Consider the following 230,686-nt stretch of genomic DNA (forward strand, 5'->3'; position numbering starts at 1 on the left):
GTGGTGCAGCACGGCGAATTGCTGTCCTGGACGGGGCAGCCGGACGAGGGGGCCAAATGGGTCAGGAAGGCCATGCGGATCAACCCCTATTTCCCCGAACGTTTCTGGAACCATCTGGGCCGGGCACAGTTTATCGGGCATCACTATGAGGATGCGGTCAATTCCTTTCGGAAGCTGACCGTTCCCGATTTTACCCACCATGCCTTCATGGCGGCGGGATATGCTTATCTCGGGGATCGGGTTGCGGCAAAGGGTCATGCGGAAGAGGTGCTGCGCCTCAATCCCGACTTCACCATATCAGGCTATATGGAAAGCCTGCATTACAAGCATGAAAGCGATGCCGAGCATCACAGGGAAGGCCTCAGGAAGGCAGGGCTGCCTTCCTGAGGGATCAGGGTATCAGAATCAGGAGGCTTCCTTGGCGCGGGATGCCTTTTTCCGCTCATGCGGGTCAAGGTGGCGCTTGCGAAGCCGGATGTGGTTCGGTGTAACCTCAACCAGTTCATCATCATCAATATAGGCAATGGCCTGTTCCAGGGTCATTTTCCGGGGCGTTGTCAAGCGAACCGCTTCATCAGTGCCAGCGGCCCGGATGTTCGTCAGCTGCTTGGCTTTCAGCGGGTTGACCTCAAGATCGTTCGGGCGGTTATGTTCGCCCAGAATCATGCCTTCATAGACATCAACGCCGCTTCCGATAAAGAACGCACCGCGGGCTTCAAGGTTCCAGATGGCAAAGGCAACCGATTTACCGGTGGAATTGGCGATCAGAACACCATTGCGACGGCCCGGAATGTCCCCCTTGTGCGGAACATAGGAATGGAACAGGCGGTTCATGATGCCGGTACCGCGGGTATCGGTCAGGAATTCGCCGTGATAGCCGATCAGGCCCCGTGTCGGGCAATGGAAGGTAATACGGGTCTTGCCGCCACCGGACGGACGCATATCTGTCATGGTGCCCTTGCGAAGGGCGATTTTTTCCACGACCACGCCGGAAAACTCTTCATCCACATCCACGACAACCTCTTCCAGAGGCTCCAGCGTCTGGTCGGTGGCTTCGTCTTTGCGGAACAGAACGCGTGGGCGGCTGATGGAAAGCTCGAACCCTTCACGGCGCATGGTTTCAATCAGAACGCCAAGCTGCAATTCGCCGCGGCCGGAGACGATGTAGCTGTCGGCTTCGGGGCTGTCTTCAACACGGATGGAGACGTTGCCTTCGATTTCCTTCATCAGGCGGTCGCGGATAACGCGGCTCTGGACCTTGTCACCATCCCGTCCGGCGAGCGGAGAGGAGTTGATGGCGAAGGTCATGGAGATGGTCGGCGGATCGATCGGCTGGGCATCCAGCGGCTGGGTTTCTTCGGGCGTACCCAGTGTATCCGCAACCGTGGTTTTGGCCAGACCCGCGACCGAGACAATGTCACCGGCCCGGGCTTCATCAACGGTTTCCCGATCCAGTCCCCGGAAGGTCAGAATTTTGGAGGCGCGAGCATCCTCGATTTTTGAGCCGGTGCGGCTGAGTCCCTTGATCGGGTCGTTGGTTTTCAGGACACCGGCCTCAATACGGCCTGTCAGCAGGCGACCCAGATACGGGTTGCTTTCAATGGTGGTGACCAGCATGCGGAACGGGGCTGTTTCATCCACGCTTGGCGCCGGAACGTGCTTGACGATCAGGTCAAACAGGGGGTTCAGGCTTTCTTTTGGATCGGACAGATCCTTGACCGCCCAGCCTTCCTTGGCAGACGCGTACAGGATCGGGAAGTCCAGCTGTTCCTCGTTGGCATCAAGGGCCACCAGCAGGTCAAAGCATTCGTCCAGAACTTCTTCCGGGCGGCCATCCGGGCGATCGGCCTTGTTGATCAGGACAATCGGTTTCAGGCCAAGGCCAAGGGCCTTCTGGGTCACGAATTTTGTCTGTGGCATGGGACCTTCGGCGGCGTCCACAAGGACCACTACACCGTCAACCATGCTCAGGATTCGTTCAACTTCGCCGCCAAAGTCGGCGTGGCCCGGGGTATCGACCACATTCAGGCGGTATCCTTCCCACTCGACCGATGTACATTTCGCAAGAATGGTGATCCCGCGTTCGCGCTCCAGTTCGTTGGAGTCCATGGCCCTTTCAGCCACTTGTTGGTTCTCTCGGAACGTACCACTCTGTTTCAAGAGGCCATCCACAAGGGTTGTCTTCCCATGGTCAACATGGGCGATGATCGCTACGTTCCGAATTTCCATAGATTTCTTTACATTCACTGATAAAAAGGCGCGCGCAGTATAACGATCGTTCAGTATAAGGCAAGCATGAAGTAGGAGAGTCTTGTACGATTTAGCAGTGATCAGGGTTGCGGTGAAAACAGGGGGCCGACAGGGGCAAAATGTTAAGGAAACAGCAAGAATTGTTTTTGTAATCAGTTGACAAGACCGCCTTGGTGTTGAAATTAGGGTTCTTGTTAGAAACTGTTCCCGTTCGACCAAGGCGAGAATATGGTTTGTCTTTGTGAAGCAGGATAAAAGGGGGCGGCTATCCCTAATAAATATCGAATAGGTGACGAGGATCGCCGGCCTTGGGGGCACTGGATTGTCACGGATATTGGTGATGATTTTGTCGTAAAGCGGATTACTATCAATCCGGGTGCCCGATTGTCCTTGCAGTATCACCAGCACCGGGAAGAAATCTGGACAGTTGTACGTGGCGGCGGTGTTGCCGTCGTGGGTGATGAAACTGTTTCTCTGGAAGTGGGGCAAACGGTGCGTGTTCCGGTTCTGAAATCCCACCGAATGACCAATACGGGGCAGGACCCTCTTGTCTTCATCGAAGTGCAAAAAGGGTTGGAGCTTGACGAAGACGACCTTGTACGTCTTGAAGATGACTATGGCCGCTCTGTTTCCGTATCCGCTTCTTCTGCCACTGCGGAATGAATAAAAATCCCGGAAATAAATCTGTTCTGATATTTGTCGATTCCGACAGTCAGATTTTTGGGGCTCTGCCCCATGCCCATGCGTTCCGGGACAAGGGCTGGCAGGTGGTCTTTGGGTTGGGGGATGCAGGGAGCATTCCCGCCGCGGCGCTGGACCGGCTTGGCGGTGCCTTTGAAACCTTTCCATTGGAATATACGGAAGTCGCCGGACATGTCTTGGATGCGGGCTATAATGTTGTGGGGGTGTTCTCCAAGGCCAGCAAAATTCACCGGGTCCGTCAGCAGGTTGAGCAGAAATGCAATGGCGAAAATGTCCGTCGGCCGGGCCTGTTTACCGCCTTTAACGGATTTACCTATGAACGGTTTGAAGAAGGGCTCGCCTGGCGGGTCGGGTATGACCTCATTGCGCTGAACGGCCCAAGGGATGTGGCTTCGCTGCAGGATTTTCTGGCCTTTGGTGAGTGCAGTAAACAGCCTTACCGTATCTCCGGCCTGAAGCCATCCCGCCTGAGAGAGGCGGGGGAGGCGTCGCGCCCTGATAAAAAGGTTTTTGTTTTCGCAGAGCAGGTGATTGTTCCCCGTTCACGTGCGCAGCGCCTGTATCTGGTTGCTGAATTGCGACGGCTGGCGCTTGATAACCCGGATTGGACCCTGAAGATCAAGTGCCGGGTCAAGAAAACAGAACGAACCTTTCATCGTGTCTCCTATCATTTTCAGGATTTGCTGGCTCGCCTCGGACCAACGCCCGCCAATCTGGAAATTACCTATCAGGGGATGCCCGAGCTTTTGAGAGAGGCAACCCTGTTCGGAACGATCTCCTCAACCGCTTTCTTTGACGCCCTGCACGAAGGGGTGCCGTCCATTGTTTTCAGTGATTTTGGTATTGCCAATGCCTTGGGGACGCATGCATTTGCGGGAAGCGGTGTGGCGGTCCGCCTGAAGGATCTGGGCAGCCTTTCCGAAATTGTGGGCCTTATGCCCAATGCGGGCTGGCTGGAATGGGTCGGGGCCGCCAATGTGGAGGCCGGACAGGTTGCCGGGTATTTTGACGGCAAGGCCTTCCACGGTCATCAATTCGAGCCGCAGTATCTGGATGCCCGTGCCGTTGAGGTGTGGGAGGAAACCAAGAAGCGCTTTGTGTTTGGCGCTGTTCTGTCCCGGATGATCGGGATGTTCAGAAAATAACAGGGGCGTGTTAAGGTACCCATAAAAAAAGGGGAGAAAGCCTCGCTTCCTCCCCCCGTCATTCCAGAGACTGGACTTATTTTTTCCACTTCACATCGCGGAAGATGCAATCCGTCTTGATGCGATCCTTGTAACGGATGATCAGCTGCATCATCTCGTCCATGGTCTCGTCGGTCAGGTAGTGAGGCTCCAGCCCCAGTTCCAGAAGACCGGTGTGGGTGGGGTTATAGTAATGCTCTTCCATTTCCTTGCGCGGGTTCGGAAGGCTCTTGATGGAGACATCAAGACCGAGGCGGTCACCGGAGGCTTTTACCTTGGCCGCGATGTCGTTCACGGTGAAGGTTTCAACAACCTGGTTGAAAATGCGCAGCTGGCCGGGGTCTGCAGGGGATTCAACAGACAGGCGCAGGCACTGCAGGGTGTCCTTGATATTCAGGTAACCCCGGGTCTGGCCGCCCTTGCCATAAACTGTCAGCGGATATCCGGCAACAGCCTGAACCATGAAGCGGTTGATCACTGTTCCGAACAGTTCGTCATAGTTGAGGAACGGGAACAGATCGTCATGACCGGCATTTTCGTATGTTTCAAGGCCGTAAACCGGACCCTGCATCAGGTCGGTGACGCGCAGGCCCCATGTGCGGACGTAGAACCACAGAAGGTCTGTGTCCAGAACCTTTGTGGTGTGATAGAGGCTGCCGGCCTGACGGGGGAACAGGAACTTGTCCTTGCGGCCCTTGTGCTCAACTTCAAGCCAGCCTTCTTCGATATCAATGTTGGGGGTGCCATATTCGCCCATGGTGCCCAGCTTGATCAGGTGGCTGTCCGGTGTGTATTCATGCATCGCCTGAATGACGTTGAATGTGGCAACCAGATTGTTGTTGAAGGTCAGCGAGGCGGTCTTGCGATCCTTCATGGAGTAGGGGGCAGAAGGCTGCTCCGCATAATGAATGATTGAATCCGGCTTGAAGTCTTCAAAGACACTGGCCAGAAAATCCCAATCACACAGGTCGCCAATACGGACCTGAATGGACTTTCCGCTTTTCTCTTCCCAGAGCTGGGCCCGGCGGTGCAGGTTGGGTACGTCAAACAGGGGTTCGGAGTTTTCCTCACGGCTGAGGTTCCGCCGCATATAGTTGTCGACAACGACAACGTCGTGACCATGTTCGGACAGGTGCATGGCGGTTGGCCAGCCAAGATAGCCGTCACCGCCAAGGATCAATACACAGGACATGATGCTACGCCTTTTTAATTGAATTCGATGTTGTTGAGTACATTTCGTGACACCAGGTAGGACTTGATTTCATCAACTGTCATACAAGGCTCATTCGCGCTGACATACGGGTTCGTGACCACTTTGTTGGTCAGGGTTTCATACCCGTCATAGTCAATTTTCTCGTAGATGGGGGGGATGGACGGCTTGACCATGAACATGTGCTGAAGTTCGTAGGCCCGCGAGGTTTCCTCGTCGGTCATCAGTTCTTCATAGAGTTTTTCACCCGGCTTGCTGCCAATGGTCTCGATTTTCACGGACTCCGGGTCGCGGCCATATTTGGGGGCCAGCAGTTCAATCATGGCCTTGGCAAGGTCGATAATGCGGACAACCGGCATCTTCGTCACAAAGACTTCGCCGCCGCGGGCCATCCGGGAGGCCTCAAGCACAAGACCAGACGCCTCTTCGATGGTCATGATGAAGCGTGTCATGCGCTCATCGGTGATGGTCAGGTTGTCCCCGTTCTTGATCTGGTTATAGAAGATGGGCAGAACGGACCCCTTGGATCCAATGACATTGCCGAACCGTGTGCTGCTGAAGACGATATTTCTGTTCGACTTGATATTGAGTGCGGAGGTCATCAGACGCTCGCCCAGCAGTTTGGTTGTTCCCATGACGTTGGTCGGGTTTACGGCCTTGTCACTGCTGGTATAGATCACCCGGTTGACGGAGTAGGATTCAAGGGCGGCCTGAATGACGTTGGAGGTGCCGTCCGCGTTGGTCTTGACAGCATCGAGCGGGCTGGCCTCGCTGATGGTGACATGTTTCATGGCGGCCAGATGGAGAACGATATCCGCATCCATGGTCAGGTATTTCAGGCGGTCAAGGTCCCGGATGTCACAGAAAAAGCCGTTATAACGGTCCTCTTTCCGATACTGTTCATTCAGGTAGAAAAGAACGGACTCTCCGTTGTCGATTGCCTTCACTTCCTGAACATTCAAGTCCAGAAGCTGTTTGACAATTTCCTTACCGACAGTTCCAGCCGCACCGGTTACCAGAACTTTTTTGTTTTCAAACAAGGTATGCAAGATCAACTTCTCCAACACGCATCGCACGAGCAATATTTTGGGGTTTTATATGGGATAACGACCGTGTTCGCAAATATTTGATGTGAATAAAAGGGGCGGGATTATTACTTTGGTTTTTGAAGTGTAATATGATGGTTGTATAGTTTAGCTAACGCTTTGACTTTCAAAAGAAAATAATAACACCATAAAATGTTATGTATTTTGTCGTTTGAGGCACCCATTTGATATTTTCGAATCCGGTTGAGGACAGAAAGCCATCTTGAAAGCATTTCATAAAGGCCAATAAACAGGAACAGGGTCCAGATTTCTTCGTCTTGTGGCGCGCTGTCGGTCTGGAATTTGTCCTGATAATAATGCTTGAAGAATGTGGCGGCAGGGGCCGTTAGGTGGTTTTTCCGAAATACGGGGAAAGGGTTGTGCCGCAATAGCAGTTCGTTGCTGAACCAGCAGATATCCTCAAGAACAGAATCGACATACCCGGTAGAAATATCAATCCCGATGGTTCTCTCGCCGTTGCTGAGGAGGTTTCTGGGGGCGAAATCCCCATGCCGTCCGGCATAATCGGACAGCAGGCGCTCAACCTCGGGAACAAGGGTGCTGAGGGTTTGATAGTGTCTGTTGAAAAGCCTGCAGGTTTGAATGTCCTTCTGGATGGCGGGCTTGTGTCCAACGCTGGCATCAAGGCGCTTTATATATTTTGTGCCATTGAAGTTTTGCCGCCGGGTTGCGGTGATCTGGTGAAAGCGTTTAAGCCAGTGGGCCGCTGTTCTGATGACCTGCCCCCTGACGGCACTCGTGGGGCCTGTCCCTTTCAGGGTGTCGCGGGCCGCAGGCAGCTCAACCCATTCCATTAGCAGAATGCCCGGTTCGGGGAGCAATCCATAGGGTTGCGGGACAAGGGGCTGGGGGGCGTCTGGCGTTTCCTGTTCCTGCCACAGTGTTTTCAGGTTTTCATACTCGGTGACAAGCTGGCGGTCCGGGGATGTTTCGGATTTGCTTTTCTTGATGCAGATCGCCTGTCCGGTGGCGGTGTTATCGGCCCGATAGATGCGAGCGCGACGGCTTTCGAACAGTTTATCCGATAGGGTCCAGTGTCCTTTTCCTCCTGAGATTGTGTTTAGCGTCTCGCGCAGGACTGTGATGTCGGGATGATCTTTCATGAGGGAGAAGGCGGCTGGCGTCTGTTCGTCTTTGGATGAGGGTTGGGAAATTTACGTTTGTTCGAGTGTATGTTTATGGTATCAGGGTGGCAATTTAAATAAAGCGTTTCAAGATGTGCCGGTGTTAGGGGGCAAAAATGTCTGAAGTTCAAGTAATCGCGGAGATTGGCTGTAACCATAAAGGGGATATGGAAATCGCCAAGGAATTGATCAGGGTTGCTGCGGTTACCTGCGGGGCGCATGTTGCCAAGTTTCAAAAGCGCCACAACCGAGAGTTGCTGACTGCCGAGGAATATGACCGGGCTCATCCGGTCCCGGCCAATGCCTACGGGGATACCTACGGCGAACACCGGGAGTTTCTAGAACTGTCCGTTGAGCAGCACCGGGAATTGCAGGCTGAATGCGACAAATACGGCATCATCTATTCCACGTCCGTGTGGGACGTGACATCGGCCCGGGAAATTGCCTCCCTGAACCCGAAGCTGATCAAGATCCCTTCTGCGACCAATCTGCATTTCGAACTGCAGGAATATCTGTGCAAGCATTATGACGGCGAAATTCATGTTTCGACCGGCATGACCACGAAAGAGGAAATCGACCGGATCGTCGAATTTTATGAACAGCATGGACGCGCCAAGGATCTGGTGCTGTATGCCTGTACATCCGGTTATCCTGTTGAATTCAAGGATGTCTGCCTGCTGGAAATCAATGCCCTGCAGAAGCGCTACGGAAACCGGGTGAAGATGATCGGTTTTTCCGGTCACCATCTTGGCATTGCGACTGACGTTGCTGCCATGACCGCCGGTGTTCTGGGCGAGCAGCTTTATGGCGGGACATTCGGATATATCGAGCGTCACTTCACGCTGGACCGGACCTGGAAGGGGACAGACCATTCCGCAAGCCTTGAGCCGGATGGGCTGCGTCGCTTGTGCCGGGATGTGAAGAATGTCCGTCAGACCCTGCAGGCAAAATCTGAAGATGTTCTCGACGTTGAAAAGGTGCAGCGGGACAAGCTGAAATGGCAGCCCCGTGACGGTGAAGTTGTCGCCCTTGAGGGCGCAACTGCCTGAGGCGGTTTCAGGGCATCATGAATGTTGTCGCAATAATCCCTGCGAGGGGCGGATCGAAAGGAATCCCGGGCAAGAATAAAAAATTGCTCGGGGGCTTGCCGCTTATCAGCCATACCATCCGGGCGGCTCAGGGGGCGCTAAATGTGGGCCGGGTCTATGTCAGCAGTGATGACGACGAAATACTGGCCATCGCCGCCCGTGAGGGCGCGGTTGCGGTAAGGCGTCCCGATGCGCTGGCAACCGATGAGGCCAGTTCTGAAACCGCCCTTCTGGATTGCCTTGAGCAGATATCCGGGGCGGGGCCGCTGCCTGACTATATTGCGTTTCTTCAATGCACGTCCCCCTTCGTGACCTCGGCAGAAATCGAGGAAGTTGTTCAGAAGGGAACCGCAGAGGGGGTGGATAGCGCCTTTAGTGCGGTGCCGGATCACGCCTTTTTGTGGCAGGTTGGCTCAGATGGCTTGGCCGAAGGGGTCAATCACAACGCGGATGAACCCAGAAAACGGCGGCAGGACCTGCCTGCCCAGTTTCGGGAAAATGGCGCCATTTATGTGATGAAAACCGGCCCCTTCCTGCGCGAGAGAGAGCGGTTCTGCGGCAACACTGTCGTTGTCCCTGTGAAGGGGAGTCCGCTGGAACTGGATACGCTGGAAGATTGGGACAATGCGGAAAAGCTGATGGCGATCCGTGCGTCCTCCCCGGACCGACAGGCACAGCCCTCTGGCCTTGTGCCGCAGATTATTCGAACCGTTGTCATGGATTTTGACGGAGTTCATACAGACAATCGGGTCTATGTTTCCGAAGCGGGCGTTGAAAGCGTTGTCTGTAGCCGGGATGACGGTTTTGGCGTGGAATTGCTGCGAAAAAGCGGCTTCCGGCTGCTGATCCTTTCAAAAGAGAGAAATCCTGTCGTCAGGCTTCGGGCTGAAAAGCTGAAGGTTGAAGTGATGCACGGTGTGGATGAGAAGGAGGCCATTCTTTCCGGGTGGCTGTCTGACAACAATCTGGACTGGAAGGATGTGGCCTATATCGGCAATGACCTGAACGATCTGGACTGTATTCGCCGTGCGGCCCTCGGTTTCTGCCCGGCCGATGCCCACCTGACCGTCCGCAACCATGCCGACCATGTCTTGAAGAATGCTGGCGGGTCCGGCGCCATTCGCGAAATGGCAGAGCTCCTGCTGGATGCCGCCCGCTAGGCAAGTGAAATATACTGAAATGTCTGAAGTAGAAAAAAGCACCAAAAACAGGGCTCTGCTGTTGTTCAAGGACGACAGCTCGCTGATGTCTGCTGTGAAGTTGGAGCGCATCTTAGGCGGAGAGAATTTCACCTTTGAGTATTGCTACGCACATAATTCAAGACATGGCGGCAGGGAGCTTTCAGAACGTCAAATAAACCTTAGCCTCGAAGGACGAAAAGTCGACTACACCCTTGAAATTCGGGAGGCTTCAGATGAAAGGTTCCTGGAAAAGTTTGATACTGTTTATGCCTGTAAGTATCCTGGTATATTCAAAATGAAGTGGGTGCTGAGGTTGTGGAATTTTAAAGCTCGGCGGCCTTGTTTTGTTTCTTCATTTCCGGGGATAGAGTTTACTCCAAAATCGGGGATTAGGGCTCGTCAATATTCCGATGTTGTTTGTTTGAACACGGTAGATGATGTCTCGGTTTTTAGGAAGTTCGCATCAAAAAGGTGGCAAAAGAATACGGAAGCCATCCAATTTAGTCCGTTCTTTTTTAGTAAAAATAAAGTTCATGCTGAGGCGCCTGTTCGCAATGTTGTGTTTTTTTCTCAGAGCGTTATGCCTGAGTCTCGAGAAGGTCGTGTAGACGTTTTAGGGTTTTTGGTGGAGGCAGCTAGGTTGAACCCTGGCGTGCTCATAACAATCAAGTTGCGACATCTTGAAAATGAAAACAAGGTGCATACCCACAAGGAGCAATATTCCTATCCGAGTTTGTTGCGAGAGGAGTTTCCCTTGGACGCTCCTGAAAATCTGGTTTTTAGTGCTGATAGTATGGAAAAGATCCTGGAAGAATGTGATTTTGCTGTCACTGTAGCATCTACTGCAGGGGTTGAGGCGCTGGGAAGTGGGATTCCGACCTTGTTTCTCGGTGATTTTATGGGAATTCGCGATGAATGGTACCACAAGGCATTGATTGAATTTGTTGGTGAAAGCGGATTGTTGGGCGGAAAAGAAGATTTGTTGAGTTTGAGGCCTTCGCGTCCGGATGAAGCGTGGTACATGAATACGATGTCGACAGAGGATCATGTGAAAATTTTGACGGAGAAAATCCTGGGCTTCGATCACGGGAAAGCTGCTAGAGGTGAAGGGTATATCGGAAAGTTGCTCCCTCAATCCTTGAAGCGTTTTTTATATTCTTTTTTATAATTTTTTTTGCGATCTGTAGGGACAATGAAACTTTATGCAATGAAACATCATGGTAGAGCGGAAATGTCGCTTTTTTACTGTTTTCAGTTTGTGGAACGCTTTGCCTTGAAAGGTGATTGGAAAAAGTCATGATTTTTTCGCAAGGCATCAGGAGGGCGATTAGAAAAGGTGATTTTAAATTTGCTTGTGAACTGCTGAAGCAGACAGAAGCGGTTTTACAGAATACTCCTGGAGCAATTTTTATCCTGGGGCGGCTATATTTTCGCGTTGGAGAATATAGCAAAGCACTGGATTGTTTTCGGAAGGTGGAAAGCAGATTCTCTAGACAGTTCCGATACTGGAAATTTCGCGCAAAGGCTAGCTATTCTTCCTGTGACTATGGGGATGCCAGCCTCAGTTTCAAAAAAATGTCTGACGCTGGAAGTGTAGATGAGTATCAGCAGGCTTGTTGGGCTATCAGTGCTTACCGTTGTGGTGCATTTCAGCAAGCTTTTGAATTGTTCGACGAAATTTCGGATTATTGCGATCAGTTTTTTTATTTGAGGTCGTTTCGAGGGTTCGCTGACACCTTGGCAAATGGCGCGAAATTTGAGCCGGAATTGAGAATGAAATGGCCAGAATTGGTCGTTGTGCAAGGAATTGTACAATGCCGCCAGAAGGCTCTTCTGCAAGAAGAGGAGTTGCTAACATCATTGCTCTTGAATAGCCCTCCAGGGGTTTGGGGGCGGTCCTTCTTTTGTGGGGAGGGGAGTGTCAGAGGAGGAGCCCCGGAATCCAAGGCTGTGCTTGGTGAGTTGGTGGCGCATTTGGAAGGAAGCCTTGTTTTGAATGAGGACTGGAGCAAGAGATCCGAGGTTTTCGGACTGGTCCTTGCCCGCATCAATTTTTCCATCAGGAAGCTGGGTCAAGCTGCTACTCTTTATTCTCAATTGTTCCAAAGTCCCGAAATGAATTTTTATGACTATCAATTGGCAGGGGCTTGTTGTTTCCGTGCAGGAGACCTGGAAAGTTCAAAAGTTATCTTTTTACGGCAAATTGAGTGGAAACCCGATGACCGTCACGCCTATTTCAATTTGGCTTTGATTTACGATGAATTGGGGGAGCTCGAAAAAGCTCTGGAATATGCTAAAATCCAACTCAATATTGTACCGAGGCATGCTGGCGCCTTGATGTGGCTGGCGGAGGTTTATATTGACCTAGACCTTGAAATATTGGCGGAGCAGCAGCTTGTAAAGCTAGTCCATATCAAGAATAAAAACACAAATCGTTTTGGCCTGATTAAAAAGAAGTTCGAGGGCGTATTCGGCCGTCCGATTAAGCCAAAATCAACGCCTGCCGATTTCAGCTATATTGACTGGTCCAGAATTTCGGTTCCTGACGAATTTGTCCTGACGGAAGATTTAATCGATGTAAAGCCTCCCCGTAAGAGAGGAGAAAATACCTTAAAAATCCTGTTTCGTGTCGTTGGAGCCCTCATGCTGCGTGAAATGACGACGCGTTTCGGCAGAAATGGGTTGGGGTATCTTTGGGTCGTGATTCAGCAGATCATATTTATTAGTGTTTTTGCCCTGCTGTTCGAATATCGTGGTCGCAGTTTGCCATATGGCGTCTCGATGCTGGCCTTTCTTATTACTGGCATCAACGCGTTTTTTATTTTCAGAAATACCGTATCTCAGGTAAGGAATGCGTTAAAAAGCAACATTAGCCTTCTCTATTATCGGCAGGTTTCCCCATTTTCTATTTACATGTCGAGGGCCGTTTTGGAAACCTTGACAGGTATTTTCATTTTTGGTGCTTTGGTCGGGATCTCGGTTGTTAGTGGGGAAGAACTAAGGATGACCAGCGTTCTTCAAGTGCTTGGTATTCTTGTTATGCTGGGGCTTTTCGGAACCTGTTACGGACTTCTGATGGCGACCATTTCAACGTTTGTGCCGTCGATCAAGCATTTTGAGCAAGCGATTAACAGAATTCTTTTTTTCACCTCAGGTCTCTTCTACTATGCAAACGAGTTGCCACAGGGGTTGCGCGAGATATTGCTGTGGAATCCCTTGCTGCATCTGATTGAACTACTTCGTGATGGTTTCTTCGCAACCTATACCGCAGAATATGCCAGCCTTGAGTATGTGATGTGGTGGACAGCCGGGTTTTTATTTTTTGCCCTTATTCTGGAGATCGTTGGACGGAAAAGGATGCTGGAAGCTTGATAATATTGAATAACATATCAAAGCGGTACCTCACAAAGAATGGTGAAAGAGTTGTTCTTAACCCTACGTCTTTGAAAATCCCTAGCAATGAACATATTGCCATACTTGGGCGTAATGGGGCTGGGAAGTCGACGTTGTTGCGGATGATTGCGGGGGTGGAGCAGCCAGACCAAGGTAAAATTGTGCGCTTGGCGCATTTGTCGTGGCCGATCGGGTTCGGTGGGGCTTTGCACAATGCGCTGACAGGGCGCCAAAATGTTGAATTTACTGCCAGAATAAACTCTGTTGATATTGAAGAGGCGACGCAGTACGTCGAGGATTTTTCCGAGCTTGGTAAATATCTGGATGAGCCGGTTTCAACCTACAGTGCCGGAATGAGGTCGCGTTTGGCTTTCGGGCTAAGCTTAAGTATTGATTTTGACTGTTATCTGATTGACGAAGCAATTTCTACTGGTGATAAATGGTTCAGGGAAAAAGCTGCCCTTGCATTTGATGAGCGAAGACAGACATCAGGTGTCTTGTTCGTCTCTCATAATCCAGGAACGGTAAAGCGGTTCTGTGATAAAGGGTTAGTCCTTGTTGAAAGCCGGTTGGTTCCGTTTTCGGATCTGGACGAAGCAATTGATTTCTACAATTATGGCCTTCTGAAATAGGCTTGATAAAGTCGCTGAATTGAAAGCAGTTTATAGTGAGCAACGAAGAACGAGTACCGGTTGTCAGAACTGGAAAGCAAGTGGAGCCTCAGCGCGCTGGTCAGAGGGGGCTGGCGCAAATTGTGGAGGCTGCTTCTGCACCGGTAGTGTATGAAAAAGCCAATAAGTCGCGACTGTCTTTATATTTGCAGTTCCTGTTTATATTGATTATTCCCACAATTGTTGCTGTTGTCTATTTCGGTTTTATTGCTTCTGATCGGTATGTATCGAACAACCGTATTGTCATTCAGTCCGCAGACATGGGGGCGGTGAGCGGTGTTGCCAGTTTGATTACGGGTAGTTCGTTGGGAGGTGGTGGAGGTATGGGGTCGCAGGGCGATATCCTAGCCAGCTACATACACTCAAACAGCATATTGCAAGAACTGGATAACTTGCTGGATCTGAGAAAAATTTATTCTCCAGAAAGCGTGGATCAGTTTTCCCGGCTGGGCGATGAGGCTTCCCAAGAAGATTTTCTTGAATATTACCGCAAAATGACGCTTGTGGAATGGGATCCGGGAACGAGCCTGCTATATGTGGAGGTTGAGGCCTTCACACCCAATGATGCAAAGTTAATACTCGATACGATCATTATGCTAAGCGAGGAAAAGCTTAACTCTCTCAAAGAAAGAAAGCAAAGTGACCGGGTTGCTTTCGCTCGCCAAGAATTGAAGTTGGCAGAGGAAAGACTTTTTCAGGCTCGGCTGGCTGTAGCGGACTTTCGTCGAAAGTATGGCGAGATTGACCCCCTGAAATCTGCTGAAGCCAAGGGCAGCTTGCTGGCGACTTTGAACGAAGAATTGGCCGCGGCCAGGACCGAGCTGACGTCGTTGAGATTTGCGCTAAAGCCCGAAAGTCCGCAGGTGCAGTCCGCTGTAGCGCGTATCAAGGCCTTGGAGGAGCAGGTAAGTCAGGAAAAGGCCAAGGCGACCCGTCAGTTGAAAGGGGATAATTCTACCGCCCTAAGCGATTTGGTTACCGAATTCGAGGGTTTAATCATTGAAGAAGAGTTTGCACGAGCAACCTATACGTCAGCGCTGGCCTTTCTTGAAAACACCCGTGCTTCAGCTCAACAAGACAGTAGTTATGTCGTCGATTTCATTGAAGCCAACCTGCCGCAGGAAGCGACACAGCCCAAGCGGTTGCAAATTATCGCATCTGTTTTCGTAATCTGCTTGTTAGTTCTGGGTATTGGTAATTTGATCGTTGCTGCAATCAAGGAGCAGGCGCGACTATAGTGTTGTTGAAATTTATGTGCGGGCCGGCGAGCGCATACGGAGTGAAGGTGAAGATATGAAGGTTGCATTTTCGGGATCTTGTTTGAGTGCAGAGATTGTAAAGGCGATGACTGCAATAAGCCCTAAGATAGAAGTGGCGGGGTTTATTAATCACATGAGAACCGACGTTTTGAGTCAAGCGTTGAGTGATGCTGAAGTACTTCCCTTTAGAGAGACCGCGAAAGATTTTATAGCAAATTTCTCTAAAACGCATGACGCTGAACAGAGGAATGGTCGACGCATTCTAAGGCAGTGTCGCGAAAGTTTTTTGAACTTTGTTTCTTTTTACAAAGAATGTGATCTATTCATAATCGATACCAATTATGACTTGTCTGCGAAGGCAGTCCTTTTTCGTGATGAGGGGCAGGAGTACTGTCTGTCAAATGTCGCGGTTGATGCGAATACGTCTGATGTCCGGCAAAAGGGTGTTTTAAAACCAGAAGAAGTTGTGGTCGCTTATGAAGAGGTCGTACGCAAACTCAGGGCGATAAACCCCGATTGTAGAATTGTACTTGTGCAATATCCGGTGAGCGGTTTTGAAAAGGTAGCCAGCACAGCGAAGGTAAGAATTTCAAGGGCATATGAGTTGTCCCAAAAACTCTCAGTCGTTGAAGCAGAGGTGCTCCCCCTTTGGGATATTGCTGACTATGAGCTTTCTTCCAAAGGACCTCTTTATTTCGGCGAGGAGGTGTACCGTCGTTATGCAAAAGTGATTTTAGAGGGGGGGCAGGCGAATGATACCGCTGCGCAGGCAACGAGCGCGAAACCCCTGTCGCAAAGCAGTCCAAGCGGGAAAAAGCACCCTTATGTGGATTTGTCAAAAAAGCGATTGTGGAGAACAGGGGTCGCTACTCAATCTCCCACTTATTTGCCGGATATTTATAAAAAGAAATTTGAAATTTCAAAGACTGATAAGGTTGCCACTTTCGGTAGCTGCTTTGCGCAGCATATTGGGCGCAGGATGCAGGCGTCAGGTTTTAATTTCCTGGATAAAGAGCCAGCTCCTTCAGGCTTTTCTCCCGCGGATGCTGTTGCGCATGGATATGGAATTTATTCCGGGCGGTATGGAAACGTTTATACTCCCAAACAGTTGGTGCAGTTGTTTGACAGAGCCTTTGGCGGGCAGAATCTCGATGAAGTGTGGAAAAATGAAGGTCGTTTCTATGATGCTTTTCGGCCAAACCTGCAACCCGGCGGCTATAGTTCTCTGGATGCTCTGTTGGAAGAACGAGAACAACACCTGAATGCAGTTAGGTCCCTTTTCGAAGAATTGGACGTCATGGTATTCACATTGGGGCTAACCGAGGCTTGGGTGAATAAACAGACCGGAGCAGTGTACCCTATTTGCCCAGGGGTGACCGCAGGCGAGTTTGATGAGGGTCTATATGAATTTAAAAATTTCACTTTCCGTGAAATTTATGATGATTTGCTGGATGTCTTTTCCAAAATCAAGGGAGTGAATAAATCCGTTAAAATCTTGCTGACAGTATCACCCGTCCCTTTGACTGCCACGGGCGAAGATAGGCACGTGTTGGTCTCTACAACTTACTCTAAGTCCGTACTTAGAGCAGTTGCAGGAGAGATTTATGACAGGCATGATTTTGTTGATTATTTCCCTTCCTATGAAATTATCACACAACCGGGGGCGCGGGGTGTGTTTTATCAGGAGAACTTGAGAAACGTACATGATGCAGGCGTCGATTTTGTCATGAGGCACTTCTTTGATGAGCATTCCGATGGCTATGTCGAGGATGATCTCGCGAACAATAACGATGAGTTGTGCGATGAAAAGTTTCTCGATATTGAAAAGCTGGTGCAGTGATGTGAGTGCCCTTTGAAGCCTGCTTCAGTTTTTGAAAATACATTTGGCACCAAGGCTTGGGGGTGCTTTTTTCTGGAGATGGACCACGAAAAGGTGCTTTGGGTTGCAATTCGTCCCGTTTTTGGCAAAGGTATGGCGTTTTTCAGTTCTGACTATGTGAACTGGCACAAGGTATACCAGTTTCCTGAACTGCCTTTGAAGAAGTGGCGCCGAAATCATATATTAAGAGATTTTTCCAGATGCCAGAGAGGCTATGATCAGGAGCCTTCTTTCAATCATTTGATTTTGTCCGGCAATCGGGGGCTTCTGATAGAGAAGGCCGAGTAGTTTTGCCTCTGGTATTAACAATTTAAATTCAGGTGTGCCGCCTGTTTCCTGTCCCTGTAAATATCGTGAGAGAAGTGAGGTCGTGTTATATGTCTGGTAATGATAGTGAGCAGGATGTTGAAGTGTGTGCTGTATCTGACCAGATGCTGAAGAATGTTAGGCAGTGGCAGGTGCCGTTAAGGGAATTCGTCTCGCCTGCCAATCCTAGGACACAGTTGAAAATTGCCACTATCGTCAGTGAAGAGATGTATGACAGCTTGAAGCATGTCGCCAAGCTCGTGCCGTTGATCGAAGGTGAGTGGCAGGACACCCTCAGCTATATGGAAGGGATCGATTTCCTGCTCATCGAGGCATGCCGCGAGTCGTTCATGGGAAGCTGGTATTTAGCGCAATCTTTTAACCGACCTCTTAAGGACGAATTGCGAAACGTTATCCAGCTGGCAAAGGATAGGAGCATACCGACCGTCTTCTGGAATACGAAAGATCTGCGTCACCATCCTCAATATTGCGACCTTGCGGCTGAATTCGATTATATCTTTTGTAGTGATGCCGGCGAAATTACGGCTCTTGCCGAGCAAGGAATTAAAGCGGCTTTGCTGAAGCCAGCGATTGAGCCAATGCTGTGCAATCCGTTTCGGATTTTCACGAACGAAGAAGACGAAGAAATTGAGGTATTGTATGATGGTTGGAGTGATGTGCTGGCGAAGCACGAAATCAGGGAGTGTATCTCTGGTTTAAAGAAGTTCGGGGTGAATATTGTCGATAGTGTCAATGAGATATTTGAGAATAAGGTCGCCGAGACACCAGACTTGAAGGATTTGATCCTTGGCTCCGTGACGAAAGAAAACCTTCGAAAAGCACTAAAAATTTCCCGTATATATTTGACACACTCTGCTTCGCAGAAAACCCCGACGGACCTTTTGCGGGGGCAGTTGGAGGCGCTAGCCTCCCGGTGTGTGGTCGTGCATGTCGGGCAGGAACCTGTTGACGAGATGGTCAGGGAATACTGTATCCATGTGGTGGACCAGAAGGATGTTGGTGATACGCTGGAGGCATTGCTGGGAAGTCGGGTCGAGTTGTCCTTGAAGGCGCAACGCGGTTGGAGGGACGTGCATACTCTTCACACTTATCTGGCTCGTATAGAAGGTATTTGTGAGACAATTGGTGTAATTTGCGATGAAAACCGGGAGGAGTATCCCCTCGTTACTCTTATCGCTCCATCGAACCGTCCTGAGTTTTTGCCCAATATCATGCATAATTTTGATTTGCAGGCCTACCCCAATAAAGAGCTCATTATTATTTTCAATGGAGGCTTCTCCGAGTTTTCTGAGCTTGAAAGGAAGGTTCAATCTTATGGAAATCAGAATGTACGGATTGTTTATGAACCCGAGGAATCCCCTGCGGGTAGCTGCTTAAATGATGGCGCCTTCCTGTCAAATGGAACCTACTGTTTTAGGTTCGATGATGACGATATTTATGGTGTGAACTTTATCAGCGATACTCTTTTGCATCTCAATTCGATTGATGCTGATATCGTCGGTAAGCCTCCTTGTCACCTCTACTTTGAGGAAACAGGTGAGCTTTATGCCAGACGATTGGTAAAAAGTGAATTATGTGTTTTGCCTCCCGCCTCTATCAATCAAGATGTTGTTCGCCTAGGTGGGAATAGTATTGGGGGCAAGACCGATTTCCTGCGAAAGTGCCGGTATCCGGACAATGTGTTCGCGAGTGCGGATAGTGCCTTTCTTTTTAACGCAGCAATGCATAATCCTGTAATTCTCTCCACTGATTTATGTAGCTTGCTTGCGACTCGCCGAGAGGATGTTGGAAGTCACACATGGCGCGTTCCCAAAGCGGCTTTGTTGAAAAACTCGGTCTGTTTGGATGCAACTGACGCGGGCAAGTTTATCGCAGATCTTGGCAAGTCTACCATCTTGCACGGAAGTACCAAAAAAACTGTTCTATTTCTGGGGCCAGGAAGCTTTCGAGATGGGGTTTGGCGCAATCGGGCGAAGTATATTTTTCCAGATATTTTTTCCTCCCTTAAGGGGCATGCGAATGTGCATATTTTGACAGGGAAGGTTCCAGATTTCGCTAAAGAAGATATTCGGGCTCTTGAGCATGAATTTAGCGTTCGTTTCGCGGAAATGCCGGATCGGGAGAAGAGTAGCTTTTTGGAGTTTTGGTCTCTTCATGCAGCGGAGTATGGAAAAAAAATTGGGGCAGATATTATCACCAATTTTTTTGGCAGCGTTCAATTCCCCGCAGCCGCTTCCGCTGTTGCGGAATCTATCGGTGCGCAATCCATCGTACGTGTGGCGGGAGATGAAATCAGTTCTAGAATAGCAATGGGAGTGTATCCAGAGGGTAGCGTACGCCATAAAAAAGATCTGGCGATGGAGGCGGAGGCCTTCCAGAAAAGTTCCAGGATCATTGTCATGTCAGCTCAGGAAAAAGAGCGTGTGGACGGTATTGTTTCTGAAAAAGACAAGGTCAAGGTTATTGTCAGAGGCGTTGATACTGATAGCTTTACTCCAGAAGGGAAGGCGGATCGAAAGCGAACTACTTTCCTTTTCGTTGGCAGAAAATCTTTGGAGAAGGGATTTGACCTTCTAGAGAAAGCAGCTGGTATCGTGTATCAGAGAAATAAAGAAATCAGGTTTCTTTTTGCGGGTGATTTTGAACCGGAAGTTGTTGAAAACAAAGAATATATTGGGTTTGTCAAGACAGAAGATTTGCCTGACTTGTACAGAAAAGCCGATGCTTTGGTGATGTGCTCCCGGTCTGAAGGAATGCCGCAGGTGTTGCTTGAAGCCATGTCATCTGCTTTGCCATCCATTATGAGCAAGCATTTGTTCTCTTCATGGCTTTCTGAGGAAGAGGTTGGGGTGTTTTGTGATTTGAACCCGGTGAATTTGGCTGAGCGAATTATCTGGATGCATGATAATCCGGAGATAGCATGTGCTATGGGCCGAAATGCGCGTGAATATGCTCTAGCTCATTTTGATAGAGAAAAGGGGCGGCAGGCCTACCGGGAGTTCACGTTGTGCCAGAAGTCTGGGCAGTGAGCTAGTCGGGCATATTAAATATGAAGATAGCATATATCACGAGGGGGCCCTTTGGTGTGATGGGGGGGGCGGCTAGTTATATGATCCCCCATGTCATGGCAAAGCAGACGCCGGTTTTAGTTTGTTCGCCCCATAGCCCACGATCCAAAGAACATATCGTTTTTAGCGATGATACAACGGATGTGCGTAATGTTCATGCGGGTAACAGGGAAGGGATACTCCTGAAAATTTATCGTTATCTGGATAGTTTTCAGCCGGATATTGTTCACATCTTTCAAAATCCAAATTGCTTATATTATCTGGAGAATCTAAAGGGGGCCTTTCCCAAGGCAAAATGGGTTCTTGATTTTCGAACTCAAATTAATAGCGAAGATAAAAAGCATGTTCGAACGCTAAGAAAAAGATTTTTCATGGCCCATTTGATGGCAGATCATATTTTTTCGCAGTCTATTCACACCATTGGGAGTAGTTTGCCGCTCCGGTTAAAGCCGTTCAGAGAATTGCCAATCGGCCTTGATGTCGAGGCATTTCCGGCAAGAGAAAAGACCGAAAGCGAGCTAAGAAGGTTTCTGTTCGTGGGGCTCATTGCCAAACAAAGAAAGCTTGAGGTGTTGATTGACGCTTTCAATAAATATGCGGTATCCGCAGATAGTGAGGCAACATTAGACTTGATTGGGGGGGGAGATGCTCTCGAAGAGTTACGCAACCGACAGAGCATTCTGGGAACGAATAGCGTTCGTTTCATTGGGCCGCTCAGCCAGTCTGAACTCGGCCAAAGAATGTCTCAGTATGATGCTGGTATAGCCTATGTTCCGGGAGGAGCGTATCAATGGGCGCCTTCTTTGAAATCACTGGAATATTCAGCGGCGGGACTATCTGTTTTCGCGTCAGCAACCAAAGGGCATAGGGATTATCAAAAGCGGTTTGGCTTTGATTTTGAGCTTTTCCCCAATACCGAAGACGGTTTGGTAAATGCACTGGTTCATGCTCGGAATTCAAAAAACTGGAGCACCTCCATTGCTCGAAATAAAGAAGCTGTTCTTCGTTTTGACTGGAAAGAAATAATTGCTAAGGATTTGGTTCCAGTATATGAGAAAATTCTTAAAAGATAGGTGCGATTTAGATTTATTCATGGCTGGGCACTTTTAATTTAATGAAAAATTTGCGTATTGCTTATATCACGCGGGCACCATTTGGCGCGATTGGGGCCGCCGCTAGTTATATGTTTCCGAAGGTTATGGCGGAACATTGCGACGTATTGGTTTTGTCGCCGAGAGCGGAGCTGCATGCGGAAGAAATTGTCGTGGAGAATTCCGGTTTGGATCTTTGTGAGCTTACCAGTGAAAGTGCCAACGGGCGTTGTCTGGAGCTTTTCAGGGCTTTGGACAGGTTCAAGCCTGATATTGTTCACATGTTTCAAGGTCCAGACTGTCTGTTGTATATGGATCAGCTTAAAAATTCTTTGGGGGAGGCTAAGTGGATTTTGGATTTTCGGTCTCCGTTGATTACCAATCGTGAGCGTGCCAAAAAGAGGATGTTAAAGCGTTATTTTCTGTGCCAGTTTTATGCGGATCGAATTCTTTCTCACAGTAACCTGACGATTAGGGACAATATCGGCAAGCGCTTCAGGAGGGTGTTCGAGGTCCCACCGGGGGTGGACTTGAAAAAGTTCTCAGGGAAAACGACAGGAACTAAGCGAATAAAGCGTTTTGTTTATGTTGGGTCCGTATCAAAAGTCAGGAACATAGAGTTTCTAGTAAAGGAGTTCGCCAGCTTTGCCGCTCAGGTGAAGGAAGATGTCTCTCTCGATATTATCGGAGGCGGCGATGCTTTAGAGGGCCTTCTGGCGAAGGTTAGTGCGCAGAACTGGTCCTCCATCAATTTGATTGGTTCCTTGCCGCAGGACCAGGTGTTTGAGAAGCTTGGGCAGTATGATCTGGGAATAGCCTATGTTCCTAACGGTCGATATGATAGAGCACCTTCTTTAAAGTCTCTGGAGTTATCAGCAGCAGGGCTTCCCATTCTCGCTTCTGACACTGCAGGACACAGGGATTACATGGATCGCTTTGGTTTTCAGTTCAATTTGTTTAAAAATCAGCTAGGAAGTCTGACGGAAAATTTACGCTCAATTTCTAATGCAGACTTGGAAAAGCAGAGAATGAAAAATCTGGAAGTGGTCGAAGGCTTTGATTGGCAGACAATTGGACTGCAGCGTCTACTTCCACTATACCGTGATCTTGCAAGCAAGCATTGATCCAAGAATTCAAGGAATATTAGTCCGTGCAGACGAACCAGAAAAATACAGTTGTTATACTTGGGCCGGGGAGGTCTGGAACATCCGTTTTAATGGAACTGTTGCAAGAAATCGGGTTGCCAGAAACGGGTGATTTTGCTGCTGCAAACGAGCAGAATCCGAGAGGTTTTTTTGAGGATATTGAGATTCTCAATACTCATAAGCAGTTCTATGAGGACGTAGCAGTTCATCCAATGCTGCCGTTGCGAGAGACTGCTTTTGAGAGTGAGGCCGCTGATAAATGCAAACGCAAGCTCAAGGGGATTGTGGAGCGACGGTTTGCCGAGACGAATGGTGGAATTTGGGGGTTTAAGGATCCTAGAACAAATGCTTTGCTACCTGCGTGGAGACAGGTTTTTACGCAGAAGGAAGTCGTGCCAAAATACATTCTTGCCTTGAGAGATCCAGCCTCGGTTGCTGTATCAATGGGGCGACAAAATAAGAACGGGAAGGCGATGGCCGAGTTAGTGTGGCTGAGCCGAGTGAGCGATGCCCTGTATCATACCGGCGGAAATTGTTTTGTTTTGCATTATGAACATCTGTTTACAGACAAAGCTGAGCAAATAATGTCTTCGCTTGCCGGCTACCTAGGTTTGCAAACGGACAAAGCGGAAGCCGCTGTGCAAAAAGTGATCCAGACATCATTGAACAGATCGGTGAGCGAAAGCTACAAGGTACAGAATCCGCATGTCAGCAATTTGTATTCTGTCTTGCGGAACATTGAGGGGCCTATTGTTGAAGAGTTGAAGGAGATACAAGAGTCCGTTCAAAATATACGATCAGATTTGAACAACCACATGGGCTGGGTAGATTTTGCAAATCAGCAATATGGTGCGATTTCGTCTTCAGGACCCTCCAAGGAAGCCTTCAGGGCGTTGGAGTGTAAAATTTCAGAGTTGGTTGAAGCCAGGAACCAGCTTGTTTGCAATAACAGGGATTATAAAGCGCAGATTCAGAACCTGAGAAAGGACCTGAGAAAGCAGAGGATGCAGGTTATTTACACGGGGAATAGTGAGCGTGCCAATGTTGAAAATAATTCCAAAGAAGTAAAAAGTCTGAAGAACAAGCTTGTAAGTCAGGAAAAGAGAAATCTGAAGCTGACGAATTCCATATCCTATCGATTAGGCAAGATGCTTGTTGATGCTGTATACAAGCCTGGGAGAAATACGCTTCTTCTCCCTTTCCGTGTTATTGGTCTCATACTGTCGAAGACCGTAGTTAAAAAATGGGCATGACACGTACTATTCGGTAGGCTGAATAAGTGGATAGAGTGGAGAAGCTGTGCTTGGGGGAAGTTCCAGAAATCTCTTCTGAATGGATGATGTCGGAAAAGTGTTCGAGAGGGGCTTGGTAAAGGGATAAATATCTACCGGGTTTTTGGATTCTTTGAGGGGGTTCCAGGTTTCTTGGTCAGATTGAGTATTTGTGCTTTCTGAGAATACGAACTAAGAAAATGCCATGGAAAACGTTTGGAAGCAAAGACACCGCCCTTTGTTGGAAGAGGCTTTCCAGGCTGAGGTTATATTGAAGTATTTGGCGGTTGGGATATTACGATGAATTGGTTGATTACGGGCGGGTGCGGTTTTATTGGGTCTGCGCTGATTAGGGAACTGGTTAAGGCGGGCGCGAACAAAATTCGCGTTGTGGACAACCTTTCTGTCGGAACGCCCGATAGTCTGGCCTTTACAGAGGTTGAACTGGTTGCCGCAGACGGATTTTCCGATCTGGATTGGGATCGGTCGGCAATCCAGATTTGCCAGTCTGATATTCGGGATGCGGACGCCGCGCTTAAGATCGCCAAGGGTGCGGACATCATCGTCCACCTTGCCGCCAACACAGGTGTGCCCCAGTCCGTTGAGGACCCAAGGACAGATTGCGATACCAACATTTTTGGAACGTTCAATTATCTGGAAGCGGCCCGGCAGAACAATGTGGCCCGTTTTGTCTTTGCCTCCAGCGGGGCACCGGTCGGCGAGGTCGAGCCGCCGATCCATGAAGAAGTGGTGCCTCATCCGGTTTCTCCCTATGGGGCCAGCAAACTGGGCGGGGAAGCCTATTGCTCGGTCTACTACCATTGCTATGGTGTGCAGACCATGGCGCTGCGTTTCGGGAATGTTTACGGTCCGGGCTCACTCCACAAGAAGAGCGTGGTGGCCAAGTTCCTGAACGAGATCATCAACAAAGAGCCGATCACCATTTATGGGGATGGCAGCCAGACGCGGGACTTCATTTATATCGCCGATCTGATCCGGGCCATTGTTGCCTGTTCTGAAAAAGAGAATATCGGCGGCGAGGTTTTCCAGATTGCCACCAGCCGTGAGGTGTCCGTGAATGAAATCGCCGAGGCCCTTTTGGAAGTTGTGCAGGGCTTCGGGTTGAGCGTGCCGGAGGTCATCTATGCGTCTGCCCGTAAAGGGGACGTCGCCCGCAATTACTCCGATACCTCAAAAGCTAAAAAATATCTGGGATGGCAGGCTGAAATGAACCTTGTCGAAGGGTTGCGGGAAACCGTTCAGTATTTCATGGATACCCGGGCCGCCAATTCATAAACGCGACAGGGTGGGGATGCCGCAGCGCATGACAAAACCGGTAGAGGAAGTGGATGTCTGGGTTCCGGGGGTGGAGCCATTTGTGTCTGCGCTGGCGGCCAATGACGCGGTGAGCGTCCTCTCCATCCTTTCGGATCGCCTGTATAACGGTTTGAAATGGGAGGCCAGTCTGTTCCCCCTCATTGAGGGGAACTGGCAAAGCATTCTGGAGGAGGTTGACCCGGCCTTCCTTCTTGTCGAGTCGGTCCTGTTTTCCAATTTGCATGACTGGCGGCACGCCTTGTCCCACACCCCGTCGGACGAGTTTCTTACCCTGATTGCGAGGGCCAAGGCGGCCTCCATCCCGACGGTTTTCTGGTTCACCAGCGATGCCCAGTATTGGGAGATATTCCAGAACGCGGCAGCGTTGTTCGACTTTGTGTTCGTTTCCGACCCTCGTCTTCTGGAACGGGTTTCCGGGCTCGGAGGGCAGAGCGGGTATCTGGCACCGGCTTTTCAGCCCAGAATTCATAATCCCCTCAAACCCCTCGGCGAGAAAAAGGGCGAGATTGCACCAATTGTGATCTCCGGCGGAAAAAATCTGGATGGCAATTCCGGTCTGAAAACGGCTCTATCGGGCCTTTCCGAGCTGAATATCACCTGTTTCGAGAGAACCCATACACCGCCCGTCAACTATTTCAGCAATTACCATGGGGATTTGCCATCTGTTCAGTTTCAGGGGCGGGTCAGCCATCGCATGCAGGCGGAAGTCATCAAATATGCCTGCATGGCTATCTCAAGTCCGTGGGGCAAGGTAACCGAGACCGAGTTGCGATGGCAGGCCGTTGAAAATGCCGCAGCATTCTGTGAAACGGTTTTTTATGATCCAGATGGAAAAATGCCATTTGAGGCGGACCACGTGTTTCGCTTTCAGGATGAAGAGACCTTTCGGGAGCATTTGACCGCCGGGCAGGAGAGGGCTCTGGCGGTGGAGCAGGAACGCTTGCGGGCATGGCGGGAAAACTTCCGGGAGAATACCTACAGGCATCGGTTCCACTCTATCTGCGATGCGATTGGTCTTGGTTTGACCGATGAGGGGGCACCAAAGGTGTCGATTATTACACCAACCATGCGCCCCGGACACACAGAGCAGATATTGGCGAACTTCCATTGCCAGACCTATCCGAACAAGGAACTGGTGATCGTGGTCAATGGGGAGCGGGACTATTTCGACCGCCTGCAGTCACGCTTTTTGGATCATCCGGATATTTCCGTCTGTTTCATGCCGTCTGACTATTTTGCGTCTAGTGCGCTGAACCTGGCGGCCAAGCATTGCCGGGGAGAGTATATCTTCCGGTTTGATGATGATGATTTCTACGGTGAAACCTATCTGGAAGACATGATGCGGTATTGTGAAATCGAAGATTTTGCAATTATCGGGAAATTCGGCTCTTTTGTGAATTTCGAGGATGACCCCACCGTTTATGTCCGGCGGATGACCAATCCGGGGCGGGTCCACCGGTTCTATATGGCGGCTGATCTTTCCAACAAGCGGGGCCATCCCAGCGGCGCAACCTTTGGCATGAGAAAGCAGTTGATTGAAGAAATTGGCTTCCCGGATACGAGCCTTTCCTCTGCGGATACCGCCTTTCTTGAACGCTTGAGAAAGAGAGCGCCGGATGCGAGGATGGTCTTGTCCGATAATTTCAATTATACGATTTTCCGTAAAAAATCGGCGGAGGAGCATACCTGGAAGGTGACGCAGGAAAGCCTCAACCGGGAGCGGAAAATTGTCCCTGAAATCATTCAGGAAGTCCCAAGGGGATGGGGGCACCATGGAGCGGAATAAGGACGGGTTGTTGGAGAATGTGCGGGACGAGATCGGGGTCACGCTTCGGCAGATGCGCCAAATTGACAAAGGCCTGTCCCGCTCCCTGACAGAGGCGATTATGAAGCCTGATCTCGAAGGGGAGATGCGCGGAAAGAAAGCCGCAGAATACGCTGTCACCCTCCTCAGCCGGAAAGAAGAGGCGGAGCTTCAGCTTGCCGCCCGAAAAGCCGCCCGAGGGACGCGGGGCGAAGGAATTTTCAAGGCTATCAAATCATGGTTTGGGCGCTAGTCTGTCCCGGATTGTTGCGTGCAGGGAAAGGGTTTTCAGCCGCAGCTTTTTCTTGAGGCTCCATCTTCCCGTCACGGTTGCCAGAAGGGCCGGATCGGATGCGCGCAAGAATTTTACGATTTCTGTAAAAAGTTTCTTTCGGACGGTTTCTTGAAGGCGTTTTCGCGATGAATAGTGAAAGGTTGTGAGGGCGAGGGACATTTCCAACACTTTTTCGCGGATTTCCGTACTTTCCTTCCGTTCGGATACATAGTCCGACATGGCGTGAAGGGCCTTGAAAACGTCAAGCTGGCTTTCATTTCCGTTGGTCGTCAGCGAGCTTTCAATATCTTTTCTGTAGAAATATCCCGCCTCGGACGAGACACAATAACTTTCCGCTTCGCAGAACAGACGCAAGAAAAACAGCCTGTCTTCGGCAGAGCGAAGCCCCTCCTGAAAAAGAATGCCCTGGCTGTCCAGAAGCCGCTTCCGGATCAACCCGGCCCCCGCATACGGGTAGTCGATCATGGTCTTCCGCCGCGCCGGGCCCACACTGTCCCGCGGGTTCAGGCGGATGTTGCGCGCGCCTTGCGGGGCCTTCGACACCGTTTCCACTGTCCCTGTGACCCGTGTGTGGTCGCAGCGAACAAAATCAACGTCCAGTTCCAAAGCCTGGGTGAGCAGATTTTCGAGAAAATCAGGGGCAAGCCAGTCATCGGAATCCAGAAAACCGACGAAAGCACCGGTTGCGTTTTGCAGACCAATGTTTTTGGTATCCGCGACCCCAAGGTTTGTTGAATTGGCCAGCAGGGTAATGCGGTCGTCCTGCTCTGCAAATTGCTGAACGACTGCGCGAGACCTATCCGCCGAGCAATCATCAACCACAATGATTTGAAGGTTCCGGTATGTCTGCTGACACAGGCTCTGTAGGCACCGGGTAATCGTTTCAGAAGCGTTGTAACAAGGAACGATGACAGAAATAGCGGGGGTTTTGTTCATTTGATTTACCTGCGGTCGTCCTTGCTTATGGAGGGAAAATTAACTTTTTCCATAAAGTAATAGATTTTATACAAAGTAATTGTTGAAATTAGAAAAAATTGTTCGGTTGTACTTTTTCGCGTAGGGGGAGGTTTATTGGAAAACAACCAAAAAATCTTATGGTGTTTTGCACGCTAGACGCTTTCTTGGCGAGAGGGGGAGAGGGATGAGGACTAATTAAACTTAAGGTTTTTATGGTTTTCCTGTTCTCAGGGTAAAGGTTAGAAGGGTGCTCGTGTTAAGCGTGGTCAGGAAAGTGGTTGTTGGGTGGTGTGCCGATGGTATAAAAAGGCTCAATACCGTGTGGATTAGATAGCAAGATATTTGAGGCGGCTGTATGTGGAAGAAACTAGTGGTGGTGTTTGTCGTGTTGCAGACGGCGGCCTGTGGGGGGATTGCCGGGCAGGCGCCAGGAAATGCACCTGTGGCCAAGGCGCCTCTTGATACGGCGGGCCGGCCCTATGCCGACCCGGTTGCCCATTTCGCCATTAATTCGCCGCCCGGTACATCCGGGAATGTCACCTTGCCGGAAGGGCAAGGCGTTGAGGTGTTCGTTGGGCGGGATTACATCTCGGCGGCCAACGAAAAATGCCGCAGTATTGTGGTGAAGGATGCCAACGGTCTGGCAACCTCCAATGCGGTATGCTTTTCCAATGCATCCTGGAAAACGGTCTTGAAGGTGGGGAAATAATCAGTGTTTGGAATTTCTGAGAATTTGACAGGACTGGCGCGTGGTATGAAGCTGGCCCTTGGAGCAGGGATGTGCTCGGCACTTCTGATGAGCGGCGCGCTGGCCCAGACAACCTCGAACGCTGCCACGGTCGATAATCCTTTTGCTTCGGACATGCCCGCCAGCCAGAGCCATATGGTGCCGGTTATCCCGACGGACGGAGAGGTGAACGGCGGACAGTCGGATATTGTTCGCAATCCTGCCTTGCCCAACCCGGAGGAAACCACCACGCCTTACGGTCAGGTCTCGCCCGTTCTGGAAGAGGCTGAAATTTTCCCGTTTGGTCACCAGTTGTTCGCCAAATCAAATTTTGTCGATCAAAGCCTGTCCGTGAATTCCGACTATGCCATTTCTCCGGGGGACCGGATCGTGGTCAAGATGTGGGGCGCGCGGGTGTATGAAAATGTCCTGTCCGTGGACGTACAGGGCAATATCTTCATTCCCGAGGTCGGTCCCATCTATGTGGAGGGATCCCGAAATTCCCAGCTGAATTCAATCGTCGGGAAAAGCGTGTCCCGCGTCTTCACGGACAATGTGAAGGTCTATACAAACCTGCTGGGAACGCAGCCGATCGGTGTTTTTGTCACGGGCGCGGTAAAATACCCGGGCCGTTATCCGGGCGCGAAGTCAGACAGTATTCTTTATTATCTGTCCCGGGCAGGCGGCGTTGACCCCGAGCAGGGCAGCTATCGGTCCATTCTGGTGCGGCGAAAAGGGGAAACCCTTGCCTCGGTCGACCTGTATAACTTCCTCGTCAATGGTGACCTGGCGGATGTCCAGTTTGAAGACAAGGACACCATTGTAGTGGGCGCGCAGCTTCCAACGGTCAGTGTCTCCGGTGAGGTGAAGAACAGCTACAAGTTTGAAATCGATCCGCGGACCTATTCCGGGGCGGATGTGTTGCGGATTGCCAACCCGAAGGGAACCGCAAGCCACGTCCTGCTGAAAGGTGTGCGGGGGGACAAGGCGATCAGCCAGTTCATCACGATGGATCAGGCACAAAGGTCCCGCTTGGCAGCAGGCGACCAGTTGTTTGTGGAAAGCGATCAGACCTCTGACGAGATTACCGTCAAGGTGAGCGGCAATACGGAAGGGGCCTCAACCTTGACCGTTTCAAGGTCCGCAACCCTTGGCCAGATTGCCAACCTGATCAAAACCGATCCGCTGACCCATGAGTTGGGAGCGATCTATATCCGCCGCCCGTCGGTCGCAGAGCGTCAGAAGCGGGCCATTGAAAAGTCACTTTATGAATTGCAGCGGTCGGTCCTGACCGGTTCTTCCTCCAGCACCAGTGCCTCCCAGATCCGTGTGCAGGAAGCGCAACTGATTGATCGGTTTGTGCAGCAGGCGCGGGCGGTCGAGCCCGAAGGGCGTGTGGTCCTGTCCGGGGTTGATTGGTCCGGCACCCATGTTGAGGACGGGGACGAGATTGTCATTCCGGAGAAAACGGATGTTGTCTTCATCAGTGGTGAAGTGAAGGTTCCGCAAACCATCTTGTGGCGGGAAGAGTATTCATCGGCTGACTATATCGAGGCGTCAGGTGGCCTGAGCAACCGGGGCGATGACGACAGGCTTGTGATTGTCCGGCTGGACGGGTCGGTTCATGACGGCAGCAAGAAAATCATGAAGGGCGACCAGATTCTGGTGCTGCCAAGGATTGATACCAAGCTGTTCGCCATGTTCAAGGATCTGGTGGAAATCACCTACCGGGTGGCCTTGTCGGCTGCTGTGGTCCTGCGGGCGGATTAAACCTGTAGATAGAACATGCGGCTGGGGACGGGCGCTATCTGCCTTGTCCCCGCGTTGCCACGGCAGGCGGAGAACTTTTCCTGTTTTGTTTTACGAGTTCAGCCTGTACCCTTGTGGAAAAGGACCTGTGCCAAAAGATAGGAAAATGCCGTGACCTTTGAAATCCGACTGGCAGTGCCAAGTGATGCCTCCTTTATTGCTGATCATCTTTGCCGTGCAGGCGGGGGGCTGATGGAGTTTTTGCTGGCTGATATCATTCCCGATGTGGTGCCGGAGCAGCTTTTGGCCATCAATGCCACCGAAGGGGATGAGGCCATGTCCTACAAGAACGCCCTTGTCGTGGATACGGAGAACGGCCCGAAGGGGCTTTTGCTGGCCTATTCCTTTGATGAGTTTAACATTTCCAAGCAGATGGAGATGTTCGTGGACCGGGAACGTCTGGACCATGTGAGGGAGCTTTACACCCACCGCCTTGAGAACAGCTATTATGTCCATGCCCTGTCCGTGGATGACAGCCTGCAGGGGCAGGGGGCCGGACGGGCGCTGTTGGACCTTGCCTATGAGATTGCGCAGGATGAAGGGTTTGACTCTGTTTCCCTGCATGTGTGGCGAGACAATGAACGCGCCTTCGATCTGTATCAGAAGAACGGTTTCAAGCCGGTGACCGATATCCGCATCGATCGTCATGATCGCCTGCCCCATGACGGTGGCATGATCCTGATGAAACATGAACTTGGCTGATCTGATTTCCCATGACTGAGAGTGTCGTTGCAATTACGGGCGCCAGCAGCGGTATTGGAAAGGCGTTGGCCCTTCAGTATGCCAAGCCGGGCGCTGTTCTGGCGCTGGTTGCGCGAAATACTGCCAAACTGGAGACCATCGCGGAGGCCTGCCGCAAGAAGGGCGCGACGGTAGAGACCGTTGCCGTGGATGTGCGGGACTACGGGGCGGTTGAGCAGTGGCTTCGGGCGGTCAATGACCGGACGCCCCTTGATATTGTCTTTGCCAACGCAGGGGTGACAAACGGCGTTGCCGAAGGTGAGGCCACGGAAAAGATCGAGGATATTCAAACCCTTCTCGATATCAATCTGACCGGCGCCATCCATACCGTTTCGGCAGCCAGTGATATTTTCCGGAAAAACGGGGGCGGGCGGATTGCCGTGATCAGTTCGCTGGCGTCTTATGTGGGGTTCAAGGGGTCCCCGGCCTATTGTGCCAGCAAGGCGGGCCTTCGGATATATTGCCAAAGCATGCAGCGGGCGCTGCGCCCGTTCGGGATTGACCTGACCATCGTTTATCCGGGATATGTGAAAACCCCGATGAGTGACCGGATTGTGACAGCCAAGCCGTTTACCAAAACCGCAGAACAGGCGGCTGCGCTGATTGTCCGGGCGGTTGAGCAGAGACGCACCCAGATCGGTTTTCCGTGGCTGTTATGGACGGGGGTTCGGATCCTCGCCATGTTGCCGCTATGGGGGCAGAATATTTTTGTTCCCGCCTTTGACTATCAGGTGGCCGAGGATGCTGACAAGAACGCAGCGACACCATTGCCTGATTGACGCATTCAATATTCTTGTTAATGGTGTGGAGTTTTGGCGAGAATTTACGTAAAATGCGCGGATTGCAAGGGGTTTTGGGGATCTGTAAACTTGCCTTGAGCAAAGGCTTATGCTACTTGGCAGGCACTTTTATTTTTATCCGGAGGGTATATGTGGCTGGTATTGGGATCCGCGATTAGTCTTTTGGCGATGATCTGGCTTCTGGATCTGGTTGTCTTGCCAAAGCGTACCCGTGGAAACCGGGGCGGCGTCTTTACCTTCTTTTCGGTTACCCCGCCGCTTGTCTATTACTCCAGCATCCTGATGCTGACCTACCGGCCCATCTTTTCCTTGCTGTTTTCCGTTGGCACCTATGCGGTCATTGTGGTTCTTAACAATGCCAAGGTGAAGGCGGTGAAAGAACCGCTTGTCTATAGTGACTTTCACCTGTTTAGAGAGGTTATCCGGCATCCGCATCTGTATGTGAAATATATTGATATGCGGAAACTGCTGGGGATCGTGGCGTTGGCCGTGCTGGCGGTTTATGCGTCCTTTCGGTATGAACCGCCGATCATTGAGCGGGCGGTCATGGCGGATTATCTGCCCGCAGGACTGTTTTTTACCATCTTGCTGGGGGCGATCTATGCCATCATCTATGGCCCCTTGCAGAAGCCTTTCCGGAAAATCCTGCTGGGGTTCGGGCCAACGGCGGATGTGACCCAGAACGTAACCCAGCTTGGGTTGGTAGTGTGCCTGATTTTCTATTTCTTCCTGTCCGGCATGGACAAGGTTCCGGCAAATCGGGCAGGGCGGTCAAAAACGAAACAGGCCGACGGGGCGAAAGCCGAAGACTTCCAGACAATTTTCCAGAACCCGGAACGGGCCAGAGGCGGGCGCCTTCCCGATATCATCGCGGTTCAGGCCGAGTCGTTCTTTGACGTGCGGTATCTTCAATCCGGACTGGATGAAAATATCCTTGAGAATTATGACAGCATTGTCAGCACCGCGGCCTTCCATGGCCGACTGACGGTCCCGGCATGGGGCGCCTATACCATGCGGACGGAGTTTGCCTTCCTGAGCGGCCTGCCGGAAGACGCGCTGGGGCACCACAAGTTCAATCCCTATCTTCAGCTTGGCAGCAAGCCCTTCTGGACCCTTGCCCATAACCTGAAGGCGCTTGGATATACCACGGTCTGTGTTCACCCGTTCCCGGCGACCTTCTTCAACCGGAAGAATGTGTTCCCCAATCTGGGCTTTGATCATTTCATCGATATGAACGAGTTCGATTCCGATGCCTTCTATGGACCCTATGTCAGCGATGTGGCGCTGGGGCAGCGGATCATTCAGGTGGTAGAGGATAGCGAGAAGCCGGTCTTTGTTTTCGCCATCACCATGGAGAACCACGGCGCCTGGCCGGTGGACCGCCTGAAAGCTGTGGATGGGGACAGCATGAAGGAGGAAAACTGGCCCCTTGGGTGTTTTTCCCTGAACCATTACATCGCCCATATGCGCAATAGTGACCAGATGATGAAGGAGGTGTCCGGCTATCTGAAAGAGCGGGACGAGCCGGCTGTTTTCTGTCTCTATGGGGATCATATGCCCAATCTTCAAAATGCGTTCTCTCAGGTGGGCTATGATGATCCGCGGACGGATTATTTTATCTGGACAACCCGGGGCAAACGGTCCAAGCAATTGGATACCAGTGCCGATACTCTCAGCCGCCTGCTGTTGGATGTGGCGCTGAACGAGCGTTCTGACAATCTGCCAAAATCGCAGGAGACAGAACAGGTTGCCGCCACCTCACGCTCTGCGTAGGCGGGGCTGCGTTTCGATTACCTGTGGTGGGGCGGGATTGATGAAGAAAACTCTGGACACTCTTTATAAAGAATACCGGATTGTCCGGTTTTTCCGGGCAATGCAGCAGTTGTTCCAGTTCCCGTTTTTCCTGTCCCGGACCCAAAAGGGCACGCCCCTGTATGACAAGGGGTTCGATATTCGGCAGGCCTTTTTCTCGCCCGAGGAATGCGACCGCATTGTTGTGGATTTCGATCAGGCCTTTCAGGAAAGGCTGCCCGCCCCCGAAACCGATGCCTATATCGTCAGTCGCAAGCATTCTGCGATCAGCCAGTTCGACAAGAACGTGTTTCAGTTGATGAACTATCAGGGTATCAACCCGGCCCTGAAGGAAACCTGTGAGGCCCGCATTCTGGAAGCCTTCAGGGAGCAACTGGGCCTGGACCTGTGTGTGGCCAGTTATACGGTTCAACTGGACATGCCGGATACGGAAACAAAGCGTCCCTTCCATGTGGACGGATACGGCATCAATTACAAACTGTTCGTTTATCTGTCGGATGTGAAGGAAATGGCGGATGGGCCCTATACGGTCATCCCGGCCAGCCACCGGCATATCTGGCGAAAATGGGCCAACCTGTTCCTCAACCTTGTGACAGGCAACTCAACCTCGGACGATATGCGATATCTGTACAAGGATGGCGAGTCGTTCTCGGTACTGGGGGACAAGGGTACGGCGATCCTGTCCTGTCAGTCCCTTGCCCATAAGGGGTGGCAGGATCATACAGGCCGTCGCCGCTATGTTCTGGTGGTGTATCTCAGGGCCGCAGAGCGGGCCGGGGAGCGCTTTGTGCTGGGGCGGGAACTGGCCATTACAGAACCCATGAAACTGTACTGAGGGGGCGTGTCGCCCCTCCCATGCGCTTGTGCTGTCCTGTCCCGCTATCTGTGGTGCAGGACCTAGCTTTTTAGCTTATCCCAGCATTCCTTGGTTTTCTGGACCGCTTCGCGAATTTGATCCGGCGTATGTTCGCTGGACAGGAAGAAGCGAAGACGGGCGCTTTCCTCCGGGACAGCCGGATAGATGATCGGCGGGGCATAGACCCCGGCATCAAACAGGCGGGAAGAAAGCTGTCCGGCCTTGACTGAATTGCCGATAATGATGGGAACAACCGCGTGCCCCTGACTGACGCCGGTATTGAGGCCGGCCTCTTTGGCAAGGCGGATGAAAAGGTTTGCATTGTCCCGGAAGCGCTTGATCCGCTCGGGCTCGCGCAGCATGACATTCAGGCTGGCAAGAGCGGCTGCGGCCACTGGCGGGGGCATCCCTACGCTGTAGACAAAGCCCGGAGCAGAGAATTTCAGATATTCGATCAGGGCGTTTGACCCGGCAATATAGCCGCCGCAACCGGCGCTTGTCTTGCTGAGGGTGCCCATCCAGATATCCACGTCCCGACCGGTGACCCCGAAATGTTCGCCGCTTCCGCGCCCTGTGGCACCAAGGACGCCGAGCCCGTGGGCCTCGTCCACCATCAGAAGGCATTTGTGGCGTTTCTTGATCTCTACCAGCTTGTCGAGCGGGGCGGCGTCCCCGTCCATGCTGTAAACCCCTTCAACCACGATCAGGCAGCGTTCATACTGGTGCCGGATGTCTTTCAGGATCTGGTCCAGCATGTTCATGTCGTTATGGGGGAACATGCGCCGCTTGGCCGAGGAAAGCTGCGTGCCCTGCAGGATGCTGTTGTGCGAGAAATTGTCGTACAGGATCAGGTCCTTGGACCCAAGCAGGTTGCCGATCACGGTCAGGTTGGTGGCATAGCCACTGACCATGACCACGGCGTCATCCACGTCATAGACTTCGGCCAGCTTCCGTTCCAGTTCAAGATGGATTTTACGCTCACCGGCGACGATGCGGCTGGCCGATACGGAGGTACCATATTCATCAATGGCGTCATGGGCCGCCTGACTGACTTCCGGGTGACCGTTCAGGCCGAGATAGTTGTAGTTGGCGAAATTGATCAGGGAATGATTGCCGATGGTAACCGTGCTGTTGGCAATGCCTTCCTGCAGGCGAAAGAATGGATTTTCAATCTTCGCCTTTTCCGCAATCACCTTGTGCAGATGAAGTTTCTGATACTCGGGAAATTCCTCGAACTTGTAATAGGTCGAGGGAATAACCGCATTCACAACATCCTGACCGTCATCGGATTTGACTGTTTTCTTTCTGGCCCGCAAGTTGGCAAGAAGGCTTTTCTTGTCTTCTTTCGACAGGCCAAAGGGTGCAGTCTTTTTTTCACTCATACGTGTCATTTCCCATCAGGAAGAAGGTTGTGTGTCGGAGCGACCAACGCCAGATACTTCTTCCATAACATCCTTCAAAACGTCAGCTTCCCCGGACAGGCCGTGTTGCGCCATTACACTTTCAAGGTTGTGGTCAGAAGTCAAGGCGGCCTCTTCTTCCTCGCCAAGGATGAGCTTGGCAATATTCTCGGAGAGGTCGGTAATGTTACCGCCGCCAAGAACGCTCATGGAGGACAGTTCCACACCCAGCTTGCGTTCCAGTTCCATGGTCAGTTCCAGTGTCATCAGGCTGTCAATCCCCAGATCGAACAGGGACTGCTGCGGCGCGATCTTTTCGGCTGCAGTTCCGGTAATTGCGGAAATCTGGTTGACGATCACGGACTGGATCATGGCGCGGGCCTCATCCGCAGGCAGGGACATCAGTTCCGCCAGCAGGTCGTCGGCATCGCCGCCGCCAGCGTCTTCACTGGACAGGTGGCGGATATCGTCATAGCGGGCGGATTGACCGCTTGGGAAGCCGTTGGTGATGCTGCCCCAGTTCAGTTGCAGGACAGCCGCGTTGGTCTGTGCGTTGTCGAGGGCGAGGCCAAGGCCGGAAAGGGCGGTGTCCGCATTCATGGCTTTCAGGCCTGTCCGCTTGACCAGAATATCCTTTACGTCCTCGTTGGCGGCCAGAACACCCACATCATTGATCGCCCCCCATGCGAGGGCGGTTGCCGGCAGGCCAAGGCGCTGGCGGTAGGCTGCAAGGGCCTCAAGGTAGCTGTTCCCCGCAACATAACTTGCCTGACCGGGGTTGCCGATATAGGTGGTGGCCGATGAATAGAGGGCGAACATTTCCAGCGGATCGTTTGCCGTCAGTTCATGCAGGTTCCACGCCCCGGTGATCTTCGGGGACAACACGTTCTGAAGGCGGTCTGCCTCCACATTCATGATCAACCCGTCGTCAAGAACCATGGCACAGTGTAGGACGCCGGTGATCCGGGTACCGTCTGCGCGAAGGGCGTCCAGTGCCGCTTGCAGGGCCGCCCGGTCGGTCACGTCCGCCTTGATAATTTCCACCCTGACGCCGCGGGCGATCATGCCGTCAATAACGGCCTGATCCTGTTCGGTCTTGACGCCGCTTCGGCCCATCAGGGCAAAGTGGGAGAACCGATCTCGTGACAGCCAATCGGCAGAGGCAAGGCCAAACCCGCCAAGGCCGCCGGTCACCACACAACAGCCGTCTGACAGGCGAGGCTGTTCCTGAGGCTTGGGCGCGGCGGTAATGCGCCGGTTTGCCTTGTCGGCCATCGAGACCACAATCTTGCCGATATGGCGGCTTTGCTGCATGGTCCGGAAGGCTTCCTCGATCTGGGAAGGCCGGAACACATAATGGACCAGCGGCTTGAAGACACCCTGTTCGAACAGGACCATCATGTCCTTGAACAGGCGGGCGGACAGGGCTGGCTTTTCAATCAGCAACTGGTCGGCATCGATGCCGTAATAGGTGATATTGTTGCGGAACGGACGCAGGCCGATCTTGCTGTCGGCATAGAAGTCCCGCTTGCCCAGTTCCAGAAAACGCCCGAACGGCCGAAGAATGGCCAGGTTCTTGGTGATGGCCTGACCGGACAGGGAGTTGAGAACAACGTCAACGCCTTCCCCGTTTGTCAGTTCCATGACCCGGTCGGCATATTCAAGGGACCGGGAATCCAGAATGTTTTCACAGCCCAGCAGTTTCAGGAAGTTCCGTTTTTCATCGGACCCTGCGGTCACATAGATTTCAGCCCCGATATGCTGGCAATATTGCAGGGCTGCAAGCCCGACACCGCCCGCGGCACCGTGGATCAGAACCCGCTCGCCGGGTTGCAGCCGTGCCAGATAATCCAGGGCATAATAGATGGTGAAAAACACACTGGGGATGGTGGCCGCTTCTTCAAAGCTGATCTCATCCGGTATTTTCGCGACGGCCGTTGTCTTGGTGACGATGGTGTCGGAGAAACAGTCAGAGGCAAAGCACATGACCCGGTCGCCGGGCTGGAAGTCGGTGACATCCTGTCCGACAGAGGTGATAACACCGGCCCCTTCCATGCCAAGCGTCGGCCCGGCATAGCCATTTTCAACGGCTTCGTCTTTCAGGATCCCCATGGCCCACATCACATCGCGGAAGTTCAGGCCGGTCGCCTGCATGTCGATACAAATCTCATCCGCCTTCGGGGTCGGACGGGGGCGTTTGAACCAGCCCAGATTTTCAAGGGCACCGGGCGCCTTGAAGGACAGGCCCACATTGTCATGGCCCTCTGTCTCGCCGGTTGTCAGGTCAAGCGGGCGAATACGGGTCGAAAGACGCACACCGTTTCGGTAGACCACTTCCTTGTCCGTGCCTGTCTCGGTCATTTCACGGGCAATCAGGGAACCCAGCCCATCGGTGTCGGCCGGGCCCTCAAGGGCAGGCAGGTCAACCAGTCGGGTCTGAAGGTCGGGATATTCGTTGGCGACAACCCGTCCCAGCCCCCAGAGGGGGGCCTGTGCCGGTGTGACCGGGGCCTGCAGGTCCGGTGACGGCTGGCTTCCGGCGGTGACAATGGTCAGGCGGGGTTTTTGCGGCAGGATGGTTTGTTCAAAGCCGCGAAGCAGCGAAACCAGAGCCGTGCAGCGATCGTCCTGAGCCTCAAGGGCAGCCGCTTCGGAAGTGGCAGCCAGACCCGCAAGATGCACCATATGGGTGACCTTGAGGCCCTTTTCCAGAAGCGTCTTGCCAAGGGCGGCAAAGCCGGCCGGCGTGGCAATGTCCACCACATGGTGGTTGCCCTCTGCCGAGGCCTGTTCAGGACCGGTTTGGACAAAAATAACCTGCGGGGCGTTGAAATGACGCTGGACCGCTTCGGCAATGGCCAGATCGGTGTCCTGATCATCCTGCAAGATCAGCAGGCATTCGTTGGAGGGCGCATCCGGGGATGCCTCGGTTTGCTCCGGATCGGTGTCCAGCAGGGCGGGAAGGCTGGTTTTTGTTCCCAGCAGCACAAGGCCGTTTTCAAGGCGACTTTCCTGTTCGGACAACAGGAAGTGAGGCACCAGATGGCCCTGTTGTTCCAGATTGCCGGCCCATGCCTTTTCAGACAGCGGAAGCGGTGACGGCTTGTCATCTGACGGGCTGCGATCCCACCATGCCGGGTTGCCCCCGGCGATCAGGTTGGCAATCCGCCCGCGGCTGTTCTGGGCCAGAACCAGCATGCCGCCCTTGCGCAAGATGCGTTTTGACAAGGCGGTTAGAATTTCAAACGCCGGCGGCGACCACGGGGTGCTGCGGCAGACCAGAATGTCAAAGCATCCATTGGCAGTGGCAAGGGCCTCGATCTCTTCAATGACGGTGTCGGTGATCCGCACACAGTCAACACCATGGACCGGTGCAAGATCCGTGTTGGCCCGTTGCAGGATATCCGCATCAGAGGCCGTGTAGGTGTAGGTGAAACGGTCTTCCGGCAGGGCGTTTACAAGCGCATGGGTTGCCAGAACATTGGGGCCGTCCAGTTCCAGAATACGAAGGCGGCCAGACCCCTCATGGCGCTGAACCAGATCCAGAACGGCGGCATTGACGGTTTCATCCATTTCCTGCGTCAGGACAGAGCCTTCCACGGTATATTTGGGAATGGCTGTCCCGGACAGATAGGGCAGGCTGGCGCTGTCCTTGCGGCCAGACAGGATATCCGCAAGAGCATCGCCCGTGCGGCCAGCCAGAACCAGTTCCGGCAGAAGTTCCGAATGATCCGCTGTCAGCAGGCGCCAGATCTGCGCGGGTTCGTAAAACGCGGCGTCTTCCGCCTGCTTCCAGAGCCCGTCCGCCTGAACAAGCAACCCATCCTCTTCCATCAGGCCAAGAAGATAGGTCAGGAACCGGGTCTGGTCCTCGCTGACAGCGCCGCTGGCAACCAGACCTTCGACGCTAAAACCGGCTTCCATATTGGCGCCGAGGGTCACAAGGGCCTCGCTGGTGAAGGCGGTTACAAGGGCATCCACAATCGGGACGACTTCTTCCTTGAACAGTGCCTTGTCGTCTGCAAGGCCTTCGTTGGCTGCATGCACACGGGCGGCAACCTCATCGGCCGGGGGCAGGGCGACGGTGTCGCCAAACGGATCGGCCGGGACTAGGGCCTGCTGATAGAAGGTTGGCGTTTTCGCCCGGGAGGCGCTGTCAAAACGACGGAAGCGGCAATCCTCCAGCATGGCGACAATCGACCCATCCGGTCCGGTCAGTTGGAAATCGGCAATGATGGACCGGGCGCTGATCCGGGAAATGCGGGCGTGGCAGGTAATTTCGCGCACGCCGCCCTGATACACGGCGACCTTTCCGAAGACGGACGGCAGGAAGACCACATCCTGCGGAATGTCGCTGTGGTCCTGCAGCAGGACAAACAGGCTTTGCAGGCAACTGTCCGTCAGGGTTGGGTGCAGAAGATAGTCGTCGGGTCCGAATTCCACGAATTCCGGAATGACAATGTGCGAGACGACAGTCTCTCCATCGCATGAAATATCGCGGATGCCCTGGAAGGCTGGCCCATAATCCAGGCCAAGGCCGCGAACAAAGGCATAGAGTTCACTTGCGGAGAACGAGGTTTTGGCTTCTCCGGCAGTGGTCTGGCCCCATGCCTTCGGGGTTGCCTCTACAAGGGGGGCACCGCCAAGGTTGCCCGTCACATTGGTCATGCCTTGAGAGTCGCTCAGGTAGGGGCGGGTGGTGATGTCAAACCGGCCATCCTCTCCGCTCACCCGGGTGCGGACGGAACGAAGGGTTTTCTCTTCAAGGACAAGCGGGACATGAATTTCAAGATTTTCCACAACCTGCGCATCGCCGCCATGAAGTCCGCGAGAGGCGGACAGGGCGATTTCAAGGAAGCCCGCAGCCGGGAAGACAATGGTGTTTGTCACCTGATGGTCGATCAGGTAGCCGGGCTGCCGGGCGCCCAAGTCCCGTTTCCATTCGGGGGCGCCGCTGATTGACCGTTCACCCAGAAGCGGTCCTCCCCAGCTCCCTTTCAGGGTGAAGTTGGCTTCGGAGGTCGGCTCAAGAAAATAGGTTTGCTTGTCCCACACATAACGGGGAAGGGTGTCCGGCTTCGCGCCCTTTGGCAGCAGGGCCGTGAAATCCATTTTGCCGCCGTTCACATATACATGCGTTGGCAGTTCCGCAACGCGGCGGGCGTCGTCCTTTCCGGTCAGGCTGCCCAGCACGCTGAACTGGCCGGCTTCCTGTTTCAAGGTATTCCGGACATAGCCTGTCAGGATGCTTTTGGGGCCGATTTCAATGAACAGACGGCAGCCCTTTTCCCATGCGGCCTCAATGGCATGACGGAATTTTACCGGCTGGCGAATGTTGTGCCACCAATATTCCGCATCCAGCGTCTGGCCATCGGTTTCCTCGCCGCTGACTGTGGACAGGAAGGGGATTTTGGCTTCCGCCGGGGTAAGGCCGGACAGGCTTTGGCGAATTTCAGCCTCGATCGGGTCCATGTGCGGACTGTGGAAGGGGTATTCCAGATCCAGCTTCTTATAGAGGATCGAGCGTTGCTTGCAGTAGGATTTGAGGGAAATCAGGTCCTCGTCATCCCCGGACAGGGTCATGCTGGTCGGGCCGTTGATCCCGGCGATGACCACATCCAGATTGAGTTCCTGAATGAGCGCTTCCGCACTTTCCTGATCCATTTCCAGTGCGGCCATGCCGCCCTTGCCGCGGGTCTTTGCCTGCGCGGCGCTTCGGGCCAGAATGACATCGACGGCCTGCTCAAGGGTGAGGGCGCCGCTTGCATAGGCCGCAGCGATTTCACCAACACTGTGGCCAAAGACGGCATCCGGCTTGATCCCCATGCTGGCAAGATATTCAACGATGGCAATCTGCACGGTCATGATCAGCGGCTGGGCGATCATGGTATCGGCAATCTCGTCCTCGGTGGCGTTTTGGATCTTGTCGATGACGGACCAGCCTGATTTCTGCTGGACAAGGGCATCAATCCGGCCAATGACCTCTGCAAAAACGGGGGCTGCAGTCAGAAGCTCGCGGGCCATACCGACAAACTGCGTGCCGTTGCCTGAGAAAATATAGGCAATGGGCTTGTTCAATTCGTGGGTTTGGCCGCTGATGGCGGTTTCATAGGGGGAATCCTCATCGGCATAATTCACAAGCGCGTCGTGAATTTCCTGAACATCCTGTCCAAGCACGCCAATGCGCTCCTCGAACTGCTCCCGGTAGTGAAGCGCGGACGAGGCAAGTTCCAGATAGGCCGCTGTGTCCATGTTGGCGGCGGCCAGTTGCTCGGCATACTCAAGAGCAGAGGCCTTCAGGGAGAAATCCGAGCGGGCGCTGAGCAGCAGCGGCGGCAAGTGACCGGAAACGTCCTGCCCCGTCACCGGGGCCGGCTTCGTGGCGGCGGTGCCGGTATCTGCTGTTTGCAGGATGGCGTGGCCGTTTGCCCCGCCGAAACCGAAGGAGTTGACGCCGACGGTGACCGGGCTGCCATTCTGGCCGATGGTGGCCCCTTCGGTCGCAATCTTGAGGCCATATTCGGCAAAGGGGATGTCGCTGCGGGGTTCCTTGACATGCAGGGTGGGCGGGACCATCCGGTTTTTGACCACCAGCGCCGCCTTGATCAGGCCAATCATGCCGGAGCCAGCCTCAAGGTGGCCCGCATTCGTCTTGGCAGAGCCAATCAGAAGCGGCTTTTCCGGATTGGCCTGTTCGCCGAAGAAACGACCGATTGCGCCGACTTCTGCCGCATCACCGACCACGGTCCCGGTGCCGTGGGCTTCGATATAATCGACCTCGCCGGGTTCCACATGGGCGGACTTGTAGACAGAGCGCAGCAACTGTTCCTGATGTTCGGAGCTTGGCAGGGAAATGCCGTTGGTCCGACCGTCAGAGTTGGTGCCGGCACCGGCCACCACCGCCATGATGGTGTCGCCGTCTTCAAGGGCCTTGTCCAACCGTTTCAGGATCAGGATGCCGCCACCTTCCGAGCGCACATAGCCGTTCCCGCGGCTGTCAAAGGCCATGCAGCGCCCGTCGGGGGACAGCATGTTGGCCTGAGAAAAACCGACGAAGGGTTGCGGTGTCAGAAGGATACTGACGCCGCCGCAAATGGCCATGTCAGACTGGCCCGACCGGATTTTCTGGCATGCCAGATCAAGGGCATAGAGCGAGGACGAGCAGGCCGTATCGACCGACATGCTGGAGCCATGAATGTCATAGAAATAGGACAACCGGTTCGAGGCAATGCTCATGGTTGTGCCGAGCATGAAGAAGGAGTTGCCGGTCGCCGTGTCGCCAAATTTGGAGGAGCCGAATTCCGTCGAGGAAATGCCCACATAGACGCTTGTATTGCTGCCCCGGATCGAGGACGGCTTGATGCCCGCATCCTCAAAGGCTTCCCAGCTCAGTTCCAGCAGCAGGCGTTGCTGCGGGTCCATTTGCGCCGCTTCCCGCGGGGAAATGTTGAAGAAACCGGCGTCGAAGTCCCAGATATTGTCAATCTGGCCGGCTGATTTCGTATAGGCCTTTCCGGGAATGTCTTTCTCGGGGTAGTGATAGGCGTCCGTATTCCAGCGTTCGTCACTGACTTCGGTGATCAGATCCCGACCTTCCAGAAGAATGTTCCAGAAATCCGCAGCGCTGTGGCAACCACCCGGCAGCCGGACAGAGGTCCCGACAATGGCAATGCGATCTTTCGGCAAAGAATTTTTGTTTTCGAAATCAGTCATTTAACTATCATAAACCTGTTGGTTGCGTCAGCCGGGGCAGGGAATGGGTTACGGCCAGTTCCATGCCGGTTCGCGTATAGAAATTGCCATTGGCGTGACAGTAGCCAAGGAGAGACGTTCTGAGAGCGTCCAGCAAAGAGAGATCGGGGCTTTTCGGGTCGGTCCAGAACTCTGTCTGGCCGGACCGGTAGACAAGCCCCGGTATGTTATAGATTGCATCTCCGAGCAGCAGAACCGGGACCTTTTTGTCCAACGCGGTCATGCCCACGGTGCTGTTGATGGTGATGACCCCCCGGCAATGGGCAAGCAGGGCATTCAGGTCCCCGCCATCAATGAAGCGGACGCGATCCTTGATGGCCTGTTCGGCAGCAAAGGCCCGTATCAGTTTGCCATAGTTGATCATGCCGTTGTCGAGAGGGTGGTTCTTGATGATCAGAACCGCATCCTTGGGCGCCTCGCTCGCAAAGGTTTTTAACACAGTGCGAATGGCGTCCGGCATGGTGCCGTAGGGGGAATGGACCCGCACCTGAGAATCTGAATCAAGCTGCAAGGGGAACAGGTAGCAGGGCGCTGCCATGTCCGCGATCTCGCGAACGGCTTTTTCGGCCCTTGGCTTCAGCCAGGACAGGGTCACAAGGCGCTTTGTCCAGGTCGCATATTCCGCCCAGACCGTATAGGGGCGATGGGTCCGGTGGTGCGGGAATTTCCAGATCATCAGCAGGTTCATGAAATTGTAGACAAAATCATAGAAAATGCGTTGCCACAACCCGCCGCCAACGGGTTCCGGGGCCTCTAAAACGGCCTTGTCCGCCAGCGCGTGAATGATGTCGGCCTGCTTTGGGAACGAGGAATGACCGTTGACGCCGCCCTGTTCCAGCGTGATCCAGTGAGGACGGATATAGCCTTCCTCAAACACCCAGATGGAAATGCCTTTTGATTTGGCAAGGCTGATCGCCTTCTGGTGCCATGGGCGACAGTCGCCGAACAGGACGATATCCGTAACCTGCTTCTGGTCCAGCGTTTGTTCAAGAAAGCCTTGAAACTGCGCGGGCTTGTCCGTGAAATTTATTTCATGGAAGCCGTTCCAGAAGAAGTGATCGCCACCGTTGAAATTGATTTTGGATACAGCACACCCATTGTCTGCAAGTCGTTGTCCAAGACGCAGGAAAAAGGGACTGGCAATGGTTTGCAGAAAGAGAAAGGATCTCCTGCAGTGTTGCCTGTCGGTATTGGGGTCTTCCCTAACCAAATTTACAAACCCGTATCACGTGTTACTCTCGAATATGGTGTATGCCGGTCGTTATCTTTTAGACGCCGACAGGACAACAAATAATTCCCTTGCAAGTCTGAATAATGATTTGGATACAGTAATACAACAGCCTGTTTCCTCACGCCAATGGATTTATTCCCGACTTTGGCACTTGCCGGGAGACGGGGCAGAAAAAATGCGCTGAACTTTGGGGAATGTCAAAACTGTGACCGCGGGGCATTTCCCTTACTGAAGGTCTTTCTAAATACCTATTCGTGACCGAATTTTAGGAATGTGAGGAAAGGCCATGAAATCCCTTGTTTTGGTGTTGACCCTGATTGTAATCACCGCCGCAGGCTGTCAGGACAGCCGACAATCCCGCGACGAAGACCCGGACCGCTATTGCTGCCGATGGGGGGACCATGCCCGTCCGTGACGAGCAGGGATATATTCGTCCGACAGTCTGGGGCCACTAGCCACTGCCGCTAGCCAATAGGCGAGGGCAACGGTTTGCCTGCAAAGAAGGCATCCAGATTATCAAGGCAGACAAATCCCATCAGGTTGCGGGTCTCGGTGGTGGCACTGCCGATATGGGGCAGGACAAAGACGTTATCCAACGCCAGATAGTCCGGGTTGAGGTGAGGCTCGTTCTCAAACACATCCAGCCCGGCGGCAGCAATATGCCCCTGTTTCAGGGCCGCGATCAAGGCTGTATCCTTGATGACGGGGCCGCGGGCGGTGTTGACCACGACCGCCCCCTCTGGCAGCAGGCGGAGGGTTTCCTCGTTCAGGAAATATTTGGTTTCCGGACTGAGGGGGCAATTGATGGACAGGAATTCACACTGCTTCAGAAACTCGGTTTTGTCCGAATGGTAAATGGCGTCTTCCAGTCCCGGCGCGGCTACCGGTCGCCGGTTGTGATAGTGGATTTCCATATCGAACCCCTTGGCGCGGCGGGCCACCGCCTGACCAATCCGCCCCATGCCAAGAATGCCAAGTTTCTTGCCGGTGACATGGACGCCCAAAAACTGCGTCGGGGTCCAGCGGTCCCACTGGCCGCTCCGCAAGGTGGCGGCGCTGGATTGTGCCTGACGGGCGGCTCCAAGCAGGCAGAGAAAGGCAATATCCGCTGTTGCGTCTGTCAGGACATCCGGTGTGTTGGAAAGGGTAATCCCCTTGCTTTTGGCTGCGGCCACATCCAGATGATCATATCCAACTGAATAGGTCGCAATCATTTTTATGGTATCCGGCAGCGCCTCTATCAGGGCCTTGTCGAACCGTTCCGTACTGGCGCACATAATGGCGTCGGCCTTGCCCGCGAGCGACAGGATTTCATCTGCGGACAGGGGGTGGTCGTCCTGATTGACAATGGCGTCGTAGGATACGGAAATCCGGTCCATGACAGCATCGGGAAACTGGCGGGTTACCAGAAGGCGGGGTTTGGCAGTCATGATGGTTTCGCAGCCTCGTCTGAAACGCCCATCTGGGCGCGGATGGCAGTTGCAAGTTTGCTGGTCGGGTCGGCCAGCGAGGAGACTATCGTAAAGTGGTTATAGGGGGCATAGACCTCTGCCGGGCAGGCAATGCCCGGCCATGCGGCAGCCATGGTTTGGCTTTGCCACAGATATTCCGGCCCTTCATATCCGCCAACGACAAGCTGCAGGGCGCCGGATTTAGGGGCAGGCAGGCCCGCAGGGCTGTTTTTCGCGACACACTCTTCGCTTAATTTCAGGTCATCCTGCAAAAAACAGCGACGGATCGGTTCAAGGTCGTAGAGGCCACTGATGCCAACGCCGCCCTTGACGAGATCGACCGGATAGCCGGTGCCGAAGGCCGTCCAATCGGTTGCCGCGACCATGGCGACAATGTGCCCGCCTGCGGAATGGCCGGACGTGAAAATCCGCTCCGGGTCAAGGGAATGATCGGCGGCATTGTCAAACAGCCAGGCGATGGATTGACGGCATTGCCGAACCAGTTCGTCCATGCTGACGGTGGGGATCAGGGCATAATCCACAATGGCGGTGACAATGCCCTGTTCGGCAAAGGCACGGGCGATAAACGTAAAGACGTCCTTTGACAGTGCCTTCCAGTAACCACCGTGGAAAAAGACCTGTACGGGACGGGGGGTATCGGTCGGCCCGTTCGGATAAATCAGGTCCATTGTCTGGCCGGTTCCTTCGTCGAAGCAAACGGTCTTGATGTTGGGGTACTCGGTCCGGGTTGTCTCGCAAAGCGCGGACCATTCCTTCATGAACAGGGAATAGTCCCGTACCTTGGCGATATTGTTGTATTCCTTGTCCAGTTGCTGGCGGTCAAGGCCGCGGAACAGTGTTTCTGACATCAATTTTTACTCGTTTTGGATGGTTACAATGCTGTGCCCTAGAAGCAGTCTGGGTCAATGGTGAGGGTGGTGTCGTCCAGGCTGGCAATCAGGTTGCCCCATGGTTCGACCCGGCAAAGCTCATAACGGTGAAAATACTGGCAGGTTGCGATTTTACCCTCATAGAAGGCGCGGTCAATGTCAGAGGGGTTTTCAGACAGGGCCCGCTCTGCGGTGAGGGCCTGCTCCAGCCATTTCCAGCCCAGAACCATATGGCCGAACATGTCCAGATACAGCGTTGCGTTGGCAAGGGACAGCCTGATTTTTCCGTCCTGCATGGCCGCTGCGATGGTTTGTGTGGTGCGGGTGATAACCTGTGCGCTGGCGTCCAACCGGTCCGCAAACTCCGCCAGACGGGGATGGGTGCGCGCCGTGTCCATGGTCGCGGTCATATGCTTTATCAGCAGCTTGAGCGCCGCACCATTATCCATGATGGCCTTCCGTCCCAGAAGGTCCAGTCCCTGAATTCCGTGTGTTCCTTCGTGAATGGGGTTCAACCGGTTATCCCGATAATATTGTTCCACCGGGTAATCGCGGGTATAGCCGTATCCTCCCAGCACCTGAATGGCGTGCTTGTTGGCTTCCAGACAGAATTCGCTGGGCCAGGATTTGACCACGGGGGTTAACAGGTCAAGAAGGGTTTTGGCTTCCGCACGGGCGGCTTCATCGGGGCCGGTTTTTTCCTCATCCACCAGTCTTGCCGCATATAGACACAGGGCCAATCCGCCCTCGACAGCGGCTTTCTGGGCCAGCAGCAGACGGCGGATATCCGCATGCTCGATCAGCATAAGCTGGTCGCTCCGTGCGTCCTTTCCATCGGGGTGGCGTCCTTGCGGACGGTTTTTTGCATAATCAAGGCTGTAGAGATACCCTGCATATCCAAGGCTTACCGCCCCAAGGCCGACCCCGATCCGTGCCTCGTTCATCATGTGGAACATATAGAACAGGCCCTTGTGTTCTTCCCCGATCAGATACCCGGTGGCGCCGCCCTGTTCCCCAAAATTCAGCAGGGTGTTGGTGGTGCCCCGGTATCCCATCTTGTGATTGAGGCCGGCAAGGGTGACATCATTGCGTTCGCCAAGGCTGCCGTCATCATTGACCAGATATTTCGGAACAATAAACAGCGATATGCCCTTGACCCCGTCCGGGGCACCCGGAATTTTGGCCAGCACCAGATGGACAATATTTTCTGACAGGTCATGTTCCCCGGCGGAAATCCACATCTTGCTGCCGGAAATTTTATAGGTCCCGCCCCCGGTGGGCACGGCCTTGGTCTTGATATCCGACAGGGACGATCCCGCCTGTGGTTCCGACAGGCACATGGTGCCAAAGAAACGCCCGGCGATCATGGGCTTCATGAAGCGGTTTTTCTGATCGTCCGTGCCATAGGCGCGGAGGACATTGGACGCGCCCACGGTCAGGAACGGGTATCCCATCGTCCCGGTATTGGCGGCGGTGAAAATGGCGTTGCAGGCCATGGCGATGGCGGTGGGAAGCTGCATGCCGCCATCATCGTAGTCATGCTGCATCCCCATGAAGCCATTTTCTATATAGGCATCAAGGGCTTCCTTGACCTCGGGGATGATATGGACCTTTTCCCCGTCAAATGTGGGTTCGTTCAGATCCGCTTTGCGGTTGTGGGGCTCAAACAGGTCGCGGGCCATGTCAGCGGCCGTTTTGAGGATGGCGTCATAGATATCCCTGTCCTGATCCGCATGGCGATCCCTGCCAACAAGAGAGTCTGTATCAAGCATTTCATAGAGTTGAAATGACAGGTCCCGGAGGTTCATTGTCGCGACTGACATGGTATCCCTTTCATTGACGCCTTTTCAGCTGGTTCTTGTGAAATATTCATATCACTTTTGCTTCATCGATCCAGCCTTTATCCGGTCAGGACGGTTTTTGCTTCACCCTGTGGTTGCGTTGGTGGTTGGAAAATATCTCGTTCAAAAGGGTTGGCTTTTACAGGGAAAGGTGGAATAGTATCCTTCAAATGTGACGGCCGTCACACTTTATAAAAGTATGATATTAAAGGCCGTTTTGTTGCTGAACGTCAGATTTCTGGTTGGGAGACAGAAACATGATTGTAATGCCATCGGCACCCTTGCGGAACAGTCGGACCGCATCGGTGTATGTGAACCAGGTTTTTTCGGAAGAGGAATGTGATCGTATCCTGGCGTCACTGGATGAAGACAAGTGGGAGGAAGCCATGGTCGGGGGGATCGCCGGCAAGGGGGTTTTCTCGGTGCAGAAGGATTATCGCAGCAACTATCAGCAAACCGTGCCGGTTGCCAATGACGGGTTCCCGTTGAACCGGATCGGTCAGGAAATCAGCACGGCCAATTCTTCTCTGTGGCGGTTTGACCTTGACGGTTTCGCCGAGGATGACCTGCCCTGGGTCATGAACTATTGCCGGGTTGGGGATCATAACAACTGGCATGTGGATGTGGGGCAGGCGGCAACGGCTTCCAGAAAGCTGGGATTTTCCCTGCAACTGACCGACGGGACCGAGTACGAAGGCGGCGATCTGGCTTTTCACCGGATCCGAAAAGAACGCGGTGAATTGACGCGAAAAGGAACGCTGGTGGTGTTTCCGGCCTTCTGGCTGCACAAGGTCGCGCCCATGATTGCGGGGCATCGGAAATCGGTTGTGGGATGGGTCCACGGCCCCAGTTTCCGCTAGGTTTTGGATCGGGAGAGTTACAGCCAATGAATATGATGCCCTTGCTTCCCCTGCGGAACACCAATGTTTCCATGAATACGCACTGGCCCCTTCTGTCGCCGCAGGAATGCGCACAGATTGTTGCCCGGGCCAACCCGAAAAGATGGGAAAAGAAACTGCCTATCGGCCCCGGAAATGTCCCGATTTTCCCCGACGCCAAGATGGACAAGGCCGTTGAAAGACAACCCTTGCCGTTGGGCCAGAATGCCTTTCCACTGGATCAGGTCATGTTTGGTCTGGGACAAACCAATGCAGATAACTGGCGCTTTGAACTGACCGGCGTGCCCGCCGATGACATGCCGTGGCTGGTGCGTCAGTCAAAGGGCGGCTCCGATGAGGAACACTGGCAGGTTGACCTTGCCGAGTCCTTCACATCGTCCCGAAAGCTGGGCTTCATCATTCAGCTTTCCGACCCGAAAAGCTATGAGGGCGGGGACGTGGTGTTCCACAATATTCCTGCAGATCGGGATTTGATGCGGGCGCAGGGAACAGTGATTGTGTTCCCTGCCTTCTGGTTGCATCGTGTAACCAGCGTTACCAAAGGGGTGCGGCATTCCATCGTGGGCTGGATACACGGCCATAATTTCCGCTGACCCCTTGGTGTCCGCGCTGGGGGCGCGGAGGCGTATGCGGGGACTTGTGCTGGGGGATTACCCCCAGAGGCGGTGATCCGGTGCGTGCATGACGCTGCCATCAAATCGGATGCCCTCGGGACGGTCCTTTTCCAGAAGAAGGGGGCCATCCAGATCAACAAACCGGGCAAACCCGCCCAGCATCATTGCCGGGGCCATGCCAAGGCTGGTCCCGAGCATACAGCCGACCATCACACCAAGACCGAAATCACGGGCCGCCTCGGCCAGCAGCAAGGCTTCCGTCAGGCCGCCGGTCTTGTCCAGCTTGATGTTGATGTAATCATAGATCGCCGCCACTTCATCCAGCGTGGCGGTATCATGACAGCTTTCATCCGCGCAAACCGGGACCGGACGATCCATGTCCCCAAGGGCGAGATCCTGCCCTGCAGGCATGGGCTGTTCGATCAGTTCCACACCCAGATCGGCCATGCGGGGGAAATAGTCCTCCATCATGGGCAGGGTCCAGGCCTCGTTGGCATCGACAATCAGGCGGGTTTTGGGGGCCGCCGCTCGCACGGCAGTTACCCGTTCCACGTCAAGATCGCCGCCCAGCTTCAGTTTGATGAGCGGACGATGGGCCTGCAAGGCGGCGGCTTCACCCATTTTCTCAGGGCTGTCCAGTGACAGGGTATAAGCCGTGATCAGCGGGCCGGGTTCGGGGATGCCGGCAAGCTGGGCGATGGTTTTGCCGGAAAGTTTTGCTTCCAGATCCCAAAGGGCGCAGTCCACCGCATTTCGGGCCGCCCCCGACGGCAGCAGGGACAACAGGTCCTGCCGCCCGGCGCCATGCTGGATGGCATCGCGAACCGTGGTGATTTCGTCCAGTACGGAAGAAATGCTTTCATTGTAACGGGCGTAAGGCACACATTCACCGCGCCCTTGCACCCCGTCCTGTTCAATCGTGATGACGACAACTTCCGCGGCGGTCTTGGCGCCGCGACTGATGCGGAAGCTGCCCCGGATCGGCCAGCTTTCCGCTGCGGCTGAGAGGGTTCGTTTTGTCATGTCAGGGCGTCAACAATGGGGGCGACACCGTTTCGGAAGGCATCGACACAGGGCAGGCCCAGTTCATCCTCAAGATTTTTCAGGTAGGCTTCCCACTGGTCTGCGGGCAGGCCGGACGTGTTGACGCTGACCCCCACAAACCGCACATCCTTGTTGGTCAGGCGGGCGGTGGTCAGGTTCAGGTCCATACATTCCTTCAGGCCGGGCAGGGGCTGATGGGGAATGCCGCGCATATGGGTGCGTGTGGGTTCATGGCAAAGGACAAGGGCGTCCGCCTGCGAGCCATGCAGCAATCCAAGGCTGACCCCGGCAAAGGACGGGTGGAACAGGGACCCCTGACCTTCAATGACATCCCAGTGATCGGGGTCATTTTCAGGGGCAAGCTGTTCCACGGCACCGGAAATGAAGTCGGCCACAACGGCATCAACGGAAATGCCGCTGCCGGCAATGAAAATCCCGGTCTGGCCTGTGGCGCGGAAGTCCGCCTTCATGCCGCGGGCGTGCATTTCCTTTTCGATGGCAAGCGCGGTATACATCTTGCCCACGGAACAGTCCGTGCCAACCGCCAGAATTCGCTTGCCGCTGCGCTTGTTGCCCTTGCCGGTCGGCAGGTCGCCGGAGGGGTGGCGCACATCAAACAGTTTCCGCCCGGTCCGCTCGGCGGCTTGGCGGATCGCCGGAACCGAGGCAAGGCGGATATGCAGGCCGCTGGCAATATCGAACCCGGCGTCCATGGCCTCAACGATATTGGCAACCCAGTGGTCCGGCAGGAACCCACCGGAATTGACGATGCCGATCACCATGGTTTTCGCGCCGGCGCGGGCGGCCTCTGAAATGGTCATGTCGGCAATGCCAAGGTCTGCGGCACATCCTTCCAGTCGAAGCTGGCCAAGGCACCATTCCGGGCGCCAGTCTACAATGCCTTTGGCTGTTTTCGCACCCAGTTGGTCACCGACATCCCCCAGGAACATCAAATATGGGGTTTTCAATTCAGACATACTTCCTCCGATAACAAACTGTCGGGCCGGGGCTGGTCCGGGCCGCTCCTGTTGAACCTTGTGTTTATTCGCTTACCAGCTTTGAAATTTCGTCTCTCACCGCATCGCGGCACCTGTCGCTTTCCCATTCGCGGTGTTCCCCCTTGGAATAGGCAAGGGCGTTCCGATAATACAGGAATGCGTTGGTCCGGCACTTGACGTAGTTGTTCTGGCTTCGAACGACCTTGCCGGGGGTTCCCATGACAATGGAATTGTCCGGGATTACTGTTCCTTCCTTCAGGAAGCTGTGGCCGGCAATGATACAATTGTCGCCAATCACGCAGCCATCCATGATGGTGGTATTGATGCCGATCAGGCAATTATCGCCAATGGTGCAGCCATGAATAGTACAATGATGGGTGATCGAACAGTGGTTGCCGATATAGGTGCCCGTGGTATCGCCAATATGGATCATGGCGAAATCCTGAATATTGGTGTATTCGCTGATCATCACTTCCTTGCTTTCCGCCCGGATGACGGAATAGGGCCACAGGGATGATCCCTTGCCGATACTGACCTTCCCGTAAATGAGGGCCGTTTCATGAATGAACGCTGCCTCGCTGGCGGTGACTTCCGGACCGAATTTTCCCACCGTACTCTCTCCCCTGAATACGTTAAAGTTCCGCATTTCAGTGGTTTGCGGCTTGTGGCCGGATACCGGTTGCGGGTTTGTTGACCGGACTGTAACAGCCTCGGCAACGAAACGTCAAACGGATGTTCAGGTGAAAAACGGATGCCGCAAAGGCCGCCGGATCAGCGTGCGGCAGCCCACGGAGACGTGGTCAGCCAGGAATCAAAGGCCTCCACATCGATGGGGCGGCTCATGTAATAGCCTTGCGCCACATGACAGCCGAGCCCGGCCAGCATATACCAGGTTTCCCGGTCTTCCACACCTTCCGCAACAACGGACAGGTCCAGATTGCGGGCCAGTTCCAGCAGGGTACGGACAATGACGGCATCGTCGGAAACCGTGTTCATGTTCAGCACAAAGCTTTTGTCGATCTTGATCTCGTCCACCGGCAGTTTGCGGATGTAGGCGAGGGATGTGTAGCCGGTGCCAAAATCGTCAATGGAGACCTTGACGCCCAGTTCATGCAGGCGGGTCACCACATCGGTTGCCCGGACCACATCGGATATGATCGCGCTTTCGGTGATTTCCAGTTTCAGACGTTCTGCGGGAAAGCGGGATTGCTCCAGCAGGCGGTTCACGATGTCCGGGAAAATCGGGTTATGCAGGATCAGCGCGGAAATATTGACGGAAACATTCAGCTTGTGACCGCTGCTCAGCCACTTGCTGCCTTGCCGGATGGCGGCGTCAAGAACCCATCGGGTCAACGGCTCGATACTGCCGGCCCCTTCGGCCAGCGGAATGAAACTGTCCGGGAACAGCAGGCCCTTCTGTGGATGCTGCCAGCGAACCAGTGCCTCTGCGCCGATGACTGTACTGTCATGCATGCGGATCATGGGCTGGAAATGCAGGCGAAGCTGGTTGTTGTCGATGGCGTCGGGCAGTTCCTGCGCCAGACGGAGTTGCTGCCGCCGTTCGGTGTCTTCCTGCTGGGTGTAGACCATGAACCGGTTCTTGTCGCGCTTGGCCGAATAGAGCGCGGACATGGCCTTGTGAAGCAGGCTGTCCGGGGTGTCATGTTCTTCCAGTTTGGCAATCCCCATGGTGGCGCTGAGCGTGGTGCTCTGTCCGTCCAGGAAATAGGGCTGCCGCAATTCATGGGACAGGCGGGCGGCGGTTGTCGTATCTGACACCCGCGCCAGACCGGCGCCCTGAATGATGACAGCAAACTCGTCATCGCCGAGCCGCCCGACAATGGAATGTTCCGGTACGAACTGGGTCAGCCGTTCGGCCACGGTTTTCAGGATCAGGTCGCCATAAGCGTGGCCCTTGCTTTCGTTAAGGGCCTTGAAGCTGTCAAGATCAAGGGTGATCAGTGAGATATAGGTATCGTCTTCCCGTGCCTTACGTGTGGATTGCTCCAGCAGTTTCTTGAAGCGCGTCCGACCGGGCAGGGATGTGAGCGGGTCCTTGGCAAGCAGATGATTATCCGAGCCGTTCAGGTGAAGTTGCAGGTCCTTCCAGCGGTTTCCGTTGATGACGGCGCTGCCGACACGAGACAGGGAAAATTCCGGGGCGGGAACGCAGTCCGTTGCCCCCAGATTCATCATTTCAATGGGGCCGTCAATCACCACCGCCGTGGCATAAGGCGGGATTTGTGTGGTGGTTTCCAGAATTTTCAGGACCGTGTCATGGCCAAGGTCATGATCGATAAGCAGCAGGTTGTACTGCCCCTGATTGAGGTCCTGTGTTATTTGCGTATTCAGAGTGCCCGCCGACCGTTTGACCGGCAGGTTCATGGTCTGCATGATTTTGGAAATCTTGTTGCCGTTTTCAAGGATCAGGGGTTTCAAGCCGCCAAGTTGCAGGTTTGCCGGGCCGTCGCCAACCGTGTCGGCTTTTTGGGCCCGTCTTCTTCTAAACGGAAATTCCAACGATTTTGATCCAGCCGAAACCAAGGTGACACTCGAATTTAAAGGACAAGAGGGACTTTGAAATATGAGATTCCAAAGGAATAATTCGAGATATAGCGATAGAGAGTAAAAAAGGTCTTAATATCTTGCGGCAGGAGAATTGCCGCCCGGATCAGGAGCTCGTGGCAGAAGCGAGAGGGCGCGAGGCAGGGTGGGTGTTTTTCTTGAAAAACGTGCATTTTTTCGCGAGATTCCTAATTTGTCGCTCGGGTAAGGGGTGCTCCATTTGAATCATTTTTTCAAAAAATGATTCATTTGTTGTGCGCTGTCCGGGAAATGGATACCATCTGCCGAACAATGTCGATTCGGCTCCCGTCTGGGAGCAAGGTGAGAGGGACGATGTCCGAAACCTTGCAGGAAATGTATATTCTGGACCGCCTTGAGCAGGACTTTGAGGCCCTCAGTCCGCAGTTGAAGCAGGCTGCCCGGTTTGTTCTGGACTGCCCCAACGAGGTGGCGACCCATTCCATGCGGGAAATTGCCCTTCGGGCCGGAGTGAAGCCAGCGACCATGGTGCGCTTGTCCAACCGGATGGGGTTCGCAGGATATAACGAGTTTCGCGAGACCTTCCGGGATCGGCTGACACAGGAAGGGGCGGGATATGCAGCCCGTGCCCGCCAGATGCAAATGAAAAGCCAAACCGGTGAGGGGCAGGGGCTGGTGGCGGATCTGGTCGCGGCGGAAACCGGCAATATTGAGAACAGTTTCCTGAATGTCAGTGATGCGGATCTGGATACAGCGGCCCGGATCTTTCTCGAGGCCGACCGGGTTTTTATTGTGGGGCTGCGGAAGTGCTATCCGCTGGCGCACTATTTTCACTATGCGACCCGGGTTTTCTTTCAGAATTCACGCTTGTTGACGGGATTTGCCGGTCTTTTTTCTGAAGAGGTGTCCGCCATCGGTGAGCGGGATGCGGTTCTGGTGATTGCCTTTGATCCCTATACCCGTGAAACGGTCGAGGCGGCCAATCGCGCCCGAGAGGTTGGCGCGGGGCTTGTAGCCATCACGGATAGCGTTGTCTCGCCGCTGGCGAAAGAGGCCGGAGCCTCCTTCGTGGTGGGCAACCGCAGCCCGTCTTTCTATCGCTCGCTGGTCGGTGCCCTTGCCATTGTTCAGGCGCTGGTCGCGGCCCTTGTCAATCGCCTTGGTGAGGAGGCGGTCACGGCCCTTGAGCGGTCAGACAGTATTTTGCGCTCTAACAATACCTATTGGAATGGATAGGCAGACATCATGACACATGTATTTCATCGCGCCCCCAGAAATGAGTATCCCATGGCCGCCCGCGGGGACGGTCCCTATGTTTTGGATACAACCGGCAAGCGATATCTGGACGCCAGTGGCGGTGCCGCTGTTTCCTGTCTGGGACACAGCAATGCGGCTGTCAACGACGCGATCAAGGCGCAACTGGACCGGATTGCCTTTGCCCATACGGGATTTTTCACCAACGAGCCGATGGAAAAACTGGCCGATTTCCTGTGTGAACGGGCGCCGGGGGATTTGAATGCGGTCTATTTTGTTTCGGGCGGGTCCGAGGCGGTTGAGGCCGCGCTGAAGCTGGCGCGCCAGTATTTCATTGAAAAAGGCGAGGGGAGCCGGTCCCGCTTCATTTCCCGCCGCCAGAGCTATCACGGCAACACGCTGGGAGCCTTGTCCGCGGGCGGCAATGAATGGCGGCGGGAGCCCTATTCCCCGCTTCTGATGCCGGTGGCGCTGTTGTCGCCCTGTTATGCCTATCGGGAAAAACGGGATGGGGAGAGCGACTTTGACTTCGGTCAGCGGGTTGCCAACGAGTTGGAGGAGGAAATCCTGCGGCAGGGGCCGGAAACCATTTGTGCCTTTATCTGTGAGCCGGTGGTCGGCGCCACCCTTGGGGCCGTTCCGGCGGTGGAGGGATATTTCAGCCGCATCCGGGAAATCTGTGACACCTATGGCATTCTTCTTATTCTGGATGAGGTCATGTGCGGCATGGGCCGGACGGGCACCCTGTTTGCCTGTGAGCAGGAAGGTGTCGCCCCGGACATTCTGGTGACGGCCAAGGGGCTGGGCGCCGGATACCAGCCGATCGGCGCCATGCTGGTGTCCGACCGGATTTACCAGACCATTCGAAATGGCAGCGGCTTTTTCCAGCATGGTCATACCTATATGGGGCATCCGGTGGCGTGTGCGGCGTCCCTTGCGGTCCAGACCTATGTGGAGGACAACAACCTGCTGGAGAATGTCCGTCTTCAGGGGGCAGCGCTTAAAAATGCGCTGGAGGCCACGTTTGGCCAGCATCCTTTCATCGGCGATATTCGGGGGCGGGGCCTGTTTCTGGGTCTTGAAATTGTCGAGGACAAAGAGACGAAAGCGCCTTTTGATCCGGCCCGAAAGATCAACGCCAAGGTCAAGGCCGCAGCCATGGACGCCGGGTTGATGTGTTACCCCATGGGCGGCACCATTGATGGTCAGCGCGGGGATCATGTCCTGCTGGCGCCGCCCTTCATCATTGAGGCCAGCCATGTGGATGAAATCGTCTCCAAATTGGCGCAGGCTTTCCAGTCCACCTTCAAGGAGGTTTAAACAAGAATGTCAGAAACAGAAATGACACAGACCCCGCTCATCATAACGGTGGCCCCGAACGGGGCCCGTAAAACGCAGGCGGATCATCCCGCCTTGCCCATTTCGCCAGAGGAACTGGCCCGTGAGGCCAAAGCCTGTGCCGCGGCCGGGGCGGCCATGATCCACCTTCATGTGCGCAAAGAAGACAAGACCCACACCCTTGATCCAGCCCGCTATCGGGAGGCAATGAGCGCAATCCGGGACGCTTGCGGGGATGATATCCTGATTCAGGTCACGACGGAGGCGGTGGGCCTTTATGAAGCGCCGGAGCAGATGGCGGTGATCCGGGAACTGGCGCCGCAATCGGCTTCACTCGCCATTCGGGAGATTGTCCCGGAAGGCGGGGAGGAGCAGGCGCGGGCCTTCCTGCATGAGATCGTGGACGGGGGAACGCTGCCCCATTACATCCTCTATTCTGCGGATGATCTGAAACGCTATCTGCTGCTGAGGGATCAGGGCGTTATCCCGGACAGGAATGAATTTTTGCTGTTTGTGCTTGGGCGCTACACCGCCGGGCAGGTGTCGCATCCGGGGGACCTGATCCCGTTTCTGGGCGAACTGACACAGGACATTCCGTGGTCTGTCTGTGCGTTTGGCCCGCTGGAACATGCGGCGGCCAGTGCGGCGGTGGCCCTTGGCGGGCATGTCCGGGTCGGTTTCGAGAATAACATGCTGCTGAAAAGCGGTGAAACGGCAGGGAATAATGCGGAACTGGTGCAACAGATTCGGGATGTGGCAGAAGCTGTGGGCCGACCGGTCGCATCGGCTGCAGAAGCGCGCAAGATTCTGACCGTCTAGGCTCTGCCGGGCGGTCCGCAGGACACTGAAATGACGTGCTCTTCCGGGAAATCGGAGGAGCCTTTCCTGCTGGGGAAAAGGCTCACCTGAAAAAATCTGAAGTGCCTGAAAATATAGGGGAAATTGATACAAATTGGATTTTTGCCCTATATGATATTATTGTTGTCTGATAATTCTATATAATTAAAATTTATCATGTTCGTGTGGTGTCCCCAACCGGGAGCGGCCGACTGTGAATTTTATATAGGGAGTGTCGGGGCAAGGCCTTCGGCAAAATAAAAGGTTTGAGGAGAATTCTATGAGAAAATGTTTCACCATTGCCGCTGCGGCATGCGCTGCCGTTGGAAGCGCCCTGCTGTTCTCAGCGCCCGCGAGTGCAGAAACATTCATTACGATTGGAACAGGTGGCCAGACGGGTGTGTATTATCAGGTTGGTGGTGCGATCTGCAAACTGGTCAACCGGAACACCAAGGACCACGGCATCAAGTGCACGCACACCACTGGCGGGTCTACAAAGAACATCAATGGCATTCGTGCCGGGGACCTGAACATGGGCGTGGCCCAGTCAGACTGGCAGTATCATGCCTATAACGGGACGGCCCCCAAGCAGTTCCCCGATGGCGCGTTCAAGGAATTGCGCTCCGTATTTTCTGTACACCCGGAACCGTTCACGGTGGTTGCACGGGCCGACTCCGGTATCAAGACCTTCGAGGATCTGAAAGGCAAACGGGTTAACGTTGGCGATCCAGGGTCCGGGCAGCGCGGCACCATGGAAGTCGTCATGGATAAGATGGGCTGGACCATGGATGATTTTGCGCTGGCCGCAGAACTGAAATCCTCTGAACATTCCGCCGCCCTGTGTGACAACAAGATCGACGCCTTTGTGTTTACCGTTGGTCACCCGGCCGGCAATATCAAGGAGGCCGCCTCAACCTGTGATGTGAAACTGATCCCGGTAACGGGCCCGGTCTTCGATCAACTGGTTGCCGACAACCCCTACTATGCGAAAGCCGTGATCAAGGGCGGCACCTATGCGGGAACCGATGAGGATATCCCGGTATTTGGTGTTGGCGCGACCTTTGTTTCCTCCACCGCGACGGACGAGGAAACCGTGTACCAGATCGTGAAGGCGGTTTTTGAGAATTTCGACCGGTTCCGCAAGATGCACCCGGCATTTGCCAACCTGAAAAAGGAAGAAATGATCAAGAACAACCTGTCTGCACCGTTACATGACGGTGCTGCCCGATACTACAAGGAAGCAGGTTTGATGTAGAAATGGACAAGGCAGGGGGAAACCCCTGCCTTTTTCTGTTTCGGCAGGCAGGACGGTTTTGTGAAGAAAGACAGGTGAGGCGGGGTTCATGAGTGAGGCACCGAAAAATGAAGGTCCGTTGACCACGGAAGAGCTTGAGGATCTGGTCGCATCGACCGACACAGGCGGGCGGACACCGGACAACAAGAAGATCACCACCTTGATGGCCGGGGTGGCCCTGGTCTGGGCCTTGTGGCAGGTCTGGATCGCGTCGCCCCTTCCCTATATGTTGGGGGTGGGTGTGTTCTCCGGGCGGGAGGCGCGTCCCATTCATTTGGGTTTTGCCATTTTTCTCGCCTATCTGGCCTATCCGGCTTTCCGCTCCTCCCCGCGGCATTCGGTTCCGTTTACGGACTGGATTTTTGCGATTGTGGGAACATTCTGCACGCTCTACCTGTTTATTTTTGACAGTAGCCTGATGGATAGCTTGCTTGGCTCCCGTCTCAGTGACCGGCCGGGCAATCCCAATGGCATGGACATTGTCGTTGCCTCGGTCGGGATTGTCATGCTGCTGGAAGCGACCCGCCGGGCGCTGGGGCCGCCGCTCATGGTGGTGGGGATTGTGTTTCTTGGATACACTTTCCTTGGGCCGTATGCGCCGGGGTTCCTGGCATGGAAGGGCGCCAGCTTTGGCGCCGTTGCCGATCATCAGTGGCTGTCTTCCGAAGGGGTGTTCGGGATTGCGCTGGGGGTCTCGACGGGGCTTGTGTTCCTGTTCGTTCTGTTCGGCGCCCTGCTGGACAAGGCCGGGGCTGGCAATTACTTCATTCAGGTGGCCTTTTCCCTGATGGGGCACATGCGCGGCGGTCCTGCCAAGGCCGCTGTTGTGGCGTCCGGCATGACGGGGTTGATCTCCGGTTCCTCCATCGCCAACGTGGTGACAACGGGCACCTTTACCATTCCCATGATGAAGCGGGTCGGGTTCTCGTCCGAGAAAAGCGGCGCGGTCGAGGTGGCCTCATCCGTAAACGGGCAGATCATGCCGCCGGTTATGGGGGCTGCGGCCTTCCTGATGGTCGAGTATGTGGATATCAGCTATTTCGAGGTGGTGAAACATGCTTTCATTCCGGCGCTGATCTCCTATATCGCGCTGGTCTATATCGTTCATCTTGAAGCCTTGAAAAAGAACATGCAGGGGTTGCCGCGTGCAATAGAACCAAAGCCGTTGCGCCTTGCCCTGCTATCGTCCGGGATTACGCTGTCCGCCATCCTCGCGCTGGCGGGGGCGATATACTATCTGTTTGTGCTGTTTCAGGCGCTTGAAACTTCCTATGCCCGGTTGGGCGCGGTCCTGATCCTGATGGCGGTGGAAGCGGCCCTTTATTTCGGGATCGTGAAAAAGGCCGAAGAGGGGACCCGCCTCAAATTCATTTCCGTTGGCATGATGGTCTTGTGCAATGTGGTGATCGCGGCCTTTGGTGTCTTTTATCTGGTGGCGTCCGTGACGGCATTGTTGGGCGGGGCACTGGCCCCATGGGTGATCGGGGCCCTGATCCTTCTTCTCTATGTGTATCTGGTTTCCCGATGCGCGAAGGTGCCGGATTTGCATCTGGATGATCCGAGTTCCCCCATTGTATCCTTGCCGACGCCCCGGCCGACAATCATGGCCGGGCTTCACTTCCTGTTGCCGGTGGCGGTCCTGATCTGGTGTCTGATGATTGAACGGTTGTCACCCGAACTGTCCGCTTTCTGGGCTGTGACATTGATGATCTTCATCTTACTGACGCAGCGGCCCCTGTTTGCCTTTTTCCGCAAGGAGGCGTTGGAGGGGCGCGTGAAACAGGGCTTCAATGAATTGCTGGACGGTCTGATTTCAGGCGCCCGCAACATGATCGGCATTGCCATTGCGACGGCAACGGCCGGGATTATTGTCGGCACTGTGTCCCAGACCGGGGTCGGCCTTGTTCTGGCGGAACTGGTCGAGTTTCTCAGTCAGGGATACATCCTGCTGATGCTGATCTTTACGGCAATCCTCAGTCTGATTTTGGGAATGGGCTTGCCGACCACTGCCAACTATATCGTGGTGTCCTCGCTGTTGGCGCCGGTGATTGTCAGTCTGGGTCAGCAAAACGGCCTGATTGTCCCGCTGATTGCCGTGCATCTGTTTGTGTTCTATTTCGGGATCATGGCCGATGTGACACCGCCGGTGGGGCTGGCGTCTTTCGCAGCAGCGGCGGTATCCGGCGGCGATCCTATTCGGACAGGCTTTGTGGCGTTTTTCTATTCGCTTCGAACGGCGATCCTGCCGTTCCTGTTCATTTTCAATACAGACCTTCTGCTGATTGACGTGACGCCCGTGGAGGGGGCCTTTGTGTTCGTGGTGGCGACGGTGGCCATGCTTCTGTTCACGGCCGGGACACAAGGATATTTCCTGACCCGGTCGAAAATCTGGGAATCCGTTTTGCTGCTGCTGGTGGCGTTCACCCTGTTCCGTCCGGGCTTCTGGATGGACATGATCACGCCGCCCTATTCCGAAACTCCGCCTGCCGATATCGTCAAGGTGATCGGTACGGTGCCTGCCGGTTCGGAAATCCGCCTGATTGTGGAAGGGGAGGATGATGTGGGCGACCCGATGACCATTACGGCGATCCTGCCCATCACCGGCGAGGGGTCCGCGCAGGACAGACTGGATGCGCTGGGGCTGGAACTGCTGATCAGTGATGACGAGGTCCTGATCGACAATGCTGCCTTTGACAGTCCGGCGCAGGCGGCGGGTCTGGATTTTGATCAAAAGATCAAAACCGTCCTTGTGCCCGCGGATCAGCCTGCGAAGGAATGGATGTATATCCCGGCGTTGCTGGTTCTGGGCCTTATTTGCTTGCTCCAGAGACGCCGAAGCAGTGTATCTACCATCAAGGCCGCCTCGGTCTGACAGGGGAGGAAAGGGAATGTTTGAACATATTCTTCTGGCAGTGGATCTGGAATCCGAGGATTCCTGGAGAAAGGCCCTGCCCGTCGCCGTGAGTTATGCGGAACAATCGGGGGCCACCCTGCATGTCATGACCGTAGTGCCGGATTTCGGCATGAGTATCGTCGGATCGTTTTTCCCCAAGGATTACGAGGAAAAGGTGATGAAGGAAGCGAACCGGCGCCTGCATGAATTCGTGAAAGAGAAGATACCCACCGGAATCAAGGTCCAGCATATTGTCTCGCACGGCACGGCGTATGAGGAAATCCTGCATATGCAAGGCAAGCTGAAATGCGATCTGATTGTGATGGGGGCACACCGGCCGAAGATGCAGGATTACCTGCTGGGGCCCAATGCGGCCCGGGTGGTGCGGCACGCGAACTGTTCGGTGCTGGTTGTGCGGGATGAGGCAGACTAGGAATTTACCCGGTTCTGCCCGGTATAAAAAAGAAAAAGCGGCTCAAATAGGCCGCTTTTTCTTTTTCTGAAGACTTACTTGAAGGTCGCCAGATAGGCAATCAGGTCAGCGCGCTGGTCTTCTTTCTTGATGCCAGCGAAAGACATCTTGGTGCCTTTCAGGAAGCTGCGCGGCTTGGTCAGGTATTGGTCAAGGGTTGCTTCATCCCAGGTCAGGCCGGAGTCTGCCATGGCGCTGGAATATTTGAAGCCTTCCACCTTTGCAGCTTCGCGTCCGACCACACCAAACAGATTGGGGCCGATCTTGTTCTTGCCACCTTCTTCAATGGTGTGACAGGCCTGACATTTCTTGAAGACCTTTTCTCCTTTTGCAGGGTCGCCTTCCGCCATTGCCGTGGCAGAGACCATGGTCAAGGCAAGGCCAACGCCCATTGCAACCAGATTTCCGGTTTTCATGAATTTCTCCCTTTTCCTAATCCAATTCATAAAACTGATCCTGCCTCCCAATATAAGGCGTGAAAACCAAAAAGGGTAAAAAACCAAAAACTGTGTCAATATGTCGCTTGGCCTGAAACGGACCCCACAGGGTGACAGGACAACAGGGAAAAGGCGAGGGCGCGAAGAAAAGGTCGGTGTTTCATCGTCCGGTTAAGGTTATTTTAAGACTGGTTCCTTTTAATGGGATAAAGGGTTAATTCTTTCGCGGAGCCAAAGTGTCAAAAAACCGTTCATTAAGCCCAGCCGATGTCGAGCGCCTGCTGAGCGACCGTTCGCCCGAAGCCCGTGCCGAGACCGTCGAGAAAATTGCGGGCAGCCTTGTTGAACGTACGTTCAGTGAAACGGAACGCAAGGAAGCGGAAGGCATTTTCCGGCTTCTGGTCAATGATACCGAGCTTCTTGTTCGCAAGACGTTGGCGGAAACCCTGAAAGCCATGCCGGACCTGCCGCGCGATATTGCCAAGGTTCTGGCCAGTGATATTTCGGATGTTGCCTCGCCGATCCTGTCTTTCTCCGATGCCCTGAATGACGAAGACCTGCTGGAGATCATCAGCACCAAGTCCGCAGAGCATCAGGCCGCCATTGCCGGTCGTGTGGTTGTCTCCGAGGCAGTTTCCGACCGTCTTGCCGATACGGGCAACGAACAGGTGGTTGCCACCCTGATGGAGAATGAAGGGGCCCGCATCTCCGAGAAAACCTATGAAAAAGTTCTCGACAAATATGGCGAGAACGAAAAAATCAGCACCCCGATCGCAAAGCGCAAGTCCCTGCCCCTGACGGTTACGGAACGGCTTGTGACGCTGGTATCGGATCGCCTTCGGGAATATCTGGTCAGCCATCACGAGATGTCGCCGACCGTGGCGACGGACCTTATCCTGGAAAGCCGGGAAAAGACCATGATCGGTCTGATCAAGGGCGGCGCCAGCCATACGGACCTTGTCAGCCTCATCGACCAGTTGCATGAAAATAACCGCCTGACCCCGACCATCATCCTGCGGGCCTTGTGTGTGGGGGATATCGATTTCTTTGAAACAGCGCTGGCCAAAGGGGCTGGGATCGCGGTTTCAAACGTTCACATGCTGGTGAATGATGCAGGCGGCGCCGGTCTGAAACAGCTTTGCAAGAAATGCAAGATACCGGGTGGTCTGGTCCAGATCATGCGCGTTGCCATTGATGTGGTGAACGAGCTGGAATATGACGGCGATCCGGGAGACCGTGAACGGTTTCGCAATACGGTGATCGAACGGGTCCTGACCCATTTCGAGGACCAGTTCGATGCGGAAAATGTGGATTACCTGATTTCCAAGATGAAAAGCGTCGATTCCAGCACTCAGGCTGCCTGACCCGCTCCTTCAAAAATCTGCGGTTATGCCGCCTTCCTGCGAAGGGGCTGGGGCCCCTTGATGATGGCGTAGGCCAGCATGTATTGCGCCCCCATATAGGTGATCCAGATCAGCGGACCGGCCGCATCAAAGGGGGTCAGGAACTTGTTGATGGCAATCAGGCTGTCCGAGATGACAAAGCTGAGCGCGCCTGCGATGATCCAGCGATCCGCGAAAGTCGAGAATATGGCAGAGATCGCCATCAGACAGATCACAATGACATAGACAACCACGGGTGCCTTTAGCGGCCCGAGGTGCGGCCAGAGCAGGCCTGTGATCGCAAAGCCCCCCAGTATCACCAGAACAGAGAGAAGATTGTGAACCTTGGTTTGCGGTGACCAGTCGCGGGCATGGGCGAAAATGGAAATATAGATCAGGTGGGCAATCAGGAAACTGCCCAGCCCGTGCACGAAAAAGTCCGTTACATGCAGGGCAAGGAAAATGTCACCGCCGCTGGAAAACAATAACGCCAGTGTCAGTAATTTCTGGCGGTGCCCTGTGGGCATCAGGCGATAGGCCGCAATGGCCAGGAAGATGCAGGCGCTGCCCTTGATGGCAATGCGCACAGGGTGGCCCGTCTGGAACGGGTCCATCAGATATATCGCAGCCGCAATCACCGAAAGGGAAAGAATGATCCTGTTGGGAAGATCGAGGCTGCGAAAATTCATCTATTTCCTCCGAATGCCGATTTTCCCGCCCACTTGTGGTGGCAGGGGATCGTTTTCATGAAGCGCTTTCAATTCCTCAAGGCGGGCAAGAACATGGTCCGCCATGGGGTGGGCCCGGGGGCCAGACGCATCGATATGCAGGACCATCTGTTCCGATGTGGCGGCCAGAAAGCCTTCCTCTGCGTGGTGCATTTCAAGGAACAGGTGCATGCGTTTGGGATCGCAATCAACGACCCGCAGGCTGATGACCAGCGGATCCCCTTCCTTGACCTCGCGAAGATAGGTGACATGGGTTTCCAGTACATAGACAGTATTGCCCGTTTCCGCCCGGTGGGTGCGTGTGAACCCGATAAGGTCCAGCAGGCTATCCAGTGACTGGTCGAAGGCCATGACGTAGAAGGCTACGTTCATATGCCCGTTGTAATCGATCCACTCGGGCCGGACAGCCAGCCGGTGGATTTCTTTTAAGTTGGTTGTATGCATCATGAACACAAGACTACCCAAATATTCGGGCCTGTAAATGCAATTGACGGGTACAGCGGACTTTCTGTATGACCGAATTGGGATTACAGTATTCCCTTGCCCCTTTCCGGGGTCATTTGCCATGTCTGGAGATTAACCATGCCTGTTCAGCCGGAAACCCTGTCTGTTGTCAAAGATCAACTTGTTGCCCTTTTGGGGGACCGGTGCTCCTCGGCGCAAGCGGTGCGCGACCAGCATAGCAAGGGAGAAAGCTGGCATGAGCCGATTGCTCCGGACCTTGTCTGTTTTGCCCGCAGCACCGAAGAAGTGTCCGAGATCGTCAAGGTTTGTGCTGCCCACAAGGTGCCGGTGGTGCCGTTCGCGGCGGGAACGTCGCTGGAAGGTCATGTCCATGCGGTTGAAGGCGGGGTTTGTATTGACCTGAATGAGATGAACCAGATTTTGGCCGTGAATACGGAGGATCTGGATTGTGTGGTGCAGCCGGGGGTGCGGCGCAAGCAACTGAATGAATTCCTGCGGGATACCGGCCTGTTCTTTCCCATCGATCCGGGGGCGGATGCCTCTATCGGGGGGATGGCTTCGACACGGGCCTCCGGCACCAATGCGGTGCGCTATGGCACAATCCGGGAGAATGTTCTGAACCTGACCGTTGTTCGCCCGGATGGACAGATTATCAAGACGGGCGGCCGGGCCAAGAAAAGCGCTGCCGGGTATGACCTGACCAAGCTGTATGTGGGATCGGAAGGAACACTCGGGATCATTACCGAGGTGACCTTGCGCCTTTACGGTATTCCGGAAGCCATGTCCGCCGCCACAGTGTCCTTCCCGGATATCGGGTCGGCGGTTCAGGCGGTGATCCTGACCATTCAGGCGGGCATCCCGGTTGCCCGGATCGAGCTTGCCGATGAAGTGCAGATTGATGCCATCAACAAATATTCCAACATGACCCTGCCGGTTCAGCCGTCCCTGTTTCTGGAATTCCATGGCAGTGAAACCGGGGTGGAGGAGCAGGCCCGGCAGGTCGGGGAGATTTGCAAGGATTTCGGGGCGGAGGACTTTCAGTGGACCACCCGCACAGAGGAGCGGAACAAGTTGTGGGAAGCTCGTCACAATGCGGCCTATGCGGCGCTGGCATTGCGGCCGGGCTCATCCTTGTGGGCAACGGATGTCTGCGTTCCCATTTCCCGGCTGGCGGATTGCATCATGGAAACCAAGAAAGACCTTGAAACGAGCAACCTGATCGCCCCGATCGTCGGTCATGTGGGTGATGGCAATTTCCATCTGGCCTTTGTTCTGGACAAGGACAACCCGGCAGAGCTGGAAGAGGCAGAACAGATTAACGGCCGCCTGATTGACCGGGCCTTGGCCATGGATGGAACCTGCACAGGGGAACATGGCATCGGGCTTGGAAAGAAGAAATATCTTCGCCGGGAAGTCGGCAGCGCGTTTGATGTGATGGTGGCCGTGAAACAGGCGCTGGACCCGGACAACATCATGAACCCGGGAAAAATTATCTGATCAGGGACAACCGGCGCTGGCCCGGCGTCAGCCGCCGGGCTTGCCGTAAAGGTCGGGGGGGCTTTCTCTGGCGCCGGGTTAACTGCACGCCTCGACGGTAAGGCCGCCCGGTAGTCGGGTCTGCTTGTTCCCGCATGCCTTGGTCAGTTGGGATTCTGTCAGTCCGTCAGCACTGGACAGGTCCGCGCCTGACAGGTTCGCCCCCCAGAATATGGCATCTTCCAGATCAGCGTTGGTGAAGATCGCGTCGGTAAGATCGGCCCGATAGAAGTTCGAAAGTGCCAGATTGGCATTTGTGAAATCCGCTTCCATGAGAGAGGCACGGGTAAATCGGACATTTTTCAGCTTGGCGGATCGAAAGATGGTGTGGTTCAGGACCGCGCGCTTGAAATTGGCGTCCGACGCATCACAATCGGTGAAATTGACCTTGTTCATTTCGGCCCGTTTCAGGTTGGCTTTCCGAAGGTCTGCCTTGAAAAAGGACCCCCCATCCACAAGGGCGTTCTCAAGGTCTGCCGAGCGTAGGTCCGCCCCGGTGAAATTGGCGCCGGGCATGGTGGCTTTTTCCAGATCGGTTTCCCGCAGGATGGCGCCTTTCAGGCTGGCTTTGGTAAGGCTCGATTTCTCCATGTCGGCCCGGCGAAGGTCGGCATCATTCAAAATCGCATTATCGAAATTGATCGTTTTCAGAATGGTGTCCCGCAGGTTTGCGTCCGTGAGATTGACCCCGGCCATGTCACCCGCTTGCATGTTGGACTGATTAAGGTCGCACCCGATGCAGGATTTTGTATCTTTCAGTTGCTGCATATCCCCGTGGTTCAGGGCATGTCCGGCTGACACGGCCACGAACAGCAAGGGCAGGACAAGAAGAGGCAGTTTCATTCAGGTGCTCCCGCAAAGAGGAAAAGTCATGGTATAGCAGGTAGAGGCTTTTGGCCTCGATTCAACCGGCGCCGCTGTTTGACTTCCGAAAGTTCTGCTGCCACTATTTACGAATAACGCATAAAAGGTAACAAAAAAAGCGTGTCCGTACACGGCATTACTGAACAGGTAGTATTATGATTACATCCATCCTCTGGGATTTCGGAGGGGTGCTGACCACGAGTCCCTTTGAATCTTTCAATCGTTTCGAGACGGAAAAGGGCCTGCCCCATAATTTTCTGCGCCGGGTCAATTCCACCAACCCGGACAGCAATGCCTGGGCCCGGTTCGAGCGGAGCGACATCAACGCTGACCAGTTCGATGCCCTTTTCCTTGAGGAAAGTACCGCCCTTGGCCATCCGGTTCGGGGCAATGACGTGATCCGCCTGCTGGCCGGGGATATCCGCCCGAACATGGTGGCGGCGCTGAAGGCGCTTTCCGCCGATTATCAGTGTGTTTGCCTGACCAATAATGTGTCTGCCGGGAAAGGACCGGGGATGAGCCGAACCGCGAGCGCCCAGAAAGCGGTCGCCGAGGTGATGGAAATCTTCGATACGGTTATCCAGTCCAGCAAGATCGGCCTGCGCAAGCCGGACCCCCAGATTTATGAATATACCTGCCGGGAAATGAATGTCCGGCCAGAGCAGATTGTCTATCTGGATGATCTGGGCATCAACCTGAAGCCGGCGGCTGCCATGGGTATGAAAACTATCAAGGTGGTGTCCGAGGGGCAGGCCCTGAAGGACCTTGGGGCCGCGGTCGGGAAAACCTTTGCCGGGGCGGAAGGATAACAGTATGAACAGGTTTCTGGAGCATACGGGCGTTCAATATCCCATCATTCAGGCCCCCATGGGGTGGATCGCCCGGAGCCCTTTGGCATCGGCGGTATCAAACGCCGGGGGTCTCGGCATTATTGAAACATCATCCGGTGAGACGGAAAACTGTATTCGCGAAATCAACAAGATGAAGGAACTGACGGACAGGCCCTTCGGGATCAACCTGCCGCTTCTGTTCCTGCGGGATGAGGCCATGATCCGTTTTGTGGCGGAATCCGGCGTGAAATTCGTGACCACCTCGGCAGGGAACCCGGAGAAGCTGATCCATATCCTGAAACAGCACGACATCATCGTCTATCACGCCGTGCCGACCGTAAAGGCTGCGGTCAAGGCGGTTGAGGCCGGTGTGGACGGTCTTGTGGTGGAAGGGGGCGAGGGCGGCGGCTTCAAGAACCCGGAAGAGGTTTCCCTGCTGGTTTTGCTGCAGGCCATTCGCGAAAAGGTCGATGTGCCCATGGTCGCTGCCGGGGGTATTGTGGACGGGCGTGGCATGGCAGCCGCCTTTGCGGCCGGGGCGGAGGCCGTGCAAATGGGCACCCGGTTCGTTTCCGCCAAGGAAAGCCCGGTGCATGACAATTACAAGCAGGCCATTATTGCTGCGGAGGATACGGGGACTGTGGTTCTCAACAAGAAATCCTCGCCCTGTATCCGGGCCCTGAAAACAGAGCGGACGAGGCAGGTCTTTGAGGAAGGCGTGATGCCGAAAGACATGTTTTCCCGGATCGGGGAGCTGTATTTTGGCGGAGATATGGAGGCCAGCGCCGGTCTGGCCGGGCAATCCGCCGCCCTGATCCATGAACAGAAATCCGTCGAGGAGATCATTTCCGATACGGTATCCGGGTTTCGGCGCATTTGCGGGGATCTGGGCCGGTTGGCCGAAACGGGGCGTTTTTAGAAAGAGAACGGGGGCGGGAAGGGAAAGCCTGCCCGCCCTGTCCGGCGTCAGTGGTCAGAGACACTCATGAATTTGTCTTCGAGCCCGGTGCTGAGGGCAAGGCCCTCGCTGGTGATCACGATGTCTTCGTTCCAGTTGTCGCGCACCAGACCCTTGCGAGCAAGGGCTGTCCAGACGGACGGGTTGCCAAGGCCGCTGGTATCTTTTGCAGACACCACAAAGGCCCCCACATGGACATGGTTGCCATGGGCATGGGGAAGGCGAGTGATGCGGATATCCTCGCTGTCCGGGATGGGAAGGGAGCTGTCGCTATCCTTGGCCAGCACTTGCAGCAGGGCGAGTGTCTTCGCCTGAAGCGGGTTCAGCTTGATCTTTTTGGGGGATGAAGAGGGCATGGGTGTGTCCAGCGTTTGAGAAAATATCGTTTTTCCCTGTATATAACCAACATCCGGACAAGTCACTTGAAGATTGGGGGAGGCGGGCCGGATGCCTGTCCGGCCCTGAATTCTCAGTTCAGCGGCATCGCCTTGCGCTTTTTATAGTCATTGATAACTGACTTCACATCGTCAACGGTCAGGCCGTCACATTTGAGGATCGCCAGAATGACAGGGTCGCTGAGAACATCGTCCAGCTTGGGCTCGGGGATATAGTCGTGCCGTGATTCCATGAAAAAGCTTCCTTTGCTTTGTGGATATCGATGCCCTTGATTTATCGTCGCTTTGAGACAGAAATGTGAAGCTACGAGGGTAATATGGGGACGCTGGGACTGGAAATGTGGCGGGAGCGGGATAGCGCCTGATTTCAAACACAAACCCCTGCGGTCGGATCAGTCCTTGGACGGGTCCGTGGGGGCTTTTTCCAGTTTGCTTTGCTCTATTTTCTTTTCCAGCCTGCTTCGTTCCAGACGGTCTTTGCGCTTTTGGGAACCGGTGCGACCATGCCGAATTCGGTTCTCTTCGGCCTGCTTGGCGGAGCGGTCCCGTTCCTGTTGTTTCCTGAACTTGTTTAGGTTTACCACATCACCCATGACTGAAATCCTTGAAGAAGCGCAATGGATTAAAATCTAGATTAGAGGATATTGGACGGAATTCAAGGCCCGGAAAAAATCAGGAAGGCGGATTGTCTGTGGTAGAGGGCAGGGGCAGGGTGCCGTCCAGCACGGCCTGAAGAACGAAAAGGCGGACGGCACTGGACAGGTTGCCGTTCCGCCTTTCATCAATTTCCGTAATCAGCGCATTCAGGCTTTTCCCCTGTTTCAAGGCAATATCCTGAAACAGGGTCCAGAAGGCTTTCTCCAGCGAGATGCTGGTCCGGTGACCGGCGATGCTGACGGAATACTTGACGATTTCGTCATTCATGAACCGGTCATCCATGATTATTTTTTGCGGGCGAAGAAATCGTTCCCCTTGTCATCCATGACGATGAAGGCCGGGAAATCCTCGATTTCGATGCGCCAGATGGCTTCCATGCCCAGTTCCTCGAATTCCTGAACTTCCACCTTCTTGATGTTGTTCTGGGCGAGAATGGCAGCCGGACCCCCGATGGAGCCGAGATAGAAGCCGCCATGCTTGTTACAGGCATCGACAACAGCCTTGCTGCGGTTGCCCTTGGCCAGCATGATCATGCTGCCGCCGTGTGCCATGAACTCATCAACATAGCCGTCCATGCGGCCTGCTGTGGTCGGCCCGAACGAGCCGGAGGCGTAGCCTTCCGGTGTCTTGGCCGGACCCGCGTAGTAAATGATGTGATCCTTGAAATATTGCGGCAGGTCTTCCCCGGCTTCCAGGCGTTCGCGCAGCTTGCGGTGGGCAAGGTCACGGGCCACGATAATGGTGCCGGTCAGGCTGAGACGGGTGCGGATTGGGTACTGGGACAGGGTCGCCAGAATATCCTTCATCGGCTGGTTCAGGTTGACCTTGACCACGCTGTCGTCCAGATGATCATCGGTGATTTCCGGCATATATTTGGCCGGATCCGTTTCCAGTTGCTCAAGGAAGACACCGTCTTTGGTGATCTTGCCCTTGATCTGGCGGTCAGCAGAGCAGGAGACGCCAATCCCGATGGGGACACTGGCGCCATGACGGGGCAGGCGGATGACCCGCACGTCGTGGCAGAAATACTTGCCGCCGAACTGGGCGCCGATGCCAATGCCCTGTGTCATCTTGTGAACGGCTTCTTCCATTTCCAGATCGCGATACGCGCGGCCATGCTCGTTTCCGCTGGTTGGAAGGGTGTCATAATATTTGGTGGATGCCATCTTGACCGATTTCAGGTTGTCCTCGGCAGAGGTGCCGCCAATGACAATGGCCAGATGATAAGGCGGGCAAGCGGCCGTTCCCAGTTCGGACACCTTTTCTTTCAGGAAGTCCATCAGCCGTTCCGGTGTCAGGACGCTGGGAACCGCCTGATGCAGGAAGGTCTTGTTGGCAGACCCGCCGCCCTTGGCGATGAACAGGAATTCATAGGCGCTGCTGTTGGTGGCATACAGGTCGATCTGCGCCGGCAGGTTGGAGCCGGTGTTCTTTTCGTCGAACATGCTGATCGGTGCCAACTGGGAATAGCGCAGGTTGGTTTCCGTATAGGTTTTGTAAACCCCGCGGGAAAGCTGCTCCTTGTCCGTCCCGTCGGTCCAGACATACTGGCCCTTCTTGCCCATAATGACGGCGGTGCCGGTATCCTGACAGCTTGGCAGGACCATGCCTGCCGCAATGTTGGCGTTTTTCAGAAGCTCGGTCGCAACGAACTTGTCGTTGTCGGAGGCCTCGTCATCCTTCAGGATGTTGGCCAGTTGTTGCAGATGCTGGGGACGAAGAAGGTGGGAGACATCCCGCATGGCTTCGGCGGTCAAAAGTTCCAGCGCCTCAGGCTCGATCTTGACGACTTCCTTGCCATCCACCTCGATGGTGGAGACATGGTCCCCGGTCAGTTTCCTGTATGGCGTGTTGTCCTCACCAAGCTGGTAGAGTTCTTCGTAATGAAATTCTGGCATCTTTCCCCTCGTCCCGAGTTGAGAATGGACGGTCATTGTTGATTGTCACGATGTACAAGGAGGGCGGGCGCCGCAGCGGCCTGCCCGGATAAATCTGCGGTTATTTTTTGCGAAAGGCATCCAGGGTGATAACTTCCCCGGCTTTTTCGTCTGTGGAACCCTTGCTTGCCTCTTCTGCGTCGGAAGGGCTGTCTTCCATGGCAGGGGCTTGTTCTTCCCCGGCGTCTTCCAGATCCTCATCAAGGCTGAATTGCAAGCCAAACTGAACGGACGGGTCCGCGAACGCAGTGACTGCGGCGAACGGAATGATCAGGGGTTCGCGTTTGTTGTTGAAGCTGAGTTCAAGACTGAAATGATCTTCTTCAACCGTCAGGTTCCAGAACTGGTGCTGCAGCACAATTGTCATTTCATCCTTGTACTTGTCGCGCAAGTGGTCGGGAATGGCAACGTCCGGATTACGGGTCGAAAAGGTGATGTAGAAATGCTGCTGGCCGGGGAGTCCGTTTTGTACGACATATCGCAGAGATTCCCGGACAACGCTGAGCAAGGCTTTCTCTACGAGTTGATTATAGTTTATTTCGCTGTCCATCACACCCAAAATACTCCAGCTTTTTCTTTGGTTTCCTGCTGTTTTTCAGGGCCGCAGGGGGCCTAAATCAGTGGAGGGGCTTCTGTTGCCAGGTGCCCCTCCGAACCCCGTGTAGCGGCTGTTAAGCGGCTACGGCAAATGCTTCGTTGTTGTCGTTAGCATTTGTAAAGTTTGACCCCGATAACGGTGAAGTCTACCCGAGCGAAAGCAACATCTTTACTGCGCGCGTCGAACCTGTTTCGCCCCCAGCAAAAACACAGTCGGTCAAAAGAGACTGCGCTTATGGTGGAGGCGCCGGGTACCGCCCCCGGGTCCGCAACGTTTATTCCATGAAACGTTTATCGCCATAGTCGGTTGCCCGACGCCTCTTAATATAGTTGCAGATGTTCAAGATTGAAAGGGGCCAAATAAGGATTATTCGCTGGCGCCCTGTTCCCGGTCCAGAATGTAAAAACTGTAAGGGAAATCATCCTTTTCCGAGGCTTCGTGATGTTCCTCGAAGGTGGTTTTCCAGTCTGCCGGGTCCAGTTCAGGGAACAGGGTGTCCCCGTCAATGGTCGTATGAACGCGTGTCAGGTAAAGCCGGCTTAGAAGCGGCATGAACAGTTTGTAGATTTCCCCGCCGCCAACAACGGAGATTTCATCGGTGTTGCGGCTGGCGGCGTCCTGTGTGGCAAGCTCCAGCGCCTGTTCGATCGTTGTTGCGATCAGGGCACCGGGGGCCTCAAAGGCCGGGTCGCGGGTCAGGATGATCGAGGTTCTTCCCGGCAGCACACCGGGAAGGGACTGAAATGTTTTCCGGCCCATGATCATGGGCTTGTTCATGGTATTTTTCTTGAACCATTTCAGGTCGTTGGACAGGCGCCACGGCAGGTCATTTTCAACACCGATGACATTGTTTGTGGCAACGGCCACGACGGCGGCGATTTTCACAGGCTCCCTCCTATACAGCGACGGGCGCAGGGATATGCGGGGCGGCCTCGTACCCTTTCAGGGTAAAGTCCTCGAACCGGAAGGCAAACAGGTCCTTGACGTCCGGGTTGATTTCCATGGTGGGCAACGGGCCCGGTGTACGGGTCAGTTGCAGGGCCGCCTGTTCCAGATGGTTGGAATAGATATGGGCATCCCCGAAACTGTGGACAAACTCGCCGGGTTCCAGATCGCACACCTGCGCGATCATCATGGTCAGCAGGGCGTAGGATGCGATGTTGAACGGGACGCCCAGAAAGATATCGGCGCTTCGCTGGTAAAGCTGGCAGGACAGTTTGCCGTCAGCCACATAAAACTGGAACAGGCAGTGACACGGGGGCAGGGCCATGTCGTCCACATCGGCGGGGTTCCAGGCGGTCACCAGCAGGCGCCGCGAATCCGGGTTGTTCCTGATCTGGTCCAGCAACTTGGTGATCTGGTCGATCTTGCCACCGTTCGGGGTGGGCCAGGACCGCCATTGATATCCATAGACGGGGCCAAGGTCGCCGTTTTCGTCGGCCCATTCATCCCAGATGCGTACCCCGTTTTCCTGAAGATAGCGGATGTTGGTATCGCCCGCCAAAAACCACAGAAGTTCGTGGATGATGGATTTCAGGTGCAGCTTCTTGGTGGTCAGGACCGGGAAGCCGTCGCCAAGGTCGAACCGCATCTGGTGGCCGAAGATGCTGTAAGTGCCGGTTCCGGTCCGGTCAGACTTGAAAGTTCCGGTTTCTTTTACGGTGTTCAGAAGGTCCAGATATTGTCTCATTCTTCGGCATTCCACTCATGTCAGGGTTTCAGGAACTACTAGCATGGGGAGCGATGCAAGGAAAGTTTCCTGACCTGCCGCAGGAGGGGGCATTAAAAAAATACCGGAAACTTCAGGGGAGAAGGCCCGCTTTCCGGAAAACCGGTCAGGTGGCGATTTTCTCGTCCAGAAGGTGGCGGCCTTCGCGATCCTCAATTTCCAGAACCCAGACATCCGGATCAAAGGACAACTGTTTCTGGATATAGGCGTCTGCCGACAATTCATCCACCCAGTCGGCCCCGGTTCCCTTTATCCACATGCGGCTGCCATCTTCGAAATTGGTGGTTGGGGTCAGGACCATGCATTGACCATTCAGACGGTTTATCTTGATCAGGACCGTGCCGGCACTGTTATCGCCGCGCCGGACCACCATGACCGGAATGTTCCAGAACGCGCATTTCCGAATGTGGGCCTTGACCCAGATTTCGGCTTTCAGTTTTGGTTCCATTAAATACGGTATCCTGAGGGTGTAACGTTAAAGGGCGTCGCCGAATTCGAGCAACAGGGAAATTTCGTCCCGCAGGCGCAAAAGCTGGTTCCGCTGGCGAAGATTGTTTTCTCTTTCCCAGAAAGCGGCGTCCATTTCAAGTTTTTGAACGGCGCCGTCGCCATATTTATCCAGATAATAACGGGCCATTGTCGGGGTATGGGGGCGGCGGTTGGGCATGGTCCTGTAAAATCAATCAGAGCGACTTGACCTGTGAATGGCGGAAACAATCCACCTGATGATCGTTGATCATGCCAACGGCCTGCATGAAGGCATAGACGATTGTCGGGCCGACAAACTTGAAGCCGCGGGACTTGAGGTCTTTTGATATGGCTTGGCTCAGGGCGGTTTGGGCGGGAACCTCGGACATTGCTTTCCAGTTGTTCTGGAGAGGCTGCCCCTCCAGATACCCCCACAATAGATTGGAAAACCCGCCTTCTTTTTGTTCAATGTCGAGGAAAAGCTGCGCGCCCTTTATGGTTCCCTCGATCTTGGCCCGGTTGCGAACAATGCCGGTGTCCTGCATCAGGCTTTCCACCTTGTCTGGGCCATAGCCAGCGATCAGTTCCGGGTTGAAATTGTCGAAGGCGGCCAGAAAATTATCCCGTTTGCGAAGAATCGTGATCCAGGAAAGGCCCGCCTGAAAACCGTCCAGAATAAGTTTTTCGAACAGGGCCCGGCTGTCATGGATGGGCACGCCCCATTCCTCGTCATGATAGGCGACATATTGTGGATCATCCCCGCACCATTTGCAGCGGGGTTTGTTATCCTGTCCCAGATTGATGAGGTTTTCCATGGCGCTGCCTTTTTAAAATGTTCCCTGTTTGTTCGCGATTTTAGGGGCTCACTATCCTGTTGGCAAGAGGGGTTATGCCTCCTCGCTGTCCAGATCGTCGGGAAGAACCACATACTCCGGTTTGCTGATCACAAGGCCTTCCGGGGACAAGGGAATATCATCCCGGCAGGCCGCGTGCCATTCCTTCAGGCGGGTCAGGGCAATCCCGTAAGGGCGGGAAAAGCCCTGCACAACGGCGATTTCCTTGCCATTCGCGGTGATGGGGTCCCCCGGTTCGATCTCTCCGTCAAGATGGAAGGCGAGAAACCGTTTGCGGATTTTGGCGCGGTGTTTTGTTCGGGCCGTCAGTTCCTGCCCCACATAACATCCCTTTGAAAAACTGACGCCTTGCAGTTCCTCGAAATTGGCTTCCAGCAGGAAGTTCTTTTCGGGCTGAATGTCGCTGCCGCCCTCGGGCACCCCAAGAGACAGGCGATGGGCATCATAGTCCTGCTGGCTTGCCGGGTGGACCCCTGTGAAGGCGTCTTCTGTCAGGGAGGCTGGGGCCAGAACCCGAAGGCCCAGCGTCGCCAGCCGGGGGTCCTGATACTGCAGGACGGCTTCGGCAGGGACTGCCGAGGCACCAACCGCATCGCCAAACAGGGCAAAGACACAGAAATCCGTATTGGCATCTTCAAGGATCACGTCAGAGCGTAGCTTGTACATGGTGAGCCGCCGGGCGAGGTCGGCCGCCCGCTCTGCATGGGTATCCAGCAGGACGTGGTCCCCCCGATCGATGATCAGGAAGTCGTGCAGGAATTTCCCTTGCGGTGTCAGCAGCGCCGCATAAACCACATCCCCTTCCTGTTGTCGGGACAGGTCATTGGTAACGAGGTTCTGGAGAAACGATTTTACATCCTTGCCAGAGAGGCGAAGGAGGGACCGGTTTGCCAGTCTGGCGACATACTGCATGGACATGCTACCCTGCGAAGACATTGAATTGGGTCAAATTGGACCTGCATCTTATCATCCGCAAACGTCTTTGCAACAGACTGACCCTTGGCAAGACGCCGCGAGAGGTTTAAGTAAGGCCTATCAATTTCAATGGTAGGACCCTCGGAACATGAAAGCTGATCTGATCATCAAAAACGGAACTGTCGTTTCTGCACGCGGTATCGAGACAACGGATATTGCTGTCGTGGATGGTAAAATATCGGCGTTCGGAAACTTTCAGACTGCTGAAGCGGCCGAGGTTGTCGATGCAACGGGCCTGCATGTCTTTCCGGGGGTGATCGATTCCCAAGTGCATTTCCGGGAGCCGGGACTGGAACATAAAGAGGATCTGGCCACAGGGACGGCCGCTGCGGCCCTTGGCGGGGTGACCGCGATCTTCGAGATGCCGAACACCAAACCGTTGACCCTGACCGAAGCTGACATGCAGGACAAGGTTCGCCGCGGCCGGGAAAAGGCATGGACCGATTTTGCCTTCTTTATTGGCGCCGCAGCCGAGAATGTGTCCGAACTGCCCAAGCTGGAACGGACCGAGGGCGTCGCGGGCGTCAAGCTGTTCATGGGATCGTCCACAGGCAGTCTGCTGGTGGACCGGGACGAGGATATCCGCCGGGTTCTGGAAAATGGTGTCCGGCGCGTCGCCATCCATGCGGAGGACGAACCGCGCCTTCTGGAACGTCAGCATCTTGCCGTTGATACGGTGCTTAATCATCCGGTCTGGCGCGATGCGGAATGCGCCCTTCGGGCCACACAGCGGGTCCTGAAAATTGCCCGCGAGACAGGCCGCCGTATTCATGTGCTGCATGTCACCACGAAAGAGGAAATGGCCCTTCTTGCGGAATACAAGGATGTGGCGACAGTGGAAGTCACTCCGCAGCACCTGACATTGAGCAGCCCGGACTGCTACGAGCAGCTTGGAAGCTACGCCCAGATGAACCCGCCCATTCGCGAAGAAGCACATCGGGCCGGTCTTTGGAAAGCCTTGCGGGATGGTGTGGTGGATGTGATCGGTTCCGACCATGCGCCGCATACAAAGGAAGAAAAGGCAAAGCCGTATCCACAAAGCCCGTCCGGGATGCCGGGGGTCCAGACCCTGTTCCCGCTGATGCTGGATCATTGCAACAAGGGCGAATTGTCCCTGCAGCACCTGATGGACCTGACCTCCGCCGGTCCGGCGCGGGTCTACGGGATTGCCGGCAAGGGGCGTTTGTCGCTTGGTTATGACGGGGACTTCACGCTTGTGGATATGAAGCGCAAACAGGAAATCACGGAAGACTGGTTGGCCTCCAAATGTGGATGGTCACCTTTCGCCGGAAAAACCGTACAAGGTTGGCCGGTCGCCACGATCATTCGGGGCAATATTGTCATGCGGGACGGGGAATTGCAGGGAGCTTCACAGGGGCAGCCTGTCCGTTTCCAGGAATGCTTGTAACAACTAACTATAATAAGAAGGAGTGAGTACCATGACTGACAGCTTCAAGGCGTTGGTAATTGATGATGTGGACGGCAAGCAGGTTGCGGGCTTCAGGGACCTGACCGTTGCAGATCTTCCGGACTATGATGTTCTGGTCGAGATTTCCTATTCCACACTCAACTACAAGGACGGTTTGGCAGTCTGCGGCAAGGGCATTGCCCGCCGTCGTCCCATGGTTGGCGGTGTCGATCTTGCCGGTACCGTGCTGGAAAGCGCGTCCCCCGATTTCAAGGCGGGTGACAAGGTTCTTGTCAACGGCTTCGGTCTCTCTGAAACCGAATGGGGAGGATACTCCCAGAAGCAGAAGCTGAAATCCGAATGGCTGGTCAAGCTGCCGGAAGCGTTCTCCATGCATGATGCCATGGCAATCGGTACGGCGGGCTATACCTCCATGCTGTGTGTTCTGGCGCTGGAAAAAGCGGGCGTCAAGCCGGAGGATGGCGACATTCTGGTTACCGGTGCTGCTGGCGGCGTTGGCTCGTTCGCCGTGGCCCTGCTGGCCAAGCTTGGCTACCGGGTTGTGGCGTCCACCGGACGCGAGGAAACCCACGCCTACCTGAAGAAAATCGGTGCCGCCGAGGTTATTTCCCGCGAGGAATGCTTGGGCAGTGGCCGTCCGTTCGACAAGGAACGCTGGGCCGGTGCCATCGACAGCGTGGGCAGCAAGACGCTGGCCGCTGTACTGGCACAGATGAAATATGGTGGTGCAGTTGCCGCTGTTGGTCTGGCCGGTGGTAACGACCTTCCGACAACGGTTCTGCCGTTTATCCTGCGTGGTGTTTCCCTGCTGGGTGTGGATTCTGTCATGGCGCCCATGGACAAGCGCGTCGAGGCATGGACCCGTCTGGCAACCGATCTGGATACATCCCTGTTCGCCGACATGATCACAACCGAGCCCATGAGCAACGTGATCGATCTGGGCGCCCAGATCCTGAAAGGTCAGATTCAGGGCCGTGTCGTGATCGACGTGAACGCCTGATTTTTTATGACATATCCCTGTCACCGGGGAAAAGAAAAGGGCTGGTTTTCACCAGCCCTTTTTTGTTGTTCAGATGTTGCCTTTTGCAACGAAGAAGGGATTGTCATGCCCTTCCTTGCCATAGGCAAGCGGCGCACCGTCCAGCGTTTCCACCGTGCCCCCGGCTGCTTCCAGAATGGCCTGACCGGCGCCAATATCCCATTCCATGGTCCGGCCAAGGCGGGGATAGAGGTCCGCCGCGCCTTCCGCCACAAGGCAAAGCTTCAGGGATGACCCCGCGCTGATCAGGTCGGCAACCTTGAAGTTGGCAATATAGTCGTCTGTTTCCGGGGTTCTGTGGGACCGGCTGGCAACAACGGTCAGACCTTCCGCCGGGGCGGGGCGAACAGAAAGGCGGCTTAGCGTGCCATCCTGATCCTTGCGCCAGGCATCGCCAGGGCCAGAGGCATAATAGGTGGTGTTCTTTGCCGGAACATGGATCACGCCCATGGTCGGTTTGCCTTGCTCGACAAGGGCGATGTTCACGGTAAATTCACCGCGCTTGTGGATGAATTCCTTGGTGCCGTCCAGCGGATCAACCAGCCAGAACACGCCGCCAGACAGATCGGGGGAATGCCCCGCGGCCACGCTTTCCTCTGCCAGAACGGGGATGTCCGGTGTCAGGTCTTTCAGGCCGGACAGGATGACTTTTTCTGCGGCCACGTCGGCCTCTGTCACGGGGGAGGCGTCGTTCTTGGTTTGAACGTCAAAATCCTGATTGTAGATGGCAAGGATTTTCTCTCCGGCCTCAATGGCAATCCTGACGAGGTTTTCGGTAACAGACGGGCGGTCAAGGTCCATGTCTTTGTCGTCCTGTTTGGCGTTTTTTCGGATGGGTGCCACCATATCGGAAAATCGGGGGCTGTCATCCTCTCTTTACAGCTTTACAGGAAAAGAATTCGTCCCATTATAGCCTGTATGAAAGAATTCAGTATTTCCCCCAACCCGAAGAACCCCGCCCTCAGTGAAACGCTGGAAGGGATCGATCATACAGGTGCCCGTATCCGCCAGCCGGTTGTCGTGGAAAAGCCGCTGACCTTGTTCCTGAACGGGCAGGAAATTGTGACCATGATGACAATCGGGGATTACCCGGACTATCTGGCGCTCGGCTATCTGCTGAACCAGAATATGCTGCGCCCGGATGATACGGTGACGGCGGTCGATTACGATGACGATCTGGGGGTGGTCGTGGTCAGGACCGACCGCAAAACCGATTTCGAGGAAAAGCTGAAAAAGAAAACCCAGACATCGGGATGTGCCCAAGGCACGGTGTTTGGTGACCTGATGGAAAAATTCGATGATATCCGGCTTGATCCCGAGGCCCGCCTCAACACCTCGTGGATTTATGAGCTGTCCAGAAAAATCAATACGCAGCCATCTCTCTATCTGGAAACCGGGGCCATTCATGGCTGTGTATTATGTCAGGAAGACAGGCCCCTGATCTATATGGAGGATGTGGGCCGCCACAATGCGATCGATAAAATCGCCGGGTATATGTGGCGTCACGGGATCGGTCCGGAAGACAAGATTTTCTATACGACCGGGCGATTGACGTCGGAAATGGTCATCAAGACCGTACAGATGCAGTTGCCCATCCTGATTTCCCGCAGTGGATTTACCGCCTGGGGGGTCGATCTGGCCCGGCAGGCCGGGTTGACGCTGATTGGCCGGGCCAAGGGAAAGCGGTTCATATGCCTGTCTGGTGAAGATAGAATCCGCTTTGATGCCGATCCGGCCTCTGTGCCGGATGAGGAAAGAAAACACCAGAGGAAGTCCAGTCAATGAGTAAAACCGACGCCAAAGCCATTACAAAAGCTGATCCGGTTCCCTGCCTGCTTCTGGCCGGGGGGCAATCCCGCCGGATGGGGGGCGGGGCAAAATTCCTCAAGACCATCGGCGAGCGGTCCATGCTGGATCATATCATTGACCGCCTGAAGCCGCAGGTCGGGGACTTTCTGATCAACAGCAATCAGCCGCTGGAAAATACCGAATATCCCGTTCGGCCGGACACCGTGCCGGGGTTCAACGGGCCCCTTGCCGGTATCCTGACCGGGCTTGAGTGTTTTTCAGATCAGGGCTGTACTGCCAGTCATATGCTCAGCGTTCCGACAGACGCACCCTTCCTGCCCACGGATCTTGTAAAGCGATTGCAAGACGCCATGACCGCCAGCCCGACTGCCATTGTCATGGCCTATTCCGGCAGCCGCATTCACCCGGTTGTGGCCCTTTGGCCTTTCGCCCTGAAGGAGGCCCTTCGGGAGGCACTGGTTGATGAAGGGCTGCGCAAGATACTGGTTTTTGCCGAACGGTATAGCCTGACAAGCGCACGGTGGGAGGACACACCCGTCGATCCGTTCTTCAACGTCAATCACCCGGAAGATCTGGACTTTGCGCGGTCGGTCCTGACCGGGGGGAAGGGTTAGCGGATCCCCGTTTCGAATTCTTCTGAATCGTATCCAAGTTCCGCCAGACCTTCTTCCAGATAATCACCAAGCTGGGACATGTTGACCAGATAGTCGGCAATATGGTCCGGGTTCAGGTCGCGGGCTTCCTCTATGGCGTCGTCCCACTCATCGGCAGAAAAGGTGCCCCGGCCGACCCAGGCAAGGGCGACAAGGTTGATCTGCTCTTCCTCGTTCAGTTTTGAGATGATGCGTTTCAGGTCCTTGTACCGGTCCTCGGTTTCGCGAAATTCCAGATCGTCGTCGATTTCCGGCAACTCCGTGAAGCGGGCACCGTCCGCGTCCTCCTCATTGTCCTGCGAGGCATTGAGGGCCAGCGAGTTGATAATCAGGTCACATACCTTTTCGACAGCAATTTTCAGCATCACCCATTCCCCACGATACCTATCCGGAAGATACTATATCATCAAGTTCTAAATAATAGTATCAGACAGGGACAGACTGTACCAGACGGATGATTCTAGTTTTCTGGCAGGGGGAAAATTTCCACGGCGACGGACAGGACCGGTAGGATGTTCTGCAGGCGCAGTTGCAGATGGGCCGCCTCGCTATAGGCAAATGGCGCGGCCACGATTGTCACCGTTAGCTCGTTGTTGTGCTGAACGCTGCTGAATGATGTGGGAACCATGTTTCGCAGGGCGAAATTTTCAAGAATTCTGGGCAGGGCAGAGGGTTCCGACACGGCCTGAATGGTAAAACGGGCCTCGACCTGTGCGTCGCGAGACAGGGAAGTCGCCGGATCAGAGGGGAGGGAGAAAGGCTGTATGGTCATGGGTATTCGCTTGGATAGAAAAAGATCGATAGAGAACAGGCCTGCAATGTCTGGTGCCCCGGCTCTAGCAGGGAAGAGCCGGGCCTGTAATTCGTTCTATCTGGATTTCAGCGAATATTTGTTTCATGTCAAACAGATTAGGAGGATTTTTCTCAGTGTCAACAAGGGATTAGGCCGAGCAATTTTCTTTGCTTTTTCTCGACAAGTGTTGTCAGGAATTGCGTGACAGCCTTGATTCTTGCAAGATCGCGAATGTCTTCGGGGGTGTTCAGCCAAAAAGTCCGCCGCACTTCGATCTCATCGGGAAGCAGGCAGACCAGTGACGGATATTCGTCGGCAACGAAGCAATGCATGATGCTGAGACCGGCACCGGCAAGGGCGGCCTGAAACTGGAACACGATGCTGGAACTTTTCAGGGTGACGTTGGGGTTTGACACAAACTCGCTCAGGTACAGCATTTGCGGATCGGGAACCAGTTCATCAATATAGGAAATGAAGGTATGGTCTTTCAGGTCTTCCTTGCTCTGGATTGGTGGGTGGTTGTCCAGATAGTCCCGGCTGGCATACAGGCGCAGGGTGTAATCTGTCAGCTTGCGGGAAATCAGCCGTCCCGACTTGGGGCGCTCCAGCGTGATGGACAGGTCCGCCTCCCGTTTTGACAGGCTTACAAAGCGGTCATTGGCGACGAATTCAAGCTCGATCTCGGGGTGGATCTTCTGGAAATGCTTGACCTCGCGGGACAGGAACTGGCTGCCGAACCCTTCCGGCACCCCAAGGCGGACAACACCGGTCAGGTTCCGGTTCTCCCCGCCCACATGGTCCTGAATGATGGCGGACTGGCTTTCCATGGCCTCCGCATGGGGCAACAGGCGCTCCCCGGCCTGCGTCAGGACATATCCCCGCGTGGTGCTTTCGAACAGTTTTGCATCCAGTTGTTTTTCAAGCGCAAGCACGCGGCGGCTGACTGTGGTATGATCCACCTTCAGGGCCTTGGCCACTTCGGTGAGGCGTCCCTTGCGGCTGAGTTCGAGGAAAAAACGGACATCGTTCCAGTCGAACATTGGTTCAGTCTCCTGATGTGCAAAATCACACAGGCAGTGTGCAATCTTACGTAATTACTTTGCATTTTTACCCATGTAAAGTTCAAGGATCATAAAATCTCCTGGGAGCGAAATAACATGACAGAACAACTGAAGCACTACATTGGCGGCCAATATGTGGCCGGTAAGTCCGGCCGGTTCAGCCCGGTTTACAACCCAAGCACCGGCGAGCAGAAAGCCGAGGTTCCGCTTGCGACCGAGGCCGAGGTTGGGGACGCCATTGCTGACAGTCTTGCCGCCTTCCCGGAATGGGCCGCCACATCGCCCATCACCCGTGCGCGTGTCATGTTCAAGTTCAAGGAACTGGTTGAAGCCAATATCGAGGAACTGGCCGCTCTGCTGTCCAGCGAGCATGGCAAGGTTCATTCCGACGCCAAGGGCTCCATCATTCGCGGCCTTGAGGTCGTGGAATTTGCCTGTGGCATTCCGCACCTTCTGAAAGGTGAGTTCTCGGACAACGTTTCTTCCGGCATTGACATGTATTCCATGCGCAAGCCTTTGGGCGTTGTTGCCGGTATTACACCGTTCAACTTCCCGGCCATGGTTCCCATGTGGATGTTCGCGGTTGCCATTGCCTGCGGTAACACCTTCGTTCTGAAGCCGTCCGAAAAGGATCCGTCCCTGCCGATGAAACTGGCGGAACTGATGCTGGAAGCCGGTGCCCCGAAAGGCGTTCTCAACGTGATCAATGGTGACAAGGTTGCCGTTGATACCCTTCTGGATGACGAGCGGGTCAAGGCCATCAGCTTTGTCGGCTCCACCCCGATCGCGAAATATGTTTACAGCCGTGCTGCTGCCGCCGGAAAGCGGGTTCAGGCCATGGGCGGCGCAAAGAACCACATGCTGGTCATGCCGGATGCGGATATGGACAAGGCCGTTGATGCCCTGATCGGTGCCGGTTATGGCTCCGCCGGGGAACGGTGCATGGCTATTTCCGTTGCTGTTGCGGTGGGCGATGCCGGTGACCAGCTGGTTGAGGCACTGGCCCCGCGGGTTCGCAACCTGAAAGTCGGCCCGAGCGCGGCAGACGGCGATATGGGACCGCTGGTCACAGCCGAGCATCTGGCCAAGGTGAAGGGATATGTGGACCTCGGTGTTCAGGAAGGCGCCAACCTGGTGGTTGATGGCCGTGACCTGACCCTGCAGGGCTATGAAAACGGTTATTACATGGGCGGTTGCCTGTTCGACAATGTCACCACAGACATGCGGATTTACAAGGAAGAAATCTTTGGTCCGGTCCTGTCCGTGGTCCGGGCTCCGACCTTCAACGAAGCCATGGAAATGGTCGACAAGCACGAGTTCGGGAACGGTACCTCCATCTTTACCCGGAACGGCGATGTGGCCCGGGCCTTCTCCAACAATGTCGAGGTTGGCATGGTTGGCGTGAACGTGCCGATTCCGGTGCCGTTGGCGTTCCACAGCTTTGGTGGTTGGAAAGCCTCCGCCTTTGGTGACCATAACCAGCACGGTCCGGAAGGCGTTCGTTTCTATACCAAGGTGAAAACAGTGACATCCCGTTGGCCGGATTCCATCAAGTCCGGTGCGGAATTTGTCATGCCGACCCATAAGTAAGGGGTCTTTAAAACCATAAGAACAGAGTGTGCCCGGTTCCGCCGGGCACACGTCAAATCCGGGAGGGATCAAATGGCGAAAATCGGTTTTATCGGCGTTGGCAATATGGGAGGGCCAATGGCCATCAACCTGCTGAATGCCGGCCACTCAGTAAAGGTGTTCGACCTGGCCGCCGATGCGGTCAAGGCCTGTGTGGAGGCAGGCGGTGAGGCTGCGTCTTCCGCAACAGAGGCCGCGAGCGGCGTCGGCGTCGTGATCAGCATGCTGCCCAAGGGCGAGCATGTGCGGCAGGTCTATCTTGGGGAGAGCGGCATCATCGCCGCCGCAGGGGAAGGAACCCTGTTCATTGACTGTTCCACAATCGATGTGGCGACGGCCCGCGAGGTATCACAGGCGGCAACGGTTGCCGGCAAGATGATGGTGGATGCACCGGTCAGCGGCGGCGTTGGCGGGGCAGAGGCAGGGACCTTGACCTTCATGGTCGGCGGCCCGGCAGGCGCGTTTGAAGCGGCCAAGCCCCTGCTGGAAATCATGGGCAAGAATATCGTCCATACGGGGGCATCCGGCAACGGGCAGGCCGCCAAGATTTGTAACAACATGATCCTGGGCATTTCCATGATCGCCGTGTCCGAGGCCTTTGTTCTTGGGGAAAAACTGGGACTGGATCATCAGACCCTGTTTGACATTGCCTCGACGGCGTCCGGTCAGTGCTGGTCCCTGACAAGTTACTGCCCGGTACCGGGTCCGGTTCCCACATCCCCGGCGAACAATGACTACAAACCGGGCTTTTCCGCGCAGAATATGCTGAAGGACCTGAATTTGTCGCAGGAAGCAGCCGACGGGTTTCATGCGTCAACCGCCCTTGGGCATGCGGCGATGGACCTGTACGAGAAATATGTCTCCGGGGAGGGTGAGGCCGCAGACTTTTCCGGTATCATCAACATGATCAGGAAGTCCTGATCCGGGACAGAAGAGAATGAAAAACGGGCGGGTATGGTTCAGGCTGTATCCGCCTTTTTTGTTTGGGGCTTTTGGGCGTTTGGCTTTTTGGGGCAGGAGGTTTGAATGGTACGGCATATTTCTTCCGGGTCGGCCTATGAGGCAGAGATCGGATACTCGCGCGCGGTTGTGGATGACCAGTATGTATTTGTGGCCGGGACAACCGGAACCGATTACCGCACCATGACAATCCCGGACGGGGTGGAGGCGCAGGTTCAGCTTTGCCTGCAGAATATTTCTGAAGCCCTGGAACAGGCAGGATCGTCCCTCGATCAGGTGGTGCGGGTGCGTTATATCCTGCCGGACCGGAATGATTTCAAGGCCTGCTGGCCCTATCTTGGAAAGGCCTTTGCCAAGGCCCGCCCCGCCGCCACCATGATTGAGGCGGGGCTGATGGACCCGGCCATGAAGATCGAGATCGAGGTGACGGCCCGCCGCTAGGCGTCATCCTCGCTCAGGGTTTCAAGCAGGGCCGGAAGATCGGTGATGCTGGTCAGTTCCAAAAAGCGGGTAAACCCTTCCGGCCTGTCGGCGTAATCCAGCTCCCACGTGCTGGTATGGGGGACATGGACGCCCCAGCCACCGGCCTCAAGAGCCGGAATGACATCAGATTTTAGGGAATTTCCCACCATCATGCTTTTCTTCGGGCCGTCGCCATATTGGTCGAAAATCCGTTGATAGACGCTGGTTTCCTTTTCGCTGACAATCTCGATGGCATCGAAATAGTCGCCAAGCCCTGATTGGGCCAGCTTGCGTTCCTGATCAAAAAGGTCGCCTTTTGTGATCAGGACAATGCGATAGTGTCCCGCCAGCTTGTCGAGCGTGTCACCAACACCGGGCAGGGTATTCACGGGATGGTCGTGCATCTCGCGCCCGGCTTTCAGGATTTCGCTCATCACATGGCTGGAGACATCCCCGCCCGTGACCTCAAGCGCGGTTTCCAGCATGGACAGGGTGAACCCCTTGATCCCATAGCCGTAATAGCTCAGGTTCTTGCGCTCTGTTTCCAGCAGGTTGCCGTAAATCTTGTCAGGACTGGAATGATCGGCCAGCAGATCGAAAAAACGTTGCTGGGTCAGCCGGAAGAACTGCTCGTTCTCCCACAGGGTGTCATCGGCATCAAAGGCGATCGTGGACAGGGTGTTATTCGTCTTTCTCATTGTCGCTTGTATACCATAATCGGGGCGCTTCGGCAGCGCTATTTCCTGCCGCCCGGAGGCGGGCACCACAATTTGTTTGCCTTCCTACAAAATTTGCCTCTTATAGGGGAATGACAACACAACCGAATGACAATCTGCGCGGCGCGTTCCTGATGGCCGCCTGCATGGCGGCCTTTGGGATCAATGACGCCCTGATGAAGCTGGCATCGTCCCATTTCAGCCTGTTTCAGGCCATGTTTATTCGTGCCATTTTCACCACCATTCTGCTGGGGGGAATTGCGTGGTACCAGAAGGCGCTGATTGTGACGGTGCCAAAGGGGGACCGGCTGCCCCTGTTCCTTCGGATCATGGCGGAACTTGCCGGCAGTTTCTGTTTCCTGACGGCCATCTTCAACATGCCGATTGCCAATGCCACGGCGATCCTGCAATCCATGCCGCTGGCGGTGACCCTTGCTGCGGCCCTGTTCCTTGGAGAACGTGTGGGGTGGCGGCGCTATATTGCGGTTTTTATCGGTTTTGCCGGGGTTATGATCATTGTCCGGCCCGGTTCCGCCGGGTTTAACGAGTTTTCCTTCTTTGCGCTAACGTCCGTTTTCTTTCTGGTGATCCGGGATTTGTCGACGCGAAAACTGTCGGCGGGCGTCCCCTCCATCTTTGTATCGCTGATGACGTCACTGGCGATCCTGCTGGCGACGGGGATCATCCTGCCCACGATTACGTGGCAGGAAGTAACCGGTGAAGGCTTTGCCATTTTGCTGGCCGCGGCCTGCTTTGTGCTGTTCGGTTATATTTCCAGTGTGATGGCCATGCGGGCCGGGGATATCGCCTTCATTTCGCCGTTCCGGTATACGATCCTGATCTGGTCCATATGCCTTGGCATGTTCATTTTTGGCGATATTCCCGACACATGGACCATTGTTGGAAGCACAATCGTCGTGGGGACGGGCCTGTATACCTTCTATCGGGAGCAGGTGGCCTCCAAACGTTAGGAGGAGGCCGTTTCCCTGGCGCCTTTCTTCAGGACGGCAGCAAGACGGTCTTTCAGGCGGTTTCTGTCCACCGGCTGTTCCAGCGTGGTCAGGGCATCATCCACCAGTTCTTCCGCGATCTTGCGGCCGCGACGGTCCTGCAGCAGGTCATGGGCAAACGCAGCGGAATGCTCCGGGTGAGGCTGCAGCGTGATGCAGGCGTCGGAATATTGCAGGCCAGCATAGCGGCAGAAATCGGAGGTCATGATCACGTCGGCCCCGGCCGGGCATTCGGTAACCTGATCCTGATGGAAGGCCAGAAGACGGGTTTCCTCGCCGGTTGTCGGATGCCGGTAGGCATGAACCCCGATGCCCCATCCGTTTGAATGTTTCTCGACCTTGCCGCCAAGGGCCTGTGCCATGATCTGGTGGCCGAAACAGATGCCGATGGTCGGCCGCTTTTCCGCGACAAGCTGGCGGACAAATTCCTCAAGCGGCGGAATCCAGTCGTGATCCTCGTAGGCGCCATGTTTGGAGCCGGTGATGATCCACGCATCGCATTGATCCGTACTGGTCGGGAATTCACCGTTCACAACGGAAAAATCTTCATAGACAAAAGGCTCGTCCGCAAACATTTCCTTGAACATGTCGGGGTATTCCCCATAGTCTGCGGCAAGCTGCCCGCCGACAATTCCGGTTTGAAGAATGCCAACTGTAATCATTGTAAGGTTTCCATGAAAATAAGCACTGCTGTACAAGGCGCGGGGCAGATGGTCCAGAAAGGGGCCGCCCCCGCATTCCGGCGCTACTATAGCGGGTCTGCGGGGGGCTGCAAGCTGTCTTGGGGAGTGGGGGCCTGATCCGGCGCGGCCTCGACCCTGACGGCACAGAATTTCACTTCGGCGATCTTGCCGAAGGGGTCCAGCGCATCATTGGTGAGCACATTGGCCGCGGCCTCGGCGTAGCAGAAGGGAATGAAGATCAGACCTGCCTGAACGCCGCCATCGGCACGGGCGCGGATTTTCAGGTGCCCCCGCCGCGATGACACCTTTACATAGTCGCCCGGTTGAATACCCAATTCCTCAATCATGGCGGGTGGCATATGCACAACAGGTTCCGGCTCCACCGCATCCAGAACGGCGGACCGCCGTGTCATGGAACCGGTATGCCAATGTTCCAGAAGACGGCCGGTTGTCAGGATGACGGGATATTCCCGGTCGGGGGTCTCGTCCGGGGATACAAGGCTGGCCGGGACAAACTGCCCGCGACCGGACGGGGTCGGAAAGGCATCGGTGAAAATGAGCGGCTGGCCCGGATCATCCGGGCTTTCACATGGATAGGTAACGGACCCTTCCCGGTCAAGCCGGTCCCATGACAGGCCCTTGATGCTGTCCATGACCTGCGTCAGTTCATCGAACACATCCCGGGGATGATCATATTGCCAGTCCAGGCCGAACCGCTTTGCCATTTGCTGGATAATCCACAAATCCTGCCGGGCCTCACCGGGCAGGGGAACCGCCGCCCGGCCCATCTGGACCTGACGGTTTGTATTGGTGACCGTTCCGTCCTTTTCCGGCCATGCGGAGGCCGGGAAGATCACATCCGCATAGGCCGCCGTCTCGGTCAGGAACAAGTCCTGCACCACCAGCATGTCCAGCATGGACAGGGCCTCGCGGGCATGGGTGACATTGGGGTCCGACATGGCCGGGTTTTCACCCATGATATACATGCCGCGAATGGTGCCGTGGTGAATGGCCTCGGTGATTTCCACAACAGTCAGGCCCTGATTGGGATCAATTTTCGCGCCCCAGAAGTCTTCAAACCGGCCCCGAATGACGGGGTCCTCGACAGACTGGTAATCGGGCAGGAACATGGGGATCAAGGCCACATCGGATGCACCCTGCACGTTGTTCTGCCCGCGAAGCGGATGCAGTCCTGTTCCGGGGCGCCCGACCTGACCGGTCATCAGGGACAGTGAAATCAGGCAGCGGGAGTTGTCCGTGCCATGGACATGTTGGCTGATCCCCATTCCCCAGAAAATGATGGCGGCCTTTGCTGTGGCGAACAGGTGGGCCACCTCGCGGATCTGTTCCGGCGCAATGCCGGTGCGTTCCTGCATGGCTTCGGGGCTGAAATCCTCAAGATGGGTTTTCAAGGCCTCGAAGTTTTCGGTGTGGTCCCGGATATAGGCCTCGTCGGTCAGTCCGTCCTTCACAATCACATGCATCATGGAGTTGAGAAGCGCCACGTCCGATCCGGGCTTTTCCTGCAGCATGTGAGTGGCGTATCGGGACAGGGCCTGCCCGCGGGGATCGATAATGATCAGTTTTGCCCCGCGTTTGACGGCATTCTTGAAATAGGTGGCCGCCACCGGATGGTTGACCCCGGGGTTGGAGCCGATCACGACAATAACGTCAGAATTCTCCACCTCGTTGAAGGGGGCGGAGACTGCGCCGGAGCCAACAGTTTCCAGCAGGGCCGCCACAGAGGAAGCGTGGCAAAGCCGGGTGCAATGATCCACGTTGTTTGTACCAAAGCCGGTTCGAACCAGTTTTTGAAACAGATAGGCTTCCTCGTTCGAGCCCTTGGCGGAGCCGAAACCGGCAAGCCCGGCGGGCCCCTTGTCCGCCTTGACCTTCAAAAGACCTTGTGCCGCCACGTCCAAGGCCTCTTCCCAGCTTGCCTCGCGGAAATGGGTCAAGGGGTTGGCAGGGTCAAGACCCTCAATATCGGCCTTGGCCACACCGGCCTTTCGGATCAGCGGTTTTGTCAGCCGTTCGGGATTGTGGATGTAATCGAAACCGAACCGCCCCTTGACGCAAAGGCGCCCCTGATTGGCAGGGCCGTCGCGCCCATCGGCAAACAGGATTTTGTCATCCCGAACCTTGAAGGTCAGTTGGCAGCCAACGCCGCAGAACGGGCAGACACTGTCCACATCCCGGTCGATCGCCGGGGCACCGACCACCGACTTTTCAAGCAGGGCGCCGGTGGGGCAGGCCTGCACACATTCGCCGCAGGCAACGCAGGTACTGTCGCCCATGGGATCGTCCAGATCGAACACAACCTTGGATGCTGCGCCCCGGCCCGCCATGCCGATAACGTCATTGACCTGAACGTCCCGGCAGGCCCGCACACACAGGTTGCAATTGATACAGGCATCCAGATTGACCGCCATGGCCGGGTGGCTCAGGTCTTCTGTGGGCAGGGGACGGGCGGGGAAGCGGCTTCCATCGATGCCGTTCAGGTCCGCCATTTTCCAGAAATGACTATCCGGGTCGTAACTGTCGTTGCGCTCCGGCTGATCGGCGGCCAGCAGTTCCACCACCATCTTTCGGGCTTTTTCGGCCCGTTCTGTTGCCGTATGGACGATCATGCCGTCGGTTGGCGTGCGAATGCAACTGGCGGCCAGCACCCGTTCGCCTTCAATATCCACCATGCAGGCGCGGCAATTGCCATCGGCCTTGTATCCGGGGCGGTCCGCATGACAGAGATGGGGGATCAGGGTTCCCTGTTCCTTCGCCACATCCCAGATGGATTGCCCTTCGCGGGCGCTGACGGTTTTGCCATCAAGGGTGAAGGAAATTGTTCTGGTCATTTCATTTCCTCCGGAAAATATTTGAACAGGGACAGCAGGCCGTTTGGCGCGGCCTGTCCCAACCCGCAGATGGAGGCGCTTTGCATTACATGGCTGAGTTCTTCCAGCAAGGGGCGATCCCATTGATCGTCCTGCATCAGCTTCACGGCTTTTTCCGTTCCGGCGCGGCATGGGGTACATTGACCGCAGCTTTCATCCTCGAAGAAGCGCATCAGGTTACGGGCCACGTCTTTCAGGTTGTCCTGATCGGACAGCACGATAACAGCGGCCGACCCGATAAAACAGCCATGCTTTTCCAGTGTGCCGAAATCAAGCGGGATATCCGCCATGCTGGCCGGAAGAAGGCCGCCTGATGCCCCGCCGGGAAGATAGGCCTTGAAGGCATGGCCCTCTTTCATGCCGCCGCCATATTCGTCAATCAATTCCCGGGCGGTAATCCCGGCCGGGGTTGTGTACACGCCGGGCTTGTTCACATGACCGGAAAGCGAGAAGGTGCGAAAGCCCTTGCTGCCATGGCGTCCATCGGACTTGTACCAATCGGCCCCCTTGGTCAGGATTTCCGGTAACCAGTACAGGGTTTCCACATTGTTGATCAGGGTGGGCTGGCCAAACAGTCCCACATGGGCCGGGAAGGGTGGTTTGTGGCGGGGCAGGGCGCGTTTGCCCTCAAGGCTTTCCAGCATGGCGCTTTCCTCGCCGCAGATATAGGCCCCAGCCCCCCGTCGCAGGTGAATGGGGCGTCCCCGGTTCAGTCCCAGAATTTGGATTTCGCCGATCGCCTGATGCAGCAGGGCCGCCGTATCGGGATATTCATCGCGGAGAAAAATAAAGATTTCCCGGGCGTCCACCAGTTCGGCGCCGATCAGCATGCCTTCCAGAAACTGGTAGGGGTTCCGGTTCATGAAATATCGGTCCTTGAAGGTTCCGGGTTCGCTTTCATCGGCGTTGACAGCCATATAGCGCGGACCGGGAACAGACAGGACAGAGGTGATTTTCATGGCATGGGGGAAGCCCGCCCCGCCAAGACCCCGGTGGCCGCTTTCCTTCAAGCTGTCGATGATGCCTTCTGCCGTCAGGGTTCCGTTTTGCAGGTCTTTCAGGATTTTGAAACCGCCCTTTGCCTTGTAATCGGCGCAGGAGGGATGGTCCGCAGGCGGCAGGGCCGGGTTGTCCCGGATCTGGTCCAGTGCGGCCAATGTGGAGGGGGCGGTGGCGGAGGGGACGTAATGATCACCGATGCGAACAACTGGCGCCTTCTGGCAGCGTCCCATGCAGGCACCATGGGTCACGGTGACATCGGCCCCGGCCTTGGCCAGAAGTTCTGCCTTCAGGGTCGCTGATCCGGCCATCTCGCAGCTCAGGCTGTCACAGACCTTGATTGTAAAAGCCGGCGGAGAGGGGCTGTCATCGGGAATGACGGAAAAGTTGTGATAGAAGGTGGCGACCTCGAAGACCTCGGCCATGGCCATGTTCATTTCGCTTGCGAGGGCGACCAGATGCCGATGGGACAGGGAACCGAAATGGTCCTGTACAAGATGAAGATGTTCAAGAAGCAGGTCGGCCCGCCTTGGACGATCCTGCAGAAGGGTCTGGATTTCCGTCAGGGATCGGGGATCGACCTGCCGCCCTTTCTTCTGGTATCTGGCTTTCCGGTTTCCGCGTCCCGGTGCCCTGATGGCCTTGTCGAATGACGTTTTCTGGGTCATGTTGCTCTCCACCTGACGAACGGGCCAGACTACCGGCTTTTCCGGAGCTCTTCCTCTGTGACAACGATCAGATCAACCTTGCTGGCGATAATCAGTTGTTTCCCGGCATGCTGAAAATTTACGGTGACCCGGTCAGCGACAGAGGATTGCACCTGACCAAGCCCCCAATCCGGTTCATCGGGGTGGCGGACAAACTGGCCGGGAGAAAAAAACGCTAACATGATTTGATCGCTCGTTTGATTGCTGCATACTTGGTAAAAAACAAACTGTTGCCATGACGGCTATACCTGTTCCAATCTCAATTTAACAGTTGGGTCAGAAATCTGGGGAAAAAAATGATTAATTTGAAACTTGCAGCATTGATGAGTTCCAAACTCTGCCATGATGTGATCGGTCCGGTCGGAGCCGTCAATAATGGTGTCGAGTTGCTGCAGGATGAAGGCAGTGCGGATATGCGGGATCAGGCCATCGACCTGGTCAGCCAGAGTGCGGGAGAGGCGGCTGCCCGGTTACAGTTTTTTCGTCTGGCATTTGGTCTTGCCGGGGGGCTGGGATCAGAGATTTCACTGCGGGATGCCCGCACTCTTAGCCGGGAATTCATGAAATATGGAAAGGCTGAATTTGACTGGCCGGAAGAGGCTGGCGGGGTAACAGCCCTGTCCAAGGATGCGATCAAGGTTGTGTGCAATCTTGTTGCCATCGGGGCCGGCGCGCTGCCACGCGGGGGCAAATTGTCCGTTTCGGGAACCGCAGATGATATCGGCTGGGCATTCGAGTTTCGGGCCAGTGGTCCACGTGCGGGACTGCGCGAGGAAGTAACCCGGACATTGCTGGAAGGATATAATGACGACGACCTGACCCCCCAGAATGTCGGTGCGCAATATCTGATGGCGCTTTGCGAGAATAACGGCTTCAAGGTTTCCATCAATGCGCTGGAAGAAGAATTGACTGTGTTGTCGGTTTCATCCTCCTGAACGCGAAAGAAAATCATTTCAGACGGGTAGGCGTCCAGCCCCTTTGTGAGGGGGCTGAAGGGCGCCCCTGTCCTGCTTTTTGTCCCGGGATATAAAAATTTACTAAACTTTATTTTTCCGATCTCTCGTTCAAGGGTGTAACCGCTTGTTAACCTCTTTGGCGCATCCTGTTCACAACTGGGAAAGTGAGTTCATGGTTTGTGAACCTGGCGTCGCGAAGAAGAGAGCAACGACATGGATGATTTGTTAAGCGAGTTTCTGACGGAAACTAACGAGAATATCGGGATTGTGGATGCCGCCCTTGTGGCGCTTGAGCAAAACCCGGACGATTACAGCCAAATCGACAATATCTTCAGACTTGTTCATACGATTAAGGGAACCTGCGGTTTTCTTGGTCTGCCAAGGCTTGAGGCTGTTGCTCATGCGGGAGAAAACGTTCTTGGCAAAATCCGGGACCGGGAACTGAAGGTCACGCCGGATGTTGTGACAATCATTCTGGAAGCCATGGACATCATCAAGGATGTTCTGGACGCGCTGGAGCAGACGGAACAGGAACCGGAAGGGGATGATTCCGACCTGATCGACCGCCTGAACGATGTGGCGTATGGAACGCAGTCGGCGGCCCCTGCGGCGCCCGCGACCCCGGAACCCCAGATGCCAGAAATTTCCAGCGGCGGTTCTGACGGCCCGGTCTCTCTTGAGGAACTGGAAGCTGCCTTCCAGGCCGCTGAAGGGCCGGATGACATGGTGGCAACGCCCGCCGTAACAGAAGCCGCCCCGGAACAGGAAGAAAGCGGGCTGCGCCCCGGTGAAGTGTCCCTTGAGGAACTGGAAGCCGCGTTTCAGGCTGCGCCCGGCCCGGACGATATTGCCGAAGAAGCCGCCGCGCCCGCCCCGGCCGTGCCTGAGGTCGTCGCCGCAAAACCGGCAGAGCCTGCCGCGAGTGGTGGCAAAGCCGCACAGGGTGAGGCCGGGCACAAGGAAAGCAGCCTTGCCAACCAGAGCATTCGCGTAAATGTGGAGCTTCTGGAAAACCTCATGACCATGGTCAGTGAGCTTGTCCTGACCCGCAACCAGCTTTTGCAGATGGTTCGCGGTATGGACGACAATGAATTTACGGTTCCGCTACAGCGTCTCAGTCATGTGACAACGGAATTGCAGGAAGGGTTGATGAAAACCCGGATGCAGCCGATTGGAAACGCGTGGTCCAAACTGCCGCGGATCGTTCGCGATCTCAGCCATGAACTGCACAAGAAAATCGATCTTGTGATGCATGGCGCGGAAACGGAACTGGACCGTCAGGTTCTGGAACTGATCAAGGATCCGCTGACCCATATGGTTCGGAACTCTGCCGACCACGGTCTTGAAATGCCGGAAGACCGGCTGGCTGCGGGCAAGCGGGAAACCGGCCGGATCATTCTGGACGCCTATCACGAGGGCGGTCACATCATCATCACCATTACCGATGACGGACGTGGCCTGAATGTTGACCGGATCAAGAAGAAGGTTATCGAGAACGGCCTCGCCAACGAAGCCGAACTTGAAAACATGAATCCGCAACAGATTCAGAACTTCATCATGCGCCCCGGTTTCTCAACAGCAGAGAAAGTCACCAACGTGTCCGGCCGTGGGGTCGGCATGGATGTGGTGCGCTCCAACATCGAGAAAATCGGCGGCACGATCGAACTGAAATCGGAAGAAGGCAAAGGCTCCACCTTTACCATCAAGATTCCGCTGACCCTCGCCATTGTTTCCGCCCTGATTGTTGAATGCTGCGAAGAGCGTTTCGCCATTCCGCAGATCAGTGTTGTTGAACTGGTCCGGGCCTCCACCGACGGGCGTGCGGACAACAAGATCGAGATGATCAATGACTCGCCGGTCCTGCGTCTTCGCGACCGCCTGTTGCCGCTGGTTCACCTGAACGAGATTCTGAAGCTGGAAACCTCTGCTGATGAAGTGGCCGAGCAAAGCGACGTCAAGGGGTCCGAGGACTTTATCATTGTGACACAGGTTGGCGCCTATACCTTTGGTATTGTCGTGGATCGGGTGTTCGATACGGAAGAAATCGTTGTGAAACCGGTTGCGCCGATCCTGCGGGACCTGTCCATCTTCTCAGGGAATACCATTCTGGGTGACGGCAGCGTCATCATGATCCTGGATCCGAATGGCATTGCCGCCAAATCAGGGGAAGCCGTTGTGGGGGATCATACCGTCGAGGAAGAAACCCAGCGTGAATCCGGTGATAGCGACAGTGTCGCCCTGCTGATTTGCCGTGCCGGTGGTGTCGAGCCCAAGGCCGTTCCGCTGTCTCTGGTCGCCCGCCTTGAAGAGGTGGATGTGGATACCATCGAAACCACAAACGGTCAGATGGTGGTTCAGTATCGCGGCAAGATCATGCCGCTGGCCACGGTCAATGACCGCTGCAAGATCATCGAGAAGGGACGTCAGCCCATCCTGGTCTTCAGTGAAAATGACCGGACCATGGGTCTTGTAGTGGATGAAATCGTCGATATCGTCGATGATCGTCTGAATGTGGAAATGGCCTCCAATATCGAGGGAATGATCGGGAGTGCGGTTATCCGGGGTAAGGCCACCGACATCATCGATGTGGGGTATTACCTGCAGAAATGCTTCGGTGACTGGTTCGGCAGCGGTGAAGCGGGCGGGTATGGCAGTGGCCGTTCCCAGCAGCGCGTCCTGCTGGTCGATGACAGCCCGTTCTTCCAGAACATGCTGGTCCCGCTTCTGTCCGTTGCCGGATATGAGGTATCCACGGCCGAGAACCCCCTGAAGGCGCTGGAACTGCGCGAAAGAGGGGAAAGCTTTGACGTGATTATCAGCGACATCGAGATGCCGGGCATGGACGGGTTCCAGTTCGCCGAGGAAGTCCTGAAGGACGAGCGATGGAGCGACACACCGATTGTGGCCCTGTCTTCCCATACAACCCCCCAGGATTTCGATCGGGGACGCAAGGTCGGTTTCTCTGACTATGTTGCCAAGTTCGATCGGGATGCCCTGATGAATACCCTGTCTCAAACACTGCGGTCTGGTGGAGGTGTGAAATGAGCGACAATGACGTTCAGGAATATGTAACAGTAACGATTGCCGGCCAGATGTTCGGGATTCCGGTTCTTCAGGTCCATGATGTTCTGGGCAGCCTGAAGCTGACAAATATTCCGCTGGCCCCGCCGGAAGTGGCAGGGGCGCTGAACCTGCGCGGGCGGATTGTCACCTGTATCGATGTGCGCAAGCGTCTGGGACTGCCCCCGGCTGATGACAATGACAGTGGCATGAGCGTTGTGGTGGAGCATCACGGCGAGCCGTACAGCCTGCTGATCGACTCTGTCGGGGAGGTCCTGAGCCTGACCGCAGACAAGTTGGAGCAGAACCCGGGAACCATGGACCAGAGGTGGCGCGAAGTATCTTCCGGCATCTATCGGACCGAGAATGAGCTTCTTGTCATTCTGCAGATTGAGCGACTGCTTGATTTTGCTGTTAGTTCGACAGCCGCCGCGTAATCACAACACAGGTTGAGAAAGAACCATGACCTCTTGTCTGATCGTAGATGATTCCAAAGTTGTGCGGATGGTCGCACGGCGCATTCTGGAAGATTTGAAATTTGAAATTCTGGAAGCTGCAGACGGGAAGGAAGCAATGGACGTGTGTTTGAAAGGCATGCCCGATGTGATCCTTCTGGATTGGAACATGCCCGTAATGAGCGGGATCGATTTCCTTCGGACATTGCGCAGCACCGAGGGCGGGGATATCCCGAAAGTCGTTTTCTGTACCACGGAAAACGATATGGCGCATATTCGCGAGGCCATGACCGCCGGCGCGAACGAGTATATTATGAAGCCTTTTGACCGTGCGATTATTGAAGCAAAATTCTCTCAGGTTGAGGTGCTTTAGTGTTGATGTCTGGCACTTCCAATGTCAAAGAAAACAATCAGGTTATGAATAGTCCTTATCGGGTGATGGTCGTTGATGATTCCGCTGTAATTCGGGGGTTCTTGACGCGCTGGCTACAAAGTGAGCCGGATATCGAGGTTGTCGCCTCGGCCAGCAATGGCGTGTTCGCCCTTCGTGAATTTGACCGGACCCGGCCTGAAATTGTGGTTCTGGATATTGAGATGCCGGAAATGGACGGCATGACAGCCTTGCCGAAGCTGATTGAGATGGATCGCAACGTCAAGGTGATCATGGCCTCGACCCTGACCCGCCGGAATGCGGATATCAGCATGAAGGCGCTGGCAAATGGTGCCGCCGACTATATCCCCAAGCCGGAAAGCACGCGGGAAGCCTCCACGCGGGAGACCTTCCAGAAGGATCTGGTTGCCAAGATCAAGGCGCTTGGTCTGGCCCGTCGCCGTCAGGGCGGAGGGTTCAGCACGGTCGCGCCGGCGCCGAAAGTGGCCCCCAGTCCGCAGGTTGCCGCCCCGCAGGTGCGCAAAACCGGCCTGTACCAGAAAGCGGAGATTGTCCTTCGGAAATCCCGACCGACCCTGATGCCGCAGGCGCTGGCAATCGGTTCGTCCACCGGCGGCCCGCAAGCCCTGTTCTCGGTTTTTGAAAAGTTGCGCGGACATATCAGTGTGCCGGTTTTTATTACCCAGCATATGCCCGCCACCTTCACCACGATCCTGAGTGAACATCTGACCAAGATTTACGGAAAGACCTGTGCCGAGGCAGTGGACGGTGAAAAGGTTGTGAATGATCGGGTTTATCTGGCCCCCGGAGATTTCCACATGACCGTGGAAAAGAAGGGTGGGGATGTTGTTTTGCGTCTGGACCAGAACCCGCCAGAGAATTTTTGCCGTCCGGCTGTGGACCCGATGTTGCGGAGTTTGCATGCCGTGTATGGCAGCCGTGTTTTGACCGTGATCCTGACCGGAATGGGACATGATGGTCTGAAGGGGTGTGAGTTGATTGCAGAATCAGGCGGTTACCTGATTGGTCAGGATGAAGCCAGTAGTGTTGTATGGGGGATGCCCGGTGCGGTTGCGACCGCCGGTCTTTGTAACTCGGTCCTGCCGCTTCAGGATATTCCGGCGGCAATTGAGAACGCCCTTAAAGGGAGGCCTTTATGAACAGTCAGGACTTCCAACTTCTTAGCAGTATCGTCCGTGATCGGTCAGGTTTGGTCCTGACCGAGGAAAAGGTCTATTTGCTGGAAAGCCGTCTCACGCCGTTGGCCCGGCAGCGGGGAATGAACAATCTTGAGGATCTCGCCAACGAGCTGCGCCGCAGCAATGATGAGCGTCTGAAAGAAGAAATCACCGAAGCCATGACGACCAATGAGACGTTCTTCTTCAGGGATACAAAGCCGTTTGATATCTTCCGCGAACATGTCTTGCCGCGCCTTCTGGAAGCCCGGAGCACCCGCAAGACGCTGCGGATCTGGAATGCCGCCTGTTCGACCGGGCAGGAGCCATACTCGGTCGCCATGCTCCTGAAAGAGGAAGCGGCCAGAATGGCCGGATGGCGCGTCGAGATACTGGCGACAGATATTTCAAACGAGGTGCTGGAGAAGGCCAAGGCGGGCCTCTATTCCCAGTTCGAGGTTCAGCGCGGCTTGCCGATCCAGTTGCTGATGAAGTATTTCCAGCAGGTCGGTGAAATGTGGCAGATCGACAGCTCAATCCGGGCGATGGTCAAATTCCAGAAAAAGAACCTTCTGGAAGACCTGACCCATCTTGGCACGTTCGATATTGTTTTCTGCCGGAATGTGCTGATCTATTTCGATCATGAGATGAAAGCGCGGGTGCTGAACCAGATCAACAAGGTGATGGCCGATGATGGCGCCCTGTTCCTTGGCGGTGCGGAAACCGTTCTTGGTATTTGTGATGCCTTGAAACCGGTGCAGGGCCTGAAGGGGGTTTATACCTCGGCCGCAGGCGGGATGATCGCGGCTGCCAGCTGACCCCGTTCCAGAACGCAACAGACACAAAAAAACGGAAGGACGCTGAAAGGCCCTTCCGTTTTTTTATTCTGTATCTGGCGCCCCGTTGTGCGGATTAGCTGGCCCGGGCGCGTTTCGCTTCTTCCGGGTCGCGCAGGACATAGCCGCGTCCCCAGACAGTTTCGATATAGTTGTCGCCCTTTGTCGCAGAGGCCAGCTTCTTGCGCAGCTTACAGACAAACACGTCGATGATTTTCAGTTCCGGCTCGTCCATGCCACCATACAGGTGGTTCAGGAACATTTCCTTGGTCAGGGTGGTTCCCTTGCGCAAGGACAGCAGTTCCAGCATGCCGTATTCCTTGCCGGTCAGGTGCAGGCGCTGGCCATTTACCTCGACTGATTTTGAATCCAGGTTGACCGTCAGCTTTCCCGTGGTGATTGTGGATTGGGCGTGCCCCTTGGAACGCCGGACAATCGCATGGATGCGGGCCACAAGTTCGTCCTTGTTGAACGGCTTTGTCAGATAGTCGTCGGCCCCGAATCCCAGCCCCTTGACCTTGTCATCCGGTTCGGACATGCCCGACAGGATCAGGATCGGCGTTGACACTTTGGCATTTCTCAGTTTCTTGAGAACATCATATCCGGACATGTCGGGAAGCCCGAGGTCAAGAATGATGATGTCGTAATCATATAGCTTGCCAAGATCCACGCCCTCTTCGCCGAGGTCGGTGGAATAAACATTAAGCCCCTCGGCATTCAGCATCAATTCGATGCCCCGAGCCATCGAGCTATCGTCTTCGATCAATAACACTCGCATAGCGGTTGACCTCCTGTGAGCACGTATTCTTAATATTTTAGCTTAACATATCGTAAATGCCCAACCTAAAAAATTAACTAATTTAAAAACAAGTCCTTTTCACAGCCTTTACCAAACTTTAAAGGATGTGTGGCAGATTGGTTAAAATGCAGGAACTACGGTATTTTGGTTGAACGGAGCATCGGGTGCTAAGTGTCATTTCCGAGATAAACAGGGTCACTCCGCATCAATATTACGGGCGTGTTGTCACCATTCAGGGCCTGTTGGTCGAGGTCGGCGGCATTCAGCGTCATCTCAGTATTGGCAGTCGGGTCGAACTTCTGGCAAGAGGCGGGAAGAATGTTACCTGCGAGGTGGTCGGGTTCAGCAATGACCGGGCCCTGCTGATGCCGTTCGGCTCTCTTGAGGGGGTGGGAATGGGCTGCAAGGCGCTGGTCGCTGAACAGGACCCGGTTATCTATCCCGATCCAAGCTGGCTGGGCCGTGTGGTCAACGCCATGGGAGAGCCCATCGACGGCGGACCGCCGCTTCGTAAGGGAAGCACACCTGTACCGCTCAAGAATATGGCACCGCCCGCCCACTCGCGGCAGCGGGTTGGTCAGAAAATCGACCTTGGCGTGCGGACCCTGAACAGTTTCGTGACCTGTTGCCGGGGCCAGCGGATGGGGATTTTTGCCGGCTCCGGTGTCGGCAAGTCGGTTCTTTTATCCATGCTGGCCCGCAATACCGAGGCTGATGTCAACGTCATCGGCCTGATCGGGGAACGGGGCCGCGAGGTTCAGGAATTTCTGGAAGACGATCTGGGGCCTGAAGGGCTGGCCCGCAGTATCGTGGTGGTGGCCACCTCGGACGAGCCGGCCCTGATGCGGCGCCAGGCCGCCTATCTGACCCTTGCGCTATCGGAATATTTCCGGGATGAAGAAAAGGATGTCCTTTGCCTGATGGACAGCGTTACCCGCTTCGCCATGGCCCAGCGGGATGTGGGGCTGTCCGGCGGGGAGCCTCCCGCCAGCAAGGGATATACCCCGACCGTGTTCAGTGAATTACCAAAATTGCTGGAGCGGGCCGGGCCGGGAACCGGGCGGGGCAGCATCACCGGACTGTTTACGGTGCTGGTGGAAGGGGATGACCATAACGAGCCTGTGGCGGATGCGGTGCGCGGTATTCTGGATGGTCATATCGTCATGGAACGGCGCATTGCCGAACGGGGCCGCTATCCGGCGATCAATGTGCTGAAATCGGTTTCCCGAACCATGCCCGGCTGCAATACCGAGGAAGAGAACCAGATCATCTCGGTCGCCAAACAGCTTCTGTCCACCTATGAGGATATGGCGGAAATGATCCGGCTAGGGGCCTATCGGGTTGGAACGGACCCGCAGGTGGATGCCGCGATTTTCTATTCGCCCATGCTGGAGCAGTTCATGACCCAGCGAAAGAATGAAAGTACCTCCCTTGAGGAATGTTATGCGGAACTGGCCCGTATTCTGAACACGGAACCGCAGATGGAAACGGGACCCGAAGCCGGTTGATGGCTAGGGGCGCGGAGACAGGCCGATGAAATCCTTGAAAAACCTTATCCGGGTGCAGCAGTGGAAGCTGGATGAAAAGCGCCGGGTCGTGAGCGACATGGAGGGTCTTCTGGAGGGGTTTCGTGCCGAGATCACCCGTCTGGATGAGGAACGACTTCGGGAGCAGGAAATCGCCGTGCAAGACCCCATATTGGGGGCATCCTTTGGCGCCTATGCGACGGCGGCCCGGACACGGCGGGAAAATCTGCTCTCCAGTATTGCGGAAAGTGAACGGCAACTGGTCACGGCCCGCGAGGAACTGGCAGAACTTTTCCAGGAATTGAAGCGGTATGAAATCACCGAGGAAACACGCCTGACCCAGTTAAAACAGAGCCGGGACAAGATGATGCAGGAAGAAATGGATGAGCTGTCCATCGAACTGCACCGGCGCAAAAACCGTTAGTGGCGGGTTGACCCTCTAGACATCGATCTTTTTATGCTGGGTGTCTTCCCATTCTTCCAGCGGGTGAACGGGGAAGGGAACCGTTTGTCGGAAGGTCAGGGTGCCCGCAATACCGGTGATTTCCAGATTTTCCGTGAAAATGCCCTGTATTTTCTTTTGAACGGCATCGTCCACGGGGGCTTGCGATCGGACGGCGAGGTCGAAACGGGCCTTCTTGAACAGGCCGTCCAACTGGATGGGGCCGGTTCGGGACAGGTCCAGTTCGATAACGAACCGGGTGGCGGCTTCTTCCTTGTCTTTGCCGCTTCCGCTGCGATGGCGATAGAACATCCGCAGTTGTTGCAGGGCTTCACCATCATAGAAGGGGAAGGGAAGCAGCTTCCAGTCCTGTCCTCCGGGATCGGCCGCCAGCCTTGAAAGAGAGGTAAAGTCGTCACTCAGGGCCTGAAGGAGATCGCGCCGGCCTGCGGTCTCAAGGGCTTGCCGCGCATCCTGCCCCAGCCATTTTTCCATATTCCCGCCGTTCAGGGCGGAAATGAAGAACAGCAGGCTGCTGCTCAGGTTGGTATTGGCCGAGGGAATCCGGGTGTTGAGAATATCTTTTGCCAGCGCGGGGTTGTGAGAAGCTAACTCGTTCAGGCTGTTTCGCAGGTTTTCCCACTCGGTCAGGATGGGCAGGTGCGGGGTTTTGAAGATGCTGGAAATATCCGGGTTCCGCGACAAGGGGAACGGGAAGTCTGCCTCTGGCACTGCAAGGAATACCGTACTGCCGACAGGGACTGAAGACGGGGCGGTAAAGCTGAGGGTGCCAAGCCCGTTGGTCTGGACAAAAATCTGAACTTTGCCGGTCGCCCCTGCAACCGCACCGGAGGCCCCCGACGTGCCGATCACGGTGCCGGAAAAGACCGGGGCATTCGGGTGGGTGGAGGGTGCCGAATTTTGGGCCGAGACAATAACGGACAGTGCCGCCCCCTGAGACAGGTTGAACGGGCCGCTGGCCGTTTGCAAGGGGCTGTTCAGGGCAGGTTGGCGAATGGTTGCCCGCACCAGCAGGGGCGGATTCAGGGGCGCCCCGTCAGGCGTGGTCAGGCTGGCGGCACCGGTCATACCGGGGGGAATGCCGCCGGTGGGCAGGGGCGGGCGGCTCGAAGGCGGTGTCGTATGGGCATAGGCGGCCGCCCCTTGCGATTGCGACGGGGCGCGGCCCACCAATCCGTTCATGTCTCCGATTTGGGGCGGTGTGGTGATCTTGGGACCGGTCAGCGGGAATGGGGCCGCGGAAGCCGTATTTCCCGGTGAGGGGGCCGAGGGAAAAGGCGGCAACGGGCTGGACGGGGCGGGGGGTGTTGCCCCCTCCCGCTTGGTGAGGGCGGTTGCCAGAGATTGCATGTCTGGCAAGGGTTGGGACAGGGCGGGTTTCCCGTGCAGGCCATAAGGGTCCCCCTGCTGCGGATGGGACGGAAGTGTGGGCAGAAGCCGGACGGTTGGCGGTGAGGCCAGCTTTTCACCGTTCAGGGCGACAATACGGGCCAGAATGATATCTTCGGTGGCATCCACTTCAAGAACCACATGGCTTCCCACGGGAATGCTGCTGTGGGATGACATTCGGAAATTTCCGATTTCCGTATGCAGGATGGTATCGCCGCCGGTTGCCTTGGCGGTGACAATGGCAGCAAGAGAGCCGCCTTGGGACAGGGAAGATACGGTACTGGCTTGCGGGACAGCCGAACCCGTCTGCCCCCCCGTAGGTGAGGCCGGGCTGACGGGCGAAACCTGTTGCTGCTGGCCGGACTGGGCCGTCTTTACAGTATCAACCGGAGTTGACGGAGGTCCTCCCGATGTTGAACGTATCCCACTCATTCTGTCTTACCGCTGTCATGCGGGTCCCCGAATTAACTGGGCGGCCACATCTTCGATATCTGCGGCGGCGGTGCTGGCAGGGTACCGGTTGAGAAGGCCGGTCTGGGACCGGATCGCCCCACCGACACGCTCGTCCAGATGAACAATGCCCGCCAGAGCCGGTTCCAGTTTGAGGAAATTCCGGCATGCCGTCAGCAGCGTTTCATACACTTTCTGGCCATCCTTGCGGGACTTTACCATATTCACGAGAATTCGTGTATCCGCATTCGGCTGCCGCTGGCTGGTGACCTTGATAAAGGCGTAGGCGTCCGTCAGCGAGGTCGGCTCCCCATTGGTGACCACAAGTTTGGGACCGGCCGCGGCAGACAGGGTTTGCACCACGCCGTCAATGCCCGCCCCAAGGTCGAGGATGACATAGTCATAAACGCGACCCAGCTTGACAAGGTCCTGATGGATCTGGCGGAGTTGCTCCCCGCCGAGATTGCCGAGGGACCCGGAGCCGGAGCGTCCGGCAATGATGTCGAAACCACCCGCCTCGTAGCGGAAGGCCACATCCGCCAGTTTCTTTTCCCCGGAAATAACCGAGGCAAGATCCATGTCCGGCATCAGGCCCAGTTGAATATCCACATTGGCAAGGCCGACGTCACCATCGAACAGCAAGACCTTCTTGCCGGCATTTGCCAGCGCGTGACTGAGGCTGGTGGCGAGAACGGTTTTCCCGACGCCTCCTTTTCCTGAGGCAATGGTGATTACATTTTTACCGGCAGGCGCTGATGCAGGGTGGCTAGCGGGCCGATTCCGTAAGGGGCTTTCTGTCTCTGTCATCTTTTTGCCTTGTCAAATTCATTGCCGATGTCGGAAAGCGTGGGGTCGCGCAGGATGAGCCGGGCAAGGTTCACCGGGTTGATGGTATGCAGTCCCGTTGCCACAGAGGAGGATACGCTGGCATAGGAAAAGCTGAGGTTCGCATTGTCGGCCGCCGTGAAAATGCCGCCATAGCGCCGGGTTGTGTCCAACCGGGTGACCAGCAGCCTGCGGGCCCCGATGGTGGCAAATTTTTCCGCGGTGTCGCTCATTTCCGCGCTGTCTGTTCCGGCGGCAAGCACGGCGATAATTTCTGCACGGGCCGCAAGGATATAGCGGGCCAGATCCTTGATTTCATTCTGGTCGTAGGAATTGATCCCGCCTGTATCTATCAGGATATGGGACCCATCCTTCATTTCGGACCGGGAAATGATATCGGCCAGATTGTCCGGGTTTTCCGCAATCCACAATTTCAGGCCCAGAATATCCGTAAAGGATTTCAACTGGGCGATGGCGCCGGCCTTGCTGGTGTCGGTCGAGATCACATGAACCTTGCGGTCCGACATTCTGGCCGAGGCTGCCATCTTGGCGATGGTCATGGTTTTGCCGACACCGGGCGGGCCGACCAGCATCAGCGGCGTGTTGCGCCGTGAAAAGCTGGGGGAATAATTGAAATGCTTATCAAGGGACGCGGCCAGCGCCATGGTGGGATCATCCGTATCCACGGACAGGGCCGTCCGGCAGATACGCTCTGCCAGCAAGGTGGGAATGCCGTGATAGGCCATGGCCTGAACCAGCAGGTCCATTTTCGGCGTAACGCGGATTTCCTCTTGCGGGGCGGTCTTGGTCGGTGCGGGCTTTGCGGGTTTGGGTTGGGACCCGTTGGCCTGTCCGTTCATTTTCCCGGTGACGGGGGACGCCGTCCCGGCAGCGTTGCCGAAATTGGGGCGGCTTTCCTTGCGGAGGATGCGGGGCGCTGCCGCCTGTGACACCTGTGCCGTCGGTTTGGGGGCGACGCGGGCCGATGGCTCTTTCCAGTCGCTGTCCCATTCATTGGCCCAATCCCGGGCCCAGTCATCCTCGGTCAGGGTGACGCGGGGGGCTTCCTCTTTCTGTTCGAGGGCCGCCGTGATTTGGGCTTCGCCGGAGGGCAGGTTCTGCGTGGACAGGATAATGGCATCGTCGCCAAGTTCAAGGCGGACCATGTTCATGGCTTCCGAGACGGATCGGGCGGTGAAGGATTTTATACGCATCTATTCACCTTACACCTGGGCCAGTGTCTTGAGACGGGCTTTGGGGTGGATTTCATTTTGGGACATGACAACCGTTGTGGGCCTGAACCTTTCAATGATTGAACGGACATAGGGGCGGATCGCGGGGCTGGTCAGCAGGACCGGATTATGTCCCTGCTGCGCCAGCGTGTCAAAGCGATCCCGGATGTTGGCGATGAATTCCTGAAGCAGGCTCGGTGCCATGGAAAGCTGGCGTTCCTCGCCCTGTCCGATGATGGCATCGGCAAAGTTCTGTTCCCATTGCGGGGACAGGGTGACAAGGGGGATGAAGCCATCCGGCGCCGTGTTGACCGCGGAAATCTGGCGGGCCAGTCGGGCCCGGACATGTTCCGTGATCATGTTGATATTCTGGGTATATCCGGTGGCTTCGGAAATGCCTTCCAGAATGGTGGCCAGATCCCGGATGGAGACCCGCTCTGTCAGCAGGTTCTGAAGGATACGTTGGACCCCACTGACCGAGATCATGGTCGGGATCATGTCGGCAACCAGTTTCTGGTGAGCCTGCGGCAATTCATCCAGCAGTTTCTGTGTCTCGGCATAGGACAGAAGGTCCGCCATATGGTCTTTCAGAACCTCGGTCAGGTGGGTGGTGATCACGGTGGCCGGATCGACCACGGTATATCCGCGGAACGACGCTTCTTCCCGCTGGCCTTCATCCACCCAGACCGCTGGCAGGCCGAATGTGGGTTCGGTTGTCTGCTCACCGGGCAGGTCGATGGGCAGGCCTTGCGGGTCCATGATCAGCAAATGGTTGGGGCGGACATTGCCTTCCCCGGCTTCCAGTTCCTTGACCCGGACCAGATAGTTGTTAGCCGGAAGCTGCATGTTGTCCAGAATACGAACACTGGGCATTACAAAGCCCATATCCCCGGCAATCTGGCGGCGCAGTGCCTTGATCTGGTCGGTCAGGCGATAGCCCTGTGTGTCGTTGATCAGGGTCAGCAACCCATATCCCAGTTCCAACCGCAGGTCGTCGATGGCAAGGGCGGTGGAGATCGGCTCTTCCGCCGGAATGGCTTCCTTCTGTTCCTCGACCTGTTTTTCCCGTTCTATTTGCGCCTTTTCGACCTTCTGCTTGGACATCACATAGGCCGCATATCCGGTTCCCCCTGCCAGCAGAAGGAAGGGCAGCATGGGAATACCCGGCAGCAGGGACAACGCACCCAGCAGGAAGGAACTGACGCCCAATGCCCGGGGATAGCCGCCAAGCTGGCCGATCAGGGCCTTGTCGGCGGTGCCAATCACACCCCCGCGAGAAACCAGCATACCGGCGGCAACGGAAACGATCAGGGCCGGAATCTGGCTGACAAGGCCATCGCCCACGGTCAGAAGGGTATAGCTTTCTGCGGCCTGACTGAAGGTAATGCCTTTTTGCGCCACACCGACAATGATGCCGCCAATGATGTTGATGAAGGTGATCAGAAGGCCGGCGATGGCATCGCCGCGCACAAATTTGGACGCACCGTCCATGGCCCCGAAAAAGCTGCTTTCATCCTCCAGTTCCTTGCGGCGCTGGCGGGCGGTGGCCTCATCAATCATACCGGCGGACAGGTCCGCATCAATGGCCATTTGCTTGCCCGGCATGGCATCCAGCGAGAAGCGGGCCGCCACTTCGGCGATCCGGCCGGAACCCTTGGTGATGACCACAAAGTTCACGATCACCAGAATGGCAAAGACGATGATCCCGATCACGAAGTTGCCGCCCATGACGAAACTGCCAAAGGCCTCAATCACGTTGCCCGCGGCGCTGGGGCCCGTATGTCCTTCCGACAGGATCAAGCGGGTTGACGCCAGGTTCAGGGACAATCGCAACATGGTTGCAATCAGAAGAACCGTCGGGAAAGAGCTGAAATCCAGCGGTTTGGAGATGAACAGGCAGGTCATCAGGATAATGACCGAGAAGGTGATCGAGATGGCCAGACTGAAATCCAGAAGCCAGCTTGGCATGGGCAGGATCAGGACAACAAGGATACAGACAACCCCGAGCGCAAGGCCGATATCGCCTTGCGCCAGAATGGATGAAAGTTTCTTGAAGGACAGGCCGCCGCCGGGGCTCTGGTCTTGCTGGCTATCGCTCATATGAGTACGTGCTTTCCGAAACCGTTACGGGGTCATCAAATGGAAGCGCGCTGGTTGCTTCCGGGGGTTGGAATGGCAACCCCATCATCGGAATACAGTTTCAGCTTGTTGCGCAGGGTCCGGATGGAAATGCCCAGAATATTGGCGGCATGGGTCCGGTTACCAAGGCAATGTTCCAGCGTGTTGAGGATCAGGTCCTTTTCCACATCGGCGACGGTCCGCCCAACCAGCGGGATGGACGCGTCAACGGTATCGGCAGGGGTGCCTGCAGGCAGGCCGGTGCCGGGCATTGCCGCAGCAGCGGGGGCCGCTTGTGCCGGGCTTGCCTCGGGAATGGAGGTCCCATCCGGCATCAGGATTGCCTCAGGCCCGATTTCCGTGCCCTGCGCCAGCAATACCGCCCGGTGCATGGTGTTTTCCAGTTCCCGCACGTTGCCTTGCCACGGGTTGATTTTCAGCTTGTTCAGGGCAGCTTCGCTGATCGGTTTCAGGGCGATCCCGTTCATATCCGAATATTTCTTGTTGAAATAGTCGGCCAGCGCCTCAATATCCGCCGGACGTTCCCGCAGCGGCGGGATTTTCAGGGTGACAACGTTCAGGCGGAACAGAAGGTCTTCCCGGAAGGTCTTTTCGCGAACCGCTTCGGCAAGATCCCGGTTGGACGTGGCCAGAATGCGAATGTCCACAGGCACCGGCTTGGTGCCGCCAACCCGGTCAATGACCCGCTCCTGAATGGCGCGCAGCAGTTTTGCCTGCAACTGGATGTCCATTTCACTGATTTCGTCCAGCAGCAATGTACCGCCATTGGCTTCCTCGAACTTTCCGATCCGGCGCGCAACGGCCCCGGTAAAGGCGCCCTTTTCATGGCCGAACAGTTCTGATTCCAGCAGGTTTTCCGGGATTGCAGCGCAGTTCACGCACACAAACGGTTTGTCTGAACGGGAACTTTTCGCGTGCAGGAAGGAGGCCATGACCTCCTTACCGGTACCGGTTTCCCCGTTGATCAGCACAGAGGCCGTTGACGGGGCGATCTGTTCCGCAAGGCTGACAGCAGCCTGCATGGCCGGGTCCTTGAAGACAAGATTTGTATTTTCCTGAGCGACCGCTTCCAGAACCGCAGCAATCAGTTCAGGGTCCGGCGGCAGGGGCAGGAATTCCTTGGCGCCAGCCCGGATGGCGTTGGCAGCAGCGGTTGCATCCGTGTTCACACCACAGGCAATGATCGGCAGGTTGATCCGTTCATTAGCCAGACTTTCCACAAAACTGCTGATGGGCAGGTTGACGTCGATCATGGCCATGTCAGCCCCTTTCCCGGACCGCAGCGAGGATAGGGCCATTTCAATGTCATTGACCTGGCTGACCTTTGCGCCTCGCGACATTGCGATCTGGCTGGCGGCACCAATCTGGCCGTCCAAAGATCCAACAATTAGCAATCGCATCTGTTCACTCTCCTCACACGTCTATTTATAGAATTGCACGCGCTCTGCGGGCGGCAACAGGGTGTTTAAAATCATTTCCAGGCGGCGCGGATTTTCCTGACGACCGATGGATGTGGCACCGGCAATGAACACACGGTTCATCAGCACTTCGCGGGTCGAGTTGCGTTCCAGCTTGGACGCAAGCGGGCTGAAGAACATGTTTGCCAGAACCGCACCGTAAAAGGTTGTCAGCAGGGCCACGGCCATTGCCGGGCCGATCGCGGACGGATCACTCAGGTTGCTCAGCATCTGGATCAGGCCGACAAGGGTGCCGATCAATCCCATGGCAGGGGCTACCTCGGCGGCACGGTGCAGGATACCGGCAGAGGAATTGTGCCGTGTGATCATGCCACCAAGATCGTTATGCAGGATCCGGTTGACCTCTTCGGCGGGCAGACCGTCCACCACCAGTTGCAGGGCCTTGTGCTGAAAGCTGTGCGCCTCAATGCGTCCCAGATGTTCCTGCAGTTGCAGGATGCCTTTTCCGCGGCACCGTTCGGCCAGTTCCAGCATGTCGAACGCGGCAGATTTCGCCTGCTCTTCCGGCTTTACGAGGGTCCCGAGAACCAGCTTCTGAGCGTGTAGCATCTCGCGCCACGAAAAGCTCATGGTGGTGACCAGAAAGGTTCCCCCAAGAACGATCAGCACGGCAGGCAGGTTGTAGAAGGCTGTCATGGAGCCGCCAACGAGAACCGCAGCGGTGACAACGGCGAAACTGCCGAACAAGCCGAAAACTGTAGCAAAATCGATATTCATTCGTATTGTTCTTTTCTGTTACCGACGGTCTGACTTGATGATTTCCGTCATGGTCACACCAAGGCGATCTTCCACAACCACGACTTCGCCGCGTGCGACAAGCCGGTTGTTGACATAGATGTCAATGGCTTCCCCCACTTTACGGTCCAGTTCGACAACCGCGCCGCGTCCCAGTTTCAGCAACTGGCTGACCTGCATGCGGGATTTGCCCAGAACCGCCGAGACGTGTACGGGGATATCGAAGACGGCCTCCAGATCGGCGGCAGTCCGGGAAATGTCTGAATTATCGTCCCCGGTTTCGGAGCCGTTGTCCTCGTCTTCGAACGCGCCAGCGTCCTGCATCTGTGCCTCATCGGCGGAGTCCTGAAGCTCGTTCAGTTCGAGATCATCATTTTCAGCCACGTTTACTCTCCTTCAATGCCAGCGTCACGGGTGAGAACTGGTTTCTTGGCCGCCGGAGCGGACAAAGCGGTCTACAATTTCGGCAATTTTCTGCTGCGTTTCGGCAAGGTTTCTCTCGACGCCGCCATCTGCCCATTCGATCCGGCAGTCACTGCCGGTTTTTGTTTCATCAGGAAGAAGAATGATCTTCCCCATAAAGCCGGCTGCCTGCGCCAGTTTGTCGATCCTGTCCTTCAGGGCGTCGCACACCATTTCACTGGCACGAACCACAAAGCGGGGCTCGTCATGCAGGTCGGCAAGGCATTCCTCGATCATGCCCAGAACCTCGGTTCCCGGTGCCCGTTCCATCATGGCCGGGGCAAGCCGGTTTGCGATGGCAACGGCCAGACTGGCCGCCTCGCAGCGGATATTCTCAAGCCGACTGGCATGGTCCCCGGATGTGGCCTGAAGTTGTGCGTTCATCATTTCAAGGGTCTGGGCCATGGTCGCCTCGATCCCCTGAAGGGCTTCGGCCCGGCCTTCGGCCATGCCGGCCTCCCGGCCTTCAGCCCGTGCCTGATCAAGGTCTCCGGCGGTATATTCCAGCGGTGGTCCTTCCGGGACAACCTCCGTGACCTCTTCCTTCTTGGGGGGCTGGGGGGTGCCGAATTCTGTGTCGAACAGGAATCTGGAATTGCTACTCATACTGATCCCGACCCCTAGTAAACCAACTCGTCATCGCCGCCGCTGTCGGCAAGCATGATCTCGCCCTTGTCGGCAAGGTCTTTGGCGATATTGACGATTTCCATCTGGGCTTCATCCACATCCTTCAGGCGGACAGGGCCCATGGCTTCCATATCTTCGCGCAGGATTTTGGCGGCCCGTTCGGACATGTTGGAAAAGAACAGGTCGCGGACCCCGTCGGACGCACCCTTCAGGCAAATCCCCAGACGGTCCTTGTCCACATTGCGAAGCAGGGTCTGGACACCGGCCGGGTCCAGTTTCATCAGGTCCTCGAAGGTGAACATGAGGGCCTTGATCCGCTCGGCGCTGTCGCGGTTGCGTTCTTCAAGGGCAGCGATGAAGCGGCCTTCGGTGTTGCGGTCGAAATTGTTGAAAATCTCGGCCATCATTTCGTGGCTGTCGCGCTTGTTGGTCTTGGCAAGGTTGCTCATGAACTCACTGCGGAGCGTATCCTCGATCTTGTCGAGAACCTCTTTCTGCACGGATTCCATTTGCAGCATCCGGTTCACCACCTCAAGCGAGAAGTCTTCCGGCAGGGTGCCCAAGACTTTCGCGGCATGGTCCGGCTTGATCTTGCTCATGACCACAGCAACGGTCTGCGGATATTCGTTTTTCAGATAGTTGGCCAGAACCGACTCGTTCACATTGGCCAACTTGTCCCACATGGTCCGACCGGCCGGGCCCCGGATTTCCTCCATGATGCCTTCCACCTTGTCGGCGGGCAGGGCTTTCATCAGAAGGCGTTCGGTGGCTTCATAGCTGCCGATGAGGTTGCCGGTGGAGGAAATGCTGCCGGCAAATTCCACAAACAGGTTTTCCATCACCTCGGATGATACGGTGCCAAGGTTGGACATGGCCTGAGAGATTTCCTTGACCTCTTCCTCATCCAGACGGCTCCAGATCTGGGCGCCGTGCTCTTCCCCAAGGGCCAGCATCATGATGGCTGCCTTGTCGGGACCGCTCAGTTGCTTGATATCGGTAATCGCCATTCTAACGTCCCCCAATCAGTTTTCGTGGTAGAGCCAGTTGCGCAGAATGGCGACCGCTTCATCCGGGTGTTTCTCGACAATTTCCCCGACCTTGGCAAGGGCGGAGGACTTAACCTGGCCTTCCACCTTGGCAATATCGATCATTTCATCCAGTTCCGTCAGGGTTTCGGAATGTATGCCGCCGCGGGATTCCAGGCTGTTGCCACCGTCACCGGTGCCGCCTGCGCCCATCTCGCCGGGCGGCAGGGCCGTCATGCCGCCGCCGGGAACCGCCCCGGCCAGTGCCCCGGCAGCCGCCGGACCGGCCAGTGCATCGGCCGCCGTATCAACATTGAGGGCACGGGTGAGAAGCGGGCGTACCACCAGCAGCAGGGCAAGGATCGCCACGATGGCAAGGACAGCCATTTCACCGACCTTGAACAGGTCGTTTTTGTTCAGCCCAAGGAAGATCTCCTGTGTGGCAGGGTCCACCGCGATGGGCTCAGGGGCGATATCGACAAAGGGCATGTTGATGACTTCAACAAAATCCCCGCGATCCTCATCAAAGCCGATGGCGGATTTGACCAGACGGCTCATCTGTTCCAGGGCCTGCTGGTCCAGCGGCTCATAAACCCGGTTGCCGTCCGCATCCAGTGCGGCGCGTCCGTTGACCAGAACGGCAACGGTCAACCGCTGGATCAGGCCGCTTTCGCGGACCTGTGTCGTCACGGTCTTGGAAATTTCAAAGTTGACGGTTTCCTCGATGCGGTTTGCCGTGCTTTCGCTGAGTGAGGTGTTGGCACCTGCGGCTTCTGCCTCGGGCAGGTTGTTGCCAACGGTGACGGTGCCGTCATTGGTGCCGTCACTGGATGCGCTTTGTTCTTCGACGGTCTGGGTGGAGCGGACAACCTGACTGTCCGGGTCATAGACCTCTGACTGGATTGTTTTCTGGTCAAAATCCATCAGGGCACTGACTTCCGCCCGAACATTCCCCTGACCGAGGGACCGTTCCAGCAATTCCTCGATCCGTTCCTTCAGGCGGCTTTCATAGGTCAGGCGCATGTGATCGGAAACACTGCTGACCCCTTTACCAAGGTCTTCCTTGCCATCCCCGCGGGCCAGCAGGTTGCCTTTTTCATCCACGATGGAGATCCGGTTCGGGTCCAGCGAGGGAACCGCCGCCGCTGCAAGATGCTGGATCGCGGCGACCTGATCTTCCATCAGGTGGCTGCGGCCTTTCAGTTTCAGTACGATGGAGGCACTGGCCTCGCGCTTGTCGCGGCTGAAAACCTCGCGCTTGGGCAGGACCAGATGAACACGGGCGGCAGCAACATTGTTCAGGGCCCGGATAGTCCGGGCCAGTTCGCCTTCAAGGGCGCGAACCAGATTGACATTCTGGACGAAATTGGTGGTGCCGAAGGTGTCGGAACTGTCAAAAATCTCATACCCGACAGAACCGCCATTGGGCAGGCCTTCCTGTGCCATGTCCAGACGCAGGCGGGCAACCTGACTTCCGGGAACAAGAACGTCGCGTCCATTGTTGCGAAGTTCGAAGGGAACGTTCATACCCTCCAACCGCTTCACAACCGCGCCGGAATCTTCTGGTTCCATATTGCCGTAAAGCAGGGCGTAGTCGGGGCTGCTGATCCGTGTCGCCATGAACATGATCAAGGCGAGCAGGCCTACTGCGACGCCTCCCAGTATGGCGAGCCTTACTGTTCCGAGACTTTGAAGTAGCTGACTAAGACTGTTCACTACGGGCACCTATAAACATAATTCGGTTCCAACATACTTTCGTACGATCCCGAATCTAGCCCGTTGAGATAAACAGAAGGTTAATGCCCGGCAATATTTGCCGGGTCGGTGGGAAAAAAATTCCGACTGACTTTAAGTGGTTGTTTTTATTGTCAGAAAGTTGATGTGTTTTAAGGGGTATGTTTGATTTTGGAGATAAAACAGGCGCTGGTGGCCGTTGGCTAGCGGAAAAGTGTTAATCCCTGCCGACCTGAAGTCCGGGCGGACGGTATTGCTGGAGGCGGGTGGCCCTGAGGCCGGGCAGACCATGCTTGTCGATGGCTTTCTGCCAGGACAGGTATTCCTCGACGGACAGCTTGTATCGTCTGCAGGCGTCATCCAGTGTAATCAGTCCACCCCGCACCGCGGCGACCACTTCGGCCTTGCGGCGAATGACCCAGCGTTTCGTGTCCTTGGGCGGCAGGTCATTGATTGTCATGGGTTTCCCATCCAATCCGATGATCTGATTGACACTGCTGTCAGTGTGGGACTGCATTTCGTCGCTACCTCGTTCCGCGCTTCACTCTGTTTGGTTGAGAGAGATGCTAGCGGGTGCGATTTAACAAACCCCTAAAGAGAATGGTTAATTTTATGCAATGGGGCCGAAATCGGTGATTTCGGCCCCGGGACTGAAGAGTGTTATTCGAAAGAGGAAGAATTATCGTTTGATCCGAATAAGTTCCTCCAACATTTCATCTGCGGTGGTGATGATTTTACTGGCAGCAGAATAGGATCGTTGGGTGACAATCATCTTGGTGAATTCCTCGGCGATATCCACGGTGGAGGCTTCCGTCGCCGATGAAATGATCCTACCGGATCCCCCAAGGGTTGCTTCCCTGAGAGAGAAAGGTCCGGACTCCGGCGTTTCGTCGAAGGCGTTGCCAGACAGATTGTTCAATTCATTGGGGTTGGGGAAGGTGGCGATCGGAATCTTGTAGATATGTTTCGACGTACCGTTGTCGAATTTGGCGATCACGTTGCCTTCTTCGTCAATATGAACACTGTCGAAGGCCCCGAACAGGGCACCGTTGATGTCGGAAGACACCATTTCGGAGATCCCGGCAAAGTGGGTGAAGCCGTCGGACTGATCGTCAGAACCGAAATTCAGGGTGATGTTCTGCGGGCTTTCAATGCCAAGGCTTGCTGCCCACGGAATGGTGATGTTGTTGGTCTGGGTAGTGGCACCAGAAGACAGGTCCAGTGTTCCGTCGGCATTGAAGGCGACCACTTCCGTGGACAGAACATCCTCGTTCCCATCCCCGTCCACATCGGCGGTGATTTCCAGTGTCCATTCGTTCGGGTTCGCGCCGGTCCCGGTCTTCAGGTAGTTGAAGGTCAGGGCATGGGCGTCACCGACACTGTCATAAATCTGGAAAGATCGGACGAAGTGGGGCGTGGTTGTTCCGTTGGCCATGTCGCCGGGAACATAACCGGCACCAAAGGACGTTTGTGATTTCTCCAGATTGGCTTTCAGCTCGATGGTCGAGGTTGCCTCGGCGTTACCGGTCAGGCCGGAAATATTGACCGGTTGCAGGGCAGCAAGGTCGGACTGATTGGTCGGGATGTTACCGTTCACATCCACTTTCCAGCCTTGCAGGAAATATCCTTGGGCGTTGCGAAGGCGTCCCTGTGCGTCCGGCTCGAAGGTGCCGGCCCGTGTGAAGACGTAGTTGCCGCCGGTCCCGGCCGGGTCGGACAGAGTGTGTGCGACAAAGAAACCGTTTCCGGCAATGGCCATATGCGTGCCGGTGGAGGACGCCGTGATCAGGCCCTGCCGGTCGACCCGCATGGACGGATGAACAATCACACCGCCGGGGGAATAGGTTGTATCGGTGGCGGCTTCCGTCACAAGTGTGGAGAAAACCGCACGGGTGTCCTTGTATCCAATGGTATTGGCATTGGAAATATTGTCAGAGATCATACCCATGGACATGGATTGGGCGGCCAATCCGGATACGCCTGAGAACATTGCTGCTGTAAGACTCATTCTTAACACTCCTCAGTAAATCAGTCGCCCGTCCTGTGGCGACGTGAAAGTCGTTTATCGGCTGTTAGGCCGCGTCATTCCCTGTGTCAGTTGTATGGACTGACGTAATATTGCCCAGTCCGATTGGCAGGCCGTCGACCATCAGGACCGGCTGGCCGTTGACAGTTTCAACGCTGGTGGCAAGTCCCCGGAAGTTGAAGCTGACATCGACTTCACTGCCACCATCCGTGGTGGCGGTCGCAACCAGATAATAGGTCCCTTCGGGGGCCTGACCGCCGCTGTTCAGGGTGCCATCCCATGAGAACACCTGCTCACCGGCCGATGTGGTATCGCTGTCGGTCAGGGAATAGACCTTGTTGCCGCGATCATCATAGATTTCATAGGTCACTTCATCGGCGGCTGCGCCGAAGTCCAGGTTCCATGAGGCTTCCCCGTCTTTCAGGCTGCTGATATTCAGGTTCGATCCGATTTCGCGCCCAAGATAGGAAATGAGGATGGTTGCCTCGTTATTCTGCTGGGTGATGGACTGCAACTGGATCAGGGCCTCAAGGTTCTGGTTCGTGGCAATGGATTGCTCTACTTGCGTGAAGGAAACCAGCTGGTTCGTGAACTCGGTGGTATCCGTCGGGCTGAGCGGGTCCTGATTTGCCAGCTGCGTCGTCAGCAGGGTCAGGAAGTCGTCGAAGTTGTCGGCCAGATTGACTGCTGACTGGTTCGCTTCGGAATTCGGATTGTAATATTGGGCATTCGCCTGATCGATATTCATGCTGTAATCCTCGCGCTGGCGCCTGTCTGTTAAACCTGAATGTCCAGATTGCCGTCGCCGTCAATCATGTGCTGGCTTTGTGCCTGAAGGGGCTCTTCCTCAGGCTCGGCTGTATCCGGGCCTGAGGCCGTATTCGCCGGGCCCTGCTGACGCTCTGCCATGCCTTCATTCTGGCTGTTCAGGCTGAAATTCAGGCTGTTTGAGTCCGTATCGAACCCGGCGGCCTGAAGGGCCCGTTCCAGTGTTTTGGAATCCTGTTGTAACAGGTCCAGGCTTTGCTGGTTGTCGGCAGCGATGGTCGCCATTACCCGTCCGTCATGCCCCAGTTCCAGCTTCACATCCACGCGGCCAAGCTCGGACGGGTTAAGCTGGATCTTGATCCGGTCATTTCCTTCCTTTACGGCCTGCGACACCTGCTGGGAGACCTGATCGGCAGGGGTGCCGAACTGGGCGGCCAGGCGGGCAGCATTGCCGGACTGGCTGGCAGAGTTGGCGGTGCTTGCCTCAACACCCTGTACCGCCGCAGAGGGAACATTCACATTGGTGGTCTGGGGCAGTTCAGCCGTGCCGGTGCCAACAATGGGGGCTGCCTGGCCAGACTGCTGGATCGCAAAGGGCGGTTCCGCCTGTTTCACCGTATCGGTCACGGTGCCAAGGGCGGTGCTGTTCATATTCTGGGGGGTGGCAGGGGTGCCTTGCCCGGTGGTCTGGCCCAGCGTTCCGGCCTGAATGGCGGTGTTGCCGCTAATCAGGGACGGGGCTGCGCCGTTGGCGCCGGTTTTAGTCCCGGCAGCAGCCAGAGAGATTTTCCCTTTTCCGTGCTGGAGCATTTCCGCGATCTTGCTGGACAGAATATCCTTCTCGCTCATGCTGCTCGCTTCCGCAGAGCGCAGGGCTTCCAGTGCGCCGCCGTTGGGGGCCGGTTTCGCTGTCAATTCTGCCGGTCGGGTTTGGGGGTCCTTTTTGGTCGCTGCATCAACCGCCGCGGATGCGGTCTGGGTGGCGGCCGGATCCGCTTGCGGGCTGGTCTGTCCCGGTGTGGCCTTTGCCGCATGCACAGCCTTGGCCACTTCGGAGGCATTGGCGGATGGTGCCGCGGTTGAGGCTTCTGTCTGGGTTTTGCCATGGGCTGCGGCTGTTGCTGCCTGCGCAATGGGGCTGGCCGTTTCCGGCAGGCCCTGTCCGGCAGGGCCAACCGGGCCGGTCTTGCCTTTTTGCGGGGCGGTGGCTTGTTCCGTACCGTCGGCAGGGGGCGTTGTGGTCGGGGACGTTGCTTCCCCTTCTCCTTGAGCGGAAGCCGGGGCCGTCGCTGTGTCCGCTGTCATTGCGGCAGCGGGTGTTTCATCCGGTACCGGTGTTGCGGCGGTATGGGCGGTGTGCGAAACCGTTTCATCCCGGTTCCTGTCCTCGTCCCGTTCCGCGTTTCGGTCGTCAATAGACTGACTGTGATCTTTCTCGCGCGCGGACCGGGCGGCCTCCGCTGCGGCGTCCTGTCGATCAAGGTAGCGGGCAAAATCCTCTGCCCCCGTGTCGGCATAGCCATGACCTCGGGAGAAGGGAAACCCGTTATTGCTATTTACCTGTGATACATCCATTGGCTTGACCCTAAACTCTGTATTGCTGCTGTCCGGGACAGCGTGTTGCCTTCATATATGCAAAGGCCGGGCCAGTTTTCCGTCAAAATAAATTCTGTTTAAAATCAGTCGTTTAATTGTTTCTGTCTGGTTTTTTCGGTCTTCCGGCTTCCGGGATGGCGGCATTTTTTTCCTGAACGGGACGGATGTTGCCGGGAAGATATTGTCCGCCCCCGCCTCGGGGGTGTTTTGGTTTTCCTCTTATATAAGGAGGGGGTGTTCACAGCCCGTTTTCAGGATTGGCATCATACTTGCAACGTTAGGGGCAAGGCGCGGTGAATGCCGGCTGTCATGTTCAAGTCCAGAAACGGATTGTTTTGATGAAAGTTGTTGTAAATCAATTTGTTAATTCCTTTTTTTCGGCCCAGTCGGCGCAAGGTATTTTTTGCCTCGCAGCAGGAAGTGCAGGGGGTGGGCTGAACATTTTTGCCTTGAAAGGACAGCGTGCGGGTCTGGCTGAGGAGACATCAAAATGAGTTTGAATGCGATCATGAATGCCGGTGTGACCGGGATGCTCAGTCACCAGAAGGCCCTGAATGTTACATCAAGCAATATCGCCAATGTCCATACGGACGGATATGCCCGCAAGGTTGTCGACTATGGCTCAGTTGCGCTGCATGGTGTCGGTGCCGGTGTCGAGATTGAGGATATCAGACGGGTTACGGATCAGTTCATCCTCAAGGAACTGCGCCTGTCCACGGCCAATACGGAACAGTATAAGGCCATGTCCGAAATCCATATCAAGCTGCAATCCCTGCTGGGGGATCCGGCGGCGAACACATCGCTGACCGGCAAGCTGGACAGTATTCATGCCTCGTTCGCATCGCTGACCGCCGATCCGACCCTGACCGTATCCCGTACCGCCGCGTTGAACGAACTACAGAATTTCGGGATCGAAACCAACCGCCTGCAGTCCCATATCCAGGATCTGCGGAAAGAGGCGGACAGCAAGATCAAGGGCGATATTGAGACGGTCAATCAGGCGATCCTGCGGGTGTCGAAACTGAACGATGAAATTATTGCCGCCAATATCAGCGAGCAACCGACAGGAGAGTTGGAGGACCAGCGGGATCAGGCGATCATGGAAATCGCCAAGATCATGGATGTGAAAACCTATCCGCAAGGTAACGGGGCCCTGGCCATTGTGACCAAGGCGGGGCAGCAGTTGCTGGATTTTACACCGCGTCAACTGGTTTACAACGAAGCGGCGACCGTCACATCCGAGACTGTCTTCTCGCAGGTGACCCTGAACCTTTATGACAAGGTGCATGGAACCGTTGCGCCGACCGGCCTGCCGCTTGATCCGGAACTGTCCAGTGGTTCCTTGCGGGGCTGGCTGGATATGCGCAACATCGAACTGCCCGCCCTTGCAGATCAGATCGGGGCGCTTGCAGGCGGCGTCGCAGAGCAGTTCAACGCCATTCACAACGCCAATATATCGGTTCCGCCGCCCGCCTCCATGACAGGGCGGAATACAGGTGTTGTCGCCGGGGAGCCGCACGGCTTCACCGGGCAGGCGACCTTCTACAGCTTTGATGCCAACAATGAAATTGTCGCGTCCTATACCGTTGATTTTGACAATCCGGGGACGCTGACCATGACCGATGTCATGAACGAGGTGAACGCAGCCCTTGGCGCTGGCACCCTGACCCTGACCAACGGGGTTCTCGGGATGAGTGCACAGGGCGGTGCCACAGGCGTCGGGATCGAGCAGGATGCCGTTTCCCCGGCCGATCGGGGAGGACGCGGGTTTTCGCATTTCTTCGGGATGAACGACCTGATCGAAACCGAGGTTGAAACCGCCTTTTCCACCGGCCTCGGGGTGGGGGATGCCCATAACTTTACCGGCACCACCGAACTGGAGTTCCGGGGACCCGATGGACAGGTTGTTTCAAACTTCACTGTGGATTTCGGGGCCATTGGCGGCACGGTCGGGGATGTTCTCAATGAACTGAATACCAACCTCAGCCCCTATGCCACTGCGTCCCTGAACGCCAAGGGTGAATTGCAGATCAAGAACGCGCTGGGGTACGAGAACCACAAGGTTCTGGTCAAGAACGACACGTCAGACCGGGGCGCCACGGGCATGAATTTCCCGGACATGTTCGGGATTGGCCTGAAATACCCGAGCGAAATGGGTGTCAATTTTTCAGTGCGGGATGACATTGTCGGCGATCCGATGAAATTGGCGTTGGCGCATGTGGACCCTGCGGGAAGCCCTGCGTTGACGCTGGCCGATAACCGGGGTGCCCTTGATTTCCAGGCACTCAGTTCCGCCGTTTATACCTTCAAGTCCGCCGGAAACTTGACCGGCTCCACCGTGACGGTTGCCGAATATGCAGCGCAGGTTCTGGCCAATGCCGGCCTTGGCGCCGCACGGGCGGAAAGCCTTCAGTCGGACCGGGCCGCCCTTACCGGTGTGCTCAGCTCCCGGATGATGGAAAAGGTCGGTGTGAACATGGATGAGGAACTGGCCAACCTGATTGTGTACCAGAATGCCTATAACGCCGCAGCGCGGGTCATTACGACCGCACGGGATATGTACGATATCCTGCTGAATATTGCCTGACGCGTGCCGTAGAGGAGAGATGAGATGACCCGAATTTCAACATTCCACCAAAGTCAGACCCTGCTGCAGGAGATGCTGAACAGTCAGCGGAAAGTAGCGGATGCCCAGCGGCAGGTGACCACCGGTCATGTGGCGGAATTCTACAAGGATATCCATCAGGATACGACCAGCCTTACCGGCGCCAAGAGTCTGCTGGCCCGTCTGGAACAGCATGGCGACAACAACGGACGCATTCAAAGCCGCCTGTTCAGTTATGATCAGGCCTTGTCGGGTCTTGAGGCCGCTGGCACCGATATCAAGGAAGCGGTGATGGGGGCGATCAACTCCTCCACTTCCCTCGGGTTTGATGCGGCAATCGAGGGGGCGTTCGAGGCCGCGCTCGGCTTTCTGAACAGCCAGACCAACGAAGGGTATCTTTTTGCCGGGTCCAAGAAAGACACCCTGCCGGTCAATATTGACAATATCAATGACTTGCTGACAGCAGCAGAACCGCCAACGGATATCTTTGACAACAATTCCCTGAAAGCCTCTGTGCGCATTGACGAGGACCGCTCGATCGAGGTGGGGATCCTTGCCGACGAGGTGGGGCTGGAAATCATGACAGCCTTGCAGCGGATCGTGAAATGGCAAAACGGCGTTCTGCCGACAACGGCCCCGGTTCCCGTGGGGCCTGCCGGTCCTATGTCAACGCCCCTGACACAGTCCGATCAGGCATTCCTGACCGGTGAAATCGCCAATCTTGAAAAGCTGGTCAGGGATGTGGCGACCGTGCGCGGTGAAAACGGCCTCAACCTGAAAACCATTGAAGGGACGCAGGCGGCGCTGGGCGCCCGGATTGATCAGACCAAGACCTTTATCAGCAGTATCGAGGATGTGGATTCCGCCACGGCGATTACGAATCTCAACCAGATGAATTTCGCGCTTGAGGCGTCCTATAACGTGCTTAGCCAGATAAACCGGACCAGTCTGCTGAACTTCCTGCGCTGATGAGGCGGCGGATGCGGTTATTTGTCACCGGATGGGGGCAAAAAGGCTCAGAAGGCTTGCATCCGCACAATTGGTGACTATATTGCGCGCCATGAATACATTAGGCTTCGATGCTGCGCCGGAAGATACCCGGGTTGTTGTCGCCATGTCTGGCGGTGTGGACAGCTCGGTAACCGCCGCACTCCTCAAGGATCAGGGATATGACGTTGTAGGGATTACCCTGCAACTTTACGATCATGGCGCTGCGGTTCAGCGCAAGGGCGCCTGCTGCGCGGGTCAGGACATCCATGATGCCCGCCGTGTGGCCGAGGCCATTGGCATTCCCCATTATGTTCTGGACTATGAAAGCCGGTTCAAGGACAGCGTCATGGAAGAGTTCGCCGATAGTTACCTGCGCGGCGAGACACCGGTTCCCTGCGTGCGCTGTAACCAGACCGTGAAATTCCGCGATCTTCTTGAAACAGCCGAGGATCTGGGCGCGGTTGCGCTGGCGACGGGGCACTATATTCGCCGGGAAGGGGGGCTGGATAATGCCCGTCTCTATCGCGGTAAGAACAGCATCAAGGACCAGAGCTATTTCCTGTTCGCAACGACGCAGGAACAGGCAAACTATCTTCGCTTCCCGCTGGGGGGGCTCAGCAAGGATGAAACCCGCGCGCTGGCCGACAAATACAATCTGGCTGTGGCGGCCAAGCCGGAAAGTCAGGATATCTGCTTTGTGCCGAACGGCAACTATGCCAGCGTGATTGAACGCATTCGTCCTGGCGCCGGGGTTGAAGGGGATATTGTGGATCTTCATGGCACTGTTCTCGGGCGTCATTCCGGCATCATCAACTATACCATTGGGCAGCGCCGTGGCCTCGGGATTGCAACGGGAAGCCCGCTCTATGTGGTGCGGCTTGACCCGGAACGGAACCGGGTTGTCGTCGGGCCCGCTGAAGCCCTGCTGGTCTCGCGTGTTTCCTTGCGTGAAATGAACTGGATCGGGGATGAACCCCTCGGCATGGACGGCACAGAGGTCATGGTCAAGGTCCGCTCCACGCAGGAGCCCATGAAGGCCACCGTTTTTGGTGCCGCTGACAACTGGGCAGAGGTGCATCTGGACGAGCCGGAAGCCGGTGTCTCACCGGGGCAGGCCTGCGTCATGTATGATGGAGACCGCTTGTTGGGCGGGGGCTGGATCGCCGGGACCGAGGCCCCGATTACCCTGTAATCGGGCTGCCAACTGCTGTTTTAATTCGGCGGCGGCCAGGGCAAAACCGCCGTTGCTGCCATCCACAAAATGCAGATGGGCCCCTTCGGCCAGATTGAAGACCAGACACGTCATCAGGGCTGAGTCTGCTTCATGCAGGCCGAAGACAATATCACCCCGGTCATGCCGGCTTTGTAGGGATCGGCGGATGCTGGTGATCTGTTCCGGTGTGCAGTCAAGGACCAGCCGGATCATGTCGTCAAAGCGCCGGAAATCAGTGTTGGCCAGTAATTCCTTCCGGTAGAGGGGCGCGTCGTAATTGCCGGCTTTTCGCCCCGTCTTTTCCAGAAACACCTGAACGAAACTCTGAAATGCCAACCGGCACCATCGCCGGAACACAGGGTGCTTTCCGGCGGTCAGTTTGGCTTCTGTCCATAAACTGCGGGGCGGCCAGCGAAAGCGCAGGTTGTCATTGCTGGTTGGTCGGTATTTTTCAGGTTCTGTCCCCAGTGCCGCGCGAAGCATGGTCAGGATATCCTCATAGATACGCGCCTTTTCCTTGGGCGAATGGGTGGGGGCGCTGACCAGCAGGCTCACCATGCGGCCATTTCGGGCCTGCAAGGGTTCCCACCTGCAGGAAAGCCCTTCAAGGTCAGGCGGGCTTTCCGGTGATCGGTTGTCCGGAATGCGGTATGGGTTCGTTATATGGTCCTGCTTGAGAAGGCGGTCCGCCTCCATCAGGCCGCCGCCGGAAAACATGCCAAGGAAAAGACCCTCTCCTATCTCGTATTTCAGGACTTTGACCGATACACCGGCTTTTCGAATTTCCGTTACCGGGATCATGCCGATACGAAGGTCCAGACTGAAACTCTTTCTCGCCAGCGCCCGGACCTGTATCAGGGCTTTCTCGGCCTCGGCCCGCAAGACGGCCGGGATGGCGAGGGTGCCGCCATCGCCGCCAAAAACATAGGGGATATCAATGCCCCTTGAAATGTTCAGGATGCTCATGATGCTGGCCGCACCGACCATGTTGACGGTCTTGTAGGCCCCCTTGCGAATGGCGGCGGTGGACCCTTTGATATCGGACAGGACTATCAGCCAGTCGTCGGGCAGGGGCGTGTATCGATCCTCCTCGGTGACAGAGGCGAATGTGCTGACGGCGGGCAGGGCTGAATAAAAGCCGGTACTGTCATGCATGGGAATGTCCTTGTTCTGGCCATGGTGAAATTTATACGAACGGCGTGTGCTACCGGATTTTCCGAGCAACCAGAACAAACCGATCGAAGGGGTGAGCGAGCGCAAAACATTCCCGTGGCCAGAGGCGCGGGGAATGCCCCAAAGCCCATGGGGTCTTTGTAAGAAAAAGGGAATTTAGCCTCTTTCCCGTCCCGGTAAATTTTATTCATTTCCCTGCTTGACAGGACCGGGAAAAGACCCTAAAAACCGGCATCCAGACGCCCAGTGCGGCGCACCTCATATCTTGGGGCGGAGTAGCTCAGTTGGTTAGAGCAGCGGAATCATAATCCGCGTGTCGGGGGTTCAAGTCCCTCCTCCGCTACCACAATTTTCTTAATAAAATCAATATTTTAACGATGTGTGCGGCATGTGACCTAGTTTCTGGTCGTTTTAATGCTCATGTCTCTAAGTCTTTGTTAATGCTATTAAATATTTCCTGATATTTTTGAGTGTTGGCGCGCATGTGCCGCATGGATGCCGCACGCTGCCGCATGGAAATGTTGAGGCCAATGTATACTGCATGGATGGAAATCTTGGAGTAGCCTATCTAGGCACCTAATCTTCTGTGATAGTCCTTGGGATAAATTTAGCTTTAGCCGTTATTTGAGCTTGAATGATTTTATCTCATTGAATTTTTCTTCCGACTTAATCTCATCAGCAACAAAAGCTATCCATTTATCGTTGTAGGTATAATCACCATGTGAACTGTGATAGATACAGTATTCCTTGTTTGTGTTTCCTGGTTGCTTTGATTTGCTTGTCGGCCTCACCTTATAGAAGTGCCATGCTTGTGTATGGTTGTGTGAGGTGAATTTTTGCCCAGATTTCTCAGTTATAAATTTGCACGCTTGCCCAGGTTTATGAGGATATAAGTCATCTCCGATTACCCGCTTCTCCAATACATTCTGGATTTGTTTACCTTCTTCAGACCCTGGTTGAATGAATTCAAAATGAGCTTTACTTTTTGAAGCGTTGTCTAGTGTGTAGATAACCTTAAATTGATATTCTAGATCGATTTTCTCTTCATTTGTCAGCCTTTGATTTAAGCGAGCATCTAAGGTTTGAATATGTTCTGGAATATCAAATTTTTGGAGATCAGTAACTTGCTGAAAGTCTAGCTTTGCAAATTGCAATGCAAGTGACAGCTCGTTTTGCAGAGATACTTTCTGACCAAATAGCTCACATAGCACCTTGTCAAAGTTTAGGCAGTTAGCTTGAAACAAGGCGAAGAATTTTTGATCAGATCGACGAAGTAGTTTGTGCTCAACAGTGTCTCTTATTTCAATCAAATCTCGGATGTTGTTAGTAACTCCCTTTGAGAGAGGGGAGTCTCTTCGGCGGATCATTTTGGAAAGAAGAAGTGAGCGTCCATCTTTTTCAGTAATAGACACACCTTTGCGAGAAAAGTACTCATGAAGCAAGTAAGTCCACGCGATATTTGCCTGTACAGCAAACTGCTCCGTCTTGAATTTCAAAGTCGGGCTATTGAAACTATGCACCGCAAGGATCATCGCTTCGCGAGATCTTATCAACCGTTCGTGATCATAAAGATTTAGGCCGGTATTGGGGTCGAAAGCATTCTTCCTGGCGATAAAGAATTCGACCTCATCTTGTTTAGCTAATTTTATCTGGTTGTTTTTTTTGACTTCTGTGATACGAGCACTGTTTATGGTTGCAATTCTGCCTCTATTGATAAGGTCTTGGATATCTTGGTTTCTCCATCCCTGAGACAACAGAGCTTTTGTAATTCTTTTTTCTTCAGCAGTAAGAGAACCTTCTTTCTTTTTTACTGACATCTTTCCCCCCCTTTGCGTCCAGATTAAGTGGGTAGTGACCTTGCCCCCTAACTGTCCCTATTTATAAGTTAGGTCTGTTATTGTTCTGATCCTGTCTGGATCGTTTGATAAATTCAAGGGGTGAAAGCCCGTTCAGGCTCGTATGTGGTCTGTTCTGATTATAGTCATTTCTCCATCTGTTAATAATTTCTCTGGCATGATCGTAGCTGCAGAAAAGATGTTCATTCAGGCATTCATCCCTCAGTCGACCATTAAAGCTTTCGACCAGGCCATTCTGCATGGGTTTTCCCGGCGCTATATAATGCCAGGATACGCCTGTTTCCTGCTGCCATGACAGAATGGCATTGGATGTGAGTTCGGTTCCGTTATCACTGACGACCATTTCCGGTCTTCCGCGACACTCTATAAGTTGATCTAACTCCCGTGCAACACGTCTGCCTGACAGGGAATTGTCCACGACCGTTGCCAGACTTTCTCTGGAATAGTCATCTATGATACACAGCACACGGAACCGCCTGCCATCCATCAACGTGTCTGAGACAAAATCCAGTGACCATCGCTGGTTGTCACTTTCCGGCAGAAGCATAGGTGAGCGTGTCCCCAGTGCCCGCTTGCGACCGCCACGCTTGCGTACGGTCAGTCGCTCCTCTGCATAGAGGCGGTAGAGCTTCTTATGGTTGACCTCCCAGCCTTCCCGTTTGAGCAGGATATGCAGGCGGCGATAGCCAAACCTTCTGCGTTCATTGGCCAGCTCACGCAGGCGTTGACGCAAAGTCTCCTCTTCGGGACGCACCGATTGATAACGGAATACCCGTGGCGCAATGCCCGCCAGATCACAGGCACGGCGCTGCGACAAACCTCTTGATTGCATAGCCCAATTCACAGCTTTTCTCCTTGAACCGGGCTTCAGAAGTTTTTTGAAAGCATTTCCTTCAGAGTGGCATTGTCCAACATTTGGTCTGCCAGCAGTTTCTTCAGTTTGACATTTTCGGCCTCAAGGGATTTAAGACGCTTTGCTTCAGACACTTCCAGGCCGCCGTATTTGGAACGCCACTTGTAAAAAGTCGCGTCGCTGATACCGTGCTTCCTGCATAGTTCAACTGCTGTAGATCCAGCCTGATGCTCTTTCAAAATGCCAATGATCTGCTCTTCGCTGAAACGGCTCCGCTTCATATCTGTCTCCTTCTCAAGAAAACAGACTAACCTATTTATGAGAACATTTCAGGGGGCAAGGTCAGTAGCAGTTATTCCTTTGGACTTATTTCTAGATCTGCTAAAAATTCGGATGCGGGTGCAACACCGGATACAATCAGTTTCTCGCGAGCTCGAGTGCAAGCTACATAAAACAGATGACGTTCAGTTTCATAGACTTCATCCAATTCTGTTTCGTCAGCGACGGTGTCAATCCGGTCCTGATCCGGTAAGATCTCATCATCACACGCCATGACAATAACGTGGCGGAACTCAAGACCTTTTGCTAAATGCATAGTCCCTATTGCAATCCTACCTGTACGATCCTCAACTCGATCAGAAAGTTCTAAAACCTTCTGATCTGCCGCCGTGACAGCTTGCCGAGCTCTGGAAAGTTCATCTGTAGATCGGACGAAAACACCAATTTCTTCGGGAGGAATACCGTTTTGGACTGCCTCACCGATCATCTGGATTACCGCCATCAGCTCCACTTCTGAGGTATCATAAAGGCAGACAATTGGGTCTGGACCATTGAACACAGAAACCGTTCCTTTGCGGTTCTCTTCAACTCCATCAACATCTCTTATAGTATCGGGCAATAGCTTATCAGCGGCTTGACGAATTTGATGTGAAGTTCTGTAATTAACTTTTAGCGTGAACGACCGGCCGCGGATATCAATACCTAAGCCAAGCCAGGAAAAGGGTTCCTGGAAAATACGTTGTCCAAGATCACCAGCAAAGAACAGTGCTTGAGGATCTTTTGGAGCGAGTGCGGAAATCATTTTCAATTCCGGCACGCCAAGATCCTGCGCTTCATCAATGACTATATGCGTGAAGGGTTTTATGTCACGTTCTTGGTAGTAGGTTGTCACTTCACCAAAGATTGCTGCGGGAGTGAAGCGTAGCTGGCTGCGAAGCATTTCCCGAGTTCGCTCAAAAACAGGCCAGAGGCGTTCCCTTTGCTTAGTGCCTAATCGGTTTTTTCGCCCTAACCGCGGAACGCGTGCATATGCTTCCAGATCATTTATTTGCCAAGCATCTATAACGTTTCGCCACTCAGAGAATAGAAAACGCTCTGTAAATCCTGTGAGCTCGCATTCCTTGGCAGCAGCAGTTATTGCTTGGGCAACATGTTGAGGATGGGCAATTTTAGGGTCGTGCCCATGTATGAGGGCAAATAACTCTCGAGCTATTCCTTCAAACGGCCTAACCGTAGCTCGGTGATCCAAACTTGGATCATTACCTGTTAACAGCTTAAGTTTGTGTTCAAGTGCATTCGAAAGCGGACTTGAGAAAGTCGTTACCAGTATTTTTGCATTTTTGTCTTGTTGAAGAAGGTGCGCGGACCGATGAAGGGCGACAACGGTCTTCCCGGTCCCCGCTGATCCAGTCACTCTCGTAGGGCCTGAAAATTGAGCTTCCGCCAATTTTTTTTGCTCTGGATGAAGATAGATAGCCCATTTGTCCCATGGGTAATCCAGGGCTTGTTCGAGCTCTTCAATATTGTCCATGATACGGAAGCGTCGCTGAGCATCAGGGTGGGTAAAGGGATCTTCAAACTGAACGGGTGAGGGGGGTGTTAATCTACCTGTTGCAACATATTCCAATAGTGCTTCTGATGCTTCCGGAGGAATATGGTCTGTGAGATCCAAGAACCGATCTTCTGTGGAATTAAAGATATCCTCCAGCCAATCTTCAGGGACACCCACACTTAAAAGATCATCTGTACTTAGGTCAGTAAAAGGTTGGGGGCTTAGCTTAGGGGTATCGTCAGGCGCATCAGACGTTTGTGGCGTTTGTTTTTGAACGTAGTGAGGAATTGTAATTTTCTCGATCCGTTCTCTCACTTCGACAATTTGCGCTGCTCCCGTTCGTGGATGAGTATCAATACGACGACGCTCAGCCCATTTATAAGCAGCGTCATGATGATCAACATACGCGATTAAAAAGCTGAATTGGGTTTTATGAACTATAAGGCGAATGTCTCGACTTACGCGTACCGACCAAAAATGAGCATCCTTAGAATTTTCAATCCGATGAAATTTCAAACCTGGATTGGAAGGATCTTGCTGCAGATCAAAAACAGTTAGCTTAACAGCCTTTTGTTCTTCGTTAGACAGTTTTGCCAAAGCGGATTGAAAGGTATCTGCAAGAAGGAAGTTCATTCTTAATCTTCAAATATTGCGACTAAGTCTGGTGCAAGGATAGTATCTGAGCGCGAGACTGGATTTATATGGATGCCCCACTTTTCTCTTGCGCAATTAATTAGCATCGGACAAAAATCTTTCCCGACAACATGACGCAATTCAGGTGCCTGATCTTCAGGCATCAAGTCTGATGTTAGAGGAGCGCCTCCATCATTATAAAAAGAAGATTTATTGATTTGTTGCCTTTTATCCTTAAATCTTTTCCTGATCTTCGCTTCATTAGTTTGAATGCACTCGCTAAGTAGTTCGTTTATTTCGTCTATTTCTTTTCCAAACTTCGACGAAAGATGTTCAGTATTCAAAAAATAGGATTCAATGTCAGAGCCTTCAGTAATAAAAACTGAAAAATCTAAATTCTCAAACGCTTCTCTGAAAGGTAGGAGTTCATTGTCTTGATGGAAGTCTCTATCCCTGTGTACGATTAGTTTTCTATCGCCCTTGAGGAAAGGTTTCAAAGAACCAATAATTTTGGCAGTAGCTGAAGAGTTTGAAGTTCCGTTGTAAGAAATTACATCAAATCTAGCAGGTATAATGCCGCAACTTTGCAACAACGTTTTTAATTTATTCTTGTTTTCGTCTTCGGTGAAAATCAAAAATTCTTTTTCAGAGTTTAATATTAAGTCGGCTTCATCAAGCCCGCCAATGTCCATCAACACTTGGGCAAGTTCAAATTCTCCATGTGGTTTGATGTTTCCATTGTCTAGCCAAAAGAAGCGAGCAATTGATTGAGCCGCTGTCATCAAATGCCGGCTATGTGTCGCAATAATTGATATTGTATCGTATTCCTCAGATATATACTTGAGCAATTCTATGAGCTTGACCTGATTGCTTGGATGTAGATGGGAGTCTGGCTCATCAAGAAGTAGTAGTTTTGGTTGAAACAATTCCACGTAAGCTAGGATTTGTATTGCTTGAAGTATGCCTGTACCACATAGCTCTAGTGAACAGTAGATTACCTCTTTTGGTGGTCGAACTTCGATAATGATATTAGTATCCCGTAGAGGATCAAAATTTGTCCGGATATGAATTGACGGGAAAATGATTTTCAATTTGCTAATTAATGTATCGAGCTTGCCTTGTTCCTTGATCTGCCAAATCACGTTTCGAAGAACCAGATTTGCTTCCCCGCCAGCTATTTTCCTAAGAACCACTGGTATAGCTTTTAGTTCTTCGTGATGTTGCACACCTGCTAGTCCTGGCACATAAATAGAAAATGGCTTATCCAGACTAGAGATTGTAGAGCCAAAGCGCGGATTACCACGCCGCTCAACGCCCACAACTTTAGGATTTCTCCCTTTGTACAATTCTATACTATAGTCTCGCTGTTTTAATTCTTCTCCAGCTTCGGTCTGAACCAATTCATCAGCACTAAAAGAGATAGTAGCTCTATTTTGGTCTGATCGATTTCCAAAAGGTGACTTGTAGCCAAGTGAAGAAAAATCACTTGCTGGAGAATAGCGTAAAGTCTCTTCAGCAAATGCTTTTAAATTACCTTGTTCTGCCTGAGTTTGCACTGCTGATACAGAGGTGTGAATTGCTTGTAAGACACTGCTTTTACCTGCATTGTTTCCACCGATTATAAGATTTACGGGAGAAAGCTCTAGTTTAACATCATTTATTTTTTTGAATTTTTGGACGCGTATTTTTTTTAATTCCACTTTACACCCCGAACACTTTCATGACTTCGTCGCCGAAGTGGTTGATGACTTTGACCGCGAAGCGGCCGGTTGCTGGGCGGTCGAAGGGGCGGGAGGTGTCGCGGTAGAGGGTCGCCCATGCCTCCGGGTCGATTTCCGCCTTCAAACTGGTTTTAAGAGCCTTGTAGGGGTCGTTGGCTCCCATGAAGTAGGCGTGGCGTACAAAGAAGCTTTCTTCGTTGTAGTCCGTATCAATGAACCACGCGGCGATATCATCTTTGCCAGAGGCTCGTACGTCACCTGTCTTGGGGTCAAACACATCAATGCCGAGGACCTCAACGACTATTTTCCCATCATCATCAAAATTCCATTCGATATCCGGCTCCCCAAAGACAACGAAGAGATTACCTGCGCCGGTGTTCTTGAGATCATCTGCCATATGTAGGTCCGGGTTCATCTTGGCTTTCAGGATGGGGAGGGGGCCTAGCTTGTTAATTTCCGATGAGTGGGCGTCGAAGTTAAAGCCGCAAGCAATCAAGACATCAAAGCGAGCATCATTGGCTTCCCGCGCGGCCGCCATAATGTTGGATCGGGAGATGGAGCCAAATTCAGGCCCAATGAAAATTGCCGCCTTTTTGGGGTTTCCATCCTGCTCATAGGTTCCAGTAGCAGCGATGTAATCTCCCGGCCAACCCTCCATCGCCGTGAAGGCAATCCGGTCTTGCTTATCGGCTTGGTGAACGCCCGCTGATTTTAGGTTTTCAAGAACCATCGTCGCAAAGTCTTGCGCGGGCGCATCTGTCCGGGGCCGATTTCCCTCAGCAGCTTCAATATCATCGATAAGCTCACTTTCATCTGCCGGGATAACTCGATGAGGGGATAAGCTTTCAACGGTGAAGGGGCCAGCCACACGGACTTTGGAGCTATCTTCATATGGGCGATCGTAGAGATATTCAACGTCAGCTTTCTGGGCGATTGACGTATCGATTTCTTTCTGCCGTTTGATCCGCACTTCCCACCATTTAGAATGGAGCTTCTTAGCTCCTTCGGACCACCCTTCGCCTTGCTCTCGGGGTATTTCCCATTCTTCCCATGATGTATCTAAAGTTGCATTCAATTCGGTGCGAAGCGGTTCAAGTACCTCCTGCCACTTATCCCAGATGACATCGATGCTGGTATCGTTGGCGATTGTCTTGAGCATGATATGCGGGGCGCGCTCATAGACAAATCCCTGGCGGATATCGTTGTGAGTAGCTATTTCAGATTGAACAACACCTGATATGTCTGCTTCTTTCTCTCGACCATCAACACTGTCAGCCAAGAAATAATAGGGATACCGAGCACCCATGATCCTAGAGCGGGCAAGGGCGAGAGCAACACGTGAAGTATCAACCGTGATCCAGCGGCGTCCCCACTGTTCAGCAACCGTGGCTGTGGTTCCGGAACCACAAGTGGGATCAAGCACAAGATCACCAGGGTCAGTCGCCATTAGGATACAGCGTTCAATTACCTTCGTGTTTGTCTGAACGACATAGATTTTATCATCTGTGAAGTTTCCCGTCCCAGTGTCAGTCCAGATATTTCCATGAACAGCAACGTCAAAATCAGTGTGGTATCTCACGTACTGAATGGAGTTCTCAGCTACGTGTATTCGTGCCGCTTTGGCCAATCGCTCCATTCCCTGCGGATAATTGGCTTTCCAATGAGAGTTTTTATCCCAAGCATCATAGGTTTTACCTCTAAATGTGAAAGGTTGACGATCCTTCGCTCTCCCTTGAGATATGATATTGTCTGGCTTGTAAGGCTTGACGTCACTTGGAACAGGGATTTCTTTACGCTTCTCAGCTGCAGTCACGCCTCTGTAAGAAAAATCATCGAACATCAGCCATCGCGCATTCCCCTGTCCTAATTCAAAAGATTTTCTATAGAACGGAGTGTGGGTACGGCAATGATCCTTATCTCGCGCATACCAAAGAACAAAATCAGACATATTACCAAGAAACTCAGCCTGGAATCCGGAAGTTGTTTGAATTGAAATAAGACTTAAAAAGTTCTTTTCACCAAAAACTTCATCCATTAAGGCGCGAACCCTATGGACGTTTTCATCTCCGATTTGCACGAATATTGAACCATTATCCATAAGTAAATCGCGCATAGCGGTCAAACGATCTCTCAAATAGGTGAGATAGCTATGCACACCGTCTTTCCATGTATCGCGGAACGCCTTAACCTGCTCTGGTTCACGTGTAACGTGGTCCATCTTTCTTTCGTCAACATCTAGGTTGCGAGTTGATACTTGCCAATTGGAATTGAACTTGATGCCATAGGGTGGATCGAAATAGATACATCGAACTTTACCACGTAGGTTTTCCCGTTCGGCTAAGCTCGCCATTACTTGCAGACCATCACCCAAAATCATCCGGTTTTGCCAATGCTGGTTGTGCTGGTAGAATTCGGTTTTGGCCTCCGGATCGATACCATTGAAGTCGCCGAACAGGTCGAACAGGTCTGGCGCGTCGGAGGTTGCCTCCTTACGGGCCTTTGTCTGTTTTTTAAGGTCCTCAATGATCGCTTTAGGATGAATTTTTTCCTGAACAAAGATTGGAGGCGCCTGAACCACAAGATCAGACCAATCCTGCTGATCTTTTCCTCGCCAAATCAGCTGAGCTTCGCCAAGCTCAACTTTGCCACCAGTTTTCAGGGTTTCGATTTGCTCATTCGTTAGCCGAAACTCCGTTCCCTTCCAGATGATCTGCGGGTCTAAATCCTCATCCCTCTCGCGCGTTTCCCCTTCCGCAAGTGGGTTAGCCCGTTTATAGGTAACCGGCTCAAACGGCTCAGCCTCTTCCATCCGCTCAGCGATAGACTGCAACTCCGCTGTTGGAATATTCTTCCGGCTCGCAGCATCATGGGTCAGGGTTTCAACTTGTTTTGGAGCTTTTGAATTACGCGCCATCTTTAACTACTTTCAGGTTCTTTTTTGAGCAGTGAATCAGCATGGCAATCACTGATGTCCTTTGCCAATTTATGAATGTTGTTTTTCAGAGATTCAGGGATCAAACTAAGAAAAATTTCGTTTTCTTGAATAAGGTTCTCTCGCCATTCCACTGAAGCACCTAAGATCATAAGGAATTTGTCGATTATTCTCTCTCCGTAGAGGTCAGAGAAATCGGTGTTTTGGATTGTTCGGTTGAGACTGCATGCGTGATTGGAAAACTTTCTTTCTGCAAGCTCTTTGTAAAAAGCTTTCATCCTGATGACAGAATTCCCTGTATTTCGACTTCTGAGCCCTAACGCTGCGAGATTATCAAACATTGTCCAGCCGTCAGGCTGAATAAACCAAATGAGTTTTGTAATGGCCGATGCTGGCAAATATTTGGAATGCCCATTTGTTTTAGCGCATTCAGCAATTTCAGCACATTTTTCCGCTCTGGCCTTTAGGGTGTCAGGCCAGCCTTGACTTATGCTATTTAACTCACTTGCAAGCCAATCTGCATGCGGGTCTTGGCCATTCTTTTTTTGTTTATCCGTGGCGCCAGTTATCCCGCGCCCAACTTCATAACGCCGAGCGATTTGACGGAGGTTTTTTCTGCTAAGTTTGTTTTCCTCACGAATTTGTTCGAAGACGATACCGTCGTAGCAGATCCACTGACGATAATGCTCAACCAAAGCCCAATATAGTAATTTCCTTTTTTCACAGACTGGCAGAGAGTCTAAAGGACTGAGTCTAGGCAAAATTAAGCCTCCCCTCTACCGGTTAAGTTGTGTTGAAGTGGTCCAGGTGAATGACTTAGAACTTTTATAACCTCATAGTGCTCGTTAACCCATGCTCCACTCATCTCATCCTTGTATTGGTATATACGAAGTATGGCTTTCAGAGAGTCGCCAGTGCCTATTACATATTCATGACTAACAAGTTTGTCGTAAAAGTCTTCGTCGAGAATGGGAGCTGAAATTTTGATTCCATCACGCCAGACGAATTGCCACTTCCTCATACCCCTTTCGAATATCGCCCTAATGATTAATAAATCGGCTTGTTCCTCTCTCTGCCTACGGCGTTCTTCTTCAGCTACAATGGTTTCTCGAACTTCCGATAGTCGTGGAAAATCTGAGCGTGGAAATTGAACAAGGGGTTCAGCATCTTGTATATTTTCTGTTATTCCAAAATCATTAATTTCTTTGTCAGCTTTTAGAACTTTAAAGGCTTTGGAAACTCGTTTTTCAATTTCAGCATTTTTTTGGATTTTTTTTCTTTGTTCTTCTGCCGTTTTAGGAAGAACTATTCTTCGATTGCCTGCTTCAACGATGTAAGAGGTGTCGTTGACAATAATATTTATCTCTACTTCTTCAGCAAAAATCTTTTCATAGATAAACGTAGCTAAAAGACTGACAGTCAATGCTTTGGGAACTCCATCTAATAGAGGAGCAACATTCTTTGTAATTGTTTTGATTTTTGTTCGGAATGAGCCTTCGCCTAGAGCATCAATATAGACTTCAATTTCGAACTCTGGATTAACAACGCGGTTGATTTCTTTTAGTGCACTGGAAAGTTCTAGTAATGAATTTGCAAATGTTTCTGCATTTATCCGGTGGAATTCCCCGCCAAAATGAAACACAAATTCATCATTGAATCTTGTTAAGTCAGTAATCTGCATTAAACAATCTCGGTAGTTCTGGAAGTTTTGAGTGCCTGTTCAATTAGTTTCCGAAACTCACTGTCAATTTCATAAACACTATCGAACTGAGAGAATGTCCATCTGCCATAAGCTCCTAGAGCATTTACGCCAGTCACCCATTTTTCTGTCATGGTTTCTTTTTTGAGCTTCACTTGCTCGTTTTTGAAACCTTTGATTTCTACGATAACGTTGAGTAGATCATCAAATCCGCGTCCGTCATCCACTTGAACAATAAAGTCAGGGATGTAGTCTCGTGCTATGTTTCCATCTTTATAGGGAACTGTGAAACCCAGTCCCTGATTTTTGACATAGGAGATCACCTTGTCATGATTTTCGGCGGCTCGGGCGAATTCAGCTTCCCAGTCACTGTCGCAAACCACGTAATTGATGTGACAGCGGCGCGGATCGGTCTCTAGAACATCTTTTGTTGTGATAAAACTTACATGGCGAGTTGATCCAACAGGGTTGTATCGGTCAATCACGGCTTTCACTTTACCCTCTGTGTCCGTCGCTCGCACAATCGCTGTGAAGACCCGTTCTGCCGCCTGTGCCGCAATAACAGGGTAACAGGTCAGCATCCAGGGCGCGGTGCTTCCTGGGCATCTCAGATACCCTTCATCAATCCATTTTCGGCAGATACTTTTGATTTGACCAAATAAGTGGATTTTGGGCTCTCCATCAGCATCGACGAAGTGCCTATTCATAACCTCTTTTGCGAGGTTCATGGCAATTGTACTGGGGCGGAGCTTTTGCACTTGCTCCAGAGTTAATGTGTGCCCTTCTCCAACAATACCTGACATGTCCGTCTGGCTGGCGCCCACAAGGTCATGCTCAATGACGTAGGAGCTGTCTTCTGTAAATGTTGCTCGCAGTCGTTCCTCAGGTAAATCTACCCTATAGCCGATGACGCGGGGGAATCGGATCTCCAGGGTTTCCCTCTCTTTTACAGCTTTCACATGCGTGGTTTTCTTCGGGGCTTTAGGTGGGGCAACAACAGGCTTAGCCGTGAAATTGAATGGGATGCCAAGAATGTCGGCATACTCGCTGTCAAACAGCCCTTCATCATTCAGGTCGTAACTCAATCTACGAAGACCGCGACCAACGACTTGCTCACAAAGCAATTGTGTGCCGAATGCACGCACTCCTAAAATATGAGTTACAGTATTTGTATCCCAGCCTTCGGTCAGCATGGACACTGAGACAACGCAGCGGATCTGTTCTCCTAATCGACCTTTTTTCCCGACAGTATTCATGACCTCTCTTAGAAGTTCTGAGTCTGAGATTTCGCTATGTTCACCCCTCTGTTTCCGCTCTCGCTTAAATTTTTCTATTTCTGGCTTAGCCATCTCCTTGAAGTTTTTGTCGAGCTCACCGCTTTCGATTTGCTTGCTATCGATGAGAAGTGTTTTTGGCTTTGCGAGTGGTTCAAGATACTGGTCAAAATTGCTGAATAGAGGCAGGTGTCCAGGACTTTTCGTAACTGGATCTCCATCTTCGTTAGGGCGCTGCCAACCAGATATCCACTCATACACCATCTTTGATGTGGTTGTGTTGTTGCAGACAACGATAAAGACGGGGGGAACGTCAATTCCCTCTCGATCCCATTGATCTGAGACCTTTTCGTAATGTCCATATAGTGATTGAAGGGCCGTTTGAAGTTTGTCGGGGATTGCTGTTGGATCAGCAGTGATGCCGCCTTTTTTGGGCATTTCTTTTCCAATGTGATCCCAGAGATTTCTGAAGATAGGCATCTCCGCACTTGGGATATTGTCGTCCACGGGAATACGAGGCAGCTTAACGATTCCACACTCAATTGCATCCATTAATGAGAAGTCACTCACTGTCCATGGGAACAATGTCCCTTCAGCCCAACCAGAGCCCGCTAAGAAGAAAGGTGTGGCAGAGAGATCGTATACGGCCTTGACGCCTAGCTTCCTTTTGAACGCTTCAATGCCGTTAATCCACAAACGTGCGGCCTTGCTATTTTCATCCGCTTCTTTTTTTGCATCTCCAGTTAGTTTTTCTTCATCGCTCTCAGGTTTTTCGCGATAGCAGTGGTGGGCTTCATCGTTGATGACAACAATGTTTTTGATACCCATGAGTTCCTTCGCCACCCTTCGAACCATCTGGCCTTCAGTTTCCTGACTTTTGATAGGTGAATGGCGCCCTTGAAGCAGTGATCTTGTCGTTTTGTTAGCATCCAGCAGTTCACGAAGCTGGAATGCGTGGTAATTGGTAATGACGATCTTTGCTTTTTGCAAATCAGGCATCATATCTTCCGGGACCAGTTCTCGACTTTGGTAGTAGCTGTCGGGATCACTTGGTTGCAGAACGCGTAGTCGATCCTTAATGGTGATGCCCGGAGCCACAATTAAAAAGCCTCGAGTAAATAGCTTACTGGTCGGCGATCTCACGGCATTAATGGTTTGCCAAGCCATAAGCATAGCCATGACGGTGGTCTTGCCTGCCCCTGTCGCCATTTTCATAGCTAGCCGCATCAAATCAGGATTTGCTCCATCATTGGCATTTTTTAGATGCGTCCAGAAGCGTTCATAAGCTTTCTTCTTTCGGGCAACTTCAGTGAGCCAAATTATGGTTTCTACGGCTTCGACTTGACAAAAGAAGGGGCGGATGTTTTCAAACTGATGGCTGCGCCAGTGTTGAAGGAGGCGAGCTGTTGCTGGAGTTACTTCCCAATCAGCAGGATTGGATATTGCGCGCCATGCTTGCAGCTGGGTGCGAATATCATTGATAATAGGCGTGGGGTTATAGACTTGTTCATCTGATGAAATCTCATCATTAGCGTGTAAATTCAAATTCGGTTGATCAGTATCCTTGTTCTTTGATCTACGTTTTTTAGGTTTGGGTACAGGTGAGAGTAGGGCTGAAGGGCGTCGCCCAATGATTGGGGCGAGATCGTTAGGTTGCCCTTCTTCATCCAGACTATGATGCAATTTTGGTTCACTATAAGGTGAATTCAAAATTGGTTTTTCAAAAAATGTTGCCCCCATAAGCACTAATCCAACTTATTCTTAATTATTTACCCTCTGGAACTAAAGGGTAATAGATTGTTGTGTGGTACGCAATCAACTATTGATGGATAAACTAAGACTTATGGCTATGCTTGTTGAGGAGTTAACTGATCATGAAGCGCCAATAAACAGGCACTCCCGGAAGTTACCAGCTTTTATTAATGGATTGAGTTCTATGAAGTAGATGGGTGCGTAGTCTGACTGTGTAGCTCCCCGCGCGCGCGTACGTGTCATGATCCGCTTTTGGTGTCGGATCTCAGTTCCTCTATTTTCTGCTCTGCCACATACATCCGGATCGCGCGCCGTATATACTCTGATTGATCCAGCCCACGCTTGACTCTCATCTCCGTCATACGGTCCAAGTCAAACTGACTAATGTTGAAGAGAATTTTCTTTGCAAATAAGCTCATTGTTTATCCTTCAAATTTTTTCGACAGAGTTTTCAAGATCTTGTAGAGCGGGATAAACTTCACCTTCCAACTGGAAATTCACGGTCTCCAATTTTATATTATAATCTTCTGATCTTATAAAAGCCAGATTAATTCGCAATAATTCACATACGGTTTTGAAGTTTATTCCTTGTTGGGATATGTTTTTAAGTATTGATTTTATTTAATTATTTTAATTTTCGATCTTTTCCCTTCATAAAAGTTCATACTTCACAGGGGTAGGTATATCGTGGGCTAGAAATGCTTTCCGTGCCTTCTATTCCATACCCTCCGTGAAGTATGAACTTTATCGAAATTGATCCCGGTGCCTGTTCTTAAGTTACAACAAATACCTGCGTTGGTTTTTTTGATTTCGCCATGGAAACCTGCTGGGATAAAATTGATCCAATTTCAATCAATTCTTCCAATATCTCATCTCGATCGCGCTTGTTCATCCGTTGGAATTTGCGAGTTATCTCGGCGCGGGTACGGCCGGCTTTGCCTGCTTGGGATATGAATTGAAGAATTTCCTTTGAGTTCTTTTCCCTTTGGCTGTCAGAAAGATTGGCTTCGAGCTTGAGGGACATGTTTTCAATGCACCACCAAACGATATCGCGAGCCCATTCAACATGATGAACCAAAATAACTGGATTTTTAGGGTCGTCGCAAATCGCACGTATCATTGCTAACTTGACGGTGTTTTCAAAAGCTCGCACCCAGAGATCTGGAAAACGTTCTTTTCCATCCAGTCTTTTTTCTTCCTGTCCGTGCACAATATCTTCCAAAGAGGTGATGGCAGATGCTTCCAGGCGCACTTTACGCAGGATTGGTTTTATTTCAGCTAGCTGACTTCCTTTAGGTACTTGCGGCTCAGGGGTGCTGAGATAAGCTTGTCTAATCCTATTGACCAAATTTTCAGGTGGATTCCTATCGATTGTATTTCTCAATGAATTGCCAAGTATGGAAGCTCTTTCATTGCCTTCAAAAACCAACATTCTATTGAGAAATCCAGATAAAACATCTCCCCCTCTCAATACATCAAACAAAGTACTGGGTGTCGTAGTACCGTATACATTTATTGAGGGGTTGTAGATGTCTTGCCTCTTTGGTCGATCCTTTTCATTGATGCCATGGATTGAATATTCAGTGCCGTTGTGAACTGATCCTGAGTCTGAATAAAATTCCATGAGATTCTTTACAAAGGTAGATTGGTAGCTGGATGCATTCCTTCCTGTTGTAGCTGCAAGATATTTTCCAAATTCATCCAGGAAGGCTATCAAAACAGGGTTTCTCCATAGCGCCGATTTCAAGGCTGCGCCGGAAGTAAATTCACCGCCTGCGATCAAGTGCCCAAGTTCTGCCTCACTTAGTATGCTTTTGATGCATTTACGCGCATGATCTTTACCTCCTCCTGAGGCAGCGACTCCAATAACAAACAGGTTTGTATGTGTGTTTGTATTTGGGAAGTTATATCGACGCCCAAATAACCCCGCAAACATCACAAGAGTTGCACCCAGTGTTAGTACCGGTTGAGGAACCAAAGCTGTTCGGTTGATCCAGTTACATACTTCTCCCATCAGCCCATCTACTTTCAGACAATGTTCTGGAAAAGGTTTGCTCCAACGATTATTAACACCTGTTTCCTCTGAGGCTTGCTCAAGTGGAAGTACCGAAAGTTGCTTCTGCACCTCTAACAATCCTTCCCGGACATGCAGGTCATTAAAGTCTGTTGGTTTCCCATTCTCATAGTTTTGAAATATAGGGAAAATGACCTGCGCTCCGGTAATTTTCTGCGCTTTCATTCTGCCAGGATTCCCGTCTGTCCAGCAATCATCGTCACCAGCAATATGTATCACCTGCCCAGGATGCTTTTTCTGAACATTCTCATGCACGGGCTTCAGGTTGTTGGCATTAAATGCAGCATAGACCTCACCACCAGTAGCTTCTGCTATTGAGGCACCAGTAGCGTATCCCTCACAGATATAAATCCCCTTTTCTGTGTCTCCGCATATTTGGAAGCAGCCTCCCTTAGTTCGTCCACCTTTCAGGAATCTTTTTGAGCCATCCTGATCAATATACTGCACTGAGATGATTTCCCCATCTTCAGAACAGATGACTGGAACAACAAGGCTGTCTTCAACTTGCACGATACCGAAGGGTTTGATTTGTTTCCGGACTAGATATGGGTGATCCACATCGGCTGGACGCCCAGATGCAATGATCCCTTCAGCTTCAACTGCCACCAACTCGTTGCTGGCAAGTCTCTCCTTCTCTTGTGCTTCCCGAGCTTCAGAAATTTTCGCTTCAATATGATCGATCTGCGCTGAGGTCATTTCTGTTCTGGATTTACTTGTCCATATCACCTTCTCGGGATTTCCTCTCCAAGATCCGAATACACCCAGAGCGAATGTTTGAGTTGGGTCGTCGCTATCAGGATATTCAAAATAGATATACCAGCCAGACTTCTGACACTTCTTATCTCCTGGAGCCTGTAATCTTTGAATTTTATCTCTGACAATCACGCTTGGAGTTTCTGTGAAGCCATAGGAGTGCATTTCCTCAATGAAGCGAAATTCGATTGGCGGCTGATAAGTTTTTGCGGCAGTCTTCTTTCCAGCACGTTTATCAATATATGCATACAGATGTGCATGGAAAGGTTCCTTAAACATTTTCGAAGGATTGTTTTGATCAGATTTCATTTCAATCCTCCTAAGCTAAAGCGGTAATTGATTGGGTGCCGGATTGAATTTGCCTTAAGCGTGAGACATCGCATTGAAACTATGATACAGTCATTGGCGAATTCCTTCGTAGAGGGAAACGTAAATTGATCGGGACAGCCTTCTGTTGCAGCAGAGGGCTGTTCTACTTTCTGGCGGGTATTTTGCTGATGAAACTCTGAGAGCCAGTCTTTAAATCGTTCCGGCATCTCGTCCAACTGCACCTTGGCTTCAGATGTTGGCGTAAAAGCCTTGCGGCGCATGCACAGAAGCAAATTGGTTTTTGTGCTGCCAATGTATGACACCGGGTGCCAAACCCACTGTGCATGCCTTTTTCGCAGCCTGCAGATCATCCATTGAAGTTCGTCAGCCTTTAAAGCCCAGCCGTTGGCAAGTGGGATAAAAAAATCTTCAGTCATTTTTTCCTTCAAAAATTTTTGAGAGGGAGAGGTAATTCAAAGGGGGGACGGGGGCTAAATAGCAGGGGTCCCCCCCCCATTGCGATTTCGGCAATTTGTTTCGCCCCTCACTCAATTTTATTGAGTGTTGATGTGGAAATCTGTGCTGGGGGATTGTTGAGCAATTCCATGAGGGGCTCTTTGGGAATAAGGATTCTGCGCCCGATCCGTATAGACGGGATCTTTCCTGATTTGACTGCATGATAGGCAGCACTTTTGCCAATGCCGAGTATATTACCGGCTTCCTGGACTGTTACAGTTATCCGTTCTGTAGACATATTGTACCTTTCCTTTGAAACTATAATGTGGACACATGAATATTAAACGGTATAAATGAAACCATAACAACCCAACTTAACAATTATTACGGTTACATTTGGGTAACGGCGATTTAGGAGGGTGAGATTTGATTGAGTTTAGATGGCGACTTGACCAAGGGGGGTATCAGGTCGTGGTCCGGAAAGGTGAGCTTGGCCTTTTTTCAGGACAGGAGCCTTATAGCGGCGAAGTTCGCTGGTTGATGCAAGTTGGAGGACCTGAAAAGGAGTATCAACCGTTGGGCAATGGAATTGCAGTTCACCGGAAGCTGGCAGAGCTGAATGAAAATGATAGTGGAGAGAATGACGTACTAAGCTTTTGTAATGAATTTGGTTTGTTGAGTCATGACTGGCCAGACAGTAAACATCCGGGTGAAATGTTTCCATTTGGATTAAAGATTGATCCAAAGTTGGGTGTTCAACCCAACCGGCAAGCAATGAGACTAGACAAGTTCTGGTATTTGCAAGAGCCAGTTAGGGTTGCTGTCAAATGTTTGGATGAGGGAGATAAATTTGGTGCGGCAAGTGTCTTTAACCATCAAGCAGTAACGCAGCAAGCTTGGTTGCAGTATCATAGACTAAGTGGAAAGTTTGAAAAACAATTTATCCCTGTAGATTTGATTTCTGCAGTATGGATGCAGGTGGAACAGGAAATCTCCGGTCAGCGGAACTGGAAGCGTTGTCAAAATTGCCAAACATGGTTTCTCCCCCAAACCAAACGCGCTGTTTATTGCAGAAAAGCCTGCAAGGTTGCATGGCATAGAAAGCAAAAGAAGGGAGAAGTGTAATGGCGATCAGCAAAAGAACATGGACCACAAAAAAGGGAGAAAAGAGGTCGGCTTGGGAAGCTTCTTATACAGACAAAACCGGGAAGCGGCGTAGAAAACAGTTTGATCGAAAGAAAGAAGCAGAGAGCTGGATGATTAAAGTGCAGTCGGAGCTTGCTGCAGGATTGCATACGCCAGAAAGTCAAAGTATCTCGGTCAAGGAAGCAGCTCAAATCTGGCTTCAGGCATGTGCGAGGGGGCGTGATGGTAGGGATGCTGTGGAACGCCATACACTCCGGTCATATGAGAGCCATGTAAGGTTGCATATCAACCCCTTGCTGGGCGAAAGGCTCTTAAGCAGTTTGACGGCGCCTGAAGTTTCAGCCTTTCGGGATCGGCTTTTGGACGCGGTCTCGCGATCAATGGCGAAGAAGGTAGTATCCTCTTTAAAGGCAATCCTGACGGAAGCCCAGAAGCGGGGGCTGGTTTCTCAGAATGTTGCTCAGACAGTCAGCGTTTCAACAGCATCTCGTCATAAGAAGCGTGTCGAAATCCCCAGTAAGGCGGAAGTTCGGGAAGCACTTCATATGGCCCAAGAGTTAAGGGATGATCATCAATCCCACATATCTAAAGCTTGGCGTCGATATTACCCGTTTCTCCAAATGGCTGTGTCAACGGGTATGAGAGCCTCTGAGCTTCGTGGACTTTATTGGTCGCATATTGATATGGGCAAGGGTGTAGTCACAATATGTCAGCGTGCTGATGAAGACGGTATAATTGGTCCGGTTAAAAGTGGAGCAGGGCGCAGAGCCATTCGAATTTCACCCGCCCTGGTTAAGGTTCTACGAGAATGGAAACTGAATTGTCCTCCTGGCGATCTTGTGTTTCCGAACTTTCAGGGGAAAGTGGAAAATCACGCAAATATGCGTAACCGGTGCTGGTACTCATTGAGTAAGCGTTGTGGCTTGTTAAAACCGGTGGAAGGAAAGCAAGGGCAGAGAATGGTCGCAAAATACAACTTCCATGCATTGCGTCACTTCCATGCGTCCATGTTGATCGCTTCCGGCGCAACGCCCAAAGAGGTTCAGGTGGAAATGGGGCATAGCTCAATACAGGTGACCTTTGATGTTTACGGGCATTTATTCCCTGAAAATGATGCTGAAAGAACTGCCCGGGCGGCTGCTATGGATGCCGAGATTTTTGCCTGATTGCCGCATATATGCCGCACATTAAAATTAAGATATTGATTTTATTGAATTAAATTCGGAATCATAATCCGCGTGTCGGGGGTTCAAGTCCCTCCTACGCTACCACATTTTCCAAAAACATAATAAGTTTTAAAAGACATATGCGGGGTAAGGCATCTTCCCTGTAAGTTGTTGACAGGTATGGCGCGAAGGGGGTTTGCGCCATACCGTGTTGGATGTGTTTCTTTGATCGGGGTTAGGCGGGGCGGCCTTCGATGTTGTTCTTGATGTTGAGCAGGGAGGCGGCGGCTTCCTCGTCGATGGCGGCGATCATGTTGTCGGTGATGGGCTTGGGCCGTGACGGGTTGATCAGGGTGCGGGTGAATTTTGTTTGCTCGCCGATCGCCTCGACGTCATAGCGGACGATGATGGTGCCGATAAAGGGGGTGTGGGTCTCGCCGATCCAGAGTGCGCCGGGGGTGCAGTCTGTTACTTTCCAGTCGAGGACCGCTTCGCCGGTCTTGGTATGCCAGAATTCCCTGAAGGTATCGCCCTTTCGAAGCGGGCGATCCTCGCTTTCGATCTGGTGCGAGGCGAAAATCCATTCCGGCCATGAATTGGGGTTGCAGACATAATCCAGAACCGTATCCGGTGTTGCCGTGATCAGGATGTCGTGGCTTCGTTCAAAATGGTTGGGGGATTGGTTGGTGTTGGTCATGGCAAGCCTCCGGTCTTCTGGCGATGTTGATGATTGTTTTTGAGGCCAGAAGGATCGGCTCAGGCTATGGCAGGCGGTGGGGCGCGTCAAGCATGCTCGTATCAGGGGCAAAGAGGCGGCTTTTTCCTTGATTTTCGGCACCCTCAAGATGTTGGGTTTTATGGACATCCATAAATCGTGCAGGCGGGATGTCCCTCTCCAATTCCGGGTGTGGTTTTTAATCTCTGAAAAGTTGATTTTCGCCTGTAGAAAATATTGTGCAATGCGGTAAGTCGTGGCAGTATCAGAAGGAATAGGCGATGGGCTGAATTGGCAGCAGTAGATTTTCCATTGATTCAATGTGAAAATTTCACTAAAAACGCTGCCAAGTGACGTCATTTGCAACTCAGCAACGCCATCTCATAAGAATAACGAAATTCAACAAGAATAAACAAACGATGAGCCAAACTTGCACTTTTTATGAGCCGGGATCTTCCTCTGCTCACTTTAACTTTATGTCCATTTCGAATGACGACGGACAGGCACCTATTTCCCTGAAAGATGAACGATGAATTCTATTGATGAAAAATTACAACCGATCCTGAGTACTGTCCTGCATCGAAATGCCGGGGAGAAAGAATTCCATCAGGCCGTCCACGAAGTATTGGAAAGCCTGGGTCGGGTCGTCTCGAAGCACCCTGAATATGCCGATGAAGCGCTGATTGAGCGGATTTGTGAGCCGGAGCGCCAGATTATCTTCCGGGTGCCGTGGATCGATGACCGGGGGGATGTTCAGATCAACCGCGGTTTCCGGGTACAGTTCAACTCGGCGCTTGGCCCATACAAGGGCGGCATCCGCTTCCACCCGTCCGTCAATGTGGGGATCATCAAGTTCCTCGGTTTTGAACAGACCTTCAAGAACGCCCTGACCGGTCTGCCGATCGGCGGCGGCAAGGGCGGGTCCGACTTTAACCCGCGGGGCCGTTCCGATCGCGAAATCATGCGTTTCTGCCAGTCCTTTATGACCGAACTGCACCGTCATATCGGTGAGTATATCGACGTTCCGGCCGGTGATATCGGTGTTGGCGGGCGTGAAATCGGTTACATGTTCGGCATGTACAAGCGCCTGACCAACCGCTACGAGGCGGGTGTCCTGACCGGCAAGGGGCTTTCTTTCGGTGGTTCACGGGCCCGGAAAGAGGCAACCGGTTTCGGTAGCTCCTATTTCGTTCAGCGCATGCTGGAAACACGCGGAAACAGCTTCGAAGGCAAGCGTTGCGTCGTTTCCGGTTCCGGTAACGTGGCGATCTACGCGATGGAAAAAATTCTGTCCTTTGGCGGTATCGTGGTGGCCTGCTCTGATTCCGACGGGTATATCGTTGACGAGAATGGCATTGACCTTGATCTGGTCAAGGAAATCAAGGAAGTACGCCGCGAACGTATTTCCGAATATGCCCGCCTGAAGGGGGCTGGAACCCACTATATCAAGGGCGGGTCGATCTGGGATGTCGCTTGTGACGTTGCCATGCCTTCTGCAACCCAGAACGAACTGACGGGTTCTGACGCGACCACACTGGTCAAGAACGGTGTCATCGCCGTGGGTGAGGGTGCCAACATGCCTTGTACGCCGGAAGCGGTTCGCATTTTCCGGGATGCAGGCGTCCTGTTTGCACCGGGTAAGGCTGCCAATGCAGGGGGTGTTGCCACATCTGCGCTGGAAATGCAGCAGAATGCGAGCCGGGATAGCTGGTCCTTCGAAAAGACAGAGCAGCGTCTGGCCGTGATCATGCACAACATCCATGACACCTGCGCCGAGACCGCAGAGGAATATGGCGCCCCGGGCGACTATGTTCTGGGTGCGAACGTGGCTGGTTTTGTCCGCGTGGCAGAAGCCATGCGTGCCATGGGCGTTATCTGATCCAAAAGGCCCCGGGATGGCGGTATGACTGTCGTTCCGGGCGCACGATAGAGCGGGTATTCCCGCGACGAAATCCCGGCTTTGCCGGGATTTTTTGTTTGGGCCGAAACCGGGGGGCTTCAGCCGTTGGTTGAAAAATATTGACGCCTTTTATCTTTCTTCTCAAAAAGTTCGTATTCTGTGAATTCCCGGATTATCATGTTTTCCGAAGACCTCAGTCGATAACAAATAATAGGGAATACACATGTTTAGTCATATTATGGTCGGGGCGGATGATGTGGAAAAGGCAAAGGCCTTTTACGACGCAATCCTTGGCGAGTTGGGTCACAAGCCCGGTGTGATGGACGAAAAGGGCCGGTGTTTCTATTTCACCAAGGAAGGTATTTTCTCGATCACAAAGCCGATCAACGGGGAGCCTGCCTGCCACGGGAATGGCAGCACAATCGGTTTTGCAGCGGAAAACGCGGATGCGGCCGACCGGTGGCATGCGGCCGGTCTCGCCCATGGCGGAACCACCTGTGAAGATCCTCCGGGTGTTCGGGAAGGCGCCAAGCTGAACCTGTACCTTGCCTATCTGCGGGACCCGTCCGGCAATAAAATCTGTGCCATGCACCGTATGGGGTAAGCCTTTCGGGCTTGCTCATATTCCCCGAAAGGGGGCGTAGTTTACGCTTCCCGGCGTTCAACACCGAATTGTCGGGAGGCGGTTTTCTGTCAAAGGTCGGATCAGACCGGATGGATCAGAATGTTTCAATGACCGGAGTGGGGGAGCCATCCCATTCAAAGCGCCAGCCATCTCCCTGCCTGATATTCTGGACAAGATTGGTTCGAAAGGCGACAAGGCACCGTCCGCCCTTGCGCCGGATGGAGGGATAAAGAAGGCCGGAAGCCCCCTCAGCCCGAAGGCTGGCGGCCAGATGCTGCCCGGCGGGGTAACCAACCGCCGGATCAGGGGTAAGCGCTGGATGGGCGCCCGCCTTTTGCAGGGTATGAAATTGCCCGGTGAAGCCCGCGATCAGTTCGCGGTAAGCGGTTATATTCTCATAAATTCCGGTATTATGCAGCTCCCGCCCCAGATGAAAGGCCACCTCGGCCTTGGCCGTTTCAAGGGCATCCTTGCCATGGGCAGCGTACCATGCGCCGCGCTCCGGCCCATTAAAGCGGTTCCCCGTTGTGCGCGTATAGCAGAATGCCGCATTCACATAGCTGTAGCCGTATCCGTGCGCCTCGGTCAGGAGTTCGGTCTTGTGAACGCCGGAGGGCAGGGGGATAACCTCGTTCTGGCGGCCGGATGTCAGGCGCTCGAATTCCTCCAGAAATGCGAGGTCGTCGCCTGTATCGACAAGCGGGGCCATGGCCGGCTCCTGAATATAGGCTTGCGGGATAAGCCGGATGGTGTCCGGGGCTGTAAAGGCTTCCGTTGGCAGGGGCGCGTCAAGGTTCACAGGCCGCCCCGCAGGGCATCAATATGCTGCCGCACAAAAACAAGCGCCGGAATGCCCCGTGTCATATAGTCAAGCGGAGTCAGGCCATTGAACAGGGGACCGGTATTGGGTTGTTTAACCCAGCCATGGGTGAGGGGGCCGTTGAACAGCAGGCGGAGCCCCTTGAAAATGCCGATAATCAGGCTGGCACGGGTCGCCTTGTCCCGGTCCAGATTGCCCTGAAAGGTGCCCTTTTTCATGCGGTTCCAGGTGGCAACCGGAACGTCCAACAGGGCCGCTGCCTCGTCATTGGTCAGGTTCCAGTGGTCCGCTGTTCTGACCAGGGCCTTGACGATTACGGCGATTTGGTCGCGGTTGGAAATCGGCTGGATCGCGCCGGTCAGTTCATTATGGAGTGCCGCATTCATGCTGATCTATCCGTGAGATGATTACATATGGTGTAATATTTTATATCATATGATAATTATTTTATCAAATGCAATGATCCCGGTCAGGCCTGATGAAGCTGGAACGCCTCCGGTTACAGGGCGGCCTTCAACTGCTGGCTTTTCGCCCTTTGCTGGAAAGAGGTCTGCAAATGGGTCTGGAAGGAATGACGGATATGATCCTGCGCGGCCTCGTCGGCGGCATCGGGATCGCGATTGCGGATGGCTTCCACAATGCGCCGGTGTTCTTCATGCAGTTTTTCCGCCCGTCCTTCGGGGATGTATTTGACCCCCCGCAGCAGGGCCATGGAATCGGACAGGGCGCCAAATGCTTTTATAAGGAATCTGTTATGCGCTCCGTGGTATATTGCGTGGTGCAGTTCCCAATTGATCTGGTTGAGTTCCCGCAGATCGTTTGTGGCCTCGTAACTTTTTTCCAGAATGAATTCCATGGCCTGAACTTCGGCCTCAGACGCGTGTTGAGCGGCAAAGCGGGCGGCGATTCCTTCAAGTTGTTGGCGTAAGGCATAGAGTTCGGCCACTTCCTGCGGGTCCAGTTCGGCAACAACGGCGCCGCGCTGGGCTTCAAAGATCAACCGGCCTTCGGATTGCAGGCGGCGGAATGCCTCGCGAACCGGGGTGCGGCTGACGTCGAGGCTCTTGGTGATCTCTGTTTCGCGAATCCGTTCGCCGGGGTGGTATTTCCCCTCCCGAATTGCCTGAAGAACCTCCTGATAGACAAACTCGCTCAGGGAAACTGTGGCGTTCCGACTGCTTTCAGGTTTGCTTTTTCTTTCGGCCATACCGTGTTCGATCCCTACTAAGTATTTGTGTTGTTGGAATAAAATTACGTTAGAAGCGGGAGAAATGCAACTACTTGACTGGATTGTTCTGTTTTGTATACATTTAAGTACATTGACATCCAAGTCAACAGGTGAACGGCGACCCAAGGGTTTCCATTCTGTTCAATGCAACAACGATCACCCAAAACAGGAGGTTCAACTTCATGATCGGAAAAATCAGGTTTGCGGCGCTTGCCATGACGGCAGCACTGACACTTCCCTTCCTTCAGGCCGCTACGGCCACTGCCGGTGAGTACCCGGAAAAACCCGTTTCCATGATTGTCGCGTATTCCCCGGGGGGCGGGACGGATACTGCCGCACGGGTTATTGCGAAATACGTACAGCCGCATCTGGGCCAGCGTCTGATCATTCAGAACAAGCCGGGTGCCGGTGGCCAGATTGGCTTTACCGAACTGGCCCGGTCCCAGCCGGACGGTTACAAGATCGGTTTCATCAATATTCCGTCCATTTTCATGGTGAAAATGCTGCGGGAAAACGTTCCTTACGAAATGTCCGACTTTGAGGCCATTGCCAACATCCAGCTTGATCCGGTTATGCTGGTGGTCAAGGCGGACAGCCCGCTGAAGACATTCCAGGATTTCCTCGACGCGGCCAAGAAAGCGCCGGGTGAAGTCAATGTGGGCGGTGACGGTCCGCAGTCCAACAACCAGCTTCAGGTCGTCGTTGCCGAAGACAAACTGGGCGTTGACGTGAACTTCGTTTCATTTGACGGTTCCGGTCCGGCCATTACCGCTACCCTTGGTGATCAGGTTGTGGCTGCGGTTCCCTCCGCAAGTTCCGCAACAACACATATCCTGAACGGTCGCCTGCGGGCCTTGGCCGTTTTCTCTGAAAAACGGTACAAGTATCTCCCGGATGTTCCGACGATCAAGGAAGCCTCTGGCGTTGATGTTCCGGGCATTGGTGCTTCCATGCGCGGTATCGCGGTTCCGAAGGGTGTCTCCCCGGAACAGAAGAAGGTTCTGGAAGCTGCGTTCGCAAAAGTAATGGAAGACCCGGAATTCCTGGCACATGCCGAGAAAATGGGCCTGCCGCTGGATTACATGAACGGCGCGGATTTCGACGCCTACATCCAGTCTGCGGCTGAGGCTGTCGAAGCCTATATTCCGTTGCTCAAGTAACGCCACCCTAACCAGATAGCAGAGAGGAATTATTCCAATGCGACAAATTTCGTTGGACCGGGCATTCGCCCTTCTTGTGGTCGTTGTAGCTCTGGCCAGTGGCCTGGCAGCATTCGGGTACTCGGTGGAATCTTCGTACTTCCCGCGTCTCCTCTCTGCCTTTTTGGTGGTGGTTGCCGGGATGCTGCTGTTCCGGCTTGCCCGGACAAAAGCAGATGCCGGGACCGAGGATGACGAGGCACGGGCGCTGGAGCGAGAGGAGCAGAAAGAGCAAATCCGTTCTGCCCTGCTCGTGTTCGGGGCGATCGCGGCCTATATCGGCGCAATTCATATCGTCAATTACGAGATTGCCACTGTCCTGTTTGTATCGATTTTTATTCGGTACCTGGGATATCGCAATCTGCTTGTTACGGGGATTGCCGCCGTTGCCCTCACGGCCCTGCTGTACGGGGTGTTCTTCGAGTTTCTTGCGGTTGCCCGGCCTGAAAGCCTGTTCTTCAGCTAAGGCCGGCGAAACCGCCAGAGGATAATGTATGTTTGAAAATATTTTAATAGGCCTGTCGTCCCTCAGTGATCCCATCATGCTGGCGGCGATTGCGGCCGGTGTTTTTGGCGGGGTGCTGATTGGCATTCTGCCGGGCCTGACCAGCACCATGGGCGTTGCCCTGCTTATTCCCGTTACTTTTTCAATGCCGCCGCAGGTGGGGCTCGCCATGTTGGGCGGTATCTATCTTGCCTCTACCTATAGCGGGGCGATCAGTGCCGTATTGCTGAATATTCCCGGGACACCGGCGGCTGTCGCAACCCTGCTGGACGGGCATCCCATGTCCCGCCGCGGACAGTCCACACGGGCCCTTGCTCTTGCCACATTCGGCTCCAGCATCGGTGGTTTGCTAAGCGTCGTTGCCTTGCTGTTCATTGCACCGCCACTGGCGGAATTCTCCCTGCGTTTCGGATCGCCGGAATATTTCCTGCTGGCGGTTTTCGGGATTACCGTTATTGCCTCGCTTTCTGCCGGGGCCATGGAAAAAGGGATCATTGCGGGCGCTCTTGGCCTGCTGCTGAGCACCATCGGCAACCATCCGCTGACCGGCGAGATGCGCTTCACCATGGACCTGCCATCCCTCTATGACGGTATTCCGCTGGTGGTGTCCCTGATCGGCCTGTATTCCGTGCCGGAAGTCATTTCCATGATTTCAAAGCGCAAGCAGTCCAACAAGCCTGTCTTCAATGCGGATAAAACCAACCCGATGGCGTTCATGCCGGAAATGTTCAAGCAGAAGGTCAATGTTCTGCGCTCCAGCCTGATCGGGATTATTGTCGGTATCATTCCCGGTGTGGGATGCAGTGTGGGCGGCTTCCTTGCCTATGACGCGGCGAAACGCTCTTCCAAGAAACCCGAAGAGTTCGGAAACGGCTCTCCTGAAGGGGTGGTTGCCAGTGAAACCTCCAACAATGCGGTTACGGGCGGAACCCTTATTCCGCTGCTGACCCTTGGCGTTCCCGGAAATCCGGTGACGGCGGTTCTGCTTGGCGGCATCATGATCCACGGGCTGCGTCCCGGACCGGACCTGTTCACCCTGAATGCAGACATTACCTATGGCTTTATCCTCAGTCTGTTCGTTGCCAACCTTCTGTTTGTTCCTGTCGGGTTGTTCGTTGCGAAATACTGTGTCCGGGTTATCCAGATCCCGCGGTCCATTCTGGCACCGTCCATTCTGGCACTGGCGGCAATTGGTTCCTACTCGATCCGGGGATCACTGGACGACGTGGTGATCATGCTGTTCGTCGGGGCTATTGGTTTCCTGCTGCAGTTCTTCTCCGTGCCGCGGGCACCGCTGGTTCTTGGTCTTGTTCTGGGCACACTGGCCGAAGGGGAACTGGCCCGTTCACTGGCGCTGGTCCATGGCGATCTTGGCGCGTTTGCCGCGCAGCTTGTGACCCGTCCGATCTCTGCCGTGATCCTGCTGCTGTGCTGCTATGCGCTGTATCAGGGCATCGTGCAGCACCGGAAAAACTCAAAAATGCTGGACGAATAATTCCTTTCGGGGGCCGGACTTCTGTCTGGTCCCCGGTCGGTGTCCGCACCTTTTAGAAAAGGCCGTCCGGGCAAAGCGCCGGGGCCTGTTCCTGTTAAATTCAGTATTGGAAAGAAATGCGATGTCTTCAGTCAACGCAATCAAGCATTATTGTCCGATCCGTCGTGTCGGTTCAGGCGAACTGCACCACTTCTTTGGCTATTACAACAAGAATGTCTGGGATCGGTCCGGGCGTTACTTCCTGTCCAACCGGGTGCCGGTGATGACACAGGACCTGACCGGCAAGGAAGTTGCCGAGGTTGGGTATTTCGACCTGCAGGACGGGGATACCTATCACCCGATCGGAACGACAACCACATGGAACTGGCAGATGGGCTGCCAGTTGCAGTGGCTGGAAGGGGAAGAAGACCGGCAGATCATCTATAACAGCCGCGCTGAAAATGGTGAGGGAACGGTTTACCCCGATTTCTGCTCCACCGTCTTTAATGTGGAAACCGGCGAAGAGCGGAAACTGCCCCTGCCGGTGTATGTTGTCGCGCCGAACAGCACTTATGCTCTTTGTGTCAACTATTCCCGTTTTCAGGTGACCCACCGCACCATCGGATACAGTGCCACCCATCAGGAACCGGCGCTGCCGCTGGCCCCGGCCGATGACGGCATTCACCGGATGGACATCAAGACAGGCGAAAGCGAACTGATCATCAGCCTTGAAGATCTTCGGAACTTCCAGCCGGTCCCGTCCATGGACAAGGCAATCCATTGGGTCACCCATCTGGAAATCAACCCGAGTTCCAGCCGCTTCCTGTTCATCCATCGCTGGACAGAACGGGTCGAGGACGAGTTCTGCTTCCTGCACCGCCTGTTCACCATGAACCCGGATGGCAGCGATCTGCGCCTTCTGGAATGCACGGATCACCCGATCCCGCAGTTGATGGAAGATTTTGACCCGGATGCCCTTGGCACGTTCGATTACGAAAAATCCGAATATCAGATTTCCCATCCGGTCTGGAAGGACGATAGCGCTGTCATCGTCTGGGGGCCGCATAAAGGCAGCATCCATTATCACCTGTATGATGACGCTACCGGCGAGGCCGAAGTGGTTGGTGCCGATTGTCTGACTGAAAATGGTCACATGACCTATTCCACGGACGGGCGCTGGCTGCTGTCAGATACCTATCCAGACGATCAGACCAACGAGCGGTTCCTGATCCTCTACGATACGGTTGAGGGCAAGCGCTACAATATCGGTAGCTTCTATACGGACCCCAATCTTGGCAAGGAAAACCGCTGTGACCTGCATCCGCGCTGGAGCCCGGATTGCAAGGAGGTCTGCATGGATTCCGTTCATGAACATATGCGTCAGCGCTACATCATTGATGTGCGTGAACTTGTCGGGAACTGATCAATCCCGAACCGAAAAGAAAAAGGGGGGCTTCGGCCTCCCTTTTTTGTTGGGCCGGACAATAGCGGGCGATCCTGATTGTATTTTCGCCCACCATCTTTATTGTTTGCCGCTTGTTTATGAAGGCAGTCCGGTTTTCCTGATTTTCAGAAATGCAGGCGGGTGCCCCGGTGAAGTTACAGGTCTTGAGGTCGGGTATGGGTCAGTATTGGGAAGAGCGTCGTAGTGGATGGGTCAAGCAGGACGACGACGTCCGTTCCTCATGGGATGTGGATTATTCGCGGGTGGTGCATTCCTTCTCGTTCCGGCGGTTGCAGGGCAAGACGCAAATCCTCAATCTGGGGGATAGTGACTTTTACCGGACGCGCCTGACACACTCTCTTGAGGTCGGGCAGATTGCCTCCGGGCTGGTGCAACAGTTGCGGCATGACCATCCCGACCATCCCGCGTTTCGCTGGTTGCCCGAAACTCCCCTGATACAGGCGGTCAGTTTTACCCATGATCTTGGTCATCCCCCGTTTGGGCATGGCGGGGAAGTGGCCCTGAATTACTGCATGCGGGATCATGGCGGGTTTGAGGGCAATGCCCAGACCCTTCGTATCCTGAGCCGGCTTGAGAGAATGTCACAGGACAGCGGATCTGACCTGACTCGCCGGGCGTTGCTGGCGGTCCTGAAATACCCGGTGTCCTATTCCATGGCGCGGGACATTGAAACACCGCCTTCTTTGGCGAAAAGCATCAACACCATTCGGGTCATTGACCGGCAGAACTCTGTCCCCCCGAAATGTTACCACGATGATGAAAGCGATGTGGTGGACTGGGTCCTGAAAGATATTACATCGGCGGAGCGAGAGCGGTTTCAGGCCGTGGCGCGGGACAGGGCGGGACATGGAAAATCCCTTCACAAGTCATTTGATTGCACGATCATGGATCTTGCGGATGATATTGCCTACGGCGTTCATGATCTGGAGGATGCTATCTCCCTTGGATTGATCAGTCAGGAACAGTTCCGCGAAGGTGTCCCGGAAAAAGCGCTTGGCCCCTTTCTGGAGAGCCTGACGGACAAATATCCGAACGAGGCCAGTCACGATGCCTACGAAAAATTTGTCTCGGAACTGTTTAACAAGGAAGGACAGCGCAAACGCTATATCGGCCGGATGGTGCATCACTTCATCACGGCGGTACAGATTGTTGAGGCCGAGGGGTTTGAGGAAAGCCTGCTGAGGTACCGCGTCACCATGCCCGCCGAACAGAAGGCGTTCCTGAATGCGCTGAAAGGCCTTGTGTTCAAAAAAGTGATAAAGAGCGCTAACGTCCAGCATCTGGAATTCAAGGGCCAGACAATGGTGGTGTCCGTGTTTGAGGCATTTGAAAGTGACCCCGAGGCGTTGCTACCGGATAGCGTCTTCCGGCAGTTCCAAAAAGCAGGGGACAACCCGTCCCGTGTTATTTGCGACTATGTGGCGGGGATGACAGACGGGTTCCTTCTGAAAACCTACGAGCGACTTTTCAGCCCGCGCATGGGATCGGTTTTCGATCGGCTGTAAGGAGGGGCCGGTCTTTTCTCCGGCCCATCGGATCAGATCACGCCCAGCAGGACGAGGGCGAGGACAACTTCTGCGCCGAACCCGACTGCAAATGCCAATGTCCGCAGCACGGGAATGCCCGCCACATAGATGGCAAAATGCGCCAGTCTGGCCCAGAAATAGACCTGTGCGGCCATGGCGGTGAGGGGGGAGGCGTTGCCGGTTATGGCAATGGCCAGGATCAGGGGCGCGAAAATAACCAGATTTTCAATGGCGTTCTTGTGGGCGCGTTCATTTCGATAGGCCCAGTCCGCTTCGGGTGTTCGGCCGGGCTCTGGCGTTTGCATGGCCTTCAGAAGGCCCAGTTCCATAACCCGGTTCAGGATATAGGGAACCCACATCAGAACGGTGAGAAATGTTGTGAGGACCAGCCAGTAAATTTCCGGTGATAATGTATTGGTCATGATCGTAAACCCCCAGATAGCAAGTCATGATGCAATGTCTATCTATTGAAATAGTATTCTGTTTTGCGGTTTTATTTAAGAAAATGAATATTTTCTGGTCCGGGGGGATTTTATCCCACCCTTGCCGAAGGAAAATTCCCGGCAAGAGTGGGTTGGTCGTATCTTTATCAGGAGGCGGCGGGCGTACAGGTGATATCTGTCCCGTCATTGCCGCGAGAGAGCGAAAGGCCTTCTTCATTCAAGGTAACACTGAGGCCGAAGGGACCGGTGAAAGGGCCATCGAAAGCTGTTTCGTCGGTCTGTTCCTGTTCGGTGGAAGGGCTGATCCAACGGACAAGAATGTCGCGCCGATCTCCCTGTTCCAGTGCCATCGCAGGCCACGGGGTTGTATTGAAAAGAGAGACGGCGATTTCATTGGCAGGCTGACCGCACTGATAAAAGGTCACGGCTTCGGACGGTTGCAAGGCCCATTCTGCCTCAAGGCTTGAAATGCGCTGAAGATACTGGTCGCGGGTGCAAGTCTTGATGTTCTCTCCTGCTTTCCAGCAGTCATTGCGGCCCTTGATCCAGCCTCGCTGTGTGGCTCTCAGGGTGTTGACGGCCTTGCCAGGGAAGGCGTCAAGGCCTTTCGCTCTGGCCAGCGCCCCCTGATAGGTATGGGTCAGGGTTTGGTCAAGGGACATCAATTCCCCATCCTTGCAGATCAGGTTTTCAACGGCCCCTTTGGCCCGGGCACAGTTATAGGTCGGGGTTGCCGGCAGGCCATATTCCGCCAGATGGATATTCTGAACCCAGCCGGATCGCCCGAAATAATCGATCTGGCACCAGATTTTTGTTTTTGCCTCTTCTTTCTCGGCGTCGGTCATCTGGCTCCATTCCCCAAAGGGGGTGATGCCGATGCACCCGCGATTTTTAAGACCGGTCCGACCTTCGGTCAGGGTGAACAGAAGAGGCGCGTTCAAATCCGCCGTTTCATGGACAGGGGCGGTATGGCCCGCCCGGATTTGAAAATGGTCCGGCCCGCTGGCGTCGCTCAAGGCGTTGGCCACCGGGAGCGAGGACAGGGCAAGGATGAGAAGCAGCAGTTTCTTGTTCATGAGGCGCATCCAGTTGGGCAGAGGGTAAAAGGGGTACGGTTTCGCAAGCTGCACCCTGCGACAGGAAAATGTCCGCTTTGTGACGGCCAGCCCCGTCCTAGGATACGGGCGCAGGCTCCAGAATAAGGCGACTGGTATAGGCGTTTTGATGATCGGGGCCAAGATGAACGGAAATTCGCACTTCCTCTGGTGACAATTCAAAAATACCGGTGCCCAGCGTCTGGCCATAATCATCGCCGCCGTCTTTCGGGCGCCGCAGGATTTCATGGCCGGGCAGGTTGTCAAACAGGATGTCCGAAGCTGTCGTCGCAGACAGGTCCGCCTCCCGGAGCAACTGATCCGCCCGATCCTGCCGCACATTGGACGAATGGGTAATGGTTTGGGGAATATCCCGAAGGTTTGGTCGGATCAGGTGGTTGGCATGGGCGGACGGGGAACCCGTTATGGTCTCGATATGGCAGGTGCTTGCCGGGGCCTCGACCGAAGCAAGCCGGTTTTCCGCAGCCGATCCCAGATTATGATGAAAACCGGAGGCCCGGTCCGGGCGCTTCAGAAGGTTCAGGGCCTCATCCAGTGTTCGGGCGGACAGGATAGCGCGGCAGATGAAATGGCGCGGCAGTCCCGGTTTCAGGTCATGGACACGAACGTTATTGATGGTTTGCACCAGCCCGGCGGCGTTGGCCCCCATGGAATGTCCGGGGATCATGCCGGGATAGAGGAAACTTTCAAAGGCTGGCCCGGTATCGGGCTTGGCAACCAGCCAGAAGCAATTCCCGTCATAATCCGCGGAGCCATCCTCATTGTGGGCAATGGTGGCAGGTTGATCGGGCGTTGCCGGCAGAATGAGGGAGGTGCAGCCTTCGGTCAGGCCAAAGGCAACGGCAGGCGAGATGTCTTCCGGCCACCGCAAATCCCCCCGGCAATTCCAGAGAAATGCCCGCTCATAGGCAATACCCATCCCGTCGGCCATCCCTTCAAGTTCGCGGGTTAAATCGGGAAAAATTCTGGCGGTCATGTCCATCATCTGGCGAACATAGTCCGAGCCGGTCCAGCGGTTTTCGGTTTCAACAAATTCCTCGTTATGGATTGTAACCCGGTGGACGGTGTCGGCAATGGCTTCACCAATGGCGCGGCCCATGTCATAGGGGGCGCCGGACGCGTTGATAATGTGAAGGGGCATGACAGGCTCTTTTTTGGGTGACCTTGGGTCAGGGTTATGATGCTTCTTAACCAGCACTATAACTGTTCATGGGGATTGTCCAACCGGGAATGGTGCGGGCCCGCAAGAAAAGAGCCCCGGCAGGCGAGGCTCTTTGTTAGCTGTTATCCCCTTCAGCGAGAGGGGGTGTTATCGCCCTAGAGGCGAGACCTCAGGCGGGAGTGCTTTTTTCTAATGGCGCTCTCCAGATAGTATTTGGCCATGGGAAGGCATTTGGCCAGATTTGAGGATTTCTTTACGCTGCCGACCACGATGAAGCCAAACTCGGTGAGCCGGGGAACCGTTGTCATGCCGTTGGAATAGTCCTGATTGCCGGTGTTCCCGGCTTTGGCATGGTCGGTCAGAATGGCAGAAACCTCTTGGCGAAACGCCTTCAGTGTTGCCTTGTCCGTGATGCCGAGATGTTTGCTGGCTACCAGAGGAGACAGTGATTTCCACGCCTTTTGGTTATTCAGGGGATAGATGTCGTACACCCGTCCATCCGCATGCAGGATAGGGCCGGTTTTTTCCGCGCCAACCTTGTTTTCGATGGCGCAGCTATCATGAAGCCAGGCTGAAAAGGCGACTTTGTTCAGGCCGTAGCGAGAGATCGTGTCATCAAAGGCCGCCATGGAAATCCGGCCGTTCTCCAGTTTTTCCGGGATGGTAATCCCGGTTTTTTGCCGGACCAATGCCCGGTATGTCTGGTAAGCACCTTTGTAGAAATCGACCGACGGGTTGGGGACCTCCTCTCCCGCGTCGCCTTTCGGGACCGTCGACTGATCAATCTGGTATACGATCGGGAAGGGTTCCACTGTGAAATCCTCATGCAGACCGTCCGGATCCGCGGCCGTATCCGCAAACACCTTGCTGGCGACAAGCTGGTATTCCTTGAGGCGTTCTTCCGGGGCTTCGATCTGCTTGTTGATGGATTTGATCACCAGAAACTTGTCGGTGTGGATCGTGATCAGGTGATCGGACGCAGGCGTGTGGGTAACCATCTTCTCGGAATAGGCAAGGAGCAGGGCCTCAATCAGGGTGGTGGTCTTGACCCTCGTCCCGTTTTCCCCCGAAATATAGGCTCCGGTTGCGTCCTTCAGGGTATGAAGATCCTGCCCCTTCACAAACATGTATTGAAGCAGAACGGTCGGTATTTGACGCATCTGTCCGTGTGGGGCCTTGATGGAATTATAGACGGTGCCAGTAAAAAAGCCGTAGGGGTGTCCGGTTTCATGATTGAAGGTGAAGACCGAAACAATGCGGCTCGGGATCTCATCGGCGGCAGGTTTATTCGCGTGCCCATCCACAAGACGTTTGACGACCTTGGCGCCATATCGGCCCCGCTTGTTGTAAACATCCAGATCGGTTTGCTGAAAAATGATGCTGCACATCAGGACGTAGAGGTTCTGGCAAGGCGCAATGTTGTTGCCGCCGGTTACCCCTGCCGGGTCATCCCAGACCATCATGCCACGGCGCCGGGTTGAGGTGCCGCCTTTGTCTGACTTGATCGTTGCCTTTTCTACTTCAAAGGACAGGCCGGGAAAGTTCGGGTCCAGAAAACCTTGCGGCGTAAAGAAATATTGATCCGTGTTCTCGGCGACATTCCGGGTCTGATTTCCAAGAACGATCTGGGTCAGGCTGTAAAGGTCTTCCGTCGTCCGGGGAAGGGGGACCTGTGTGCGCAGGGCGCCGCCGACCTCAAGAAAAGGATGTATTTTATTGATGGCGGGAATGAACTCTTTATCAAAATGACTTTCCTTGGTCATGGAAAGGGAGAGTTTGTGGAGTTCCTTTTCATAATCTGTTTTAGGTGAGAATGACTCTGGAAGAAATCTTTCAATATCAGATCCGAAAAAAGGGTTTTTAATCGATTTAATCATTAAGCAAATACCAATTTTTATTTAAATTAGAATTTTCTATATTTAATTGATTTTGCTTTTTTCAATTTTTATTTAATTTTTTATTTTCTCATGTTCGCTGCCCTTTTGGGGAAGGGTGTGAATAAATGTTATAAATAAAAACAGTCTTGACTGACTTTTTTTGAATAATATCATAAATATCTGATTGAGCTTTAAATCGGGAGAGTGAGATGAAGATGCGTGAAGGCTGTGTAAGGGGGTGGAAATACGGTGTTTTGGGGGCGCTGGCTGTCATGTCCATTGCGGCTGTCGGAAGCGACAGTGCGGCGGCGGAAAAATGGAATCTGGCCAACGCCTACGGGGCCAATACCCTGCATGTTGAAGGAAACGTCGTTTTTGCCGAGGCGCTTGCCAAGGCAACTGGCAAGGAAATTGAGGTAACGGTCCATTCCGGGGGATCCCTCGGCTTCAAGTCTGTGGATCACTTTGATGCGGTCGGGGACGGGGCTGTCCAGATCGCCGATACACCGGGCGGTTTTTTGGGCGGAATTGACCCGCTGATGAACCTGTCGTCCATTCCTTTTCTGGTGAAGTCCGTCGATGAAGCACGGGTTTTGCTGGAAATCGCACGCCCGGAATATGAGAAGGTGTTTGCGGACAACAACCAGAAACTTCTCTATGCCTCTCCGTGGCCGGCATCCGGCATCTGGGCAAAGGTTCCGGTGACGGATGTTGAGAAGCTGAAAGGCGTGAAAATCCGGACATTTGATCCGGGCGGGACCACGGCGTTTAAAAACCTTGGTGCGGCACCGATCCAGTTGGCATGGGGCGATGTTGTCCCACAACTGGCAACCGGCGGTATTTCAGCCGTTCTGACCTCGGCGGAAGGTGGGGTAACCCAGAAATTCGTGGAGCATACGGCGTATTTTACGGAAATCAACTACGCGCTTCCCCTCAACTTTGTGCATATGAACGCGGATGTTTTTGGTGGGTTGTCACCGGAACAGCAAAAAGCGGTTCTGGAAGCGGCAAAGACAGCGTCAGACCGTAACTGGCAGGAAGTGACCGGCCGAACCCAGCGAAATTACGAGAAGGTGAAGGCTGATGGCGGAACGGTGATCAATACGGGAACTGACACCCTGCTGTCCGACCTGTCCGGGGCCGCAGAGGATGTTCTGAAGGCCTGGGCTGAGAAGGTTGGACCCCGCGGGGACGCGATCCTCACCGAGTTCCGTTCAAAAACGTCTTCTAACTGAGCCTGTCGGATATCGGTTTAACACAGGCAGGATACCGGTGAAGGCAAGGCTTTCACCGGACACCTGAAGGGAGGCGGGAATGCTGATTAATCTGATTGAAGGGGCCGGACGGCTGGCGGCGGTCCTTGCGGGGGTGATCCTCGTGGCGATGGTCGGCTTCGTTCTGTACGAGATTGTTCTCCGGTCCTTCTTCGCGTCCTCCACCTATGTGCTGGACGAGTTTGTGGGATATGGCGTGGCAATCATGACATTCCTGTCTTTTTCCATGGCATTGCGGGAAGGCACGTTTATCCGGGTCAACCTGGTTATTGCCAATGTGCCGCCGGGACTTCGCCGAATGATCGAAGTGCTGTCCTGCGCCCTTGGAACGGCCATTTTCTCGTTCCTTGCGGCCTATTTGTTGAAAATTGTTGTTCGCAATTTCGAGCGTGGGGTTGTCAGCAACTCTGTCGCAGAAATCCCGCTTTGGGTTCCCCAGTCCCTGATGCTGGTGGGGGTCATGCTTCTGGTCGCGCAGTTCGCTGCCCTGACGGTTCAGTATGTGCAGGGCGCCCCCATCAGTGATAGCAGCGAAGAGTTATAGGAGCGTGACATGACGGAGCTGGCAACGGGATTGATCGTTCTGTTTCTGATCTTTTTTTATCTGGGGCTGGGGGTGTGGGTCTTTATTGGCCTGATCAGCGTGTCCCTGACGGTCCAGTTCTTCATTCTGGACATGTCCCCGGATACCATTGGTGCCATCGCCACCAAGATCATGGTCCGCAGTGCCAGTTCGTGGGAACTGGCCGCGATCCCCATGTTTATCTGGATGGGGGATATTATTTTCAGAACGGATATTTCACGGCGGTTATTTGATGGACTGGCCCCGATTGTGAATATTATTCCCGGGCGCCTGCTGCATGCCAATATTGTCGGCTGTACCGTTTTCGCGGCGGTCAGTGGTTCCAGTACGGCAACGGCCGTGACCGTTGGCAAGATCTCCTTGGAAGAATTATCCGCCAGAGGATACGACCGGTCCCTTGCTGTGGGGTCACTGGCCGGGGCGGGCAGTCTGGGGCTGTTGATACCGCCTTCCATTGTGATGATTGTCTATGGCATTCTGGCCGAGGTTTCCATCATTTCCCTGTTCGCAGCGGGGGTTCTGCCGGGGTTGATGATTGCAGCCCTCTATTCCGGGTATATTTCCCTGCGGGCCAAGACCGGGGACGGGATTGTCCCGCAAGTCGCTGAAGGCGGGGGCGGGAATATCCCCCGTGTCCGGCTGGCCGATCTGGTCAATCTGCTGCCTGTCGCCCTGTTGATTGTCGTGGTGCTGGGGTCCATTTATTCCGGCCTTGCCACCCCGTCCGAGGCGGCGGCCATCGGGGTGTTAGCGGCGCTGGTCATTGCCTTTGTAACTGGACAACTCAGTCTGGACCTGCTGACACAGTCCGTCATGAGTTCGGTCAAGATGTCGGCCATGGTGGTGTCCCTTGTCGTCGCGGCGGCCCTTTTGTCCACAACCATGGGATATCTGCACTTACCCCAGAATGTGGCGACCATGATTTCCGGGATGGAACTGTCGCCCTATGCGCTGATTGCGCTGTTGGCTGCCTTCTATGTGTTGCTGGGGCTATTTCTTGAAGGCATTTCCATCACCGTGATGAGCCTGCCCATTACCTTACCCCTGATCGTTCAGGCCGGGTTTGACCCTCTCTGGTTCGGGGTGTTTCTGATCCTGATGGTGGAACTGGCCACCATTACCCCGCCGGTTGGTTTTAACCTGTTTGTGCTGCAGGGGCTGACAAACATGTCGATCAGCCAGATCGCCCGCGCGTCCATGCCGTTTTTCCTGTTGCTGTGCGTCGGGGTGGTTCTGTTGACCCTGTTCCCGGAAATTGCCCTGTGGCTGCCGGAAACCATCCGGGGAGGGGGCGGCTGAGATGACGGTTGAGACGGCCAGACTGATCCGCGCCGCCAACGATCTGGAGGAGGCGGTCGCCAGCACCCGGTCCCTGAAGGACATATGGAGGCAGGCCGATGCGACCTTTTCCGACCTGATCGGCCATCGCTTGTTCACGGTGCTGTTGCATGACGCGGAGCAAGGGGACGTGGAACGTGTCTATACAAGCCATCCCGAGGCCTATCCGGTGTCCGGGCGAAAAGCCATGGGGAGCACGCCCTGGGGCAAACTGGTTCTGCAGGAGGGACAGGTTTTTCTGGGCCGGGATGTTCAGCATATTCGCTGGGCCTTTCCCGATCATGCGGTGATTGAGGGATTGGGCCTTGGGTCTGTGATCAACCTTCCGCTCCGCTGTCTTGGGCGGACTTATGGAACCATTAACCTGCTGCATGAGGCCGGGTTTTACCGGCAGGAGCAGATCGGGGTGGCCAGATGCCTTGCGATCCCGCTGGTGCCTCTCGGTCTTCATCTGGCTTCTGCAGCGAACGCCAATCAACAATCTGGGAAAGAGCATGCCGACAACGACAATTACCATTAATAACGCAAACCTGCTGGACGTGCGGACCGGGAACCTGCGCGGGGCCCGGAACCTGTTCATTGAAGACGGGGTTATCCGGGAAATATCGGCCAGCCCGGTCGCGGTCGGCGATGAAAGGCTTGATCTGGATGGCATGGTCCTGATGCCGGGGCTGTGCGATGCCCATGTTCATGTGGTGGCGGCCACGGCCAACTTTAATTCCCTGATGCGCTGGTCCCCCAGTTATGTTGCGGCACGGTCGGGGCAGATCCTGTCGGGAATGCTGTCCCGCGGCTTTACCACGGTTCGCGATTGCGGGGGCGCGGATTATGGCCTTGTCCAGTCGATCGAGGAAGGGTACCTGATCGGTCCCCGCGTGCTGTTTGCAGGGCATGCCATTTCCCAAACCGGCGGCCATGGCGACATGCGGGAGAAGGGCGAGCATTGGGAAAGCTGTACCTGTTGTGCCGGGCTTGGCCGGATCGCCGACGGTGTTCCCGAGGTTCGCCGCGCCTGCCGGGAGGAACTTCGTAAGGGGGCCAACTTCATCAAGATCATGGCGTCGGGCGGTGTTTCCTCCCCAACCGATCGCATTGGCAATACCCAGTTTTCCATCGACGAGATTACCGCCGCCGTGGAAGAGGCGGAAGCCGCCCAGACTTACGTGGCTGCGCATGTCTACACGGCCCGGGCGGCCAATCGGGCGCTTCGCTGCGGGGTTCGTTCCATCGAGCATGGCAACCTGATCGACGATGAAACCATTGACCTGATGCTGGAGAAAAACGCGTTTCTGGTGCCGACCATGTCCACCCACGAGGCCTTGAAGGTGGAAGGCCGGGAAGGTGGCCTGACCGATGACATGTATGAGAAAGTGGATCAGGTGGTGGAGGCCGGATACCGCACCCATGCCCATGCCCACAGTCGGGGCGTTCGCATGGTGTTCGGAACCGACCTTCTGGGCCCCATGCACCGGCATCAACTGACCGAGTTCAAAATTCGCAGCCGGTTCCAGACCCCGGCGGAACTGATCCGGTCGGCAACCTTGACCGCGGCAGAACTGTTTCAGATGGAAGGGGAAATCGGTGAGTTGGCCCCCGGTGCCCGGGCGGACATGATTGCCCTGTCCGGGGATCCGCTTGCGGATATCGGGGTCCTTCAGGATCCGGACAGGTATCTGAAAATGGTGATGAAGGGCGGGCAGATTTTCAAGAATGCATTGTAGGAAATGAATTTTCTGATGGGATTTAATCAAACAGAGACAGGAGAGGGTATGGGAAATCTTGTTAAAAACCTGATCGCAGGAACGCTTGCGGTGTCAACCGTCATGGGGGCCGGCCTTGCCAGTGCCGAAACCATCAAGGGGAATATCTTTTTCCCGGATACCCATCCGCTGGCGCAATTTGGATATCTGGAATGGGCCAAAATCCTTGAACAGGAAAGCAAGGGCGAACTGACGGCCAAGGTCTATACGGGCACGGTCCTGTTGCCGCCCCGTTCCGGCATGTCCGGTGTTCGGGATGGTATTGTGGATGTGGGCTATCATGCCGCAACCTATACCCCGGCAGAACTGCCGATTACCAACGCGGTTCAGGAAATGGGGCTGAATTACAGCGACCCGCTTGTCATGATCGCGGCGGCAACCGATTTCAACATGACCAACCCGGACGCCCTGTCCCAGTGGCAGAAGGCCGGGATGGTTTTTACCGGTGGATACAGCACGCCGCCCTATAACCTGATGTGCCGGATGCCGGTGCGCAGCCTCAGTGATCTAAAGGGAAAACGCCTCAGGACCGCCGGGGCCGCCATGTCCAGATGGGTGGAGGAGGTCGGGGCCGTCCCGGTCAATATTCCGTCCAGTGAAATGTATCAGGGGGTTGAGAAGGGGACACTGGATTGTGCGGTCAACGTGGCCAATGACCTCAAGTCCCGAAGCCTTTGGGATGTGGCAAAACACACCACCATGGCGCCTTTGGGGTTGTTCTGGTCCGGGCCCATGTGGGGCTTTAATCAGGAACGCTGGGACGGGTTGAGCGCCGAACAGCGGGCTGCCGTTCTCAGGACCAACGCCAAATCCATGGCCATGCTGTATGTGGGGTATCAGGCCTCTATCCAGCAGGCGCTGGACGAAGCGGAAAGTCATGGGGTGACCATTTACCAGCCTTCGGGGGATATGCTTTCCTCCATTGAGAAATTCGCCGAGGCGAACCTTGGGCAGGTCTACGCAACAGCGAAAGAAAAATACGGTGTGGAAAATCCCGAGGAAGTTCTGGGCCGGTTTGATCAGAAAGTGAAGAAATGGGAAAGCCTGTTTGCTGCGGTGGACCGCAAGGATGCGGATGCCATTGCGGCGATTATTCAGACAAATCTGTATGACGGAATTGATACGTCCACTTATGGTGTAAGGTAATTCTGTTTCAATCGGAAGAGGGCGCGGCCCTCTTCCCCTGTATCTGGTGTAAGGGAAGTGATGTTTGTAAAATTGTCAGGGAAATTGCCGGGGGGAGGACGTCTTGACTGAAACTCTCAAGGCAGGGAAAAACGCAGAACGGTCTGCCCGCATGCGCGAGCGTATCTTGTGTGCCACCCTTGATCATATCTTTGAATGCGGGTTTGTTGCGGCGTCAACGCCGGCCATCGTCAAGCGGGCCGGTGTCTCTCGGGGGGCCATGCTGCATCATTTTCCAACAAAGGAACTGCTGATTGCTTCGGCGATTGAAAAACTTCTGGAAGATGAGATTGAGGATTTGCGCCGGGTCGCGGCGGCCTTCGCCGAGCATGAAACGACCATTGACGATTTTGTGGATGATATGTGGAAGCGGTTCTCCGGTCGTCTGTTCATGATTACGCTGGACTTCCTGAGCTACGCACGGACGGATGAGAAGATGCGCGAGGCACTGATCCCGGTCAGCCTCAATTTCCATAAATCCCTGAACGATATCTGGAAGCAGTTCTTCCGATATGAAGAGAAATCCGAGGAACAGGTTCAGATATTGCTGAATACCACCCTGTGCCTGATGCGGGGCATGGGGGCGCAAACGGTGATCCGTGAAGATGCCGCCTATTTCGATGCCATCCGCAACAACTGGAAACTGATTTTGCACAGCCAACTGGATAGTGCCTGAGCGGGGGCAGGGGGCAAATCGGGGGGATTATGGGAGAGAGAATACCGCCACTTCAGCGGTTGGAGCATGGTTTGAACAGGGTGACGCGGCTTCTGGCGGTCGTCTGCGGTTTTTTCCTCGTGCTGATGATGGTGCATGTGGGGGCGGATATCGCGCTGAAACTGCTGTTCAATGCGCCGTTGGTTGGCACGCTGGAGACGGTTTCCTATTACTACATGGTGGGCATTGTTTTTCTGGCCCTGCCCTTTGTGGAACTGCGAAGGGAGCATGTGGCGGTTGACCTGTTTTTCGTCAAGCTGCCACAAGGGGCGCAGGTTGTCGTATATGCGGCAGGAATGGTGCTGGCGGCGGGATATTACGGTCTCTTTTGTTTCCAGACCACGCTTGATGCCCTGAAGGCAACAGCGCAGCGGGAAACGGTCATGGCCAATTTCCTGTTCTATGTCTGGCCAAGCCGATGGGCGCTGTCTGTCGGGAGCGGGATTTTGTCGCTGATGCTTCTGCTGAAAGCGGTGGCGGCGATCGTCCGGCACAAGGTCGATGACGCCGGCGATGTGGTGGAGGGGATGACATGAGCGCCACAATGATCGGGGCATCCGGTATTTTCCTGACCCTGTTTCTGATGGCAGCGCGTGTTCCCATAGCGGTCGCGCTGGGGGCGGTTTCCATTGGTGGGATCATGCTGTTGATCGATACAAGGGCCGGGATGGGGATTGTATCCGGGGTTCCGTTCAACTTTATCGGCAACTGGGCATTGACGGCGGTGCCGATGTTTTTGCTGATGGGCTATATCTGTACAACCACCGGTATGACCAATGGCCTGTTTCGGGCCATGCGTATTCTTCTGTCCCGCTTGCCGGGGGGACTGGCAATTACCGGCGTTGCCGCCAGCGCGTTGTTCGCGGCAGCCTCTGGCTCCAGCGTGGCAACCTCGTCCGCCATGGCCCGTATCGCCGTGCCGGAGATGTTGAAATACCGGTATGATCCCGCCTTGGCCAGCGGTGTGATCGCCGCGTCGGGAACGTTGGGATCGCTGATCCCGCCCAGCATCCTGATGGTGCTGTATGGCATTTATGCCGAGGTTTCCATTGGCAAGCTGTTCATTGCCGGGTTTCTGCCGGGCCTGTTATCAGCGGCCTTGTATATGGGGATGATTGCCCTTCGCTGCCGCTTGAACCCGGCCTTGGCCGGAGGGGCGGCGGGTGCCGGTGGTGCTGGTGCCGCTGGCGGGGCCTTGGAAAATGTGCATTATTCCCTGAAGGAAAAACTGGACGCCTTGAAAGAAGTATGGCCGCTGCCTGTGCTGATTTTTTGTGTTCTCGGCGGAATTTTTACCGGGCTGTTTTCCCCAACAGAGGCGGGGGCCGTGGGGGCCATTATTGCGGTGGTGATTGCGATCCTGCGGGGGCAGATGTCCCTGTCCGCTTTTCGGGAGGCCGTGGTTTTCTCCATTCTTGGAACCTCCAGTATCTTTGCCATTCTGATCGGGACCCTGTTTTTTACCCGTTTTTTGGCGTTAAGCGGGTTGCCATCCGATCTGGCCGATCTGGTTCTGTCGGTTACCGGCGGGAACCCGTACCTGATCATCGCTGGGGTGGCGGTTATCTATGTGGTTCTCGGGATGTTCGTGGAATCCATCGGTCTGATGCTGCTGACCCTGCCCATTGTGCTGCCGCTGGTGACAGGGGCGGACATGAACCTGATCTGGTTCGGAATTATTGTCATCAAGCTGCTGGAAATCGGCTTGGTCACGCCGCCGATCGGATTGAACGTCTATGTGATCAAGGGGGCGCTCGGGACCTCCATTCCCATACAGACCATATTCAAGGGGGTTGCATGGTTCATTGTCATGGATGTTGTTGCCTTGCTGTTGCTGGTCATGTTCCCGTCCCTGTCCATCTTCCTGCCGGAATTCATGTGGCAGTAACCCTGTGCCGTTCTGGCGAGCCCGGTAAACCAATAGGGCCTGAACGCCGATTGTGGTAAAATGCCGCTTTCTGCAAGGCGGGGGGCGACTTTATGCGACAGATTTTCTTGTTCCATCAAGGGCGGGAAAAACGCCTGCTTTTGTTTGCAGGTGTAATTGCCATATCGGTCCTGTTGCAGTGTTTCATCGTCCGGCCGTCCAATGCGGCGGGCACGATGATCGGAACGGTGCTGACCCTGCACAAGACCGTATCTGTGGCACGGCGGGGGCGATCCCTGCCCTTGCGGCAGGGGGATCAGGTTTTCCGGGGGGACCGGATTGAAACCGGCACCGCCGCCCGCCTTGAAATCGGCTTTATTGATGAAACCCGTCTCTATCTTGGGGAACGGACCCGCGTTGATCTCGACGATTTTGACATTGCCCCGGCATCGCGGTCCGGAAAACTGTTCTTTGATATCCTCAACGGGGCTTTTCGCCTTGTGACAGGCCGGATCGGGAAGGCCGACCGGGCGGATGTGGTAGTGCGGACCCCCTTCGCGCATATCGGGGTGCGGGGAACAGACTTTTTTGCCGGACCGGCCCTTGGCCAGTATGGGGTTTTGCTGCTGAAAGGCGAAATTGAGGTGTTCAACACGGCCGGCCGCCGCCGCCTGACCGGGGAGGGAACCGGTGTAAACCTGATTGCAGAGGACGTACCGCCCAGCCCGGTTGTCCCATGGGGCGCCGCCCGCGCCCAGGCGGCCTTGGCTTCTGTCCAGCCGCAACCTTAAGGAACAGCGGAACACCCGGTGCCAAAGGAACAGGATCAACTGTGGAGGGGGCAATGATTCTTTTTACCCTGTTTCCCTTCGGGCAGAGGCAACTTTTGTTTTTTGAATAGATATTATTTTTTGTTCGGAATGCCGTTCTGGCCTCATGAATCCTCCCTCTTTCTCCCCTTTGGTTTTGTTGTTGTAATATTTAATTTTATTATATTCGCGGTAAGGGATGATACGTATTTTCCTGCCCGCCAAATACCGCTTCAATGCCACAGGAAGCCGATGTCCCCGTTGGAGAAAGGGGCCGGTTTTGCCGGGCAGGGAGCATTTTCATAGTCAGAGTTTCACCCCGTCCGGCCGACAGCGTTGGAAGGTTACCAAGGCGTAACCCTATTGTTTGGCACGAAGGGAAGGGACAGGATGGAACTCAGGAAACGAACATCGGGAACAGTGTTGACGATGTGTCTGGCGGCGGGCCTTCTGCTGTCTGGCGGGACCGCTGGCATGCAGGAAGCGGCGGCCTTTGAACGGGTGAACGGGGAGAAAATACTGGTTGTTGCAGGACGTCAGCCGGTGGATACCCTTGACCCCAGTATCAAGTATAATGCGTCCATCCGAATGATGCAGCAGGCCCTGTATGACGGCCTTGTGAAATATCAGGGAAGCCCGGCAGAGATCGTTCCGTGGCTGGCCGAAAGCTGGGACAAAAGTGAGGATGGCAAGGTCTGGACATTCTCGCTGGTGAAGAATGCAACCTTCCATAATGGAGACCCTGTCACCGCCGCTGCCGTGAAATTTTCCTTTGAGCGTACATTGGGTCTGAAGAAGGGGCCTTCATGGATGCTGGCGGATTTCCTGAAGCCGGAAGGGATCGAGGTTGTGGACGATCACACCCTTCGGTTTACTTTGGAAAAACCCTATGCGGCATTTCTATCGTTCCTGCCCTGGTGGTATGTGATGAACCCGGCCCAGATCGCGGCCAATGAAGTGGATGGGGATCAGGGCCAGAAGTGGCTGACCACGAATGCCGCCGGAAGCGGGCCGTACAAGTTGAAACGGTTTGAACAGGGCCGCCTTTACGAGGTCGAACGGGTCAAGGACTACTGGAAAGGGGCCAGCGGCAGCGAAAGCATTGGTGGTATCGTTTATAAGCTGGTTCGGGAAACATCGGCCCAGCGGGCCGCCCTGCTGCGCGGTGAGGCCGATATTGTCCTGAACCTGTCGCCCGACGAGTTCGAGCAGGTCAAGAAAGCCAAGGGGGTCAAGACATCCACCGACCCGGCGCTGACCTCGTTCGGTTTGAAGTTCAATACGCAGGGAAAGTATATGTCCGACAAGAACCTGCGAAAGGCGGTGGCCTATGCGTTTGACTATGACTCGCTGATTGCCCTGTTCAACAACAATGCGGTGCTGCAGACAAGTCCCTTTACCGATGCGGTGAAAGGCAAGATCAGTGTTGCCGATATCCCGCGTCAGGATCTGGAGAAAGCCAAGCAATATCTGGCAAAGTCCAACTGGCCGGACGGCGGGATCGAACTTGAATATGTCTTCGTTCAGGGCTTTGAGGCCACCCGGCAGATAGGGCTTGTCCTGATGGATACCCTGAAAGGCCTGAATATCAAGGTCAAGCTGGTGCCCCTGACTTGGCCGAATATTGTGGCCCGTGGTTCCAAGCCGGAGACAGCCGCCGATATTACGGCCATCTTCACAACGCCGGTGTCCGTGGACCCGGATGCGGTGGCCTATCAGTATCACCCCAAGTCATGGGGGCAGTATTACGGTACTCATTTCTATGACAATCCAAAGGTAAAGGGCCTGATTGAAAAAGCCCGTTACATGACGGACTGGCAACAGCGGGCGCCGATCTATGCGGATATCCAGAAGATGATCGTGGAGGACCAACCCGAAATCTTTGGCATGATGCGCAACCGCATGGTCGCCTATCGGGATTATGTCACGGGCTTCCAGTACAGCCCGGTCCGAATGACGACCGAGATCGACTTCTACGGTCTCGGGATTGGCGAGTAAGGGGCGGGGCAACCGCCAAGCCTTCCGGGCTTTGGCGGTTGCCAACCTTTTGAAAGGGTTGTCATGCTGAGTATGTTTTTGAAGCGCAGTGTCCTGATGCTGGGAATGCTGCTCGGGTTGTTGGTCATCACCTTCCTGATTTCCCATGTGACACCGGGGGATCCGGCGGCGCTCGCTGCGGGGCCGGATGCAACAACGGAGATGATCGAGCAAATCCGGACCGAACGGGGATTTGACAAACCGGTCATCCAGCAGTTCTTCCTGTATGCCTTTGGCATTCTGCAGGGGGATTTCGGGACCTCCATTCATACAACCCATGAAGTCTTTGACGATATTGTCGCCTTCTTCCCCGCTACGTTCGAGCTGGTGGTCTTTTCAATCCTGATTGCCATTCTTCTCGGTATTCCGCTTGGGGTGATCTCGGCGGTTACCCAGAACAGCTGGATTGATAACGTGATCCGCATTGTTTGCTCATCGGGGGTGGGATTGCCCATGTTCTGGCTGGGCCTGATGTTGCAATTGTATTTCGGCCTGCAACTGGGCTGGTTTCCGCTTGGCGGGCGGTTGGACCTGATGACCGATCCGCCAATGACCATCACTGGCCTGTATCTGATTGATGCGCTTCTGACCTTGAATTTCCCGGTTTTTCTTGAGGCGCTGCATCACATCATTCTGCCCGCGGTGGCGCTGTGTTTCCCGGCGCTGGCCTCAATCATTCGGGTGAACCGGGCCGAGATGCTGGAGACCCTGACACAGGATTATATCGTCAATGCCCGGGCGCAGGGAATTTCGGTCCTGCGCATTATCGGTCTTTACGCCCTCAAGAATTCCATCCTGCCCACGCTGGCGCTGATTGGCCTGCGATTTGGCTGGATGTTGGGTGGAACGGTGCTGGTTGAGTCGGTTTTCGACTGGCCCGGTATTGGCCTATACACGGTGCAGGCGGCGACCGCATCGGATTTTGAGCCTGTCATGGCGGCGACCCTTGTCCTGGGGGCGTGGTTCATGTTCGCCAATTTCCTCATTGATCTTCTTTATGGCTGGATGGACCCGCGGGTCCTGAAGAAAGGGTAGTGCGCGTACCATGACGGCAACGGAACAGACAAACGAGCCCGGCTGGCGGGAGCGTCATGCCAGTACGATCCGGATGGCGCGGCTGTATGCGCGGACCTTCCGGAATAACGGCTCTGCCATGCTGGGGCTTGGGATCATAACCGTTTTCCTGCTGGCGGTCCTGCTGGGGCCGTGGATCGTGCCCTATCCTGAGGATGCGACCGGGGCCATTAACCTTGCCAACAAGCTGCAACCGCCCAGTGCCAGCCACTGGTTCGGGACGGATGAGGTGGGCAGCGATGTCTTTACACGGGTCGTGATCGGCGCACGGGTGTCCTTGCAGATCGGTTTGATCGTCACGGGGATTGCCATGTTCATCGGTGTTCCCCTTGGCATCATCGCCGGATTTGTGGGTGGCTGGGTCGAGGAAGCGATCATGCGTGTCACCGATGTGTTCCTGTCTGTTCCGGGCCTTATTCTGGCGATTGCGATTGCCGGGGTTCTGGGGCCGGGTATTTTTAATGCCATGCTGGCCCTGTCGCTGGTGTGGTGGCCGGGATATGTGCGGCTGATCCAGGCGAAGACCCTGTCATTGAAAAGCGCAATTTATGTGGATGCCGCCCGTTCCATCGGGGCAGGGCGGTTGCGTATCGTGTTTGTTCATATCCTTCCAAACTGCCTGTCTCCCATTATTGTCAAGGGCAGTATGGATATGGGGATGGCCATACTGGGCGCCGCCAGCCTTGGCTTTTTGGGGCTGGGCGCCCAGCCTCCCTATCCTGAATGGGGTGCCATGATCAGTGTCGGGCGGAATTACCTTCCCGATTGGTGGTGGTATTCGTTCTTTCCGGGAATGGCCATTTTCCTGACGGTCCTTGGCTTCAATCTGCTGGGGGATGGCCTGCGCGATATTCTTGATCCGAAGGGGAGGGAATGATGGAAAAACCACTTCTGGAAATTCGGGACTATCGGCTGAATTTTAATACGTTCGATGGCGTTTATCATGCGCTGGATGGGGTTAATTTGTCCGTTGTGGCGGGGCAGAGCCTCGGGATTGTCGGGGAAACCGGCTGCGGAAAATCGGTGACGGTCCGGAATGTGCTGGGTCTTTTACCCAGCCCGCCAGCCGACGTCATTTCCGGGGAAATCCTGTACCGGGGAAAAGACCTTCTGCGGGTTGACCAGAAAGAGATGCAGCGCATCCGCGGCAGCGAAATCGCCATGATCTTTCAGGACCCGATGACTTATCTCAACCCGGTGTTTTCCATCGGCACCCAGATGGTGGACGCCATTATGGCGCAACAGAAATCCCTGCCACGGGAACAGCGGAAAAACAAACGTGAAGCCCGGCAGCATGCCATTGCCATGCTGGAAAAGGTTCATCTGCCAAACCCGGAAAAGCAGATTGACCGATACCCCCATGAACTGTCTGGCGGGATGCGGCAGCGGGTTCTGATTGCCATGGCCCTGTCCGGGGCGCCGAAGCTGTTGATCGCCGATGAGCCGACAACCGCACTGGATGTCACGATACAGGCCCAGATTTTGGATCTGATTGCCGAACTGGTGGAAGACATGGGGTTGTCCGTGATCCTGATTACCCATGATCTTGGGGTCGTTGCCAAGATTTGTGACCGGGTGGCAGTGATGTACGCGGGACAGGTTGTCGAATATGGATCGGTCGATGATGTGTTCACCCGTCCGCGGCACCCGTATACGGAAGGGTTGTTGCGTTCGATCCCCCATCCGGGGCGACCGCCGGAAAGCCTATCGGGCATTCCCGGATTTCTTCCCAACCTGTTGTCGCCGCCCAAGGGATGCCGGTTCTTTGAACGCTGTCCCAAGGCGCTGGAAAAGTGCCGGGAAACCCCGCCCCGGATCAGCCGCCCGGAAAAAGGGGCGGAAGCTCTTTGCCATTTATATTCAGAGGAGAGGGGCGATGCTTGATGTAAAGAACCTGACCGTTGGCTTCCCGGTGCGAAACCGGGGAGAGAAAGCCATGCTGATGGCGGTCAATGATGTATCCCTGACCTTGAACAAGGGGGATGCCCTGGGTCTTGTCGGGGAATCCGGGTCGGGGAAATCGACCATTGGCCGGACGATCCTGCATCTAAATCCTTCCACATCGGGGCATATTGCGCTGGACGGCGAAGAGATCACCCGGCTTTCCGCGGCGGGGGAGCGGGCCTTGCGAAAGCGGGCGCAGATGATCTTTCAGGATCCTCATTCTGCCTTGAACCCCCGCATGACCATCCTGCGCTCGGTGGCAGAGCCGTTGGTTCTGCATACCCGCTTGCGGGGGAGTGCCCTTCGGGAGAAGGTGGGAGAGTTGCTGGAAACGGTTGGGCTGCAAAAGCAGTTCCTGTATCGCTACCCCCACGAGTTGTCGGGCGGTCAGAAACAGCGGGTCTGTATTGCCCGGGCCATGGCCCTGAACCCGGAACTTCTGGTTCTGGATGAGCCTACATCGGCGTTGGATGTCTCCGTTCAGGCTCAGATTCTGGAATTCCTGAAATCCATCCAGCAACAAAAAAGCCTGACCTATTTGTTCATTTCCCACAATCTTGCGGTTGTCCGGTATATGTGCAACCGGGTTGCGGTGATGTATCTGGGAAAGATTGTCGAGCAAGGCCCGACCGAGGAGGTTTTCAAGGCTCCCCGTCATCCCTATACCAAAGCACTGCTGGAGGCTGTTCCCTTGCCCGAGGCAGGGCAAAGCCGCCGCACAGCCCCCCTTGGCGGGGATATCCCAAGTCCGCTCAACCCACCGACGGGCTGTGCGTTCCATACCCGGTGTGACAAGGCCATCGCCGGGAAATGCGACAGGGTGCCGCCGCCTGAAGTGGATTTTGGTCACGGTCACGTGGCGTCCTGCTTCCTTGGGGTTGAAGGGCAAGGGACAACAGGCGAAAAAATACGCGAACTGGCCTGAGGGGGCATCAGGTAACCGGGTAAGGTTATATCCGGGCGCGGGACATGTTCTGGACAATCAGGCGCATCAGTTCGTTTGCGGTGGAGACACCCATCTTGGTCAACATCCTGACCCGGTGAATTTCCACGGTTCTGTGACTGATTTCCAGAACGCGGGCGATTTCCTTGTTACTGAGTCCTTCGACCACAAGATCGAAAACCTGCTTTTCTCGGTTTGTCAGCCGTTCCCGTCGTTGGCTGAGTGCACTGCCTTCCAGTAGTCGATGCTCCGGTGTCGGGTCGATACTTTGGCGATACAGGCGGGCAATTTTTCGGGCGACAATGCGCCGTACAGGGATGGCGGGTTGGCCCGAGTGATCCGCGACAACCTGACGGTCATTTTCGCTGTATCCAAGGGAGTTCAGAATGATCATGTCGCAATCAGCCAACTGGTTGGCGGCGTTGCGAAGTGCCTTGTCGTCCCCGGGGGGCGCATATGCTCCGATCAACTCCATGGCGGTCAGTCCCCGGGCCCGGGGCTGGGCAGACAGGGGAAAGATTAACCCGATCCGCAAACCGGACAGGCCAAGCGTTTCGATGAACTGGTCCAGCACGTTCTGGGCATGGATCACATACTCGCCGGTGGTGCCCACGTCGAAGACGCCGGTTGATGCAATGACAGTCAGGTCCGCGATGGATTTGCCGCGCCCTTCGCACATTTCAAGGATGCGGTGCCGCAGCCAGTTTTCGGACAGGGCGATTTTGCGGCCGTCATTCAATTGTGTGGCAATCCCGATTTCATTGGCACGGGGTTCCAGTTCCGTGATGTCCGCCGGTGCCATGCCATCCAAGGCGCCATACTCGACGATTTCGCAAAGATCGCCCAGTTGGGATTTCAGTTCCGCAACCATGTCCCCGCGAGGGGTCTGTCCGGCCGAAATGACCACAAGGCGATGGCCCATGTCGCGTTTTCCATAGTGTTTAAGTTGGGTTTGTTTCATGACAATACCCTTAAATGGTGATTTGTGTCGCGGTAAATTACGTACCTGTACGTATTTTGAGCCTTTTCACCGTCTCCTATAGTGCCCTCAACCTCGTGGCAGAAATCTGCCGAGACTGAACCCAATTGGTGCGGAGTATTAAATGGTCAAACCCCGATATGGTGAGCGAACCCTGACATTGGAGGACATTGAGGCCATGTCCCTTGGGGCCTGGATTCTGGGCACTGGCGGGGGAGGATCGCCCTATGTCAATCTTCTGAATACCCGGCAGCTTTACAAGGCCGGGCGCCGTGTGCGGCTTATGGATCCGGGAATGCTGGCCGATGAGGCGCTGGTGGCTGTGGTGTCAACGCAAGGTGCCCCGATCGTCGGGCAGGAACGGCTTGCGAACCCGGAGATTTCGGCCCGGCCCCTGCGTTTGATGGAAGAATTTCTGGGGCGCAAATTCGATGCGGTCATGCCCATTGAAGTTGGCGGCGGGAACGGGTTGCTGCCACTGATGATTGCCGCGCTATCGGGCCTTCCGGCGGTGGATGCAGATGCCATGGGGCGCGCCTATCCCGAAGCGCAGATGACCAGCTTTTCCGTCGCAAACCTGCAATGCTTTCCGTTGGCGATGGCGGATATTCGGGGTAACGAAATCCTGATCAAGCGCGCCGAGGACTGGACATGGATGGAGCGGATCAGCCGGAAAATCTGTACGGAACTCGGGTCTACGGCGACAACCTGCAAGGCCCCCCGAACAGGGGCCGAGGTCAAGGCCCACGGGGTCCTTTATACAGCGTCAAAGGCGATTGACCTTGGGAAGGCCATTCTGGCCGCCCGGGCCAGCCACAGCGATCCGGTTGCCGCCATTGCGGAAGAATGCGGCGGCAAGCAGATGTTCGCCGGAAAAATCACGGATATCGAACGGCGAACAACGGAAGGGTTCTTGCGGGGGCGGGCCCGACTGGCAGGGCTTGATGGGGACAGGGGCCATGAATTCGCGCTGGATTTCCAGAATGAATATACCGTGGGTTCACGGGACGGACAGCCGGTGGTGATGTCCCCGGACCTGATTTGTGTGGTGGATAGTGTCACCGGGGACGGTGTCGCAACAGAAAGTATCCGCTATGGGCAGCGGGTCAGTGTGCTGGCCTTGCCTGCCCCCGAAATTTTCCGAACCCCGCGGGGTCAGGAACTGGTGGGACCACGGGCGTTTGGATTTGATTTTGACTATCAGTCAGTGTTTGAGGGCTAGGGCGGTATGCTGCGAATTGGAATTGATGTTGGCGGAACAAATACAGATGCGGTTCTGGTCGACAGGGAGGCGGTGTGCGGGGCTGTCAAGACACCGACAACGCGGGATGTAACAACCGGCATTAAAACTGCCCTGAAGGATCTGATTTCCCAGTGTGGGGATCAGGCCCGCGAGGCCGCCTCGGTCACCATCGGGACCACGCATTTCCTGAATGCGGTTGTGGAACGGCGCCGCTTGAACCGGGTCGCGGCCCTGCGGATCTGCCTGCCAGCCTCGGCCAGTTTGCCGCCCTTCGTGGATTGGCCCGAGGATATCTCAGGCCCGGTCAATGCGGGCAGTTATATGGTGGAGGGGGGAAGTGAATATGACGGACGCCCGATCACCCGGCTGGATGAGGCAGGCATTGCCGGTATTGCGCGAAAGCTGAGGCAGGACGGGGTGTCCTCGGTGGGGGTAAGCTCGGTTTTCTCGCCCCTGAACCCTGGTTATGAGGAACGGGCGCGGGAAATCCTGCAGAATGAATATCCGGATGTGCGGGTGACCTGTTCCCACAGTCTGGGACGGATTGGGCTTCTGGAGCGCGAGAATGCCACCCTTTTGAATGCCGCCCTGCTGGATTTGGCAGCGGAGACCACCGAAGCCTTCGAGAATGCCCTGACGGATACGGGAATCCGGGGAAAGCTGTATATCAGTCTGAATGACGGAACCGTGGCCGAAGCTGCGACAGCGCGGCAGTATCCTGTCTATTGTTTTGCTTCCGGGGCGACCAACAGCATGCGGGGGGCAACATTTCTGACCCGGCTTGAGAATGCCATCGTGTGTGATGTGGGGGGCACGACGACCGATATCGGTTGTCTTGTGAACGGTTTCCCAAGGGAGGCCAACAGCGTTGTGACCATCGGCGGGGTTCGAACCCTGTTCAGGATGCCGGATATTGTTTCCATCGGGATCGGGGGCGGTACCCGGGTGCAGGATGCCCCGCTTCGGGTTGGGCCCGATAGCGTAGGGTTTCGCCTGCTTGAGAAAGCCCTTGTTTTTGGCGGCGACGAATTGACCCTGACCGATATTGCCGTTGCCGCCGGATTGATGCAGGCAGGAGACAGAAACGCCCTTTCCCACGTGTCAGAAGACCTTGTAGATCGTGTTCTGCACAGGGTGCGAACGGACATTGCCACGCATGTGGACCGGATGAAGACAAGCGCCGAGGAAGTCCCGCTGATTGCCGTTGGCGGCGGGGCACCCTTGATCCCGGAGGTGCTGGACGGCATTTCCAGAGTTCATCTTGTGGAGAATGCGTCGGTTGCCAATGCAGTAGGGGCGGCGATTGCACAGGTGAGCGGTGAGACCGATCAGGTGTTTCAGGGATTGTCGCGAGAGGATGCACTGGCGACGGCCCACCGCCTTGCCAAAGAGAAAGCCTTGGCCGCCGGGGCCATACAGGGCAGCTTGAAGGTGGTGGAGATGGAAGACATTCCCATTGCCTATCTTCCCGGCCATGCGATCCGGGCGCGGGTGCGCGTCGTCGGCGAGATCGGTTGAGTTTTTCACGCGTTCGGGCGTAGGATAGGCGAGACCTGCCACAAACGGAGGGAGCCGCCCATGTCCCGGACGCGTCTTGAAACAGATAGCCTTGGTGAAATTTCGGTCCCGGCGGATCGGTATTGGGGGGCGCAGACCCAGCGGTCCCTTGAAAAGTTTCGTATCGGGGCCGAGAAAATGCCGCTCCCCCTCATCCATGCGTTGGGCCTGTTGAAACAGGCCGCGGCAGAGGCCAACCGGGATCTTGGCTTGCTGGATAAAAAGATTGCCACAGCGATCATCGCCGCGGCCGGGGAGGTCCGAAAGGGCGCATTGGACGATCATTTCCCGCTGGTGGTCTGGCAAACCGGTTCGGGGACCCAGACCAACATGAACGCCAACGAAGTGATCGCCAATGCGGCCATCAAACGGCTGGGCGGTGTCATGGGCAGCAAGACACCGGTTCATCCGCAGGATCATGTTAATTTGGGGCAAAGTTCAAACGATTGTATCCCCACCGCCATGTCGCTGGCGGCCACACTGGAGATCGAAGCGCAGCTTCTTCCCGCCTTGCGCCATCTTGCTGAGGCCCTGATTGAGAAGGAGAAGGCATTTTCCCATGTGGTGAAGCTGGGGCGAACCCATACGCAGGATGCGACGCCGATAACGGTGGGGCAGGAATTTTCAGGATATGCCCGTCAGGTGGAACTGGGCATCGAGCGGATCAGGGATGCGCTTCCCCGTCTGATGGAACTGGCGCAAGGGGGAACAGCGGTGGGGACGGGCCTGAATACCAGCCCCCGATTTGTTGAGCGGTTTACCGAGCGGATCAGGGACCTGACCGGCCTGCCCTTCACCAGTGCAAAAAACAAGTTTGAAGCCATCGCCGCCCATGACGCCGAGGTGGAAATGTCCGGTGTCCTGAATGTCATCGCCACCAGCCTGATGAAGATCGCCAATGATATCCGCTTTCTGGCCAGCGGCCCAAGAAGTGGCCTTGGGGAATTGGTGCTGCCCGCCAATGAGCCCGGTTCATCAATCATGCCGGGAAAGGTGAACCCGACCCAATGCGAGGCCCTGACGCAGGTGGCCGCGCAAGTGATGGGCAATCATGTGACGATCACCATTGCCGGATCAAACGGGCATTTCGAATTGAACGCGTTCAAGCCGGTTATTCTTTATAACCTGCTTCAGTCTATCCGCTTGCTATCTGATGGGTGCCGCAGTTTTACGGATCATTGCGTGGCGGGCATTACGGTAAATGAAGCGCGTATTCAGGACCTGATGGAACGATCCCTGATGCTGGTGACGGCGCTGGCCCCTCATATCGGGTACGACAAGGCGGCAGAGATTGCGAAAAAGGCCCATCAGGAGGGGACAACCCTGAAACAGGCGGCCGTTGGTCTTGGACTGGTAACGGTGGAAGAGTTTGAGACATGGGTCAGACCGGAAAACATGGTTTAACCGGTCTGACCGAAGGATACAGTGCCTGATATTGCCGCAGCGGGCGTCAGGCTCCGCGGCGAAGGCTGCGGAACGAGACAAGCCGTCCGGCGGCATCATCCCAGAGCGCCAGCCGGAAACAGGCAAGGCTTTCCCAAAAGCCGATCCGGTTCAGGGATTTCAGTCTTGGCAGGGCGGAGAGGCACTGCCCCAGACGATAGCTGGGAATGCGGCAGGACAAATGGTGGATATGGTGAATGCCGATATTGCCGGACAGCCAGCGGAGCGGCTGCGGCAGGTCGTAAAAACTGCTGGCCAGCAGCGAGGCTTCCCGGAATTCCCATTCCTTGCCAGCCCGCCAATAGGTGCGTTCGAACTGGTGCTGGACAAAGAAAAGCCAAACACCGATGGCGCTGGAAAGCAGGACAATCGGTCCCTGTACCAGAAAAACTTCCTTGAAACCAAAACCAAGACCGAGGGCGACAATGGTGCCCACAATTCCCACATTGGTCAGCATGATCCCGGCCAGAAGCTGGGGCTCGCGGCGGATCATGTCAAAGGGAAAACGATATTTGATGACGAACAGGTAAATCGGTCCGATCCCGAGGAATACCAGTGGGTTCCGATAGAGGCGATAGCCGACGCGCTTCCAGAAGGACAGGTTTTTATATTCCTCGACGGTCAGAAGCTGGATGTCGCCAATGCCCCGTTTCCCAAGGTCCCCGCAGGTGGCGTGGTGAATATTGTGGGAACGGCGCCAGTAATTGTGCGGCGTCAGGGTGATCATGCCGATCAGGGTGCCCAGAATGTCATTCATTTTCCGGGAATGGAAATAGGAATGATGGCCGCAGTCATGCTGGATGATGAACAGGCGAACCGTGAAGGCCGCTGCCGGTATGGCCAGAAGCAGGGTCAGCCACAGCGCCTTATCGACAAGCAGCAGCATGGCGACCCAAAGGCCGATCAGGGGAACAAGGGTATAGACCAGTTGAAGAATACTCTTTGTGGTCTGGGGCTTGGCAAACTGTTTTGCTGTTTGGGACCACTGTTTTGCCTGCTCCCGCGAAATTTCTGCATCGGAAACTGGCGTGCTGAGCATGGTTGCATCAGCATCATTGTACATGTCGGTAATAATAATGGGTGCCCTTATATAAACAACGTAAACAGTACCGGATACTGATGCAGGTATATGGCAGTGTCGTTAGAGTGAACGAAAAAAGGCAAAAAACCGGATCAGCAATACTAGATATGCTATCAAAATATACGGTTTGAATGTTTTAATCAAACTTTCTTAAAAAAGGGACCGGTTTTGTGCGGCGCCGTGCGGCATGGGGGCGGGAAAACCCGAAAATCCCCATGCCGACCATGACGGAACTGGATCAGGCCGCAGCAATAATGATGATTTCCACATCATATTCCGGTGTGGCCAGATTGGACTCGCCGCACGCCCGTGCCGGCGGGTTGGCCTGATCGACCCACGCATCCCAAACGGCGTTCATTTCCCCGAAATAATCCATGGAGGACAGCCAGATGGTGGCCTGCAGCAGTTTCGATTTGTCAGAGCCGAGCTCGGCAAGAAGACTGTCGATGGACGCCAGAATGGTTTCTGTCTGTTCGGTGACATTCTGCCCCGGCTTGCCGATCTGGCCAGCCAGATAGATGGTGCCGTTATGGGCGACGGCCTGACTCATGCGGGGGCCGGGATTGATGCGCTTGATATCGGTCATGTTTTTTCCTCAGTTCAGGAGAAGAGACGCTCGGGATTGAGCGCAGAAATAATGTTTTGCGGCAGTGGAGAGCTTTTCCCAAGACACAGGTCCGCTGTCAGTTGCGACAGGGCGGGGGAGGTCTGGATACCGTATCCGCCCTGACCGGCCAGCCAGAAGAAACCATCCGCATCCGGCGCAAAGCCAACAACCGGCGATCTGTCCTTCACAAAATTGCGAAGCCCGGCCCAGCTATGCTCCACTCGTGTTACCTCAACGGTTGTGGCGGTTTCAAAGCGGTGCAGGCCTTCGGCAACGACCATGTCGTCAGGCCATGCGTCATGGGGCTCAACCGGGTCCTCGTCGGCGGGGGAGATCATCAGTTTCCCGGCCTCTGGCTTTCCGTACCAGCGTTCAGCGCCGGTGATAAACAGTGGCCAGTGTGTGATGTCATAGCCTTCCGGCGCGGGCAGCAGGATGCCGCTGCGGCGCTTTGGAACAAGCCCAACGGTCTTGACCCCGGCAAGGGTGGCAATGGCATCCGCCCAGGCGCCCGCCGCATTGATGACGATCGGGGCCTTGAAGGTTCCTGCGGGGGTCTCGGCCACCCATTCCCCGTTTTCACGGGTGAGGGTCTGGACCCGGGCATTGGTGACGATTTGCCCCTTGTTGGAGCGAACCATGCGGGCAAAGCCCTGCAGCAGGCGGTCCACGTCAATATCCTGCGCGGCACTTTCATAGGCTGCCGCAACGATCAGGTCTTCCCGGAGGATCGGGACCATCTCCACCGCTTCGCGGGGGGTGATCCGCTCCATCCCGTCTGACCCTTCCAAATAGGCATCAAGGCTTTCCACTTCGTCCTCATGGGCAAAGTGCAGCTCGCCCCGCGGGGACAGGATGCTGTGATCGGAAACGCCTTCCGGCTCCAGAAAGAAGGGCTCCGACGCACGGTTCAGCGCGCGCAAGGTCTGGTTGCCATAATTTTTCAGGTAAATTGCGGCCGTGCGACCGGTGGAATGATAGCTGATGGTCGGCTCGGCCTCGAGCACGGTAACGGAGGCCTCTCCCGAGAGGCGGGCCGCTGCGCTGATGCCGGCAATTCCGCCGCCAATAATCAGAATATCCGTCCCTGTCGTCATCGCTTGTTCTCCCTTGTCTTAACGATGATGGTACTTAGCCTTCCTGACCCAACCGATGGCACAAGTCAAGAGGGCCTTTTCGCCATTTAGGGGAGAGAGGGCGGATTTATTCAGTTTTTTTGGATATGGCCATTTGATGGGAAGGCTGGCATGATGGCCGCAAGCCCTGCCCCCAGAGGGGGCAAGAGCAAGGGCGGCAGGCTTGAGCGAAACGGGAGAGAAGACTTGTGCCGCTCAAGCTGCCTGTTCCTCTGTCGGCTTATTCCGGCAGAAGACGTTTCTTGTAGGCGACGGCATTCATGTCACGTACATCGATGCTGATACTGGTGACATCGGGAAGCAAGCTGTCCAGATGGCTGCGCACCAGTACGGAGACCTTTTCCTTCTGTTCATCGGTCCGCCCCTCCAGCAGGGAGGCGGTGATGTGCAGGAAGGTTTCCCCCGCTTTCCGCAACCGGAAATGATCATAGGGGATGGCCCGAACCTTGATGTCGTCCGGGTTCATGACACCGCTTTCACAGGCGGCCGTGAAGACCGTCTCCATGATCGCGGTGACATCGGCCGATGCCTCAATCTCGCGGGAATATTCCAGAACAAAATGCGGCATGTGGGTTTCCTAGAACAGGGAGAAGTATTCGCGCTCTTCCCACTCGGATACGGTGGTCAGATAGCGGTTCCATTCTGCTTCCTTCAGGGTGCAGAGATAGTTGACGAAATCCTGTCCAAGCTCACGGGCATAAAAGCCGCCGTTGCGGAACGCGTTCAGCGCCTCGATCAGGCTGGCAGGCAGGGTTTCCGCTTCGCTGTCATAGGGGTTGGCAACCGGGGCCGGGGCTTCCAGTTTCCGGTTCAGGCCGTCCATGCCACTGAGAATCTGGGAGGCCAGATACAGATAGGGGTTTGCCGCCGGTTCACCGATCCGGTTTTCAATCCGGCTGGCCGGATCGCCCGGGTTGGCAAGACAGCGGATCATGGCGCCCCGGTTATCGCGGCCCCACTGGATCCGGTCCGGTGCCAGTGTGAACGGACGATAGCGCTTGTATCCGTTGATGGTCGGTGTGGACAGGATGCAGCTTTCCTTGGCATGGGCCAGAAGGCCGGCAATCCACTGCCGTCCCAGTTCGGAAATGGGTGCGCCCGGTTCAGGCGTAAAGACGTTCTTGCCGTTTTCCAGACTGACCAGAGACTGGTGCAGATGCCAACCGCTGGCCATGGATTCGGCAAAGCGGGGGCGGCACATGAAGGTCGCATGCAGACCGCTGCGGCTGCAGACCTGTTTCACCATGGACCGGAAGGCCACCATATTGTCGGCCTGCTGCAGGGCAGGGGCGGGATCAAAGGTGACTTCGCACTGGCTGGGGCCAAACTCGACTTCAAGTGAGCGCACTGGCAGGCCAAGTGCCTGTCCGTTCCGCCGGATCAGGTCGAAGATGTCTTCCATCTGGTCGTACCGGTCTTCGGTCAGGTACTGATAACCCTGCGAGATGAGGCCTGTCTTGGGCGGGGTGCCCGGCTGTCCCGCATCGCTGAGGGCAAGCGGGTTGTCTTCCATGGTGAAGACATGGAATTCCACTTCCAGACCGGCAATGAATTCCAGGCCCATGTCGTTCAGACGGGACTGGGCTTTCTGCAGGATGGAACGGGTTGAAATATTGACCGGGCGTCCATCGGCGTGGTGCAGGTCCGCCAGCAACCAGCCGGTATGCGGTGACCACGGCAGAATGCGGAAGGAGGACGGATCCGGAAGCATCAGAACATCGCTGGCGCCGGTCATCTCTCCGGCACCAAAGCCGGCATCTTCCTGCCAGACCGGGAAAACTGTCCGGTGGGAGGTATCTTTCAGAAGCATGGTCGACGTCATGGTGATACCGCTTTCAAGGGCGGATTTCAGGGCGTCAACAACCACGGTCTTGCCACGCAGGATACCGTGCTGGTCTACGAAGGAGACACGGATCACTTCGAGATCGTTATCCTTCGCCATTTTCAGGGCGTTTTCCGCAGCTTCAAACTGGGCGTCGGTCCACAGGTTGTGGCGCGCCGCAAAGCCCCGCTGGCGGTCGTTTTTGGAAATGCTTGTCATAATGCTTCTCCGTGGAGTGAAAAACCGGGGGCGCGGCGGCGCCCCCGGACATGAGGATCAGAGTTTTGCGTCCCACTCGCAGGCAGCGCGGCGCTGGGCGTCGCGTTCCTTCCACGCCTCTTCCCACTGTTCGGAAGGTGCAATGGCGTCGACGGCAATCGGACCCTTGATTTCCTTGGCTTTCTCGGCGTCCACATGCAGCGGAAGCTGGCTGCGATCGCCGCCTTCAGCGACAATGGCCATTGCCTTGCGCAGCTTGCGACGGTGCTGGATGATCGCCTTGTCCGTTGTGCCCAGATGCTCGTTGGTACGATCCTGAATGGGACCCATGGATTCGCAGGCCCACTGGTCATGCACGTTGATGTCCAGTCCCATACCGGTATAGGTGAGCGTTTCCTGCTCTTCGCGGTTGTAGCCGTAGTCGTTCCGCTTGTTGCGGATCGGGGCATATTCGGGAAGGGTATGCTCTTTAATACGCTGGGCGCGCATGGTTTCCTTGTCAACCGGCTGACCAAAGCTGGTGAACATGGAGAACCAGTAGCAGTTTTCATCATCAATCGGGACATGCCACTGGGTGATGGTCATCTCGTTGGACATGGGAATGGTGATGGCGCACGGGAACACCTGGTTGGTGAGGCGAACGTGGCTGCTGCCGTTGTTCAGGTCACGCAGGGCAATGATGCGCATGCCGTAGTCCGTATCCTCGACCTTGATTTCCGGCTGCGGGAATTCGCGCAGGACCTTGGTCATCGGCATTTCGGAATCAGCGGCGGTATCGCGGAACTGCTTGCCATAGCTGTCCTTCGGGTCTTCGTCCTGAAGGAAGCGGTGCAGGAAGGATGCGTGTGCAGGGTCAATCCCGACTTCCAGAGCCTGCAGCCAGTTGCATTCCCACAGTCCCTTGAAGGAGAAGACGTGGCTTTCCGGTGCGTTGAAGCAGTCGAAGGCCGGGAAGGCGGGCGGCTCGCCGCTGCCAAGATAGGCAAAGATGATGCCGTTGGCTTCCTTGACCGGGTAGGAATTGATCTTGATGTTCTTGTGCATTGTGGAACCGTTCGGCTCACCCGGCTGCTCGGTGCACTGCCCGGATTCGTCGAATTTCCAGCCGTGGAACGGGCAGCGGATGCCCCCTTCCTCGACCCGGCCAAAGCACATGTCTGCGCCGCGGTGAGGGCAATGACGGTCCATCAGGACCAGTTCGTCATTCTCGTTGCGGAACAGGGCCAGTTTCTCGCCAAGAAGGTTGACGGGAACCACCGGGCGATCCTGCTCCAGTTCTTCGGTGAGGGCAGCAGGCATCCAGTACTGGCGCAGCATGTCACCGCCGGGAGTACCAGCGCCTACGCGGGTGAGTTCGTCATTCTTTTCCTGACTCATCATGATAGATATCCTCCAGATTCTTATGGGTGCAGCAGTTGTGCGTTGAAAATCAGCCGAAGTCTTTCAACTTGATATTCACGTCCCGTGCTGCGTCTTTGGGTAACTTTATGCGTTGGGTGACAAGGCGACGGGCGGCGATGTGATCGATGGCCCGATTGACGGAATCGACCCGTACCAGTTCTTCGCCTTGATAGTAGAGAAGTGAGAAACGGCCGCTTTCCATTTCCCCGCGGCAGACAATGTCATCTGCATCAAGGGCGGTGCCGACCATTTGCAATTTGACGTCCAGTTGGTCGGACCAGAACCACGGCGCCACCTGTTCCGGGATGTCGTTTCCGGTCAGTCGGGCGGCGATGATCTTGGCCTGATCCACGGCGTTCTGGACAGATTCCGTGCGGGATGTGTTCTGCTCATGGGGAAGCTGCCATGCGGCGCAGTCCCCGGCGGCGGAAATTTCCGGACAGGAGGTAAGGGCCTCGCGGTTGACCAGAATGCCGTTGTCGCAGTCCAGCCCGATCAGGCGGGCAAGGCCGTCGTTGACCTCGGCGCCGATGCCAACAACAACAAGGTCGGCTTCGCGGCTGTCGCCATTGCTGAAGTCCACGATCTTGCGGCCATCGGTCTGTTGGCGGATGCCGGAAATTTGTGTGCCGAACAGGAACGCGGTGCCGTTTTCCTTGTGACGGTTGGTCAGGAAATCGGACATCATGGTTGGGAACAGGCGGGCAAGGACCCGGTCCTGTGCTTCAACTACGGTGACGGACTTGCCAAGTTTGCCAGCGGTTGCGGCCACTTCAAGGCCGATAAAGCCAGCGCCGGCAATCACCACGTCGCGGGCGGTTTCAAGGCGCGCTTTCATTTGCTCGGCATCCTCGATGGTTCTGAGGGTCAGAACACCGTCAAGGTCGCCGCCGGGAACCGGCAGCTGCCGGGCGCGGGCACCCGTGGCAATCACAAGATGATCATAGGTCAGGCTGTCCGGCAGGGACGTGCCAGCCTGTGCGCCAGGAGCGGCCCGCAGGTCCAGCCGACGGGTGTCCGCGTCGATGCAGTGTACATGAGTGGCGCTCAGCAGTTCGATCCCGCGAGACGCATAGTAATCCGGGCTGCGCAGGGCCAGACCATCGGCGTTGACGCTGTCCGCCAGATAGGCTTTGGACAGGGGCGGCCGCTGATAGGGCAGGGTTGCCTCGCCGTGGATCAGGTGGATCGGGGCGTCATACCCCAGATCCCGAAGGGAGGCGGCAACCTGAACGCCCGCATGGGACGCCCCGATGATGCAAACGCCGTGTGTCATGACTGGCATTCCGGGACGTCGAATGTGTGGCCGTCCATGTCTGCGGTGACAACAATCTGGCAGCTCAGGCGGCTTTCCGGGCGACGCTCGGCGGCGGTTTCACCCAGCATTTCCTGTTCTTCCTCGGACGCGGTGCCGGTCAGGTTCGCGCTTTCGGCGGGAACATAGATGTGGCAGGTGGCGCACATGCAGCTTCCGCCGCATTCGGCTTCGATGCCGTCCACATTGTTGAAGATGGCTGCCTGCATGACACTCTGTCCGACAGGGGCTTCGATTTCCTTGATGGCACCAGAGGGCTGCTTGAAGGAGATTTTTACAGTGTTTTTGGTCATAATATTCAATCCGATAGAATGTTTTTGTGATCAGGGCGGGTCGCGTCAGAGCAGGCTCGGCAGGAATAGCGAGATTGCCGGGAAGGACACGAGGATGATCAGGCGAACGATGTCCGCCAGGACAAAGGGAATGACACCGACCATGGCATCGTTGAGCTTCAATCCTTTTGCAGCACTTTTCACCACAAACAGGTTCATGCCGACCGGCGGTGAAATCAAGCCGGTTTCCACGGTGACCACGGCGATAATGCCGAACCAGATCGGGTCGTAGCCGCTGGCCATGATCAGGGGATAAAAGATCGGCACGGTCAGCAGGATCATGGCAAGGCTTTCCAGAAAACAGCCCATGATCACATAGAACACGATAATGGCGGCCATCACCTGCCAGGGTTTCAACTCGTAAACTTCGATCAGGTTCACCATCTCGAAGGAAATCTGGCTGACGGACAGCAGGAAGCCAAAGACCTCGGCGCCGATCAGGATGATGAAGATGGTGGCGGTAACAGCCACGGTTTCAATAACGGCCGCACGGAAGTCGGCCCATGTGAGGCCGCGCCAGATGGCAAAGACGAGGGCAAGACCGGCGCCCACACCGCCCGCTTCGGTCGGGGAGAACAGACCGGCATACAGGCCGCCCATCACCAGACCGAACAGCAGGGCCACCGGGGCAAACTGCTTCAGGGCGGTGGCAAGGGTGGTGCCGGGTTCCGGCAACTGGTCACCTGTCGGGCGCCAGCGGCGGGCCATGATGGACACAGTGATCAGATAGAGCAGATAGGCGAGCAAACCGGGCAGGAAGCCGGCAAGGAACATATCGCCCACGGATTGTTCCGTAATGAGAGCGTAAAGCAGTAGGGCCACAGACGGCGGGATCATGATGCCGAGTGTTCCGCCAGCCGCAAGAGAACCGGCGGCAAGACGCGGGTTATAACCTTGACGGATCATTTCCGGGTAGGCAACGCGGGTCATGGTGGACGCGGTGGCCAGAGAGGAGCCGGAAATGGCAGAGAAGGCCGCACTACTGGTTACCGCTGCCAGAGCCAGACTGCCGTTCCAGCCCTTGGTGAAGTAGCGGGCAGAGTCGAACAGGTCCTTTGAAAACCCGGCGCGGGCCGCCAGACTTCCCATCAGAAGGAACATTGGAATCAGCGTGAAGGAGTAGTTGGAGGCAGTTTCAAACGCGGCTGTTTCAAGAACATTGAGAGCCGGTTCTGCACCCACGATGGCGGCAAAACCACCGGCACCGACAATGATCATTGCCAGCCCGACAGGGCAGCCCAGGGCGAGCAGAACCAATATGACCCCCATACCAATGAGGCCAATCATTAATGGATCCATGGGAAAAGTTCCTTAACTGTCTGAGACTTCAGGCCTTCTTGGGCGAAGGGCCAGCCAGATGCCGGTCAGGGCGATGCAGATGCTGCATACGGTGAGGACGGCATAAATGGTATACAGGGGAATGCCGAGATCTTGTGATTTGTCGCCTCGCGCAAACATGGTCAGTGTCTGATGGGAAAACAGCCATCCGACGACACAGGCAAAGGCGGCAAGCAGAAGATCCCAGATGCGTTCCAGTGTCCGCCGTACGGTGGCGGGCAAGGAGCCGATTACAAGATCGACACTCACCAGGCCGCTGATCGCTGCGCGGGGCAGCGATGCAAAGACCATGATGACAAGCGCGTAACTTGCCAGCTCGATAGCCCCGGGGATGAGCAGATTGACCACACCCCCGGTGACATCGAATATGACACGTCCGATGACGCTTGATACAACGATGAACAGCATGCCGATCAACGCCGTATAGGCGATCTTGTCAAAGATGTTGATAAGACGCTCCACGTCATCCTCTCCGTTTAGTTAAGCTCGGTACGGCATTCTGCGATATAGCCCTTAACCTTGTTATAGGTTTCGGTGCCAGGCAGGTTCTTACCGTCCAGTTCAGCCAGATAGCCTTTTGTGACTTCGTCGGCCACAGCTTCCCAGCGTTTCCGCTCTTCCGGGGCGATGATGTTGATCTGGCCGCCTTCTTCCTTGATCTTGGCAAGGCCAACTTCGTCCGCAGCGTCATACCCGCCGCCGGCGATGACGGACCATTCCATACCGGAGTTGTCGTCGATAACCTTTTTCAGGTCATCCGGCAGAGAGTCGTACTTGGCTTTGTTCATGGTGGTGACAAAGGCAAGAGAGTAGAAACCGAAGTCTGTGTGCTGCTTGGACACTTCATAGGCGCGGAAGCTGTTTACAGCGGACCATGGCAGCATGTAGCCATCGATTACGCCGCGCTGAACGTTGGCATAGATTTCCGGTGCAGGCATACCAACCGGCTCGGCGCCCAGTTCTGTCAGCAGACCACCGATCACTTCGGTCGGACGGCGGATTTTCAGGCCCTTCAGGTCATCCAGAGTGGTGACTGCGGTGTCCTTGGTGTGCAGGTGTCCCGGGCTGTGTGTGTGAACGTAGAGAACTTTTGTTTCCTTGTACTCTTCATCCAGGGCGCCGCTTTCATACAGCTTCTGGAAAGCACAGGAGCCAACAGCACCGGTGTCAAACAGGTTCGGAAGTTCCATGATCTGGCTGAGAGGGAAGCGGCCAGCGGTATAGCCCTGCACTGTCCAGGCGATGTCGGCAATGCCGTTCTTGGCGTTGTCGTAGCCTGCGGGGGCCTTACCCAGTGTCTGGGCCGGGAAAACGGTGACCTTGATGCGGCCTTCGGACTGTTCTTCAACAGCTTTTTTCCATGCCATGAACATCTTGTCGTTCTGCCAGCTGTTCTGTGGCATGAAGTGCGCCAGGCGAAGTTTGACGTCTGCGGCCTGCGCGGAAACCGCACCGGCAACCAGACCACCCGCCAAGGCGATGGATGCAATCGTTTTTAAGGTTTTACTCATTACGAACCTCTCTGCTCAGTTGTTTAAAGAACCTTATTGATCGATAATCGAACATATGTTTTATTATCGGACGATTTTTGTAATCTTATCGCTTCATATTTGATCTAAGTCAAGGAAGGAAATGGGCTGGAGCTAATAAAATCCCGGCCCAAAAATCCGAATCACGGTAGGGAAATGCCAGAAAAACTAACAGATAAAGACATTTCGTTGACCTTCGCCAAGGGCTTGGAAGTCTTGGCGGCTTTTGACGCCGAGGACCGGGAATTGACCATCCCCGAGGTGGCCCGGAAAACCAACCTGAACAGAACGGTGGCGCGCCGGCTGGTGCTGACGCTTGAGCATTTGAACTATCTTGAGTGCAATAACAGGGTCTATCGGTTGACCCCGCGAATCCTTCGTCTGGCGGGGGGCTTCCTGCAGGGGCGGGATATCGGCAAGCATGTTTCACCCATTCTGGCGACCTATTCGGAAAAGCTGAAGGGCAGTGTCTCCTTCGCCATGCTGGATGGCAACGAGGCCGTATATGTGGCCCACTCTCCCGGGGATCCCAGAATGATTACCCTTGGCTTCACGGTGGGGTCGCGCTTGCCGCTGCACGCAACGGCCATCGGCCGGGCACTGGTTGCCTTTTCCGGTTGGGAAACCCGGGAACGCCTGCTGGAGGTTGCGCCGCGGGTCAAATATACCTGTTCGACAAAAATCGATCTCGATGACCTGCGGGATGATCTGGACCTGTCGGTGCGAAACGGTTTTGTTTATGTGCAGGATGAGTTTGAGCAGGGTGTGGCATCGTTGGCGGTGCCTGTGAAAAGGCCGGATGGCGCGTTGATCGGGTCGCTCGGGATTGTCGGGCCGAATCCCCGTTTTTCCAACGAGAAGAACAAGCTGGAGAAGGTGCGCCTTCTTCATGAATGCGCCGGCTCGATCGCGATGATCGTCTGATCCCGAAGGCAACAAAGCCTCGCCCGCGGGGAGGGCAAGGCTTTGATGGCAGGGTGAAGGTCCGGCCTCAGGCGGCTTTCTTTCGAGAGGTCGCCTTTTGGGGCGGACTTTCAACCAACGCTTCATGAAGGGTGGATATGGCCCCGTTGAAGGCCGCTTCTGGCAGGATGAACTGCATATCCACCTTGCGGCTGGGTTGTTGTGCCGCCAGCAGGTCGAGGCCTGCGTCAGACAGGGCGGACACGGCCTTTGCAAACATATGCGGTGTTCCGAGATTGGAGCCAATCACAGAAACAAGGCAGACCTTTCGGGTGCGAATTCCGGCCGATGGCAGGTCCTCCTGAAGGGCGGCGACGATCCGCCTGACCTGTTTCAGCGGGGCCGTCACATAATGGGTCAGGGTGTTCGCGTTTGTATTTCTGGCCACTGTCCAGACCTTGAAGCGGGAAAAGGCGCGGGTGACCTTTTCCGCTGTCTCAGGAATCCCCACCATATCCTGATCGAAAACCTCAATTTCATAGGCGGTGGGTATTCCGGTGACGATTTCGGCTTTTGCTTCGTCGCTCTGCCAGTCTTCGGAAATGATCGTTCCCTTGTGGTCCGGTTCGAACGTGTTCATGATCCTGAGCGGAATTCCCATTTGTCGCATGCCTTTTGCGGCGCGGGGGTGAATGGCTTCCATCCCCATATTGGACAGTTGGTCTGCGACATCATAGTTGGTCTGGCCGATGGTGCGGACCTGATCCGTGCCGACAATTTTGGGATCGGCACTGCTGAGGTGGAATTCCTTGTGAATGATGGCCTCCTCTGCATTGGTCAGGCAGGCAATGCGGGAAAAGGTCACCTCGCTGTAGCCGCGTCCGTACAGGCCAACCAGTCCTTCCCGGCATTGGGCATACCCGGTCACAATGGGCAGTTCCCGTGTCAGGTCGATGCTGCTGAAGGCGTCCGTGATCCTGTCATCAAGCGGCTTTGTGTTGGTTTCCCGCCAGCCGGACAGGTCCACGAAAACCGCATTGACCCCCTTGCGGCGCAGCAGCAGCATGGTGTTGTGGGCGCTGTGGGCCTCGCCGACACCGCTCAGCATTTCGCGGACGGACAGCAAATGCTCTTCCAGTTGGAAATGCCCGAACGAGCAAAGCCGCTGCAGGTCCAGAAGACAGCTTCTGATGCCCTCAATGCGGTCCTCAACGAACCGGTCGGCAATCTCGATGTCGGCCGTGTCTTCCAGAATCCGGCGGTTGAGGCCCCGCATGGTTTCATTGACGGCGGACAGGGCCTCGTTCCACGTCCAGTCGTTTTCCGATCCGGCATACAGCGCATATACGCCCGGCTCATTGGTCTTCTTGTTTTCCAGCAGCAGGTCGGTCATGCCGCCATAGGCTGACACCACAAAGATACGGTTATAATATTCGTCCCCGGTCCGGTTGCCGATCAGGATATTGTTCAGAACGGCGTCCGTTTCCGACATGGATGTGCCGCCGATCTTGTTGACAGTGTGCCGGGGGCTGGCGTCCTGTGTGAGTGTTACTTCAGAGCAGGTGATGGTTCTGTTCCTTGTTCTGTTAATCCACTATGAGCGTCCGGTGGTTGCCCCTTTGAGGGGAGCCGGAAGGGGCGGGCGGTCCGCCCCGGTCCGCCGGATCAGGCCGCATTCGCGTCCGGGTCTGCCGGATAGGCGCCGGTTTCGTCGTGAACTTCCTGCCCGGTGACCGGGGGGTTGAAGGCGCAGGCCAGTTTCAGTTCCGTTTTGGCCCTCAGGATGTGTTTGTCATGTTTGTCGAGGCCGTAAATGGTGCCCGGTGCGATGGGGTACACCTTGCCATCCGCGATGGATTCGATTTCCCCTTCACCGGAAATGCAGTAAACGGCTTCCAGATGGTTGCGGTACCACATTTCGGTGGTGGTGCCGGCATAAATGGTGGTGATGTGAAAGGAGAAACCCATCTGGTCATCCTTCAGGAGAAGGCGCGTGCTCTCCCATGTTTCGGAGGTGACGCGGCGATCTGTTTTTTCTGCTTCAGCCAATGTTCTGACAATCATTTTCTTCTCTTTCTCTTTTCTTTGTATTGCTTTGTCCTGACGGTGTCAGGGCGGCGGTGTTTATTCCGCCGCAAGGATGGTTGTTTTCGGAAAAATGGTGGCCACCGCTGCCTCCAGTGTGTCCAGCCCGGCCGTCAGGTCTTCGCGGGAGATGGTCAGGGGGCACAGGCACTTGACCACTTCGTCATCAGGGCCGCTTGTCTCAATGACAAGGCCGTTCTCAAAAGCGAGGCGGCAGACCTTGGCGGCCATGTCCCCGTTTTCGAAAACCAGTCCCTGCATCATGCCGCGACCACGGGTTGAGATCCGGCCATTGCCATAGTCAACGGCGATGTCGCCAAGGCGCTGGGTGACCAGTGCAATTTTTGCGCGGACCTCCTTGATGAAGGTGTCGTCCGACCAGAATTCCCGAAGGGCGGCGGCGGCGGTGATAAAGGCATGGTTGTTGCCCCGGAAGGTGCCGTTATGCTCGCCCGGTTTCCAGCCGTCATATTCCGGTTTCGCAAGCAGGATGGCGAAGGGAAGACCCATGCCGGACAGGGACTTGGACAGGCAAATGATGTCGGGCGAGATGCCGGCTGGCTCGAAACTGAAGAAGGTGCCGCTGCGTCCGCAACCCGCCTGAATGTCGTCCACAATAAGCAGGATATCGTGCTTGCGGCAGACCTGTTCCAGCGATTGCAGCCAGTCCATGCTGGCGGCATTCAGGCCGCCTTCGCCCTGAATAACCTCGACCAGTACAGCGGCAGGGTGATCGACACCGCTGCTGTTGTCACCAAGGACGCGGTCCAGATATTCTGTGGTGTTCAAGCCGTCACCGAGATAGCCGTCATAAGGCATGCGGGTGACCCCGGACAGGGTGACACCGGCGGCGCCCCGGTGGTGGGTGTTGCCGGTGGCGGCCAGGGCGCCCTGCGTAACCCCGTGAAAACCGTTGGTGAAGCAGATCACGTTCTGGCGGCCGGTTACCTTTCGGGCCAGCTTGAGGGCGGCTTCAACCGCGTTGGTGCCTGTGGGGCCGGTGAATTGCACCTTATAGGTCATGTCCCGTGGGGACAGGATGGTTTCATCAAGGGCGCGCAGGAATTCGGCCTTGGCGCGGGTGTGCATGTCCAGTCCGTGGGTGATGCCGCCGCTTTGGATATAGTCGATCAGGGCATCTTTTAGGGCCGGGTGGTTGTGCCCGTAATTCAGGCTGCCGGCACCGGCCAGAAAATCAATATAGCTGTCGCCGTTCCGGGTGATGAGGCGGGCACCTTCGGCCTTGTCAAACTCAACCGGGAAGGAGCGGGCGTAGCTTTGTACGCCAGATTCAAGTTTCTCGAAAATACTCATGGTATCATTCTCTTGTGTCGTGATTCTGGGAAGGGTGAAGGTTTGGCAGGCCGGTTGCGATTTAGGCCGCTTTCCTCCGGTCGCGCAGGGCGAACCGGTCAAAGGGGCCGATGACCCACAGGGTTTCACTGGGGTGGGAGCCGGCAAGGTGGCGATCCCGGTCAAAGCCGGATTGCTGCGCGGCGGATGTGTCGAGCGCATTTGCCAGAGACTGGAAAATTGCCTGTGATGCCTTGTTGCTGCTGGTGATGGTGGTGTGAAGGGTGGTCACTCCGTCGCAGGCGTCCCGCGACAGAATGTCCAGCATCATACGTTTGCCAAGGGACATGCCGCGGGCCTCGGGCGCTACGGCGACTTGCCAGATGAACAGGGTGTCCGGGGCGTCTGGCCGGATATAGCCAGACACAAATCCCACAGGCACACCGTCAATTCGGGCAAGGGCACAGGTTTCCGCAAAGTGGCTGCATTGCAGCAGATTGCAATAGAGCGAATTTTCATCGAGTGGCTTGCACCGGGCGATCATGTCATTGACGACTGCGCCGTCCTCTGCGCTTGGGTAGCCGATGCTGACAGCTTTTCGGGAATGGGGTGCAGGGCGAACTTGTGGTTGGATATTTTGAATAGTCATTTTTTTGAAAATCTAACTAAGAAGAACTTTCTTCCCGTTTCCTCCTCCATAAGTTTCGTAAAATACATAGACATTCGAAGTATTTTGTCAACAGGATGTTTCGGTCTTGTTTTGTTAAAATTTGCGGAATAAGGCCATTATTTGCAGTTTTGTTAGGGGTTTGGGGTGCGGTGCGTCAGGATGCTTTTGGAAAAATAGTTTGAAAATTTAATAATTCTTTCACAGAAAGTAGTTTGGGGGCGGAACTGTTCTTTAGGCGGACCGCTCCAGCGCTTGTTTTATTTCTGCAGGGAGGGGGAGGGCCGAAAATGTTTGGTTTACAAAGGTTTTTTGTTAAAACGTGCAGATCAGAGAGACTGCTCCTGATTTCCCACGGAACCGTTTGATTGAGGGTTGAAATGGATCAATTGAATGATGCGCTTGTGTCGTTGCGCCAAATTATGCGGGCTGCAGACCTGAACGCCCGGAAACTTGCGAAGGAAACAGGGTTGTCCATCTCGCAGCTTCTGGTGCTGCAGGCTATTGAGCAATCCACGGACCTGACCGCCGGGGAGATTGCAAAGGAAGTCAATCTCACACAGGCAACCATCAGCAGTCTTCTGGATCGTCTGGAGCAGCGGGAGCTGGTGCACCGGGTGCGGGGGGCGGCAGATCGCCGCAAGGTTTATGTGGCCCTGACCGAGACCGGTCGGGCTTTGCTGTCCAGTGCGCCTGAGGCGCTGCATGACCGCTTTTCTGACAGGTTCCTGAAACTGGAAACCTGGGAGCAGAGCATGATGGTGGCTGTCCTGCAGCGTGTTACCGGTATGATGGAGGCGTCGGATATTGACGCTGCCCCTGTTCTGGATGCGGGCAAGATTGACCGCACCCCGCTATCATAAAGGCCAGAACCACAGCAGAGCCGGTACGGAGACGGCAACAATCAGGATTTCCAGTGGCAGGCCCATGCGCCAGTAATCACCAAAGGAATATCCGCCCGGTCCCATGATCAGGGTGTTGTTGTTGTGCCCGATCGGGGTCAGGAAGGCGCAGGATGCGGCGACGGCGACGGCCATCAGGAAGGGATCGGAATTAACGCCAAGCCTGTCCGCCACCTCAACCGCGACAGGGGCGGCCATCACGGCGGTTGCCGTATTGTTCATGATATCGGAGATGGTCATGGTCATGATCATCAGCAAGGTCAGGGCGATCCATGGTGCATATCCTTCGGTCAGGGTCAGAAGGGCCCCCGCAAGAAGCGCGCTGCCGCCGCTGGTTTCAAGGGCGGCCCCGATGGGGATCAGCGATCCCAGCAGGACAATGATGCTCCATTCGATGGACCGGTAGACCTCGCGGATGGGAACGATGCCGAACAGCACATAGGCCGCCACCACAAGGCCAAGCGCGATGGGAAGTTGGATCAGGCCAAAGGTCGCCGCAAAAATGGCCGCGCCGAAGATACCGACGGACAGCCCGGCCATTTTCCGCTGAACAATTTGCAGGCCCCGCTCCGCCAGCGGCAGGGTGCCAAGGTTGGCGGTTGTCTCGGTCAGGCTGTTGTCCGACCCCAGCAGCAAAAGAATATCACCGGCATTGATCTGGACATGGGCAATCCGTTGGCGGAACCGTTGTCCCTGCCGGGAAATGCCAAGAATACTGACCCCCTGACGGCGGAGGACATCCAGGCTTTTGACCATGCGGCCATCAACGAAGGATCCGGGCGGCACCACCACTTCCCGCAGTTCAAGGTCCCGGGCAGGGCGCTTCTTGTCCTCGGTGTCGTCATAGGTGACATATTCAAGGGCGAGGGCGCCAAGAAAAGCCTCAATGCCTTCCGGGCCGCCTTCAACAACCAGCAGGTCGTCTTCGCGGATCGGTGCGCGCCGGGCAATGCCGGGCAGCCGCTGGCCATTGCGGATGATGCCGAGAATCTGGATGTCATGCTCGTCTGTCAGGTCGTCGAAATCCCCGGCGGTTTTTCCGATGGCTTCTGATTTCTCGCTGACCCGCAATTCTGAAATGTAATCTTCCAGTCCGTGAAGTTCCGCACTGGCATCGGCCTCGCCGCGGGCCTTGGGGATCAGGCGCCAGCCGATCAGGGCGACAAACAGAACACCGGTCAGGGCAGCCAGTCCGCCAACGGGTGAAAAATCGAACATGCCGAACGGTTCGCCGGCGGTTTTCTCGCGATAGGCGGCAATGATGATATTGGGCGGGGTCCCGATCAGTGTCAGCATCCCCCCGAGAATGGAGGCAAAGGCCAGCGGCATGAGGCTGAGGCCGGGGCTGCGTTTTGCTTTCTGGGCGGCTTTCAGGTCAATGGGCATCAGCAGGGCCAGCGCCGCGATATTGTTCATCACGGCGGACAGGGCAGCGGAAAAACCGGCCATGACACTGATATGAAGGGACAGGGTGCGGGAGGTGTCGATCACCTTGCTGGCCACCAGTTCAATCACGCCGCTGTTGGTCAGGCCGCGGCTGATGACGATCACAAAGGCAATGATGATGGTGGCCGGGTGGCCAAAGCCGGAAAAGGCGTTGTCAAAGGAAACGACACCGACCAAAACAGAGGCCAGAAGAGCCAGAAAAGCAACAAGATCGTATCGCCAGCGCCCCCAGATCAATAAGGCAAAAAGGATGGCAAGTATTGCAAAAAGGAGGGTCTGGTCCTGTGTCACTAGTCTGTTTCTCTTGTTCTGGACTTTCGGAATATATCTATCAGTTGTTTAGGGGGAACACAATGCGAGGCCGGGAAAAGTCAGGCCGTAACTTGACGGGAACGCCTCCGGGCGGCTTAAATATCCCCGTATGGGGACAATAACAATTTACAAAAGTATAATTGCTCTGTAACTGGAGCGACCGATAAAGTGGGTCGGTAAAAAGAATTCTTGTTTGGAGCATGGCATGGCACAGAAAAACCAGTCAATTGTCGTAGGATGGGACGAGTGGGTCTCCCTTCCGGAAATGGGATTGTTTGCGATCAAGGCCAAGGTGGACACAGGGGCGCGAACCTCTGCGCTGCATGCGGTCAATATCGAACCCTACGACAAGGACGGGGTGACACGTGTTCGCTTTGTTGTGCATCCCCTGCCGGACCGTCCGGAGGTGGAGATCAAGTGCGACGCACAGGTTGTCGATGTCCGGGACATCACCAGTTCCAACGGCGAAAGCGAAGAGCGTTTCATCATTCGCACCCATTTCAGCATCGCCGGTCAGGAATGGCCCGTCGAGATGTCGCTGGCCAATCGGGAGGACATGCAGTACCGCATGTTGATCGGGCGCTCCACCATGTCCGGGCGTATGATCATCGACCCGGATCGCTCCATGCTGTGCGGGGAGTTGTCACCGAATATCTATGATCAGGTCAATGTCCGTTCCGAAGGGGAGAAGAAGCTTCGGATTGCTATCCTGAGCCGGGAGCCGGAGAATTACTCCACGGCGCGGCTGGTGGATGCGGCGGTCAACCGCGGGCATTCCGTGGATGTGATCAACACCACCCGCTGTTATATGAACATTACGTCCAAGAAGCCGGATATCCATTATCAGGGCATGTCCCTGCCGGAATATGACGCCATTATCCCGCGTATCGGTGCCTCCATCACCTTCTACGGAATGGCAATCGTTCGCCAGTTTGAAATGATGGGCGTCTACACCCTGAATACCGCCGAGGCGATCGGCTGTTCGCGGGACAAGCTGTTTGCACACCAGTTGCTGGCCCGCGCCGGGATTGGCATGCCGGTCACCGGTTTTGCCCATTCCCCGTCGGATATCCGCGATATGCTGCAATCCGTGGGCAAGGCCCCGCTGGTCCTGAAATTGCTGGAAGGCACACAGGGGCGCGGCGTGGTTCTGGCGGAAACGCAAAAGGCAGCGGAATCCGTTATTCAGGCCTTCCGGGGCCTGAAGGCCAACATTCTGGTGCAGGAGTTTATTGCCGAATCCAAGGGTGCGGATATTCGCTGCATCGTGATCGGCAACAAGGTCGTTGCCGCCATGAAGCGTCAGGCCGAAGAAGGCGAATTCCGTTCCAACCTGCATCAGGGCGGGTCTGCGTCAAAGGTGCGGATCACAGCGGAAGAGCGGACCGCAGCCGTCAAGGCGGCCAAGTCCCTTGGGCTGCGATTTGCCGGTGTGGACTTGCTGCGCTCCAATGACGGGCCAAAGGTATTGGAGGTCAACTCCTCTCCGGGGTTGGAAGGGGTTGAAACCGTCACCGGCAAGAATATCGCCGGTCAGGTCATCGAGCATATCGAACGAAGCCTGCAGCGGGCGCCTTCACGGCGATAGACCGGAGCGGGCTTACCCTGAGATGATTTTCAGGGCGATATAGGGAACGAGGTTCAGCATCAGAATGGCAATCTTGTAGGTGCCGAGATACTGGACATAAACAAGGGCAAGCTGTTCCTCGTTCGCGCCAAACATCCGGGAATGAAGTGGCACAATCCAGCCGCGCATGAACATCAGGCACAGGGTGGCCACCAGCAAGAGGCCGATATTGATCAGGGCACTCCAGCCCAGCAGGGCGGTAACCGTTTCCAGTGGGGTCATATCTGCCTTTCCATTGTTGGGGATCAGGCGAATTGTCCATGATCCCGACAATTTCCATAGGACAACCGAATAAAAATCACCTTATACTACATTTACGATGCAAAGATGACCTTGATCAAGAAAGTGGATTTTGAACGGCAATGAAACGTTTCTGGCCCTCGTTGCTCAAACCCCGTGCGTGGGTTGCCAAACTTCTTCTGGTGGTGCTGATCGCCGGAATGGTCATATCGGGGTATCTGGGATATCTTCAACCTGTCATTACGTTTCTGGATTCTGAACCCCTGACCTTCTTTTTGGGGGCAACACGCCTTTCCGCCTATTCGATCCTGAAGGCATCCTTCACGGTCGTTGTCCTGTTCTGGCTGGCCGGGATCGTTTCCGAATTTGGCGAGCAGCGGATCAAGGCCATTCACGGGGTCAAGGGAACCAGCAAGGCCCTGTTGACCAAGCTGTCCCAGATCATTGTCTATTTCCTGGCCTTCATTATCGGGCTTGATATTCTGGGGATCGACCTGACCGCGCTGGCCATTTTCAGTGGTGCCGTGGGTATCGGTGTCGGCTTTGGCTTGCAGAAAATCACCTCGAACTTCATCAGCGGCCTGATCCTGTTGTTCGAAAAATCCATCGAAATTGACGATCTGGTGGAGTTGGGAGACGGCATCCTTGGCTTTGTCCGGCATATGGGCGCGCGATATACCCTGATTGAAACCTTCGATGGCAAGGAAATCATGGTCCCGAACGAGGATTTCATCACCAGCCGGGTTACCAACTGGACCTATAGCAGCAAACGGGGCCGGATTGATGTGCATATCGGGGTGTCCTACGAGTCCGATATCGAGCTGGTGCGCGACCTGTTGCTGGAGACAGCGCGGGAGCATCCCCGCTGCCTGACCACGCCAGAGCCGGTTTGTGTCCTTAGGGCCTTTGCCGACAGTTCGGTTAATTTCATGCTGTCCTTCTGGGTGGATGATGTGTCCTATCGCCGGCTGGAGCCGCAAAGCGACGTGATGCGGTCCGTCTGGAAGAAATTCAAGCATCACGGCATTGTTATCCCCTATCCGCAGTTGGATCTGCATGTGCAAAGACGCAAGGTCGATACATGAGTGAACATATTTTGAGAGCCTACTGCCTTGACGGACAAGGCGGGGCTGAAGCCGTGGCGCCGTCCGGGATCAGGGCGGCACTGGACGGGGATAAACCTGTCTGGGTGCATCTGGATGCGGGACATCCGGATACCGAAGACTGGATGAACCGGGAAATCCCCTTTTTGGACCCGCATATCGTGGCAGCACTGGTGGCCGATGAAACACGCCCCCGCATGGCCGAGGCGGGAGGCGGCACCCTGCTGTTCCTGCGCGGTGTCAACCTGAACGAGAATGCCGACCCGGAAGACATGGTGTCGATCCGACTGTGGGTTGATGGCAAACGGATCATCAGCGCCCGGCGGAGGCGGTTGAAGGCGGTCACGGATATCGATAACAGCCTGAAAGCCGGGAAGGGGCCGAAGAATACAGGCGATTTCATATGCGACCTGATTTACCGGCTGTTTGAAAGAATGCAGCCCTTCGTCACCCAACTGGATGACGAGACGGACTTTGTCGAGGAACGCCTGTTGGATGGTGCTGACCCGTCCCTTCGCGAGGCCATTGTCAATGTGCGGATGCAGGCAATCCGGTTCCGTCGCTATATGGCCCCGCAACGGGATGCCATCGGGCAGCTTCGCATGAGCGAGCCGGGCTGGATGACCGAAAAGCATCTTCGCCACCTGACGGAAAGCCATAACCATGTCACCCGGTATGTGGAAGATCTGGACGCCATTCGGGAGCGGTCCCAGATTATCAAGGACGAAATCGCCAACGTGCTGGCGGATCGTCTGAACAAGAACATGTATGTGCTGTCGGTTATTGCCGCGATTTTCCTGCCTTTGGGTTTTTTAACCGGTTTATTGGGGATTAACGTTGGCGGCATTCCGGGGGCGGAAAACCAGCTTTCCTTCTGGATATTCTGCGCCATCCTGATTGCGCTGGTCGGGTTGCAGGTGTGGCTGTTCAGAAAGCTGAAATGGTTCTGACGGGTCAGTAGCCTGTCATTTCCAGATAGCCAACCCCACCAGCGGCCCCGTCAATGCGCACGGGGCCTTCCCAATATCCGAAACTGTTCTCCATCCAGCTTTGCGGGTTCAGGGCCGTGACCGTCAGGGACAGGCCCTCACCGGGGACGGAGACACGCCATTTTGTCGGGATCTCCCGCCCCGCGACGGTGCTTTTTTCAAGGGGCGTGAAGGACAGGGCTTCCGGGGCAAGCGGGGCGGCGCTTCCCTCCGTGCTGATCAGGGTGCCGGAAGAATAGGTTTTTCCGTCCGTATGGCGAAGTTGAAACGCCATCAGTTTCCGCCCATCCTCCAGATGCAGGGAAAACCAGTCCCACCCGGACTGGTTCTCGGCAAGGGGCTGGGAGCTCCATTCCCGGTCCAGCCATGCCTTGCCCCGAACCGTGTGTCTTTCGCCGTCAAGGATGATCAGTCCGCTGACCTCATAAAAGGGCTGGCTGTAATAATAGGAAGCCTGACCTTCGTCGGACTTGATGCTGTATCCGCTGCGCCCGTGACGGATGAGAGGGCCTTTTGCGGTGAGGGTGACATCATATTGATACGTGTCGGACGTGGCCTGTAGCCGGATTTTGTGCAAGAAATCCTTGGGCGGCACGGACAGCCCGGTCATTTGCCATTGGTCGATCCACGCGGCAAAGGGCGAAAGCGAAACACCAGCTTGCCCCACACCGCCGCGGGCGTACCGCTCATCGGAATAATGGGTGCTTTTCGTGGTCACGGCACTGTGTCCCAGCCAGAATTGCCGGTTTCCCCATCCCTCTAACGGTTCGGATTGCGGTGTCAGGGCATTGCGAAACAGGGTCCATTGCAGGCCCATGGGCACACCGTTCTGGTCTTCAAGATTTGCGGTGACATACCACCATTCAATGCGAAAACCGGGATGGGCGCTGTGATCTTGGGGAAAGGTCAGGGGCTTGTCCGGCAGAACGGTTTCATATCCCGCATCGGGTGTGGTGCCGAGGCCCCCATAGCCTTGCGCGGGCAGGGACGCCGGTACAAGGGCGACAAGGGTGACAAGGGCCAACAGGACAAGAAGGGGTCTAGCGTTCATCGGCAAAAACCTTCAGCAGTTTTTCAGGTCGGATGCGATACAGCCTGAGGGCAGGATAGAGGCTGGCGATTAAGGCGGTTAAAAGGGCCAACAGAAATAGGGTCAGCCATTGACCGGGAAACCAGTGCAAGGGAAGACGCCAACCAAAGGCCTCCACATTGACGATGGCAACCAGACACCACGCCAGCAGCAGACCGAACGGAGCGGCAAAAAGCGCGGTGAAGGCGGCAAGGGACAAAGACTTTGCCAGTTCCAGAAAGGCAAGATGTTTTCGCGTTACCCCCATGGCCCAAAGCGGGGCAAGAAAGGGCAACCGTGCCGCACTTAATGACAGAAGACCTGTCAGCAACGCCGTCCCGGCGACCATCAGGGTCAGGCTGTTCAGGGCGACGGTCACGGCAAAGGTCTTGTCAAAAATGCGCAAGGAATAAGCCTTGAGGGCGGCCTGATCGGTTATCTGGTCCGGGGTCAGGGCGTATCGGTCGGTGATGTCGGATATCAGCCGGGTATAGCCCTGCCTGTCCGGTTTCGGGTCCAGATACAGGCCAAACCGGTCCGCCGGAGCATCGGGCCAGAGCGCATCAAAACGATCAATGGCCATCATGATCATGCCCTTCGGATTGCCATAGTCGGGAAAGATCCCGCTGATTGTGACGGTGCGGGAGCTTGCACCGGGAAGACCGGGAAGCGGGTCGTTCAGGGACAGGTTCATCCGGCGGGCCAGTTGCTCGCTGACCAGAACGCCGGTGCCTGCGGCCACCTGTTTCCAATGGTCGGGGGTGGCTTGCAGGAAGGCCCAGTGATCATGGTAGGCCTTGTGATCCTGAAACCCATAGATTTCCACCGGCCATCCGGCCATAACCTGATCCACCTTTCGAATGGGCAGCAGGGCATTCCCCGCAGAGGTCTGACCAAGGTTCCGTGACAGTTCATTGGCTTGGTCAGGGTTCAGGCCGTTGATGTACAGATCGGAAACCAGCCTGCTTTCCAGCCAGTCGGTAAAGGTCAGCCGGAAACTTTCAACCATGGTGCCGACACCGATATTGACCGAAAGCGCCAGCATCAGGGCCATCAAGGCCATGGACAGGCCCGAAATCTGTTGCCGGCTGTCCGCCCAGAACCATTCCGGCAGGGGATGCCGGGCGAGTTTCCCGGCAATGCCCACAAGGATCGACAGAACAAAGGGCAGCAACAGGGCCGCCCCCAGCAGGAGCGCCCCGATCATCACAAAGCCGCTGACAAGACCGTTAAACAGAAGCGGGACAAGGGCGGCAATTCCGAACAGGAAAACAGACGCCATCGCCTGTCCCCGCAGCCAGTATTTCTGTTGCCGGTACCATGTCATGGGGGCGGCAGAGGCCAGAACCGGAAGCCGCCATGCCTTGTGCAGACTGTTTGCAGTTGCCAGAAGGGCACCGGCAAGGCTCATGCCAAGGCCAAGAAGCCACCAGCCGGGCCCAAGGGACAGGTCGGTGCCGATTGACGCGCCGTAAAGGCCCCGAAGGCTGGCGGCAACATCCGGTAGCAGGGCGGCGGCGATCAGGTAGCCCATGACCATTCCGATGGCCCCGCCCAAAAGCGCCATGCCCATCAGTTCGGCAATCAGAACCAGTGTCAGTTTTCGGGCCGAAATGCCGCAGGCGCGCAAGGTTCGGATCAGGGGGCGCCTTTGTTCGAAGGCAAGGCCCGTGGCCGAATGCACCATGAAAAGCCCGACAATGAATGACAGCATCCCGAAAGCCGTCAGGTTCAGGTGAAAACTGTCTGTCAGGCCATCCATGCTGATCGTTTCCTCGGGCTGGACAATCTTCAAGCCTGCCTCCCTCAGCATGGTCGGTGAAACATGGGCCAGTGCGGTGGGGTTGGTGGCAACAAGTTTCGAAACAAAGCCCATCCTTTCCAGCACGGCTTGTGCAGGAAACATATCCATGACCAGAACATCATCCGGCATGGATGGCTGTATTGTCAGGGGGGGAATTCCGTGTTCTGCCAGCATTCGCATGGGGGCAGGCCCGCTGGTCAGAAGGGTGCTCGTTGCGGGGCTGAGCAAGGTTCGCCCCGGATCAAGGAAGCGGATCAGGTCTTCCGTGGTCTCGCCTACGGTCAGTCCACCCTGATCGCGGGGATAGCTGACAGGATCAATCCCGATGATGCGAAGGGTTCTGCCTGCAACCTCAATTTTTCCTTCCAGAACGGGGGACACGGAAACACCTGCCCGCCGGAATTCACCAAAGCGGCTATCGGGAAAATCCGTACCCTTGATGGCCGCAAGGAACGGCAGGGCATCGCCGCCCATCAGGGCCGCGGCCTTGTCATAGCTTTGCCGGGCCTGACTGTTAATGGCCTGGACCCCGCTCCAGAGGGCGGTGGCGGTAATCAATCCTGCGAACAGGGTCAGGAACTGAAGGGGCCTCCGCCGCCAATAGCCCAGCAGCGCACGGAGGCACCAGAAGGCGTCCGTCATGTGACGCGCCCCCGGTGCAGGGTGACCTGATGGTTCAGGTTGCGGGCCAGGTTGCTGCTGTGAGTGACCATCAGCAGGCCGCAGCCGGTTTTCGCAATCAGGTGCAAGGTCAACTCCAGAACCTCATGGGCGGTGGTCTCGTCCAGATTGCCGGTTGGCTCATCCGCAAGCACAAGGTCCGGTCTGGCCCCCAATGTCCGGCCAATGGCAACCCGTTGCTGCTGTCCGCCGGAAAGCTGTTCGGGGTAGCGGTCCAGAAGGCCGGACAGGCCAAGGCTCTCCGCCAGAAAGGCCGACCAGTCGGGGTCATGGCGATTTGACAGGCGGGCCTGAAACGCCAGATTGTCGGCAACGGTCATGCTGGGGATCAGGTTGAATTGCTGAAAGACGAGCCCCAGCTTTTTCTTGCGAAGGCGGGAGCGTTCCCCATCATTGAACCGGCTAATGTCCTGATCGTCGATGAGGATGGTGCCGCTATCGGCGCTATCAAGGCCGGCAATCAGATGAAGAAGGGTGCTTTTCCCGCTTCCCGACTCTCCCATCAGGGCCATGCTGTCCCCGCGCTGCAAATCCAGATTGACGCCATCCAGAACGATCAGGGGGCCTTGCGGTGTGGGAAAAGTTTTTCGAAGATTGCGAACGGACAGCATGGTTTAACCGGTTCCTTCGTCCGTTTGCGAGGTCTCCGACGGGCTGTCTGCCTTTGACAGGGCAATTTGCGTGACCAGCGGGCCAAAAACCTCAAACAGGATCGTTGTCATGATGGTGACGGACAGAATGACCTCCCGATAGTCGGGCAGCTTGTTCCCGGCGACCAGTGCCATGCCAACGGCAACCCCGGCCTGCGGCAGCATGGCGGTCCCCATCCAGTGGCCATAGCTGGCGGGGGCCTTGCCAATCCGGGCGCCAATCCATCCGCCGATAATCCGCGACAAGGTGCGGAGGAAAACAAAGGCCATGATCAGGAAGCCAAACTCCTGCCAATGCTCCATTTCCAAAGACGCCCCCGCCAACACGAAAAAGAGCATCATGAACGGGCCTTCGATATTCTCGATTTCATGGAAGGGATAGGTGTGATGGCTGGCGAAGTTGACAACAATCATGCCTGCGACCACACCGGCCAACAGAAAGGAAACACCCAGCCAGACAGACAGGCCCGCACACAGGAAAACCACGGCAAGGGCTTCAATCTGCATGGGTTCCCCTTCCTTCAGGCGACCCGTCAGATAGGCAGCGGGAAGCCCGATGCCAGCCCCAACCGCGATGGCCCCGCCCAGTTCCCACAGCCCTTCCAGAAGAACATCCGTTGTCCCGTTGCCGCCAAGGGCATTGACCCCGACCAGCAGGAAGGAAAAGGCCAGCAATCCCCACAGATCGTCAATGGCGACAATCCCCTTGAGGGTGTCGGAAAAGGACCCCTTGTAGCCATATTGCCGGATGACGTCCCGGATGGCTGCGGGGTCTGTGGCCGCTGCGATCCCGGCCAGCACAAGGGCGAGGGCCGGATCAAACCCGGCAAGGATAAACCCGGCGGAGACCAGAAGAATGGTCACAATGACCACGGAAATTGAAATGGCCATGATCTGGCGGCCATGGGCCAGCATTTGATCCTTGGTGAGGGAACCGCCCAGCAGAAACGCCACCATGGTGAGGGCGGTTGTGGCCAGCAGGTCGTACCATCCATCGACTTGCCCGGGAATGATGTTGAAAATGCCGGGGCCTGCCAATACGCCAAACAGGATCAGCAGGGTCACCCGGGGCAGGTGAAAACGCCGGGCAATGGCGTCCGTGGCAAGGCCAATTGCGAACAGTCCGCCAAGGGTGAGAAGGGTAATATGTACGTCCATTTTAGTGCGCCCGTTGGATGGAAAATCGGTAAGTCCCTTTCAACATTACACCCCAGGACAATGAACGGCAAAGGGTTGGGGGATAAATGGACGGGTAAAAAGAAGCCCTTGCGGTCCAGGTAACGCAAGGGCTTCAGAGTAAGCGCCTGACGGTGCTCACTCGGGGGAGACGGGGGTGCCCGGTGAAAGAGGGAAGGAAACCGGACAAACCCCTTGTCTGATAGTCATATTACGATCAGGTTATGTGTCTGGATCACGGATCGCCAAAAATTTTTGATCCGATCGCAACTGTCCGGCGTAAAAGCCATCAAATCAGGTGAGGAAACCGTGTTGAGCGAGAAACCATCAGTCTGGATCATTGGGGGAAGCTCCGGTATCGGGCGCCATCTGGCGCTGGAACTGGCGGGGCGTGATCAGTCCGTTGTGGTGAGTGCCCGGCGGCAATCGGCGCTTGAGGAACTGGCGTCCCAAAAGCCGGATCATCTGCGGGCTGTTCCGTTGGACATCGCCGATGAGGAGCAGGTCCGATCTGTCGCGGACGCCCTGTTCAAGGAGGGGCGCGGCCCGGATTGTGTTATCCTCAATGCCGGGATTTATGAGCCCATGTCCGTGCAAAATTACAGTGCCGCGCGGGCGAGGAAGGTCATGGATATCAATTATCTTGGCCTCGTGCGGGTGATCGAGGCGGTGCTGCCCCATTTTCAGGCAGAGGGCCGGGGGCATCTTGTTATCGTGGCATCAGTTGCCGGGTATCAGGGATTGCCGCTGTCCCTTGCCTATGGGCCGAGCAAGGCAGCCTTGATCAATCATTGCGAGGCCTTGCGGGTGGAACTGGCGGGAACCGATATCCGGGTGCAGGTTGTCAATCCGGGATTTGTGCGGACGCCGCTTACATCAGGGAACCGCTTTCCCATGCCCTTCCTGATGGAACCGGAAGAGGCCGCAAGACGGATTGTGCGCGGTATGGCATCCAACCGGTTCGAGATTGCCTTTCCAACACGGTTTGTCTTTCTGCTGAAACTGATGAAATTATTGCCATATGCCCTTTCCCTTTATCTTGTAAGGCGAGCGACGAGAAAATGACCTCTCCGGATATGATTGAAAAGGCCTGTGCAGCCTATGCCCGGTATTTTGAAACCCTGTCCCCGGAAACGGTTGACGATCTGGATGGGCTGGCCGGTGACGCCCTCTATTTTGAAGACCCTTTCAATCAGGTTCGGGGGCGGGACAAGGTCAAACAGCTTTTCCGCCAGATGTTCGACCATGTGTCGGACCCGGCTTTTCATGTTTATCCGCCCTATTGGGAAAGCGGCAAAGGGCAGGTCCTGTTGAAATGGCGCTTTACCGGGCAGAACCGCCATCTTGGCCCCATTGATTTTGTGGGCCTGTCCGAGGTGACGTTCGACGCGGAAGGAAAGATTGTATCCCATGTGGATTACTGGGATGCCTCAACCCACTTTTACGCCAAAATCCCCCTGATTGGGGGAATGATCCGGTTCGTGAAACGCCGCATGGCCCTGTAAAGTAAAGGGGGCTGACCGGGGCGTCAGTCGTCCCGGTCAGGACAGTTCGAATATCACCACGTCGATGGATCGGTGGCGAAAGCCCGCCTCGCAATATTGCAGATAGAATTCCCACATTCTCTTGAACCGATCGTCAAACCCCAAGCTTCGGATTGTCTCCCATGAATTTTGGAAACGCTGGTTCCACTGGCGCAGGGTTTCTGCGTAATCCTGACCAAACTCGGCGGCGGTCCGGGCGGTTAGCCCGTATTGCCCGGCCTTCTCAATAAAGGCGGATTTGGTCGGCAGGTGACCGCCGGGGAAGATATATTTCTGGATGAAATCGGGAACCTTCCGGTACCGCTCATACCGGCGCTCATCGATTGTAATGACCTGAACGGCGGCCTTCCCGCCGGGTTTCAGGCAGTGGCGGACGGTCTGGAACCATGTGTCCCAGTTTTCGGCCCCCACGGCCTCGAACATCTCGATGGAAACGATGGCGTCATAGCTGCCGGTCACATCGCGGTAATCTTTCAGCAGGATGTTTGCCTGTTCAGGCCGTTCCGCGAGGGAGGGGCGGGCAAGGGCATAATCCCGTTGTTCGCGGGACAGGGTGATCCCGTCGATATGGACGTTGTGAGCCTGCAGGGCATAGTCAGCGAACCCGCCCCAGCCACATCCGATTTCAAGAACCTTTGACGGACCGTCGATACCGGCTATCTCTGCGATTTTTCTGTATTTATTCTGTTGGGCCTCAAGCAGGGGGGTGTCCAGACTTGGGAATAGGGCCGATGAATAGGTCATGCTGTCATCAAGCCACAATGTGTAGAAGTCATTCCCAAGGTCATAGTGATAGGCAATGTTCCGGCGGCTGCCGGTCCGGGAGTTGCGGTGCCGGAAAAAATGCAGGCCGTTGAGAAGACGTGTAAAGACCCGTCCCGCGCCCGAATGGGGCGGCGTGCCAATATTCACAAGGGCAAAGGCGATCAACTGACTGATGTCGGGACTGGACCACAGGCCATCCATATAGGTTTCGCCAAGACCGATATCGCCGTGCTTCAGGATATGCTTGAGGGCGGACAGAGTGTGGAACCGGATCACCGCCTTGGGGGTGGTGGCGGAAATTGTCTTCCCTTCAAACTGATGACAGGTCCCATCGGGCAGAAAGACGGAAAGCTGACCGGTCTGGGTGCGGGCTTTCAAAACGGCGAACAGGCTGCGCAGCCACGGATCTCTGAAACCGGCCTTTGGGCCGGATAGGGGGCGTGCCGACGGGTGTTTGTTCAGCCCGGATTGGGACGTGGTATCCGACATTTATTTCTCCAGCGGTTTGCCCGCGAGGGCGGTTTCTTGAGGGGGGGATACCTCGGGGGTTGTGCGGGGAATGACGGGAATACCTTTCCGCCAGATTTTAAAGGCTTCCCAGTGGATGCCAGCCATGATTTTCAGGCTGGCAAACGGAATGCGGATCAGGGCACCGGCAAGGCTGCGCGAGGTGAGGGGAACCCGCTTTCCGGTGAAAGAGGCATTGAGGACGGGTTTTCCCTGTCTCGACTGGCGAATACCAAGCGCGAGACGTTCCGCCGGTGGCAGCAGAGAGAAATCATACCGACAGTCCATTTCCAGAAAGGGCGATACGTAAAACGCCTTGTCGCAGCCATGGCGAAAGGGCGTTTTTCCATTCGGTTCGGCAGGGGAAACCCCTAGGTCAAACACATACCAGTGGCGTTCGCGAAAGGTATTGCTGACCTCGTAGGTGACAGCCCGAACCCGCCCCGTCTTGTCATGGCCGAAGTAAACACTGATCGGGTTGAAGACATATCCAAGAATCCGGGGCAGACAGAGCAGGGAGATGCGTTCGATGGGGGCAGCCGGAGCCCGGCTTTCAAACAGGTCAAGAAGCTGTTGTTTCAGGTCGGTAGGGCTGCCATCCCCGAAATCGGTGGGGCGAAAGGAAACCAGATTGGGCCGCCCGACGGAAAAGAAACGGACTTTCCGGGACAGGTCCGCCAACTCGTCCAGATCGATCAGCATGTAAAAGAGATTGTATTTCAGCAGGTGCGAGGCCGGAAACAGGCGCCGGTGGATGACCGTTCCGAAATAGAGTGCGCTGTTCATTCCTATCCCACCTTGGACAGTTTTGTTTCGACATAGTTGTCAGGCAGGCAAATCCGCGATTGATGGGGCCGGGTCTGCCAGGGTCTCAAGGCGCCGCCCAGAGCTTCCGCGACAGCCAGACCGGATTGCAGGCCGTCTTCATGGAAACCATACCCGAAATAACTGCCACAAAACCAGAGTTTGTTTTGCCCCTGCAGGCTCCAGAGCAGACGTTGTGCTTCCATCGCCTGCGGGTCAAACACGGGATGTTCATAAGGAAAGCTGCGAAGCACCGTGCCCTCGGCCGGGGCATGGATCGGGTTCAGGGTGACAAAATAGTCTTTGGGGCCGGTCAGGTCATGCAACCGGTTCATCCAGTAGGTGACACACAGGTTCGTGTCGGGGGCGGCGGCATCGGTTCGGGCCAGATAGTTCCAACTGGACCAGGCGGCCCGGCGCCGTGGCATCAGGGAGGGGTCGGTATGAAGGATTGCCAGATTTTTCGCGTATCGGAACGCCCCCAGCAGCTTTCGGTGCAGAGTATCCGGTGTTTCAAGAAGGGACAGGGCCTGATTGGCATGGGTGGCGATTACAACTTCGTCAAAGCGGGCGCTGTATCCGTTCCGGCATTCAATAAGAACTCCCTTGCGGTCCGGTCTGACCTTGCTGACCGCACTGTTCAGGCGAACGCCATCCCCCAGAAAGTCAGAAATCCGGGACACATATTGTTGGCTGCCGCCGGTTACGGTTCTCCAGCGAGGGCGATCTTTCAGGCGCAGCAGACCGTGATTTTCGCAAAATCGGATGAAGCTGACCGCAGGAAATTCCAGCATTTCCTGTGCTGGGGTGGACCAGATGGCGGCCCCCATGGGCAGGATATGATCCTGTATGAAGGTCCGGCCATAGCCACCGGCATGAAGATAGTCCCCCAGTGTCATGGCGCTTTTTTCAGGGTCCGCCGCCAGCATTGGGGCCTCCCGATAGAACCGGAGGATATCCTTCATCATGCCAAGATAGGACGGGCGGAACAGGTTCCGTTTCTGGACAAACATGCCGCCAAGGGAATGTCCGGCATATTCAAGGGCGCCTTCATCGCGCGAAACGCTGAACGACATGTCTGAAGGCTGGGTCAGGATGCCGAGATGGTCAAACAGGGCAACAAGGTTCGGATAATTTGTGTCGTTATAGACGATAAATCCGGTATCCACGTTGTTGCCGTCAACGGTGGTGGTATTGCTGTGGCCGCCAAGGCGGTCATCTTTTTCAAACAGGGTTACCCGGTGGTTGAGCGACAGTAACCATGCCGCCGACAAACCGGAAATACCACTCCCTATGACTGCAACGTCTTTCATGAACAGAACCTTTATCCTTTCATCACTGTCTTAATTTACGTTGACATCGGAGGGGCAGATCACTTCTTTTTTATTTTTGTGATCCGGTTTCGACAGGCCCCCGTATCACGGTATAATGCCCGACAGATGAGGAACTTGTGCTGAGGGAATTCCACTATATGACGCCTCCAGAGGGAATTTCGGGAAAGACCGAAACGCCGCAGGAAAAACAGGGAGGACTGTCCGCCGATCTCTGTGAACTGGGTGCCACGGGCAGTCGGGACGCCTTTGCCCGTATCTTTGCGGAGATGGCGCCGCGCCTCAGGGCCTTTATGCTGAAAAACGGTTTGGGGGCTAGTGCCGCCGAGGAAGTCCTGCAGGAAACCTTGCTGCGGGTGTGGAGAAAGGCGCATCTTTTTGATCCGGAAAAATCGTCGGCGTCCACCTGGATCCATACCATTGCGCGCAACGTCAAGATTGACCGCCTCAGAAAGGAGGCCCGCCCGGAACCGGACCCGGAAGACCCCTCATTTATCCCGGCCGCCCCTGAAACGGGGGAAGAGAATATGGCCCGCAAGCAGGATAGCGCCCTGATCCGAAAGGCGATGTCCGTCCTGCCGCCAGAGCAGTTGCGTATTATCACCATGTCCTTCTATGAGGAGAAAAGTCATGGGGAAATCGCTGAGGAACTGGGGGTCCCTCTCGGGACGGTGAAATCCCGCATCCGGCTGGCATTTGGAAAAATTCGTGCAGAAGTGGAGAAGATGCAATGACGATACGGCATCACATTGCTGACGATACCCTGATGGCCTATGTGGGCGGAACGCTTGCCCCGTCCCTGTCGGTGGCGGTGGCCACGCATCTGGCGATCTGCCCGCGCTGCCGGGATAGCGTCGCCATGATGGAGGAGGTTGCCTCCCTTTACCTTGAGGAAACAGAACCCCTGAGCCACAGCGAGAAGGACAAGGATGCCGCGCTGCTGGACCAGATCATGGCCACTCCGCGGACCGAAACGGCGGAACAGGGGGCGGTGTCTTCCCTCGCGGGGCCAGCGATTGGCAGTGTGCCGCGCCCGCTGGCCGATTATATGCCGGTGCCCCTTGATCAGGTGCCGTGGAAAAGGCTGGTCCCGGGGATCAGTCATTATCCCCTGCCGCAACCCGGTGGAAAGCGGAAGGGCAGTGCCCTCAGGCTTCTCAAGATCGCACCGGGGACCCGCATACCGGAACATTCCCACAGTGGTCAGGAACTGACCCTGATTCTGGAAGGGTCCTATATCGATGAAATCGGCCGGTTCCAGAAAGGGGATATCGCCGATCTGGATAATGAAATCCACCATCAGCCGGTTGCGGACACGGATCAGGATTGTATTTGTTTGATCGCGACGGATGGGCCCTTGAAATTCTCAGGCATTTTCAGCCGCCTTCTTCAGCCGATTATCGGAATTTGACGCGCACAGCTTCAGGGATGCGGGAGGCAGTGTTTTTCAAGCTGTTCAGTGAAGAGCGACATCAGAAGTTCGATATTGGCAGTGCCCGCATAATTGGGGCGGATGATAAAGGCCAGATTGCGGTGCGGACCGGGTTCGTTCAGGTGCAGGGCCTTCAGATCAGAACTTTCGTGCAGGACCTGATCAAGCGCCATCTGCGGAACAAGGGTGGTGCCCATGCGGCCCGCAACCATCTGGACAAGGGTGTTCAGGCTGGTCCCGGCTAGCGAGTGGTCCATTTCCGTCGGCGGCAGTTTGCAGGCCGCAAGCGCATGATCCTTCAGGCAATGTCCATCCTTCAGCAAAAGAAGACGGCCCGCATTCATTTCCTTGCTGGTAATTTCGGTCTGTCCGTCCTTGACGTCATCCGCATGGGTGATGACGTAGAAATCCTCCTGCCAGAATTCAAAGGCCAATAGCCCGTCATGGGCATAGGGCAGGGCAAGGATGGCCGTGTCAATCTCGCCCGTGCGCACCTTTTCCACCAGAATATGCGATTGATCCTCAAGGATCGACAGTTTGAAATTCGGGTATTGCCGCCGGACTTCAGGCAGCACCTTGGGCAGAAGGTAGGGGCCAATGGTCGGGATGACCCCGATGGTCATGGGATATCCAAGGGGGGTGTTCCGGGTGCGGGACAGCAGATAGAGGTCATCCACTTCCAGTTTGATGGCGCGGGCCTTTTCCAGCACCTGTTCTCCAAGGGGGGTGACAAGGACCTTCTTGTTGTCCCGCTCGAAAATCTGAAGGTCAAGCTGGTTTTCCAGCTCGGCAATGGCGGTGCTCAGGGCGGATTGGGACACATTGCACAGCTCCGCCGCCCGCTTGAAATGGCGGGTTTTCTCGACGGCCAGCGCATAGGTCAATTGTTTGAGTGAAATCATAAACTATGTTCTAAAAAATAGATCAACATTATTTATTTTATTCAATTTACATTATCGGTGCAAGTGCATACATTCCAGATCGACGTTGAAATACACGTTAAACGTTTAGATTAATCGTTACTTGGAGAACATGTACAATGGCTAAAATCAACCAGTCCATTCCAGAGTTTACTACTGAAGCTTTCCACAATGGCGAGTTCAAAACCATCTCTTCTGAAGATGTAAAAGGCAAATGGTCAATCTTCCTGTTTTACCCGGCAGATTTCACATTCGTTTGCCCGACTGAACTGGAAGATATGGCCAACCACTACGAAGAACTGCAGGGCCTCGGTGTTGAAGTTTACGCCGTTTCCACAGACAGCCACTTCGTTCACAAGGCATGGCACGACGCAAGTGACGCCATCGGCAAGATCACCTACCCGATGCTGGGCGACACCACTGGCAAGATCACACGCGGTTTCGACGTGATGATCGAAGAAGCCGGTCAGGCGCTTCGCGGTACATTCCTTGCCAACCCGGAAGGCATCATCAAGGTTGCTGAAATCCACGATCTGGGTATCGGCCGCTCTGCCAAGGACATGGTCCGTAAGGTCAAGGCAGCACAGTATGTTGCCGCCAACGACGGCGAAGTCTGCCCGGCAGCATGGGAAGAAGGTCAGGCAACCCTGACACCAAGCCTGGACCTGGTCGGCAAGATCTAAGGTAACGCTTGAGACTGGCCGCGGGCGGAACCCCGCCCGCGGCCTCCCTCCTGAACAGTAAAGATCAAGGCAGAAACATGTTAACGAATGATATTCTGAATGCCCTCAAGGGTTACACCGCCAATATGACAAATACCGTGACATTGGTTCTGCAAACCGGTGATCACGAAAAACGTCCTGAACTGCTGAAATTCCTGACCGATATTGCGTCGGTTTCGGACAAGCTGTCCGTGGAAGAGCGCGACACAAACGGCCAGCTGCGCAGCCCGATCAGCTTTATGCTGGAAGTGGACGGACAGCCAAACGGCATCCAGTTTTCCGGCCTTCCCGGCGGACACGAGTTCAACTCGCTGGTGCTGGCGATCCTGCATTCTTCCGGAACGCCGCTGAAGCTGGACGAAGGTATCCGGTCCCTGATCACCAATGTTCAGGAAGAGTTGAAATTCGAGGTATTTGTCAGCCTGAGCTGTCACAACTGCCCGGATGTGGTACAGGCGCTGAACCAGTTCGCGACCCTGAACCCGAACATTACAACGGAAACCATCGATGGGGGCCTGTATAAGGACCTGATCGAGGAGAGGAACATCCAGGGTGTCCCGACGGTCTTCCTGAACGGCGAGGTATTCGCCAACGGCAAGATCGATACGGCCCAGTTGCTTGACAAGCTGGTTGCCCAGTATCCGGCCATCAAGGAAGCTGGCAATGGCGGCGGCAAGACGCTGCCCCTTCAGGATGTGACCATCATCGGCGGCGGTCCTGCCGGTGTTGCAGCGGCAATCTATTCCGCCCGTAAGGGGTTGAAGGTGACCATGGTGGCCGACCGGATCGGCGGTCAGGTCAAGGACACCATGGGTATTGAGAACATGATCTCGATCCCAAAGACAACCGGCCCTGAACTGGTCGGCAAGATGCAGGAGCACATGAAGGACTATGACATCACGATCAAGGAACACCTGCGGGTGGACCGGATTGAGAAGGGCGATGTCAAAACGGTGACCCTGTCTTCCGGTGAGGTGATCGAGACAAGAACGGTCATTATCGCGACCGGTGCCAAATGGCGTGAACTGGGCGTGCCGGGTGAAAAGGAAAATGTCGGTAACGGCGTTGCCTATTGCCCGCACTGTGACGGTCCGTTCTTCAAGGGCAAGGATGTTGCCGTGATCGGCGGCGGAAACTCCGGTGTCGAGGCGGCCCTTGACCTTGCCGGTATCGTGAAGTCCGTGACGGTTTATGAATTCCTGCCGGAATTGAAGGCGGACAAGGTGCTGGTTGATCAGGCCTCGTCCCGCGACAATATCCGCATCCTCAAGAACGTGGCCACACAGCAGATCGTTGCCGAGAATGGCAAGGTCAAGGCCATCGAGTACAAGGACCGGGCGACCGAGCAGACCCATATTCAGGACCTGTCCGGTGTGTTCGTCCAGATCGGCCTGATCCCCAACAGTGATTTCCTCGGCGATCTGGTTGAGAAGACCCCGTATGGCGAGATTGTCATCAATGAGAAATGCGAGACAAGCGAGCCGGGAGTTTATGCCTGCGGTGACGTGACAACCGTGCCGTACAAGCAGATTGTAATCGCCATGAGCGAAGGCGCGAAGGCGTCCTTGGCCGCGTTCGAGCATATCCTGAAAAGCTAGATGGCTTGGGGCCAATTGTTATGAAGAAAGGGGAAGCGGTGTCTTCCCCTTTTTTTATGGGCGAAACAGGGCGAGGGTGGCGAGCCCCGCCGAGAGCAGGGCGAGACAGGATGCTGTCAGGGCAATGGCCTGCAGGGCCGTTCCAGCATCAAGGGCAACGCCCATGAAAACGGGCCCAAGGGCAGAGCCGAACACCATGACAACAGTGGCGACCGAGCGGATGGCCCCCAGATGCCGGGTGCCATAAAGTTCCGGCCACAAGGCCGATAGTCCGGGCCCCATCAGGCCTGCCCCAAAGCCAAGGATCGCCATGATCAGGGGGGCGAACAGGGCATTGTCAAAAAATGCCAGCAGGATGAAGGCAACGGTCATGGGCAGCAGGATAAAGGGAACCACCCGCCGGGCCCGGAACCTGTCCACCAGAAAACCGGATGTTAAGGCCCCCATAAATGCAAAGCCGGCAAATGCCGAGAAGCTCAGGCTCCACCAGTCAAGCGCCCATCCTTTCAGGCTGACAATATGCACCTGATGAAAGAACAGCCCGGTGATCAGTCCGGCTTGAGCAACGGGAACAAGCGCAATCAGGTAAAAGCGAGGATCGCGCAGCATTTCGGTGCGGGTCCAGTGCCGGATTTCGCGGGCCGTATTGATCGATAGCGAGGCTCCCGGACCGTCCAGATTTTCCGTCTGCCGAACGAGACGGGACAGAAAGGGCAGAAGGGACAGCGCCGCCAGCACTGCCATGACAGGCCAGAGGTTCCGCCAGTCTGTCAGGGAAAGGCCAAGCACAACAAGCGGCGGGAACAGGGTCTCACCAAGGGAAAATCCGATGCTGGCCACGGCAAGGGCACGGCCCCGTTCCGCCTCATAGCGGCGAGCCATGGCGGTCATGCTGATATGGCTCATCAACCCCTGTCCCATGAAACGCACCGCGAATATGGCGATAAGGAGGGAAATCGGGCCCGTGACAAGACTGACCGCTGCTGTGGCTGTCACCATCGCGAGGACGGCTGCAAGGCTCATGTGGCGAAGGGGAAGGCGATCGACAAGGGGACCCGTGCCCCACAGGAAAACGGCACTGGCCAGCGTGGCGAGGGTGTAAAGGCTTCCAAACTCGCCGTGGGACAGGTTGAAATCTGTCCGGATATGGCCACCAAACAGGGAAATCACGAATGTCTGGCCCGGGCTTCCCCAGAAGGTAAGAAGCAGCCCAAAGGTCAGGAAACGCCATTCCCGCCGGAAAAATGTCATGGTGCCTGTTCGGGTGGTCATTGTTTGTCGCCGCTTGTTTTATGGCAGCATAGACCGGGGAGGGGCGAAAAGAACAGGATTATTGCAACGAGAAGGAGGGGATGCCCGAAAGAACGGGCATCCCGGCAGGAGAGTTTCGTTGTCGGTTTACTTCGTCAGTTTGGAAACCTGTCTCAGACCCATGAACAGGCTGACACACATCAACAGCAGGACGAATGTGAACGGGAAGCCGGTTGAGACGGCCATGGCCTGCAGGGCGGTAAGGGCACCGGCCCCGCCGACAAGCAGCAATGTGGCGGCAACAACACCTTCAAAGGTACACCAGAAAACCCGCTGGGATACAGGAGCATCGACCTTGCCGCCAGCGGTAATCGTGTCAATGACAAGAGAACCGGAATCGGACGATGTCACGAAGAACACAAGCACAAGGAAAATCCCGAGAACGGAAGTAATGGTTGTCAGCGGAAGATGTTCCAGCATGACAAACAGTTTCAGTTCAAGGGCGGCGTCCTTTACCGGTGCGGCGGCATCGGCCAGAACCTCGGTGATGGCGGTTCCGCCGAAGGCACCCATCCAGATGATGGTGACAAAGGTCGGGATAAACAGAACGCAGAAAATAAATTCGCGAACCGTACGGCCCCGGGAAACGCGGGCGATGAACATGCCGACAAACGGTGACCAGGAAATCCACCACGCCCAGTAGAACGCGGTCCATCCCTGCGTGAAGTTGGTGTCTTCACGTCCGAACGGGTTGGACAGGGGGATAATTTCCTGAAGATAGGTCAGGCCGCCGCCAAGTGCGGTTTCGAAAATGGTGGATGTCGGTCCCATCACAAGGATGAACAGCAGCAGCGCAACCGCCAGGCCGATGTTGATTTCAGACAGTAGCTTGACGCCCCCGTCCAGTCCGCGAATAACGGAGAACAGGGCCAGCAGCGTAATGAAGCCGATCAGGATAACCTTGGCACCATTTCCAGTTCCCCAGCCGAACAGGAAGTTCAGGCCGGCGAGAGCCTGTTCCGTGCCAAAGCCAAGGGATGTGGCGAGGCCGAACAGGGTGGCGAAAACAGCAAGGATATCAATGGTGTGGCCGGGCCAACCCCAGACCCTTTCGCCCAGCAGCGGATAAAAAGCCGACCGCAAGGTGAGGGGCAATCCGTTATTGTAGGTGAAGAAGGCCAGTGACAGGGCAACAACGGCATAGATGGCCCACGGGTGCAGAGCCCAGTGGAACAGGGTTGCCGCCATGCCAAGATTGACCGCTTCCTGTACATCGCCGGCCGCCCCGGTCAGCGGGGCCCAGTCCGTCCGTACGCCATTTTCAACAGAAATTCCGCCCATTGATGATGCAAAATGCGACATGGGTTCCGAAACGCCAAAAAACATCAGGCCGATGCCCATACCAGCGGCAAACAGCATGGCGAACCATCCGAAATAACCATAGTCAGGTCGTGCGTCCGGTCCGCCCAGTCTGATCTTTCCAAGCGGGGAAATCATCAAAAGAAGGCAGAAAACAACAAAGATATTGGCGGCACTCAGGAAGAACCAGTCAAATTTGGATGTTACATAAGGGCGCAGCCAGCCGAAAAACTCGGTTGCTTCCGCCTGAAACATCAGGGTGATCATTACAAAGGCAACGATGGATATTCCCGATATCAGGAAAACGGGGTTGTGGATGTCCAGACCGAAAGGCGTGATGTTGTCCTGCCCTATCTCATAGTCTGTGTCGATCTCATGCGGGACAGGGGTATCCTGACCGCTGGTGGTTTCACTCATGGTACTCCTCCCAAAACTGGGCAAGTGTCTTGGCGTGCGCGCTTTGGCGCATCGCAAATGTTGGTTTTTCAATCAAAATGGCCAGTGTCGGCCCTGATCGAGTTCGGTAGATCCGGGCTGTTCTTTTTACGACAGAATTTGCCTTTAGGCGACCTACGGGGACAGTGCATAACATAGGGCGCATGAGAGTGTAATGGGTAAATTAAATATTTTTTTTAATCCAAGTAATGATAAAGATTATTGATGAGGTTTGTTTTAGGAAAATTTTGTCTATTTCATCGTGTTTTATCTTGTCATATTTATCGATATCAAAAGTTATCGCTGAGTTATTTTGTTAATTGATAGGAAGACAAAACTTTTAAATGGCAAGTAAAGGAAAGTTGTTGGCAAGTGAACGGTTCGGGAAAAGAGGCATTTCGTTGACCGGGGGAAAAACATCGCCTATCACTCGCTCTTGTTCTGAAAGGGGGCCGGGATCATGTCCCGTTATGTGATGGCGTTGAAAAATGGATAGTTTGCTGGCCGGTCTGTGGGCGGCAATCGAGCTGGTTGTGACGCTGGACCCTGATCTGGTGGAGATAACACTCCGGTCCTTGCAGGTGACTGTGACTGCGGTTGTGATCGCGGCCTTTATCGGTTTGCCGCTTGGGGCGTGGCTCACATTGACGCGGTTTCGCTTGCGGCGGGTAACGGTGGCGGTTCTAAACGCGCTGATGGGATTGCCGCCGGTGGTGGTGGGGCTGGTCCTGTATGTCTTGTTATCCCGCGCCGGGCCGTTCGGGGTGCTGGATTTACTGTTTACCCCGACCGCCATGGTGATCGCCCAGATCGTGATCGTGACCCCGATTGTGGCCTCGCTCTGTCATCAGGCGACCCGCGAGTTATGGTTTCTGTACCATGACCTTCTGATTTCCATGAATACCACCAAATGGCAACGCATCCGGACCCTTCTGTGGGATGGGCGCCGGGCCTTGTTGACGGCTGTGCTGACCGGTTTCGGGCGGGCCATCGGCGAGGTTGGTGCGATCATGATCGTGGGCGGCAATATCGACCATGTCACTCGTGTGCTGACCACCGCCATCGCCCTTGAGGTTGGCAAGGGCGATTTCGCGCTGGCCCTTGGGCTTGGTCTGGTTCTGATTGCTCTTGCGGTCCTGATCAATCTCGCCATTCACAGTCTGTCCCGCACCGAGAAGGAGGGGACATGGTAGAGGCTGAGGCCCTGTTTCCGGTTGTCCTTGATGATGTCAGTGTCTATCGCAAGCAGACACGGGTTCTGGGGCCGCTGAATATCCGATTTGAACAGACCGGCTGTACGGTCCTGATGGGGCCGAATGGTGCCGGAAAGACGACTTTTCTCCGGTTGCTGCATGGGTTGGTTCGCCCTCGGGAGGGTAAGGTTGTCTGGGCGCTCCCGCCGGAGCAAACCTACGCCCGTCAGTCTTTTGTCTTCCAGACACCGATTGTGATGCGGCGGACCGTACAGGACAATATCGCTTATCCCCTGATCGTTCGGGGGGCCGGGAAACGGCAGGGCCGGCAACAGGCGGATGAATGGATTGACCGGGTCGGGCTTGCCCATGTGGCGCACAAGGATGCCGGGGTCATTTCAGGCGGCGAGCGGCAGAAACTGGCGCTTGCCCGGGCCTTGATAACGGCACCGGATGTCCTGTTTCTGGATGAACCGTCCACCAATCTGGATGGGGCCTCGACGCGAGATATCGAGGCCTTGATCCAGGCGGTTGTGCGTGACGGGACCCGTGTTTTTCTTGCAACCCATGATTTGGGGCAGGCCCGACGATTGGCGGATAACATCCTGTTCATCCATCATGGCGCCATTCTGGAACATGCGGAATGCGACGCCTTTTTTGATCATCCGGCAACCCCGGAAGCCCGATCCTTTTTAAGAGGGGATATTCTGTTATGACCAAGTTTTCAGCGATTTTTGCGGTTGTTATCAGCCTGTTTCTGCCGGTGGTCGCCGCGGCAGACGACATGCGCATGGCCGTAACCACGTCGTTCCACAATTCCGGCCTTGCGGATGTGTTGCTGCCGGAAATCAAGAAAGACCTGGGGCTGGATGTTCATCTTCTTGTGGTTGGAACCGGTCAGGCCTTGCGTCTGGGCCGGGCCGGGGATGTGGATGCCATTCTGGTCCATTCCCGCAAGGCCGAGGAAGAGTTCGTCGAGAAAGGCTTCGGGACCCACCGGCGGGAGATCATGTATAATGATTTCGTCGTGATTGGCCCGTCCGCTGATCCGGCCGGGGTTGGCGGTGCAAAAAGCGCTGCTGCCGCCTTCCAGAAAATTGCCGCCGCCAAGACGGCCTTTGCCAGTCGCGGTGATGACAGCGGCACCCACCGCAAGGAACGCAGCTTGTGGAATGCGGCCGGTCTGGATGATGCCGGGTTGGATACCGGCTGGTACCGGGCCAGCGGTTCTGGCATGGGGGCGACCCTGAATATGGCAAGTGCCCTGAATGCCTACGTGTTTGCGGATCGGGCAAGCTGGCTGAACTTCGGGAACAAGGGGGAACTGGCCCTGCTGTTCGCAGGCGATCCGGTTCTGTTTAACCAGTATGCCTATATTCAGGTCAGCCCTACCCGGCACCCGCATGTGAAAAAAGAACAGGCTGCCAAACTGGAAGAATGGCTGGCCGGAGAACGGGCCCAACAGTTGATTGGCGGGTCTGAAATTGCCGGTGAAACGCTGTTTACCCCCAACGCCCAGCCCCGCTGAGTGTAGGCAAAAACAGGATAGAAGGGGCGGATAGAGGAAATTCCGCCCCTTTTTGTTTGAGCCGCTGATCCATCCCTGTGGCTGAAGGGTATAACGGGTGCGGTATCACATATTCAAAAGGGTTCAGGGTCTTGGGTAAGGTTTCAATTCATTGGTTTCGGCAGGATCTGCGTCTTTCTGACAATCCGGCTTTGTCCCATGCGGTGAAGCAGGGGGCGGTGCTGCCTGTCTATATTCTGGATGATGAGGCCGCCGGGGACTGGAAAATGGGCGGTGCCAGCCGGGTCTGGTTGCATCATTCCCTTGCGGCGCTGAAGGAAAGCCTTGGCGGTCATCTAGCTGTTTTCAAGGGCAGTGCCGAGCATATACTGACCGATCTTGTGGCGGAAACCGGGGCGGAAACCCTGACCTGGACCCGCTGTTATGAGCCATGGCGGCGAGAGAGGGACGAGCGTATCAAATCCCGTTTTCAGGACATGGGGTTGGATGTCCTGAGCGGAAACGGCTCTCTGTTGTGGGAGCCGTGGACCATCCGCAAGGGCGATGGTGGGCCGTATCGGGTGTTTACGCCCTTCTACAAGAAGGGCTGTCTGGCGGCCCCGCCCCCAAGAGAGCCGCAGCCCGCGCCCGATATCAGCGACTTTGCGCCCATGCCGTCTTCGTCCCTTGAGGTGGGTGCCCTTGAATTGCTGCCAACCCTTCCGTGGGGGGAAGAGATGATGCAGCATTGGACGCCGGGTGAAAAAGGGGCGGATCAGGCGCTGGACCGGTTTTTTGAAGTGGGTCTGTCCGACTATTCGGAAGGACGTGACTTTCCGGCCCGCCCCGCCACGTCCGGCTTGTCGCCCTATTTGCATTTCGGGGAAATGTCCCCCAATCAGGCGTGGTGTTTTTCGGGCCGGGCCGGGGATTTCATGGGCTGCGAAAAAGATGCGGAACATTTTCGCCGGGAACTGGCGTGGCGGGAATTTTCCTATTCCCAGCTTTATTTTCATCCGGATTTGCCCACCGTAAACCTGAACCGGAAATATGACGTGTTCCCGTGGCAGGAGGATACATCCCTGCTTCGGCAATGGCAGAAGGGTGAAACCGGTATCCCGCTGGTGGATGCGGGGATGCGCCAGTTATGGCAGACCGGCCATATGCACAACCGGGTTCGCATGGTCGTGGCCTCTTTCCTCGTTAAGAACCTGTTGATTGACTGGCGGCAAGGACAGGCGTGGTTCTGGGATACCCTTGTGGATGCGGATCTGGCCAATAACGCGGCAGCGTGGCAGTGGGTGGCCGGATCGGGGGCGGATGCGGCGCCCTATTTCCGGATTTTCAATCCGGCCACGCAGGGCGAACGCTTTGATCCCGATGGGGACTATATCCGCCAATATGTCCCTGAGCTTTCCAGCTTGCCGGACAAATGGCTGTCCAAACCATGGGAGGCGCCGGAAGCGGTCTTGCGGCAGGCGGGGGTTTCGCTTGGCAAAAATTACCCCCATCCGATAGTTGATCTCAAGGCGTCGCGCCAGCGGGCGCTGACCGCCTATGAACAGGTCAAGGCACATGAGGTCAATGTTTAGAAGATCAAAGAAAATAAGGGGATACTTTAAAAATCTTGCTTGCTAAAAGTGTTCTGTGTAGAAACTTTGTGGCGATATAAGCAAACGCGCCTCTGTCCCGATGTACCTGCGATGCTTCCTTTGTTGCAAAGGGCAGAGAGCTTTTCTCTATCAAGGCAGAGCAAGATATATGACTGTTTCTCAACTATGGCTTGGTGTCGGCTTTTTGGGGCAGGCCCTGTTTTCCAGCCGGTTCATTCTGCAATGGATTGCCAGTGAGCGGCGCAAGGAAAGCTATGTGCCGGTCCTTTTCTGGTGGTTCAGTCTTGCGGGTGGGGCGTCGCTTCTTGCCTATGCCATCTGGCGCGAAGACCCTGTTTTCATCGTCGGGCAGGGGGCGGGGCTGTTTGTCTATACCCGAAACCTGATCCTGATCCGCAACCGGCGTCGCCTGAACGGCGGCGAACAGGTGGACGCATGAGCGGGAGTGTATCGTCAGAGGGGAGCTTTCCTGGGAGGAAGAGCCTTGATCTGACGATCTTCAGCGCGGGGCTTTTCATTATCCTGTCGCTGGTCGGGCTGTGGATACGGCCTCTTTTGCCGGTGGACGAAACCCGATACCTGTCGGTTGCGTGGGAAATGTGGGTCAGTGGTGATTACCTGATCCCCACCAAAAACGGCGAAATTTACACCCATAAGCCACCGTTGCTGTTCTGGCTGATCAATCTGGTCTGGTGGGTGACCGGCGTCAGTGAGTTTGCCGCCCGCCTTGTCGGGCCTGCCGCAGGGGTGGTCGCCCTTTTCCTGACCCGTCGGCTTTGCCGCGTTCTGTGGCCGGATGCGGAACAGCAGGCCGGAACATCCGCCCTGATTTTTGCCACCAGCATGGGCTTTTTGCTGCTGGCGTCCCTGACAATGTTTGATGCCCTTCTGACGGTGGGGGTTCTGATCGCCATTCTGGGGATTGTGCGACTGGATCAAACCGGATCGTTGAAGTGGCTGTTGGTGTTTGCCTTTGGTCTGGCCTTTGGCGGTATGTCGAAAGGGCCGGTGGTTCTTGTCCATGTCTTGCCGGTTGCCCTGTTCCTGCCGTTCCTGCCGACCTCCCGTTGGGGGCGCGGAAAAGCGCTGTGGTATG

204 protein-coding genes, 1 tRNA gene and 1 other RNA gene (2 of these 206 cut by a window edge) are annotated in these 230,686 nt (G+C 55.0%); 101 read left to right on the forward strand and 105 right to left on the reverse strand.

Annotated features, from left to right (window positions below; all coding sequences use genetic code 11):
• Window positions 1-387: the final stretch of an adenylate/guanylate cyclase domain-containing protein gene (locus tag FQB27_RS04895; RefSeq protein WP_169559720.1), read on the forward strand. Its footprint begins 1,371 nt before the window's first position; only the last 387 of its 1,758 coding nucleotides appear in the window; its start codon lies beyond the left edge, outside the window; the stop codon is at window positions 385-387.
• Window positions 388-405: 18 nt separating this feature from the next.
• Here the strand turns inward: FQB27_RS04895 and typA are convergent, their stop codons facing one another.
• Window positions 406-2,229, reverse strand: a complete 1,824-nt coding sequence (typA, locus tag FQB27_RS04900) for a translational GTPase TypA (protein WP_169559721.1) — start codon at window positions 2,227-2,229, stop codon at window positions 406-408.
• Window positions 2,230-2,535: 306 nt separating this feature from the next.
• On the opposite strand from typA, the gene FQB27_RS04905 reads away from it, so the two are divergent.
• Window positions 2,536-2,913, forward strand: a complete 378-nt coding sequence (locus tag FQB27_RS04905) for a phosphomannose isomerase type II C-terminal cupin domain (protein WP_284347806.1) — start codon at window positions 2,536-2,538, stop codon at window positions 2,911-2,913.
• Window positions 2,910-4,097, forward strand: a complete 1,188-nt coding sequence (locus FQB27_RS04910; protein ID WP_169559722.1) for a DUF6716 putative glycosyltransferase — start codon at window positions 2,910-2,912, stop codon at window positions 4,095-4,097. Before FQB27_RS04905 ends, FQB27_RS04910 begins: the two co-directional genes overlap by 4 nt.
• 76 nt (window positions 4,098-4,173) lie before the next feature.
• Here the strand turns inward: FQB27_RS04910 and FQB27_RS04915 are convergent, their stop codons facing one another.
• The 3 genes from FQB27_RS04915 to FQB27_RS04925 all read right to left on the reverse strand — a co-directional run bounded on the left by FQB27_RS04915 (window position 4,174) and on the right by FQB27_RS04925 (window position 7,555).
• Window positions 4,174-5,328: an NAD-dependent epimerase/dehydratase family protein gene (locus FQB27_RS04915; protein ID WP_169559723.1), complete on the reverse strand. Its 1,155-nt coding sequence runs from the start codon at window positions 5,326-5,328 to the stop codon at window positions 4,174-4,176.
• 14 nt (window positions 5,329-5,342) lie between these two features.
• Window positions 5,343-6,395: a polysaccharide biosynthesis protein gene (locus tag FQB27_RS04920; RefSeq protein WP_206374316.1), complete on the reverse strand. Its 1,053-nt coding sequence runs from the start codon at window positions 6,393-6,395 to the stop codon at window positions 5,343-5,345.
• Window positions 6,396-6,499: 104 nt separating this feature from the next.
• Entirely contained in the window at window positions 6,500-7,555 is a 1,056-nt protein-coding gene (locus FQB27_RS04925) for a phosphotransferase (protein WP_169559724.1), read from the reverse strand.
• Between the two features lie 137 nt (window positions 7,556-7,692).
• On the opposite strand from FQB27_RS04925, the gene FQB27_RS04930 reads away from it, so the two are divergent.
• The 14 genes from FQB27_RS04930 to FQB27_RS04995 all read left to right on the forward strand — a co-directional run bounded on the left by FQB27_RS04930 (window position 7,693) and on the right by FQB27_RS04995 (window position 27,344).
• Window positions 7,693-8,625 (forward strand): N-acetylneuraminate synthase family protein, encoded by a 933-nt coding sequence (locus tag FQB27_RS04930; protein WP_169559725.1) that lies wholly within the window; start codon window positions 7,693-7,695, stop codon window positions 8,623-8,625.
• A gap of 17 nt (window positions 8,626-8,642) precedes the next feature.
• Window positions 8,643-9,824: an acylneuraminate cytidylyltransferase gene (locus tag FQB27_RS04935; protein ID WP_169559726.1), complete on the forward strand. Its 1,182-nt coding sequence runs from the start codon at window positions 8,643-8,645 to the stop codon at window positions 9,822-9,824.
• A gap of 19 nt (window positions 9,825-9,843) precedes the next feature.
• Window positions 9,844-11,013, forward strand: coding sequence for a DUF6716 putative glycosyltransferase (locus FQB27_RS04940; protein WP_169559727.1), 1,170 nt, complete (start codon window positions 9,844-9,846; stop codon window positions 11,011-11,013).
• A 128-nt stretch (window positions 11,014-11,141) separates the two neighbouring features.
• Window positions 11,142-13,217: an ABC transporter permease gene (locus tag FQB27_RS04945; RefSeq protein ID WP_169559728.1), complete on the forward strand. Its 2,076-nt coding sequence runs from the start codon at window positions 11,142-11,144 to the stop codon at window positions 13,215-13,217.
• A 5-nt stretch (window positions 13,218-13,222) separates the two neighbouring features.
• Complete coding sequence (locus tag FQB27_RS04950; protein ID WP_206374318.1) at window positions 13,223-13,870, forward strand: ABC transporter ATP-binding protein; 648 nt, start codon at window positions 13,223-13,225, stop codon at window positions 13,868-13,870.
• A 35-nt stretch (window positions 13,871-13,905) separates the two neighbouring features.
• Window positions 13,906-15,147, forward strand: a complete 1,242-nt coding sequence (locus FQB27_RS04955) for a KpsE/RkpR family capsule polysaccharide export protein (RefSeq protein ID WP_169559730.1) — start codon at window positions 13,906-13,908, stop codon at window positions 15,145-15,147.
• A 55-nt stretch (window positions 15,148-15,202) separates the two neighbouring features.
• Window positions 15,203-17,008 carry a GSCFA domain-containing protein gene (locus FQB27_RS04960; RefSeq protein WP_169559731.1) on the forward strand — a complete coding sequence of 602 codons (1,806 nt, stop codon included), beginning with the start codon at window positions 15,203-15,205 and terminating at the stop codon, window positions 17,006-17,008.
• Window positions 17,009-17,424: 416 nt separating this feature from the next.
• A complete protein-coding gene (locus FQB27_RS04965; RefSeq protein ID WP_169559732.1) occupies window positions 17,425-20,403 on the forward strand; it encodes a glycosyltransferase in 2,979 nt (992 codons plus the stop codon).
• A 20-nt stretch (window positions 20,404-20,423) separates the two neighbouring features.
• Entirely contained in the window at window positions 20,424-21,515 is a 1,092-nt protein-coding gene (locus tag FQB27_RS04970; protein ID WP_169559733.1) for a glycosyltransferase family 4 protein, read from the forward strand.
• 41 nt (window positions 21,516-21,556) lie between these two features.
• Entirely contained in the window at window positions 21,557-22,657 is a 1,101-nt protein-coding gene (locus tag FQB27_RS04975; RefSeq protein ID WP_169559734.1) for a glycosyltransferase family 4 protein, read from the forward strand.
• 26 nt (window positions 22,658-22,683) lie between these two features.
• On the forward strand, window positions 22,684-23,931 hold the full coding sequence (locus tag FQB27_RS04980) for a hypothetical protein (RefSeq protein ID WP_169559735.1): 1,248 nt from the start codon (window positions 22,684-22,686) through the stop codon (window positions 23,929-23,931).
• Between the two features lie 318 nt (window positions 23,932-24,249).
• Window positions 24,250-25,245 carry an NAD-dependent epimerase/dehydratase family protein gene (locus FQB27_RS04985; protein ID WP_169559736.1) on the forward strand — a complete coding sequence of 332 codons (996 nt, stop codon included), beginning with the start codon at window positions 24,250-24,252 and terminating at the stop codon, window positions 25,243-25,245.
• A 28-nt stretch (window positions 25,246-25,273) separates the two neighbouring features.
• Window positions 25,274-27,073, forward strand: a complete 1,800-nt coding sequence (locus FQB27_RS04990) for a glycosyltransferase family 2 protein (protein WP_169559737.1) — start codon at window positions 25,274-25,276, stop codon at window positions 27,071-27,073.
• Window positions 27,060-27,344, forward strand: coding sequence for a hypothetical protein (locus FQB27_RS04995; protein ID WP_169559738.1), 285 nt, complete (start codon window positions 27,060-27,062; stop codon window positions 27,342-27,344). The genes FQB27_RS04990 and FQB27_RS04995 overlap by 14 nt, the downstream gene beginning before the upstream one ends.
• Here the strand turns inward: FQB27_RS04995 and FQB27_RS05000 are convergent.
• Window positions 27,327-28,322 carry a glycosyltransferase family 2 protein gene (locus FQB27_RS05000; RefSeq protein WP_169559739.1) on the reverse strand — a complete coding sequence of 332 codons (996 nt, stop codon included), beginning with the start codon at window positions 28,320-28,322 and terminating at the stop codon, window positions 27,327-27,329. The genes FQB27_RS04995 and FQB27_RS05000 overlap by 18 nt on opposite strands.
• Window positions 28,323-28,698: 376 nt before the next feature.
• Here FQB27_RS05000 and FQB27_RS05005 point away from each other — a divergent pair, with 376 nt between their 5' ends.
• From FQB27_RS05005 to FQB27_RS05030, 6 genes are all read left to right on the forward strand, one after another.
• On the forward strand, window positions 28,699-29,052 hold the full coding sequence (locus FQB27_RS05005; protein ID WP_169559740.1) for a DVU3141 family protein: 354 nt from the start codon (window positions 28,699-28,701) through the stop codon (window positions 29,050-29,052).
• 3 nt (window positions 29,053-29,055) lie between these two features.
• Window positions 29,056-30,840 (forward strand): polysaccharide biosynthesis/export family protein, encoded by a 1,785-nt coding sequence (locus tag FQB27_RS05010; RefSeq protein ID WP_169559741.1) that lies wholly within the window; start codon window positions 29,056-29,058, stop codon window positions 30,838-30,840.
• Between the two features lie 150 nt (window positions 30,841-30,990).
• Window positions 30,991-31,581: a GNAT family N-acetyltransferase gene (locus FQB27_RS16875; protein ID WP_169559742.1), complete on the forward strand. Its 591-nt coding sequence runs from the start codon at window positions 30,991-30,993 to the stop codon at window positions 31,579-31,581.
• Between the two features lie 11 nt (window positions 31,582-31,592).
• Window positions 31,593-32,399 carry an SDR family NAD(P)-dependent oxidoreductase gene (locus tag FQB27_RS05020; RefSeq protein ID WP_169559743.1) on the forward strand — a complete coding sequence of 269 codons (807 nt, stop codon included), beginning with the start codon at window positions 31,593-31,595 and terminating at the stop codon, window positions 32,397-32,399.
• Window positions 32,400-32,549: 150 nt separating this feature from the next.
• Window positions 32,550-34,193 (forward strand): LTA synthase family protein, encoded by a 1,644-nt coding sequence (locus tag FQB27_RS05025; RefSeq protein WP_169559744.1) that lies wholly within the window; start codon window positions 32,550-32,552, stop codon window positions 34,191-34,193.
• A 40-nt stretch (window positions 34,194-34,233) separates the two neighbouring features.
• A complete protein-coding gene (locus tag FQB27_RS05030; protein WP_169559745.1) occupies window positions 34,234-35,067 on the forward strand; it encodes a phytanoyl-CoA dioxygenase family protein in 834 nt (277 codons plus the stop codon).
• A 62-nt stretch (window positions 35,068-35,129) separates the two neighbouring features.
• On the opposite strand, the gene FQB27_RS05035 is transcribed toward FQB27_RS05030, so the two are convergent.
• The 3 genes from FQB27_RS05035 to FQB27_RS05045 are packed head-to-tail and all read right to left on the reverse strand — an operon-like array spanning window position 35,130 to window position 45,450.
• A complete protein-coding gene (locus tag FQB27_RS05035) occupies window positions 35,130-36,470 on the reverse strand; it encodes an aminotransferase class I/II-fold pyridoxal phosphate-dependent enzyme (RefSeq protein WP_206374320.1) in 1,341 nt (446 codons plus the stop codon).
• Window positions 36,471-36,485: 15 nt separating this feature from the next.
• Window positions 36,486-44,174: a type I polyketide synthase gene (locus FQB27_RS05040; RefSeq protein WP_169559747.1), complete on the reverse strand. Its 7,689-nt coding sequence runs from the start codon at window positions 44,172-44,174 to the stop codon at window positions 36,486-36,488.
• 34 nt (window positions 44,175-44,208) lie between these two features.
• A complete protein-coding gene (locus FQB27_RS05045; protein WP_169559748.1) occupies window positions 44,209-45,450 on the reverse strand; it encodes a capsule biosynthesis protein in 1,242 nt (413 codons plus the stop codon).
• A 307-nt stretch (window positions 45,451-45,757) separates the two neighbouring features.
• Between FQB27_RS05045 and FQB27_RS16790 the strand changes: the two genes are divergently transcribed.
• Window positions 45,758-45,886 (forward strand): hypothetical protein, encoded by a 129-nt coding sequence (locus FQB27_RS16790; protein ID WP_277346013.1) that lies wholly within the window; start codon window positions 45,758-45,760, stop codon window positions 45,884-45,886.
• Between the two features lie 49 nt (window positions 45,887-45,935).
• Here the strand turns inward: FQB27_RS16790 and FQB27_RS05050 are convergent, their stop codons facing one another.
• From FQB27_RS05050 to FQB27_RS05060, 3 genes are read right to left on the reverse strand one after another with little or no spacing between them, the layout of a single operon-like run.
• Window positions 45,936-46,901, reverse strand: a complete 966-nt coding sequence (locus FQB27_RS05050; protein WP_169559749.1) for a 2-hydroxyacid dehydrogenase — start codon at window positions 46,899-46,901, stop codon at window positions 45,936-45,938.
• Window positions 46,898-47,791, reverse strand: coding sequence for an alpha/beta hydrolase (locus FQB27_RS05055; protein WP_169559750.1), 894 nt, complete (start codon window positions 47,789-47,791; stop codon window positions 46,898-46,900). Before FQB27_RS05055 ends, FQB27_RS05050 begins: the two co-directional genes overlap by 4 nt.
• A gap of 38 nt (window positions 47,792-47,829) precedes the next feature.
• On the reverse strand, window positions 47,830-49,635 hold the full coding sequence (locus FQB27_RS05060; protein ID WP_169559751.1) for an acyl-CoA dehydrogenase: 1,806 nt from the start codon (window positions 49,633-49,635) through the stop codon (window positions 47,830-47,832).
• Window positions 49,636-49,919: 284 nt separating this feature from the next.
• Here FQB27_RS05060 and FQB27_RS05065 point away from each other — a divergent pair, with 284 nt between their 5' ends.
• Both FQB27_RS05065 and FQB27_RS05070 read left to right on the forward strand, forming a co-directional pair.
• A complete protein-coding gene (locus FQB27_RS05065) occupies window positions 49,920-50,513 on the forward strand; it encodes a 2OG-Fe(II) oxygenase family protein (protein WP_169559752.1) in 594 nt (197 codons plus the stop codon).
• 26 nt (window positions 50,514-50,539) lie between these two features.
• Complete coding sequence (locus tag FQB27_RS05070) at window positions 50,540-51,145, forward strand: 2OG-Fe(II) oxygenase (RefSeq protein ID WP_169559753.1); 606 nt, start codon at window positions 50,540-50,542, stop codon at window positions 51,143-51,145.
• 57 nt (window positions 51,146-51,202) lie between these two features.
• Here the strand turns inward: FQB27_RS05070 and dgcA are convergent, their stop codons facing one another.
• The 4 genes from dgcA to FQB27_RS05090 form a co-directional block, all read right to left on the reverse strand.
• Window positions 51,203-52,189 (reverse strand): N-acetyl-D-Glu racemase DgcA, encoded by a 987-nt coding sequence (dgcA, locus tag FQB27_RS05075; protein WP_169559754.1) that lies wholly within the window; start codon window positions 52,187-52,189, stop codon window positions 51,203-51,205.
• Window positions 52,186-53,187, reverse strand: a complete 1,002-nt coding sequence (gene dgcN, locus FQB27_RS05080) for an N-acetyltransferase DgcN (protein WP_169559755.1) — start codon at window positions 53,185-53,187, stop codon at window positions 52,186-52,188. The genes dgcA and dgcN overlap by 4 nt, the downstream gene beginning before the upstream one ends.
• 64 nt (window positions 53,188-53,251) lie before the next feature.
• The gene (locus FQB27_RS16655; protein WP_206374322.1) at window positions 53,252-53,818 is read right to left on the reverse strand and encodes a gamma carbonic anhydrase family protein; all 567 of its coding nucleotides are present in this window, start codon (window positions 53,816-53,818) and stop codon (window positions 53,252-53,254) included.
• Window positions 53,819-53,979: 161 nt separating this feature from the next.
• Window positions 53,980-55,728, reverse strand: a complete 1,749-nt coding sequence (locus tag FQB27_RS05090) for a putative bifunctional diguanylate cyclase/phosphodiesterase (RefSeq protein ID WP_169559757.1) — start codon at window positions 55,726-55,728, stop codon at window positions 53,980-53,982.
• Between the two features lie 378 nt (window positions 55,729-56,106).
• Between FQB27_RS05090 and FQB27_RS05095 the strand changes: the two genes are divergently transcribed.
• From FQB27_RS05095 to FQB27_RS05120, 6 genes are all read left to right on the forward strand, one after another.
• Entirely contained in the window at window positions 56,107-56,988 is an 882-nt protein-coding gene (locus FQB27_RS05095) for a MurR/RpiR family transcriptional regulator (protein WP_169559758.1), read from the forward strand.
• A 9-nt stretch (window positions 56,989-56,997) separates the two neighbouring features.
• Window positions 56,998-58,326, forward strand: coding sequence for an aspartate aminotransferase family protein (locus FQB27_RS05100; RefSeq protein ID WP_169559759.1), 1,329 nt, complete (start codon window positions 56,998-57,000; stop codon window positions 58,324-58,326).
• Window positions 58,327-58,332: 6 nt separating this feature from the next.
• Window positions 58,333-59,163: a beta-keto acid cleavage family enzyme gene (locus FQB27_RS05105; RefSeq protein ID WP_206374325.1), complete on the forward strand. Its 831-nt coding sequence runs from the start codon at window positions 58,333-58,335 to the stop codon at window positions 59,161-59,163.
• A 298-nt stretch (window positions 59,164-59,461) separates the two neighbouring features.
• Window positions 59,462-60,436 carry a TAXI family TRAP transporter solute-binding subunit gene (locus FQB27_RS05110; protein ID WP_169559760.1) on the forward strand — a complete coding sequence of 325 codons (975 nt, stop codon included), beginning with the start codon at window positions 59,462-59,464 and terminating at the stop codon, window positions 60,434-60,436.
• Window positions 60,437-60,524: 88 nt separating this feature from the next.
• Window positions 60,525-63,347, forward strand: a complete 2,823-nt coding sequence (locus FQB27_RS05115; protein ID WP_169559761.1) for a TRAP transporter permease — start codon at window positions 60,525-60,527, stop codon at window positions 63,345-63,347.
• A gap of 16 nt (window positions 63,348-63,363) precedes the next feature.
• Window positions 63,364-63,801, forward strand: coding sequence for a universal stress protein (locus FQB27_RS05120; RefSeq protein WP_169559762.1), 438 nt, complete (start codon window positions 63,364-63,366; stop codon window positions 63,799-63,801).
• A 74-nt stretch (window positions 63,802-63,875) separates the two neighbouring features.
• Here FQB27_RS05120 and FQB27_RS05125 read toward each other — a convergent pair whose 3' ends face one another.
• Window positions 63,876-64,256: a c-type cytochrome gene (locus FQB27_RS05125; protein ID WP_169559763.1), complete on the reverse strand. Its 381-nt coding sequence runs from the start codon at window positions 64,254-64,256 to the stop codon at window positions 63,876-63,878.
• 257 nt (window positions 64,257-64,513) lie between these two features.
• On the opposite strand from FQB27_RS05125, the gene spbR reads away from it, so the two are divergent.
• Complete coding sequence (gene spbR, locus FQB27_RS05130) at window positions 64,514-65,641, forward strand: SpbR family protein (RefSeq protein ID WP_169559764.1); 1,128 nt, start codon at window positions 64,514-64,516, stop codon at window positions 65,639-65,641.
• 23 nt (window positions 65,642-65,664) lie between these two features.
• On the opposite strand, the gene FQB27_RS05135 is transcribed toward spbR, so the two are convergent.
• Window positions 65,665-66,348 carry a lysoplasmalogenase gene (locus FQB27_RS05135; RefSeq protein ID WP_169559765.1) on the reverse strand — a complete coding sequence of 228 codons (684 nt, stop codon included), beginning with the start codon at window positions 66,346-66,348 and terminating at the stop codon, window positions 65,665-65,667.
• Window positions 66,349-66,834: a thioesterase family protein gene (locus tag FQB27_RS05140; RefSeq protein ID WP_169559766.1), complete on the reverse strand. Its 486-nt coding sequence runs from the start codon at window positions 66,832-66,834 to the stop codon at window positions 66,349-66,351.
• Window positions 66,835-66,969: 135 nt separating this feature from the next.
• Here FQB27_RS05140 and FQB27_RS05145 point away from each other — a divergent pair, with 135 nt between their 5' ends.
• Complete coding sequence (locus FQB27_RS05145) at window positions 66,970-68,349, forward strand: FAD-binding oxidoreductase (RefSeq protein ID WP_169559767.1); 1,380 nt, start codon at window positions 66,970-66,972, stop codon at window positions 68,347-68,349.
• 78 nt (window positions 68,350-68,427) lie between these two features.
• On the opposite strand, the gene FQB27_RS05150 is transcribed toward FQB27_RS05145, so the two are convergent.
• A complete protein-coding gene (locus tag FQB27_RS05150; RefSeq protein ID WP_169559768.1) occupies window positions 68,428-69,231 on the reverse strand; it encodes a pentapeptide repeat-containing protein in 804 nt (267 codons plus the stop codon).
• 173 nt (window positions 69,232-69,404) lie between these two features.
• Between FQB27_RS05150 and FQB27_RS05155 the strand changes: the two genes are divergently transcribed.
• The gene (locus FQB27_RS05155) at window positions 69,405-70,061 is read left to right on the forward strand and encodes an HAD-IA family hydrolase (protein WP_169560078.1); all 657 of its coding nucleotides are present in this window, start codon (window positions 69,405-69,407) and stop codon (window positions 70,059-70,061) included.
• Window positions 70,062-70,065: 4 nt separating this feature from the next.
• Window positions 70,066-71,001 (forward strand): NAD(P)H-dependent flavin oxidoreductase, encoded by a 936-nt coding sequence (locus FQB27_RS05160; protein ID WP_169559769.1) that lies wholly within the window; start codon window positions 70,066-70,068, stop codon window positions 70,999-71,001.
• Between the two features lie 47 nt (window positions 71,002-71,048).
• Here FQB27_RS05160 and FQB27_RS05165 read toward each other — a convergent pair whose 3' ends face one another.
• The 13 genes from FQB27_RS05165 to ygfZ all read right to left on the reverse strand — a co-directional run bounded on the left by FQB27_RS05165 (window position 71,049) and on the right by ygfZ (window position 78,614).
• Window positions 71,049-71,396, reverse strand: coding sequence for a hypothetical protein (locus tag FQB27_RS05165; protein WP_169559770.1), 348 nt, complete (start codon window positions 71,394-71,396; stop codon window positions 71,049-71,051).
• A 113-nt stretch (window positions 71,397-71,509) separates the two neighbouring features.
• Window positions 71,510-71,668, reverse strand: coding sequence for a hypothetical protein (locus tag FQB27_RS05170; protein WP_169559771.1), 159 nt, complete (start codon window positions 71,666-71,668; stop codon window positions 71,510-71,512).
• A 159-nt stretch (window positions 71,669-71,827) separates the two neighbouring features.
• On the reverse strand, window positions 71,828-72,028 hold the full coding sequence (locus tag FQB27_RS05175; RefSeq protein WP_169559772.1) for a DUF4169 family protein: 201 nt from the start codon (window positions 72,026-72,028) through the stop codon (window positions 71,828-71,830).
• A gap of 79 nt (window positions 72,029-72,107) precedes the next feature.
• Window positions 72,108-72,374 carry a ribbon-helix-helix domain-containing protein gene (locus tag FQB27_RS05180; protein ID WP_206374328.1) on the reverse strand — a complete coding sequence of 89 codons (267 nt, stop codon included), beginning with the start codon at window positions 72,372-72,374 and terminating at the stop codon, window positions 72,108-72,110.
• A 2-nt stretch (window positions 72,375-72,376) separates the two neighbouring features.
• Window positions 72,377-73,990 (reverse strand): fumarate hydratase, encoded by a 1,614-nt coding sequence (locus tag FQB27_RS05185; protein ID WP_169559773.1) that lies wholly within the window; start codon window positions 73,988-73,990, stop codon window positions 72,377-72,379.
• A gap of 100 nt (window positions 73,991-74,090) precedes the next feature.
• Window positions 74,091-74,579, reverse strand: coding sequence for an SspB family protein (locus tag FQB27_RS05190; RefSeq protein ID WP_206374330.1), 489 nt, complete (start codon window positions 74,577-74,579; stop codon window positions 74,091-74,093).
• 69 nt (window positions 74,580-74,648) lie between these two features.
• Window positions 74,649-74,982: a transfer-messenger RNA gene (ssrA, locus tag FQB27_RS05195) on the reverse strand.
• 11 nt (window positions 74,983-74,993) lie between these two features.
• The gene (locus FQB27_RS05200; RefSeq protein ID WP_206374332.1) at window positions 74,994-75,512 is read right to left on the reverse strand and encodes a dihydrofolate reductase; all 519 of its coding nucleotides are present in this window, start codon (window positions 75,510-75,512) and stop codon (window positions 74,994-74,996) included.
• A 10-nt stretch (window positions 75,513-75,522) separates the two neighbouring features.
• On the reverse strand, window positions 75,523-76,317 hold the full coding sequence (locus FQB27_RS05205; protein WP_169559775.1) for a thymidylate synthase: 795 nt from the start codon (window positions 76,315-76,317) through the stop codon (window positions 75,523-75,525).
• A gap of 145 nt (window positions 76,318-76,462) precedes the next feature.
• On the reverse strand, window positions 76,463-76,804 hold the full coding sequence (locus tag FQB27_RS05210; RefSeq protein WP_169559776.1) for a DUF1491 family protein: 342 nt from the start codon (window positions 76,802-76,804) through the stop codon (window positions 76,463-76,465).
• A gap of 27 nt (window positions 76,805-76,831) precedes the next feature.
• Window positions 76,832-77,023 (reverse strand): hypothetical protein, encoded by a 192-nt coding sequence (locus tag FQB27_RS05215; RefSeq protein ID WP_169559777.1) that lies wholly within the window; start codon window positions 77,021-77,023, stop codon window positions 76,832-76,834.
• A gap of 16 nt (window positions 77,024-77,039) precedes the next feature.
• Window positions 77,040-77,639, reverse strand: coding sequence for a DNA-3-methyladenine glycosylase I (locus tag FQB27_RS05220; RefSeq protein WP_169559778.1), 600 nt, complete (start codon window positions 77,637-77,639; stop codon window positions 77,040-77,042).
• 72 nt (window positions 77,640-77,711) lie between these two features.
• Window positions 77,712-78,614 (reverse strand): CAF17-like 4Fe-4S cluster assembly/insertion protein YgfZ, encoded by a 903-nt coding sequence (gene ygfZ / locus FQB27_RS05225; protein ID WP_169559779.1) that lies wholly within the window; start codon window positions 78,612-78,614, stop codon window positions 77,712-77,714.
• 127 nt (window positions 78,615-78,741) lie between these two features.
• Between ygfZ and FQB27_RS05230 the strand changes: the two genes are divergently transcribed.
• Both FQB27_RS05230 and acuI read left to right on the forward strand, forming a co-directional pair.
• Window positions 78,742-80,061 (forward strand): dihydroorotase, encoded by a 1,320-nt coding sequence (locus FQB27_RS05230; RefSeq protein ID WP_169559780.1) that lies wholly within the window; start codon window positions 78,742-78,744, stop codon window positions 80,059-80,061.
• Between the two features lie 31 nt (window positions 80,062-80,092).
• A complete protein-coding gene (gene acuI / locus FQB27_RS05235) occupies window positions 80,093-81,082 on the forward strand; it encodes an acrylyl-CoA reductase (NADPH) (RefSeq protein ID WP_169559781.1) in 990 nt (329 codons plus the stop codon).
• A gap of 69 nt (window positions 81,083-81,151) precedes the next feature.
• Here the strand turns inward: acuI and cysQ are convergent, their stop codons facing one another.
• On the reverse strand, window positions 81,152-81,922 hold the full coding sequence (gene cysQ, locus FQB27_RS05240) for a 3'(2'),5'-bisphosphate nucleotidase CysQ (protein WP_169559782.1): 771 nt from the start codon (window positions 81,920-81,922) through the stop codon (window positions 81,152-81,154).
• Window positions 81,923-82,039: 117 nt separating this feature from the next.
• Here cysQ and fdhD point away from each other — a divergent pair, with 117 nt between their 5' ends.
• Both fdhD and mobA read left to right on the forward strand, forming a co-directional pair.
• Entirely contained in the window at window positions 82,040-82,906 is an 867-nt protein-coding gene (fdhD, locus tag FQB27_RS05245; protein WP_169559783.1) for a formate dehydrogenase accessory sulfurtransferase FdhD, read from the forward strand.
• The gene (mobA, locus tag FQB27_RS05250) at window positions 82,903-83,544 is read left to right on the forward strand and encodes a molybdenum cofactor guanylyltransferase MobA (protein ID WP_169559784.1); all 642 of its coding nucleotides are present in this window, start codon (window positions 82,903-82,905) and stop codon (window positions 83,542-83,544) included. Before fdhD ends, mobA begins: the two co-directional genes overlap by 4 nt.
• Here mobA and FQB27_RS05255 read toward each other — a convergent pair.
• The 3 genes from FQB27_RS05255 to FQB27_RS05265 form a co-directional block, all read right to left on the reverse strand.
• A complete protein-coding gene (locus FQB27_RS05255) occupies window positions 83,541-83,948 on the reverse strand; it encodes a DUF3775 domain-containing protein (RefSeq protein WP_169559785.1) in 408 nt (135 codons plus the stop codon). The two genes, mobA and FQB27_RS05255, sit on opposite strands and share 4 nt — an antisense overlap.
• Window positions 83,949-84,043: 95 nt before the next feature.
• Entirely contained in the window at window positions 84,044-84,355 is a 312-nt protein-coding gene (locus tag FQB27_RS05260) for a hypothetical protein (RefSeq protein ID WP_169559786.1), read from the reverse strand.
• A gap of 158 nt (window positions 84,356-84,513) precedes the next feature.
• Window positions 84,514-85,416: a LysR family transcriptional regulator gene (locus tag FQB27_RS05265; RefSeq protein WP_169559787.1), complete on the reverse strand. Its 903-nt coding sequence runs from the start codon at window positions 85,414-85,416 to the stop codon at window positions 84,514-84,516.
• Window positions 85,417-85,533: 117 nt separating this feature from the next.
• On the opposite strand from FQB27_RS05265, the gene FQB27_RS05270 reads away from it, so the two are divergent.
• From FQB27_RS05270 to FQB27_RS05280, 3 genes are all read left to right on the forward strand, one after another.
• The gene (locus FQB27_RS05270) at window positions 85,534-87,027 is read left to right on the forward strand and encodes a CoA-acylating methylmalonate-semialdehyde dehydrogenase (RefSeq protein ID WP_169559788.1); all 1,494 of its coding nucleotides are present in this window, start codon (window positions 85,534-85,536) and stop codon (window positions 87,025-87,027) included.
• Window positions 87,028-87,099: 72 nt separating this feature from the next.
• Window positions 87,100-87,987, forward strand: a complete 888-nt coding sequence (gene mmsB, locus FQB27_RS05275; protein ID WP_169559789.1) for a 3-hydroxyisobutyrate dehydrogenase — start codon at window positions 87,100-87,102, stop codon at window positions 87,985-87,987.
• A gap of 105 nt (window positions 87,988-88,092) precedes the next feature.
• Complete coding sequence (locus FQB27_RS05280; RefSeq protein ID WP_169559790.1) at window positions 88,093-88,467, forward strand: RidA family protein; 375 nt, start codon at window positions 88,093-88,095, stop codon at window positions 88,465-88,467.
• On the opposite strand, the gene FQB27_RS05285 is transcribed toward FQB27_RS05280, so the two are convergent.
• Window positions 88,464-89,186, reverse strand: coding sequence for an HAD family hydrolase (locus FQB27_RS05285; protein WP_169559791.1), 723 nt, complete (start codon window positions 89,184-89,186; stop codon window positions 88,464-88,466). The genes FQB27_RS05280 and FQB27_RS05285 overlap by 4 nt on opposite strands.
• A 110-nt stretch (window positions 89,187-89,296) precedes the next feature.
• Here FQB27_RS05285 and FQB27_RS05290 point away from each other — a divergent pair, with 110 nt between their 5' ends.
• Complete coding sequence (locus FQB27_RS05290; RefSeq protein ID WP_169559792.1) at window positions 89,297-90,175, forward strand: DMT family transporter; 879 nt, start codon at window positions 89,297-89,299, stop codon at window positions 90,173-90,175.
• Here the strand turns inward: FQB27_RS05290 and FQB27_RS05295 are convergent.
• The 4 genes from FQB27_RS05295 to FQB27_RS05310 form a co-directional block, all read right to left on the reverse strand.
• Entirely contained in the window at window positions 90,172-90,876 is a 705-nt protein-coding gene (locus FQB27_RS05295) for a glutamine amidotransferase-related protein (protein ID WP_169559793.1), read from the reverse strand. The genes FQB27_RS05290 and FQB27_RS05295 overlap by 4 nt on opposite strands.
• A gap of 86 nt (window positions 90,877-90,962) precedes the next feature.
• Window positions 90,963-93,749, reverse strand: coding sequence for a formate dehydrogenase subunit alpha (gene fdhF / locus FQB27_RS05300; RefSeq protein WP_169559794.1), 2,787 nt, complete (start codon window positions 93,747-93,749; stop codon window positions 90,963-90,965).
• On the reverse strand, window positions 93,746-95,455 hold the full coding sequence (locus FQB27_RS05305; protein WP_169559795.1) for an NAD(P)H-dependent oxidoreductase subunit E: 1,710 nt from the start codon (window positions 95,453-95,455) through the stop codon (window positions 93,746-93,748). Before FQB27_RS05305 ends, fdhF begins: the two co-directional genes overlap by 4 nt.
• A 29-nt stretch (window positions 95,456-95,484) precedes the next feature.
• Window positions 95,485-95,676 carry a DUF3553 domain-containing protein gene (locus FQB27_RS05310; protein WP_169559796.1) on the reverse strand — a complete coding sequence of 64 codons (192 nt, stop codon included), beginning with the start codon at window positions 95,674-95,676 and terminating at the stop codon, window positions 95,485-95,487.
• 141 nt (window positions 95,677-95,817) lie between these two features.
• Here FQB27_RS05310 and FQB27_RS05315 point away from each other — a divergent pair, with 141 nt between their 5' ends.
• From FQB27_RS05315 to FQB27_RS05340, 6 genes are all read left to right on the forward strand, one after another.
• A complete protein-coding gene (locus tag FQB27_RS05315; protein WP_169559797.1) occupies window positions 95,818-96,429 on the forward strand; it encodes a histidine phosphotransferase family protein in 612 nt (203 codons plus the stop codon).
• Between the two features lie 234 nt (window positions 96,430-96,663).
• Window positions 96,664-99,495 (forward strand): hybrid sensor histidine kinase/response regulator, encoded by a 2,832-nt coding sequence (locus tag FQB27_RS05320; RefSeq protein ID WP_169559798.1) that lies wholly within the window; start codon window positions 96,664-96,666, stop codon window positions 99,493-99,495.
• A complete protein-coding gene (locus FQB27_RS05325) occupies window positions 99,492-99,947 on the forward strand; it encodes a chemotaxis protein CheW (RefSeq protein ID WP_169559799.1) in 456 nt (151 codons plus the stop codon). Before FQB27_RS05320 ends, FQB27_RS05325 begins: the two co-directional genes overlap by 4 nt.
• Before the next feature lie 25 nt (window positions 99,948-99,972).
• A complete protein-coding gene (locus tag FQB27_RS05330) occupies window positions 99,973-100,338 on the forward strand; it encodes a response regulator (protein WP_169559800.1) in 366 nt (121 codons plus the stop codon).
• Window positions 100,339-100,382: 44 nt separating this feature from the next.
• On the forward strand, window positions 100,383-101,516 hold the full coding sequence (locus FQB27_RS05335; protein WP_206374334.1) for a protein-glutamate methylesterase/protein-glutamine glutaminase: 1,134 nt from the start codon (window positions 100,383-100,385) through the stop codon (window positions 101,514-101,516).
• Window positions 101,513-102,349: a CheR family methyltransferase gene (locus FQB27_RS05340; protein ID WP_169559801.1), complete on the forward strand. Its 837-nt coding sequence runs from the start codon at window positions 101,513-101,515 to the stop codon at window positions 102,347-102,349. The genes FQB27_RS05335 and FQB27_RS05340 overlap by 4 nt, the downstream gene beginning before the upstream one ends.
• 94 nt (window positions 102,350-102,443) lie before the next feature.
• On the opposite strand, the gene ctrA is transcribed toward FQB27_RS05340, so the two are convergent.
• Window positions 102,444-103,145 carry a response regulator transcription factor CtrA gene (gene ctrA, locus FQB27_RS05345; RefSeq protein ID WP_169559802.1) on the reverse strand — a complete coding sequence of 234 codons (702 nt, stop codon included), beginning with the start codon at window positions 103,143-103,145 and terminating at the stop codon, window positions 102,444-102,446.
• Window positions 103,146-103,330: 185 nt separating this feature from the next.
• Between ctrA and fliI the strand changes: the two genes are divergently transcribed.
• Together fliI and FQB27_RS05355 are read left to right on the forward strand one after the other, a co-directional pair.
• Window positions 103,331-104,674: a flagellar protein export ATPase FliI gene (gene fliI / locus FQB27_RS05350; protein ID WP_169559803.1), complete on the forward strand. Its 1,344-nt coding sequence runs from the start codon at window positions 103,331-103,333 to the stop codon at window positions 104,672-104,674.
• Between the two features lie 25 nt (window positions 104,675-104,699).
• The gene (locus FQB27_RS05355; RefSeq protein WP_169559804.1) at window positions 104,700-105,116 is read left to right on the forward strand and encodes a hypothetical protein; all 417 of its coding nucleotides are present in this window, start codon (window positions 104,700-104,702) and stop codon (window positions 105,114-105,116) included.
• A gap of 15 nt (window positions 105,117-105,131) precedes the next feature.
• On the opposite strand, the gene FQB27_RS05360 is transcribed toward FQB27_RS05355, so the two are convergent.
• From FQB27_RS05360 to FQB27_RS05425, 14 genes are all read right to left on the reverse strand, one after another.
• Complete coding sequence (locus tag FQB27_RS05360; protein WP_169559805.1) at window positions 105,132-106,976, reverse strand: hypothetical protein; 1,845 nt, start codon at window positions 106,974-106,976, stop codon at window positions 105,132-105,134.
• Window positions 106,977-106,991: 15 nt separating this feature from the next.
• Window positions 106,992-107,801 carry a MinD/ParA family protein gene (locus FQB27_RS05365; RefSeq protein WP_169559806.1) on the reverse strand — a complete coding sequence of 270 codons (810 nt, stop codon included), beginning with the start codon at window positions 107,799-107,801 and terminating at the stop codon, window positions 106,992-106,994.
• Window positions 107,798-109,033: a flagellar biosynthesis protein FlhF gene (locus FQB27_RS05370; RefSeq protein ID WP_169559807.1), complete on the reverse strand. Its 1,236-nt coding sequence runs from the start codon at window positions 109,031-109,033 to the stop codon at window positions 107,798-107,800. Before FQB27_RS05370 ends, FQB27_RS05365 begins: the two co-directional genes overlap by 4 nt.
• A 9-nt stretch (window positions 109,034-109,042) precedes the next feature.
• Window positions 109,043-111,151, reverse strand: a complete 2,109-nt coding sequence (flhA, locus tag FQB27_RS05375) for a flagellar biosynthesis protein FlhA (RefSeq protein WP_169559808.1) — start codon at window positions 111,149-111,151, stop codon at window positions 109,043-109,045.
• 35 nt (window positions 111,152-111,186) lie between these two features.
• A complete protein-coding gene (gene flbD / locus FQB27_RS05380; protein WP_169559809.1) occupies window positions 111,187-112,590 on the reverse strand; it encodes a sigma-54-dependent transcriptional regulator FlbD in 1,404 nt (467 codons plus the stop codon).
• Between the two features lie 21 nt (window positions 112,591-112,611).
• A complete protein-coding gene (locus tag FQB27_RS05385; RefSeq protein ID WP_169559810.1) occupies window positions 112,612-113,385 on the reverse strand; it encodes a motility protein A in 774 nt (257 codons plus the stop codon).
• 18 nt (window positions 113,386-113,403) lie between these two features.
• Window positions 113,404-113,787 carry a flagellar motor switch protein FliN gene (fliN, locus tag FQB27_RS05390; protein WP_206374336.1) on the reverse strand — a complete coding sequence of 128 codons (384 nt, stop codon included), beginning with the start codon at window positions 113,785-113,787 and terminating at the stop codon, window positions 113,404-113,406.
• Between the two features lie 24 nt (window positions 113,788-113,811).
• Window positions 113,812-114,471: a FliH/SctL family protein gene (locus tag FQB27_RS05395; protein ID WP_169559811.1), complete on the reverse strand. Its 660-nt coding sequence runs from the start codon at window positions 114,469-114,471 to the stop codon at window positions 113,812-113,814.
• Window positions 114,472-114,485: 14 nt separating this feature from the next.
• Window positions 114,486-115,499, reverse strand: a complete 1,014-nt coding sequence (fliG, locus tag FQB27_RS05400; protein ID WP_169559812.1) for a flagellar motor switch protein FliG — start codon at window positions 115,497-115,499, stop codon at window positions 114,486-114,488.
• A gap of 15 nt (window positions 115,500-115,514) precedes the next feature.
• The gene (gene fliF, locus FQB27_RS05405) at window positions 115,515-117,242 is read right to left on the reverse strand and encodes a flagellar basal-body MS-ring/collar protein FliF (RefSeq protein ID WP_338090285.1); all 1,728 of its coding nucleotides are present in this window, start codon (window positions 117,240-117,242) and stop codon (window positions 115,515-115,517) included.
• Window positions 117,243-117,468: 226 nt separating this feature from the next.
• The gene (gene sciP, locus FQB27_RS05410; RefSeq protein WP_169559814.1) at window positions 117,469-117,768 is read right to left on the reverse strand and encodes a CtrA inhibitor SciP; all 300 of its coding nucleotides are present in this window, start codon (window positions 117,766-117,768) and stop codon (window positions 117,469-117,471) included.
• Window positions 117,769-117,930: 162 nt separating this feature from the next.
• A complete protein-coding gene (locus FQB27_RS05415; RefSeq protein WP_169559815.1) occupies window positions 117,931-119,259 on the reverse strand; it encodes a flagellar hook protein FlgE in 1,329 nt (442 codons plus the stop codon).
• A gap of 64 nt (window positions 119,260-119,323) precedes the next feature.
• Window positions 119,324-120,025, reverse strand: coding sequence for a flagellar hook assembly protein FlgD (locus FQB27_RS05420; protein ID WP_169559816.1), 702 nt, complete (start codon window positions 120,023-120,025; stop codon window positions 119,324-119,326).
• A gap of 29 nt (window positions 120,026-120,054) precedes the next feature.
• Entirely contained in the window at window positions 120,055-121,620 is a 1,566-nt protein-coding gene (locus tag FQB27_RS05425; RefSeq protein ID WP_169559817.1) for a flagellar hook-length control protein FliK, read from the reverse strand.
• A 359-nt stretch (window positions 121,621-121,979) separates the two neighbouring features.
• Here FQB27_RS05425 and FQB27_RS05430 point away from each other — a divergent pair, with 359 nt between their 5' ends.
• From FQB27_RS05430 to mnmA, 4 genes are all read left to right on the forward strand, one after another.
• The gene (locus FQB27_RS05430) at window positions 121,980-122,135 is read left to right on the forward strand and encodes a hypothetical protein (RefSeq protein ID WP_169559818.1); all 156 of its coding nucleotides are present in this window, start codon (window positions 121,980-121,982) and stop codon (window positions 122,133-122,135) included.
• Window positions 122,132-124,228 (forward strand): flagellar hook-associated protein FlgK, encoded by a 2,097-nt coding sequence (flgK, locus tag FQB27_RS05435; RefSeq protein WP_169559819.1) that lies wholly within the window; start codon window positions 122,132-122,134, stop codon window positions 124,226-124,228. The genes FQB27_RS05430 and flgK overlap by 4 nt, the downstream gene beginning before the upstream one ends.
• A 24-nt stretch (window positions 124,229-124,252) precedes the next feature.
• The gene (locus FQB27_RS05440; protein WP_169559820.1) at window positions 124,253-125,215 is read left to right on the forward strand and encodes a flagellin; all 963 of its coding nucleotides are present in this window, start codon (window positions 124,253-124,255) and stop codon (window positions 125,213-125,215) included.
• A 91-nt stretch (window positions 125,216-125,306) separates the two neighbouring features.
• Entirely contained in the window at window positions 125,307-126,428 is a 1,122-nt protein-coding gene (gene mnmA, locus FQB27_RS05445; protein ID WP_169559821.1) for a tRNA 2-thiouridine(34) synthase MnmA, read from the forward strand.
• On the opposite strand, the gene FQB27_RS05450 is transcribed toward mnmA, so the two are convergent.
• The gene (locus FQB27_RS05450; RefSeq protein ID WP_169559822.1) at window positions 126,339-127,604 is read right to left on the reverse strand and encodes a DUF3095 domain-containing protein; all 1,266 of its coding nucleotides are present in this window, start codon (window positions 127,602-127,604) and stop codon (window positions 126,339-126,341) included. The genes mnmA and FQB27_RS05450 overlap by 90 nt on opposite strands.
• A 287-nt stretch (window positions 127,605-127,891) precedes the next feature.
• Here FQB27_RS05450 and FQB27_RS05455 point away from each other — a divergent pair.
• A tRNA-Met gene (locus FQB27_RS05455) sits at window positions 127,892-127,968 on the forward strand.
• A gap of 274 nt (window positions 127,969-128,242) precedes the next feature.
• Here the strand turns inward: FQB27_RS05455 and FQB27_RS05460 are convergent.
• The 12 genes from FQB27_RS05460 to FQB27_RS16940 form a co-directional block, all read right to left on the reverse strand.
• Window positions 128,243-129,439, reverse strand: a complete 1,197-nt coding sequence (locus FQB27_RS05460) for a DUF3644 domain-containing protein (RefSeq protein ID WP_169559823.1) — start codon at window positions 129,437-129,439, stop codon at window positions 128,243-128,245.
• A gap of 61 nt (window positions 129,440-129,500) precedes the next feature.
• Window positions 129,501-130,612 (reverse strand): IS3 family transposase gene (locus tag FQB27_RS05465; RefSeq protein WP_169559824.1). Its coding sequence is split into 2 segments (ribosomal slippage): window positions 129,501-130,360 and window positions 130,360-130,612, totalling 1,113 coding nucleotides; the frame shifts between segments, so codons are not numbered across the junction.
• A 71-nt stretch (window positions 130,613-130,683) separates the two neighbouring features.
• Entirely contained in the window at window positions 130,684-132,795 is a 2,112-nt protein-coding gene (locus FQB27_RS05470) for a 3'-5' exonuclease (RefSeq protein WP_169559825.1), read from the reverse strand.
• Window positions 132,796-132,797: 2 nt separating this feature from the next.
• Complete coding sequence (locus FQB27_RS16660; protein ID WP_169559826.1) at window positions 132,798-134,495, reverse strand: AAA family ATPase; 1,698 nt, start codon at window positions 134,493-134,495, stop codon at window positions 132,798-132,800.
• A 1-nt stretch (window position 134,496) separates the two neighbouring features.
• Window positions 134,497-137,430: a site-specific DNA-methyltransferase gene (locus FQB27_RS05480; RefSeq protein ID WP_169559827.1), complete on the reverse strand. Its 2,934-nt coding sequence runs from the start codon at window positions 137,428-137,430 to the stop codon at window positions 134,497-134,499.
• A gap of 2 nt (window positions 137,431-137,432) precedes the next feature.
• A complete protein-coding gene (locus FQB27_RS05485) occupies window positions 137,433-138,143 on the reverse strand; it encodes a hypothetical protein (RefSeq protein WP_169559828.1) in 711 nt (236 codons plus the stop codon).
• A 68-nt stretch (window positions 138,144-138,211) separates the two neighbouring features.
• Window positions 138,212-139,129, reverse strand: a complete 918-nt coding sequence (locus FQB27_RS05490; RefSeq protein ID WP_169559829.1) for an LAPAL motif-containing putative phage structural protein — start codon at window positions 139,127-139,129, stop codon at window positions 138,212-138,214.
• Window positions 139,129-142,161 carry a BPTD_3080 family restriction endonuclease gene (locus FQB27_RS05495; RefSeq protein ID WP_169559830.1) on the reverse strand — a complete coding sequence of 1,011 codons (3,033 nt, stop codon included), beginning with the start codon at window positions 142,159-142,161 and terminating at the stop codon, window positions 139,129-139,131. The genes FQB27_RS05490 and FQB27_RS05495 overlap by 1 nt, the downstream gene beginning before the upstream one ends.
• Window positions 142,162-142,412: 251 nt before the next feature.
• A complete protein-coding gene (locus FQB27_RS16935) occupies window positions 142,413-142,592 on the reverse strand; it encodes a ribbon-helix-helix protein, CopG family (RefSeq protein ID WP_169559831.1) in 180 nt (59 codons plus the stop codon).
• A 353-nt stretch (window positions 142,593-142,945) separates the two neighbouring features.
• The gene (locus FQB27_RS05505) at window positions 142,946-145,309 is read right to left on the reverse strand and encodes a toprim domain-containing protein (protein WP_169559832.1); all 2,364 of its coding nucleotides are present in this window, start codon (window positions 145,307-145,309) and stop codon (window positions 142,946-142,948) included.
• Entirely contained in the window at window positions 145,306-145,746 is a 441-nt protein-coding gene (locus FQB27_RS05510; RefSeq protein ID WP_169559833.1) for a hypothetical protein, read from the reverse strand. Before FQB27_RS05510 ends, FQB27_RS05505 begins: the two co-directional genes overlap by 4 nt.
• A 107-nt stretch (window positions 145,747-145,853) precedes the next feature.
• Window positions 145,854-146,063, reverse strand: a complete 210-nt coding sequence (locus FQB27_RS16940; RefSeq protein ID WP_169559834.1) for a helix-turn-helix domain-containing protein — start codon at window positions 146,061-146,063, stop codon at window positions 145,854-145,856.
• Between the two features lie 128 nt (window positions 146,064-146,191).
• Here FQB27_RS16940 and FQB27_RS05520 point away from each other — a divergent pair, with 128 nt between their 5' ends.
• Together FQB27_RS05520 and FQB27_RS05525 are read left to right on the forward strand one after the other, a co-directional pair.
• Complete coding sequence (locus tag FQB27_RS05520; RefSeq protein ID WP_169559835.1) at window positions 146,192-146,890, forward strand: hypothetical protein; 699 nt, start codon at window positions 146,192-146,194, stop codon at window positions 146,888-146,890.
• Window positions 146,890-148,077: a site-specific integrase gene (locus FQB27_RS05525; protein ID WP_169559836.1), complete on the forward strand. Its 1,188-nt coding sequence runs from the start codon at window positions 146,890-146,892 to the stop codon at window positions 148,075-148,077. Before FQB27_RS05520 ends, FQB27_RS05525 begins: the two co-directional genes overlap by 1 nt.
• Before the next feature lie 235 nt (window positions 148,078-148,312).
• On the opposite strand, the gene FQB27_RS05530 is transcribed toward FQB27_RS05525, so the two are convergent.
• Window positions 148,313-148,774 (reverse strand): SRPBCC family protein, encoded by a 462-nt coding sequence (locus FQB27_RS05530; protein WP_169559837.1) that lies wholly within the window; start codon window positions 148,772-148,774, stop codon window positions 148,313-148,315.
• A 547-nt stretch (window positions 148,775-149,321) separates the two neighbouring features.
• Between FQB27_RS05530 and gdhA the strand changes: the two genes are divergently transcribed.
• Together gdhA and FQB27_RS05540 are read left to right on the forward strand one after the other, a co-directional pair.
• A complete protein-coding gene (gdhA, locus tag FQB27_RS05535; RefSeq protein WP_169559838.1) occupies window positions 149,322-150,671 on the forward strand; it encodes an NADP-specific glutamate dehydrogenase in 1,350 nt (449 codons plus the stop codon).
• A gap of 244 nt (window positions 150,672-150,915) precedes the next feature.
• Complete coding sequence (locus FQB27_RS05540) at window positions 150,916-151,296, forward strand: VOC family protein (protein ID WP_169559839.1); 381 nt, start codon at window positions 150,916-150,918, stop codon at window positions 151,294-151,296.
• A gap of 115 nt (window positions 151,297-151,411) precedes the next feature.
• On the opposite strand, the gene FQB27_RS05545 is transcribed toward FQB27_RS05540, so the two are convergent.
• The 3 genes from FQB27_RS05545 to FQB27_RS05555 form a co-directional block, all read right to left on the reverse strand.
• Complete coding sequence (locus FQB27_RS05545; RefSeq protein ID WP_206374338.1) at window positions 151,412-152,116, reverse strand: RES family NAD+ phosphorylase; 705 nt, start codon at window positions 152,114-152,116, stop codon at window positions 151,412-151,414.
• Window positions 152,113-152,523 carry an MbcA/ParS/Xre antitoxin family protein gene (locus FQB27_RS05550; RefSeq protein WP_169559840.1) on the reverse strand — a complete coding sequence of 137 codons (411 nt, stop codon included), beginning with the start codon at window positions 152,521-152,523 and terminating at the stop codon, window positions 152,113-152,115. The genes FQB27_RS05545 and FQB27_RS05550 overlap by 4 nt, the downstream gene beginning before the upstream one ends.
• Before the next feature lie 113 nt (window positions 152,524-152,636).
• On the reverse strand, window positions 152,637-153,344 hold the full coding sequence (locus tag FQB27_RS05555) for a GntR family transcriptional regulator (protein ID WP_169559841.1): 708 nt from the start codon (window positions 153,342-153,344) through the stop codon (window positions 152,637-152,639).
• Between the two features lie 203 nt (window positions 153,345-153,547).
• On the opposite strand from FQB27_RS05555, the gene FQB27_RS05560 reads away from it, so the two are divergent.
• The 5 genes from FQB27_RS05560 to FQB27_RS05580 all read left to right on the forward strand — a co-directional run bounded on the left by FQB27_RS05560 (window position 153,548) and on the right by FQB27_RS05580 (window position 159,513).
• Entirely contained in the window at window positions 153,548-154,525 is a 978-nt protein-coding gene (locus FQB27_RS05560; RefSeq protein WP_169559842.1) for a Bug family tripartite tricarboxylate transporter substrate binding protein, read from the forward strand.
• A 37-nt stretch (window positions 154,526-154,562) separates the two neighbouring features.
• Complete coding sequence (locus FQB27_RS05565) at window positions 154,563-155,030, forward strand: tripartite tricarboxylate transporter TctB family protein (RefSeq protein WP_169559843.1); 468 nt, start codon at window positions 154,563-154,565, stop codon at window positions 155,028-155,030.
• 28 nt (window positions 155,031-155,058) lie between these two features.
• The gene (locus FQB27_RS05570; protein ID WP_169559844.1) at window positions 155,059-156,564 is read left to right on the forward strand and encodes a tripartite tricarboxylate transporter permease; all 1,506 of its coding nucleotides are present in this window, start codon (window positions 155,059-155,061) and stop codon (window positions 156,562-156,564) included.
• A 121-nt stretch (window positions 156,565-156,685) separates the two neighbouring features.
• Window positions 156,686-157,966 carry a hypothetical protein gene (locus FQB27_RS05575; RefSeq protein ID WP_169559845.1) on the forward strand — a complete coding sequence of 427 codons (1,281 nt, stop codon included), beginning with the start codon at window positions 156,686-156,688 and terminating at the stop codon, window positions 157,964-157,966.
• A gap of 197 nt (window positions 157,967-158,163) precedes the next feature.
• Window positions 158,164-159,513: an anti-phage deoxyguanosine triphosphatase gene (locus FQB27_RS05580; RefSeq protein WP_169559846.1), complete on the forward strand. Its 1,350-nt coding sequence runs from the start codon at window positions 158,164-158,166 to the stop codon at window positions 159,511-159,513.
• 32 nt (window positions 159,514-159,545) lie between these two features.
• Here the strand turns inward: FQB27_RS05580 and FQB27_RS05585 are convergent, their stop codons facing one another.
• The 4 genes from FQB27_RS05585 to FQB27_RS05600 all read right to left on the reverse strand — a co-directional run bounded on the left by FQB27_RS05585 (window position 159,546) and on the right by FQB27_RS05600 (window position 164,017).
• Window positions 159,546-159,956 (reverse strand): MAPEG family protein, encoded by a 411-nt coding sequence (locus FQB27_RS05585; protein WP_169559847.1) that lies wholly within the window; start codon window positions 159,954-159,956, stop codon window positions 159,546-159,548.
• A gap of 167 nt (window positions 159,957-160,123) precedes the next feature.
• Complete coding sequence (locus FQB27_RS05590; protein WP_169559848.1) at window positions 160,124-161,053, reverse strand: lysozyme inhibitor LprI family protein; 930 nt, start codon at window positions 161,051-161,053, stop codon at window positions 160,124-160,126.
• Window positions 161,054-161,150: 97 nt separating this feature from the next.
• Window positions 161,151-162,233 (reverse strand): C45 family autoproteolytic acyltransferase/hydrolase, encoded by a 1,083-nt coding sequence (locus tag FQB27_RS05595; RefSeq protein WP_169559849.1) that lies wholly within the window; start codon window positions 162,231-162,233, stop codon window positions 161,151-161,153.
• Window positions 162,234-162,409: 176 nt separating this feature from the next.
• Entirely contained in the window at window positions 162,410-164,017 is a 1,608-nt protein-coding gene (locus FQB27_RS05600) for a hypothetical protein (protein WP_169559850.1), read from the reverse strand.
• 323 nt (window positions 164,018-164,340) lie between these two features.
• Here FQB27_RS05600 and FQB27_RS05605 point away from each other — a divergent pair, with 323 nt between their 5' ends.
• The 15 genes from FQB27_RS05605 to FQB27_RS05675 all read left to right on the forward strand — a co-directional run bounded on the left by FQB27_RS05605 (window position 164,341) and on the right by FQB27_RS05675 (window position 179,642).
• Entirely contained in the window at window positions 164,341-165,366 is a 1,026-nt protein-coding gene (locus tag FQB27_RS05605) for a TRAP transporter substrate-binding protein (RefSeq protein ID WP_206374340.1), read from the forward strand.
• Between the two features lie 79 nt (window positions 165,367-165,445).
• A complete protein-coding gene (locus FQB27_RS05610) occupies window positions 165,446-165,949 on the forward strand; it encodes a TRAP transporter small permease (protein ID WP_169559851.1) in 504 nt (167 codons plus the stop codon).
• 9 nt (window positions 165,950-165,958) lie between these two features.
• Window positions 165,959-167,287, forward strand: coding sequence for a TRAP transporter large permease (locus FQB27_RS05615; protein WP_169559852.1), 1,329 nt, complete (start codon window positions 165,959-165,961; stop codon window positions 167,285-167,287).
• 1 nt (window position 167,288) lies between these two features.
• A complete protein-coding gene (locus FQB27_RS05620; RefSeq protein ID WP_169559853.1) occupies window positions 167,289-167,846 on the forward strand; it encodes a GAF domain-containing protein in 558 nt (185 codons plus the stop codon).
• A complete protein-coding gene (locus FQB27_RS05625; RefSeq protein WP_206374342.1) occupies window positions 167,821-169,047 on the forward strand; it encodes a metal-dependent hydrolase family protein in 1,227 nt (408 codons plus the stop codon). Before FQB27_RS05620 ends, FQB27_RS05625 begins: the two co-directional genes overlap by 26 nt.
• Before the next feature lie 48 nt (window positions 169,048-169,095).
• The gene (locus FQB27_RS05630) at window positions 169,096-170,232 is read left to right on the forward strand and encodes a C4-dicarboxylate TRAP transporter substrate-binding protein (protein ID WP_169559854.1); all 1,137 of its coding nucleotides are present in this window, start codon (window positions 169,096-169,098) and stop codon (window positions 170,230-170,232) included.
• Between the two features lie 103 nt (window positions 170,233-170,335).
• Window positions 170,336-170,947, forward strand: a complete 612-nt coding sequence (locus tag FQB27_RS05635; RefSeq protein ID WP_169559855.1) for a TetR/AcrR family transcriptional regulator — start codon at window positions 170,336-170,338, stop codon at window positions 170,945-170,947.
• Window positions 170,948-170,976: 29 nt separating this feature from the next.
• Window positions 170,977-171,522, forward strand: a complete 546-nt coding sequence (locus FQB27_RS05640; RefSeq protein WP_169559856.1) for a TRAP transporter small permease subunit — start codon at window positions 170,977-170,979, stop codon at window positions 171,520-171,522.
• Window positions 171,519-172,874 carry a TRAP transporter large permease gene (locus FQB27_RS05645; protein ID WP_169559857.1) on the forward strand — a complete coding sequence of 452 codons (1,356 nt, stop codon included), beginning with the start codon at window positions 171,519-171,521 and terminating at the stop codon, window positions 172,872-172,874. Before FQB27_RS05640 ends, FQB27_RS05645 begins: the two co-directional genes overlap by 4 nt.
• A 92-nt stretch (window positions 172,875-172,966) precedes the next feature.
• On the forward strand, window positions 172,967-173,644 hold the full coding sequence (locus tag FQB27_RS05650) for a FecR family protein (protein WP_169559858.1): 678 nt from the start codon (window positions 172,967-172,969) through the stop codon (window positions 173,642-173,644).
• Window positions 173,645-174,052: 408 nt separating this feature from the next.
• Window positions 174,053-175,660 (forward strand): ABC transporter substrate-binding protein, encoded by a 1,608-nt coding sequence (locus tag FQB27_RS05655; protein ID WP_206374344.1) that lies wholly within the window; start codon window positions 174,053-174,055, stop codon window positions 175,658-175,660.
• 63 nt (window positions 175,661-175,723) lie between these two features.
• The gene (locus FQB27_RS05660) at window positions 175,724-176,734 is read left to right on the forward strand and encodes an ABC transporter permease (protein WP_169559859.1); all 1,011 of its coding nucleotides are present in this window, start codon (window positions 175,724-175,726) and stop codon (window positions 176,732-176,734) included.
• Window positions 176,735-176,744: 10 nt separating this feature from the next.
• Complete coding sequence (locus FQB27_RS05665; protein ID WP_169559860.1) at window positions 176,745-177,650, forward strand: ABC transporter permease; 906 nt, start codon at window positions 176,745-176,747, stop codon at window positions 177,648-177,650.
• Window positions 177,647-178,657 carry an ABC transporter ATP-binding protein gene (locus tag FQB27_RS05670; protein ID WP_206374346.1) on the forward strand — a complete coding sequence of 337 codons (1,011 nt, stop codon included), beginning with the start codon at window positions 177,647-177,649 and terminating at the stop codon, window positions 178,655-178,657. The genes FQB27_RS05665 and FQB27_RS05670 overlap by 4 nt, the downstream gene beginning before the upstream one ends.
• Complete coding sequence (locus tag FQB27_RS05675) at window positions 178,650-179,642, forward strand: ABC transporter ATP-binding protein (RefSeq protein WP_169559861.1); 993 nt, start codon at window positions 178,650-178,652, stop codon at window positions 179,640-179,642. Before FQB27_RS05670 ends, FQB27_RS05675 begins: the two co-directional genes overlap by 8 nt.
• A gap of 25 nt (window positions 179,643-179,667) precedes the next feature.
• Here the strand turns inward: FQB27_RS05675 and FQB27_RS16565 are convergent, their stop codons facing one another.
• The gene (locus FQB27_RS16565) at window positions 179,668-180,621 is read right to left on the reverse strand and encodes an AroM family protein (RefSeq protein ID WP_206374348.1); all 954 of its coding nucleotides are present in this window, start codon (window positions 180,619-180,621) and stop codon (window positions 179,668-179,670) included.
• 142 nt (window positions 180,622-180,763) lie between these two features.
• Here FQB27_RS16565 and FQB27_RS05685 point away from each other — a divergent pair, with 142 nt between their 5' ends.
• Genes FQB27_RS05685 through fumC form a run of 3 tightly spaced genes read left to right on the forward strand, consistent with a single transcriptional unit; the run spans window position 180,764 to window position 184,843 of the window.
• Window positions 180,764-181,861 (forward strand): DUF917 domain-containing protein, encoded by a 1,098-nt coding sequence (locus FQB27_RS05685; protein ID WP_169559862.1) that lies wholly within the window; start codon window positions 180,764-180,766, stop codon window positions 181,859-181,861.
• A gap of 6 nt (window positions 181,862-181,867) precedes the next feature.
• Window positions 181,868-183,400 carry a hydantoinase/oxoprolinase N-terminal domain-containing protein gene (locus FQB27_RS05690; protein ID WP_169559863.1) on the forward strand — a complete coding sequence of 511 codons (1,533 nt, stop codon included), beginning with the start codon at window positions 181,868-181,870 and terminating at the stop codon, window positions 183,398-183,400.
• A gap of 60 nt (window positions 183,401-183,460) precedes the next feature.
• The gene (gene fumC, locus FQB27_RS05695; RefSeq protein WP_169559864.1) at window positions 183,461-184,843 is read left to right on the forward strand and encodes a class II fumarate hydratase; all 1,383 of its coding nucleotides are present in this window, start codon (window positions 183,461-183,463) and stop codon (window positions 184,841-184,843) included.
• Window positions 184,844-184,889: 46 nt separating this feature from the next.
• Here fumC and FQB27_RS05700 read toward each other — a convergent pair whose 3' ends face one another.
• From FQB27_RS05700 to FQB27_RS05750, 11 genes are all read right to left on the reverse strand, one after another.
• Complete coding sequence (locus FQB27_RS05700) at window positions 184,890-185,921, reverse strand: fatty acid desaturase (RefSeq protein ID WP_169559865.1); 1,032 nt, start codon at window positions 185,919-185,921, stop codon at window positions 184,890-184,892.
• 280 nt (window positions 185,922-186,201) lie between these two features.
• On the reverse strand, window positions 186,202-186,549 hold the full coding sequence (locus tag FQB27_RS05705) for a RidA family protein (protein WP_169559866.1): 348 nt from the start codon (window positions 186,547-186,549) through the stop codon (window positions 186,202-186,204).
• Window positions 186,550-186,563: 14 nt separating this feature from the next.
• Window positions 186,564-187,667 carry an NAD(P)/FAD-dependent oxidoreductase gene (locus tag FQB27_RS05710; protein WP_169559867.1) on the reverse strand — a complete coding sequence of 368 codons (1,104 nt, stop codon included), beginning with the start codon at window positions 187,665-187,667 and terminating at the stop codon, window positions 186,564-186,566.
• Between the two features lie 259 nt (window positions 187,668-187,926).
• Window positions 187,927-188,274 carry a 5-carboxymethyl-2-hydroxymuconate Delta-isomerase gene (locus tag FQB27_RS05715; protein ID WP_169559868.1) on the reverse strand — a complete coding sequence of 116 codons (348 nt, stop codon included), beginning with the start codon at window positions 188,272-188,274 and terminating at the stop codon, window positions 187,927-187,929.
• Between the two features lie 9 nt (window positions 188,275-188,283).
• Complete coding sequence (locus FQB27_RS05720) at window positions 188,284-189,747, reverse strand: glutamine synthetase family protein (RefSeq protein ID WP_169559869.1); 1,464 nt, start codon at window positions 189,745-189,747, stop codon at window positions 188,284-188,286.
• Window positions 189,748-189,804: 57 nt separating this feature from the next.
• Window positions 189,805-191,127, reverse strand: a complete 1,323-nt coding sequence (locus tag FQB27_RS05725) for an aromatic ring-hydroxylating dioxygenase subunit alpha (RefSeq protein ID WP_169559870.1) — start codon at window positions 191,125-191,127, stop codon at window positions 189,805-189,807.
• Window positions 191,128-191,176: 49 nt separating this feature from the next.
• Window positions 191,177-192,424, reverse strand: a complete 1,248-nt coding sequence (locus FQB27_RS05730) for an NAD(P)/FAD-dependent oxidoreductase (protein ID WP_169559871.1) — start codon at window positions 192,422-192,424, stop codon at window positions 191,177-191,179.
• Window positions 192,421-192,756, reverse strand: coding sequence for a 2Fe-2S iron-sulfur cluster-binding protein (locus FQB27_RS05735; protein ID WP_169559872.1), 336 nt, complete (start codon window positions 192,754-192,756; stop codon window positions 192,421-192,423). Before FQB27_RS05735 ends, FQB27_RS05730 begins: the two co-directional genes overlap by 4 nt.
• Window positions 192,757-192,801: 45 nt before the next feature.
• Window positions 192,802-194,094 carry a TRAP transporter large permease gene (locus FQB27_RS05740; protein ID WP_169559873.1) on the reverse strand — a complete coding sequence of 431 codons (1,293 nt, stop codon included), beginning with the start codon at window positions 194,092-194,094 and terminating at the stop codon, window positions 192,802-192,804.
• Window positions 194,095-194,106: 12 nt separating this feature from the next.
• Window positions 194,107-194,595: a TRAP transporter small permease gene (locus FQB27_RS05745; protein ID WP_169559874.1), complete on the reverse strand. Its 489-nt coding sequence runs from the start codon at window positions 194,593-194,595 to the stop codon at window positions 194,107-194,109.
• 14 nt (window positions 194,596-194,609) lie between these two features.
• Window positions 194,610-195,644 (reverse strand): TRAP transporter substrate-binding protein, encoded by a 1,035-nt coding sequence (locus tag FQB27_RS05750; RefSeq protein ID WP_169559875.1) that lies wholly within the window; start codon window positions 195,642-195,644, stop codon window positions 194,610-194,612.
• 207 nt (window positions 195,645-195,851) lie between these two features.
• On the opposite strand from FQB27_RS05750, the gene FQB27_RS05755 reads away from it, so the two are divergent.
• A complete protein-coding gene (locus FQB27_RS05755; protein WP_169559876.1) occupies window positions 195,852-196,586 on the forward strand; it encodes an IclR family transcriptional regulator in 735 nt (244 codons plus the stop codon).
• A gap of 67 nt (window positions 196,587-196,653) precedes the next feature.
• Here the strand turns inward: FQB27_RS05755 and FQB27_RS05760 are convergent, their stop codons facing one another.
• The 4 genes from FQB27_RS05760 to ectA form a co-directional block, all read right to left on the reverse strand.
• The gene (locus tag FQB27_RS05760; protein WP_284347808.1) at window positions 196,654-198,132 is read right to left on the reverse strand and encodes an aspartate kinase; all 1,479 of its coding nucleotides are present in this window, start codon (window positions 198,130-198,132) and stop codon (window positions 196,654-196,656) included.
• A gap of 98 nt (window positions 198,133-198,230) precedes the next feature.
• On the reverse strand, window positions 198,231-198,629 hold the full coding sequence (locus FQB27_RS05765; RefSeq protein WP_169559878.1) for an ectoine synthase: 399 nt from the start codon (window positions 198,627-198,629) through the stop codon (window positions 198,231-198,233).
• A gap of 60 nt (window positions 198,630-198,689) precedes the next feature.
• The gene (gene ectB, locus FQB27_RS05770; protein WP_169559879.1) at window positions 198,690-199,964 is read right to left on the reverse strand and encodes a diaminobutyrate--2-oxoglutarate transaminase; all 1,275 of its coding nucleotides are present in this window, start codon (window positions 199,962-199,964) and stop codon (window positions 198,690-198,692) included.
• A 61-nt stretch (window positions 199,965-200,025) separates the two neighbouring features.
• Window positions 200,026-200,592: a diaminobutyrate acetyltransferase gene (ectA, locus tag FQB27_RS05775; RefSeq protein WP_169559880.1), complete on the reverse strand. Its 567-nt coding sequence runs from the start codon at window positions 200,590-200,592 to the stop codon at window positions 200,026-200,028.
• A gap of 398 nt (window positions 200,593-200,990) precedes the next feature.
• Between ectA and FQB27_RS05780 the strand changes: the two genes are divergently transcribed.
• Window positions 200,991-201,473: a MarR family winged helix-turn-helix transcriptional regulator gene (locus FQB27_RS05780; RefSeq protein WP_169559881.1), complete on the forward strand. Its 483-nt coding sequence runs from the start codon at window positions 200,991-200,993 to the stop codon at window positions 201,471-201,473.
• Here FQB27_RS05780 and FQB27_RS05785 read toward each other — a convergent pair.
• Entirely contained in the window at window positions 201,468-203,249 is a 1,782-nt protein-coding gene (locus tag FQB27_RS05785) for an SLC13 family permease (RefSeq protein ID WP_169559882.1), read from the reverse strand. The two genes, FQB27_RS05780 and FQB27_RS05785, sit on opposite strands and share 6 nt — an antisense overlap.
• Before the next feature lie 226 nt (window positions 203,250-203,475).
• On the opposite strand from FQB27_RS05785, the gene rimK reads away from it, so the two are divergent.
• Window positions 203,476-204,858: a 30S ribosomal protein S6--L-glutamate ligase gene (gene rimK / locus FQB27_RS05790; RefSeq protein ID WP_169559883.1), complete on the forward strand. Its 1,383-nt coding sequence runs from the start codon at window positions 203,476-203,478 to the stop codon at window positions 204,856-204,858.
• A gap of 12 nt (window positions 204,859-204,870) precedes the next feature.
• Here rimK and FQB27_RS05795 read toward each other — a convergent pair whose 3' ends face one another.
• Window positions 204,871-205,119, reverse strand: a complete 249-nt coding sequence (locus FQB27_RS05795; protein ID WP_169559884.1) for a DUF6868 family protein — start codon at window positions 205,117-205,119, stop codon at window positions 204,871-204,873.
• Between the two features lie 140 nt (window positions 205,120-205,259).
• Between FQB27_RS05795 and FQB27_RS05800 the strand changes: the two genes are divergently transcribed.
• Window positions 205,260-206,222, forward strand: coding sequence for a mechanosensitive ion channel family protein (locus FQB27_RS05800; RefSeq protein ID WP_169559885.1), 963 nt, complete (start codon window positions 205,260-205,262; stop codon window positions 206,220-206,222).
• Window positions 206,219-207,190 carry a zinc transporter ZntB gene (locus FQB27_RS05805; RefSeq protein ID WP_169559886.1) on the forward strand — a complete coding sequence of 324 codons (972 nt, stop codon included), beginning with the start codon at window positions 206,219-206,221 and terminating at the stop codon, window positions 207,188-207,190. Before FQB27_RS05800 ends, FQB27_RS05805 begins: the two co-directional genes overlap by 4 nt.
• Before the next feature lie 4 nt (window positions 207,191-207,194).
• On the opposite strand, the gene FQB27_RS05810 is transcribed toward FQB27_RS05805, so the two are convergent.
• Genes FQB27_RS05810 through FQB27_RS05825 form a run of 4 tightly spaced genes read right to left on the reverse strand, consistent with a single transcriptional unit; the run spans window position 207,195 to window position 212,591 of the window.
• Window positions 207,195-208,280, reverse strand: coding sequence for a lipocalin-like domain-containing protein (locus FQB27_RS05810; RefSeq protein WP_169559887.1), 1,086 nt, complete (start codon window positions 208,278-208,280; stop codon window positions 207,195-207,197).
• The gene (locus tag FQB27_RS05815; protein ID WP_169559888.1) at window positions 208,270-210,744 is read right to left on the reverse strand and encodes an ABC transporter permease; all 2,475 of its coding nucleotides are present in this window, start codon (window positions 210,742-210,744) and stop codon (window positions 208,270-208,272) included. The genes FQB27_RS05810 and FQB27_RS05815 overlap by 11 nt, the downstream gene beginning before the upstream one ends.
• Window positions 210,741-211,394 (reverse strand): ABC transporter ATP-binding protein, encoded by a 654-nt coding sequence (locus tag FQB27_RS05820; RefSeq protein ID WP_169559889.1) that lies wholly within the window; start codon window positions 211,392-211,394, stop codon window positions 210,741-210,743. The genes FQB27_RS05815 and FQB27_RS05820 overlap by 4 nt, the downstream gene beginning before the upstream one ends.
• Window positions 211,395-211,397: 3 nt before the next feature.
• Window positions 211,398-212,591 carry a cation:proton antiporter gene (locus FQB27_RS05825; RefSeq protein ID WP_169559890.1) on the reverse strand — a complete coding sequence of 398 codons (1,194 nt, stop codon included), beginning with the start codon at window positions 212,589-212,591 and terminating at the stop codon, window positions 211,398-211,400.
• Between the two features lie 213 nt (window positions 212,592-212,804).
• On the opposite strand from FQB27_RS05825, the gene FQB27_RS05830 reads away from it, so the two are divergent.
• Both FQB27_RS05830 and FQB27_RS05835 read left to right on the forward strand, forming a co-directional pair.
• Window positions 212,805-213,674: an SDR family NAD(P)-dependent oxidoreductase gene (locus tag FQB27_RS05830; protein ID WP_206374350.1), complete on the forward strand. Its 870-nt coding sequence runs from the start codon at window positions 212,805-212,807 to the stop codon at window positions 213,672-213,674.
• Window positions 213,671-214,114: a nuclear transport factor 2 family protein gene (locus tag FQB27_RS05835; RefSeq protein ID WP_169559891.1), complete on the forward strand. Its 444-nt coding sequence runs from the start codon at window positions 213,671-213,673 to the stop codon at window positions 214,112-214,114. Before FQB27_RS05830 ends, FQB27_RS05835 begins: the two co-directional genes overlap by 4 nt.
• 36 nt (window positions 214,115-214,150) lie before the next feature.
• Here the strand turns inward: FQB27_RS05835 and FQB27_RS05840 are convergent, their stop codons facing one another.
• Genes FQB27_RS05840 through FQB27_RS05850 form a run of 3 tightly spaced genes read right to left on the reverse strand, consistent with a single transcriptional unit; the run spans window position 214,151 to window position 217,542 of the window.
• The gene (locus FQB27_RS05840; protein WP_169559892.1) at window positions 214,151-215,407 is read right to left on the reverse strand and encodes an SAM-dependent methyltransferase; all 1,257 of its coding nucleotides are present in this window, start codon (window positions 215,405-215,407) and stop codon (window positions 214,151-214,153) included.
• A complete protein-coding gene (locus tag FQB27_RS05845; RefSeq protein WP_169559893.1) occupies window positions 215,408-216,211 on the reverse strand; it encodes a DUF1365 domain-containing protein in 804 nt (267 codons plus the stop codon).
• 2 nt (window positions 216,212-216,213) lie between these two features.
• Window positions 216,214-217,542: an NAD(P)/FAD-dependent oxidoreductase gene (locus tag FQB27_RS05850; protein WP_169559894.1), complete on the reverse strand. Its 1,329-nt coding sequence runs from the start codon at window positions 217,540-217,542 to the stop codon at window positions 216,214-216,216.
• Window positions 217,543-217,700: 158 nt separating this feature from the next.
• On the opposite strand from FQB27_RS05850, the gene FQB27_RS05855 reads away from it, so the two are divergent.
• Window positions 217,701-218,294 (forward strand): sigma-70 family RNA polymerase sigma factor, encoded by a 594-nt coding sequence (locus tag FQB27_RS05855; RefSeq protein WP_169559895.1) that lies wholly within the window; start codon window positions 217,701-217,703, stop codon window positions 218,292-218,294.
• The gene (locus FQB27_RS05860) at window positions 218,291-218,971 is read left to right on the forward strand and encodes a ChrR family anti-sigma-E factor (protein WP_169559896.1); all 681 of its coding nucleotides are present in this window, start codon (window positions 218,291-218,293) and stop codon (window positions 218,969-218,971) included. Before FQB27_RS05855 ends, FQB27_RS05860 begins: the two co-directional genes overlap by 4 nt.
• A gap of 11 nt (window positions 218,972-218,982) precedes the next feature.
• On the opposite strand, the gene FQB27_RS05865 is transcribed toward FQB27_RS05860, so the two are convergent.
• Window positions 218,983-219,894, reverse strand: coding sequence for a hydrogen peroxide-inducible genes activator (locus FQB27_RS05865; protein ID WP_169559897.1), 912 nt, complete (start codon window positions 219,892-219,894; stop codon window positions 218,983-218,985).
• 137 nt (window positions 219,895-220,031) lie between these two features.
• Between FQB27_RS05865 and ahpC the strand changes: the two genes are divergently transcribed.
• Both ahpC and ahpF read left to right on the forward strand, forming a co-directional pair.
• Complete coding sequence (gene ahpC, locus FQB27_RS05870) at window positions 220,032-220,595, forward strand: alkyl hydroperoxide reductase subunit C (RefSeq protein ID WP_169559898.1); 564 nt, start codon at window positions 220,032-220,034, stop codon at window positions 220,593-220,595.
• Between the two features lie 77 nt (window positions 220,596-220,672).
• Window positions 220,673-222,232, forward strand: a complete 1,560-nt coding sequence (gene ahpF / locus FQB27_RS05875; protein ID WP_169559899.1) for an alkyl hydroperoxide reductase subunit F — start codon at window positions 220,673-220,675, stop codon at window positions 222,230-222,232.
• A 54-nt stretch (window positions 222,233-222,286) separates the two neighbouring features.
• Here ahpF and FQB27_RS05880 read toward each other — a convergent pair whose 3' ends face one another.
• Together FQB27_RS05880 and FQB27_RS05885 are read right to left on the reverse strand one after the other, a co-directional pair.
• Window positions 222,287-223,504, reverse strand: coding sequence for an MFS transporter (locus FQB27_RS05880; protein WP_169559900.1), 1,218 nt, complete (start codon window positions 223,502-223,504; stop codon window positions 222,287-222,289).
• A 126-nt stretch (window positions 223,505-223,630) separates the two neighbouring features.
• Window positions 223,631-225,259: a BCCT family transporter gene (locus FQB27_RS05885; protein ID WP_169559901.1), complete on the reverse strand. Its 1,629-nt coding sequence runs from the start codon at window positions 225,257-225,259 to the stop codon at window positions 223,631-223,633.
• A 506-nt stretch (window positions 225,260-225,765) separates the two neighbouring features.
• On the opposite strand from FQB27_RS05885, the gene FQB27_RS05890 reads away from it, so the two are divergent.
• From FQB27_RS05890 to FQB27_RS05915, 6 genes are all read left to right on the forward strand, one after another.
• On the forward strand, window positions 225,766-226,470 hold the full coding sequence (locus tag FQB27_RS05890; protein WP_169559902.1) for an ABC transporter permease: 705 nt from the start codon (window positions 225,766-225,768) through the stop codon (window positions 226,468-226,470).
• Window positions 226,464-227,186 carry an ATP-binding cassette domain-containing protein gene (locus FQB27_RS05895; RefSeq protein ID WP_169559903.1) on the forward strand — a complete coding sequence of 241 codons (723 nt, stop codon included), beginning with the start codon at window positions 226,464-226,466 and terminating at the stop codon, window positions 227,184-227,186. Before FQB27_RS05890 ends, FQB27_RS05895 begins: the two co-directional genes overlap by 7 nt.
• Window positions 227,183-227,998: an ABC transporter substrate-binding protein gene (locus FQB27_RS05900; protein WP_169559904.1), complete on the forward strand. Its 816-nt coding sequence runs from the start codon at window positions 227,183-227,185 to the stop codon at window positions 227,996-227,998. Before FQB27_RS05895 ends, FQB27_RS05900 begins: the two co-directional genes overlap by 4 nt.
• A 131-nt stretch (window positions 227,999-228,129) precedes the next feature.
• Window positions 228,130-229,569, forward strand: a complete 1,440-nt coding sequence (locus tag FQB27_RS05905) for a cryptochrome/photolyase family protein (protein ID WP_169559905.1) — start codon at window positions 228,130-228,132, stop codon at window positions 229,567-229,569.
• A 169-nt stretch (window positions 229,570-229,738) separates the two neighbouring features.
• Window positions 229,739-230,029: a lipid-A-disaccharide synthase N-terminal domain-containing protein gene (locus tag FQB27_RS05910; RefSeq protein ID WP_169559906.1), complete on the forward strand. Its 291-nt coding sequence runs from the start codon at window positions 229,739-229,741 to the stop codon at window positions 230,027-230,029.
• On the forward strand, window positions 230,026-230,686 hold the start of the coding sequence (locus tag FQB27_RS05915; protein ID WP_169559907.1) for an ArnT family glycosyltransferase. Its footprint extends 941 nt past the window's final position; only the first 661 of its 1,602 coding nucleotides appear in the window; it begins with the start codon at window positions 230,026-230,028; its stop codon lies off the right edge, out of view. The genes FQB27_RS05910 and FQB27_RS05915 overlap by 4 nt, the downstream gene beginning before the upstream one ends.

Origin of the sequence: Sneathiella chinensis (assembly GCF_012720115.1) — a bacterium.
Lineage (GTDB): Bacteria > Pseudomonadota > Alphaproteobacteria > Sneathiellales > Sneathiellaceae > Sneathiella > Sneathiella chinensis.

Bases quoted from the DNA above. Each gene is read 5' to 3' on its own strand.
- typA (WP_169559721.1), bottom strand. From the start codon at position 2,229: ATGGAAATTCGGAACGTAGCGATCATCGCCCATGTTGACCATGGGAAG.
- FQB27_RS04910 (WP_169559722.1), top strand. From the start codon at position 2,910: ATGAATAAAAATCCCGGAAATAAATCTGTTCTGATATTTGTCGATTCC.
- FQB27_RS04915 (WP_169559723.1), bottom strand. From the start codon at position 5,328: ATGTCCTGTGTATTGATCCTTGGCGGTGACGGCTATCTTGGCTGGCCA.
- FQB27_RS04925 (WP_169559724.1), bottom strand. From the start codon at position 7,555: ATGAAAGATCATCCCGACATCACAGTCCTGCGCGAGACGCTAAACACA.
- FQB27_RS04930 (WP_169559725.1), top strand. From the start codon at position 7,693: ATGTCTGAAGTTCAAGTAATCGCGGAGATTGGCTGTAACCATAAAGGG.
- FQB27_RS04935 (WP_169559726.1), top strand. From the start codon at position 8,643: ATGAATGTTGTCGCAATAATCCCTGCGAGGGGCGGATCGAAAGGAATC.
- FQB27_RS04940 (WP_169559727.1), top strand. From the start codon at position 9,844: ATGTCTGAAGTAGAAAAAAGCACCAAAAACAGGGCTCTGCTGTTGTTC.
- FQB27_RS04945 (WP_169559728.1), top strand. From the start codon at position 11,142: ATGATTTTTTCGCAAGGCATCAGGAGGGCGATTAGAAAAGGTGATTTT.
- FQB27_RS04960 (WP_169559731.1), top strand. From the start codon at position 15,203: ATGAAGGTTGCATTTTCGGGATCTTGTTTGAGTGCAGAGATTGTAAAG.
- FQB27_RS04965 (WP_169559732.1), top strand. From the start codon at position 17,425: ATGTCTGGTAATGATAGTGAGCAGGATGTTGAAGTGTGTGCTGTATCT.
- FQB27_RS04970 (WP_169559733.1), top strand. From the start codon at position 20,424: ATGAAGATAGCATATATCACGAGGGGGCCCTTTGGTGTGATGGGGGGG.
- FQB27_RS04975 (WP_169559734.1), top strand. From the start codon at position 21,557: ATGAAAAATTTGCGTATTGCTTATATCACGCGGGCACCATTTGGCGCG.
- FQB27_RS04985 (WP_169559736.1), top strand. From the start codon at position 24,250: ATGAATTGGTTGATTACGGGCGGGTGCGGTTTTATTGGGTCTGCGCTG.
- FQB27_RS04990 (WP_169559737.1), top strand. From the start codon at position 25,274: ATGACAAAACCGGTAGAGGAAGTGGATGTCTGGGTTCCGGGGGTGGAG.
- FQB27_RS04995 (WP_169559738.1), top strand. From the start codon at position 27,060: ATGGAGCGGAATAAGGACGGGTTGTTGGAGAATGTGCGGGACGAGATC.
- FQB27_RS05000 (WP_169559739.1), bottom strand. From the start codon at position 28,322: ATGAACAAAACCCCCGCTATTTCTGTCATCGTTCCTTGTTACAACGCT.
- FQB27_RS05005 (WP_169559740.1), top strand. From the start codon at position 28,699: ATGTGGAAGAAACTAGTGGTGGTGTTTGTCGTGTTGCAGACGGCGGCC.
- FQB27_RS05020 (WP_169559743.1), top strand. From the start codon at position 31,593: ATGACTGAGAGTGTCGTTGCAATTACGGGCGCCAGCAGCGGTATTGGA.
- FQB27_RS05025 (WP_169559744.1), top strand. From the start codon at position 32,550: ATGTGGCTGGTATTGGGATCCGCGATTAGTCTTTTGGCGATGATCTGG.
- FQB27_RS05030 (WP_169559745.1), top strand. From the start codon at position 34,234: ATGAAGAAAACTCTGGACACTCTTTATAAAGAATACCGGATTGTCCGG.
- FQB27_RS05035 (WP_206374320.1), bottom strand. From the start codon at position 36,470: ATGAGTGAAAAAAAGACTGCACCCTTTGGCCTGTCGAAAGAAGACAAG.
- FQB27_RS16790 (WP_277346013.1), top strand. From the start codon at position 45,758: ATGAAATCCCTTGTTTTGGTGTTGACCCTGATTGTAATCACCGCCGCA.
- FQB27_RS05050 (WP_169559749.1), bottom strand. From the start codon at position 46,901: ATGACTGCCAAACCCCGCCTTCTGGTAACCCGCCAGTTTCCCGATGCT.
- FQB27_RS05055 (WP_169559750.1), bottom strand. From the start codon at position 47,791: ATGTCAGAAACACTGTTCCGCGGCCTTGACCGCCAGCAACTGGACAAG.
- FQB27_RS05060 (WP_169559751.1), bottom strand. From the start codon at position 49,635: ATGTCAGTCGCGACAATGAACCTCCGGGACCTGTCATTTCAACTCTAT.
- FQB27_RS05065 (WP_169559752.1), top strand. From the start codon at position 49,920: ATGCCATCGGCACCCTTGCGGAACAGTCGGACCGCATCGGTGTATGTG.
- FQB27_RS05070 (WP_169559753.1), top strand. From the start codon at position 50,540: ATGAATATGATGCCCTTGCTTCCCCTGCGGAACACCAATGTTTCCATG.
- dgcA (WP_169559754.1), bottom strand. From the start codon at position 52,189: ATGACAAAACGAACCCTCTCAGCCGCAGCGGAAAGCTGGCCGATCCGG.
- dgcN (WP_169559755.1), bottom strand. From the start codon at position 53,187: ATGTCTGAATTGAAAACCCCATATTTGATGTTCCTGGGGGATGTCGGT.
- FQB27_RS05095 (WP_169559758.1), top strand. From the start codon at position 56,107: ATGTCCGAAACCTTGCAGGAAATGTATATTCTGGACCGCCTTGAGCAG.
- FQB27_RS05100 (WP_169559759.1), top strand. From the start codon at position 56,998: ATGACACATGTATTTCATCGCGCCCCCAGAAATGAGTATCCCATGGCC.
- FQB27_RS05105 (WP_206374325.1), top strand. From the start codon at position 58,333: ATGTCAGAAACAGAAATGACACAGACCCCGCTCATCATAACGGTGGCC.
- FQB27_RS05110 (WP_169559760.1), top strand. From the start codon at position 59,462: ATGAGAAAATGTTTCACCATTGCCGCTGCGGCATGCGCTGCCGTTGGA.
- FQB27_RS05115 (WP_169559761.1), top strand. From the start codon at position 60,525: ATGAGTGAGGCACCGAAAAATGAAGGTCCGTTGACCACGGAAGAGCTT.
- FQB27_RS05120 (WP_169559762.1), top strand. From the start codon at position 63,364: ATGTTTGAACATATTCTTCTGGCAGTGGATCTGGAATCCGAGGATTCC.
- FQB27_RS05125 (WP_169559763.1), bottom strand. From the start codon at position 64,256: ATGAAAACCGGAAATCTGGTTGCAATGGGCGTTGGCCTTGCCTTGACC.
- FQB27_RS05135 (WP_169559765.1), bottom strand. From the start codon at position 66,348: ATGAATTTTCGCAGCCTCGATCTTCCCAACAGGATCATTCTTTCCCTT.
- FQB27_RS05140 (WP_169559766.1), bottom strand. From the start codon at position 66,834: ATGATGCATACAACCAACTTAAAAGAAATCCACCGGCTGGCTGTCCGG.
- FQB27_RS05145 (WP_169559767.1), top strand. From the start codon at position 66,970: ATGCCTGTTCAGCCGGAAACCCTGTCTGTTGTCAAAGATCAACTTGTT.
- FQB27_RS05150 (WP_169559768.1), bottom strand. From the start codon at position 69,231: ATGAAACTGCCTCTTCTTGTCCTGCCCTTGCTGTTCGTGGCCGTGTCA.
- FQB27_RS05160 (WP_169559769.1), top strand. From the start codon at position 70,066: ATGAACAGGTTTCTGGAGCATACGGGCGTTCAATATCCCATCATTCAG.
- FQB27_RS05165 (WP_169559770.1), bottom strand. From the start codon at position 71,396: ATGCCCTCTTCATCCCCCAAAAAGATCAAGCTGAACCCGCTTCAGGCG.
- FQB27_RS05170 (WP_169559771.1), bottom strand. From the start codon at position 71,668: ATGGAATCACGGCACGACTATATCCCCGAGCCCAAGCTGGACGATGTT.
- FQB27_RS05175 (WP_169559772.1), bottom strand. From the start codon at position 72,028: ATGGGTGATGTGGTAAACCTAAACAAGTTCAGGAAACAACAGGAACGG.
- FQB27_RS05180 (WP_206374328.1), bottom strand. From the start codon at position 72,374: ATGGATGACCGGTTCATGAATGACGAAATCGTCAAGTATTCCGTCAGC.
- FQB27_RS05185 (WP_169559773.1), bottom strand. From the start codon at position 73,990: ATGCCAGAATTTCATTACGAAGAACTCTACCAGCTTGGTGAGGACAAC.
- FQB27_RS05190 (WP_206374330.1), bottom strand. From the start codon at position 74,579: ATGGACAGCGAAATAAACTATAATCAACTCGTAGAGAAAGCCTTGCTC.
- FQB27_RS05205 (WP_169559775.1), bottom strand. From the start codon at position 76,317: ATGAGACAATATCTGGACCTTCTGAACACCGTAAAAGAAACCGGAACT.
- FQB27_RS05210 (WP_169559776.1), bottom strand. From the start codon at position 76,804: ATGGAACCAAAACTGAAAGCCGAAATCTGGGTCAAGGCCCACATTCGG.
- FQB27_RS05215 (WP_169559777.1), bottom strand. From the start codon at position 77,023: ATGCCCAACCGCCGCCCCCATACCCCGACAATGGCCCGTTATTATCTG.
- FQB27_RS05220 (WP_169559778.1), bottom strand. From the start codon at position 77,639: ATGGAAAACCTCATCAATCTGGGACAGGATAACAAACCCCGCTGCAAA.
- ygfZ (WP_169559779.1), bottom strand. From the start codon at position 78,614: ATGTCTTCGCAGGGTAGCATGTCCATGCAGTATGTCGCCAGACTGGCA.
- FQB27_RS05230 (WP_169559780.1), top strand. From the start codon at position 78,742: ATGAAAGCTGATCTGATCATCAAAAACGGAACTGTCGTTTCTGCACGC.
- acuI (WP_169559781.1), top strand. From the start codon at position 80,093: ATGACTGACAGCTTCAAGGCGTTGGTAATTGATGATGTGGACGGCAAG.
- cysQ (WP_169559782.1), bottom strand. From the start codon at position 81,922: ATGGACCTTGACCGCCCGTCTGTTACCGAAAACCTCGTCAGGATTGCC.
- fdhD (WP_169559783.1), top strand. From the start codon at position 82,040: ATGAAAGAATTCAGTATTTCCCCCAACCCGAAGAACCCCGCCCTCAGT.
- mobA (WP_169559784.1), top strand. From the start codon at position 82,903: ATGAGTAAAACCGACGCCAAAGCCATTACAAAAGCTGATCCGGTTCCC.
- FQB27_RS05255 (WP_169559785.1), bottom strand. From the start codon at position 83,948: ATGCTGAAAATTGCTGTCGAAAAGGTATGTGACCTGATTATCAACTCG.
- FQB27_RS05260 (WP_169559786.1), bottom strand. From the start codon at position 84,355: ATGACCATACAGCCTTTCTCCCTCCCCTCTGATCCGGCGACTTCCCTG.
- FQB27_RS05265 (WP_169559787.1), bottom strand. From the start codon at position 85,416: ATGTTCGACTGGAACGATGTCCGTTTTTTCCTCGAACTCAGCCGCAAG.
- FQB27_RS05270 (WP_169559788.1), top strand. From the start codon at position 85,534: ATGACAGAACAACTGAAGCACTACATTGGCGGCCAATATGTGGCCGGT.
- mmsB (WP_169559789.1), top strand. From the start codon at position 87,100: ATGGCGAAAATCGGTTTTATCGGCGTTGGCAATATGGGAGGGCCAATG.
- FQB27_RS05280 (WP_169559790.1), top strand. From the start codon at position 88,093: ATGGTACGGCATATTTCTTCCGGGTCGGCCTATGAGGCAGAGATCGGA.
- FQB27_RS05285 (WP_169559791.1), bottom strand. From the start codon at position 89,186: ATGAGAAAGACGAATAACACCCTGTCCACGATCGCCTTTGATGCCGAT.
- FQB27_RS05290 (WP_169559792.1), top strand. From the start codon at position 89,297: ATGACAACACAACCGAATGACAATCTGCGCGGCGCGTTCCTGATGGCC.
- FQB27_RS05295 (WP_169559793.1), bottom strand. From the start codon at position 90,876: ATGATTACAGTTGGCATTCTTCAAACCGGAATTGTCGGCGGGCAGCTT.
- fdhF (WP_169559794.1), bottom strand. From the start codon at position 93,749: ATGACCAGAACAATTTCCTTCACCCTTGATGGCAAAACCGTCAGCGCC.
- FQB27_RS05305 (WP_169559795.1), bottom strand. From the start codon at position 95,455: ATGACCCAGAAAACGTCATTCGACAAGGCCATCAGGGCACCGGGACGC.
- FQB27_RS05310 (WP_169559796.1), bottom strand. From the start codon at position 95,676: ATGTTAGCGTTTTTTTCTCCCGGCCAGTTTGTCCGCCACCCCGATGAA.
- FQB27_RS05315 (WP_169559797.1), top strand. From the start codon at position 95,818: ATGAGTTCCAAACTCTGCCATGATGTGATCGGTCCGGTCGGAGCCGTC.
- FQB27_RS05320 (WP_169559798.1), top strand. From the start codon at position 96,664: ATGGATGATTTGTTAAGCGAGTTTCTGACGGAAACTAACGAGAATATC.
- FQB27_RS05325 (WP_169559799.1), top strand. From the start codon at position 99,492: ATGAGCGACAATGACGTTCAGGAATATGTAACAGTAACGATTGCCGGC.
- FQB27_RS05330 (WP_169559800.1), top strand. From the start codon at position 99,973: ATGACCTCTTGTCTGATCGTAGATGATTCCAAAGTTGTGCGGATGGTC.
- FQB27_RS05335 (WP_206374334.1), top strand. From the start codon at position 100,383: ATGAATAGTCCTTATCGGGTGATGGTCGTTGATGATTCCGCTGTAATT.
- FQB27_RS05340 (WP_169559801.1), top strand. From the start codon at position 101,513: ATGAACAGTCAGGACTTCCAACTTCTTAGCAGTATCGTCCGTGATCGG.
- ctrA (WP_169559802.1), bottom strand. From the start codon at position 103,145: ATGCGAGTGTTATTGATCGAAGACGATAGCTCGATGGCTCGGGGCATC.
- FQB27_RS05355 (WP_169559804.1), top strand. From the start codon at position 104,700: ATGAAATCCTTGAAAAACCTTATCCGGGTGCAGCAGTGGAAGCTGGAT.
- FQB27_RS05360 (WP_169559805.1), bottom strand. From the start codon at position 106,976: ATGAGTGGGATACGTTCAACATCGGGAGGACCTCCGTCAACTCCGGTT.
- FQB27_RS05365 (WP_169559806.1), bottom strand. From the start codon at position 107,801: ATGACAGAGACAGAAAGCCCCTTACGGAATCGGCCCGCTAGCCACCCT.
- FQB27_RS05370 (WP_169559807.1), bottom strand. From the start codon at position 109,033: ATGCGTATAAAATCCTTCACCGCCCGATCCGTCTCGGAAGCCATGAAC.
- flhA (WP_169559808.1), bottom strand. From the start codon at position 111,151: ATGAGCGATAGCCAGCAAGACCAGAGCCCCGGCGGCGGCCTGTCCTTC.
- flbD (WP_169559809.1), bottom strand. From the start codon at position 112,590: ATGCGATTGCTAATTGTTGGATCTTTGGACGGCCAGATTGGTGCCGCC.
- FQB27_RS05385 (WP_169559810.1), bottom strand. From the start codon at position 113,385: ATGAATATCGATTTTGCTACAGTTTTCGGCTTGTTCGGCAGTTTCGCC.
- FQB27_RS05395 (WP_169559811.1), bottom strand. From the start codon at position 114,471: ATGAGTAGCAATTCCAGATTCCTGTTCGACACAGAATTCGGCACCCCC.
- fliG (WP_169559812.1), bottom strand. From the start codon at position 115,499: ATGGCGATTACCGATATCAAGCAACTGAGCGGTCCCGACAAGGCAGCC.
- sciP (WP_169559814.1), bottom strand. From the start codon at position 117,768: ATGCAGTCCCACACTGACAGCAGTGTCAATCAGATCATCGGATTGGAT.
- FQB27_RS05415 (WP_169559815.1), bottom strand. From the start codon at position 119,259: ATGAGTCTTACAGCAGCAATGTTCTCAGGCGTATCCGGATTGGCCGCC.
- FQB27_RS05420 (WP_169559816.1), bottom strand. From the start codon at position 120,025: ATGAATATCGATCAGGCGAATGCCCAATATTACAATCCGAATTCCGAA.
- FQB27_RS05425 (WP_169559817.1), bottom strand. From the start codon at position 121,620: ATGGATGTATCACAGGTAAATAGCAATAACGGGTTTCCCTTCTCCCGA.
- FQB27_RS05430 (WP_169559818.1), top strand. From the start codon at position 121,980: ATGAAAGTTGTTGTAAATCAATTTGTTAATTCCTTTTTTTCGGCCCAG.
- flgK (WP_169559819.1), top strand. From the start codon at position 122,132: ATGAGTTTGAATGCGATCATGAATGCCGGTGTGACCGGGATGCTCAGT.
- FQB27_RS05440 (WP_169559820.1), top strand. From the start codon at position 124,253: ATGACCCGAATTTCAACATTCCACCAAAGTCAGACCCTGCTGCAGGAG.
- mnmA (WP_169559821.1), top strand. From the start codon at position 125,307: ATGAATACATTAGGCTTCGATGCTGCGCCGGAAGATACCCGGGTTGTT.
- FQB27_RS05450 (WP_169559822.1), bottom strand. From the start codon at position 127,604: ATGCATGACAGTACCGGCTTTTATTCAGCCCTGCCCGCCGTCAGCACA.
- FQB27_RS05460 (WP_169559823.1), bottom strand. From the start codon at position 129,439: ATGTCAGTAAAAAAGAAAGAAGGTTCTCTTACTGCTGAAGAAAAAAGA.
- FQB27_RS05470 (WP_169559825.1), bottom strand. From the start codon at position 132,795: ATGAACTTCCTTCTTGCAGATACCTTTCAATCCGCTTTGGCAAAACTG.
- FQB27_RS05480 (WP_169559827.1), bottom strand. From the start codon at position 137,430: ATGGCGCGTAATTCAAAAGCTCCAAAACAAGTTGAAACCCTGACCCAT.
- FQB27_RS05490 (WP_169559829.1), bottom strand. From the start codon at position 139,129: ATGCAGATTACTGACTTAACAAGATTCAATGATGAATTTGTGTTTCAT.
- FQB27_RS05495 (WP_169559830.1), bottom strand. From the start codon at position 142,161: ATGGGGGCAACATTTTTTGAAAAACCAATTTTGAATTCACCTTATAGT.
- FQB27_RS16935 (WP_169559831.1), bottom strand. From the start codon at position 142,592: ATGAGCTTATTTGCAAAGAAAATTCTCTTCAACATTAGTCAGTTTGAC.
- FQB27_RS05505 (WP_169559832.1), bottom strand. From the start codon at position 145,309: ATGAAATCTGATCAAAACAATCCTTCGAAAATGTTTAAGGAACCTTTC.
- FQB27_RS05510 (WP_169559833.1), bottom strand. From the start codon at position 145,746: ATGACTGAAGATTTTTTTATCCCACTTGCCAACGGCTGGGCTTTAAAG.
- FQB27_RS16940 (WP_169559834.1), bottom strand. From the start codon at position 146,063: ATGTCTACAGAACGGATAACTGTAACAGTCCAGGAAGCCGGTAATATA.
- FQB27_RS05525 (WP_169559836.1), top strand. From the start codon at position 146,890: ATGGCGATCAGCAAAAGAACATGGACCACAAAAAAGGGAGAAAAGAGG.
- FQB27_RS05530 (WP_169559837.1), bottom strand. From the start codon at position 148,774: ATGACCAACACCAACCAATCCCCCAACCATTTTGAACGAAGCCACGAC.
- gdhA (WP_169559838.1), top strand. From the start codon at position 149,322: ATGAATTCTATTGATGAAAAATTACAACCGATCCTGAGTACTGTCCTG.
- FQB27_RS05540 (WP_169559839.1), top strand. From the start codon at position 150,916: ATGTTTAGTCATATTATGGTCGGGGCGGATGATGTGGAAAAGGCAAAG.
- FQB27_RS05550 (WP_169559840.1), bottom strand. From the start codon at position 152,523: ATGAATGCGGCACTCCATAATGAACTGACCGGCGCGATCCAGCCGATT.
- FQB27_RS05555 (WP_169559841.1), bottom strand. From the start codon at position 153,344: ATGGCCGAAAGAAAAAGCAAACCTGAAAGCAGTCGGAACGCCACAGTT.
- FQB27_RS05560 (WP_169559842.1), top strand. From the start codon at position 153,548: ATGATCGGAAAAATCAGGTTTGCGGCGCTTGCCATGACGGCAGCACTG.
- FQB27_RS05565 (WP_169559843.1), top strand. From the start codon at position 154,563: ATGCGACAAATTTCGTTGGACCGGGCATTCGCCCTTCTTGTGGTCGTT.
- FQB27_RS05570 (WP_169559844.1), top strand. From the start codon at position 155,059: ATGTTTGAAAATATTTTAATAGGCCTGTCGTCCCTCAGTGATCCCATC.
- FQB27_RS05575 (WP_169559845.1), top strand. From the start codon at position 156,686: ATGTCTTCAGTCAACGCAATCAAGCATTATTGTCCGATCCGTCGTGTC.
- FQB27_RS05580 (WP_169559846.1), top strand. From the start codon at position 158,164: ATGGGTCAGTATTGGGAAGAGCGTCGTAGTGGATGGGTCAAGCAGGAC.
- FQB27_RS05585 (WP_169559847.1), bottom strand. From the start codon at position 159,956: ATGACCAATACATTATCACCGGAAATTTACTGGCTGGTCCTCACAACA.
- FQB27_RS05590 (WP_169559848.1), bottom strand. From the start codon at position 161,053: ATGAACAAGAAACTGCTGCTTCTCATCCTTGCCCTGTCCTCGCTCCCG.
- FQB27_RS05595 (WP_169559849.1), bottom strand. From the start codon at position 162,233: ATGCCCCTTCACATTATCAACGCGTCCGGCGCCCCCTATGACATGGGC.
- FQB27_RS05600 (WP_169559850.1), bottom strand. From the start codon at position 164,017: ATGACCAAGGAAAGTCATTTTGATAAAGAGTTCATTCCCGCCATCAAT.
- FQB27_RS05605 (WP_206374340.1), top strand. From the start codon at position 164,341: ATGAAGATGCGTGAAGGCTGTGTAAGGGGGTGGAAATACGGTGTTTTG.
- FQB27_RS05610 (WP_169559851.1), top strand. From the start codon at position 165,446: ATGCTGATTAATCTGATTGAAGGGGCCGGACGGCTGGCGGCGGTCCTT.
- FQB27_RS05615 (WP_169559852.1), top strand. From the start codon at position 165,959: ATGACGGAGCTGGCAACGGGATTGATCGTTCTGTTTCTGATCTTTTTT.
- FQB27_RS05620 (WP_169559853.1), top strand. From the start codon at position 167,289: ATGACGGTTGAGACGGCCAGACTGATCCGCGCCGCCAACGATCTGGAG.
- FQB27_RS05625 (WP_206374342.1), top strand. From the start codon at position 167,821: ATGCCGACAACGACAATTACCATTAATAACGCAAACCTGCTGGACGTG.
- FQB27_RS05630 (WP_169559854.1), top strand. From the start codon at position 169,096: ATGGGAAATCTTGTTAAAAACCTGATCGCAGGAACGCTTGCGGTGTCA.
- FQB27_RS05640 (WP_169559856.1), top strand. From the start codon at position 170,977: ATGGGAGAGAGAATACCGCCACTTCAGCGGTTGGAGCATGGTTTGAAC.
- FQB27_RS05645 (WP_169559857.1), top strand. From the start codon at position 171,519: ATGAGCGCCACAATGATCGGGGCATCCGGTATTTTCCTGACCCTGTTT.
- FQB27_RS05650 (WP_169559858.1), top strand. From the start codon at position 172,967: ATGCGACAGATTTTCTTGTTCCATCAAGGGCGGGAAAAACGCCTGCTT.
- FQB27_RS05655 (WP_206374344.1), top strand. From the start codon at position 174,053: ATGGAACTCAGGAAACGAACATCGGGAACAGTGTTGACGATGTGTCTG.
- FQB27_RS05660 (WP_169559859.1), top strand. From the start codon at position 175,724: ATGCTGAGTATGTTTTTGAAGCGCAGTGTCCTGATGCTGGGAATGCTG.
- FQB27_RS05665 (WP_169559860.1), top strand. From the start codon at position 176,745: ATGACGGCAACGGAACAGACAAACGAGCCCGGCTGGCGGGAGCGTCAT.
- FQB27_RS05670 (WP_206374346.1), top strand. From the start codon at position 177,647: ATGATGGAAAAACCACTTCTGGAAATTCGGGACTATCGGCTGAATTTT.
- FQB27_RS05675 (WP_169559861.1), top strand. From the start codon at position 178,650: ATGCTTGATGTAAAGAACCTGACCGTTGGCTTCCCGGTGCGAAACCGG.
- FQB27_RS16565 (WP_206374348.1), bottom strand. From the start codon at position 180,621: ATGAAACAAACCCAACTTAAACACTATGGAAAACGCGACATGGGCCAT.
- FQB27_RS05685 (WP_169559862.1), top strand. From the start codon at position 180,764: ATGGTCAAACCCCGATATGGTGAGCGAACCCTGACATTGGAGGACATT.
- FQB27_RS05690 (WP_169559863.1), top strand. From the start codon at position 181,868: ATGCTGCGAATTGGAATTGATGTTGGCGGAACAAATACAGATGCGGTT.
- fumC (WP_169559864.1), top strand. From the start codon at position 183,461: ATGTCCCGGACGCGTCTTGAAACAGATAGCCTTGGTGAAATTTCGGTC.
- FQB27_RS05700 (WP_169559865.1), bottom strand. From the start codon at position 185,921: ATGCTCAGCACGCCAGTTTCCGATGCAGAAATTTCGCGGGAGCAGGCA.
- FQB27_RS05705 (WP_169559866.1), bottom strand. From the start codon at position 186,549: ATGACCGATATCAAGCGCATCAATCCCGGCCCCCGCATGAGTCAGGCC.
- FQB27_RS05710 (WP_169559867.1), bottom strand. From the start codon at position 187,667: ATGACGACAGGGACGGATATTCTGATTATTGGCGGCGGAATTGCCGGC.
- FQB27_RS05715 (WP_169559868.1), bottom strand. From the start codon at position 188,274: ATGCCGCATTTTGTTCTGGAATATTCCCGCGAGATTGAGGCATCGGCC.
- FQB27_RS05720 (WP_169559869.1), bottom strand. From the start codon at position 189,747: ATGACAAGCATTTCCAAAAACGACCGCCAGCGGGGCTTTGCGGCGCGC.
- FQB27_RS05725 (WP_169559870.1), bottom strand. From the start codon at position 191,127: ATGATGAGTCAGGAAAAGAATGACGAACTCACCCGCGTAGGCGCTGGT.
- FQB27_RS05730 (WP_169559871.1), bottom strand. From the start codon at position 192,424: ATGACACACGGCGTTTGCATCATCGGGGCGTCCCATGCGGGCGTTCAG.
- FQB27_RS05735 (WP_169559872.1), bottom strand. From the start codon at position 192,756: ATGACCAAAAACACTGTAAAAATCTCCTTCAAGCAGCCCTCTGGTGCC.
- FQB27_RS05740 (WP_169559873.1), bottom strand. From the start codon at position 194,094: ATGGATCCATTAATGATTGGCCTCATTGGTATGGGGGTCATATTGGTT.
- FQB27_RS05750 (WP_169559875.1), bottom strand. From the start codon at position 195,644: ATGAGTAAAACCTTAAAAACGATTGCATCCATCGCCTTGGCGGGTGGT.
- FQB27_RS05765 (WP_169559878.1), bottom strand. From the start codon at position 198,629: ATGATTGTCAGAACATTGGCTGAAGCAGAAAAAACAGATCGCCGCGTC.
- ectB (WP_169559879.1), bottom strand. From the start codon at position 199,964: ATGAGTATTTTCGAGAAACTTGAATCTGGCGTACAAAGCTACGCCCGC.
- ectA (WP_169559880.1), bottom strand. From the start codon at position 200,592: ATGACTATTCAAAATATCCAACCACAAGTTCGCCCTGCACCCCATTCC.
- FQB27_RS05780 (WP_169559881.1), top strand. From the start codon at position 200,991: ATGGATCAATTGAATGATGCGCTTGTGTCGTTGCGCCAAATTATGCGG.
- rimK (WP_169559883.1), top strand. From the start codon at position 203,476: ATGGCACAGAAAAACCAGTCAATTGTCGTAGGATGGGACGAGTGGGTC.
- FQB27_RS05795 (WP_169559884.1), bottom strand. From the start codon at position 205,119: ATGACCCCACTGGAAACGGTTACCGCCCTGCTGGGCTGGAGTGCCCTG.
- FQB27_RS05800 (WP_169559885.1), top strand. From the start codon at position 205,260: ATGAAACGTTTCTGGCCCTCGTTGCTCAAACCCCGTGCGTGGGTTGCC.
- FQB27_RS05805 (WP_169559886.1), top strand. From the start codon at position 206,219: ATGAGTGAACATATTTTGAGAGCCTACTGCCTTGACGGACAAGGCGGG.
- FQB27_RS05810 (WP_169559887.1), bottom strand. From the start codon at position 208,280: ATGAACGCTAGACCCCTTCTTGTCCTGTTGGCCCTTGTCACCCTTGTC.
- FQB27_RS05815 (WP_169559888.1), bottom strand. From the start codon at position 210,744: ATGACGGACGCCTTCTGGTGCCTCCGTGCGCTGCTGGGCTATTGGCGG.
- FQB27_RS05820 (WP_169559889.1), bottom strand. From the start codon at position 211,394: ATGCTGTCCGTTCGCAATCTTCGAAAAACTTTTCCCACACCGCAAGGC.
- FQB27_RS05825 (WP_169559890.1), bottom strand. From the start codon at position 212,591: ATGGACGTACATATTACCCTTCTCACCCTTGGCGGACTGTTCGCAATT.
- FQB27_RS05835 (WP_169559891.1), top strand. From the start codon at position 213,671: ATGACCTCTCCGGATATGATTGAAAAGGCCTGTGCAGCCTATGCCCGG.
- FQB27_RS05840 (WP_169559892.1), bottom strand. From the start codon at position 215,407: ATGTCGGATACCACGTCCCAATCCGGGCTGAACAAACACCCGTCGGCA.
- FQB27_RS05845 (WP_169559893.1), bottom strand. From the start codon at position 216,211: ATGAACAGCGCACTCTATTTCGGAACGGTCATCCACCGGCGCCTGTTT.
- FQB27_RS05850 (WP_169559894.1), bottom strand. From the start codon at position 217,542: ATGAAAGACGTTGCAGTCATAGGGAGTGGTATTTCCGGTTTGTCGGCG.
- FQB27_RS05855 (WP_169559895.1), top strand. From the start codon at position 217,701: ATGACGCCTCCAGAGGGAATTTCGGGAAAGACCGAAACGCCGCAGGAA.
- FQB27_RS05860 (WP_169559896.1), top strand. From the start codon at position 218,291: ATGACGATACGGCATCACATTGCTGACGATACCCTGATGGCCTATGTG.
- FQB27_RS05865 (WP_169559897.1), bottom strand. From the start codon at position 219,894: ATGATTTCACTCAAACAATTGACCTATGCGCTGGCCGTCGAGAAAACC.
- ahpC (WP_169559898.1), top strand. From the start codon at position 220,032: ATGGCTAAAATCAACCAGTCCATTCCAGAGTTTACTACTGAAGCTTTC.
- ahpF (WP_169559899.1), top strand. From the start codon at position 220,673: ATGTTAACGAATGATATTCTGAATGCCCTCAAGGGTTACACCGCCAAT.
- FQB27_RS05880 (WP_169559900.1), bottom strand. From the start codon at position 223,504: ATGACCACCCGAACAGGCACCATGACATTTTTCCGGCGGGAATGGCGT.
- FQB27_RS05885 (WP_169559901.1), bottom strand. From the start codon at position 225,259: ATGAGTGAAACCACCAGCGGTCAGGATACCCCTGTCCCGCATGAGATC.
- FQB27_RS05890 (WP_169559902.1), top strand. From the start codon at position 225,766: ATGGATAGTTTGCTGGCCGGTCTGTGGGCGGCAATCGAGCTGGTTGTG.
- FQB27_RS05895 (WP_169559903.1), top strand. From the start codon at position 226,464: ATGGTAGAGGCTGAGGCCCTGTTTCCGGTTGTCCTTGATGATGTCAGT.
- FQB27_RS05900 (WP_169559904.1), top strand. From the start codon at position 227,183: ATGACCAAGTTTTCAGCGATTTTTGCGGTTGTTATCAGCCTGTTTCTG.
- FQB27_RS05910 (WP_169559906.1), top strand. From the start codon at position 229,739: ATGACTGTTTCTCAACTATGGCTTGGTGTCGGCTTTTTGGGGCAGGCC.